At 56.5% G+C, this 228,598-nt stretch carries 216 protein-coding genes, 1 tRNA gene, 1 pseudogene and 2 riboswitches (2 of these 220 running past the window's edge); of the genes and pseudogenes, 108 read left to right on the forward strand and 110 right to left on the reverse strand.

Going from position 1 to position 228,598, the window contains the following annotated elements; all coding sequences use genetic code 11:
- Positions 1–180, reverse strand: the 5' portion of a protein-coding gene (locus ACQZ5M_RS00280) for a hypothetical protein (RefSeq protein WP_296036641.1). The gene continues 174 nt to the left of window position 1, outside the view; the window shows 180 of its 354 coding nt (coding positions 1–180); it begins with the start codon at positions 178–180; its stop codon lies off the left edge, out of view.
- A 639-nt stretch (positions 181–819) separates the two neighbouring features.
- Between ACQZ5M_RS00280 and ACQZ5M_RS00285 the strand changes: the two genes are divergently transcribed.
- Positions 820–2,223, forward strand: a complete 1,404-nt coding sequence (locus ACQZ5M_RS00285; RefSeq protein ID WP_296077230.1) for an L-serine ammonia-lyase — start codon at positions 820–822, stop codon at positions 2,221–2,223.
- 65 nt (positions 2,224–2,288) lie between these two features.
- Positions 2,289–2,723 carry a DUF1489 family protein gene (locus ACQZ5M_RS00290; protein WP_296077225.1) on the forward strand — a complete coding sequence of 145 codons (435 nt, stop codon included), beginning with the start codon at positions 2,289–2,291 and terminating at the stop codon, positions 2,721–2,723.
- A 102-nt stretch (positions 2,724–2,825) separates the two neighbouring features.
- Here the strand turns inward: ACQZ5M_RS00290 and ACQZ5M_RS00295 are convergent, their stop codons facing one another.
- Positions 2,826–3,437, reverse strand: a complete 612-nt coding sequence (locus tag ACQZ5M_RS00295) for a transglutaminase-like cysteine peptidase (protein WP_296036637.1) — start codon at positions 3,435–3,437, stop codon at positions 2,826–2,828.
- Between the two features lie 567 nt (positions 3,438–4,004).
- A complete protein-coding gene (locus ACQZ5M_RS00300) occupies positions 4,005–4,607 on the reverse strand; it encodes a PilZ domain-containing protein (RefSeq protein WP_296016479.1) in 603 nt (200 codons plus the stop codon).
- A 339-nt stretch (positions 4,608–4,946) separates the two neighbouring features.
- Here ACQZ5M_RS00300 and ACQZ5M_RS00305 point away from each other — a divergent pair, with 339 nt between their 5' ends.
- Both ACQZ5M_RS00305 and ACQZ5M_RS00310 read left to right on the forward strand, forming a co-directional pair.
- Entirely contained in the window at positions 4,947–5,690 is a 744-nt protein-coding gene (locus tag ACQZ5M_RS00305) for a rhomboid family intramembrane serine protease (RefSeq protein WP_449078807.1), read from the forward strand.
- Between the two features lie 182 nt (positions 5,691–5,872).
- Positions 5,873–6,307 (forward strand): CBS domain-containing protein, encoded by a 435-nt coding sequence (locus tag ACQZ5M_RS00310; RefSeq protein ID WP_449078808.1) that lies wholly within the window; start codon positions 5,873–5,875, stop codon positions 6,305–6,307.
- A gap of 45 nt (positions 6,308–6,352) precedes the next feature.
- Here ACQZ5M_RS00310 and ACQZ5M_RS00315 read toward each other — a convergent pair whose 3' ends face one another.
- The 3 genes from ACQZ5M_RS00315 to folE all read right to left on the reverse strand — a co-directional run bounded on the left by ACQZ5M_RS00315 (position 6,353) and on the right by folE (position 8,529).
- Positions 6,353–7,306: a patatin-like phospholipase family protein gene (locus ACQZ5M_RS00315; RefSeq protein ID WP_449078809.1), complete on the reverse strand. Its 954-nt coding sequence runs from the start codon at positions 7,304–7,306 to the stop codon at positions 6,353–6,355.
- 100 nt (positions 7,307–7,406) lie between these two features.
- The gene (gene hisI, locus ACQZ5M_RS00320) at positions 7,407–7,871 is read right to left on the reverse strand and encodes a phosphoribosyl-AMP cyclohydrolase (RefSeq protein WP_296036630.1); all 465 of its coding nucleotides are present in this window, start codon (positions 7,869–7,871) and stop codon (positions 7,407–7,409) included.
- Between the two features lie 31 nt (positions 7,872–7,902).
- A complete protein-coding gene (gene folE, locus ACQZ5M_RS00325) occupies positions 7,903–8,529 on the reverse strand; it encodes a GTP cyclohydrolase I FolE (protein ID WP_296036628.1) in 627 nt (208 codons plus the stop codon).
- A gap of 272 nt (positions 8,530–8,801) precedes the next feature.
- On the opposite strand from folE, the gene ACQZ5M_RS00330 reads away from it, so the two are divergent.
- The 4 genes from ACQZ5M_RS00330 (at position 8,802) to thrS (ending at position 12,171) form a co-directional block, all read left to right on the forward strand.
- The gene (locus ACQZ5M_RS00330; RefSeq protein ID WP_449078810.1) at positions 8,802–9,248 is read left to right on the forward strand and encodes an iron-sulfur cluster assembly scaffold protein; all 447 of its coding nucleotides are present in this window, start codon (positions 8,802–8,804) and stop codon (positions 9,246–9,248) included.
- 4 nt (positions 9,249–9,252) lie between these two features.
- Entirely contained in the window at positions 9,253–9,615 is a 363-nt protein-coding gene (gene yidD / locus ACQZ5M_RS00335; RefSeq protein ID WP_449078812.1) for a membrane protein insertion efficiency factor YidD, read from the forward strand.
- Positions 9,616–9,624: 9 nt separating this feature from the next.
- Entirely contained in the window at positions 9,625–10,059 is a 435-nt protein-coding gene (locus tag ACQZ5M_RS00340) for a DUF2267 domain-containing protein (protein ID WP_449078813.1), read from the forward strand.
- A gap of 108 nt (positions 10,060–10,167) precedes the next feature.
- Positions 10,168–12,171, forward strand: a complete 2,004-nt coding sequence (gene thrS / locus ACQZ5M_RS00345) for a threonine--tRNA ligase (protein ID WP_449078814.1) — start codon at positions 10,168–10,170, stop codon at positions 12,169–12,171.
- A gap of 94 nt (positions 12,172–12,265) precedes the next feature.
- Here thrS and ACQZ5M_RS00350 read toward each other — a convergent pair whose 3' ends face one another.
- Positions 12,266–13,246, reverse strand: coding sequence for a hypothetical protein (locus ACQZ5M_RS00350; protein WP_296016454.1), 981 nt, complete (start codon positions 13,244–13,246; stop codon positions 12,266–12,268).
- Between the two features lie 108 nt (positions 13,247–13,354).
- Between ACQZ5M_RS00350 and ACQZ5M_RS00355 the strand changes: the two genes are divergently transcribed.
- From ACQZ5M_RS00355 to ACQZ5M_RS00365, 3 genes are all read left to right on the forward strand, one after another.
- Positions 13,355–13,936 carry a nitroreductase family protein gene (locus ACQZ5M_RS00355; RefSeq protein ID WP_449078815.1) on the forward strand — a complete coding sequence of 194 codons (582 nt, stop codon included), beginning with the start codon at positions 13,355–13,357 and terminating at the stop codon, positions 13,934–13,936.
- Complete coding sequence (locus ACQZ5M_RS00360; RefSeq protein WP_449078816.1) at positions 13,936–14,541, forward strand: flavin reductase family protein; 606 nt, start codon at positions 13,936–13,938, stop codon at positions 14,539–14,541. The genes ACQZ5M_RS00355 and ACQZ5M_RS00360 overlap by 1 nt, the downstream gene beginning before the upstream one ends.
- Positions 14,542–14,675: 134 nt before the next feature.
- On the forward strand, positions 14,676–15,830 hold the full coding sequence (locus ACQZ5M_RS00365) for a DUF2336 domain-containing protein (RefSeq protein WP_449079174.1): 1,155 nt from the start codon (positions 14,676–14,678) through the stop codon (positions 15,828–15,830).
- Positions 15,831–15,898: 68 nt separating this feature from the next.
- Here ACQZ5M_RS00365 and ACQZ5M_RS00370 read toward each other — a convergent pair whose 3' ends face one another.
- Entirely contained in the window at positions 15,899–16,297 is a 399-nt protein-coding gene (locus tag ACQZ5M_RS00370; protein ID WP_449078817.1) for a hypothetical protein, read from the reverse strand.
- Between the two features lie 205 nt (positions 16,298–16,502).
- On the opposite strand from ACQZ5M_RS00370, the gene ACQZ5M_RS00375 reads away from it, so the two are divergent.
- A complete protein-coding gene (locus ACQZ5M_RS00375; RefSeq protein WP_296100468.1) occupies positions 16,503–16,958 on the forward strand; it encodes a GNAT family N-acetyltransferase in 456 nt (151 codons plus the stop codon).
- Here ACQZ5M_RS00375 and ACQZ5M_RS00380 read toward each other — a convergent pair.
- Positions 16,955–18,160, reverse strand: a complete 1,206-nt coding sequence (locus ACQZ5M_RS00380; protein ID WP_449078818.1) for an AI-2E family transporter — start codon at positions 18,158–18,160, stop codon at positions 16,955–16,957. The genes ACQZ5M_RS00375 and ACQZ5M_RS00380 overlap by 4 nt on opposite strands.
- Before the next feature lie 223 nt (positions 18,161–18,383).
- Between ACQZ5M_RS00380 and ACQZ5M_RS00385 the strand changes: the two genes are divergently transcribed.
- Positions 18,384–20,111 (forward strand): ABC transporter ATP-binding protein, encoded by a 1,728-nt coding sequence (locus ACQZ5M_RS00385; RefSeq protein ID WP_449078819.1) that lies wholly within the window; start codon positions 18,384–18,386, stop codon positions 20,109–20,111.
- 32 nt (positions 20,112–20,143) lie between these two features.
- On the opposite strand, the gene ACQZ5M_RS00390 is transcribed toward ACQZ5M_RS00385, so the two are convergent.
- The 3 genes from ACQZ5M_RS00390 to ACQZ5M_RS00400 all read right to left on the reverse strand — a co-directional run bounded on the left by ACQZ5M_RS00390 (position 20,144) and on the right by ACQZ5M_RS00400 (position 22,142).
- Positions 20,144–21,076 (reverse strand): DMT family transporter, encoded by a 933-nt coding sequence (locus ACQZ5M_RS00390; RefSeq protein WP_296100466.1) that lies wholly within the window; start codon positions 21,074–21,076, stop codon positions 20,144–20,146.
- Positions 21,077–21,149: 73 nt separating this feature from the next.
- Entirely contained in the window at positions 21,150–21,881 is a 732-nt protein-coding gene (locus ACQZ5M_RS00395) for an AraC family transcriptional regulator (RefSeq protein WP_449078820.1), read from the reverse strand.
- Positions 21,882–21,959: 78 nt separating this feature from the next.
- Positions 21,960–22,142: a hypothetical protein gene (locus tag ACQZ5M_RS00400; protein ID WP_296016431.1), complete on the reverse strand. Its 183-nt coding sequence runs from the start codon at positions 22,140–22,142 to the stop codon at positions 21,960–21,962.
- Positions 22,143–22,330: 188 nt separating this feature from the next.
- On the opposite strand from ACQZ5M_RS00400, the gene ACQZ5M_RS00405 reads away from it, so the two are divergent.
- Genes ACQZ5M_RS00405 through ACQZ5M_RS00415 form a run of 3 tightly spaced genes read left to right on the forward strand, consistent with a single transcriptional unit; the run spans position 22,331 to position 23,956 of the window.
- On the forward strand, positions 22,331–22,915 hold the full coding sequence (locus ACQZ5M_RS00405; RefSeq protein ID WP_449078821.1) for an AAA family ATPase: 585 nt from the start codon (positions 22,331–22,333) through the stop codon (positions 22,913–22,915).
- A 9-nt stretch (positions 22,916–22,924) separates the two neighbouring features.
- Positions 22,925–23,497, forward strand: coding sequence for an AAA family ATPase (locus tag ACQZ5M_RS00410; RefSeq protein ID WP_449078822.1), 573 nt, complete (start codon positions 22,925–22,927; stop codon positions 23,495–23,497).
- A 9-nt stretch (positions 23,498–23,506) separates the two neighbouring features.
- A complete protein-coding gene (locus ACQZ5M_RS00415) occupies positions 23,507–23,956 on the forward strand; it encodes a type II toxin-antitoxin system RatA family toxin (RefSeq protein WP_296016426.1) in 450 nt (149 codons plus the stop codon).
- Here the strand turns inward: ACQZ5M_RS00415 and ACQZ5M_RS00420 are convergent.
- Positions 23,944–24,447: a CinA family protein gene (locus ACQZ5M_RS00420; protein ID WP_449078823.1), complete on the reverse strand. Its 504-nt coding sequence runs from the start codon at positions 24,445–24,447 to the stop codon at positions 23,944–23,946. The two genes, ACQZ5M_RS00415 and ACQZ5M_RS00420, sit on opposite strands and share 13 nt — an antisense overlap.
- Positions 24,444–25,631 carry a bifunctional 2-C-methyl-D-erythritol 4-phosphate cytidylyltransferase/2-C-methyl-D-erythritol 2,4-cyclodiphosphate synthase gene (locus tag ACQZ5M_RS00425; protein ID WP_449078824.1) on the reverse strand — a complete coding sequence of 396 codons (1,188 nt, stop codon included), beginning with the start codon at positions 25,629–25,631 and terminating at the stop codon, positions 24,444–24,446. The genes ACQZ5M_RS00420 and ACQZ5M_RS00425 overlap by 4 nt, the downstream gene beginning before the upstream one ends.
- Positions 25,632–25,885: 254 nt before the next feature.
- Between ACQZ5M_RS00425 and dusB the strand changes: the two genes are divergently transcribed.
- The 9 genes from dusB to ACQZ5M_RS00470 all read left to right on the forward strand — a co-directional run bounded on the left by dusB (position 25,886) and on the right by ACQZ5M_RS00470 (position 37,959).
- Complete coding sequence (gene dusB, locus ACQZ5M_RS00430; protein ID WP_449078825.1) at positions 25,886–26,902, forward strand: tRNA dihydrouridine synthase DusB; 1,017 nt, start codon at positions 25,886–25,888, stop codon at positions 26,900–26,902.
- Complete coding sequence (locus ACQZ5M_RS00435; protein ID WP_449078826.1) at positions 26,899–28,047, forward strand: two-component system sensor histidine kinase NtrB; 1,149 nt, start codon at positions 26,899–26,901, stop codon at positions 28,045–28,047. Before dusB ends, ACQZ5M_RS00435 begins: the two co-directional genes overlap by 4 nt.
- Positions 28,044–29,495, forward strand: coding sequence for a nitrogen regulation protein NR(I) (ntrC, locus tag ACQZ5M_RS00440; RefSeq protein ID WP_296016414.1), 1,452 nt, complete (start codon positions 28,044–28,046; stop codon positions 29,493–29,495). The genes ACQZ5M_RS00435 and ntrC overlap by 4 nt, the downstream gene beginning before the upstream one ends.
- 147 nt (positions 29,496–29,642) lie before the next feature.
- Positions 29,643–31,907, forward strand: coding sequence for a sensor histidine kinase NtrY-like (locus ACQZ5M_RS00445; protein ID WP_296077164.1), 2,265 nt, complete (start codon positions 29,643–29,645; stop codon positions 31,905–31,907).
- Positions 31,897–33,261, forward strand: a complete 1,365-nt coding sequence (ntrX, locus tag ACQZ5M_RS00450) for a nitrogen assimilation response regulator NtrX (RefSeq protein ID WP_296016409.1) — start codon at positions 31,897–31,899, stop codon at positions 33,259–33,261. Before ACQZ5M_RS00445 ends, ntrX begins: the two co-directional genes overlap by 11 nt.
- Positions 33,262–33,307: 46 nt before the next feature.
- Positions 33,308–34,684: a Trk system potassium transporter TrkA gene (gene trkA / locus ACQZ5M_RS00455; RefSeq protein ID WP_296077162.1), complete on the forward strand. Its 1,377-nt coding sequence runs from the start codon at positions 33,308–33,310 to the stop codon at positions 34,682–34,684.
- 188 nt (positions 34,685–34,872) lie between these two features.
- The gene (gene hfq, locus ACQZ5M_RS00460; RefSeq protein ID WP_027673217.1) at positions 34,873–35,115 is read left to right on the forward strand and encodes an RNA chaperone Hfq; all 243 of its coding nucleotides are present in this window, start codon (positions 34,873–34,875) and stop codon (positions 35,113–35,115) included.
- Positions 35,116–35,312: 197 nt separating this feature from the next.
- Positions 35,313–36,641 carry a GTPase HflX gene (hflX, locus tag ACQZ5M_RS00465; protein ID WP_449078828.1) on the forward strand — a complete coding sequence of 443 codons (1,329 nt, stop codon included), beginning with the start codon at positions 35,313–35,315 and terminating at the stop codon, positions 36,639–36,641.
- Between the two features lie 442 nt (positions 36,642–37,083).
- The gene (locus ACQZ5M_RS00470) at positions 37,084–37,959 is read left to right on the forward strand and encodes a GGDEF domain-containing protein (protein ID WP_449078829.1); all 876 of its coding nucleotides are present in this window, start codon (positions 37,084–37,086) and stop codon (positions 37,957–37,959) included.
- 35 nt (positions 37,960–37,994) lie between these two features.
- On the opposite strand, the gene mazG is transcribed toward ACQZ5M_RS00470, so the two are convergent.
- Both mazG and ACQZ5M_RS00480 read right to left on the reverse strand, forming a co-directional pair.
- Positions 37,995–38,831 carry a nucleoside triphosphate pyrophosphohydrolase gene (gene mazG, locus ACQZ5M_RS00475; RefSeq protein ID WP_296016396.1) on the reverse strand — a complete coding sequence of 279 codons (837 nt, stop codon included), beginning with the start codon at positions 38,829–38,831 and terminating at the stop codon, positions 37,995–37,997.
- A gap of 19 nt (positions 38,832–38,850) precedes the next feature.
- A complete protein-coding gene (locus ACQZ5M_RS00480) occupies positions 38,851–39,438 on the reverse strand; it encodes a nucleoside deaminase (protein ID WP_296036594.1) in 588 nt (195 codons plus the stop codon).
- A 228-nt stretch (positions 39,439–39,666) separates the two neighbouring features.
- Between ACQZ5M_RS00480 and cysG the strand changes: the two genes are divergently transcribed.
- From cysG to ACQZ5M_RS00505, 5 genes are all read left to right on the forward strand, one after another.
- Positions 39,667–41,127: a siroheme synthase CysG gene (gene cysG, locus ACQZ5M_RS00485; protein ID WP_449078830.1), complete on the forward strand. Its 1,461-nt coding sequence runs from the start codon at positions 39,667–39,669 to the stop codon at positions 41,125–41,127.
- The gene (locus ACQZ5M_RS00490) at positions 41,120–41,434 is read left to right on the forward strand and encodes a DUF2849 domain-containing protein (RefSeq protein WP_296016390.1); all 315 of its coding nucleotides are present in this window, start codon (positions 41,120–41,122) and stop codon (positions 41,432–41,434) included. The genes cysG and ACQZ5M_RS00490 overlap by 8 nt, the downstream gene beginning before the upstream one ends.
- A gap of 8 nt (positions 41,435–41,442) precedes the next feature.
- Positions 41,443–43,113 (forward strand): nitrite/sulfite reductase, encoded by a 1,671-nt coding sequence (locus ACQZ5M_RS00495; protein ID WP_449078831.1) that lies wholly within the window; start codon positions 41,443–41,445, stop codon positions 43,111–43,113.
- A gap of 10 nt (positions 43,114–43,123) precedes the next feature.
- Positions 43,124–43,630, forward strand: a complete 507-nt coding sequence (locus tag ACQZ5M_RS00500; RefSeq protein ID WP_449078832.1) for a DUF934 domain-containing protein — start codon at positions 43,124–43,126, stop codon at positions 43,628–43,630.
- A 145-nt stretch (positions 43,631–43,775) separates the two neighbouring features.
- Positions 43,776–44,588, forward strand: a complete 813-nt coding sequence (locus ACQZ5M_RS00505) for a ferredoxin--NADP reductase (protein ID WP_449078833.1) — start codon at positions 43,776–43,778, stop codon at positions 44,586–44,588.
- 66 nt (positions 44,589–44,654) lie between these two features.
- Here ACQZ5M_RS00505 and ACQZ5M_RS00510 read toward each other — a convergent pair whose 3' ends face one another.
- Positions 44,655–45,914 carry an MFS transporter gene (locus tag ACQZ5M_RS00510; RefSeq protein WP_449078834.1) on the reverse strand — a complete coding sequence of 420 codons (1,260 nt, stop codon included), beginning with the start codon at positions 45,912–45,914 and terminating at the stop codon, positions 44,655–44,657.
- Positions 45,915–46,050: 136 nt separating this feature from the next.
- Between ACQZ5M_RS00510 and ACQZ5M_RS00515 the strand changes: the two genes are divergently transcribed.
- Positions 46,051–46,551 (forward strand): hypothetical protein, encoded by a 501-nt coding sequence (locus tag ACQZ5M_RS00515; RefSeq protein ID WP_296077149.1) that lies wholly within the window; start codon positions 46,051–46,053, stop codon positions 46,549–46,551.
- Between the two features lie 293 nt (positions 46,552–46,844).
- On the opposite strand, the gene ACQZ5M_RS00520 is transcribed toward ACQZ5M_RS00515, so the two are convergent.
- The 5 genes from ACQZ5M_RS00520 to ACQZ5M_RS00540 form a co-directional block, all read right to left on the reverse strand.
- The gene (locus ACQZ5M_RS00520; protein ID WP_449078835.1) at positions 46,845–47,138 is read right to left on the reverse strand and encodes a diguanylate cyclase domain-containing protein; all 294 of its coding nucleotides are present in this window, start codon (positions 47,136–47,138) and stop codon (positions 46,845–46,847) included.
- A gap of 292 nt (positions 47,139–47,430) precedes the next feature.
- Positions 47,431–50,295 (reverse strand): aminomethyl-transferring glycine dehydrogenase, encoded by a 2,865-nt coding sequence (gcvP, locus tag ACQZ5M_RS00525; RefSeq protein WP_449078836.1) that lies wholly within the window; start codon positions 50,293–50,295, stop codon positions 47,431–47,433.
- Positions 50,295–50,657 carry a glycine cleavage system protein GcvH gene (gene gcvH / locus ACQZ5M_RS00530; protein WP_296016373.1) on the reverse strand — a complete coding sequence of 121 codons (363 nt, stop codon included), beginning with the start codon at positions 50,655–50,657 and terminating at the stop codon, positions 50,295–50,297. Before gcvH ends, gcvP begins: the two co-directional genes overlap by 1 nt.
- 15 nt (positions 50,658–50,672) lie before the next feature.
- On the reverse strand, positions 50,673–51,812 hold the full coding sequence (gcvT, locus tag ACQZ5M_RS00535; RefSeq protein ID WP_296075816.1) for a glycine cleavage system aminomethyltransferase GcvT: 1,140 nt from the start codon (positions 51,810–51,812) through the stop codon (positions 50,673–50,675).
- Positions 51,813–51,966: 154 nt separating this feature from the next.
- Positions 51,967–52,054, reverse strand: a riboswitch (glycine riboswitch).
- Positions 52,055–52,180: 126 nt separating this feature from the next.
- Positions 52,181–52,366: a DUF3008 family protein gene (locus ACQZ5M_RS00540; protein WP_296036576.1), complete on the reverse strand. Its 186-nt coding sequence runs from the start codon at positions 52,364–52,366 to the stop codon at positions 52,181–52,183.
- A 119-nt stretch (positions 52,367–52,485) separates the two neighbouring features.
- Here ACQZ5M_RS00540 and ACQZ5M_RS00545 point away from each other — a divergent pair, with 119 nt between their 5' ends.
- Both ACQZ5M_RS00545 and ACQZ5M_RS00550 read left to right on the forward strand, forming a co-directional pair.
- On the forward strand, positions 52,486–52,893 hold the full coding sequence (locus tag ACQZ5M_RS00545; RefSeq protein ID WP_296075814.1) for a hypothetical protein: 408 nt from the start codon (positions 52,486–52,488) through the stop codon (positions 52,891–52,893).
- Positions 52,894–52,971: 78 nt separating this feature from the next.
- On the forward strand, positions 52,972–53,973 hold the full coding sequence (locus tag ACQZ5M_RS00550; protein ID WP_296075811.1) for a copper chaperone PCu(A)C: 1,002 nt from the start codon (positions 52,972–52,974) through the stop codon (positions 53,971–53,973).
- A gap of 62 nt (positions 53,974–54,035) precedes the next feature.
- On the opposite strand, the gene ACQZ5M_RS00555 is transcribed toward ACQZ5M_RS00550, so the two are convergent.
- Together ACQZ5M_RS00555 and ACQZ5M_RS00560 are read right to left on the reverse strand one after the other, a co-directional pair.
- The gene (locus tag ACQZ5M_RS00555) at positions 54,036–54,464 is read right to left on the reverse strand and encodes a plastocyanin/azurin family copper-binding protein (protein WP_296075808.1); all 429 of its coding nucleotides are present in this window, start codon (positions 54,462–54,464) and stop codon (positions 54,036–54,038) included.
- Positions 54,465–54,550: 86 nt separating this feature from the next.
- A complete protein-coding gene (locus tag ACQZ5M_RS00560; protein WP_296075806.1) occupies positions 54,551–54,823 on the reverse strand; it encodes a hypothetical protein in 273 nt (90 codons plus the stop codon).
- A 183-nt stretch (positions 54,824–55,006) separates the two neighbouring features.
- On the opposite strand from ACQZ5M_RS00560, the gene crcB (ACQZ5M_RS00565) reads away from it, so the two are divergent.
- From crcB (ACQZ5M_RS00565) to ACQZ5M_RS00585, 5 genes are all read left to right on the forward strand, one after another.
- Positions 55,007–55,384, forward strand: coding sequence for a fluoride efflux transporter CrcB (crcB, locus tag ACQZ5M_RS00565; protein WP_296075804.1), 378 nt, complete (start codon positions 55,007–55,009; stop codon positions 55,382–55,384).
- A 62-nt stretch (positions 55,385–55,446) separates the two neighbouring features.
- Positions 55,447–56,439 carry an RluA family pseudouridine synthase gene (locus ACQZ5M_RS00570; protein WP_296075801.1) on the forward strand — a complete coding sequence of 331 codons (993 nt, stop codon included), beginning with the start codon at positions 55,447–55,449 and terminating at the stop codon, positions 56,437–56,439.
- Positions 56,436–57,092 (forward strand): HAD-IA family hydrolase, encoded by a 657-nt coding sequence (locus ACQZ5M_RS00575; protein WP_296085983.1) that lies wholly within the window; start codon positions 56,436–56,438, stop codon positions 57,090–57,092. The genes ACQZ5M_RS00570 and ACQZ5M_RS00575 overlap by 4 nt, the downstream gene beginning before the upstream one ends.
- A 12-nt stretch (positions 57,093–57,104) precedes the next feature.
- Positions 57,105–57,890, forward strand: a complete 786-nt coding sequence (locus ACQZ5M_RS00580) for an ATP12 family chaperone protein (protein WP_296075795.1) — start codon at positions 57,105–57,107, stop codon at positions 57,888–57,890.
- Between the two features lie 116 nt (positions 57,891–58,006).
- Positions 58,007–58,471: a hypothetical protein gene (locus ACQZ5M_RS00585; RefSeq protein ID WP_296036562.1), complete on the forward strand. Its 465-nt coding sequence runs from the start codon at positions 58,007–58,009 to the stop codon at positions 58,469–58,471.
- 19 nt (positions 58,472–58,490) lie between these two features.
- On the opposite strand, the gene ACQZ5M_RS00590 is transcribed toward ACQZ5M_RS00585, so the two are convergent.
- Positions 58,491–59,696 carry an MFS transporter gene (locus ACQZ5M_RS00590; protein ID WP_296036561.1) on the reverse strand — a complete coding sequence of 402 codons (1,206 nt, stop codon included), beginning with the start codon at positions 59,694–59,696 and terminating at the stop codon, positions 58,491–58,493.
- Positions 59,697–59,866: 170 nt separating this feature from the next.
- Here ACQZ5M_RS00590 and ACQZ5M_RS00595 point away from each other — a divergent pair, with 170 nt between their 5' ends.
- Together ACQZ5M_RS00595 and ACQZ5M_RS00600 are read left to right on the forward strand one after the other, a co-directional pair.
- Positions 59,867–60,883, forward strand: coding sequence for an NADP-dependent oxidoreductase (locus ACQZ5M_RS00595; protein WP_296036559.1), 1,017 nt, complete (start codon positions 59,867–59,869; stop codon positions 60,881–60,883).
- A 46-nt stretch (positions 60,884–60,929) separates the two neighbouring features.
- Complete coding sequence (locus ACQZ5M_RS00600; RefSeq protein WP_449078837.1) at positions 60,930–61,154, forward strand: hypothetical protein; 225 nt, start codon at positions 60,930–60,932, stop codon at positions 61,152–61,154.
- Between the two features lie 168 nt (positions 61,155–61,322).
- On the opposite strand, the gene ACQZ5M_RS00605 is transcribed toward ACQZ5M_RS00600, so the two are convergent.
- Positions 61,323–61,691 carry an ASCH domain-containing protein gene (locus ACQZ5M_RS00605; RefSeq protein WP_449078838.1) on the reverse strand — a complete coding sequence of 123 codons (369 nt, stop codon included), beginning with the start codon at positions 61,689–61,691 and terminating at the stop codon, positions 61,323–61,325.
- A gap of 91 nt (positions 61,692–61,782) precedes the next feature.
- On the opposite strand from ACQZ5M_RS00605, the gene ACQZ5M_RS00610 reads away from it, so the two are divergent.
- Together ACQZ5M_RS00610 and ACQZ5M_RS00615 are read left to right on the forward strand one after the other, a co-directional pair.
- Positions 61,783–62,889, forward strand: coding sequence for a hypothetical protein (locus tag ACQZ5M_RS00610; protein ID WP_449078839.1), 1,107 nt, complete (start codon positions 61,783–61,785; stop codon positions 62,887–62,889).
- A 47-nt stretch (positions 62,890–62,936) separates the two neighbouring features.
- A complete protein-coding gene (locus ACQZ5M_RS00615; RefSeq protein ID WP_449078840.1) occupies positions 62,937–63,419 on the forward strand; it encodes a GNAT family N-acetyltransferase in 483 nt (160 codons plus the stop codon).
- Here ACQZ5M_RS00615 and ACQZ5M_RS00620 read toward each other — a convergent pair.
- On the reverse strand, positions 63,409–63,915 hold the full coding sequence (locus tag ACQZ5M_RS00620; RefSeq protein WP_449078841.1) for an AAA family ATPase: 507 nt from the start codon (positions 63,913–63,915) through the stop codon (positions 63,409–63,411). The two genes, ACQZ5M_RS00615 and ACQZ5M_RS00620, sit on opposite strands and share 11 nt — an antisense overlap.
- Before the next feature lie 354 nt (positions 63,916–64,269).
- Here ACQZ5M_RS00620 and ACQZ5M_RS00625 point away from each other — a divergent pair, with 354 nt between their 5' ends.
- On the forward strand, positions 64,270–65,403 hold the full coding sequence (locus ACQZ5M_RS00625; protein WP_449078842.1) for a beta family protein: 1,134 nt from the start codon (positions 64,270–64,272) through the stop codon (positions 65,401–65,403).
- Here ACQZ5M_RS00625 and ACQZ5M_RS00630 read toward each other — a convergent pair.
- Positions 65,363–65,983, reverse strand: a complete 621-nt coding sequence (locus ACQZ5M_RS00630; RefSeq protein WP_449078843.1) for a sce7726 family protein — start codon at positions 65,981–65,983, stop codon at positions 65,363–65,365. The two genes, ACQZ5M_RS00625 and ACQZ5M_RS00630, sit on opposite strands and share 41 nt — an antisense overlap.
- A 445-nt stretch (positions 65,984–66,428) precedes the next feature.
- On the opposite strand from ACQZ5M_RS00630, the gene ACQZ5M_RS00635 reads away from it, so the two are divergent.
- On the forward strand, positions 66,429–68,075 hold the full coding sequence (locus ACQZ5M_RS00635) for a patatin-like phospholipase family protein (protein ID WP_449078844.1): 1,647 nt from the start codon (positions 66,429–66,431) through the stop codon (positions 68,073–68,075).
- Positions 68,076–68,363: 288 nt separating this feature from the next.
- On the opposite strand, the gene ACQZ5M_RS00640 is transcribed toward ACQZ5M_RS00635, so the two are convergent.
- The 9 genes from ACQZ5M_RS00640 to ACQZ5M_RS00680 all read right to left on the reverse strand — a co-directional run bounded on the left by ACQZ5M_RS00640 (position 68,364) and on the right by ACQZ5M_RS00680 (position 76,964).
- A complete protein-coding gene (locus ACQZ5M_RS00640; protein ID WP_449078845.1) occupies positions 68,364–70,202 on the reverse strand; it encodes a TniQ family protein in 1,839 nt (612 codons plus the stop codon).
- Positions 70,199–71,287 carry an ATP-binding protein gene (locus ACQZ5M_RS00645; protein WP_449078846.1) on the reverse strand — a complete coding sequence of 363 codons (1,089 nt, stop codon included), beginning with the start codon at positions 71,285–71,287 and terminating at the stop codon, positions 70,199–70,201. Before ACQZ5M_RS00645 ends, ACQZ5M_RS00640 begins: the two co-directional genes overlap by 4 nt.
- A gap of 20 nt (positions 71,288–71,307) precedes the next feature.
- On the reverse strand, positions 71,308–73,569 hold the full coding sequence (locus ACQZ5M_RS00650; protein ID WP_449078847.1) for a hypothetical protein: 2,262 nt from the start codon (positions 73,567–73,569) through the stop codon (positions 71,308–71,310).
- Between the two features lie 160 nt (positions 73,570–73,729).
- A complete protein-coding gene (locus ACQZ5M_RS00655) occupies positions 73,730–73,903 on the reverse strand; it encodes a hypothetical protein (RefSeq protein WP_449078848.1) in 174 nt (57 codons plus the stop codon).
- A gap of 11 nt (positions 73,904–73,914) precedes the next feature.
- Positions 73,915–74,511, reverse strand: a complete 597-nt coding sequence (locus ACQZ5M_RS00660; RefSeq protein WP_449078849.1) for a hypothetical protein — start codon at positions 74,509–74,511, stop codon at positions 73,915–73,917.
- Positions 74,512–74,617: 106 nt separating this feature from the next.
- Complete coding sequence (locus ACQZ5M_RS00665; RefSeq protein ID WP_449078850.1) at positions 74,618–74,773, reverse strand: hypothetical protein; 156 nt, start codon at positions 74,771–74,773, stop codon at positions 74,618–74,620.
- Positions 74,774–74,798: 25 nt separating this feature from the next.
- Positions 74,799–75,146 carry a hypothetical protein gene (locus ACQZ5M_RS00670; protein ID WP_449078851.1) on the reverse strand — a complete coding sequence of 116 codons (348 nt, stop codon included), beginning with the start codon at positions 75,144–75,146 and terminating at the stop codon, positions 74,799–74,801.
- Positions 75,147–75,186: 40 nt separating this feature from the next.
- Positions 75,187–75,447 carry a hypothetical protein gene (locus ACQZ5M_RS00675; RefSeq protein ID WP_449078852.1) on the reverse strand — a complete coding sequence of 87 codons (261 nt, stop codon included), beginning with the start codon at positions 75,445–75,447 and terminating at the stop codon, positions 75,187–75,189.
- 935 nt (positions 75,448–76,382) lie between these two features.
- Complete coding sequence (locus tag ACQZ5M_RS00680; protein WP_449078853.1) at positions 76,383–76,964, reverse strand: type II toxin-antitoxin system VapC family toxin; 582 nt, start codon at positions 76,962–76,964, stop codon at positions 76,383–76,385.
- Between the two features lie 91 nt (positions 76,965–77,055).
- Here ACQZ5M_RS00680 and ACQZ5M_RS00685 point away from each other — a divergent pair, with 91 nt between their 5' ends.
- Positions 77,056–77,265, forward strand: coding sequence for a hypothetical protein (locus ACQZ5M_RS00685; protein WP_449078854.1), 210 nt, complete (start codon positions 77,056–77,058; stop codon positions 77,263–77,265).
- A gap of 198 nt (positions 77,266–77,463) precedes the next feature.
- On the opposite strand, the gene ACQZ5M_RS00690 is transcribed toward ACQZ5M_RS00685, so the two are convergent.
- The 7 genes from ACQZ5M_RS00690 to ACQZ5M_RS00720 form a co-directional block, all read right to left on the reverse strand.
- Positions 77,464–78,285, reverse strand: coding sequence for a universal stress protein (locus ACQZ5M_RS00690; RefSeq protein ID WP_449078855.1), 822 nt, complete (start codon positions 78,283–78,285; stop codon positions 77,464–77,466).
- 200 nt (positions 78,286–78,485) lie between these two features.
- Positions 78,486–79,250: an HAD-IIA family hydrolase gene (locus tag ACQZ5M_RS00695; RefSeq protein WP_449078856.1), complete on the reverse strand. Its 765-nt coding sequence runs from the start codon at positions 79,248–79,250 to the stop codon at positions 78,486–78,488.
- A 122-nt stretch (positions 79,251–79,372) separates the two neighbouring features.
- Positions 79,373–80,212 (reverse strand): phosphodiesterase, encoded by an 840-nt coding sequence (locus ACQZ5M_RS00700; RefSeq protein ID WP_449078857.1) that lies wholly within the window; start codon positions 80,210–80,212, stop codon positions 79,373–79,375.
- Positions 80,213–80,280: 68 nt separating this feature from the next.
- Positions 80,281–81,534 carry an ABC transporter substrate-binding protein gene (locus ACQZ5M_RS00705; RefSeq protein ID WP_449078858.1) on the reverse strand — a complete coding sequence of 418 codons (1,254 nt, stop codon included), beginning with the start codon at positions 81,532–81,534 and terminating at the stop codon, positions 80,281–80,283.
- Between the two features lie 44 nt (positions 81,535–81,578).
- Positions 81,579–82,412, reverse strand: coding sequence for a carbohydrate ABC transporter permease (locus tag ACQZ5M_RS00710; protein WP_449078859.1), 834 nt, complete (start codon positions 82,410–82,412; stop codon positions 81,579–81,581).
- Positions 82,409–83,290: a carbohydrate ABC transporter permease gene (locus ACQZ5M_RS00715; protein ID WP_449078860.1), complete on the reverse strand. Its 882-nt coding sequence runs from the start codon at positions 83,288–83,290 to the stop codon at positions 82,409–82,411. The genes ACQZ5M_RS00710 and ACQZ5M_RS00715 overlap by 4 nt, the downstream gene beginning before the upstream one ends.
- Positions 83,287–84,423 (reverse strand): ABC transporter ATP-binding protein, encoded by a 1,137-nt coding sequence (locus ACQZ5M_RS00720; protein WP_449078861.1) that lies wholly within the window; start codon positions 84,421–84,423, stop codon positions 83,287–83,289. The genes ACQZ5M_RS00715 and ACQZ5M_RS00720 overlap by 4 nt, the downstream gene beginning before the upstream one ends.
- 97 nt (positions 84,424–84,520) lie before the next feature.
- On the opposite strand from ACQZ5M_RS00720, the gene ACQZ5M_RS00725 reads away from it, so the two are divergent.
- The 4 genes from ACQZ5M_RS00725 to ACQZ5M_RS00740 all read left to right on the forward strand — a co-directional run bounded on the left by ACQZ5M_RS00725 (position 84,521) and on the right by ACQZ5M_RS00740 (position 89,215).
- On the forward strand, positions 84,521–85,408 hold the full coding sequence (locus tag ACQZ5M_RS00725) for a LysR family transcriptional regulator (RefSeq protein WP_449078862.1): 888 nt from the start codon (positions 84,521–84,523) through the stop codon (positions 85,406–85,408).
- A gap of 142 nt (positions 85,409–85,550) precedes the next feature.
- On the forward strand, positions 85,551–86,645 hold the full coding sequence (locus ACQZ5M_RS00730) for an Acg family FMN-binding oxidoreductase (RefSeq protein WP_449078863.1): 1,095 nt from the start codon (positions 85,551–85,553) through the stop codon (positions 86,643–86,645).
- A 126-nt stretch (positions 86,646–86,771) separates the two neighbouring features.
- On the forward strand, positions 86,772–87,320 hold the full coding sequence (locus tag ACQZ5M_RS00735) for a cytochrome b (protein WP_449078864.1): 549 nt from the start codon (positions 86,772–86,774) through the stop codon (positions 87,318–87,320).
- Positions 87,321–87,334: 14 nt separating this feature from the next.
- Positions 87,335–89,215, forward strand: coding sequence for a heavy metal translocating P-type ATPase (locus ACQZ5M_RS00740; protein ID WP_449078865.1), 1,881 nt, complete (start codon positions 87,335–87,337; stop codon positions 89,213–89,215).
- A 301-nt stretch (positions 89,216–89,516) separates the two neighbouring features.
- Here ACQZ5M_RS00740 and ACQZ5M_RS00745 read toward each other — a convergent pair whose 3' ends face one another.
- The 3 genes from ACQZ5M_RS00745 to ACQZ5M_RS00755 form a co-directional block, all read right to left on the reverse strand.
- Positions 89,517–90,131, reverse strand: a complete 615-nt coding sequence (locus tag ACQZ5M_RS00745; RefSeq protein WP_449079175.1) for a histidine phosphatase family protein — start codon at positions 90,129–90,131, stop codon at positions 89,517–89,519.
- A 101-nt stretch (positions 90,132–90,232) separates the two neighbouring features.
- A complete protein-coding gene (locus tag ACQZ5M_RS00750; RefSeq protein WP_449078866.1) occupies positions 90,233–92,599 on the reverse strand; it encodes a phosphoketolase family protein in 2,367 nt (788 codons plus the stop codon).
- A gap of 115 nt (positions 92,600–92,714) precedes the next feature.
- Positions 92,715–93,155 carry a pyridoxamine 5'-phosphate oxidase family protein gene (locus ACQZ5M_RS00755; RefSeq protein ID WP_449078867.1) on the reverse strand — a complete coding sequence of 147 codons (441 nt, stop codon included), beginning with the start codon at positions 93,153–93,155 and terminating at the stop codon, positions 92,715–92,717.
- Positions 93,156–93,580: 425 nt separating this feature from the next.
- Here ACQZ5M_RS00755 and ACQZ5M_RS00760 point away from each other — a divergent pair, with 425 nt between their 5' ends.
- From ACQZ5M_RS00760 to ACQZ5M_RS00785, 6 genes are all read left to right on the forward strand, one after another.
- A complete protein-coding gene (locus ACQZ5M_RS00760; RefSeq protein WP_449078868.1) occupies positions 93,581–94,585 on the forward strand; it encodes a 2-hydroxyacid dehydrogenase in 1,005 nt (334 codons plus the stop codon).
- Positions 94,586–94,640: 55 nt separating this feature from the next.
- Entirely contained in the window at positions 94,641–96,260 is a 1,620-nt protein-coding gene (locus ACQZ5M_RS00765) for an L-lactate permease (protein WP_449078869.1), read from the forward strand.
- 88 nt (positions 96,261–96,348) lie between these two features.
- The gene (locus ACQZ5M_RS00770) at positions 96,349–97,260 is read left to right on the forward strand and encodes a DnaJ C-terminal domain-containing protein (RefSeq protein WP_449078870.1); all 912 of its coding nucleotides are present in this window, start codon (positions 96,349–96,351) and stop codon (positions 97,258–97,260) included.
- On the forward strand, positions 97,257–97,553 hold the full coding sequence (locus ACQZ5M_RS00775; protein WP_449078871.1) for a chaperone modulator CbpM: 297 nt from the start codon (positions 97,257–97,259) through the stop codon (positions 97,551–97,553). The genes ACQZ5M_RS00770 and ACQZ5M_RS00775 overlap by 4 nt, the downstream gene beginning before the upstream one ends.
- A gap of 251 nt (positions 97,554–97,804) precedes the next feature.
- Complete coding sequence (locus tag ACQZ5M_RS00780) at positions 97,805–98,455, forward strand: BON domain-containing protein (protein ID WP_449078872.1); 651 nt, start codon at positions 97,805–97,807, stop codon at positions 98,453–98,455.
- Between the two features lie 150 nt (positions 98,456–98,605).
- Complete coding sequence (locus ACQZ5M_RS00785) at positions 98,606–100,216, forward strand: oleate hydratase (RefSeq protein WP_449078873.1); 1,611 nt, start codon at positions 98,606–98,608, stop codon at positions 100,214–100,216.
- A gap of 122 nt (positions 100,217–100,338) precedes the next feature.
- Here ACQZ5M_RS00785 and ACQZ5M_RS00790 read toward each other — a convergent pair whose 3' ends face one another.
- Positions 100,339–100,716 (reverse strand): response regulator, encoded by a 378-nt coding sequence (locus ACQZ5M_RS00790; protein WP_449078874.1) that lies wholly within the window; start codon positions 100,714–100,716, stop codon positions 100,339–100,341.
- 314 nt (positions 100,717–101,030) lie between these two features.
- Between ACQZ5M_RS00790 and ACQZ5M_RS00795 the strand changes: the two genes are divergently transcribed.
- On the forward strand, positions 101,031–105,419 hold the full coding sequence (locus ACQZ5M_RS00795; RefSeq protein WP_449078875.1) for a CheR family methyltransferase: 4,389 nt from the start codon (positions 101,031–101,033) through the stop codon (positions 105,417–105,419).
- Positions 105,420–105,493: 74 nt separating this feature from the next.
- On the opposite strand, the gene ACQZ5M_RS00800 is transcribed toward ACQZ5M_RS00795, so the two are convergent.
- Positions 105,494–106,006, reverse strand: coding sequence for a nucleotide exchange factor GrpE (locus ACQZ5M_RS00800; RefSeq protein WP_449078876.1), 513 nt, complete (start codon positions 106,004–106,006; stop codon positions 105,494–105,496).
- 131 nt (positions 106,007–106,137) lie between these two features.
- The gene (locus ACQZ5M_RS00805; RefSeq protein WP_449078877.1) at positions 106,138–107,172 is read right to left on the reverse strand and encodes a zinc-dependent alcohol dehydrogenase; all 1,035 of its coding nucleotides are present in this window, start codon (positions 107,170–107,172) and stop codon (positions 106,138–106,140) included.
- Between the two features lie 393 nt (positions 107,173–107,565).
- Between ACQZ5M_RS00805 and arcC the strand changes: the two genes are divergently transcribed.
- Complete coding sequence (gene arcC / locus ACQZ5M_RS00810; protein ID WP_449078878.1) at positions 107,566–108,510, forward strand: carbamate kinase; 945 nt, start codon at positions 107,566–107,568, stop codon at positions 108,508–108,510.
- A 70-nt stretch (positions 108,511–108,580) separates the two neighbouring features.
- Positions 108,581–111,316 (forward strand): cation-translocating P-type ATPase, encoded by a 2,736-nt coding sequence (locus ACQZ5M_RS00815; protein ID WP_449078879.1) that lies wholly within the window; start codon positions 108,581–108,583, stop codon positions 111,314–111,316.
- Between the two features lie 602 nt (positions 111,317–111,918).
- Here ACQZ5M_RS00815 and ACQZ5M_RS00820 read toward each other — a convergent pair.
- Together ACQZ5M_RS00820 and ACQZ5M_RS00825 are read right to left on the reverse strand one after the other, a co-directional pair.
- Complete coding sequence (locus ACQZ5M_RS00820) at positions 111,919–112,641, reverse strand: hypothetical protein (protein WP_449078880.1); 723 nt, start codon at positions 112,639–112,641, stop codon at positions 111,919–111,921.
- Complete coding sequence (locus ACQZ5M_RS00825; RefSeq protein ID WP_449078881.1) at positions 112,642–113,538, reverse strand: hypothetical protein; 897 nt, start codon at positions 113,536–113,538, stop codon at positions 112,642–112,644.
- Positions 113,539–113,878: 340 nt separating this feature from the next.
- On the opposite strand from ACQZ5M_RS00825, the gene ACQZ5M_RS00830 reads away from it, so the two are divergent.
- Positions 113,879–114,193, forward strand: a complete 315-nt coding sequence (locus tag ACQZ5M_RS00830) for a hypothetical protein (RefSeq protein WP_449078882.1) — start codon at positions 113,879–113,881, stop codon at positions 114,191–114,193.
- Here the strand turns inward: ACQZ5M_RS00830 and ACQZ5M_RS00835 are convergent.
- Both ACQZ5M_RS00835 and ACQZ5M_RS00840 read right to left on the reverse strand, forming a co-directional pair.
- Entirely contained in the window at positions 114,181–114,600 is a 420-nt protein-coding gene (locus ACQZ5M_RS00835) for a hypothetical protein (RefSeq protein WP_449078883.1), read from the reverse strand. The two genes, ACQZ5M_RS00830 and ACQZ5M_RS00835, sit on opposite strands and share 13 nt — an antisense overlap.
- Positions 114,597–116,489, reverse strand: a complete 1,893-nt coding sequence (locus ACQZ5M_RS00840; protein ID WP_449078884.1) for a DNA cytosine methyltransferase — start codon at positions 116,487–116,489, stop codon at positions 114,597–114,599. Before ACQZ5M_RS00840 ends, ACQZ5M_RS00835 begins: the two co-directional genes overlap by 4 nt.
- 591 nt (positions 116,490–117,080) lie before the next feature.
- Positions 117,081–117,157, forward strand: a riboswitch (Fluoride riboswitch).
- 83 nt (positions 117,158–117,240) lie between these two features.
- On the opposite strand from ACQZ5M_RS00840, the gene ACQZ5M_RS00845 reads away from it, so the two are divergent.
- The 13 genes and pseudogenes from ACQZ5M_RS00845 to ACQZ5M_RS00905 all read left to right on the forward strand — a co-directional run bounded on the left by ACQZ5M_RS00845 (position 117,241) and on the right by ACQZ5M_RS00905 (position 130,443).
- Positions 117,241–119,061 carry a voltage-gated chloride channel family protein gene (locus tag ACQZ5M_RS00845; RefSeq protein ID WP_449078885.1) on the forward strand — a complete coding sequence of 607 codons (1,821 nt, stop codon included), beginning with the start codon at positions 117,241–117,243 and terminating at the stop codon, positions 119,059–119,061.
- A 10-nt stretch (positions 119,062–119,071) separates the two neighbouring features.
- Positions 119,072–119,461 (forward strand): fluoride efflux transporter CrcB, encoded by a 390-nt coding sequence (crcB, locus tag ACQZ5M_RS00850; RefSeq protein ID WP_449078886.1) that lies wholly within the window; start codon positions 119,072–119,074, stop codon positions 119,459–119,461.
- Positions 119,458–119,895: an EamA family transporter gene (locus tag ACQZ5M_RS00855; protein WP_449078887.1), complete on the forward strand. Its 438-nt coding sequence runs from the start codon at positions 119,458–119,460 to the stop codon at positions 119,893–119,895. Before crcB (ACQZ5M_RS00850) ends, ACQZ5M_RS00855 begins: the two co-directional genes overlap by 4 nt.
- 271 nt (positions 119,896–120,166) lie before the next feature.
- Positions 120,167–121,432, forward strand: a complete 1,266-nt coding sequence (gene eno / locus ACQZ5M_RS00860; protein WP_449078888.1) for a phosphopyruvate hydratase — start codon at positions 120,167–120,169, stop codon at positions 121,430–121,432.
- Positions 121,433–121,446: 14 nt separating this feature from the next.
- Positions 121,447–122,262, forward strand: a complete 816-nt coding sequence (locus ACQZ5M_RS00865; protein WP_449078889.1) for a hypothetical protein — start codon at positions 121,447–121,449, stop codon at positions 122,260–122,262.
- A gap of 270 nt (positions 122,263–122,532) precedes the next feature.
- Positions 122,533–123,403: pseudogene (locus tag ACQZ5M_RS00870) on the forward strand (hypothetical protein).
- Between the two features lie 80 nt (positions 123,404–123,483).
- On the forward strand, positions 123,484–123,663 hold the full coding sequence (locus tag ACQZ5M_RS00875) for a DUF3606 domain-containing protein (RefSeq protein ID WP_449078890.1): 180 nt from the start codon (positions 123,484–123,486) through the stop codon (positions 123,661–123,663).
- Positions 123,664–123,904: 241 nt separating this feature from the next.
- A complete protein-coding gene (locus ACQZ5M_RS00880) occupies positions 123,905–124,126 on the forward strand; it encodes a hypothetical protein (RefSeq protein WP_449078891.1) in 222 nt (73 codons plus the stop codon).
- Between the two features lie 55 nt (positions 124,127–124,181).
- Positions 124,182–125,033, forward strand: coding sequence for a DUF429 domain-containing protein (locus tag ACQZ5M_RS00885; RefSeq protein WP_449078892.1), 852 nt, complete (start codon positions 124,182–124,184; stop codon positions 125,031–125,033).
- Between the two features lie 358 nt (positions 125,034–125,391).
- Entirely contained in the window at positions 125,392–125,862 is a 471-nt protein-coding gene (locus ACQZ5M_RS00890; RefSeq protein ID WP_449078893.1) for a DUF6634 family protein, read from the forward strand.
- Between the two features lie 293 nt (positions 125,863–126,155).
- Entirely contained in the window at positions 126,156–126,791 is a 636-nt protein-coding gene (locus ACQZ5M_RS00895) for a hypothetical protein (RefSeq protein ID WP_449078894.1), read from the forward strand.
- Complete coding sequence (locus ACQZ5M_RS00900; RefSeq protein ID WP_449078895.1) at positions 126,784–128,649, forward strand: AAA family ATPase; 1,866 nt, start codon at positions 126,784–126,786, stop codon at positions 128,647–128,649. Before ACQZ5M_RS00895 ends, ACQZ5M_RS00900 begins: the two co-directional genes overlap by 8 nt.
- A 450-nt stretch (positions 128,650–129,099) precedes the next feature.
- Positions 129,100–130,443: a hypothetical protein gene (locus tag ACQZ5M_RS00905; RefSeq protein WP_449078896.1), complete on the forward strand. Its 1,344-nt coding sequence runs from the start codon at positions 129,100–129,102 to the stop codon at positions 130,441–130,443.
- Positions 130,444–130,455: 12 nt separating this feature from the next.
- Here ACQZ5M_RS00905 and ACQZ5M_RS00910 read toward each other — a convergent pair whose 3' ends face one another.
- Positions 130,456–131,244, reverse strand: coding sequence for a hypothetical protein (locus tag ACQZ5M_RS00910; RefSeq protein WP_449078897.1), 789 nt, complete (start codon positions 131,242–131,244; stop codon positions 130,456–130,458).
- 242 nt (positions 131,245–131,486) lie between these two features.
- Between ACQZ5M_RS00910 and ACQZ5M_RS00915 the strand changes: the two genes are divergently transcribed.
- Positions 131,487–132,107, forward strand: a complete 621-nt coding sequence (locus ACQZ5M_RS00915; protein WP_449078898.1) for a TetR-like C-terminal domain-containing protein — start codon at positions 131,487–131,489, stop codon at positions 132,105–132,107.
- A 133-nt stretch (positions 132,108–132,240) separates the two neighbouring features.
- Positions 132,241–132,804 carry a nucleotidyltransferase domain-containing protein gene (locus ACQZ5M_RS00920; RefSeq protein ID WP_449078899.1) on the forward strand — a complete coding sequence of 188 codons (564 nt, stop codon included), beginning with the start codon at positions 132,241–132,243 and terminating at the stop codon, positions 132,802–132,804.
- A gap of 198 nt (positions 132,805–133,002) precedes the next feature.
- Here ACQZ5M_RS00920 and ACQZ5M_RS00925 read toward each other — a convergent pair whose 3' ends face one another.
- The 8 genes from ACQZ5M_RS00925 to ACQZ5M_RS00960 form a co-directional block, all read right to left on the reverse strand.
- Positions 133,003–134,784, reverse strand: coding sequence for a chloride channel protein (locus tag ACQZ5M_RS00925; RefSeq protein WP_296016349.1), 1,782 nt, complete (start codon positions 134,782–134,784; stop codon positions 133,003–133,005).
- A gap of 18 nt (positions 134,785–134,802) precedes the next feature.
- On the reverse strand, positions 134,803–135,633 hold the full coding sequence (locus ACQZ5M_RS00930; RefSeq protein ID WP_449078900.1) for an MBL fold metallo-hydrolase: 831 nt from the start codon (positions 135,631–135,633) through the stop codon (positions 134,803–134,805).
- Positions 135,634–135,637: 4 nt separating this feature from the next.
- A complete protein-coding gene (locus ACQZ5M_RS00935) occupies positions 135,638–136,420 on the reverse strand; it encodes a TatD family hydrolase (protein ID WP_449079176.1) in 783 nt (260 codons plus the stop codon).
- An 8-nt stretch (positions 136,421–136,428) separates the two neighbouring features.
- The gene (metG, locus tag ACQZ5M_RS00940; protein ID WP_449078901.1) at positions 136,429–137,979 is read right to left on the reverse strand and encodes a methionine--tRNA ligase; all 1,551 of its coding nucleotides are present in this window, start codon (positions 137,977–137,979) and stop codon (positions 136,429–136,431) included.
- Positions 137,980–138,074: 95 nt separating this feature from the next.
- On the reverse strand, positions 138,075–139,100 hold the full coding sequence (locus ACQZ5M_RS00945) for a DNA polymerase III subunit delta' (protein WP_449078902.1): 1,026 nt from the start codon (positions 139,098–139,100) through the stop codon (positions 138,075–138,077).
- On the reverse strand, positions 139,097–139,765 hold the full coding sequence (tmk, locus tag ACQZ5M_RS00950; RefSeq protein ID WP_296036540.1) for a dTMP kinase: 669 nt from the start codon (positions 139,763–139,765) through the stop codon (positions 139,097–139,099). Before tmk ends, ACQZ5M_RS00945 begins: the two co-directional genes overlap by 4 nt.
- A 73-nt stretch (positions 139,766–139,838) precedes the next feature.
- Complete coding sequence (locus ACQZ5M_RS00955; RefSeq protein WP_449079177.1) at positions 139,839–140,957, reverse strand: D-alanyl-D-alanine carboxypeptidase family protein; 1,119 nt, start codon at positions 140,955–140,957, stop codon at positions 139,839–139,841.
- A 165-nt stretch (positions 140,958–141,122) separates the two neighbouring features.
- The gene (locus ACQZ5M_RS00960; RefSeq protein WP_296073683.1) at positions 141,123–142,178 is read right to left on the reverse strand and encodes a septal ring lytic transglycosylase RlpA family protein; all 1,056 of its coding nucleotides are present in this window, start codon (positions 142,176–142,178) and stop codon (positions 141,123–141,125) included.
- Between the two features lie 267 nt (positions 142,179–142,445).
- Between ACQZ5M_RS00960 and ACQZ5M_RS00965 the strand changes: the two genes are divergently transcribed.
- Together ACQZ5M_RS00965 and ACQZ5M_RS00970 are read left to right on the forward strand one after the other, a co-directional pair.
- Positions 142,446–142,535 (forward strand) — tRNA-Ser (locus ACQZ5M_RS00965).
- 292 nt (positions 142,536–142,827) lie between these two features.
- A complete protein-coding gene (locus ACQZ5M_RS00970; RefSeq protein ID WP_296016336.1) occupies positions 142,828–143,067 on the forward strand; it encodes a hypothetical protein in 240 nt (79 codons plus the stop codon).
- A gap of 143 nt (positions 143,068–143,210) precedes the next feature.
- On the opposite strand, the gene ACQZ5M_RS00975 is transcribed toward ACQZ5M_RS00970, so the two are convergent.
- Positions 143,211–144,314 (reverse strand): hypothetical protein, encoded by a 1,104-nt coding sequence (locus ACQZ5M_RS00975; RefSeq protein WP_449078904.1) that lies wholly within the window; start codon positions 144,312–144,314, stop codon positions 143,211–143,213.
- Positions 144,315–144,469: 155 nt separating this feature from the next.
- Positions 144,470–144,829, reverse strand: a complete 360-nt coding sequence (locus ACQZ5M_RS00980) for a LysR family transcriptional regulator (protein WP_449078905.1) — start codon at positions 144,827–144,829, stop codon at positions 144,470–144,472.
- A 92-nt stretch (positions 144,830–144,921) separates the two neighbouring features.
- Between ACQZ5M_RS00980 and poxB the strand changes: the two genes are divergently transcribed.
- The 3 genes from poxB (at position 144,922) to ACQZ5M_RS00995 (ending at position 148,984) form a co-directional block, all read left to right on the forward strand.
- On the forward strand, positions 144,922–146,646 hold the full coding sequence (gene poxB, locus ACQZ5M_RS00985) for a ubiquinone-dependent pyruvate dehydrogenase (RefSeq protein ID WP_449078906.1): 1,725 nt from the start codon (positions 144,922–144,924) through the stop codon (positions 146,644–146,646).
- Between the two features lie 12 nt (positions 146,647–146,658).
- A complete protein-coding gene (locus ACQZ5M_RS00990) occupies positions 146,659–147,138 on the forward strand; it encodes an FUSC family protein (RefSeq protein ID WP_449078907.1) in 480 nt (159 codons plus the stop codon).
- A 262-nt stretch (positions 147,139–147,400) separates the two neighbouring features.
- Complete coding sequence (locus ACQZ5M_RS00995; RefSeq protein WP_296080684.1) at positions 147,401–148,984, forward strand: FUSC family protein; 1,584 nt, start codon at positions 147,401–147,403, stop codon at positions 148,982–148,984.
- A 96-nt stretch (positions 148,985–149,080) separates the two neighbouring features.
- Here the strand turns inward: ACQZ5M_RS00995 and ACQZ5M_RS01000 are convergent, their stop codons facing one another.
- The 4 genes from ACQZ5M_RS01000 to ACQZ5M_RS01015 form a co-directional block, all read right to left on the reverse strand.
- Entirely contained in the window at positions 149,081–149,584 is a 504-nt protein-coding gene (locus ACQZ5M_RS01000; protein ID WP_296036523.1) for a DUF992 domain-containing protein, read from the reverse strand.
- Entirely contained in the window at positions 149,581–149,904 is a 324-nt protein-coding gene (locus ACQZ5M_RS01005; RefSeq protein WP_296016327.1) for a BON domain-containing protein, read from the reverse strand. Before ACQZ5M_RS01005 ends, ACQZ5M_RS01000 begins: the two co-directional genes overlap by 4 nt.
- Positions 149,905–149,929: 25 nt before the next feature.
- Positions 149,930–150,109 (reverse strand): CsbD family protein, encoded by a 180-nt coding sequence (locus tag ACQZ5M_RS01010; protein ID WP_296016326.1) that lies wholly within the window; start codon positions 150,107–150,109, stop codon positions 149,930–149,932.
- A gap of 148 nt (positions 150,110–150,257) precedes the next feature.
- Positions 150,258–151,742 carry a helix-turn-helix transcriptional regulator gene (locus tag ACQZ5M_RS01015; protein ID WP_296100242.1) on the reverse strand — a complete coding sequence of 495 codons (1,485 nt, stop codon included), beginning with the start codon at positions 151,740–151,742 and terminating at the stop codon, positions 150,258–150,260.
- Between the two features lie 148 nt (positions 151,743–151,890).
- Here ACQZ5M_RS01015 and ACQZ5M_RS01020 point away from each other — a divergent pair, with 148 nt between their 5' ends.
- The 6 genes from ACQZ5M_RS01020 (at position 151,891) to ACQZ5M_RS01045 (ending at position 158,426) form a co-directional block, all read left to right on the forward strand.
- On the forward strand, positions 151,891–152,337 hold the full coding sequence (locus ACQZ5M_RS01020) for a YaiI/YqxD family protein (protein ID WP_296016322.1): 447 nt from the start codon (positions 151,891–151,893) through the stop codon (positions 152,335–152,337).
- A gap of 6 nt (positions 152,338–152,343) precedes the next feature.
- Entirely contained in the window at positions 152,344–153,018 is a 675-nt protein-coding gene (locus ACQZ5M_RS01025; protein WP_296074052.1) for a DUF1345 domain-containing protein, read from the forward strand.
- Between the two features lie 26 nt (positions 153,019–153,044).
- Entirely contained in the window at positions 153,045–153,878 is an 834-nt protein-coding gene (fghA, locus tag ACQZ5M_RS01030) for an S-formylglutathione hydrolase (protein ID WP_449078908.1), read from the forward strand.
- A gap of 144 nt (positions 153,879–154,022) precedes the next feature.
- Entirely contained in the window at positions 154,023–154,622 is a 600-nt protein-coding gene (locus tag ACQZ5M_RS01035) for a PAS domain-containing protein (protein ID WP_296016315.1), read from the forward strand.
- Positions 154,623–154,624: 2 nt separating this feature from the next.
- On the forward strand, positions 154,625–158,053 hold the full coding sequence (locus ACQZ5M_RS01040; RefSeq protein WP_449078909.1) for a CheR family methyltransferase: 3,429 nt from the start codon (positions 154,625–154,627) through the stop codon (positions 158,051–158,053).
- The gene (locus tag ACQZ5M_RS01045) at positions 158,025–158,426 is read left to right on the forward strand and encodes a response regulator (protein WP_449078910.1); all 402 of its coding nucleotides are present in this window, start codon (positions 158,025–158,027) and stop codon (positions 158,424–158,426) included. Before ACQZ5M_RS01040 ends, ACQZ5M_RS01045 begins: the two co-directional genes overlap by 29 nt.
- 173 nt (positions 158,427–158,599) lie before the next feature.
- Here ACQZ5M_RS01045 and ACQZ5M_RS01050 read toward each other — a convergent pair whose 3' ends face one another.
- On the reverse strand, positions 158,600–158,971 hold the full coding sequence (locus ACQZ5M_RS01050) for a hypothetical protein (RefSeq protein ID WP_449078911.1): 372 nt from the start codon (positions 158,969–158,971) through the stop codon (positions 158,600–158,602).
- Between the two features lie 990 nt (positions 158,972–159,961).
- A complete protein-coding gene (locus ACQZ5M_RS01055; protein WP_449078912.1) occupies positions 159,962–160,225 on the reverse strand; it encodes a hypothetical protein in 264 nt (87 codons plus the stop codon).
- 254 nt (positions 160,226–160,479) lie between these two features.
- Here ACQZ5M_RS01055 and ACQZ5M_RS01060 point away from each other — a divergent pair, with 254 nt between their 5' ends.
- Together ACQZ5M_RS01060 and ACQZ5M_RS01065 are read left to right on the forward strand one after the other, a co-directional pair.
- Complete coding sequence (locus ACQZ5M_RS01060) at positions 160,480–161,940, forward strand: SPOR domain-containing protein (protein WP_296036506.1); 1,461 nt, start codon at positions 160,480–160,482, stop codon at positions 161,938–161,940.
- 91 nt (positions 161,941–162,031) lie between these two features.
- Complete coding sequence (locus tag ACQZ5M_RS01065; protein ID WP_296018665.1) at positions 162,032–162,295, forward strand: hypothetical protein; 264 nt, start codon at positions 162,032–162,034, stop codon at positions 162,293–162,295.
- A gap of 179 nt (positions 162,296–162,474) precedes the next feature.
- Here ACQZ5M_RS01065 and gyrA read toward each other — a convergent pair whose 3' ends face one another.
- Positions 162,475–165,276 (reverse strand): DNA gyrase subunit A, encoded by a 2,802-nt coding sequence (gene gyrA / locus ACQZ5M_RS01070; protein WP_296036503.1) that lies wholly within the window; start codon positions 165,274–165,276, stop codon positions 162,475–162,477.
- A 262-nt stretch (positions 165,277–165,538) separates the two neighbouring features.
- Between gyrA and ACQZ5M_RS01075 the strand changes: the two genes are divergently transcribed.
- Both ACQZ5M_RS01075 and ACQZ5M_RS01080 read left to right on the forward strand, forming a co-directional pair.
- Positions 165,539–166,168 carry a MarC family protein gene (locus ACQZ5M_RS01075; RefSeq protein ID WP_296036501.1) on the forward strand — a complete coding sequence of 210 codons (630 nt, stop codon included), beginning with the start codon at positions 165,539–165,541 and terminating at the stop codon, positions 166,166–166,168.
- Positions 166,169–166,247: 79 nt separating this feature from the next.
- Entirely contained in the window at positions 166,248–167,402 is a 1,155-nt protein-coding gene (locus ACQZ5M_RS01080) for an HPP family protein (protein ID WP_449078913.1), read from the forward strand.
- A 24-nt stretch (positions 167,403–167,426) separates the two neighbouring features.
- On the opposite strand, the gene ACQZ5M_RS01085 is transcribed toward ACQZ5M_RS01080, so the two are convergent.
- Positions 167,427–168,587, reverse strand: coding sequence for a D-Ala-D-Ala carboxypeptidase family metallohydrolase (locus tag ACQZ5M_RS01085; RefSeq protein WP_296014287.1), 1,161 nt, complete (start codon positions 168,585–168,587; stop codon positions 167,427–167,429).
- Between the two features lie 138 nt (positions 168,588–168,725).
- Positions 168,726–169,166 (reverse strand): lactoylglutathione lyase, encoded by a 441-nt coding sequence (gene gloA / locus ACQZ5M_RS01090; protein ID WP_296014285.1) that lies wholly within the window; start codon positions 169,164–169,166, stop codon positions 168,726–168,728.
- A 229-nt stretch (positions 169,167–169,395) separates the two neighbouring features.
- Between gloA and ACQZ5M_RS01095 the strand changes: the two genes are divergently transcribed.
- Complete coding sequence (locus ACQZ5M_RS01095; RefSeq protein ID WP_296014284.1) at positions 169,396–169,974, forward strand: cold-shock protein; 579 nt, start codon at positions 169,396–169,398, stop codon at positions 169,972–169,974.
- Positions 169,974–170,453, forward strand: a complete 480-nt coding sequence (locus tag ACQZ5M_RS01100) for a DUF192 domain-containing protein (RefSeq protein ID WP_449078914.1) — start codon at positions 169,974–169,976, stop codon at positions 170,451–170,453. Before ACQZ5M_RS01095 ends, ACQZ5M_RS01100 begins: the two co-directional genes overlap by 1 nt.
- A gap of 241 nt (positions 170,454–170,694) precedes the next feature.
- Here the strand turns inward: ACQZ5M_RS01100 and ACQZ5M_RS01105 are convergent, their stop codons facing one another.
- Positions 170,695–170,943 (reverse strand): BON domain-containing protein, encoded by a 249-nt coding sequence (locus tag ACQZ5M_RS01105; protein ID WP_296014282.1) that lies wholly within the window; start codon positions 170,941–170,943, stop codon positions 170,695–170,697.
- A gap of 190 nt (positions 170,944–171,133) precedes the next feature.
- On the opposite strand from ACQZ5M_RS01105, the gene ACQZ5M_RS01110 reads away from it, so the two are divergent.
- On the forward strand, positions 171,134–171,403 hold the full coding sequence (locus ACQZ5M_RS01110) for a DUF982 domain-containing protein (protein ID WP_296080656.1): 270 nt from the start codon (positions 171,134–171,136) through the stop codon (positions 171,401–171,403).
- A gap of 206 nt (positions 171,404–171,609) precedes the next feature.
- On the opposite strand, the gene ACQZ5M_RS01115 is transcribed toward ACQZ5M_RS01110, so the two are convergent.
- The 5 genes from ACQZ5M_RS01115 to cckA all read right to left on the reverse strand — a co-directional run bounded on the left by ACQZ5M_RS01115 (position 171,610) and on the right by cckA (position 178,693).
- The gene (locus ACQZ5M_RS01115) at positions 171,610–171,951 is read right to left on the reverse strand and encodes an AzlD domain-containing protein (RefSeq protein ID WP_296014280.1); all 342 of its coding nucleotides are present in this window, start codon (positions 171,949–171,951) and stop codon (positions 171,610–171,612) included.
- The gene (locus ACQZ5M_RS01120; RefSeq protein ID WP_449079178.1) at positions 171,948–172,706 is read right to left on the reverse strand and encodes an AzlC family ABC transporter permease; all 759 of its coding nucleotides are present in this window, start codon (positions 172,704–172,706) and stop codon (positions 171,948–171,950) included. Before ACQZ5M_RS01120 ends, ACQZ5M_RS01115 begins: the two co-directional genes overlap by 4 nt.
- A 219-nt stretch (positions 172,707–172,925) precedes the next feature.
- Complete coding sequence (clpA, locus tag ACQZ5M_RS01125) at positions 172,926–175,421, reverse strand: ATP-dependent Clp protease ATP-binding subunit ClpA (protein WP_449078915.1); 2,496 nt, start codon at positions 175,419–175,421, stop codon at positions 172,926–172,928.
- 10 nt (positions 175,422–175,431) lie between these two features.
- Positions 175,432–175,785: an ATP-dependent Clp protease adapter ClpS gene (gene clpS, locus ACQZ5M_RS01130; RefSeq protein ID WP_296014276.1), complete on the reverse strand. Its 354-nt coding sequence runs from the start codon at positions 175,783–175,785 to the stop codon at positions 175,432–175,434.
- 301 nt (positions 175,786–176,086) lie between these two features.
- Positions 176,087–178,693, reverse strand: coding sequence for a cell cycle histidine kinase CckA (cckA, locus tag ACQZ5M_RS01135; protein ID WP_449078916.1), 2,607 nt, complete (start codon positions 178,691–178,693; stop codon positions 176,087–176,089).
- Between the two features lie 347 nt (positions 178,694–179,040).
- On the opposite strand from cckA, the gene ACQZ5M_RS01140 reads away from it, so the two are divergent.
- Positions 179,041–180,390 (forward strand): flagellar biosynthetic protein FliO, encoded by a 1,350-nt coding sequence (locus ACQZ5M_RS01140; protein ID WP_449078917.1) that lies wholly within the window; start codon positions 179,041–179,043, stop codon positions 180,388–180,390.
- 357 nt (positions 180,391–180,747) lie between these two features.
- On the opposite strand, the gene ACQZ5M_RS01145 is transcribed toward ACQZ5M_RS01140, so the two are convergent.
- From ACQZ5M_RS01145 to ACQZ5M_RS01175, 7 genes are all read right to left on the reverse strand, one after another.
- Positions 180,748–183,876, reverse strand: a complete 3,129-nt coding sequence (locus tag ACQZ5M_RS01145) for an efflux RND transporter permease subunit (protein ID WP_296073857.1) — start codon at positions 183,874–183,876, stop codon at positions 180,748–180,750.
- Positions 183,876–185,015 (reverse strand): efflux RND transporter periplasmic adaptor subunit, encoded by a 1,140-nt coding sequence (locus tag ACQZ5M_RS01150; protein WP_449078918.1) that lies wholly within the window; start codon positions 185,013–185,015, stop codon positions 183,876–183,878. The genes ACQZ5M_RS01145 and ACQZ5M_RS01150 overlap by 1 nt, the downstream gene beginning before the upstream one ends.
- Before the next feature lie 132 nt (positions 185,016–185,147).
- On the reverse strand, positions 185,148–185,786 hold the full coding sequence (locus ACQZ5M_RS01155) for a VOC family protein (RefSeq protein ID WP_449078919.1): 639 nt from the start codon (positions 185,784–185,786) through the stop codon (positions 185,148–185,150).
- 79 nt (positions 185,787–185,865) lie between these two features.
- Entirely contained in the window at positions 185,866–187,494 is a 1,629-nt protein-coding gene (locus ACQZ5M_RS01160; protein WP_449078920.1) for a CTP synthase, read from the reverse strand.
- 159 nt (positions 187,495–187,653) lie between these two features.
- Positions 187,654–188,154: a preprotein translocase subunit SecG gene (gene secG / locus ACQZ5M_RS01165; protein WP_296073863.1), complete on the reverse strand. Its 501-nt coding sequence runs from the start codon at positions 188,152–188,154 to the stop codon at positions 187,654–187,656.
- A 118-nt stretch (positions 188,155–188,272) separates the two neighbouring features.
- A complete protein-coding gene (gene tpiA / locus ACQZ5M_RS01170; RefSeq protein WP_296073865.1) occupies positions 188,273–189,043 on the reverse strand; it encodes a triose-phosphate isomerase in 771 nt (256 codons plus the stop codon).
- A gap of 137 nt (positions 189,044–189,180) precedes the next feature.
- On the reverse strand, positions 189,181–190,059 hold the full coding sequence (locus tag ACQZ5M_RS01175; protein ID WP_449078921.1) for an alpha/beta hydrolase: 879 nt from the start codon (positions 190,057–190,059) through the stop codon (positions 189,181–189,183).
- Between the two features lie 182 nt (positions 190,060–190,241).
- Between ACQZ5M_RS01175 and parE the strand changes: the two genes are divergently transcribed.
- Positions 190,242–192,317, forward strand: coding sequence for a DNA topoisomerase IV subunit B (gene parE, locus ACQZ5M_RS01180; protein WP_296076102.1), 2,076 nt, complete (start codon positions 190,242–190,244; stop codon positions 192,315–192,317).
- A gap of 355 nt (positions 192,318–192,672) precedes the next feature.
- On the opposite strand, the gene lipA is transcribed toward parE, so the two are convergent.
- The 11 genes from lipA to ACQZ5M_RS01235 all read right to left on the reverse strand — a co-directional run bounded on the left by lipA (position 192,673) and on the right by ACQZ5M_RS01235 (position 202,506).
- Positions 192,673–193,647 carry a lipoyl synthase gene (gene lipA, locus ACQZ5M_RS01185; RefSeq protein WP_296038811.1) on the reverse strand — a complete coding sequence of 325 codons (975 nt, stop codon included), beginning with the start codon at positions 193,645–193,647 and terminating at the stop codon, positions 192,673–192,675.
- Between the two features lie 35 nt (positions 193,648–193,682).
- Positions 193,683–193,931, reverse strand: a complete 249-nt coding sequence (locus tag ACQZ5M_RS01190) for a GlsB/YeaQ/YmgE family stress response membrane protein (RefSeq protein ID WP_062427373.1) — start codon at positions 193,929–193,931, stop codon at positions 193,683–193,685.
- Between the two features lie 42 nt (positions 193,932–193,973).
- Positions 193,974–194,228, reverse strand: a complete 255-nt coding sequence (locus ACQZ5M_RS01195; RefSeq protein WP_296014248.1) for a GlsB/YeaQ/YmgE family stress response membrane protein — start codon at positions 194,226–194,228, stop codon at positions 193,974–193,976.
- A 55-nt stretch (positions 194,229–194,283) separates the two neighbouring features.
- The gene (gene lpdA / locus ACQZ5M_RS01200) at positions 194,284–195,729 is read right to left on the reverse strand and encodes a dihydrolipoyl dehydrogenase (protein ID WP_296076100.1); all 1,446 of its coding nucleotides are present in this window, start codon (positions 195,727–195,729) and stop codon (positions 194,284–194,286) included.
- Between the two features lie 63 nt (positions 195,730–195,792).
- Positions 195,793–196,437, reverse strand: coding sequence for an SGNH/GDSL hydrolase family protein (locus tag ACQZ5M_RS01205; protein WP_296076097.1), 645 nt, complete (start codon positions 196,435–196,437; stop codon positions 195,793–195,795).
- Positions 196,434–197,108, reverse strand: coding sequence for a hypothetical protein (locus tag ACQZ5M_RS01210; protein WP_296076094.1), 675 nt, complete (start codon positions 197,106–197,108; stop codon positions 196,434–196,436). The genes ACQZ5M_RS01205 and ACQZ5M_RS01210 overlap by 4 nt, the downstream gene beginning before the upstream one ends.
- Position 197,109: 1 nt before the next feature.
- Positions 197,110–198,504 (reverse strand): pyruvate dehydrogenase complex dihydrolipoamide acetyltransferase, encoded by a 1,395-nt coding sequence (locus ACQZ5M_RS01215; protein ID WP_296076092.1) that lies wholly within the window; start codon positions 198,502–198,504, stop codon positions 197,110–197,112.
- Between the two features lie 15 nt (positions 198,505–198,519).
- Complete coding sequence (locus ACQZ5M_RS01220; RefSeq protein WP_449078922.1) at positions 198,520–199,947, reverse strand: pyruvate dehydrogenase complex E1 component subunit beta; 1,428 nt, start codon at positions 199,945–199,947, stop codon at positions 198,520–198,522.
- 17 nt (positions 199,948–199,964) lie between these two features.
- Complete coding sequence (pdhA, locus tag ACQZ5M_RS01225; RefSeq protein ID WP_296038798.1) at positions 199,965–201,011, reverse strand: pyruvate dehydrogenase (acetyl-transferring) E1 component subunit alpha; 1,047 nt, start codon at positions 201,009–201,011, stop codon at positions 199,965–199,967.
- Between the two features lie 152 nt (positions 201,012–201,163).
- Positions 201,164–201,481, reverse strand: coding sequence for an FtsB family cell division protein (locus ACQZ5M_RS01230; protein WP_296014237.1), 318 nt, complete (start codon positions 201,479–201,481; stop codon positions 201,164–201,166).
- A gap of 113 nt (positions 201,482–201,594) precedes the next feature.
- Entirely contained in the window at positions 201,595–202,506 is a 912-nt protein-coding gene (locus ACQZ5M_RS01235; RefSeq protein ID WP_449079179.1) for an AraC family transcriptional regulator, read from the reverse strand.
- On the opposite strand from ACQZ5M_RS01235, the gene ACQZ5M_RS01240 reads away from it, so the two are divergent.
- Positions 202,481–202,888 (forward strand): DUF2000 family protein, encoded by a 408-nt coding sequence (locus ACQZ5M_RS01240; protein WP_296076088.1) that lies wholly within the window; start codon positions 202,481–202,483, stop codon positions 202,886–202,888. The genes ACQZ5M_RS01235 and ACQZ5M_RS01240 overlap by 26 nt on opposite strands.
- A gap of 129 nt (positions 202,889–203,017) precedes the next feature.
- On the opposite strand, the gene ACQZ5M_RS01245 is transcribed toward ACQZ5M_RS01240, so the two are convergent.
- The 3 genes from ACQZ5M_RS01245 to ACQZ5M_RS01255 form a co-directional block, all read right to left on the reverse strand.
- A complete protein-coding gene (locus ACQZ5M_RS01245; protein ID WP_296076085.1) occupies positions 203,018–204,043 on the reverse strand; it encodes an NAD-dependent epimerase/dehydratase family protein in 1,026 nt (341 codons plus the stop codon).
- A 134-nt stretch (positions 204,044–204,177) separates the two neighbouring features.
- Complete coding sequence (locus ACQZ5M_RS01250) at positions 204,178–204,435, reverse strand: RDD family protein (RefSeq protein WP_296076081.1); 258 nt, start codon at positions 204,433–204,435, stop codon at positions 204,178–204,180.
- A gap of 113 nt (positions 204,436–204,548) precedes the next feature.
- The gene (locus ACQZ5M_RS01255; RefSeq protein ID WP_296076078.1) at positions 204,549–205,094 is read right to left on the reverse strand and encodes a single-stranded DNA-binding protein; all 546 of its coding nucleotides are present in this window, start codon (positions 205,092–205,094) and stop codon (positions 204,549–204,551) included.
- A gap of 321 nt (positions 205,095–205,415) precedes the next feature.
- Between ACQZ5M_RS01255 and uvrA the strand changes: the two genes are divergently transcribed.
- Both uvrA and ACQZ5M_RS01265 read left to right on the forward strand, forming a co-directional pair.
- On the forward strand, positions 205,416–208,337 hold the full coding sequence (gene uvrA / locus ACQZ5M_RS01260) for an excinuclease ABC subunit UvrA (RefSeq protein WP_296018644.1): 2,922 nt from the start codon (positions 205,416–205,418) through the stop codon (positions 208,335–208,337).
- 44 nt (positions 208,338–208,381) lie between these two features.
- Positions 208,382–209,182, forward strand: coding sequence for a DUF72 domain-containing protein (locus tag ACQZ5M_RS01265; protein WP_296076076.1), 801 nt, complete (start codon positions 208,382–208,384; stop codon positions 209,180–209,182).
- 12 nt (positions 209,183–209,194) lie between these two features.
- On the opposite strand, the gene dusA is transcribed toward ACQZ5M_RS01265, so the two are convergent.
- Positions 209,195–210,226: a tRNA dihydrouridine(20/20a) synthase DusA gene (dusA, locus tag ACQZ5M_RS01270; protein WP_296076104.1), complete on the reverse strand. Its 1,032-nt coding sequence runs from the start codon at positions 210,224–210,226 to the stop codon at positions 209,195–209,197.
- Between the two features lie 209 nt (positions 210,227–210,435).
- Between dusA and ACQZ5M_RS01275 the strand changes: the two genes are divergently transcribed.
- From ACQZ5M_RS01275 to ACQZ5M_RS01285, 3 genes are all read left to right on the forward strand, one after another.
- Positions 210,436–210,579 carry a hypothetical protein gene (locus ACQZ5M_RS01275; protein WP_296076073.1) on the forward strand — a complete coding sequence of 48 codons (144 nt, stop codon included), beginning with the start codon at positions 210,436–210,438 and terminating at the stop codon, positions 210,577–210,579.
- 78 nt (positions 210,580–210,657) lie between these two features.
- Positions 210,658–211,347 carry a fumarylacetoacetate hydrolase family protein gene (locus ACQZ5M_RS01280; protein ID WP_296076070.1) on the forward strand — a complete coding sequence of 230 codons (690 nt, stop codon included), beginning with the start codon at positions 210,658–210,660 and terminating at the stop codon, positions 211,345–211,347.
- A 30-nt stretch (positions 211,348–211,377) separates the two neighbouring features.
- Complete coding sequence (locus ACQZ5M_RS01285) at positions 211,378–211,905, forward strand: gamma carbonic anhydrase family protein (protein WP_296076067.1); 528 nt, start codon at positions 211,378–211,380, stop codon at positions 211,903–211,905.
- A 34-nt stretch (positions 211,906–211,939) separates the two neighbouring features.
- Here the strand turns inward: ACQZ5M_RS01285 and zur are convergent, their stop codons facing one another.
- The 3 genes from zur to znuC are packed head-to-tail and all read right to left on the reverse strand — an operon-like array spanning position 211,940 to position 214,099.
- Positions 211,940–212,350: a zinc uptake transcriptional repressor Zur gene (zur, locus tag ACQZ5M_RS01290; protein WP_207774018.1), complete on the reverse strand. Its 411-nt coding sequence runs from the start codon at positions 212,348–212,350 to the stop codon at positions 211,940–211,942.
- Between the two features lie 5 nt (positions 212,351–212,355).
- Positions 212,356–213,171 carry a zinc ABC transporter permease subunit ZnuB gene (gene znuB, locus ACQZ5M_RS01295; RefSeq protein ID WP_296018630.1) on the reverse strand — a complete coding sequence of 272 codons (816 nt, stop codon included), beginning with the start codon at positions 213,169–213,171 and terminating at the stop codon, positions 212,356–212,358.
- Complete coding sequence (gene znuC / locus ACQZ5M_RS01300; RefSeq protein ID WP_296076063.1) at positions 213,164–214,099, reverse strand: zinc ABC transporter ATP-binding protein ZnuC; 936 nt, start codon at positions 214,097–214,099, stop codon at positions 213,164–213,166. Before znuC ends, znuB begins: the two co-directional genes overlap by 8 nt.
- 103 nt (positions 214,100–214,202) lie before the next feature.
- On the opposite strand from znuC, the gene ACQZ5M_RS01305 reads away from it, so the two are divergent.
- The gene (locus ACQZ5M_RS01305) at positions 214,203–215,279 is read left to right on the forward strand and encodes a zinc ABC transporter substrate-binding protein (protein WP_296076062.1); all 1,077 of its coding nucleotides are present in this window, start codon (positions 214,203–214,205) and stop codon (positions 215,277–215,279) included.
- 78 nt (positions 215,280–215,357) lie between these two features.
- A complete protein-coding gene (locus ACQZ5M_RS01310) occupies positions 215,358–216,563 on the forward strand; it encodes a GTP-binding protein (RefSeq protein WP_296076060.1) in 1,206 nt (401 codons plus the stop codon).
- A gap of 53 nt (positions 216,564–216,616) precedes the next feature.
- On the opposite strand, the gene ACQZ5M_RS01315 is transcribed toward ACQZ5M_RS01310, so the two are convergent.
- The 3 genes from ACQZ5M_RS01315 to ACQZ5M_RS01325 all read right to left on the reverse strand — a co-directional run bounded on the left by ACQZ5M_RS01315 (position 216,617) and on the right by ACQZ5M_RS01325 (position 220,713).
- Entirely contained in the window at positions 216,617–216,946 is a 330-nt protein-coding gene (locus ACQZ5M_RS01315; protein ID WP_296018623.1) for an RcnB family protein, read from the reverse strand.
- A gap of 191 nt (positions 216,947–217,137) precedes the next feature.
- The gene (mgrA, locus tag ACQZ5M_RS01320) at positions 217,138–218,172 is read right to left on the reverse strand and encodes an L-glyceraldehyde 3-phosphate reductase (RefSeq protein WP_296076057.1); all 1,035 of its coding nucleotides are present in this window, start codon (positions 218,170–218,172) and stop codon (positions 217,138–217,140) included.
- Positions 218,173–218,256: 84 nt separating this feature from the next.
- Positions 218,257–220,713 (reverse strand): beta-mannosidase, encoded by a 2,457-nt coding sequence (locus ACQZ5M_RS01325; RefSeq protein ID WP_296076056.1) that lies wholly within the window; start codon positions 220,711–220,713, stop codon positions 218,257–218,259.
- Between the two features lie 463 nt (positions 220,714–221,176).
- Between ACQZ5M_RS01325 and ACQZ5M_RS01330 the strand changes: the two genes are divergently transcribed.
- Complete coding sequence (locus ACQZ5M_RS01330; RefSeq protein ID WP_296018617.1) at positions 221,177–222,229, forward strand: LacI family transcriptional regulator; 1,053 nt, start codon at positions 221,177–221,179, stop codon at positions 222,227–222,229.
- Positions 222,230–222,276: 47 nt separating this feature from the next.
- Here the strand turns inward: ACQZ5M_RS01330 and ACQZ5M_RS01335 are convergent, their stop codons facing one another.
- Positions 222,277–223,794 carry an NAD(P)H-hydrate dehydratase gene (locus ACQZ5M_RS01335; RefSeq protein WP_449078923.1) on the reverse strand — a complete coding sequence of 506 codons (1,518 nt, stop codon included), beginning with the start codon at positions 223,792–223,794 and terminating at the stop codon, positions 222,277–222,279.
- A 349-nt stretch (positions 223,795–224,143) separates the two neighbouring features.
- Between ACQZ5M_RS01335 and ACQZ5M_RS01340 the strand changes: the two genes are divergently transcribed.
- The 4 genes from ACQZ5M_RS01340 to hspQ all read left to right on the forward strand — a co-directional run bounded on the left by ACQZ5M_RS01340 (position 224,144) and on the right by hspQ (position 227,437).
- A complete protein-coding gene (locus tag ACQZ5M_RS01340; protein ID WP_007753933.1) occupies positions 224,144–224,482 on the forward strand; it encodes a P-II family nitrogen regulator in 339 nt (112 codons plus the stop codon).
- 63 nt (positions 224,483–224,545) lie between these two features.
- Positions 224,546–225,955, forward strand: coding sequence for a type I glutamate--ammonia ligase (gene glnA / locus ACQZ5M_RS01345; protein ID WP_296018608.1), 1,410 nt, complete (start codon positions 224,546–224,548; stop codon positions 225,953–225,955).
- A 159-nt stretch (positions 225,956–226,114) separates the two neighbouring features.
- Complete coding sequence (locus tag ACQZ5M_RS01350) at positions 226,115–227,032, forward strand: DMT family transporter (protein ID WP_449078924.1); 918 nt, start codon at positions 226,115–226,117, stop codon at positions 227,030–227,032.
- Between the two features lie 75 nt (positions 227,033–227,107).
- A complete protein-coding gene (hspQ, locus tag ACQZ5M_RS01355; protein WP_296018580.1) occupies positions 227,108–227,437 on the forward strand; it encodes a heat shock protein HspQ in 330 nt (109 codons plus the stop codon).
- Between the two features lie 77 nt (positions 227,438–227,514).
- On the opposite strand, the gene ACQZ5M_RS01360 is transcribed toward hspQ, so the two are convergent.
- Positions 227,515–228,162: an invasion associated locus B family protein gene (locus ACQZ5M_RS01360; RefSeq protein ID WP_296018573.1), complete on the reverse strand. Its 648-nt coding sequence runs from the start codon at positions 228,160–228,162 to the stop codon at positions 227,515–227,517.
- 318 nt (positions 228,163–228,480) lie between these two features.
- Here ACQZ5M_RS01360 and ACQZ5M_RS01365 point away from each other — a divergent pair, with 318 nt between their 5' ends.
- A protein-coding gene (locus tag ACQZ5M_RS01365) for an extracellular solute-binding protein (protein ID WP_449078925.1) crosses the window boundary here: on the forward strand, positions 228,481–228,598 show its beginning. The gene runs 1,709 nt beyond the window's last position; 118 of the gene's 1,827 nt are visible here — the first part of the coding sequence; the start codon lies at positions 228,481–228,483; its stop codon lies beyond the right edge, outside the window.

The following is a 228,598-nucleotide window of genomic DNA, read 5'->3' on the forward strand; positions in this document are numbered from 1 at the left end:
GTTGAGGAAACGCGACTGGGTTTCCCGGTCGAGAAAAATCAACAGCCCTTCAAGAAGGGCTTCGTCCTGAGTCGGATTTTCCAGAAGCAGTGTCAGCCACGCCTGGTCTTCTGCTCCAAGCGTTGCGATCTTCGAGGCGACTGTTTCTCGATCCGGAAAGGTTGACGACGCGCTCTGCATGATTCCCCGCTCTGATTTAAGTATCAATTTCGGTAAGCTACAGACCGGCGTATTTCAAGCTGCCCATGCCATGCGCGGCAGTATGCTTGAGGGAAGAAGCCACATAATATCTTACGCTATTTACACTTTGGACCGAATTGAGACATCGTCCTCAAACGCTGCTGGAAGAGCGTATTGGTAAGCGATTGTTTTTTCTTAGACCTATGCACTCAACGTATGGCAGCTTACCGGATTCGCCTTGGTTTAGCCTTTTTTTGCAATTGCCTTCGTCACACATTTTTAATAAACGGTAGCGCAACGGGACGCGCTGCAAAAGCCACCGTAGAGTGAACACGCTGGAGTAATCATGGAAGAAACCGCTCAGAAATCTTGCTGGGGCGTTACGTTGCGCGCGCTTGCAGGCTTTGCCGCATTTCTCGCATTGACCTATCTTTTCGGTACGCCATAAGCATCTCACTTTTTAAAAAGTTTTTTTACAGAACAGCGTGGACTCTCCCAAGAGCCGCGCTGTTTTCTTTTGGCGATGGCAGAATGTTGCCATAGCGCTTCCGACACAGTTTTGGCCGCTTTTCGGTATGGTTCGTGGCGCGAGGTTCCGATAGACTCGCGCCAATAGGTCTATACATAGGGCATACCAGAATGTTTCTCTCCGTCTTCGACGTGTTCAAAATCGGCATCGGCCCTTCCAGTTCTCACACGATGGGGCCCATGTCGGCCGCCAATCGGTTTCTCGATCTGATATTGTCTGATGACTGGCCGCGTCCTTCCGGCGCAACGATCTCGGCGATCAAGGTCAGCCTGCATGGCTCGCTTGCTTTCACCGGCATTGGCCACGGTTCGGGCAGGGCGGTCGTGCTGGGTCTGACGGGTGAAAAACCCGATCAGGTCGATCCGGACGCCATGGATGGTATCATTGCCGAAGTCGAGTGCGAAGGTCGCGTTACGCCGCCTGGCCATCCGTCCTACGCTTTTCGGCCAGACGAGGATCTGATCTTCGATAAGAAAAACCCGCTTCCCGGCCACGCCAATGGCATGACGTTTTCCGCCTATGACAATCAGGGCCGGATGCTGTTGAAGCGCATCTACTACTCCGTGGGCGGCGGTTTTGTGGTGACCGACACAGAACTCGAGGCTGCGCGTAAGCGCGGCAAGACCGTCGATAACGGCCCCAAGGTGCCATATCCCTTTTCCACGGCGAAAGAGATGCTGGATATGGCAGCGCGCTCGGGCCGCACCATTGCTCAGATGAAGCGCGCCAACGAAGAAACGGTAATGAGCCGCGAAACCTTGAACATGCGCCTGGACCAGATCTGGGAGGCCATGAATGGTTGCATTGAACGTGGATTGAAGGGCGAGGGCATTATGCCGGGCGGGCTCAAGGTTCGCCGCCGGGCGCGCTCCATTCACGACAAGCTCAATGCTGAATGGCGCAGCAACAGGCTGAACCCGGTTCTCGCCAATGACTGGCTGAGCGTCTACGCGATGGCGGTCAATGAGGAAAACGCCGTGGGCGGTCGGGTCGTCACGGCGCCGACCAATGGCGCAGCCGGCGTCGTGCCTGCGACTGTACGCTACTTTCGCCATTTCCACGAGGATGCTTCTGTCGAGGACATTCGTGACTTTCTCCTCACGGCAGCGGCAATCGGCGGCATTATCAAGCACAACGCATCGATTTCGGGCGCAGAAGTTGGTTGCCAGGGTGAAGTCGGTTCCGCCGCCGCAATGGCAGCCGCGGGCCTTGCAGCCGTTATGGGAGGCTCTCCTGCCCAGGTTGAGAACGCTGCGGAAATCGCGCTCGAACATCACCTCGGTATGACGTGCGATCCGGTGGCCGGGCTGGTGCAGGTTCCCTGCATTGAGCGAAATGCGCTAGGCGCGGTGAAGGCTGTCACGGCTGCGTCTCTCGCCCTCAAGGGCGATGGCGAACACTTCGTTCCGCTCGACGCCTGTATCGAGACGATGCGTCAGACCGGCAACGACATGAGCGAGAAGTACAAGGAAACCTCGACCGGTGGCCTTGCGGTCAATGTCGTGGAATGTTGACGTTAGCATTGTCATCTTTTTGACGGGCGCTTGACGCGTCCGTCGAAACGGCATTGATAAGCGGCATGGCTCTACATCTGATTAAACTTTGCGTCGGCGCGGACTCTATCGACGATCTTCGCGAATGGGTATCTCAGCGCTCCCTTACTGCAATCGCGGCTGGACTTGAGCCGCACAGCGTCCACACCACGCGCATGATCCCTAAACGGATTGAAGAGTTGTTGGACGAAGGCTCTCTCTATTGGGTGATCAAGGGGCAGGTACAGGCGCGCCAGAAGCTTCTTGATATTCGCTCCTTCACAGGCGCAGACGGCATTACGCGATGCGATCTCATTCTCGGGCCGGAAGTGATCGAGACCTCGCCGGCACCGAAGCGGCCCTTTCAGGGATGGCGCTATCTCAAGGGTGAGGAAGCGCCGCGTGATCTTGCGGGCAGTGATCTTTCACAAGATCTTCCCTCGGACTTGCGGCGTGAACTCGCCGAACTCGGGCTTCTCTAGGGTGAAAATAAAAAGCCGGCTCCGGGGGCAACGGAGCCGGCCTTTGGCACGATCGACACGGGTTGAGGCGATCGGCCATGAACCGCTGTCATCGCAGCATCATCAGTTGTTGATGCCTGCAACAGCACTAACGTTGCGGCCATCCTGAACTTTGACCCAACGGCCTGGATTAGAGGAGTCCTGGCGCTTGAGATAGGTGTACTCCGTCTCAGACCAGTCCATGACCTTGTTGCGCAGATTGTCGAGAATGAAATCACCACGATCGGTCCGGACGGTCAGCACGGCATGGCCTGAACCATTTGGTTGCAATACCACGGTGATCAGCAGATTGGATGCCGCGATGCCTTTGCTCATCAGCATCTTGCGCTTCAGCAGCACGAAATCCTCGCAGTCTCCGGCTGTTGTGGGATAAGCCCACCGCTCTTCGACGCCGTAGATTTCCATGTCCGTTGCAGGCGTAATCGTCGTGTTGACGGTATAGTTTACGTCCAGAATTGTTTTCCAGGCCTCTTCCGTCAGCTTCATCGGGCCCATGTCGGCGGAGGTCGGCTTACATTCGCTCTGGTAGGTCTGGCAGAATTCATAATGCCCAATGGGCGGGTTGGCTTTACCAATGATCCGCATTGCAGCTCCTGGAGACGCTTCTGCCTGTGGGGCGAATGCGCCAATCGTCAGTGCTACTACGGTCAGTCCCAAACGGCTGTATTTTTTCATATCTTGTCTCCCCGTTGTGAGGAAGACAATGCCAGCGACACTTTGATCGCACGCAAAAAACGGCGCTCAAATTCGAGCTTAAATTGAGCAAAAACAAAGGCTTATTTGATGCGTTTTTGAAGCTGTTTTGATTTAAATTTTAGCTTTTCTGTTAGTTCAATAATTTGGAGTGGCGAGAAAACCTCCCGTTTTCTTGGAGGCCGGGCCGAGTCAGGGTTAATACGAAAGGCAAAATAAGAGCCTGAGAGATGGTTTTGCGATGAGTGACACTCATAGTTAACCATGAAAATATGACTCTTTAGTGGAGCTATCGGTATAAATTCATTCAAAAGTTGTGCTTAAGAAGAGATTTTGTGAGAATTTTTGTACGTTTTCTCTGGAATTTTTTTTGAGAATCCCGTTTTGAAGCAGTTGCCGAGGCAGGGGGGGACGCCTTGCACGAGTGGCGCGTGATCCGAATGCGCCATGAACATGCGCAGGCGGGTCCGGACATGAGGCATGTCGCGAGGAATCAAAAAACCGGCGAACAGTCGTCGCCGGTCGTAAAACGTTGATCGTGAGGATGTGTTAGAGAAACTCGATCAGCGCGTCTCGAGACTGGATGCTATCGAACTCGATCGCCACACCTTCCATGAAGTGGCGGACAATGCGGCCACCCATCGTTCCCAGCCGCACGGTCGTACCGATTGCAGGGCGATTTTCAATCTCGATTGCGGCACCCGAAAGGGAAAGGTCAATGATGCGGCAGGAAACGGTGTTGCCGTCATTCAGCAACAAGCTGGCGTTGGGGTGGCGGGGTGTAAGACGGTCGTGACGTCTGTCTTCTGGGAGGCCAAGAGACTGGCGCTTGGCGATCCATGCCAATTGCGCTGCAAGCTTTTCTCGCTTCCGTTCCGTCGCCGCGATAGCGATGCAGAAGCCGTCGGGCGTGAGTTGCGTAACCTTGCCTTCTACGCGTCCGATATGCTGCAGGTAAATGATGATCCGGTCATTGCGGCTCGGCCTGGCAAAGCAGGTCAGTCTGGCGCTTCCTGCGGTCATTTCGGTCGCGGTGCAATCATACTCCTCCTCATTTGGAAGCATCAAGCGTCCAGGCAGACCGACGCTCACCGGCGGTTCGGCGACGTCGACTGGTTTTGGGGAGTAAGTATGAGCTAAATTTGAAAACATGGCCTGCGCTATGTTGCATGAGTGGAAGAATAGCTCTGTGTACTATGCGCGGGTTAACAGACAGTTGTGTTGTACAGCAATATCGGGGCGTTATAGCCACGCCTAATCGGCAAAATTCAGGATCGACTGTATCGTTTTGATCCACAACTGTTCTGTCACGGGAGAGACTTCGGAAGCAGGCAGACTTTATCTGCTCATTAATCCCGCATCACCAGCAATCATTGGACTGCCGCAAGGATTATCAACCGGGTCTGGTCGACCGTGCCACACCCGCTTTTATTTGAGTTAGGGTTCCTATAATGGTCTGATCGGCTCACGCGACAGGAAATGGAATACCAAATGACGCATCATGAAGGTGGAGAACAGCAAGAGCAATCAGACCAGCCGCCACCGCGTCAGAAACAACCGGTCTTCAACCTTCCCTTTATCTTGGTGGCTGTGTTGGGGTTCATGATCGCGCTTCAGGCCGGTTCGACCTATCTGATGTCGGACGAGATGTATGGTCAGTTCCTCTTTACTTTCGGCTTCATACCCGCGCGCTACACCGTTCCGCTGTCACAACAGGGGCTTGAGTGGCTATGGACGCCACTGACTTATTCCTTTCTCCATGGTGGCGTAGAGCACATCCTGTTCAACGGACTGTGGCTTATGGCGTTTGGAGCACCTGTTGCACGCCGTATCGGTACAGCACAGTTTGCGGTGTTCTGGGTGGTTTCGGCGGCGATGTCCGCCTTCGGTCATGCCGCGCTCGACTGGGGAAGCGTCACTGTTCTCATCGGTGCCTCCGGCGTCGTTTCGGCACTTATGGGAGCTGCCTGCCGCTTCGCCTTCCCGCCGCGTGGACAGCGCTACCACCCGGCCTTCGGGCACACGTTGCCTCGCCAGGGCATCATTGAGGCTCTATCCAACCGCACAGTCCTCATCTTCACGGTCATGTGGCTGGCCGGTAACATTGTCGTCGCTTTCGGTGTTCCTCTTTTTGGCGATGTCGGTGGCGCGGTAGCCTGGGATGCACACATATTCGGCTTCTTCTTCGGCTTCCTCTTCTTCGGGCTGTTTGATCGCAAGCCGGTCGATTTATAGTCTGCTCCATCGATTGAAACGGTCTGAATGGTTTCGAATCTTTATGGGCGAACGGAGGCTATAAGATTTCAAAAGGCTGTTGCTTTCCCCTCTCAGGCAGAGCAAAAATTTGTTGACGGTGGGTCGCGTTCGGGAGGAAACTGGGCAGGGACAACCGGCAGCAATGAAAAAGGGAGGTATGCATGCCGATATTTGTCAAAGAAATTCTGGATCTCAAAGGACGAGAGGTCGTCACGGTCGACCCGGATATGACGCTGGCCGATGCTGCCGTGACGCTTTATGAGCATCGTATCGGAGCCGTGGTGGTGACGGATTATAATGGCGCAGTTCTTGGTATTTTCACCGAACGCGATCTGGTTCGCGCTGTCGCCGCCAAGGCTTCCGCCGCCATGGAGACGCGTGTTGCCGACGTGATGACCAAGAACGTCACACGCTGCACGGAGGAAACAACCACCGACGATCTGATGGAAACGATGACGGGCGGCAGGTTCCGTCACCTGCCTGTTGAAGCCGATGGTCGTCTGGCCGGAATCATATCTATCGGTGACGTGGTCAAGGCGCGCATCGGTGAGATCGAAACCGAAGCGGCGCACATCAAGGCTTATATCGCCGGCTGATCAACGCATGAAATATGAGGCAGGCCGCTCGGTCTGCCTTTTGCTTCATGGTTGGAATACCTGTTGCATGCGCTTCATTTCAGGAATTCTGGAGCGTGTTTCCTCATAGCCTTGATCGATGGCTTCCGCAGCGCGATGGAATTCCGAAAGACCGATATGGCTGATGCGCGGATGAAGGGTCAGGTCCGGCGGATCGCCAGCAAGCCGTGCGCGCGAAATCCGGTCCTGAATGATATTGAACGCCTGAACCATAACACCGGGAAGCCCTATTCTCGACGTTGCGGCAGTGGGTGTTGGGCTTTCGCTTCGATCGTGTTCGGAACCAGCGCCGTGCTTCACGACCGCAGAGCGACCGAAAATATCGTAGTTGAGGTTGACCGCCACCACGAGAGCCTGCTCATAGGCGCGGCATACCGATACGGGGACAGGATTGACCAGGGCGCCATCGATCAACGTCCTGCCATTGCAGCGCACCGGCTCGAATATACCGGGCAGAGCATAGGATGAACGAAGCGCGGTGATCAGGTTGCCCTGGTGAACCCACACTTCGTGGCCGGTGCGCAATTCCGTTGCGACGGCGATAAAAGGATGTTCGAGATCCTCGATATTGAGACCCTCGAGATGCTCCTGCATCCGCTTGGTCAGGCGCATACCGCCAAACAGTCCGCTACCGCCGATCGTGAGGTCCAACAAGCCGGCGATGCGCCTCATGGTAAGAGAACGCGCAAATTCTTCAAGTTCGTTCAGCTTTCCGGCGAGATAGCACCCACCGACGAGCGCCCCGATCGACGTGCCTGCAATCATCCCGATCTTGACGCCGGCTTCGTCAAGCGCACGAAGCACGCCGATATGCGCCCATCCGCGTGCTGCCCCTCCGCCAAGCGCAAGCGCGATGCGGTTGGGCGGTAATGCTGACTTTGGTTTCGGCGCGAGTTTTTCCAGGGTATCGAGCGTGTTCGCGGACGACGGATTGTCGCGGTTTATTCCCCATCCAAGCATTCGATCTCTCCCACTAGCATCTCCCGCGGAAACCACAGTTTCCCGTGGTTTTCTCCGATCATCGCAGCAAAGAGCAAAGAAATCGAAAAGATTCCGGCCTTTATGAGGACGGTGTGGAGGACCCGTAGGTGGCTTCCGGATCGAAGTGCCGCTCATCGTCGATTACGGTCGTGATCGCGGTTCCGTTTTCCAGCGTCACGGTACGGTAGAAGCAGGAGCGGCGCCCGGTATGGCAAGTAGCATCATGGCCGGCAACGGATACTTTCAGCCAGACAGCATCCTGATCGCAATCGGTGCGAAACTCGCGAACAGTCTGGAGATTGCCAGAGGTTTCTCCCTTCTTCCAGATCTTGTTTCGCGAGCGGCTGTAGTAATGCGCGATACCGGTTTCCAGCGTCAGCTTCAGCGCCTCCGCGTTCATGTGCGCCACCATCAGCAGTTCACCGTCTTTGACGTCGGTGACCACCGCAGTTACAAGCCCGTTCGCGTCGAACTTCGGAGAGAACGGCCCGGATGCTTCCAGCGCCGTCTTGTCGGATGGCGCCGAGGGGAAAATGGCTGACATGACTTACCCTGTTTACCGGGCGTCAATCGACTTATCGATTGCGCACCATGGACATGAAACGGGCCTGCTCTGCAGGGTCCTTCTTGAATGCACCGGTGAAGCTCGTCGTCAATGTCGTGGAGCCTTGCTTTTGCACACCGCGCATGGACATGCACATATGCTCCGCGTCGATCATCACGGCAACGCCGCGTGGCTTCAGCGTGGTTTCAATGGCAGATGCGATCTGCGCCGTCATGGTTTCCTGGGTCTGCAGCCGGCGGCCGAAAACCTCCACCACGCGAGCGATTTTGGATAGGCCGAGGACGCGGCCATTCGGCAGGTAGGCTACATGCGCCTTGCCGATGATCGGCACCATGTGATGTTCGCAGTGCGAGAAGAACGGAATGTCGCGCACGAGAATGATGTCGTCATATCCGCCGACTTCCTCGAAGAATGTGCCAAGCACGTCCTTTGCATCGATATCATACCCGGAGAAGAGTTCGCGATAAGCCTTGGCGACGCGCTTAGGTGTGTCCAGCAAGCCCTCGCGATCGGGATTGTCGCCTGCCCAGCGCAGCAGAACCCTCACGGCATCCTCGGCGTCTTCCTGGGTAGGGCGATTCTTCGTCTCATCGTCTGTCGCATCAGCGCCAGGAAATTTCTTCACGATTGCATCCATTTTTGATCTCCCGGTGAGGGTCAAGGCCACACCTGAACGCATATTGCAGCGACATTTTCATGTCAGGTAGCTGCTATCTGGTTGTTTTTCCATTTTTTGGCAAGAGTTTCTGCCACACGCCACCATTATTTCATCGTCGCTTGATGTATGGTGAATGAGTTAACATATTACGCTTGGCATGGGCTGCAAAGCTTTTCCCATAGCGACACATCGTTTAGTAAATGAATGGCATCGGTCCCATCATTCCGGGGCATTCACTTGGATCTTCGATAATGGATGACATTTATAACAACCGCATCCTTGACTTTGCCGGCAATATTCCGCTCATCGGAGAGATGCCGGATGCGCAGGTGCAAGCACAGAAACAATCCAAATTGTGCGGGTCCAAAGTTAAGGTCTATCTGAAGATGGACGGCGATATTGTTTCGGCCTTTTCTCACGAGGTGCGCGCGTGTGCCTTGGGGCAGGCATCATCTTCGATCATGGCGCATCATGTGATCGGTGCAACAAGCGGTGAAATCCGCAAGGCGCGCCAGGACATGATCGACATGCTGACTGCGGGCGGCGAGGGGCCGTCGGGTCGCTTCGAAGATATGCGGGTGCTGAAGCCCGTCAAAGATTATAAGGCTCGCCACGCCTCGACGATGCTCACCTTCGAGGCGATTTGCGACTGCCTGGACCAGCTGGAGGCTGAAAAGTCTCTGGCCGAAGCGAGTTGATCTGATGTGTGGACAACCGGGTTGTCACGATAGATCGCGCAAATCTCCAAACCGCTCTCGGAATTGGAATGGACCATTTGCGAAGACGCCCGGCAGGCTGTTTGGCATGGGATTCATCCGGCTCTATCAACTGACGCTTTCCGGCTTCATCGGAAACTCCTGCCGTCACATTCCGACATGTTCCGAATATGGATATGAAGCGATCGCCCGCCACGGATTATGGTCTGGAGGGTGGCTGAGCTTGTTTCGCGTCGCACGGTGTGGACCGGGTGGAACGACGGGATACAATGCTGTGCCAGATAGCCTTCGATCTGTCCGTTTTTGGCAGCTTTGGAGGCTCTGGACTCTCGGAAAGCACGAAGGTTGATGCTGGTTCATGACGGTACCACAGGAATACATTAGTGCATCCCGAGATCTTGAAGCTGCGCTTGTCGATGTTCGCGACAGAGCCATGCTCAGCACGACGCATCGTGCCTTCACGACGCTTGAGGCGGTGCTTCGTGTGTTCCGGCGACGTCTGACGCCGGATCAGAGTTTGGCGTTTGCTGGGTTGCTAAAGCCGGGCCTGCGGGCACTTTTCGTCGCTGACTGGACGATGGGCGAGCCAGCCGTTCCTTTCGATACAAGGCTCAGACTGCAAGAGGAGGTCATGTTCTTCAGGCGAGACCATAATCTTTCGCCAGACACGGCTATTCAAGATGTTACGCAAGCGTTGCGTCTTCACATGGGCGAGGAGAAGTTGAAGAGCTTTCTCAAATCCGTTTCTTCTGATGCACTGTCTTTCTGGGGTTTTTCGACCGAAATCGAATAGACTTTACTGAATAGGCAAATTTCAGTATCCACGCGCTGCATTGTCAGTCGTTTCGGCTGACCAATATCCCACCCGCATTCGTTGGCGGGACTGGACAGGAGAATTAAAGTGTCAGACGCCGTTTCCCTTACATTTCCGGATGGCTCCGTTCGTCAGTACCCCGCGGGTACAACCGGACGTGACGTCGCCGAATCCATTTCCAAGTCGCTCGCAAAGAAAGCCATCGCCATTGCGCTGGACGGTGAATTGCGCGACCTGTCCGATACGATTGCCGATGGCGCAATCGAGATTGTCACCCGCGACGACAAGCGGGCGCTTGAACTCATTCGTCACGATGCCGCTCACGTCATGGCGGAAGCCGTGCAGGAATTGTGGCCCGGTACCCAGGTGACGATCGGCCCCGTCATCGAAAACGGTTTCTATTACGACTTCGCCAAGAACGGGCCTTTCACGCCGGACGATCTGCCCAAGATCGAAAAGAAGATGAAAGAGATCATAGGCCGGTCGAAGCCCTTCACTCGCGAGATCTGGTCGCGCGAGAAGGCAAAGGAAGTCTTTGCCGCAAAGGGAGAAAACTACAAGGTCGAGCTTGTCGATGCGATCCCCGAGGGTCAGGATCTCAAGATCTATTATCAGGGTGACTGGTTCGACCTTTGCCGTGGTCCGCATATGGCCAACACCGGTCAGATCGGTACGGCCTTCAAGCTGATGAAGGTCGCGGGTGCCTATTGGCGTGGTGACAGCAACAATCCGATGCTGACGCGCATTTACGGCACCGCCTGGGCAACACAGGAACAGTTGGACCAGTATCTACATATTCTGGCGGAAGCCGAAAAACGCGACCATCGTCGCCTAGGACGTGAAATGGATCTGTTCCATTTCCAGGAAGAAGGTCCAGGCGTGGTGTTCTGGCATGGCAAGGGCTGGCGTATGTTCCAGACACTGACCAGCTACATGCGCCGTAACCTTGAGGGTACCTATCAGGAAGTGAACGCACCGCAGGTGCTGGACGCCTCGCTGTGGGAAACCTCCGGTCACTGGGGCTGGTACCAGGAAAACATGTTCGCGGTGAAATCCGCCTACGCGTTTACCCATCCCGATGACAAAGAAGCGGACAACCGTGTCTTTGCTCTGAAGCCGATGAACTGCCCTGGCCACGTCCAGATCTTCAAGCATGGGTTGAAGTCTTATAGAGAACTACCTGTCCGTCTTGCGGAATTCGGTACCGTACACCGCTACGAAGCCTCGGGTGCCCTTCACGGCCTGATGCGCGTTCGCGGCTTTACCCAAGATGACGCCCACGTCTTTTGCACCGAAGAGCAGATGGCGGCTGAGTGCTTGCGCATTAACGATCTAATTCTCTCGGTCTATCAGGATTTCGGTTTTGAGGAGATCGTCGTCAAGCTCTCAACCCGTCCTGAAAAACGCGTTGGTTCCGATGATCTTTGGGATCGCGCCGAAAGCGTGATGACGGACGTTTTGAAGACCATCGAGGAGCAATCCGGCGGGCGCATCAAGACCGGCATTCTTCCGGGCGAGGGCGCGTTCTACGGTCCGAAATTCGAATATACGTTGAAGGACGCTATCGGCCGCGAATGGCAGTGTGGCACGACCCAGGTCGACTTCAACCTGCCGGAACGTTTCGGTGCCTTCTATATCGATCAGGCGTCCGAAAAGCGCCAGCCGGTGATGATCCATCGCGCCATCTGTGGCTCGATGGAGCGTTTCCTCGGCATCCTGATCGAGAACTTCGCCGGTCATATGCCGCTGTGGTTCGCACCGCTCCAGGTGGTTGTCGCCACCATTACGTCTGACGCCGACGATTACGGTCGCGAAGTCGCTGAAGCCTTGCGCGAAGCAGGCCTTTCGGTCGAAACGGATTTCCGCAACGAGAAGATCAACTACAAGATCCGCGAACATTCGGTCACCAAGGTTCCTGTCATTGTCGTTTGCGGCAAGAAGGAAGCCGAAGAGCGTACAGTCAATATTCGTCGTTTGGGTTCACAGGCTCAGACGTCGTTTTCGCTTGAGGATGCGATCGCCAATCTGATGGATGAGGCAACGCCGCCTGACGTCAAGCGCAAGCGTGCGGCAAAGACCAGAGCGATATAAAGAAACTGAAAACGGCGCCTCAGGGCGCCGTTTTCATATATAGTCTCGCGGGGGTGTTCGATCATCGATCGATGCGGGCGCTTTTTCTTGGACGCTACTCGAAATCGCCCGTCGCATCTTCCGTCGTCTGATCCTTCATCAGCACTTCCACGTCGGAATCCTGACCGGCCTTCACCGAAAAATTGCGCTGGTAGACCTTGTCCTTGTTGCGGGCGATTGCAGTATATTCGCCGTCGGCGAGAACCATGGTGGAAAAGGCGCTGACGCTTTCATTGACCACATCTCCGGCACCCGTCAGGACGGACCAGGCCGTATCGGCAATGGCTTCGCCGCCATGCTCCGAGACGAGCTTGAGCGTTATCTGGGCCGCATGATGTTGCAACGTCGCTTCGGTCAGCTTGCCGGCCTCAACCTGAATGTCGGCGCGCACCACCGCATTCACCGAGCCATATTCGGAAACGACGTGGTAGGTGCCTGCATTGAGGCGAACAATCGTGTTTGGCTTCACATCCGTCATCACCAGCTTCCGCTCTCCGTTCTCGGAGGCTTCGGACGCGTAGATGGAAAACTTCAGCTGATTGGCGGAAATGTTCTTGTCGTTGCCCGCAACAGCATTCAATACGAAGCCACCAGCATCGAGAATAAGAACCTGCTTGTCGATCTTGCCGTTCTCCGGAACGCTGAGCTTCTTGGTCACGCCAGCGCGACCGAAGGCGACATTGACGAAGTAATCACCGGGCTCAAGGTGAAATTCGGCTGAGCCGCCGTCCGAGCTTGCAAGCATAGGCAATTTGCCATCGGGTCCCGGAATAGGGCTGAACACGCGCCAGGCAAGTCCCTCCATCATCGGCTCGCCCTGCTGGGTCAGCTTTGCTTCCAAAAAGATGTCACGCGATTTCACCGCCTCCGGTTCCGAAGGGGAAGGAACAGAGAATGCATTCAGCTTCGGCATCTTTGGCGTGCCGCCGAGTTGCTTGAACTCCTTGAAGGCATCTTGAGAGATGGCAACGCCAGGAAGCGCAGCGGCCGCTGCCAGCGCGATGCACAGACCTGCTCCAATTTTGGTGAACGTCATTTCTCTCGACCGGATTGACTTCTTGTTTTTGTGGGACCACTTCAATCCGAACCGCAAGGCTATTTCAAGGCCTGTCTTTAGATTGCATGCGAATGGAACGGTGTGACCATGAAAACTGACATCAAGCTCATCGACTATCTGAACGTAAGGCGCTCGACGCCGGCGCCGCAATTGACCGAGCCAGGGCCAAGCCGCGAGGAACTCGAAGAGATTCTTCGTCTGACTGTCCGTGTTCCAGATCACGGCAAGATTGCACCCTGGCGGTTCGTCGTCATTCGCGGTGACGAGCGGGAAAGGCTGGGCGAGGCGGCCCTTGCTTTGGCACTCAAGAAAAACCCTGAACTGAGTGTGGATTTCCAATCCGTTGAAAGAACACGTTTTACCAGAGCGCCGGTTGTAATAGCGGTCGTCAGTGAGGCTGGGCCACATGTGAAAATTCCCGAATGGGAGCAGATCATGTCAGCGGGTGCCGTCTGCCTCAACCTGCTCATGGCGGTAAACGCGCATGGATACGCCGCCAACTGGCTGACGGAATGGGTTTCGTATGATCTCGATTTTCTTCCCGAAATGGGCGTAGGTGAGGAGGAGAAAGTTGCCGGGTTGATCTATGTCGGATCGACGACATTCCCTCCTGTCGAACGACCGCGCCCGGACCTGAGCGAGGTGGTCACCTGGGTCGGGGAAGCCTGATGTTCTATACAACGGACACAAACCAGCACGGGATGGCACATGATCCTTTCAAAGCCATCGTCGCGCCGCGCCCGATCGGCTGGATTGGCTCGAAAGGAAGCGACGGTACGCTGAATCTATCGCCCTATTCGTTCTTCAACGCCATTTCGGACACGCCGAAACTGGTGGTGTTCTCGTCGAGCGGCCAGAAGGACAGTTTACGCAATGTCCGAGAAACCGGCGTTTTTACGGCTAGCCTCGTCAGTCGCCATCTCGTTGACAGGATGAATGCATCATCGGCCCCCGTTGATTATACGATCAATGAATTCGAGTTGGCCGGCCTCACCGCCCGCATGGGAGAGGTGGTAGACGCCCCCTTTGTCGCAGAATCTCTGGCGGCGCTTGAGTGTCGGGTCACCCAGATCGTACAGCCAAATGATGTCGAAGGTCAGCCGGTCAATTCCTGGTTGGTCTTTGGCCAGGTGATGGGCATCCATATCGATGAGGCGATCATCCAGGAAGGACGCATCGATATGTCGCTTGCGCGCCCTGTCGCCCGAATGGGCTACATGGATTATGCCGACGGGGGCTCCGACGTGTTCCAACTTGCTCGACCCAAGGCCTGAAAAATCCCAGGCTTCATCATGGTTAAAGAACATGGTGAACCAATCGTAAACCTTTTCTCCCTAGGTTTTACCCATGGAAGTCAAAAGGCGGTTCGCTAACGAGTCGCCTCGATATCCGCAGGGTCGTAGAAAACATTTCTTGGGGTGCAGGGGTGGTTGTAGAGGCATTTCTCAGCTGGACGGATAAAGCGCGCGCTGGAGACAGAGCAAAGGCTGCGAAGGCTCTGGGCGCGGCCTATGTCACTGGCACCATGCCAACTGAGAAGCGGGCAGGCGCTTACATGGCAATGTCCTATCTTCTGGACGATCCGTCGCCCAAAGTGCGTCAGGCGTTGGCAGAAGCTCTCTCATCGTCTGAAAATGCGCCACGTCCTATCGTAATCGCTCTGGCCGAAGATCAGGCGGAGATCGCGTGTATAGTGATTCTTCATTCGCCTGTTCTAAGCGAGACCGATCTCGTCGATCTGATCGGCAGAGGCTCCTCCGTCACAAGATCCATGGTCGCCGCCCGGGCTGATCTTTCCCCCGGAGCGTGCGCAGCGCTTTCTGAAATCGGCGGTGCGTGCGAAGTTGCCATCATGCTCGAGAGCGGATCGGCACAGATGACGGCATTTTCCATCCGGCGTGTCTGTGACCGTTTCAAGGAAGACGAACAGATCCGTAATCTTCTGCTTGAGCGAGACGATCTGCCAGCGGATGTTCGCCATGCTCTTGTTTTTCAGGTGGGTGAGGCTTTGGTATCGGCTGGCATCATCACCCATGTCATCAGCGTCGCACGAGCTCGACAAATCATCCGAGATGCCACGGACGCAGCAATGACGCTGATTGCCGGCGATGCTCGCGGTCAGGATATTGGATCGCTGGTAGAGCACTTGCGCCAGCAAAGCCAGCTGACGCCTGCTTTTCTTCTTCAACTTCTCTGCACCGGAAAGCTCGATTTCTTTGCCGGGGCCATCTCCAACCTGTCTGGGCTCGAGGAGCGCCGCGTTCGCTCGATCCTCGCAACCGGAAGGCACCACGCGGTCAGGGCGCTGTTCCAGTCGAGCGGCCTGTCTGGCAGAACTCTCGATGTTTTCATCGAGGCGACGCATCTGTGGCGACAGGCTGCCGAAATGCCTTACGGCGGTGCGGTCCAGCAGGTCGCCACACGACTGCTTGAGAAATTTTCGCAATCCGAAAGCGATACGGCGCTCAGTGAAATGCTGGGTATGGTCGAAAAGCTGCAAATTGTCGATCAGCGCCAGAGAGCAAGATCCTTTGCGCAGGACATGATTGCCGAGGCCGCTTGATCGTTAGCCGATCGGTCGGGGGAGTGTTCGGCAGTGTTTGGTAGATCCGCCCCAAGCACTCCATCTATCTATCTGGAAAGCCGTCTGGCGATCCAAGAATAGCTGTCCTCGACCATCCGCACCGGTTTGCCCAAAACTTGCTTTACGCCCTCTGTCGATGGAAGGATCTTCTTGACGCGCCCAATGGCACGTTGGGCGAGGTTCTCTTCTTCCTGCGCATCACTGGGTTCGGCCGCCTGCGGGGCGTCCTGTCCGGTGGTTGCCTGCTGGACGGGAACGTCCGGCATCTGGCAAACAGCAACGACAACCGGATACGCTACATTCGTAAACTGCCCGAGTTGCTTCTCCGAATCCGCATCGCAAAGCTCGATGCTCGTCCATCGCTGTTGCGGCGTTGCAATGTAGCGGCAATCCGACGCCGTATCGTCGCAGCCAAGAATTGTCATCAAGACCATGGCGGTTCGCATTTTGGTTTTCTCCTGCGCAAAGAGCTGTTCTATTCAGCGCGTCATTCACGAAGATTGCAGTCTTATTGTGATGACCATAACCTAGCGCGCTGTGAGTCCAACCCGGACGCACAAAGGCCGCCTTACATTTTTAAATCTACGCATGGGCTTTTCTGAAAATCGATTGCGACTTTCAGGCCGATGCTTAAGCCATAACGGAAATAGCATGCCTGTGGACATTAATCTGGAATCGCCGCGCCAGCCTGAAATCGCCCGCCTTATGGATCTGTCGAATGCCTATATGGCGTCGCTTTACCCGGCGGAGAGCAATCATCTTGTGGATCTCGAGGCTCTCGAACAGCCTAACGTATCCTTTCTAGTGGCGCGAAATGACGGCGAGATTGTCGGCTGCTGCGCGCTCGTGGAGGCAGGAAACGGCACGGCAGAGATCAAGCGGATGTTCGTCGATCCTGAGGCGCGCGGACTTCGCATCGGTAAGCTGATGATGAACGCTCTGGTCGAGAGGGCCCGTGAGCTTGAGCTTGAGGCAATCCGGCTCGAAACAGGTATCAGTCAACCGGAGGCGATTAACCTCTATCGCAAGGCCGGGTTCATAGAGATAGAACCATTCCCGCCTTACAAGCCTGATCCGCTCAGCATGTTCATGGAACTGAGGTTTTAAACCGAGCTGACCGACTTGCGCAGGGGAGCCGGTTCTTCCAGCTCCTCCTCATACACATCATGAACGACCACTGGCTCGCTTGCCGAAATTTCTGCCTCCCGGACCCATTCGCGCCATACAGCCACCAGAAGCGCCATCAGCACGGGACCGATGAACAGGCCGAGAAAGCCCATGGTCTTGACACCGCCGACAAGGCCGAAAAAGGTCGGCAGGAACGGAAGCTTGATCGGACCGCCCACAAGCCGGGGGCGGATGGTCTTGTCGACGATAAAGAGCTCCACCGAGCCCCAGATGAAGAGCCCGATACCTGCCGCAGGAGAGCCGCTCGCCAGCAGATAGATGGACACCAGAGTGAAGGACAGCGGCGCGCCGCCGGGGATCAGCGCCATAACGCCTGTAAGGACGCCAAGAGTTACCGGCGAGGGGACGCCCGCAATCCAGTAGGCAATACCAAGGATGATACCTTCGCCGATGGCGATCAGAGTCATGCCCGTCACGGTCGAGCTGATCGTTGCAGGAACCACGCGTGAAATGCGCTCCCAGCGATTGGGCAGGATTTGTTCCCCAACGAGATCGACTTGGCGGGCAAATCCTTCCCCGTTGCGATAGACGAAGAAAAGCGCGATCAGCATGAAGAGGAGGGTGAGGACGAGGTGAAAGGCGCCGTTGCCTGCCGCGACGATGGCACGATAGATATTGCCAATATTGGCGCCGCTGACGAGCTGGATGACCTCTCCGATGGCGCCAGGCGTGCCGACGTAACGGGTCCATTGTTCACTGAACCATGGGCCGACGCCTGGAAGTGCCGCGATCCATTCAGGCACCGGAGCGCCTGTCTTATTGACCTCCACCGCCCATCCGAACCATTCGCGTATTTCACCCGCCGTATAAGAAGCGGCGATGACAATCGGTACGATCAGAAAGGCGATGATCAGCAAAATGGCGATCGTCGCGCCGACAGTGGTGTTGCCTCCCACTCTGTTGAGCAATCGTCGATAGATCGGCCAGCTCGCAAAGCCAATAACGAGTGCGGCAAGCACGGGAAACAAAAAGCCGTAGAAAAAGTAGATGCCTGCTGCGACAGTCAGAAGCAGGAGCCATCGCGCCGCAGAAATGGACGGTACCAGCGCGTTACGAGTGGGAGTGGCAGCACCCAACCATCGTGTTTCTCCATCCGTATGATGATTGTCGGCTTTGTTCACTCTCGTCTCTTTCGCATTCCCAGTGCAGCAGGTCACACTGTCACAGGTAAGATGTGGGGTGCAATCTATTCCCCCGTTATTATGCTTTTATATCGTCGCAAAACATATTGAACGAATTTGGTAAAATTTGAGCAGCATGCTTGGACTTCTGACATGAATGTGAGAATGAACGAGCGCATTTACAACCGTAGAGGTTTACTGCTTCGTTCTGGACCTACCCATTATGCTGCGTCGATTCTTCGCCTACTATCGCCCCTATCGAGGGCTTTTCATTCTCGATTTTTCCTGTGCCGTTTTCTCAGGTCTTCTCGAACTCGGCTTTCCCATGGCGGTGAAGCTTTTTGTCGATGTCTTGCTTCCTGCTTCGAACTGGCCGGTGATCCTTGCAGCATCGTGCGGCCTGCTGCTCGTCTACATCTTCAATACTGGCCTCATGGCGACTGTCACCTATTGGGGACATATGCTTGGCATCAATATCGAAACCGACATGCGCCGTGCAGCCTTCGACCACCTGCAGAAGCTCTCGTTCCGCTTTTTCGATAACCAGAAGACCGGTCATCTCGTCGGGCGCCTGACGAAAGACCTGGAAGAAATCGGCGAGGTTGCGCATCACGGACCGGAAGATCTCTTCATTGCGGTCATGACCTTTATCGGCGCCTTCCTGCTCATGCTTTCCGTCAATGTACCTCTGGCGTTGATCACGGCTGTCATCGTGCCTCTGACGGCGTGGGTGACGAGCCGTTATGGCACGCGCATGACGAACAATTTTCGCGCGCTTTACAGTCGTGTCGGGGCCTTCAACGCCCGCATTGAAGAAAATGTCGGCGGGATGCGCGTGGTCCAGGCCTTCGCCAATGAGAACCATGAGCGTGCGCTTTTTGAGAAGGACAATCAGCGCTACCGCCGTACCAAGCTGGATGCCTACAAGATCATGACGGCCAGCACTTCGCTGAGCTATATGAGCATGCGCCTGACACAGATGGTCATCATGATCTGCGGCGCCTGGCTGGTGTTGCAGGGCGATCTGACCAATGGCGGCTTCGTCAGCTTCCTTCTTTTGGTCAATGTCTTCTTTCGCCCGATCGAGAAGATCAACTCCGTCATAGAAACCTATCCCAAAGGTATTGCCGGCTTCCGCCGCTTCACCGAGCTTATCGATACCGAGCCGGACATTGCAGATGCGCCGGACGCGATTGATGCTCCGTGTCTTCGGGGTGATATCGTCTATAATGCCGTCAGCTTCGGCTACGCCGACGGTAAGCAGGTTCTGTCCCATATTGATCTGACGATCCGCGCCGGGGAAACGGTTGCCTTCGTCGGCCCATCGGGTGCGGGCAAGACGACCTTGTGCTCACTTTTACCGCGTTTCTACGAGGTGACGGCAGGCGCAATCACCATCGATGGCATCGATATCCGCAAGATGACGCTTGCTTCCCTGCGAAGCCAGATCGGTATCGTCCAGCAGGATGTGTTCATGTTCGGCGGCACCGTTCGCGAGAATATAGAATATGGGCGTCTCGGATCCAGCGACGAGGAAATCTGGGCAGCTGCGCAGCGGGCGCATCTGGATCAAGTGATCGACGCCATGCCCGACGGGATGGATACGGTGATTGGTGAGCGCGGCGTCAAGCTCTCGGGTGGACAAAAACAAAGGCTTGCGATTGCCCGCATGTTCCTGAAGAACCCGCCTATTCTCATTCTGGATGAAGCGACGTCCGCACTCGATACTGAAACAGAACGTGCGATACAGCAGTCGCTCGGAGAACTGGCGGAAGGACGCACGACGCTGATTATTGCCCATCGTCTTGCAACGATACGAGATGCGTCGCGTATCGTTGTGGTGGATACGAGCGGAATCGCTGAAAGCGGCAATCACCAAGAGCTTCTTGCGGCCAGGGGGCCTTACAGCCGTCTCTATGAGGCTCAGTTCGGCGCCGGTCTGATCGCATAGTCTGCTAAACGATCAATGCAGGACGATCGTCCTCACTCGGAAACTTTTTGCGGTCTATGGGCCCTCATGCAAAGCAAAACGCTCAGCACGACGGAGACGATTGCGATGCTCTCTATCGGCGTCGGCCCACGGTTTTCCCATAGGAAACCGTAGAGTAGAGCGAACAAGGTCTCGAACAAAATCATCTGTCCCACCATGGTGAGTGGTAGAAGCCGGCTCATGCGGTTCCACAGCGCGTTGCCGAAGATGGAGGCTGAAATGCCGAGGCCGACTGCGACCATCGTGAACTGTGCCCAGTCAGATCGGGGATGAGCAATGCCACCGAAAGCGAAGGCCGGTATGGCGAGAACGAGCGCGAGCCCTCCGGTGACGACGCCCGTCATCAAATTCCATTCATCAGCGCTGACGGCATGGAGACGGATGAGCCATCGCGCGTTGCCGACCGCAAAAGCCGTCCAGGATGCCAGTGCGCCGATGGCTGCTAACAACCCAATGAGTTTGCGGGCATCGAGCGCAGTGCCGTCATGCATCAGCGACTGCCAGGAGATCCCGATGATACCGACTGCACCCAGCAAGAGCGATGGCCAAAGGCGCTTCAGCGAGACTGCGCCGTGATCCATACTGCCGATGATGGTGACTGCCACAGGCAGAAAGCCGATAATGATCGATGTGAAGGCGACTCCACTCAGTTGAACAGCGGTGGAGATGAAAACGTAGTAGAGCAGGTTACCGACGAGACTGAGCCAAAGCAGGGCGGTCCATTCTGCTCGACCGAACTGCGCGGAGACGCGTTTGATCCTCGGCGCGATCAGCGCAAGCGCAATTATGCCGTAGGTGAGATAGCGCGCAGTCGAGAGTTGTAACGGTGTGAAACCTGCCGGGATGAGCTTGGGTGCAAGAAAAATCCCACCCCATAGCGCTCCCGCAAGCATTCCGTAAAATAGCCCCAAGCCTGTCTTGTTCATGCCATGCCCTCGCATTGATGGCGAGCGGTGTGCCATGGGCGCCGGAGACTGTCTTGACATAAACTCCTGAACGTCAGGAATTCATGGTGCGCCGATAGGCGGCAGGTGTGGTGCCGAGCAGTTTTTTCATGGCTCTGGTCAGCGCGGTCTGGTCGGAAAACCCCGCTCGCGCTGCTATCTCTGCAATCGGCAGGCTGGAGCTGGAGAGAAGGGCACAGATCTTTTTCATGCGCGACTGCGAAAGCAGTGCATGCGGCGTTGCCTCGAAGTATTCGAGAAACAGCGCATGGAGACGGCTTGCACTCAGTTCTACCTGTGACGCCATCTGTTCGACCGTCCAGTTTTTGAAAGGGTCGATCTCGATCAGCGCTTTCAGCGTCAGCAGGCGAGCGCCAACGTCCATCCGCTCATCGGTAAAGCTGCCGACCAGAAGTTCGGCCCACAGCCTCGTTGCGGAGCGATCATATTCTCCATCATGAATAGATCGCCGCATATGGCGCGCCACTGATGCTGAACGGCTCGTCAGATCGATGAATGGCTTGTTGCTGAACTTTGCAAGCGTCGCTTCCGGGACGTAACATTCGTTCAGATCGACGATAAGCGATCTGTTATTGTCAGAAGTGACGATGCTGTGTTTGACGTTGCCATTGATCAGTACAGCCTTGGAAGGCGAAAGCCGCTGCTGCAGACCGCCGACATCGATGTCCATCGAGCCAGATAGTGGCACGACTATCTGTACGAACGCGTGGCGCTCCTCAGGCCATTCTTTCGAATAGGAGCGAAGATCGACGGATGCGGCTTGCATGGACTTCCTCCCCCTCAAACACGAAAGTGGCCTTGAGGCCACTTTCTAACACGATGCTTCGACGACAGAAACAGGCGCTCAGGCTCCGGCTTCCTGCTTGACCGTCGATTCGCCGCGTTTGCGCTTGCGCAGAACCGGTTTGTTTTCCCGCGCCTCGCATTTCGCCACATCGATAAGGTAAGCCAGTACAGGCATGCTGTTCATCGAAGCGAGTTGCTTTGCGGATTCGAGAAGGTTGATGATGTTGGAGAAGTCGTCCATCGTGTCTCTCGGCTGGACCGATAGGTCCGTTTGTGGTTGGAAAACGCGCCAGACACGAAACCGCGCCAAATTGGAAGTTTGGCTCGGTTGCATCTCATGGCTGCAAACAATGTTCTAATTTAATAGCAATCCGCCCAGTAGGGTTGCAATAGCGATTTTCTAAGAACAGCTATGCAGGGGTGATGAGGATGATCATCGTCAACGACACAAGAGAGGCCGCCCAAATCATCAAAGCCTCCCGCCGTCTTCTCGTCATGGGGTGCTCCGGCAACGGCAAGAGCACGCTGAGCCGCCACCTCTCTGGTCACCTTGGACTGCCACATATCTCGTGCGATCGTGATATTTTCTGGCTCTCTGGCTGGAAGCTGAGACCAAGTCCGGAAATTGCCGAGCGCATGTCTGCATTCGTCGCTGGAGATCGTTGGATCATCGATGGCAACAGCCCCGGCACCTTGCCTCTTCGTCTTCCGCGAGCGGACGCCGTGATATGGTTGCGCTTCCCCCGTCTGGTATCTCTGACCAGCGTTGTGAAGCGCTGGCTCCGTTACCGCGGCAAGGTACGCCCGGAAATGGCCGAAGGCTGTCCGGAGAAAATTGATGCAAAGTTTCTGTCCTACATCTGGAACTTCGAAAGGGCCGAATCGCCAGAAATCGTTCGCCACCTTGAAGCTGCGCGCAGAGATTTACCGGTTATTGTTCTGAAGAGCTACCGGGAGACAAATCGCTTCTTGAGTGATCTGGACTTGGAAATCGGCATGACGCAGGAGGGTTAGGGGGCAAACGTGCCAAACTATATCAATGATGTCGTCAGTGCGGCGAGCTTGTTGCGACGCGCATCCCGCGTGCTGGTTGTCGGGTCGTCGGGTGCAGGAAAGACCACTCTGTCGCGGGCAGTGGTCCGGATTCTTGGGGGCGAGTATTTCTCGATCGATCGCGATGTCCGCTGGCTGCCGAATTGGAGGCAACGCGATCAATCTGAGCAATATCGCATCATAACCCATATAGTCGCACGCGACCGCTGGGTGCTGGACGGAAGCAATCCCTCGACTTTCGATGTCCGCTTGCCGAGAACGGACATCGTGATCTGGATGCGTCTGCCACGTATGATCTGCCTCGCAGGCGTCGCCCGTCGCGTCATGCGCAACTATGGACGAGTGCGGTCGGATATGGCGGAAGGTTGTCCCGAACCATTGCCGAACCTAGAATTCCTGACCTACATCTGGACATTCGAAAAACGCCACGCGCCGATCTTCGAACGTAATTTCGACCTCTACGGTCCTCAAGTGCCAATATTTCAGGTAAAATCGCGGGGCGAAGCGCGCCGCCTCCTTGATCTTATGAAGACTGCACCTTAATTCCGACGCATGCCGCAATTTGAAACACGCCGCCTCGTTAAACATTCTCCCGACCGGATGTACGATCTCGTCGCCGATGTGGAGAAATATCCAGAATTTCTGCCCCTTTGTGATGGGTTGACGGTGCGCTCCAAGAAGGAGCGCGACGGAAAGACCTTGCTGGTGGCGGATATGACGGTGGGCTACAAGGCCATTCGCGAAACGTTCACGACACAGGTTCTACTCAAACCGGAAGAACGCGCCATCGACGTCAAGTATCTCGACGGACCGTTCCGCTATCTCGACAACCGCTGGCGCTTCGAGCCGACCGATAATGGCGGATGCTCGGTGTATTTCTTCATCGATTACGAGTTCAAGAGCCGCCTTCTTGGCGCATTGATGGGCTCGATGTTTGACCGCGCATTCCGCATGTTCGCCGAGGCCTTCGAAGCGCGCGCCGACCGGATCTACGCCGAGTGAGACAGTTCCAGAACCATGTCCAGCGCTGTGTTGACGGTGGCGAGGCGCACTTCGTCGCGACTAAGATCGCCGTAGCGCATTTCGCGGTGAATCAACTCGCCATTGCGGCTCTTCGCGGCAAGATGCACCAGACCAACCGGCTTTGCCGCTGAGCCGCCACCGGGTCCAGCTATCCCTGTGACAGCGACAGAGACATGCGCGCGCGACCGAAATAGCGCGCCATGGGCCATCTGCAGAGCGGTCTCTCTGGACACGGCGCCATAAGCTTTAAGGGTATCTCGCGCTACGCCGAGCATCTCCATTTTGGCTTCATTGGTGTAGGTGATAAAACCGCGGTCGACGACGGCGGAAGAGCCGGAAATTTCGGTCAGTGCTCCCACGATCAATCCTCCAGTGCAGCTTTCAGCGGTCGATACCATGCGGCCATTCGCAGAATATGCTGCAATGATCTGGCGAGCCTTCTCCTCGATATCGTTAGAGAAAATACTCATAGAGGTCTCTTCTGATACACCACAGTCGCCGTCGCGATGGCAGCGATGCCTTCACGTCGTCCGACGAAGCCGATCGTCTCGTTGGTGGTTGCTTTGACAGAACACCGGTCGAGCGAGAGATCGAGAATGTCTGCCAGGTTCTCGCGCATGGCTTGGCGATGCGGACCTATGCGCGGTGCTTCTGCAATCAACGATATATCCGCATTCATGATCGTGCCACCGTTACCGCGCACGACCTTTGCCGCGTGTTCAAGAAAAATGCGCGAGGCGGCACCCTTCCATTGAGGATCGGAGGGTGGGAAATGATCGCCGATATCGCCAGCACCGCAAGTGGCAAGAAGCGCATCCGTCAAAGCGTGAAGAGCGACATCCGCATCCGAATGACCTTTCAGCTTTCGGTCATGAGGAATGAAGATGCCACAAAGAGTGACACCATCGCCGTCCTCCAACTGATGAACATCGTAACCATTGCCAGTGCGCACGTCCGGAAGTGCAGCAGAGAGTTTTTCATCAGCCATGGCAATATCTCGCTTCATAGTCAGTTTTACATTGTCGACGCTACCCTCGACGAGGCTCACCTGCAGACCGGACCACTCTGCAATCGAAGCGTCGTCGGTAAAATCATTCCGCCCGGATGACAGAGCGGTGCGATGCGCTGTGAGTATGGCTGAATACTGGAACGCCTGCGGTGTCTGTGCTGCAAAAAGCCCTTGACGGGAGACGGTTTCTTGCACCAGGCCGGCATCTCCACGCTTCAAGGTGTCAGTTACAGCCATCGCAGGAAGAACGGCGTCTGAACCGCTGTCGAGACGCTCTGCGATGCGATCCAGAAGTGCCTCGTTGATGAAAGGCCGGACCGCATCATGGATCATCACATGCGCGAGGTCTGCTTCTTTCAGCGCCTCGAGGCCTGCAAGAACGGATTGCTGTCGTGTTGCCCCACCGGTGACGACACTGATCCTATCGGAGGCCGCCAGACGAACCGCCACCGGCGCGAAAAGGGCGGCGTCATCCTGATGAATGACAACAACAATGGTAGCGGACCGTGGCCAGTCGAGGAATGTCTTCAGCGTATGTTCGATAACCGGCTTGCCGCCGATTGGCCGGTATTGTTTCGGACCTTCTTCCGGCGAGCCCGCACGTTCACCACGGCCCGCTGCGACAATGACGACACCGATTTTCATCTTGGATTTCCGCATTTCACCTATGCCGCTTCTGCAAGTGTTGCAGATTGACATGGGTGATCTAACGTTTCAAAAGCCGAATGGCCAGCCAAGATATGTCGATCTAATGGGACGAAATGTCTCTGTTGGCGAGCCGGCTCACAAAAGCAGGCGTAATCTGCGCCTAACGCCACTAAAAAACATGCAAAAAACGTGCGATGGCGCTTGGCAAGCGATGAAACGCTGTCTAAAAATAATGCAAAATTTATAACTGCATGAAAGATCGCCAATTGCATCTCCCGGCGCTGTCAGGCTCATTCAAGATTGGTCATGTCTCTGTCCGAAATCGGGCAGTGCTTGCGCCCATGTCTGGCGTGACGGATCTTCCTTTTCGTCAACTTGCCTGGCGGTTTGGTGCGGGTTTGGTCGTGACCGAAATGGTCGCCAGCCGAGAGCTGGTTGCAAACAAGGGCGAGTCCTGGGCGCGCCTGAGAAATGCCGGCATGACGCCACATATGGTTCAGCTCGCCGGGCGGGAAGCGCACTGGATGGCAGAGGCCGCAAAAATTGCTGCCGACAACGGCGCCGATATCATCGACATCAATATGGGCTGTCCCGCAAAAAAGGTTACCGGCGGCTATTCCGGCTCTGCGTTGATGCGCGATCCGGACCACGCGCTGACGCTTATTGAAGCGATGGTCGACGCAGTCGATGTGCCGGTCACAGTCAAGATGCGTCTGGGCTGGGATGAAAATTCCTTGAACGCGCCGGACATTGCAGCGCGCGCCGAAGCCGCGGGCGTAAGGCTGATCACCATCCACGGTCGTACCCGCATGCAGTTTTACGAGGGCAAAGCGGACTGGAATGCCATTCGCGCTGTCCGTGACGCTATTTCCGTACCGCTGATAGCCAATGGCGATGTAGAGACTGAAAGCGACGTGACCGAGATCTTGCTGCGGTCGGGTGCTGATGCGGTTATGGTGGGACGGGGCGCGCAAGGCCAGCCGTGGCTGCCCGCCGTTCTGGCCGGCCATGAGCCACCGGCACGGCAGGATATCGTCGATATCGCGATAGAGCACTACGAGATGATGCTGGAATTTTACGGACTCGAAGCCGGTCTTCGTCATGCACGCAAGCATCTCGGCTGGTATCTCGAACGTTTTGCCCCCTCAACCACGCCAGAGGAAAAGGTGCTTATGATGACATCGAAAAACACGCGCGAGGTTATCGCCGTGCTCGGCGGCGCACTTCGGCGCGGCGCCGACGACGATGCCGCAAGGAAGGCCGCATGAGTGGTGGAAACTCATATGAGCCAGGCACCAATCTCCTGGCCACGGCGGTTCTGAACGCCGTTCAAAACCCAGTCATTCTGGTGAATGCCGAAGGATTCGTCGCCTTCGCCAACTGGGAGGCCGAGGCTTTTTTCGGAGCAAGCGCAGCTCATCTGGCTCGCTATCGGATCTCCACTCTTATCCCGTTCGGCAGTCCACTTCTGGCACTGATCGATCAGGTTCGCGAAAGGCGCGCTCCTGTGAATGAATATCGCGTCGATCTGTCGTCGCCGCGCTTAGGCCAGGACAAGCTTGTCGATCTTTACGTCGCGCCCGTCGTCAGCGAGCCGGGCTCGGTCGTCGTGGTGTTCCAGGAAAGGTCTATGGCCGACAAGATAGACCGCCAACTGACGCATCGTGCTGCCGCACGCTCCGTTACCGGTCTTGCATCAATGCTCGCCCACGAAATCAAGAATCCGCTCTCCGGGATCAGAGGCGCTGCGCAACTGCTTGAAACCTCCGTTCCGGACGAAGACAGAGCTCTAACCCGTTTGATCTGCGACGAAACCGATCGTATTGTCTCGCTGGTTGACCGCATGGAGATTTTCTCGGACGAGCGGCCGGTGGATCGTGTTCCGGTCAATATCCATTCGGTGCTCGATCATGTTAAAGCCGTGGCCAAGGCGGGCTTCGCGCGCAACATCAAGATCACTGAGAATTATGACCCGTCGCTTCCTCCGGTCTACGCAAACCGCGATCAGCTGGTGCAGGTCTTCCTCAATCTCGTGAAGAATGCTGCCGAGGCGGTGGGTAACCAACAAGACGGCGAAATTATTCTCACGACAGCCTATCGTCCCGGCATTCGCCTGTCCGTCGCAGGCAGCCGAGAGCGCATTTCTCTGCCGCTCGAATTCTGTGTGCATGACAATGGTCCGGGCGTGCCGTCCGATCTTCTGCCGCATCTCTTCGACCCCTTCATCACCACCAAGACAAATGGTTCCGGCCTGGGCCTGGCTCTGGTGGCAAAGTTGATCGGCGCGCATGGCGGCATTATCGAGTGCGACAGCCAAAATCATCGCACGACATTCCGCGTCCTGATGCCCGTCTCTCCCGAGGTCGCGCCGGACGACAGCATTATACCGAACACGACAGGGTCCAATCCATGACAGCAACGATTCTCGTGGCCGATGATGATGCGGCTATCCGCACCGTTCTGAACCAGGCGCTGAGCCGCGCCGGTTACGATGTGCGCATAACCTCCAATGCCGCGACACTGTGGCGCTGGGTTTCGGCGGGCGAGGGCGATCTTGTCATTACGGATGTGGTGATGCCCGACGAGAACGCCTTCGATCTTCTGCCACGCATTAAGAAAGCGCGGCCTGAGCTTCCTGTGTTGGTTATGAGTGCGCAGAACACCTTCATGACCGCCATCAAGGCGTCTGAAAAGGGCGCGTATGATTACCTGCCGAAGCCGTTCGACCTGACAGAATTGATCGCCATCATCGGCAGGGCCCTCTCCGAACCGAAGCGCAAGCCTGCCAAACTCGATGACGATATGCAGGATGGCATGCCTCTCGTCGGACGCTCTGCTGCAATGCAGGAAATTTATCGCGTCCTGGCCCGCCTGATGCAGACGGATCTGACGCTAATGATCACCGGCGAGTCCGGAACCGGCAAGGAGCTGGTGGCGCGCGCGCTGCACGATTACGGCAAGCGTCGCAATGGTCCCTTCGTTGCTATCAACATGGCGGCGATACCGCGCGACCTGATCGAGTCGGAATTGTTCGGCCACGAAAAGGGCGCTTTCACCGGCGCGCAGAACCGCTCGACCGGTCGGTTCGAGCAGGCCGAGGGCGGCACGCTGTTTCTCGACGAAATCGGCGATATGCCGATGGACGCACAGACCCGTCTGCTGCGCGTGCTTCAACAGGGCGAGTACACCACCGTTGGCGGACGCACGCCAATTCGCACAGATGTGCGTATCGTGGCAGCCACCAATAAGGATCTGAAACAGTCGATCAACCAGGGTCTCTTCCGTGAGGATCTGTATTACCGGTTGAATGTTGTCCCGCTACGCCTGCCGCCTCTTCGTGACCGCGCTGAGGATATTCCCGATCTTGTTCGTCATTTCATCCAGACCGGCGAGAAGGAAGGTCTTGAGGGCAAACGCTTCGAGGGTGAGGCGCTGGAACTGATGAAGGCCTATGCATGGCCAGGCAACGTCCGTGAGCTTGAGAACCTGATCCGTCGTCTGATGGCGCTTTACCCGCAGGAAGTCATTACCCGGGAAATCATCGAGCAGGAACTGCAGTCGGATGTTCCAGACAGCCCGATCGACAGGACGACCGTCCGCAACGGCAATCTGACGATCTCTCAGGCCGTGGAAGAGAATATGCGGGAGTATTTCTCCAGCTTCGGCGAGAATCTGCCGCCGCCCGGTCTTTACGACCGCGTCCTGCACGAAATGGAGTACCCGTTGATCCTGGCAGCCCTGACCGCAACGCGCGGCAACCAGATCAAGGCCGCGGATTTGCTTGGCCTCAACCGCAATACGTTGAGGAAAAAAATCCGTGAACTCGGCGTTTCCGTGTATCGCAGCTCCCGTACTACCTGAGCGTATTGACAATACGCTCACCGTCGTTGCATTTTCGCCACAAACTGTTGCTTGAAAAACACTGAGACATCATAGATTCGCAAATGGCGAAGAATGATGCGGGCTGTGGCGTTGCTGCCAATCACGGCGGCTTAGGAATGATGATCGATGCGTAAACCTGTCGCCGAAGGAAGAGCCGACGAGCAAGCGGCGGGGATGGTGATAGCCGACCGCCGGATGTCGTTCGCGCTGCCCGGTCTCGTTCTCGCAGGCGTAGCGTTGATCTGTGCCATCGTGACACTGATCGTGCTGCTGGGCCTGACGCCGATTGCGCCTACCTCCAACGTGGTGATCGCGTCCGTCGTCATCAATTCGATTTTCGTCATCGGGCTGATGTATCTTATCGGCCGCGAAATCAGCCGCCTCTTGAAGGCACGCCGCAAGGGTAGAGCTGCTGCTCGCTTGCACGTTCGCATCGTGGTGCTATTTTCCATAGTCGCCATCACGCCCGCCGTTTTGGTTGCGATCTTCGCCAGTCTGACGCTTAATGTCGGTCTAGACCGCTGGTTTGCGTTGCGCACGCAGGCGATCATCGATTCCTCCAGCAACATCGCTCAGGCCTATATGCTGGAAAATGCCGGTTATCTTCAGGGGCAAACCCTCTCCATGGCGACCGATCTCGATCGTAATCGCGCACTTTTCTATCTCGACCGGACGGGTTTCGTCGATCTGATGACGCGCCAGGCGAAAGGACGCGGCATGCTCGGAGCGTTCCTGGTGCAGGCCGATGGTGACGCGGTCGTCCAGGCCGATATAAAGACGGAACGTCCTCTGCCCGCGATCCCGTCTGATGCTCTCCAGAAGGCGGCTGCTGGCCAACCGACGCTCATTCCGCCCGGTGTTACCAATCTTGTAGGCGCGATCATCAAGCTCGAGGGCATCAACGGGACATTCCTCTACACCGTCCGAGCCGTCGATCCGAAGGTCATGTCGGCCATGCGGCTGATGGAGGAAAACCGTGCCGAGTACAAGGCAATGGAATCCGGTCGTGCGCCGTTACAGATCGCCTTCGCAATTCTCTATCTCGGTTTCGCGCTGATCGTACTTCTCGCCGCGATCTGGACGGCGATCGCGGTGGCTGACCGTATCGTTCGGCCTATCCGTCTGCTCATCAGTGCAGCCGACAGCGTTGCGACTGGCAACCTGCATGTGCTTGTGCCGGTCCGTGCCATCGATGGCGACGTCGGTCGCCTGTCCCGCACCTTCAACAAGATGATTTCGGAAATTCGCAGCCAGCAGGAAGAAATCATCGAGGCGAAAGACGACATAGACGACCGCCGGCGCTTTATCGAGGCGGTGCTGTCTGGTGTGACGGCGGCAGTCATCGGTGTAGACGAGAACCGCACCATCACCATCGTCAATCCGTCCGCGGAAGAGTTTCTGGCTCTGCCATCCTCCGAACTCGTCGGCGCACCGCTTTCCGTCGCCGCCCCCGAAATCGAAAACGTCCTAGCAGAGGCGTCCGCATCCGGGCGGGTCGATTTCCGTCAGCAGATCAACATCATGCGGCGCGGCAAGGAACGAACGCTCAGTGTTCAGGTCACGCGGGAAGACGCTCGTGATGGACGCGAATCCCATGTGATCACGCTGGACGACATTACCGACCTCGTTATCGCGCAACGCTCTACCGCATGGTCGGACGTTGCACGTCGCATTGCCCACGAAATCAAGAACCCGCTGACGCCGATCCAGCTTTCGGCAGAGCGGATCAAGCGCCGCTTTGGCAAGCAGATAGACGACAATGATCGGGCAATTTTCGACCAGTGTACCGACACCATCGTACGTCAGGTCGGTGACATAGGTCGCATGGTGGATGAATTCTCCGCTTTTGCCCGCATGCCGAAGCCGACCAAGGAGCGCTCCGATCTGCGTGACGTGCTGAAGGACGCAACCTTTCTCAGAGAAATGGGCGCAAGCCACGTGACCTTCGCGACACAGCTTGGCGATGCCCCCCTGGAGGGCATGTTCGATTCGCGCATGCTTGGACAAGCATTCGGCAATCTCATCAAGAATGCGACGGAGGCTATCGAAGCCATCGATGCCGCAGAAGGACGCGAGGGCCGCATTCTGGTCCGCGCGGATTTCGACGAGGCGAACAACCGGTTCGTAGTGGACGTCATCGACAATGGCAGGGGCCTGCCTGTCGAGAACCGCCACCGCATTCTCGAACCTTATATGACGATGCGGGATAAGGGCACCGGTCTGGGCCTCGCCATCGTCAAGAAAATCATTGAAGAACACGGCGGTCATCTCGAATTGCACGACGCGCCCGCCGATTTCGATCATGGCCATGGTGCCATGATCAGGGTGCTGTTGCCGCGTGTAGACGCGGTTGGCGGCCAAACGGACAAGGAAATGGCATATGGCATCTGATATTCTGGTCGTCGACGACGAGGCCGACATCCGTGAGATCGTTGCGGGCATTCTGTCGGATGAGGGGCATGAAACACGCATGGCGCATGACAGCGACAGCGCGCTGGCTGCGATTTCCGAGCGCGTTCCACGTCTGATCTTCCTCGACATCTGGATGCAGGGAAGCAAGCTGGACGGTCTGGCGCTCCTCGATGAAATCAAGAACAGGCATCCCGATCTGCCCGTGGTTATGATTTCAGGTCACGGAAATATCGAAACTGCGGTCAACGCCATCAAGCGTGGTGCCTTTGACTTCATCGAGAAACCCTTCAAAGCGGATCGCCTGATCCTGATCGCCGAGCGTGCGCTCGAAAACTCAAAGCTGAAGCGTGAGGTTCAGGAACTGAAGAAGCGCACCGGCGATGCTGTCGAGTTGATCGGTGCATCGCTTGCTGTTTCCCAATTGCGCCAGACCATCGATCGTGTGGCGCCGACCAATAGCCGCATCATGATCCTTGGTCCTTCCGGCTCTGGCAAAGAGCTGGTGGCGCGCATGATCCATAAGAAGTCGTCGCGCGCAACGGGCCCCTTTGTGGCTCTCAATGCAGCAACCATCACGCCGGAGCGCATGGAGATTGCGCTTTTTGGCACCGAAGGTTTGCCCGGTCAGCCGCGTAAGGTCGGCGCGTTGGAAGAAGCCCATCGCGGCGTTCTTTACCTTGATGAAATCGGCGAAATGCCGCGCGAGACGCAGAACAAGATTTTGCGCGTTCTCGTCGATCAGCAGTTCGAACGCGTCGGCGGTGGCAAGCGTGTCAAGGTCGATGTCCGCATCATCTCATCGACCGCCCTCAATCTCGAAAATCTGATCGCCGAGGGACTGTTCCGCGAAGATTTGTATCATCGCCTGGCCGTCGTTCCGGTCAAGGTGCCAGCGCTGTCCGAGCGTCGTGAGGACATACCGTTTCTGGTGGATATGTTCATTCGCCAGATTTCCGAACAGGCCGGTATTCGCCCTCGCAAGATCGGTGATGACGCCATGGCTGTTTTGCAAACGCATGATTGGCCGGGCAACATCCGCCAGCTCCGCAACAATATCGAGCGCTTGATGATTCTTGCGCGTCCGGAAGGCGGAGACACGTCGATCACTGCTGACATGCTACCATCCGACATCGGCGATATGCTGCCGAAGATCGCCGCGCAGGGCGACCAGCACATTATGACGCTTCCCCTTAGAGAAGCCCGTGAAATGTTCGAGCGCGACTATCTTGTGGCGCAGATCAACCGCTTCGGTGGCAACATCTCTCGCACCGCGGAGTTCGTCGGCATGGAGCGGTCCGCCCTGCATCGCAAACTCAAATCGCTTGGCGTGTAATGAGCGCATGCGCTACGCGTTCTCTATATAGTCCGGGAGAGGGCGCATGAGGGTCATCATTTGCGGAGCGGGGCAGGTGGGTTACGGCATTGCCGAGCAGCTGTCCCGAGAAGACAACGAAGTCTCGGTCATCGACACTTCTGCCGAACTTATTTCAGCAATCACCGAAACGCTTGACGTTCGTGGCTATGTCGGTCACGGCTCGCATCCGGATGTTCTGGCGAAGGCCGGTGCTGATCAGGCCGATATGATCATTGCCGTCACGCTTTATGACGAAATCAATATCGTTGCGTGCGAGGTCGCGCACGCACTTTTCAGTGTCCCGACAAAGATCGCTCGTATTCGAGATCAGAGTTATCTCGCACCCGAATATGGCGACCTCTTCAGTCGCGAGAACATGTCCATCGATGTGACGATCTCGCCCGAAATTGAAGTCGGCAAGATGGTCCTGCGGCGGATCGCGTTTCCAGGGGCGACGGACGTGGTGCGTTTTGCCGATGACAATGTATCCATGCTGGCAATCGAATGCATGGAGGATTGTCCCGTCGTCAATACGCCATTGCAGCAGTTGAGCCAGCTCTTTCCAGACCTTGTGGCAACCGTCGTCGGTGTATTTCGTAACGGGCACCTGAAGTCGGTCGATTCATCCGAGCAATTGCGCACGGGCGATCTCGCCTATGTCATCTGCCAACGCCAACATGCGCGTCGCACGCTTGGTCTTTTCGGACACGTAGAGCAGGAAGCGCACAAGATCGTCATCGCCGGCGGCGGCAATATCGGACAATACGTAGCGCGCTCCATCGAGCAATTGCAGCCAAAGACGCGCGTCAAGATCATCGAGTTCAATCGCGACAAGGCCATTGCCGCCTCTGAAAATCTTAACTCGACGATCGTTCTGCACGGCTCAGTCTTGGATCAGAAAATCCTTCATCAGGCCGATATCCAGGATGCCGACCTGATCGTGACACTGACCAATAACGACCAGACCAATATTCTCGGCGCCGTCATGGCCAAGCAGATGGGCTGCAAGTCGAACCTGGCGTTGTTGAACGCGAGCTCTTTTCATGATGCGGCAAAATCACTGGCTCTGGATGCGTATATCAATCCTCGAGCGGTAACGATTTCCCGGGTCCTGCAGCATGTTCGCAAGGGCCGCATTCGCTCTGTCTACGCAGTGCAGCGTGGCAATGGCGAAATCATCGAGGCCGAGGCACTCGAAACCTCTCCGCTCGTTGGACAGGCTTTGCGTGAGATCGATCTTCCTGAGGGCATTCGGATAGGTGCTGTCTATCGCGACAAGATGGTTTTGCGGCCGGATGGGAATATGAAAATCAAGGCCAAGGACCGGGTCATCCTGTTCGCCTCGGCAGACTCCGTGCGCGATGTCGAACAACTATTTAGAGTGTCGCTGCAGTACTTCTAGCTCGGTAGGAGAACGCCCTGCATCTGCGTCATATCAGAAAATAGAGTAAGTTTTTCGACATTGCGGAAGACATCGCGATTTGGTACCAGAGTTTCACCCACTGGCAGGGGGCTTGGCCAGAGGAATAGCATTATTGATTATTTGAATTCCCGGTCTCCCATCCGGGCAAAAAAGAAAGAAGCGGCGCTATGGCGGAACGTTCTCAAAACCTGCAAGATCTTTTTCTCAACACTGTTCGTAAGCAGAAGATTTCGTTGACTATTTTCCTGATCAACGGCGTCAAGCTGACGGGTGTTGTGACGTCTTTTGACAATTTCTGCGTGCTTTTGCGCCGCGATGGACACTCGCAGTTGGTCTACAAGCATGCGATTTCCACCATCATGCCGGGCCAGCCGATGCAGATGTTCGAAACAGAAGAAGGCGCCGCCTGATTCACCGTTACTAAGACGTTCCCGGCATTCGGCCCTGCGACAATCGACAACGGAACTCTTGATCGAGCTCCGTTGTTTTTGTTGTGCATCTGCCTATATGTCAGACTGGCACCCCAAAATTGAAAGGCCAGCACATTCCTACGCGTGATACGTCGAACGAATCCATAATTCCCGAGCTTGAAAAGCGCCGCGACGACATGCGCGCGGTCGTTCTTGTGCCGCAGCTGAAGCAGCAGCGCGATAACCGCGAGGCGACTGCGACCACGCCGATGCGATCAATGGAAGCAAAGCTTGAAGAGGCCAAAGGTCTGGCGCTCGCCATCGATCTTACGGTCACGCAGGGATTGATCGTTCCCGTCAACCAACCTCGTCCCGCCACGCTCTTCGGCACAGGCAAGATTGAGGAAATTGGCCATCTTCTGGACGAGACGGATGCTGGTCTCGTCATCATCGACCATCCTTTAACGCCTGTTCAACAGCGCAATCTGGAAAAGCAGTGGAACTCGAAGGTTATCGACAGGACCGGTCTCATCCTGGAAATCTTCGGGCGCAGAGCGTCGACGAAAGAAGGGACGCTTCAGGTCGACCTAGCCCATCTCAATTACCAGAAAGGACGCCTCGTCAGAAGCTGGACCCACCTTGAACGTCAGCGCGGCGGTGCGGGCTTCATGGGCGGTCCGGGTGAGACGCAGATTGAGGCGGACAGGCGTCTTCTTCAGGAGCGTATCGTGCGCCTTGAGCGTGAGCTGGAGCAGGTCGTGCGAACCCGCCAGCTTCACCGCGCCAAGCGTCGCAAGGTTCCGCATCCAATCGTGGCCCTTGTCGGTTATACCAATGCCGGGAAATCGACGCTCTTCAATCGTATCACAGGCGCTGGGGTCCTTGCCGAGGACATGCTTTTCGCCACGCTGGACCCCACGCTTCGCCGCATGAAACTTCCGCATGGGCGCACCGTCATTCTTTCAGACACGGTTGGCTTCATTTCCGATCTGCCAACCCACTTGGTCGCCGCTTTCCGCGCGACGCTAGAAGAGGTGTTGGAAGCCGACCTCGTTCTGCATGTGCGAGACATGTCGGATCCCGACAATGCCGCACAGGCGGGAGACGTCATGCGCATTCTCGCAGATCTCGGCATTGATGAGAAAGTCGCTGAGGAACGCATCATAGAGGTGTGGAACAAGGTAGACCGTCTTGAGCCGGATGCGCATGATGCGATCCTGCAGAAGGCGGACGGCCGGGCCAATGTTCGCGCGGTATCTGCACTGAGCGGTGAGGGCGTCGACGCGCTGATGGACGACATATCGGTTCGGCTATCCGGTGTGTTGACTGAAACGACGATCGTTCTGAGTATCGATCAACTTTCGCTTCTGTCCTGGGTGTATGACAATGCTATCGTGGATGGGCGTGAGGACCGTGAGGATGGTTCGGTCGTGCTCGATATAAGATTGTCTGAAGAGCAGGGCGCTGCACTTGAACGGAAGCTGGGACTGACCGTCAAGTCGCAGGCAGAGGAGTGGGAGCGCTAAGCCGGCTTGAGAAGACATAGTCTCGTGCTACTACATAAGCCTTATGCTAGAGATATTGATAATTCTACGCAATTTTCAGCAATGCGATAGGAATAGGGTGCCGGTCGGCCAGCATTTATGACGTGAGCGAGTATTGATGTTACCCGAGCTGGACCTTCCGACTGTTCTTATTTTGCACAAGCTTTCCTTTGTGGTTGCCGCGCTCTGTTTCATCTATGTGCGGTCTCGATCCAGAGAAAGTGTTGGCCTAGGGCTCCTTGCTATAGGTTTTTCCCTTGTCGCGACCGCATCAATCCTCGTCAGTGTTCAGGCTTTCGTTCCACAACACGAAGCCCTCTGCGCCTCTGCGGGGACATTGGTCGGTCTTATCGGATACGCCGTGTTTTGGCTTGGGATGTGCCGTATCAGCCGGCAGCGCAAAACAAACCGAGAGTGGCTCGTTTTGTTTCTACCCGTCGTCGTCTGTCTACTGCTTCTGGTTTCCGGTCTCTATCAGTTTTCGCAGTCCAGGACGATCGCATTTCAGGCTACCGCTGCAGCGATGCTGCTCGCCTGCGCATGGATCGTCTATGCCGATAATGTCGCTGAACCACTGCCTGTCAGGAAGCCACTGGCAATATCGATATTCATTGTCGCTGCTCTGATGATCCTGGTGGCGGTCGGCGTTTCGCTGCCGCGCTCTGCCGTAAGCATCCCGCGAAATGCGTTTTTTGCCTCCATCGTCTGTCATTTCGCTATTGCTTTTTTCGTCATGGCTCTCGTCAAGGAACGCGCGGAAGAGCGCCTTCAAAGGCTGGTTGGGCTCGATGTTTTGACTGGCGTGCCAAACAGACACTCCTTCAGTGCGCGTCTTCCACAGACGGTACGATACGGCGATGCGATCGCTATGATCGATATCGACCACTTCAAGCATATCAACGATAACTTCGGTCATCTGGCCGGCGATGAGATACTGGCCCGTGTTGCCAGGGAGCTTTTCACCCGAATTCGTCCGGTAGACAGTTTCGCCCGCTTTGGTGGAGAGGAATTCATTCTCTTTCAGCCCGGCATGGGTAAGGATGACGCGGTTGCGCTGGCGGGTTCGCTCCAAAAGATCGTGAGCTCCTTACAACATGAGATCGACGATCAAATGGTAACGGCAACATTGAGTATCGGGGTAGCAGTCTGCGACGACAGGGCGGGTACCGCCATGTCGCTGATCAAGAAAGCCGATATCGCGCTCTATGCATCGAAGTCATCCGGCCGTAACCGCGTGACGCTATATCAACCCGATCATTTCACAGACAAGCAGTTCCAGGAGCGGATTGGCTATTCGTAGCGTTCCTCAGGTCCGCATCAGGCAAGCAGAGATTGCTAAACGTCAAGCTTTCGCTCGATCTCCTTGGCGGCCTGCCATAGCGCTTCCATTCTCTCCAGACTAGCCGCCTCCAATGTCTCACCGGATTCTGTGAGCGAGGTTTCGATGTGCCTGAAACGCCGTCTAAACTTTGTATTGGTGCCACGCAGCGCGTTTTCGGAATCGGTTTTGACATGACGGCCAATATTGACGACAGCAAAGATAAGATCACCGAGTTCGTCACTGATACGGCTCGTATCGCCTTCTGCGAGAGCCTGCCTCAGCTCTCCGATTTCCTCTTCGATTTTGTCCAGGATCGGTTCGGCGGCAGACCAGTCGAAGCCAACGCGCGCCGCCTGCTCCTGAAGCTTTAAAGCCTCGGTCAGGGCAGGCTGGCTGCGCTGTATGGAGCCGAGGAAACCCGCTTTGGGATCTTCGCTGATGCCGCGTCGAGCGCGCCGTTCCAAACGCTCGCGCTTCTCAGCGCTTTTGATCTGATCCCATTGTAGTTTGACGGATTCAGGCGTGTCCGCATCCGATACCGCGAAGACATGCGGGTGCCGGCGGATCATTTTGGAGGTAACGGCATGAACCACATCTTCGAACGAAAATGCCCCCATTTCCTGCGCAATGCGGGAGTGAAAGACCACCTGTAGCAGCAGGTCGCCCAGCTCCTCGCAAAGATCGTCCATATCGTCGCGTTCGATCGCGTCCGCCACCTCATATGCTTCCTCGATCGTATAGGGTTTGATCGTCTCGAATGTCTGGACAATATCCCACGGGCAACCTGTTTCAGGATGTCGCAACGCCTCCATGATTTCGATGAGACGGGCGATATCTTTCGAGGCTTCCATGGCGTTGCTTTCCGGGCTGTCAGTTCAAAGGGATGTTGTTGTCGGATTTGCCCGACTGATAGCTGTTGGAAAGACGATTATATACGGCTTTGATCCGCGAAGTCTGCTCCCGCAGCTTTGTTTTTGCCGGTTCGTCCGCTGCTTCTACCAGATCTGCGATAAAGTACGAATTCCAAAACGCATTGCTGCGCCTATAGCCTCCAGGCTCCAAACCGAAGACTTCCTTCAGTATTTTCAGATCGTGCGGGATGGCGAATGCATCGCGGGAATCTTCATGGCTGAAGAAAGAATAGAAATTGTCGAACCCCGCCCAGGTTATCGCCGACATGCACATCGTACAGGGTTCATGGGTGGAAAGGAAAATCAGGTCCTTTGTGGCGGGCTTCTGACCGAGTTCGTAGAAGCGTTTGAGCGTATGCACCTCTCCGTGCCAGAGCGGATTTTCGAGCTCGTTATTGGTTTCGGCAATCACCAGCGAGAAATCCGATTTACGCAGGATTGCGGCTCCGAAGACCTTGTTGCCCAAGGATACACCACGGGTCGTCAAAGGCAGGATATCGTGCTCTATAACGTCGAGGAGGCGAGAGGCTAGAGTTTGCTCTGTCAAGATAATACCCTTGTTCGTTTGTCTGAGGTGTTGGATCGGCGAGAGTCGATGAGCCCGAGAAATATAGAATTTTTATAGAAAATACAGGTCTTTGGATGGTGTTGCCGCTCGGTCGCGCGGTTGCTTTTCCTCAAAAACACGGCTTGCCGGAGAATAATAATCTACGGCATTATAATGAAGGAATTTTCGTGCCTTCAACCTTTTTAATCGATAAGCGATATTGCGCCCATGCTTGAAACACCAGCCTCTCGTAGCGACGAACGCCTGACGACATTTCCGACCTTTTTCAAGGTAGAGGGGAAACACGTCGCCGTGTTCGGCAATGGCGATGAGGCCTACGCGAAAGCACGTCTTCTCTCGAATACGAATGCGCAGATCGTCGCTTTCTCTGACCAGCCGCAGACCGATTACGCTGCATTCCTCGATAAGGAGCAGATTAGGGTTGTGGCCGAACCATTCGACGCCCGTCAGGTCGAGGGTATGACACTAGTTTTCGCAGCGACCGGCGACGACGTCCTGGACCGGGAGATCGTAGATGTGGCGAGGGCGAAGTCCATCCCCGCTAACGCCGTCGATCAGCCCGGCTATTGCGATTTCTATACGCCTGGCCTCGTGTCGCGCGCGCCACTTGCTGTGGCCATTTGCACCGAGGGTGCAGGTCCCGTACTCGGCCAGATCGTCCGTGCGCGCATCGATCAGATGTTGGCGCCGTCCCTTGGTCGTCTGGCTCGTCTGGCGGTCGAATATCGTGACGCGGCAGAACGCAGCATTCCAAAGGGCGCTCTGCGCCGAAATTTCTGGCGCCGCTTTTTCTCCGGTAGCGTGGCGGATGCCGTCGCCCAGAACGACGTCGATGCTGCCCGTCAAGCTGCCGAGAAACTTCTTCTCTCGCCGGAAAGCCCAGAAGGTTACGTGTGGCTGGTGGGTGCAGGTCCCGGCGCAGAAGACCTGCTGACGCTTCGGGCGCAGCGCGTGCTGATGCAGGCGGATGTCATCGTGTATGACGCTCTTGTCCCTCAGGAAATCGTCAATATGGGCCGTCGCGACGCGGAGCGTCTGTCAGTCGGTAAGCGCAAGGGCTGTCATTCCAAGTCCCAGTCGGACATCAATCGTCTTCTCGTGTCGCTTGGGCTGCAGGGCAAGCGTGTGGTTCGGCTGAAGTCGGGCGATCCGCTCGTTTATGGTCGCGCGGCGGAGGAAATGGCGGCGTTGCGCGAAGCCGGTATCGGCTACGAGGTCGTTCCTGGCATAACATCTGCCTTCGCTGCTGCGGCAGATTTCGAATTGCCATTGACGCTGCGTGGCGTTGCGTCCTCGCTGATCTTCACGACTGGTCATGACCTGGCTGGGGATATTTTGCCGGACTGGGCACGTCTTGCCGTGTCGGGTGCCACAATTGCCGTCTACATGGGTCGAAGCGTTGCGGCCTCGGTCGCCAAAAGGCTGATGAGCGCGGGGCTGAGTGAAGAAACCACGGTCGCGGTGATAGAGAATGCGAGCCGCAGCTATCGTCGCCTGATGCATGGCACGCTCAAAGATTTGCCGGACCTCGAGCATCGCGACGAGTTGACGGGTCCGGTCATGGTCATCATTGGCGACGCGGTCGCCGGTGCGAATTTCGAAAGGTCCGAAGCCTTGGCGAAGTCACCGCTCAATGCGCATGTCGGACAGGAGTATGCAAATGGTTGATAAGGTACTGACGGCCAATCGTCTGAGCGATGGCATCGCCGTCTGGCTGGATGCAAATGGCGAATGGAACGAGGACCTGCAATCCTCTCTCGTTGCGCGTCATGCGGAAGCCGTCGCTTCGCTGGAGGAGATCGGAAAGCGCGATTTCTCCGCCAACAAGGTTGTGGACGTCAACATTGTCGACGTAGCGGAGGAAAACGGTCGTCTTTGGCCGACGCGTCTGCGTGAGCGCATTCGCGCAGCGGGCCCCACAATCGAATATGCTACAGGTTACAAGCCTGCCGACGCAGCCTTTATCGCAGTCTGAGGAATATCATGTATCGTTATGACGAGTTCGACCACGCCTTCGTAAAGGGTCGCGTGGAACAGTTTCGTGATCAAGTGGAGCGTCGCCTGTCGGGTGAGCTGGCCGAAGATGCGTTCAAGCCCTTGCGTCTGATGAATGGCGTCTATCTCCAGCTACATGCCTATATGCTACGCGTCGCGATTCCCTACGGAACGCTGAACTCCAAACAGATGCGTATGCTGGCGCATATCGCGCGCAAATACGACCGTGGCTATGGTCACTTCACCACTCGTCAGAACATCCAGTACAACTGGCCGCGTCTGGCGGATACGCCCGCCATTCTGGATGAGCTGGCGAGCGTTGAAATGCATGCACTTCAAACGTCCGGCAACTGCATTCGCAACGTCACCGCCGATCATTTCGCCGGCGCTGCGGCGGACGAGGTCGCCGATCCGCGCCCTTACGCGGAAATCCTGCGCCAATGGTCTTCCGTGCACCCGGAATTCTCGTTCCTGCCGCGCAAGTTCAAAATCGCCGTGACCGGTGCGAAGCGCGATCGCGCCGCCATTCAGGTTCACGACATTGGCCTGCACCTGAAGAAGAACGACAAGGGCGAAATCGGCTTTGCCGTTTATGTCGGCGGCGGGCAGGGCAGAACCCCGATGATCGCCAAGAAGATCCGCGATTTCCTGCCCGAAGAGGATTTGCTGTCCTACACCACTGCAATCATGCGCGTGTACAATCTGCATGGTCGTCGCGACAACAAATATAAGGCCCGTATCAAGATCCTCGTGCATGAGACCGGCGCGGAAGAACTCACGCGCCAGGTGGAGGCGGAGTTTGTTCACCTGAAAAATGGCGAACTGAAACTTCCAGATGGCGATATCGCAGCGATCACCACCTATTTCGCGCCGCCTCAGCTAAGGGACCGCCCGGAAAGCTGGGAGAGCCTCGCCCGCTGGAAGAAGACGGACGCGGATTTCGCCCGCTGGGTCGACCAAAACGTTCAGCCGCACAAGCATCCGGATTATGGGATGGTGACGGTCTCGCTGAAGCCTATTGGCGGCATTCCGGGAGATGCGTCGGACGAACAGATGGACGTGGTCGCTGATATTGCTGCGGAATATGCCTTCGACGAAATCCGCATCAGCCACGAGCAGAACATCATTCTCCCACACGTTGCCCTTGCAGATTTGGAGCCGGTATACCGCGCGCTACAGGGCGCGGGTCTTGCAACAGCGAATGCAGGCCTCATTACGGATATCATTGCCTGTCCCGGTCTGGACTACTGCGCGCTCGCCAATGCGCGCTCCATTCCGGTCTCGCAGGAAATTTCCAGACGTTTCGGTGCAGCTGAGCGTCAGGCGGAAATCGGTGAATTGAAGATCAAGATTTCCGGCTGTATCAACGCCTGTGGTCACCACCATGTTGGCCATATCGGCCTGCTGGGCGTCGAGAAGAAGGGTGCTGAACTTTATCAGATAACCCTTGGTGGTTCCGGCGATGAGAATTCCTCGATCGGCGAAATCATCGGGCGCGGATTTGAACCGGAAAAGGTAACGGATGCGGTCGAGACGATCGTAGACACGTATCTCGGCCTGCGCCTGTCCAAGGAGGAAACTTTCCTGGAGGCCTACCGTCGCGTTGGACCGCAACCTTTCAAGGACGCCCTTTATCCTGCCACCGCAGAAGCCGCTTGAGGAATTTGAAATGACGAAAATCTGGACCGAAAAAGGCTTCGTCGAAAACGACCCTTGGATCACCGAGGGCGAGGGCGTCGAAGCAGGCGAGGGGCAGAACGCGGTCTTGCCACTGGCGACCTTTCTGACGCGGGCGGCAGAGAGCAATGATGTAGGTCTCGGCGTTCTCATAACACCTGCGGATGATGTAACGAAGCTTGCACCCTTCATTGATCGGATCGCGCTTATCGCGGTGAGCTTCCCGGCCTTCAATGACGGCCGCGGCTTCAGCCACGCATCCCTTCTGCGCACACGTCTGAATTACCAGGGTGAGCTGCGCGCCGTTGGCGATGTGCTCATCGACCAGGTACCGCTGATGCTGAGAACGGGCTTCACCACTTTCAGCGTCTCCAACGAAACTGCACTCCGTCGTTTGTCCGAAAACCGGTTACCCGGCATCGATGTCTACTACCAGCCGACGGCAAGATCCTCCGTAGAGGGTGAAACCTATAGCTGGCGAAGGCGTGCGGCAGTATGAACCATTGCGAGGAAATATGAGGTATTGATACATATTTCCACCTGCATAGCTCCAATGACATTCTCATACCTTCAAATGGGGAGGCTGATGGTATATTTCCCCATATCGAGAATGTCTGGTTTTTTGTGAAATGGACGGAAAGAGAATGAACGCTCCAGCCAAAACGGAAGAATTTGCGATCAAGATCCCGGACGGCGTCTATGCCGAGACCGTTCTTTCGGTGGAGCATTACACCGATCACCTTTTTCGCTTCCGCATGACGCGCCCGGCTGGGTTCCGCTTCCGCTCCGGTGAATTTGCCATGATCGGCCTCATGGTCGGCGACAAGCCGATCTACCGCGCCTACTCCATCGCCAGCCCATCCTGGGACGAAGAGCTCGAGTTCTTTTCCATCAAAGTGCCGAACGGTCCGCTGACCTCTCACCTGCAGGCAATCAAGCCAGGTGATACGGTCCTAATGCGCAAGAAGCCGACGGGAACGCTTGTGCTCGACGCGCTCACGCCTGGCAAACGTCTTTACATGTTTTCGACCGGAACGGGTATCGCTCCATTCGCAAGCCTTATTCGCGACCCGGAAACCTATGAAAAGTTCGAGGAAGTCATTCTCACCCATACCTGCCGGGATGTCGCCGAACTGAAATACGGCTTCGATCTTGTGGAGGAAATCAAGAACCACGAGTTCCTGAGCGAGATTGTCGGCAACAAGCTGAAGCACTATGCGACGGTGACACGTGAGGAATATCCCTTCAAGGGCCGCATCACCGACCTGATCGCAAACGGCAAAATGTTCGCCGACCTCGGCGTCCCGCCGCTGAATCCAGCCATTGATCGCGGCATGATCTGTGGCTCATCTGCTATGCTCAAGGACACTAAAGAGCTACTGGAGAAGGCAGGGCTGACCGAAGGTGCCAACAACAAGCCGGCGGAATTCGTCATAGAGCGCGCCTTCGTCGGCTGACGCATTTTGATATCTCAAGAGAAAGGAGGCTAGGTGCCTCCTTTTTTGTTTTCCGTGATGTGTGGCTTACGTTGTCTCAGGCTCATCCTTCGGAACGATATCCCGCCGGAAGAAAATGAAGAGCAATATTGCAATCGCCGCGACACCACCGCCGACCAGATGCGAGAGCGCGAAGCCGCCTTCCGTGGTAAGCCATCCTGCAACACCGTTGCTGAGCGACGCGCCGATACCTTGAACGGTCATCACGCTCGCAAGGCCGACATTGAAGCGCCCGGTACCCTTCAAGATGCGCTCGACCGCAACCGGCGTCGCGATACCAAGAAGGCCGGCACCGATGCCATCCAGAAGCTGAACGGGATAGACCACCCAGAACTGCTCAAAGGATGCCGCCAACAATCCGCGCAAAGGCAAGGCCGCCAGCGCAATCAGGAAAACCGCAGAGAGTCCGAAGCGGCGAATAAGCCAGGGAGCAAGAACTGCCACGAAGATCATGGCGAACTGTGCGACACCGGTGATGATTGCCGTTGTTTTGAAGGGCGAGTTGAGTTCGACTGCGAAATCCTGAGCAATCAGTCGGCCCATCGGCGCATTGCCGAAATGGAAGATCAGCAGAATGATGGCAAGCAGGATGAGCCCGCGCTCATGCCACAATACGCCGAAACCTGAAGGCCCGGGTTCGCCCTCATCATGACCGAGACCGCGTGCCACTTTATGATCAATACGGTTGGGATCGATCGCCGTGATCGCTATCAACGTTCCGATTGCGGTGATGACCATCAGGCCGATGACACCGGAAATGCCGAAGTAAGAGACGGCAACATAGGTGGCAAACAAAGAAGCAAAATTGCCGCCGTGGTTCCAAAACTCGTTGCGCGAGATTTGCTTCGAGAACAACTTTTCGCCGACAAGACCCAGCGTCAGTCCGGCAAGCGCCGGGCCAACCGTTGCGCCAACGACGGCCGTCATGATCTGACCGCCCCAGACAACGGTCTCCGTCGGGAAGATCAAGGTAAGAAGCGCACCCGCGGTAACGAGAATGACTGGCACTGCAATTAGCGTGCGCTTCCATGTCGTGCCATCAACGAGAGCGCCGCAAAGCGGTGTGGCGGCAAGGCCAACCAGACCGCCAACCGTCGCAATGATCCCCAACTGCATGGGGGACCAGCCATTCGTGGCCAGAAACGCATCAAGAAAGGGACCGAGCCCATCGCGTGCATCCGCTAGAAAAAAGTTTAGCACCGCGAGAGCAAATAGAGTGCGATCGCTGATGCCACTCGGCCGTTGAACAGAGCCTCGGCTGGGGGCAGGAGAGGTGATGGATGTCATCTGCGTATTTCCGAATAGGAGTGAAGCGAGCGACAAACGCACGAAAACGTTATTGGTTGCTATAGTCCATAACGATCTAATTTAGGAACTCTATCCACGTCTCGCCGTTGGCGTTCCTCAATAGGGAGCGATCATCATGAAACTAAACACAGCGTGCCTTTTCGCCTTGGCGGCACTTATCTCCACGCCCGCAGTGGCAGATGAAACCACCTTTCTGTCCTCGCTCGGTGGGAACTGGAAAGGCAGCGGCACGGTGACCACGCGGATCGGCTCTCGTCCGGTCAATGTCAACTGCACGTTTCAGGCCACTGCGTCTGGACCATCATTGCAGATGAACGGCACATGCCGTGGTTTTGTTGTCGTGCGCCGAGCAATCTCGGCGGACCTAACCGCGCGGGGCACCCGATATAGCGGAAATTATGTCGGTCCTTCCGGTCGCCCCTCCGCACTCAGCGGCAGCCGAAGAGGCGACAACATCAACCTGACGGTTCGCTGGAACCGTGACATCAACGGCGATCGCGTGGCGGGTATGACCATCAGCAAGCTTGGACGTAATGGCTTGCGATTGAGAACGACAGACAAGGACGGCGCCAATGGACCGACCGTGGTCACCGCGGATATCCGGCTCACCCGCTAAAGGTATCTGGGTCACTGGCTGGAAAGAGAGCTTTACGCTGCCTCGCCGAGATCCGCCACGGTGTTCGTTCTGCTCACATCCTTCGAGGCGGATAGAGCAGCGCAGCGGGCGCTCATAGGCCTGCCGGAAACTTTCGTCAGGCTCAAACCGGACAACCTCGAAGCTCGCCGTCACAGGCGTCTCTGGATCAACGTCTGGGTAAAGGGCTGATAACCCTACCCGCAGGCGTTCAACGCGCTCTAGCATATTTCGCCCGTCGCTGGACGCCATGAATAATACCAACTCCTTGGCACCTATTCTGCCAACCAGGCCATCTGGACTGGCCGCATCCTCGAGACGGCGAGCAAAACGGCGGAGACCTCATCGCCTATCGCATGTCCCAGTCTGTCATAGATGGTCTTAAATCGATCGAGACCGGTCGCAACGATGAAGCCAGCGCTGTCAGTTGCAGTCCGTTGTGCCGCAAGCCGCCCTCCAAAACCCAAGTGATTTAACAGGTTCGACACGTAGTCGCTTTGCGCCTGTCTGAGCAACTCTCCGGCAAGATCCCCCGCCAAGATGAAGAGCGTCAGTATCGCGGTTGCCATCATACCGGTCGGACGTGCCGAGCGACAGGAGGATGATGGAGGACGCCTCGGCTATTTCGCCATTCGGTCTTGGCCGAAAAACAGGCTGACGCAGACTATGCTAAGCGCCGTGGCGATGGGTGAGAATATAGCCGAGTTTTTTAAGTAACAAATATCGACTGCTTCTAGACGGCTCCAAGTCTCGGCCGCAGAGTGGCTCGAGCGCACATTTTGCCACCACGGCTATCACATCATGAATTCGGTTTGGCTAAAACGAATGAAGCCCGGATCGCTCCGGGCTTCATGATCAGTCTTACTCTGCTGCTTCCTGATACTCGCTCATGGGTGGGCAGGTGCATATGAGATTGCGGTCGCCATAGACGTTGTCGATGCGGTTGACCGGCGACCAGTATTTGTCCACGCGGAACGAGCCGGGCGGGAAGCAACCCTTCTCGCGGCTGTAGGGACGATCCCATTCTCCGACGAGGTCCTCCACCGTATGCGGTGCATTCTTCAACGGGTTGTTGAGCTTGTCGGCACGGCCTTCTTCTATGTCGCGAGCCTCCTGGCGGATGGTGAGCATCGCGTCGCAGAAGCGGTCGATCTCGGCCTTAGTCTCGGACTCGGTCGGCTCGATCATAAGTGTGCCAGCGACTGGCCAGCTCATGGTTGGCGCATGGAAGCCGCAATCGATCAAGCGCTTTGCCACGTCATCAACGGTCACGCCGCAGCTGTCGTTGAGCGGGCGCGTGTCGATGATGCATTCATGCGCCACGCGTCCAGCCTCCGACTTGTAAAGGACGTCGTAAGCGCCCTTCAGGCGTGCCGCGATGTAGTTGGCGTTGAGGATCGCGACCTTGGTCGCCTGTGTCAGCCCTTCGCCGCCCATCATCAGGCAGTAGCTCCACGAGATCGGCAGGATCGATGGCGAGCCGAAGGGTGCTGCTGAAACAGCGCCTGAGCGGCCATCGCTTGCCGGATGTCCCGGCAGGTAAGGAGCCAGATGCGCCTTGACGCCGATCGGACCCATGCCGGGACCGCCACCGCCATGCGGAATGCAGAAGGTCTTGTGCAGATTGAGATGGCTGACGTCCGAGCCAATATCGCCTGGACGCGAAAGACCGACCATCGCGTTCATATTGGCGCCGTCCAGATAGACCTGTCCACCATGGGTATGGACGATGTCGCATATCTCGCGAACCGTCTCTTCAAAAACACCGTGGGTCGAAGGATAGGTGATCATGCAGCAGGAGAGGTTTTCCGCGTACTGCTCTGCTTTTGCACGGAAATCACCGATATCGATGTCGCCGTTTTCCTTTACCTTGACCGGGACCACCTTCATGCCGACCATCTGCGCGGAGGCGGGGTTGGTGCCGTGCGCGGATGTCGGGATAATGCAGACGTCGCGATGCGCATCGCCACGAGCGAGGTGATAGTTCCGGATCGTCAGCAGACCTGCATATTCACCCTGCGCGCCCGAATTCGGCTGCATGGAAAAAGCGTCATAACCAGTCACAGCGCAAAGCTTGGCAGACAGATCGTCGATCATTTCCTTGTAGCCCAACGCCTGATCGGCGGGGACGAAAGGATGGATATCGGAAAATTCCGGCCATGTGATCGGCAGCATTTCCGCTGTCGCATTGAGCTTCATGGTGCAAGAACCTAGCGGAATCATCGCGCGGTCCAGAGCCAGATCGCGGTCCGAAAGACGGCGGATATAGCGCGTCATTTCGCTTTCGGCGCGGTTCATGTGGAAGATCGGGTGCGTCATATAAGCGCTTGTACGCAATAGATCTTTTGGCAGTCGATAATCCGGATCGAAGTCGGAAATCGAGAAGCTGCCGCCAAAGGCGCGCCAGACGGCCTCAAGCGTTGCTGGGCGTGTGCGCTCGTCAAGGCTCATGCCAATCTTGGTGGAGCCGACCTTGCGAAGGTTGACGCCTTCGGCAACAGCTGCACGCAGGATAAGCGCCTGCATGTGGCCGACATCGACGGTGATCGTATCGAAGAAGGTTTCCGGCTCGACCTTGTAGCCAAGCTTCTCCAGACCCTTCGCCATCAGCACCGCCTTCTGGTGGGTTTGCTGAGCGATAGCCTTGATGCCCTGTGGGCCATGGAAGACGCCATACATGGACGCCATGACCGCCAGCAGCACCTGCGCGGTGCAGATGTTGGAGGTAGCCTTCTCGCGGCGAATATGCTGCTCGCGGGTCTGCAGCGAAAGACGATACGCACGATTGCCACGTGCATCGACAGACACGCCGACGAGACGGCCCGGCATGGAGCGCTTATGCGCATCCTTGACCGACATGAAGGCCGCGTGCGGACCGCCGTAACCGACAGGAACGCCGAAACGCTGAGAGGAGCCGATGGCGATATCTGCGCCCATTTCACCGGGAGACTTGAGGAGCGTCAGTGCCAGGAGATCGCAGGCGACTGCCGCGATCGCGCCGGTCTGATGCAGACGCGAAATGAGGCCGGAGAAATCGCTGACATGGCCATGCGTGCCGGGGTATTGAAAGATCGCGCCGAAGACATCGACCGGATCGAGATCGGTGAAGGGGTTGCCGATGACGACTTTCCAGCCAAGCGGTGCTGCGCGTGTCTCGATCAGTGCGATGGTCTGCGGGTGGCAATTTGCGTCCACGAAGAAGGCGTTCGCCTTGGACTTCGCCACGCGCTGGCACATGGACATGGCTTCGGCAGCAGCGGTCGCCTCATCGAGAAGCGAAGCATTGGCAACATCGAGGCCGGTCAGGTCGCAGATCATCGTCTGGAAGTTCAGCAGCGCTTCAAGACGGCCTTGTGAGATTTCCGGCTGGTAGGGCGTGTAGGCGGTGTACCAGGCCGGATTTTCAAGAATATTGCGCTGGATGACCGGCGGCGTGATGGTGCCGTAATAGCCCTGGCCGATCAGTGATGTCAGCACCTTGTTCTTGTTGGCCGTCTCGCGAAGGCGGTCGAGCGCCTCGCGTTCGGTCAGTGCTGCACCCCAGGCAAGCGGTTCCTTCTGGCGGATTGAGGAGGGTACTGTCGCATCGATCAGGGCATCGAGGCTCTTATAGCCGATGACCTTCAGCATCTCCTCCATTTCCGCCGGCGACGGGCCGATATGACGACGATTGGCGAAGTCATAGGGCTGGTAGTCGGTGAAATGAAATTCGGTGGGCGTGTTCATTACGCTACCAGCTCCTTATAGGCGGCTTCATCCAGCAGCGCATCGGCGTCGGCGGTGTTGGCAAGCTTCAGCTTGAAGAACCAACCGGCGCCCTGCGGGTCGGAATTGACCAGCGACGGATCATCGACGATGGCCTGATTGATCTCGACGATCTCGCCATCCAGCGGACAATAGACATCCGACGCAGCTTTGACGCTTTCGACGGTGGCGGCTTCGCCATTCTTGGAAAACGTGGCGCCGACTTCCGGCAATTCAACGAAGACCAGATCGCCGAGTTGTTCTGCGGCGTGGGTGGTGATGCCGACGGTGGCGACATCGCCTTCGATCTTCAGCCACTCGTGTTCCTGGGTAAATTTCAGCATGGGTTTCTCCGCAGATTAGCGCTTGTAGGTGGGCGTGATGAAGGGCAGGGCGGCAACAGTAACGGGCAGGTACTTGCCGCGAACCTCGGCGAAGATCGCCGTGCCGGGTGTTGTGTAGTCGGTGGGCACATAGCCCATGGCAACCGGACCTTCCACGGTCGGTCCGAAGCCGCCGGAGGTAACCTCGCCGATTTCGTTTCTGCCCTCGGCATCGGCAAAAAGCTTGGAATGTCCACGCACCGGCGCTTTACCTTCGGGCTTCAGGCCGACGCGACGCCGGCTGGTGCAGTTACCGAGTTCGCCAAGAATACGATCCGCACCCGGAAAGCCGCCTTCGCGGTCGCCGCCTGTACGGCGCGCTTTCTGGATCGCCCATTCCAGCGATGCTTCGATCGGAGATGTCGTAGTGTCGATGTCGTTACCATAGAGGCACAGACCGGCTTCCAGCCGCAGGCTGTCGCGTGCGCCAAGACCGATGGCTTCGCAATCGGGATGCTCCAGCAGGGACTTGGCGATCTCTTCGGCCTTGTCGGCAGGAATTGAAATTTCAAAACCGTCCTCGCCTGAGTAACCGGAGCGCGAGACGATGCAGGGCACATCTTGCAGAGGGATCTCGCGCACGTCCATGAATTTCATGCCCGAAACACCAGCCCAAAGCTCGGCAAGAACCGCTTCCGCACGAGGCCCCTGCAGCGCGATCAAGGCGCGGTCCTCAAGCAGTGTCACGTCGCAACTGTCGGAGAGATGCGCCTTCATATGCGCAAGGTCTGCATCTTTGCAGGCAGCATTGACGACGACGAAAAGATGATCGCCGAGGTTGGTAATCATCAGGTCGTCAAGGATGCAGCCATTCTGATCGGTGAAAAAGCCGTAGCGCTGGCGACCAGGCTTGAGGCTTAGAATATCGACCGGCACCAGCTTTTCCAAAGCGAGTGCAGCGTCTTCGACCTTGCCGGACTTCGCCTTAACAATGACTTGGCCCATATGGGAGACATCGAAAAGACCGGCCGAGGCGCGGGTGTGAAGATGCTCCTTCAAAACGCCTGCAGGATATTGCACGGGCATGTCATAGCCCGCGAAAGGCACCATGCGCGCGCCAAGTGACAGATGCAGGGAATGAAGCGGGGTGACTTTTAACTCGGCTGTATCGGCCAAGGACGCCTCCAGGGTAGCGCATTCGCGCGGGCTCATGTTCGTGACACTCTGCGAGCGTCGGGTTCAAGAGCCCCCTCTGTCCTTGTCGCCTGAGATTGTTATCCCTTCGGCGAGCCTGCCCTTCAGTTACAAGGAGGCTTCTCTCCAGAGTTCCGTTCGACCGTTGGTCCTTTTGCCTGAGAGTTTCCGGGGCGGTTGCTCCTTCGGCTCCGCATTGAAGCGGTTTCTCCCAACGGTATGGACGCTCATTATCTGTGAAGCTTTCGGATTGGCAAGAACCAAATGACGCAAGTGAACAGTTTTTTGTTCAACCTGCGTCATGTCGTTGCAAGCAGAGGGAATGAACTGGCGTGGCGCGCGGCCAAATTCTAGCTATCTTTCTTCTCGGGAAGCTTCTTGCGTTTTGTAGATGCCATATCTTCAAGTTCTTTCTCTGTCATGGACTTAGCCATGTCTTTTGAAGCGCCTTGTAAACGCGATTTCGGCATGTCGCCACGCTTTGCAGCAAGCGCTGCCCCTGCAGCTTTCTGTTGGGCTTTTGACTTTGCGGGCACTGTTTCGTCTCCTCCTTGACCAGTTAATGATTGAAGGTCAACGTCACGCCTGTTCAGGCGTTCCCTGATACGAACGGTCGCACTTTGTTTTTCCACGAAACCGGGCTATCGGAATGGTCATGGTGATTTTTGGAAAAGACGGGGCAATCGGCATAGAGCGGACAGCGCGCATCTTGTGCGCCATGCTGATGCTATCGCTTGGCTTTGGACATAAACCAATCCTTGCTGCCCCGGTTGCTGCCTTCGATGAGGCCTATAGGCTTCCTGACGGCAGCTTTGCCGAAATTTGCTCCGAGCATCTTGCTCAAACTCAATTGCCGCATGGCAAGCACAGCCGTGATGCCATCCTTTTCTGCGAAGCATGCCTGCTCGCATCCTCGATTCTTCTGCCGACACCTGTGGCGGAACAAGGGATGGGTACTGACCTGGCATCGATAGAAAATACGCTTCGGCAGTACCACACCATCATAACACCCTCGGCGCCGCGGACCAATCGCGCCCGCGATCCCCCAAAGTCTTTTGTTTGATCCCACTCACCACCAAAGCCGCGTAGCGGCACTTTTCTGACTGACTGCCTGTAATGCAGCAGCCTCAAGGATCAAAAGATGACAGTCTTCAAACGCGCCACATATATCGTCATTGCCGCGGCCCTCTCGTCCACTTCCGCTCTCGCCCATACAAGCTTCGTCAATGGAACCGCAGAACAGGATAGCACCATTGTCGCAGCACTTCAGGTGCCACATGGCTGCGCCGGCGGCCTTGCCACCACCGAAGTTCAAATCGTTCTGCCTGAAGGCTTTATTTCGGCCAAGCCGCAGCCCAAGGCGGGCTGGGAACTGGAAGTGATCAAGGGCGATTACCAGAAGACCTACAAGAATCACGGCAATGATGTGAAAAGTGGTCCGGTGGAAATTCGCTGGAAGGGTGGCAGCTTGCCGGACGATTTCTATGACACCTTCAACATTCAGGGCAAGATCGCGGATGTTGAGCCGGGCACGGCGCTGCCTTTCAAGGTCAAGCAACTTTGCGGCGACAAGGGCACAGCCAACTGGGATCAGATTGCCGTAAAAGGCCAAGACCCACACTCGCTCAGTAACCCTGCCCCGTTGATCCGCATCACCGCAAAGCAGAAGTCGGAGGGTGAGTCTCATGCACACCACGATCACGCCGCTATGGCAGCGACCGGTGTTGCAGACGCCGTCATCAAGGCGGGCGATCTCGAGCTGTCGGCAGCCTCCACCAAGGCAATGCTGCCGGGTCAGCCGGTCGGCGGTGGCTTCGTCACCATCAAGAACACTGGCGCCTCAGACGACAAACTCGTTTCAGTTTCATCGCCCTTGGCTGGCCGCGCTGAAATCCACGAAATGGCAATGGTCAATGACGTGATGAAAATGCGCAAGCTGAATGATGGGATCGCTATTCCGGCAGGTCAGACCGTGGAGTTGAAGCCGGGAGGGCTGCATTTCATGTTCTTTAACGTCTCGAAGCCGTTTGCAGAAGGTGACAAGGTCCCGGTCACGCTTGCTTTCGAAAAGGCCGGAGAGGTGACAATCGAGCTTCCAGTCGGCCCGGCCAATCCGGGCGAGGCGAAGCACAATCATAACTGAACTTGAAAAAAATGCCGTCGGGATGCGTCTGCACCTCGACGGCCGTCGGCGTATTTTCTCACTTACTTCGTGACAGTGAGCTTCGCCTGCATTCCCGCTTCGTAGTGTCCTTTGATATTGCAGAAGAGCAGGTAGGTTCCAGGGACCAGTTTGGCCTTCAACTGACCATCCGCGCCCGGCTTCAAATCTGCGACTTCTCCGAGGCTCTTCAGCTTCTTTTCATCGACGCGATGTTTGGCCGTGTTGAGCGGGATCGCTTCGTCTGGAGACTTCAGCTTCACAAGAACCATCTCATGCTCTTCTGAGACGGCGTCATTATGCACCATGAACACCGCCTCACCAGCTTTGACCGTCGGCTTGTCGAGGGTGAGCGTCATCGGCTGCCCGCCTTCTCCGCCTTCATGAACCATGATCGTGGTTGCGGCAAATGCCGGGACGGAAAGGGTGAACGTTGCAAGCGCGGCCAGCGTCAGTTTAGCAAGAGTCTTCATGATGTACCTCTGTTTCGGTCTTTGCGAAAAACAGCCTGGACATTTCAGCTGACACTAAACTGAACATGGCGGCGGTAGCACAGAGATTAATCCGGTGGATCCTGATTCTCTTCATAGGCGTGCAGGGCCTGCTCGAACGTCGTCTGTGGATTTTGACGGGTGGATGTAAAGAGAGAAAGGGAAGGGGCAGCGGCAGCGAGATTGATCAGCGGATGCGGTGAAGCATCAGGCTCCGACTGGCGGCGCAACTCTTCGGCAGCCTTCTCAATTTCCTTTTTTCTCGGCGGACGTTGCGCCAAGCGCACGCTTTCAGACGCATACGCCGCTATATTCGCGGAAACCGACCAAAGCTGAGACATTGTCTGCCCTCAATAATAAGAAGAGACAAAACTAGCAGCGCGAAATTTACTCGGCCCTAAATCTAATAGTTGAATTTGCTGCGTATTTTAATCATTGGCGACATCAGGCATCGCAGCGTATTTCTAAATCCATCAACTTGTCTTAGGGTCAAAATACACATCCATAGAATTGAAACGGCTCTCATGTTAAACATTCTGCTCGTGGCAGTCGGCGGCGCAATTGGTTCAGTCGCACGCTATCTTGTCGGCCTGGGTGCGACGCGTCTTGCGGGACCGAACTTTCCCTTTGGCACATTGACCGTCAATATCGCAGGCGCATTTGCGATCGGTCTTCTCGTGGAAATGATCGCCCGACGTTTCGATGCCTCCGCAGAGATGCGGGTCTTCATCGTCACCGGCATCCTTGGTGGCTTTACCACCTGGTCATCGTTTACCCTGGATACGATGGTGCTGTTCGAGCGGGGCGAAATAGGCCTTTCGGCCCTATATCTTCTGGCAAGTCTACTGGTTTCGTTTGCTGCGGTCTTTGCCGGGCTGGCCTTGGGCCGCGCTTTGTTTTAAAGGCAAGGCAAAGGCCGCACACCAACGAGGCGGCAGATCAGAAAAGAAAGACTGGAATTGCCATGGCAGGTATCGAGCACATCAAGGTTGAGGCCGACGAGGCCGGAATGCGTCTCGACCGCTGGTTCAAGATCCATTATCCGGGCCTCGGATTCGGCCAGCTGCAAAAGCTGATGAGATCGGGCCAGGTTCGCGTCGATGGTGGCCGCGTCAAAACCGATGCCCGCGTTCAACCCGGCCAAATGGTCCGCGTGCCACCACTTGATGTCGATGCCAAGGTCAAGAGCGGCCCGATCGGCTCCAAGGATTTAAAGCATTCGGAGGACGGCGATCTTCTCAAGCGCATGTTGCTGCACGAGGACGACAAGGTCTTCGTCTTCAACAAGCCTGCCGGCATTGCCGTGCAGGGCGGATCGGGTGTAAACCGCCATATCGATGGCCTTCTCGAAGCCTGGACGAACCAGAAGGGCGAAAAGCCGCGTCTTGTCCACCGTCTGGACCGCGATACATCTGGGGTCCTCGTCGTCGCCCGTACCCGTGGCGCGGCACAGAAGCTGACTGCAGCATTTCGCGAACGCGATACGAAGAAGACCTACTGGTCGCTGGTCAAAGGCGTTCCGCGCAAACACCAGGACAAGATTTCGAGCTGGCTGGTCAAGGAGCAGACACCGGATGGAGATCGTATGCGCATTGCCAAGCACGGCGAAGAAGGCGCCGACCACGCGATCTCCTATTACAGGGTAATCGATACCGCGGCGCAAAACCTAGCCTGGCTGGAGATGGAGCCTTATACCGGCCGCACCCATCAGTTGCGCGTACACGCGCTACACATGGGCCATCCCATCATTGGCGATCCGAAATACTACATCGACGACCCGAACTGGGATTTTCCCGGCGGCATCCAGAAGCGCCTGCACCTGCACGCACGCCACATCGATATTCCCCATCCGTCCGGGGGTCGTCTCCGCGTCAGCGCACCTCTTCCGCCGCATATGGTGCAGACGTGGAATCTCCTCGGCCTCGATGTTGCCGATGGTGACAGGGACGATCAATGAAGCTCGTTCTTTTCGATTGCGACGGGACGCTGGTCGATAGCGTCGGCCTCATCCATGAGGTTATGGCGCGCACCTTTTTGCATTTCGGTTATCCGCGTCCTGAGGTGTCTCTGACGAAATCGATTATTGGGCTGACGCTCGATATCGCCATCGCCCGAATGCAGGGAAAGATGCATGTGGATGATGAGGCAACGGCGATGACCGCTCATTATAAGGCGATTTTTGCCGAAACACGCGCAGAGCCTGGTTTTCAGGAGCCCTTGTTCGACGGCATTGCGCCGATGATCGCAAAGCTTGCCGAGCGCGAAGAACTGTTGATGGGCGCCGTGACAGGTAAATCTCGCCGTGGCCTCAACCTGATAATGGACACACACGGCTTTCGTGAGCACTTCATTGTTTCCCGCACAGCGGATGATTGCCCCTCGAAACCGCATCCGGCCATGGTGAGCGAATGCTGCCACGAAACCGGCATGGTTGCGGCCGATACGATTGTGATAGGCGATGCGATCTACGATATGCAGATGGCAAAGGCCGCCGGTGCCAAGGCAATCGGCGTCGCTTGGGGCTATGCCTCCGTCGATGCGCTCTGGGCTGCTGGCGCTGATGCGATCGTCAACCATCCAAGCGAAATTCCCGGTCACATACCGAGCTGACGAGGACCAAATATGCGTGACTTGCTGAACGATCTTTCGGAGGGCTTGAGCCATCCAGACCCGATCCGCCGGGCGCAAATCCAGATGCAGAAGCCGCTTCCCAAGCGTTTTTATAAGGAGGTGACTGTGGAGGAGGCGGAGGAGGGCGCCTTCACGATCCGTCTCGATGGCAAGGTGCTGCGTACCCCTGCAAAACACCCGCTCTATGTTCCGACCAGAGCGCTTGCGGTCTTGATGCGCGATGAGTGGGACGCGCAGGCCGAGGTGATCGACCCCTCCACTATGCCGATTTCCCGCCATGTGAATACGGCGATCGATGGCGTAGCGAACGACCCCCAGGCGGTCTTTGAAGATATTCTGCGCTTTTCCTCCAGCGATCTGCTCTGCTACCGGGCAGGCGAACCGGAAGCGCTGGTCGAGCGCCAGACGGAGCAATGGGACCCCGTGATCGACTGGGCAGCAAATTCGCTTGGTGCGCGCTTTATCCTGATAGAAGGCGTCATGCACCAAGAGCAGCCCCGAGAAGCGGTGGCCGCTTTTGCCGTCACACTGCGCAAATATGATACCCCGATCGAGCTTGCAGCTCTCCACACGATGACGACACTCACGGGATCTGCAATACTCGCATTGGCGCTTGCCGAAGGCGAGAAAAGCCTTGAGGAAGTTTGGGCCCTGGCGCATCTCGATGAAGACTGGACTGCGGAGCAGTGGGGAGAAGACGAGGAAGCCCAACAGCGTCGTGCTGTGCGCTTCACCGACATGCGTGCCGCGGCCCGCGTTCTTGCTGCAGCGCGGTGAAGATCACACGAGCGACTTAGAGCATTTTTAACCACGATGCACGAAGATGCACCCTGAAGGTTACCTTAGGGGAGGCATCTTTCTTGTATCGGCAACTCAAGCGGATAGGCGTGGTTATGCTGACGTCTCTCGCACTCATGTCTTTCAGGCTTGGGCCCGAGACGCGCGAAGGCGATCGGCTGATCTATGACGTGCGAGGCGCCTTTGTTGCGGCGCGCGCGGATATTTCGCCGGAGCTTATGCAGTCGATCCATTATCGGGTTTCCAATGCCATCAACGATACGGTGAGAGTACGTGCGCGTCCGCGCGTGGTGCTGACGATCCGGCTCGAAGCCTATGCGAAGGGATCGTTGCTTCTAGGCCAGCGTGCCTCTGTCAGGGCCGTAGTGCGTGCGGCCGCCGTGCAGACGGGCGAGGTGATTGCGGAAGCGAAATTCACGGTCACGGCCGTCAGCCTCGACGCGTCCGCGATAGAGCGCGATCTGGCCTTCGGCGTGGCAGAACGCGTGATCTCAGAGTTCAAGCTGAACCGAACAGCGCCGTCGACACTTGCGACCGCGCTATTTCCCGGAAGCCGGTGATACTGCCAGCCAACGGAGGTCATCGGCTGACGCCGATAACCGACGGCTCGTTTCTTCTGATAGCGACTTCGGCAAGTGTGAGTGACGACAATCCTGCCGCAAAGAATCCAACGCCTAAATAAATGGTGTTGGCGCTGTAAAAGCTTCCGAAGCCAACGGCAAACGCGGTGGCGACGAGGCTTGACCCCGACGCGATCAAGGATGCCCCAAACCCTGCGACGTTTCCAAGCGTCTGCATTGCCATGGCATTGAGGTTTCCGAACAGGATGCCGATTGCGAAAAAAGCGAGGAAAAGCAGCGACAGGAACGCCACGAAGGGAAGGGCGCCAACTTCAACAAAAGTTGCCACCAGCATGAGTAGAGACACCGTGGTCAGGCAGATGAACCCGATGCGCGCCATTGTGACCGTGCCGAGACGATGAACGAGCCTGGCATTGATAAAGGAGGCAAGTCCCATCGCAAGAGCCAGCGCAGCAAAGTAGAGTGGAAAGGTTTCCGCCACGCCATAGGCCTCAAAGAATAAGTCCGCGGCGGTGCTGAGATAGAGGAGCTGCGCCCCAAACACGAGGCCAGTCGCGATAATCAGCAGCGTCACCCGGGGGCTGGAGAGAATCCGCAAAGCGTTGAGGAAAAGCAGACGCGGCCGAAATGGGATGCGCCGGTTGACAGGTAATGTCTCAGGATGTCTTCCAGTGAACCAGATGCAAAGGCAAACAGCGATCACGAGATAGGCTGCAAAAATACTGCGCCAGCCTGCGACGGCGATAAGCCCTTGCGCAAGAGCAGGAGCCAGCATCGGAATGAGGATAAAGAGTGTGAACATGAAGGACATGACGCGCGCCATAGCATTGCCCTCGAACTGATCTCGGATCATGGCTCGGGTTGCGATCTTCGGGCCGGAGACGCCAACGCCTTGTAGAAAACGGCCGATGAGCACCATCTCCAAAGACTGAGCAAAGAGCCCTATGGCCGTTCCGAGGAGATAGACGCAAATCCCCCCGAGTAGCGCCCGCTTGCGCCCGAATGCATCCGAAAGAGGGCCTATGACCAGTTCACCGAAGGCCATGCCGAAAATGAACAGTGATATCACGTGATGGGTGGAGAGCGGTGGCGCCGCGCCAAGCTCCAGTCCTATCTGCCTGAGCCCAGGTAGCAGAGCGTCGATGCTCAGCGAGGTGAGGGATGTCAATAGGGCGTAGAGGATCAGTCGGCTGCGGAATGTCATTCAAGGGATTCGAATGTCTTTGGGAATGGAGATAACACCCTTATCCTGCTTGGCGAGCGAGGCAACGTCTCTTTCGTACTCCGGCTAAAATGGTGCCACGAGCGGTGATCCGCCTTGGAAACTCTGCAAGGCTTCCTAGATAAGTCCGATGCTGAAAAGAGGAGCATCAAATGACGTCTGCACGCCGCATCGTTCTCGCAAGCAGGCCCACAGGAGAACCTGGACCTGACAATTTCCGCCTGGAGGAGTTCGAGCTTCAAGAGGCAGGCGAGGGGGACGTTACCGTCAAGGCCCTTTATCTTTCTCTTGACCCTTACATGCGCGGACGCATGAGCGACGCAAAATCCTATGCGGCACCTGTGCCCGTGGGCGGTGTCATGGAAGGAGAGGCAATCTCCGAGGTCGTGAAGTCTAGACATAACGACTTTTCACCCGGCGATATCGTCCGAGGCAGGACGGGCTGGAGCAGCCACGCTACTATAAACGGCGATCAGCTCCGCCACGTCGAAACCCACGGTGCGCCGATCACCACGTCCCTGGGAGCGCTCGGTATGCCGGGATTTACCGCATGGGCAGGACTGAAATTTATCGGCCAGCCGAAAGCGGGTGAAACGGTCGTCGTTGCAGCAGCTTCGGGGCCAGTTGGCTCCATGGTTGGCCAGCTTGCAAAACTTGCCGGTGCTCGTGCCGTTGGCATTGCAGGCGGCAAGGAAAAATGCGCGTTCGTGAAGAACGAGCTTGGGTTTGACGCCGTTGTCGATCACCGATCGGGTAACTTCGCATCAGACCTTGGAGCTGTTTGCCCAGATGGGATCGACGTCTATTTCGAAAATGTGGGCGGCCGTGTTTGGGATGGCGTATTGCCGCTCCTCAACCAATTCGCACGCGTGCCGGTTTGCGGGCTCGTCGCCCATTACAATGGTGCCGGCGCTGGCCAGGAGGATCGTCTCCCGGCCACGATGTCGACGATCCTTCGCCAGAGCATCCTAGTCCGTGGATTTATTCAGATCGAATTCGCGAAGGACCATTTCGATGAGTTTCTGGCCGAGATCGGTCCTCGTATAGCCGCCGGAGAAATCCATTATCGCGAAGACATCGTGGACGGCCTGGAAAAAGCACCCGAAGCCTTTACCTCTATGCTGTCCGGCGGCAATTTCGGCAAGCTGTTGGTCAAGGTCGCCGAGTGATATTTCCCTTTCTGGCGCCGCGCATAAAGTTGCGGCGCCAGAACACTTGCGTTTCGAGGCAATCGTATTCTCCCGACGACGCAATGATCAGCATGCCGCCAGCGGCAACTTAGCTCCGACTGCACGTGAGCGAGCTTTTGAGCTATTGATGAATACGGATGGCGAAACCACCAAGGATGCTTCTGACTTCGGTTACGTCAATGCCTTGCGTTTTACCAAGTCAGTTAAAGTGGATTTGGGCGAAACGCCATTAGCGCTGTTAGAGGCATAGGCACCTTGCTGATCACTCATTGAATTCGTTGAGTTAATTCACCCCTTTCGGTGAATTGATTGCCGGTTTTGCAGTTACTGTTTGCCGAGCATCATCGATTGGTCAGTAACGTGGTGAAAATCATCAAGTCCTAAACACCGGGCAAAACATCTCGCATTCCGACGTAACCTACACACTTGCCCCTAAATTCACCCAGATCACCGCGCCCGGCGGATGGCGGTATGGCCTAGGAACTTCATACTCAATGGCCGCCGTGAACATCCATCCGTAGGTCTTCTGATAGGGGATTTCAGCGGTCTCCCAATCAACACGAACAAGATGTTCGTCCACACCGAGTGCGAGATCCGATCGTGCGAAAGGTCCTCTGACGTCGACGAGCGAAGCCTCTCCGATGACGAGCCGGGTTCCGGCGCGGATGATGGCGGTTCTACCCCGGTGGGCCGTCTTGGCGCCGCGTAACTCCATCGTCTTGCGACCCTCTACAAGAGCGGACGCCCAAGGCTCGCGCACGAGCAGACCTTTGTTCGGGAGCAGCACCGTCTGTCCTTTCTGTCGAATCCCTCGGGCCAAGCTTAACGAAGTATTCGAACATGCAACATAGGGTGAAAGAAAGGGAGGGGCGAATCCTATGACTGGAAGTGTGGCGTTATGGTATGAGCGGACGACGACGCCGCCTACGGGAGACCGTGCCAAGGTAGAGGTTCACTTCAATCTTTGGCGGCACATTCGAAGCAGCCACGACTCGAACTTCCTCGATGTAGGCCTCCTGATATCGGACGCATACGAACTGAAGACGATGACCTTCTTCGTGCCCGCCGCTGTGGCTTCAAATGAGATCGAAGACCTTAGTCCCAAACTTCGAGACAACAAGCTCTTAAGCGCCGTTTTCAACGACGTGGTAACGCAAAGCGGTTCGTCCGGAAACAATAGCTTCACCGTAGCGACACGGGGCAAAAAGCATTTTCTAACTTTCCATGGCGTCGACTTGGCGAACGATGTGATTTGGTCTCGGTCCGAGCCGACGAATTCACGGTCGGGAGTGAAGCTCGAGTTCAACAACACCTTCTGTTCGAGGCTTCGTGCGCCGGGCAAACATTATATTCGTCTACGGTTCAATCTCACTAATGAGACAGCCACCGAATTCAGTACGAGTCGTGCAAGCCAAGGGGGGTTCGTAGCGAGTACCCTGTGGAGCGAAGAATTCACCGAGCTGCGCTTCAACGAGATGAGAAACCTTCCCGAGAGCGTATTGTCGCAGATCGATTCCACGACCTCGGAAACCTTCGACGTCACCGCTGCGCACTGCTTCATTATCCGCGATCTGACTTTCGAGCTCGTTGCTTCGCATGGCGCCATGCAGAAGATGAGGAGGATGGAGGCCAACCTGTGGGAAGGCTATCTTCCGACCGAGTTGTCGTATGTCGATATCGGCAACATGATGATCTATCACTGGAGGGCCGTTTCGGGGCCGGTGGAAAACTTCGTCTCGCTTGCGAGGTTCAGGGCGCCGCGGGGCAACCTTCCATACTACTTCATAGGCGTCGTGCTTCTGGGCGCCCTCGGTAGCGCGGTCGAGGACATATTGGCAAGTTGGTACAAAGGTGGTGTCAGGGGTGCGATCATGGCATCTGCTTGGATCGCGTTTGCGATGGCCGTCGTGCTCGCTTTCGCTTTCCGGTCTTGGCTCATTTCATCTGCGAAAAAGTTTATGTCATGTTGCCGTAGCAGGTCGTGACTTTCATGGTTCCAGTGCTTAGATTGAGAATAAAAGAGGTAGTCATTATGATCGAGTCCCGCACCAACATCGCACAAGGCCTTGCCATGGCCCGTCCGTCGGAGTCGGCCGAGGTCTATTCATGTCTGAGCCATCTGGAAACCTACTATCCCGATTTCGAGCGCTGGTATTGGGACACGGTAGTGCCCGGAATCGCGGCAGGCACGAGGATGGTTCGTGTCGTCCGCCGCGACAACGAAATCATTGCCGCGCTGATCGCGAAGCGCGAACGGGCGGAGCGTAAGCTGTGCACTTTGTGGGTGCGTCCTGATTTCGTGGGGCACGGAGTCGGCGTGCGCCTCATAGAAGAGGGCAGGCGCTGGGTGGGACACGCGTCTCCGCTCGCATCGGTCCCGGAAGAGCGCATGCCGGAGCTTGGAGACATCCTCGTCAGGATGGGCTTCGTCCTTACGCAGAAGCTCGACTCGTTCTATCGTCCGGGGAAGGCAGAGTTTGTCTTCAACGGTCGCCTTGCGGCGCTCAACTCGTAGCTAGAGTCTCGTAGAAGGCCTTCAAATCGCCACTTCGTACACGGCCGAAACGCGCTCCACGCGCTTCGGCCCATTCCCCGGAAGCAGCCAGCTCCAAGGCCTGTAGCTTTCGTATCTCGGCTTCGTCCGTCGACTTCCCCTTCAGGGCACGACGCATAGCAAGTTGAGCATGGTCGTCTTCGATAATCACGATCTGTTTAATCGGCACATCCGCGAAGAGGTGGGTGACAGAAATGGTCGAGCTGTTTCCCTCTTCGACGATCGCGTGTCCGTCAACGATGAGAGCGTCGCCATGCTCGGAGGCAAGCAGGCGGATTTCATCCCGGAGCACTTTCTGGTTTTCGATCACTTCCTCTGTCGACAGAGAACGGACCGGCCGACCACGTTTCTGAAGAATGGCGCTCGCTCTGGCGTAAACATATCCTGGAACGGCCGCGACAAAGCGCTCGATCGTATAGGTCTTTCCTACACCGGATACGCCGGTAACGAGTATCATCAGCTTTAGGCCTCTCGTTTGCGTCCTTGGCTGTAGCCCAGTGACGAGCGTCCTTCAAGCGCCTTCCCCGCACCACCTCCATCCCAGCGTCTAGATTTTGAGATTGCTTCCGCTTCGAAATATCAAATGGAGATCGACATGCCCGCTGCGTCCCGACACGTCGGTTAGGTCTTTCGCCTAGTTGAGTAATCAGCATTACTAGCACCAAAAGAAATGGCAACCTGTGGATTGTATTGCCTATGCATGAAATGCTGGTGGTTTTATGCGATATTGCTTGAATGCCGATTCTTATTCTGCACTACGGCGCAGTAGTTTTTGGAGCATTCAATGTTCGAAGGAATGTACTTTCCCTGCATGACGACAAAAGCGTTCGAGTTTCTTGCGTATGAGAAGAGCGAGAACGGCGTCAAGGACCAATGTCTGCCCGTGGTCACGCTCACAAGGCACGGCAAGGCTGAGACATTCGAGGAGGCTATAGGGTTTCTCCTATCCGCTTTAGAGGACAGGCCGGCAATCGTCGACTTCGATCCGACGCCCACTCAGGTCACGTCGGCCGCAGAAGCTGAGCGTGATCGTCAAAGGCGTAGCGACGAGCGGGTCGCGGCAGGCGGCAAGCCGATAAAACCCCGAAGCGAGAAGCAACTCGCCACTGATCAGCGCGACAGGGATCGCAAAAATGCCTTCAACGCCCATCTCCAGATGTTGGGCGATCCTGTTCAGGGAGCGGTTTCATGGATGGCCATCCTTGCTGCCCATCCGGCGTTGATCCCAACCATAAGGCTGACTTCACCCGAAAGCGTTAGCGCGCAGATCGCATTCTCGAAGACGTTGGGCCGCAGATTTGCCGTGCGTGTTCGGCTCAAGGAAAGCGAGGAGATCTCCATCTTTATGAGGTCTATCGCGACGCTGATGGAAGCCTCTCCAGAAACCTGGATCCTTTTAGTCGACGCCGGCTATGTCCGGAACAGGGTCGCCGACAATGCAGCCACGATTAACTCTTTTCTGTCGCGTGTCCGAGCCCTTATGGGCACTACTTACGACCGTCTCAGCGTGGTGTTGCTTTCGAACAGCTTTCCCAAGGACTCGTTGAAAGACTATCCGGAAGTTGTCGATATGGCGGAAGTCGCTCTCCACAGAACCGTGGCTGCCAGTTGGAAAGTTGAGTACGGCGATTACATGTCTGTGGCGAAGAGGCCAAAGGGGTCGGGTAGCAACGGGTGGTATCCGCATGTCGATCTTGTTGAGCCTGGATCGTGGAGGATCAAAGTCGATCTAAAGAAGGATGATCCTCAAGGATTCGTAAGGCAGGCCACGGCGTTGATCGGCACGGGTGAACCATGGCGTGGACGTCGGATATGCTGGGGTACCAAGGTAATCGAAGCTGTCAGCGCCGGTGCTCTCAAGGTCGACGGAATATCGTTCACAGTGCCTGGCCCATGGCTGTCGATCAGAGCGAACCAGCATCTTGCGCGGATGGCCCGCAGATGATGATGGAACGCGCGAAAGCCGTTTTATCGTCGAGAGCACCGAAACGAGCGCGTATCTTCAGTACGCGTTTGACGAAAGCGGAAACGTCTTTCGCCTTGATGCATCGTGCGGCTGTATCAGCCAGCTCGGAGTAGATCTTGCGGCTGGCGCCTCTCTCAAGAGAATGCAGACCGAGTAGCGTAACGAGCTCATGGCGCTCAAGCATGTTTACGAGCGATTCGACATTATGCGAGCGGTTTCTCCTGCCTTTTCTAAGGGTTTTCAGTCTGCAGGTATCACCATGGGATTTTGCCAGGATTACGCCCCACCAATCGGGTATCAGCGCTAAGGCCTCATCATAGTGCCTCTCGCCGACAACGAGCGTCATGCGGTCTGCAACATCTCCGTAGAGGGCAGCCTGCCGTTCGAGCCGTTCAAGATTGTCTCGGTCGCTCTTGATTTCGTATCCGTCGATCAGACCATTCACAACGGCAACGTCAACGCGTGCGGACCCACGATCAAACCGGAGCTCGTCCATGATCACCGCATCCTCGCCGACATGAGCCAGATGCAGCCGTTGGCGTACTACCTTCCTGATCATCGAGTCATTCGTCGGGTCCATAGCAATCCTGCTTGATATCACTGCTCTCGTGCGAGACACGCGGCTACTATCTTCATCGCCGGCGGCGAACAAGTCTCCATCCATGAAACATATAAGCGAGCTATCGTTAACGCGGAGTTCCGCACACCGTTGTCAGAGCGTCAAACGGAATCGATTTTGATGATGGAGCTATGTAACAACGGGGTGATCTTGCCTCGATTCCGTTCGTCAATCTGGCGGAGATCGCGAAGCGTGTCTTTATTTCCATCCACCCACCGAGCTTCAGCCATTTTTTACCTCCATTTTGCGAACCGGTGCGGGCGCTCAAACAACTCATTGAGTCAGCAACACCTCGACGGCGATAGGTAGGCACCGTTCTGCTTTCACTTGAAAGCAGAACGGAGTTGAGCGTAAGAGGGCATTCTCGCTTTTTATGGATCTTTAAATGACATTACCTGTGCAGATTGCCTTTCAAGGTGGGGGCGCCCGTCTGGCCTTGTTCTACGGCGCTATCAAAGCGTTACAGAACTTGGAGAAACGTGAATTAATCCGCGTCACGCGCGTATCAGGTGCATCTGCCGGGGCGATTGCAGCAGCCCTCTTTGCGGGGCGAGCGAATATTGATGCTCTGCTGATGTACCACAAGTCGCTGGATCGAAATCTGGTGAATGAAGCTTTTCCGGACCTTACGCAAACTGGCAAACTGGCAAATTACTTTAACGCTGCAAAAACGGCATTTCTAAATACAAAAATTGGTGACGAGAAAGCATTTGCAAAAATCCTTTCCGGTGCCTTCCAGGCCGCGAACGTCACGGCAAGTACGGTTGATGGCTTGTCTATACCGTGTTTCATCAACACTACAGATATCATTCGGCACAAGTCCCATTACGCCGAAGGTGGAGATCCTCTTATCCAAGCGCTCGTGGACTCCGCTGCCCTCCCTTTCCTTTTTAGAAATGGTGGTGAGAAGATCGACGGTGGGATACTTGATAATCTACCAATCGACGTCCTCCGCAGTAACCAAGAGCTTATCCCCGAGCTAGGCGACATTCTGGCGATATCGTTCCCGCCGGACAACTACTCACCGCAAGTCGAAGGTGCTGTTGATCTTGGGAAGAGATTGCTTGCAACAGTGATCAACAACAAAGTTGCGGTTACGAAGCATGTACTGGGTGCGGAAAATGTTCTCGAGCTGCCGATAGAATTCGATGATCAAAGTTTCAGCACGTTCAGCCTACAATCCTATATGTCGGCAGCGACAAGCACTACAATCATTGATAACGTGCGGCTCCGTACTGAGGAATGGTATAGCCAATGGGCGAAAAGAAAGAGCTCGCCGCAGCCCATTGTAGTCAACAGCAGAGAAGACGCTAATCGGCTAAACTTGAGTCAACTCAGATCTTTAGCGGGTTCGCTCCATAAGAGCAGCAACCTAGTTTTGAAGGAAACGATCATCGAGGTTACTGCCTCATGCCTTCAATCACCCGATGTCGATGATCGGCTTGAGTTCATCGATACCTTTGAAGTTGGGTCAAGCCCTGTATTTTCGTACGTAACTCGGATGAGTGTTAGCGCTGAGATGCCTCCAGGAGCGACCTCCGTCAGAATCCATAACTCCTCAGGCGACTTTCTGCCTGCCCGCGAATTCGTGATTCCTGACGAAACTGGAGATGCATTCTGGACTATGGTAATACTTGAGGAGGCGTTGCATGTCGGAACAAGCGGAACCTTCAGCGTTCACAGCAAGCAGTCTGGCAAGGGGATCATGGGCCCGCTTGCAAAGAACGGGTGTGATTATCTCTCTATCCAGCTTAAACAGTCAGACAGCGTAGACGCCGCAGAGATCCGCATATTTGTGCCCACAGACGTGAAGCTTAAGTTGACTAACGGTACGAACGACCTCCTCGGTGCCCTCGATATGGTTTCTTACGATGAAATCGATGATCATGCTATTCTAGAAGGCCGCGCAGTTTTTTCCAACGCGATCAATTCGAAGTCTTGCCCTCCCGGTTATCATACCTATGTGTGGAGAGCGGAGAATTTGAAATGTGGCGACGCTTTGCGGGTTGTCTACACGATTGTTAAGCAGTAAAGTGTTTGGTAGAAATCTGGAGGACTGTTATGGTTCGTGGTGGTTCGAGACTGGTATGATGGGGTGCGGGCAGAGTAGCCTGCCATAACCATCTAGTAAGCTTTTACGTTGAGCGCCTGCCCACTACTGTGTGCGGGCGTTTTTCGTTAGAGATGGACGAGGAAAATATCAGTTTCCACACGGGAATAGAACCGACCATAAGTGTTCGCATAGAGCGTCGTTCTATCATCAAGAACGTTCCTCAATTCGCTTGATGAATTTTATTTCTTGAAGAAAGAGCTTTGCCATTCACAACAATCCTTTGCCTACCGCCGACCGTGCGACCTCCGAAACATCGTAAAGCGCCTTCTGCGGATCGCTGTGGTTAATCACTGGTTCGATCCCCGCTGCTTCCAATTCCCGCCGAATGCTCCGTCTGTCGCTGCACAGACGCTGGGCTAGATCGTACAACGAGTGATATCGCTCTTCGAACAGTTCGATGCTCCATGCCGCGAGGTCCGTCCTTCGGAGACCGTCTGCGTCGTCTACTTCGACCACGGACAGATATCCACGCTCAACGAGCTTTCGGACCGTGCTGGGGCTGAGGCGACCGAACATGTCGTAGTCGGCGGCACGCACGGTGATCGGCCGTCGCCCCGCCATAACCTTTCTGACCTCAGCCACGTTAAGACGAAGAATATCGATACCTGTTTCGCTCGCGTCCAGCACGGTTCCCCGCAACATTCCGGAGTGTAGAAGATCGGCGACCTCCAAGAATGTGCAGCCTGCCAGCTCACGGATGCGAGAGATGTCCGCATAGTCATCCGCTCGAAAATCGGCTGCAGCCGGGGAGCCGGCTAGACCAGCAATCGCCGCGTCCAGTTCGTCGGGATCGTAAAGCGCGGTATCGCTTCTCGACTTCTGGCGGTAAACGAAGGGCGCAAAGATCCCGAGTTTTTCTAGCGTGTCGAAATGGCTCTCCAGAAGCTTCAAGCGCTGGCACGCCCGGAGCCTGTCGAACCCTGCGCCGACACTTCGAGCAAAGGCCGACATTTCCGCTTCCGGTATCAGGATCATGCTCGGGGAGACGCCCGCTTCGAACGGGGGGATGACACCCGCGTTCCGAAGAAGCTTGGACAAGGTGGTTTCGCCTATCGAGAACTCCTTGGACGCCGTCTTGACGGAATGAAACTTTCTTTCCCCCAGAGGGCCGAAGACGTCGTCGTCGTGACCGAGCGGAAGCTCTTCGACACTTACCCGGCGGATCGCGTCGCGAAGGCAGTCATAGTCGGGCTCCTTCGAGCGTCTTCTAAGCCAAGAATACAGGGTACCGTAGACGTTTGTTGGGAGAAGCTCGCCAGTTCGCCGACGTGTTGCAATAGCCAGTTCTCGCAGAAACTCCTCGAACGGTTTTCCCGCCGCGGACAAAAGGCGGTACCCCGCCTGACGAGCAGCGGTCCATTCGGCATCGCCGTGACCCCGACGGTCGAATTTCGTTCCGAACATCGTTACCGCCCCCACCAATTCGCAGACCGAGCCGACGACATGTAGAGGAAGCATGCCGAGAAAGTCGGAGGCCGGGGGACGGCCTCCAAGAAGGCGCGCTGTCATGTAGGCTTCGAACTCGGTCGCGGTCTGCGGAAATGGTTTCGAAGTTTCGACTTCGGCGTCGAACAACGAAATCGAGAAGCCCGGAGCAAGACGTTTCGCTCTGCCTTTGCCAATGGAAATCAAGGCGACGTCATGCAGAGGACAGGAGGCGATGAAGTTAACCAGCCAAGACAACCTTCCAAATGGCCTCGCCTCGAAGCTCCCCAAACCGTTTCGCCGGTCTTCGGCGAGGCAGAAGGGGCAGTACCGATGGTACGTCCGAACTAGGTTCTCGGGTAGAAGCCTCTCGGGACCGATGGTGAAGTAACCACCGGTTCGCACGGTCGCCCGCGCTTCCAAGCGCGTAGCGTCAATGCCCGCAATGTATGCCAACTCCTGCAGCGCAGCCCTCCGACCTTCGGTGATATCGCGAAGCGCCAGCCCCTGATGACGGCAGAAGTCTTCGGTTCGGGCTCCGTTTGTCGCCGCCAGCCGAGCGACGAGGCTCAACGCGTGCTCGTCGTCGTGGAAGTGGACGCTTCGCGAAAGTCTCGTCATCTTTCGCCTCCACGATGCGCCTTCAGTGCAGTTGCGCGTGAGGGCGCTGCGGGCGTCGGCGCGTCTTCAGGCTGCTCCTTGGCCTCCGTAGCACGGGCCGATGCGCCTTTGATCGAGCGCCAGCCGGGCACCGTCAGGATATTCTCCTGCTTCGAGCAACCCGTCATCGTCGCGTATGCATTGGCAAAGCTAGAGAGGTCGACGATCTCCTTGCCGACGGTCAATGCGTCCTCGACCGCCATCCGGCTCAACTGGATGATGGAGCCAAAGCATCCGCCGCACCCGTGGATAATCCGCAGAGGGAAGTCCCCGCCGACGAAGTCGTCGAGCCGCATCCCGGCATGCTCCTCCACTACTTTCTGCATCCAGTGACGAACGTGCCTTGCATGGGCGGCGGTGATGTCGCCCAGGTGCATGGGGATGGAACGGGTGCGGATCTGTTTGTCTTCGCGCAGCCGTTCGAGTGGAGTGACCCCGGCGAGAATGAGCCGGACAGGCCAATCCTTCATCTGCGTGACATGCTTGAAGGTGTCACGCAACCGCTGAAGATCGGCGCGATTGGTCGTCGAATTGACGGCATGCTGTGCTTCATCGATGAAGATAATGAGCACCCTGTGGCGCTTGAGCTGGTTTCGGAAGAGCGGCCACGCCTCCTTCTCGCGGATGTTTCCTTTCACTGGATAGCCGAGCGTCTCCAGGCCTTCGACGGCCATATTGACCATGTTGCATGGCGACGGGGAATCCATCCGAAGAACGGGTACGGCGGCATATCCGTCGTTGGTCGGGTAGGGGGCGAGACCTGGGTCCGCGTCGAGGCAACGGTTGATCAGATCGGTCTTCCCGGAGTGAGACTCGCCGGTGACAATGATCATTCGGTGCTGCTTGGTGTGGCCCGTGAAATGGGCCACGAGGCTGCGCTTCATCTTGCGGAAGCGGCTTTCGAAAGCGGCATCCCTGAACGTGCGAACGTGCATGCCGCAGATCGCCTCCATGCGGTCAGCGATGTGGTTTTCTTCGGCGGGCATTGAGACGCGAAGGTGAGAAAGCGCCTCCGCAAGCTCGGGAGAAAGAACAGTATTGGGCATGTGGTATCCTCCTTTCAGGATCAGTCGATGATGCCGAACTCGTCCTCGGACGTGCTGTCGGATGCCAACCTGGCGTCGGCGACACGGCGGGCCGCGTCCTCGGCGGCCAGGCGCTCGGCGTCGGCGCGATCGGCGCCGACGGCGGAGGCGCTCGCAATAGTCAGCCCAAGCAGCGCGGCACTGCTCGCGCGGATTTTCGGCGCCTGGGCGCGGACCTTCTCGCTGAGGCTTCCAGAGGCGTCGACGATGCGGACAAAGCGACCGATCTGCTCGTCCTCGTAGACATACTCGGGAAGGGTGAAGACGGGCGAGGTAAGCTCGAGTGCCGCGTTGGCGACGTCGGCCTCGTTGGCCGCCCACTCGATGGCCTCCGCAACGTCGTCGGCGACAAGCTCGAGGTGTTCCCGGTCGTGGATCCGGAGGCGCTCCTTGGCCTTCATCCACTGCCAGTAGGTCACATTCTGCAGGCCCTTGATCGTCGCCGGCACGCGCAGGAAGCCGTCTTTCCAGATCACCGAGATCTCGCTCAGGTCATGGCGATCGACGCGGATGTGGACCATGAGGTGCTCGTCGTCGCGACGAAGCTGCTGGATCTCGTCCGACTGGAACTGGATGTCCTCGTAGACGATGCCCTGCTTGGTGATCGCGCGGACGCCGGGGGTTCCGTAGATGTTGCGGCGGAGATACCCGGTAGGGGCGGGCGGAATCTTCTTGCCGCTCGTCAGCTCCAGCCACGCCTGGCGAGGCGTCGCGCCCCATAGACCGGAGTGCGGCGTATTATGGTACACGTCGACGATCAGCCGGGTGAAGATGTTGGCAAGCTGATCGTTGCGGATGGTGGGGATCGGATGGTCGGCGTACGAGCGGCCCAGTTCGATGACGTTGCCGAACGTGCGACCGTTGAAGTCCTGTAGCCCAAGGAACGCGATCGTGCGGAAGAAGCGCTCGATCGTGCCACGGAGGTAGGGAGTGCGGGCCGGCGGAAACATGTCGGTGACGCCTGCATCCGTGAGGGTTCCGCGAAGTGCGTTCGACCTGTTCCAGCCCGCATTATCGAGACCGATGGTGCGGAATTTGCCCTTCATCTCCCATGGAAACTTGCATCCCGCCGCCTTGGCGAGCGCGGTCTTGTCGCGGCTCGTGAGTTCGAGCGTCGTGCGGGCGGACTCGATAGTCGGCGCCTCGACGAAGACACGGAATGCCAAGATGCACTTGGTGGCGACGTCAATGACCGCGCTGAAGAAGAGGCGAACGGTCGAGAGGACCTTGCGCTCCTCGGCCGTCAGCTCCTCCCACACGATCGTGCCTTCGAGGATGGTGCGCAGTTCAACGCACCATTCGTCGGCCTCGACCCGGAGCAATGGAATGCCCTTGTCGGCGCCGCCGCGCACGACGGCGAAGTAGAGCTGTGCACGCTTCTTGCCTTCACGACCGGCCTTTTTGAAGAAGCTGGGCAGCCGGCGGATCTTGAGACGAAAGCTCGTTTCACCAAGAGGACGCAGCAGTTCCAGACCGTTGGCGGCGCGCTCGCGGTTGAGACGCCGGAACGTCGCGACCATGCGACGATGCAGATGGCTCACCGACGGCTTGGTGCGGCTTGCGTATTTGAGTACGAAGCGGGCGTGGAGATGGCGTTCTTCGGAGGTGAAGCGAGAGGACTTGTCCCCGCTGCGCTTGTCGATAAGGCCGCTGATGTCAAAGTCGGCCGCCTCGTACTTGGCGATCCAGTCGTTGAGCGTGCGCAGCGGCGGACGTTCACCCAAAAGATAGTCGCCGTCTGGCTTCCCTTCGAAGCCCGAGGCACCCTTCTTGCCCTTGGACTGGGTGGTCTGCAGCTTTTCACCCACACGCTTCATCGCGGCAGTGATCGACTTCTTGTATTCCTTCAGGATGGCATCCGGCAGGTCTTCGCCCGCATCCTTGAACTTGCCTTCCTCCTTTGCGCGGATCGCGAGCTGTACCCAGCGCTCCTTGCGCAGCGCCTCCTGGACCTTGTCGTCTCGCATGGCGAGAAGACTTTCATGACCGACGACGTTGCGGCGCTTGCCGAGTGCCGGTGAATAGTAGTCTTCATGTACGACCATCTGACCTTTTTCGATCATCTGTTCGGTCTCGTGGATCGTGTAGGAGACGGTACGGCCGGCGCCGTCGACGCGCATGAAGTAGCGGTGGCCGTCGACGTCGGACTCCCACTCGTATTCGACGTTGTTGATGACGATCTTGTCCAGATCGCTGAGACGGGTGGTGGTTTCGATCGGGAAAATGCTGCGTGGAGTAGACATCTGCGAGTTCCTTTCTGGGAACGTTGGGCGTGCGGAAGGGTGGCCGCCGGATGGTTCCGGCGGCAGTGCTTGATGAGCCGTCACCGGCTGGCAGGAAAGCTGGACTTAGAGCTTGGCGGAGACGGCGCCCTCACGGCGACGTCCGACTATGCCGTCAGACTTAGGAATGCGGCCTTTGGAGCGCGATGGTCGTCTCGTCGGCGACAAGGTTGACCATCGAGCGACCGGAGCCGCCTTCGCGTTGCCATTGGCGCCTGGTGCTAGCCAGCGGGATCGCGTCGCCCTCGGGGAGGGCGGTCGGGTTGCGGAACGGGCGTGGGTGTACGTGTGCCATTTCGCGACCTCCTAGGACGCAACTGTCTGGATGAAGGGCGCGTCGTCGAACGTCTCTTCGGGCGAAAGATGTTCGACGAAGCCGCGGTAGATCAGGCAGAACAGTGAATTCTGGACGTCGATGTCCGGCCCAAGCGCGCGCTCGACCTCAATGATCGTTGTCGGTTCGTGGATGGTCCGCATGTAGTCGAGTACCACCGCGCAGTGACTTTCGTTGACGTTGTCGCAGGCGATCATGATCCGCTCCGCGTTTCCGGAACGTGCCTCCGTGATCTGGTCGTCGGTGATGACGAGGAAATCGTCGAAATGCTCCCCTGTGTTCTGCTCGAGGATTAGGTCACGGATCTCCATGATCCCACTTTCCTCAAGCGCGATTGTGGGCTTGACTGCGTATGCGACGCGGTAGCCGTCGTCGTACGTGGCCAATCGGTCCACGAGATGCTCGTTGGCCGTCAGACTGCCCGGACGCCAGTACTTCACCCGCGGAAACTCCTCCCGGAGATCGACGAGATGGGGGTCGCGCAGCAGCATCATCGTGAAGCGGCTCTCCAGGCTGCTGTTGTAGGAGAGAACGCGATTGAACTTGTGAATGTAGTCGTTGCCGATCACGGATCCTCGCTCCTTTGGCTGCTGTCTGTACAATCCCGTTGGCCCCTCCGGCCGAATCCAGGCAACGTCAGTTCTGCCTTCCGCTTCCTCGAAAGTCAGCGAAACGTCATATTTGGTAGTGGCCGTCGACGATTGGCACGAGGCGGCCAATGTTCGGGCGGTCTGGCGAGAGGACGCCTGTGGACAAGGGAACTGGCTGCAGCTCGAAGCCAAGCTCGTGATTTTTGACTTCGCGCAGGATGCGCCGTGTCTTCGTCGCCATTTTCGTTCTCCTTCCGGCCCGCGGCCTACGACAGGTCGCGGGCCAGACGCTGGCCCTGACGTGTTTCAAAGATGAAGTCCACGCCGTCGAAATCGCACTCCTCTACAGATGTACGAGGTAGCCGAACCAAACGGCCAAGATCGAAGTCGTCGAAATCTTCGGGCAAAATCTTCATCTGCCATTCGTCCCCGATGACACGGGGCACACGAGCTAGGCGCTTTGTGGAAGCGGCAAGAAGGTCGTCGTAGGCAAGCGACTCCGTAAGTTCGCCGAAACGATCCTCCACTTCGTGGAACTCCGCGATAGCGGAGAGGAGTTCGTCAATGCTCGCGGTTTCGAGCGAGCGCTTGGGTTTTGAAAGCATGCGTGTCATCTGTCTGTCCTCGTTCTAGGAAATATCTTCACGGTCGCGATCAAGGTCGCGAGGTCGTCAGGTGAATTGGTGGGAAGTTGTCGGGTGAAGAGCGGCCCGCTGTGGTGAGGCCGTTGCGTAGCCTGACCTCTATAGAAGCCGAGGCGCTGTGCTCGAGTTCACCACGGTGCGGGACTTCGGCGTCGAGAACGTCAACGTCATTCATCGCGCCAATCGCAGCAATGGCGTCGGCTACCAGCTTCCTGGCATGTAGCTCATCGCGGAAGTGGATGCGTTCGATCTCGTCGAGGACCCAACGCAACGAGGCGTTCTGCGAAATATCGCAGTGCTCGCTGCGCGGGAGATTGGGAGTGGTTTTGGCGCTAGAGCGCGGACGGGCCGCGTTGATCGCAGCCCCCTGACACGGTAGTTGCGTCAAGGACCTCGTGTTCGATTGTTTCGAACTGTGGCTCGTTCAGAAAGTACATCATGCCGGTCTCCATCCTGCATCGGTTGCGGCTGCGTCGAGTTCGACGAGTGTGCCGCGAACCATTGGTTCACGCGACTTCAGTTGCGTTCGGGCGGGATGCTGGGCCTTGGAATACGCTTCCTCGGGACCTAGCGACCTGCGAACGCCGCCAGGCGACGTTGGAGATGGAGAGTGCTGAAAATCTTGATCGACATGTCTGCTTCCTCGAATACGAAAAACTTAATTTCGAAGGAGTGCCGGGGCGTCCGTTGCGCCGCGGCATAGATACCACGGCGTCTTACGACGCTTTCCAGCAACCTTGTTGGCCTTGTGTGGGTACCCAGAGCGTCATGATGTCCGATCTCGTATGCTCCCCGATGGAGCAGTAGTCCGAGAAAAAAACAGATCTTCGGAAGTTCGTCAATGAGTTGCAAACTAAAAATTTGACGGCACATCCGCGGAAGGGGGCAAAATAGCTGCTTCCGGCATCAAATCCCCGAAACATCGTAAACGCTTCATAAAGCCAACGAGTCAAGTTTGATCTGGTATAGGTTTGGATAATCTCGAAGCACGTAACGGTTCAAGTTGGAGGTCACATGATGTGGCAGCCTGGGTGGCCGAGACCTCGCGCATTACAGAGTGCCCTCGAGTTTGTGCAGCAGCCTCCGACGGGAAGGACGTTTGCTCTGACGCAAAAACTAAGGCGCCGCTATGCGGCCGTCTTCGTGGTAGAGAGTGATTTTCATTAACGGCTCCCAGAGGGTTGGTTGTTGCAGGATTCGAGTGCTTCAGGGAGCAGCTTGAAGCGGACCTATTACCGAATGCCAGTCCATCTCGTCGGGATCGAGGTTTTCCCCAAGCGACCACCCGTTCGGTGGTGGGACGTGCCATTTCCCGGAGATCGGCGAGTACAATCCAGGAAGTGCGAAACATCGATGGATTCGTGTGAAGTCGTTGACGTCGGTCGTGGCGATAGGGATCCCGTAGGTGATTGCGGTCGCCGCAATCTCGCAGTCGCATCCGAATTTCATTCTTGGCTTGGGGGAGCGGCTGACCCAGAAATCTTCCAACTCAGGCGTCATCGTCATCCTGGCAAGGAGGCGCCTGACATCCACGTCGACGGGCGGCAGCCAGATGTCCGTCTCTAGTAGTCTATCGAGCCAGGCAGTATAGGCGCGCTCCCTGGCCGGTTCCTTCCTTCCCACGTTGATCGCGCCCCGTTGTAGTTCGAATATCGCCGCGTAGGGCACAGCAAGGCCGCCCGCCGGAATCTGTCTCATGAAGAAGACGATATCGTCGTTGAGCTTGTCTTCAGTCTTGCGCGCCTCAGTTAGCACGCTGGTATCGAGCAGTATGAAGTTCGACGCCACGCCGCGAAATCCCTTCTCGCGGTTAATAATATGGTGGATTGGGCGCCGAATATGGTTAACAAATCGTCAAGGTCCGCGTAAAAGGATTCGAATGAGCAATACCCCACAGAATTCACGTGCTAACCGTTGGCGGTATCCGCACGACGCTAATGAGTTTGACCGTCTCTTTACGGCTGCGAAGCAGAATAGCCCGCAGCTTGTTTTCGACGGCGATGGCGTATTCACGGTTTCTTACGCGAAGAGGGCCGAAGAGGGCAGTGCTCGTGATTTTTTGACAAAGGGCGGTCCAGACGACGAGTGAACGTCCGCACACGGATTTTCCGTCGACCTCATTATCTTCGAGATGATTTCGAGCGATTGTCGACATCGTAGCCACCGCCACGGTAGCCCAGTGGAACGTGCGCAACTTTATCTCCGTAACGATCCGAAGAGCCCGTCTACGTTCTCGAGAATGCCTCTACACTTCTAAGCTGGCCATAGGAGTACTACAAGACTGGGATCAGTGCGAAAGAAGCACTGGCATCTTGAGGTCTTGAAGAAGCGAGCGCGTTACACCTCCGAGGATGAACTCTCGGAATCTCGAATGTCCGAACCCACCTGCTACCAGTAGATTTGCGCCATTCTCTACAGCCTCGGCCTGCACAATCGATGCTGTCGGAGCGCCGCCGGAGTGAGCTGAGACGACGTCTACTGCCAAGCCTGATCGACGAAGCACGGTTGCGAACTGGTCTCGGAGATCTGTGTCCACTGCCTTGTCATCGGTAACCGAGATCAAGATGATCTTCTTGCTTTCGTCCATATACGGCTTAGCGCAAGAGAGGGCGCGCGCGAGGGTAGGGCTACCGTCCCATCCGATCGCGACTGTTTCAAATTGCCCGTACCAGACTTCTGAAGGAAACAGGAGAAGTGGTCTGCCACTCTCAAACAGTATGCTTTCGATAGTGGGCCTTCCGATGTCGGAGGCCTCAAGGATCGTTAGGTCGAAAATTCTCGACATTTCGGCAAATCTACTGCCGACGAAGGGTTCTGCGCATTCGAACAGACTGATATTCGTGCCAATTCCGGCTTGTTCAGCGTAGTCCTGAATCGTTCTCCTCAACTCTTCGCCAGCCTCGCGACTGAAATGTTCTGCCTTAACAGCCAAATCTTCGGCGTCGAAGATGGAGGGAAAGGGCGGAGAGATTGTGGGGACCTTCAGCTTGTGGATGCTTATGTTGAGGTCGGCCCCTTGGACACGAGCCAGTTCTACCGCGTTTTTCAGCAGGGTGAACGACGTCGGATCGGGATACGTCATCAGTGGAAGGTGAAGTTGAGTTTTCATTTTTATTGCTTTCTCGGAGCGAACTCGAGTTCTCTCGCAGACTCCGGCTAGCTCATTGGTGGAGGTCTGGATTGGTAATCGAGAACATAAGCCGATTGGAGACTGTGTCGAAGCCTCGGAAACTACTTAGAGATGTCGAGGTTGGCACGAGGCGGAAAGACCGCGTGAGGTTTTTCTCATCGCCATCTTGTCCGGCTCGATCAAGCGCTTCCGCTCAAGGCAGAACGTACTGAGCTCTCGGTGAGGTCAAAGAAAGACAGGGGCTTGTTGGGGGCAACCTGGATAAAGCCCATACCTGCACGCATTGCGCCAGCGCCATCGGTCAAAGCGTTATCGCCTATCATAAGAGTGTCTCGCGGGCTGATGCCAAGCCTCAAACATCCCGTTTCAAACAGCACGGGCTCCGGTTTGCCGATGACGCAAGGCTGTATATCACCGACACATGCGAGGATCGCCGCGGCCAGCGCTCCGACCTCAGGCACCAGTTGTCCGTTCGGTCCAGGGTGGGTTACATCCGGGCACGCCAAGTAAAGCGTTGCTCCAGTCCTTACCGCATTGACAGCAGCATAAAGGCGCTTGAATGAGAACCTTCGGTCGCGCGCGACCAGCACGGCATCGGGACACTCCCAATCAGGACGAAGGCCCTTTTTGCGCGCATAGCTTTGAAGGGAGACGCTTCCCAGAATCATGATCCGAGCTTTCGGTGTCTCTTTCGCAATGATGTCCAGCGCGGATGTTCCGGCCAACAGGATTCGATCTGTAGGTATCGCAAGACCCCAGCGCGTGAACTGCCTCTCCAGTTGCGCCGGCGTATGCTCGGAATCGTTGGAAACGATTACAAATCGGTCGTCGAGGGCATCGAGAAGAGTATCCGCGCCCGGCAGCAACTTGCCACCGCTGACGAGCGTGCCGTCGAGATCCACAAGATAGCCTCTGGCCGTGAAATCGGAGGTGGTTACAGTCATCAAAGTTCCAGGTTTCTCATTGTATCAGTGAAAGGTATGTGACTTGAAAACCGCGCCCGATCAGATGTTTGGACCATCCGATCGAGGCAGTGATCGACGCGTGTCTCTCTCTTGGATGTCGCTTAGTCGGCGGGTGTGAAGTTCAGAGCGTAGTCCCTGCCTTTCACTTCCGCTCCGTCGAGCGGAAACCGCCCTGAGCGATCCATGAAGTAATGCAGATGTGCGACGACGCCTTCATCGGTTACATTGACGACAGCATAGGCGGGAGGTTCATGGCTGCCCGGTACATCATGCCCATGATCGTCCAGCCGGAGTTGTACCTGATGCATGAGGCTGGGCAGTATCGAGAAGGACATGCCCTTCCAGTTCCCGAAAATTGGACGATGTACATGCCCCATGAAAACATGCCGAATTCGTGCAACATGCGGCTCAAGTACAGCGTAAAGGGCTTTGCTATCCTGTTGCTGAAGAGCATCCATTGACGATATGCCAACGGAAAACGCGGGATGATGCATGAACAGGAGAACCGGGTTGCGACTGTTTTCCAGTTGTCCCTGAAGCCACGCGAGACGATTCTGATCGTAGTGTCCCGCATGAGTTCCAGGCTCATTGGTATCGAGGAACAGCAGTGTGTGCCCGGCCATTTCGCGCGATCCCTGCACAAAGCCATTGCCATCGTCCATGGCATCCGGAAAGACCGCGCGCAGCGCAGCGCGCTCGTCATGATTGCCTACCATCATGATGACCGGGGTCGTCGCTTGGGAGAGGCAGGCGTGCAACTCTTCGTAGGCTTCCTTCTCGCCCCAGTGGCAAAGATCGCCTGTTATCACAATCGCGTCGGCGTCGCTGTGATCCGTAGCAATGCTTTCGAGTGCTGCCTTCAGTCTAGCGCGGGGGTCCATCCCATACAGCCGCTGTGGAGCGGGAACGAAATGTGTGTCGGTCAGATGAATAAGTTTCATGGCGATTATATCCGGTGGAAAGAAGAGGCCGCCCGGCATGGTGCCGAGCAGCAACAATGTGGAAGCAATTACTTGCGTGGCAGGAGTGCCTGAACGTCTGCCGCCATCTCGGCCAACACTTTTTCCGGCTCGCTCGCGCGGCTGCCATCCATGACAGATTGCAGGCGGTCCTTAATGACATCGGTGATCTTGAGGCCATTCTCGCCTGGAAATGCATACCATCCAGTGAAATACGGGAGCTCACCGACAGCCGTGTACTGATTTGGATTGGCTGAATAGTAGTCGGTCAGACTGGCCGCTGCCTTGTTGTTCGGTGCCATGTAGCCAGTGGTCTTGACCATGATGGCACCACCCTGGGGACCAGTCCAGAATTTGAGGAACGTCCATGCCGCCTTTTGCTTTTCCGGGTCTTTCGCAGTTATGACTGCGACATTGCCCCCGGCAGGAAGCTTCGAAACCTCCGGCTTTACGTCCGGATAGGCAGCGGTTTTCAACTCGAATTTGCCAGCTACCTGTTTCGTGATCACATTGAGGCCGGAAGTCGTGCTGACGAACATACCCAGATTGCCAGCCGCAAAGGAGGCCCCCATGTCGGAACTGGAAATATTGGGCGTGCCGGTTTCGGTCACAAGACGCGCCAGCAGCCCGATGGCTTTCTTTCCAGCGTCCTGATCGAATGCCACCTTGGTTTCGTCGGCATTGGTCATTGTCCCGCCATTGGCGAAAACCATGGCCTGCCACATCCAGTTACCAGTGACTGGCCAGTTGACCGCGATGCCGTCCACGCCATTGCCGAGCGCTTTGATCTTTTTCGCAAGTGCGATGGTTTCTTCCCAAGTTGTGGGTAGTCTCGTCGGGTCACCGCCAGCCTTTTTCACGAGATCTAGGTTGTAATACACGATTGGCAGGGAGATGGCATAGGGCAGACCATACACCTTGCCATTGACAGTGCCAGCCGCCAGCATTCCTGCGTGATATCCTTCAGCGGAAAAGTCCTTCTCGTCGGCGATGAATCCGTCAAGCGGAACTGCGAGATTTTTATCTGCAAGGATTCGTACGCGGTTGAGACCCTGGAAGGTCACGTCGGGCATCGTGTCGGTCACGGCCTCACGTAGGATCCGCTGGGAAGCATCCTCATATTCCTTGTAGGGCGTGCGGAATGTAACCTTGATGTCGGGATGGGCCGCGTCGAATGCCGCCAGCGTTTCCTTCGCCGTTCCGTCGAACAGTTCGGCATAGGGATACTGGACCGAGATTGCTGTTTCGGCGTGTGCCGTCGATAGGGTCAGCGCCATGGTGGCTGCGACCAGAAGATATTTCATGATGAGTCTCCAGGTAAATTCCGTCGGGGTTGAACTTCGGGGGGTTATTTGACGCCGCTAAAACCGATGCCTTCGATGAAGCGGCGTTGAGCGAGAAGGAAGAATGCGACCAGCGGCAACACGACGACCGTCGCGGCAGCCATCAGCGGACCGTAATCATTGCCGGCTTCCGCGTTTCGGAAGGCCACAATTCCTAGAGGAGGTGTGAAATAGCGATCATCGGACACGGCGACCAATGGCCAGAAGTAATCGTTCCAGTGTCCGATCACCGAGAAGATGGCGAAGGCAGTCAGTGCCGGAATGGCCGAGGGCAGCATGACACGCCAGACGATGGCAAACTCCGACAGACCATCGAGCCGGGCCGCGTCCACCAGATCGTCAGGCACGCTCATGAAAAATTGACGCATGAGGAAAATACCGAACGCTGAGATCGTAAAGGGCAGGATTAGAGCGGCATAGCCGTTCAGAAGGCCCAGAGTGTGCAAAAGAACGAACAGAGGAATAGCGATGGCGTGATAGGGGATCAGGAGACAGAACACGACCAGACCGAAGGCCGCATCACGTCCCACAAAACGCAGCTTGGCCAGCGCATAGGCAGCGGGCAGGGCGACAAGTGCCTGGAGTAAGAAAATAGCCAGCGTCACAACCACGCCATTGAAGAGATAAAGTCCCATGGGAGCCTGGGTCAGGGCCGCCGTGTAGTTATCGATCGCCGCCGATGTGCTCGGCCACCATTGAAAGTTCACCGAGAAGATTTCGCTTGCGGGTTTCAACGACGTCGAGATCATGACGGCGAAGGGCAGGAGAGCAAAGGCTGCGAATGACAGAAGAATCATGTGGCGCAATACGCCCGGAGCGAACTTGACGAAGATTTTCATGCCAACTTCCCCCGTTTGCCAAAGTTCACAAACCGCAGGAGACCGACCAGCGTCACCAGTGCTACGAAGACAATGCTGATGGCAGCGGCGTAGCCAGTGCGGAAGAATTCAAAGCCCTCGGCATACATGGTGTAGAGCAGCACCTCGGTCGCCTTGGACGGACCGCCTTGGGTCAGCGCATGAACGGTATCAAATACCTGGAACGAGCGGATCGTGGAGGTGATCAACACGAAGGCGGTGATGGGTCTGAGACTAGGCCAGGTGATCAGCAGGAACCGCGCGAGCGCGTTCGGCGTGCCGTCGAGTTCCGCGGCCTCATAGAGGTCACGGGGGATTCCGGCGAGTCCGGCCAGAAACAGGACCATCGTAAAACCGAAGTTCTGCCAGATTCCGATGACCGCAAGGACCTGAAGTGCAACCGTCTTGTCCTTTAGCCAGCTTACCGGCGCAAATCCGAAAGCTTTCAGAATGTGGTTGGCAATGCCGAAGTTTGGATGCAGCATGAACTCCCAGACGATCGCCATGGCTATCAGGCTTGCCATGAATGGCAGAAAGAACACGGTCCGGTAAAAGCCTTGCATGGACGCGCGACTGTCGATCAGCATCGCCACGCCCAATCCCAGCAGCACGGAGCCGGGAACCACCAGCACGGCATAGACGACGGTGTTGGACAGTGAGCGCCAGAACACGGGATCTGCTGCCAATTGGGTGAAATTCGAAAGGCCGATCAGTTTGATCGTCGCTGCCCCCAATTGGTAGTCGGTGAATGCCAGAGCAAACACGGCAACGAGCGGCCCTAACAATAGAACCGTCATGAGAACTGCAGCGGGTGCCATAAGTCCCATTGCCGCGAAGCGTTGATCGGGCGCTCTGCTCATGCCGCGACCCCAAGATCGAATGGCTGCGGCACCCGGCGATAATCCGCGCCGAAGAGATGCACGTGAGAATGATCGATACCAATGGAAACACTGTCATGCAGAGCTGGCCGCGGCTGTCCCGGTTCGAGCCGCACGATCAGTTCCTGAGCAGATTTCGTCAAGACGTGGACGAAGATGTCTGCGCCCAGATTCTCTATATGCTGGATGGTTCCCGAAAACGAGCCGTCGCCCGGTGCTACCAGTCGAGCCGTTTCCGGGCGAAAGGCCATATGCACAGTGAGGCCAGAGGATGGAGCCGCAGCGATTGCAGGCGTCCTCGGCAGCAGTCGACCATCATCAAGCAGGACAGCGTCAACCCGGTTGATACGAGGGCTGCCGATAAATTCGGCCACGCGCAAATCTGTCGGCCTGTTGTAGATCTCGTCCGGCGAGCCGACCTGCAACAACTCCCCGTCCATCATAACCGCTATACGGTCGGACATCGTCATGGCTTCGGCCTGATCATGAGTGACATAGACAAAAGTTGCGCCGAGCGCGCGATGGAGCTGTGCGATTTCGCTACGAGCCTGGACGCGCATTTTCGCATCGAGATTTGAAAGAGGTTCGTCCATCAGAAAGGCGCTCGGGTTTCGCACCATGGCACGCGCCAACGCTACCCGTTGACGTTGCCCACCTGATAGCGCCGCCGGCCTGCGCTGCTTCAAGGACTCGATCGACAGGGAGGCGCAAACCCGCGCCACCTCGCTATCGATGTCGCGCATGCGCGCGGCTGCTCCCGGATAGAGCTTGCCGAGAAACGGCAGGCGTTCGATCGTATTCAGCCGGCGCATCGTCAAAGGTACCGCGATGTTCTGCTCGACGGTCAGATGCGGATAAAGCGCGTAGGACTGGAAGACCATCGCCAGATCGCGGTCACGCGGCTTGACGGCACTCACGTCCTGGCCATTCAGACGGATTGTCCCGCTTGTCTGGCTCTCCAGTCCCGAGATGATGCGCAGAAGGGTGGACTTGCCGCAGCCCGACGGTCCGACGAGAGAGACGAACTCCTCGTTTGCGATATCCAGATTGATTGATTTTAGAATTGCGGTGTCGCCAAATTGCTTGCTAACGCCGTCCACTTCCAGCCGTGCCATGATGCTTCCTTCCGAACCTTCGGAAACGTCATAGGAAATTCAATTTACGAGCGCATGACACGATATAAGTTTCATTTATGGGAATCATAAACGTGTCATGCAAAATTCGGTAACCCATGCACAACTGCGGAGCTTCAATGCGGTTGTCAGCGAAGGAAACATGTCCTGCGCGGCGCGCAAGCTGGGGCTGAGCCAGCCCGCAATCACGGCACAGATCCGCTCGCTGGAGAGCAATTTCGGCGTTCTTCTTTTTGAGCGCACCGGCAGTGGCGTTAGGATGACGCCGCTCGCCCGCCGGCTTTATGCGGAAACATGCGGACTTGGAGAAATCGAGGATCTGGCCTTCAACATCCTGACGGCTTCGCAAGCGCTACAATCGGGCGATCTTCACGTTATGTGCGGCGCCCCCAATCCTGCCATGAAACTGATTGCGGAATATCGGCGGCTCTATCCGGGTGTCAGGGTCACGGCAACCTTCGGGAACTGGCATGATGTCAAATCCGCACTGTTCGATCTGCGATGCGATGCCGCCATCGTGACGGAAGCACCTGATCATCCCGACCTCACCGTCTATCCATACAGGGGGCAGCGTGTCGTGGCACTTCTTCATCCAGACCATCCCCTGGCTATGACCAAGCGGTCACTGTCTCTTCATGATCTGGAAGGTCAACCCGCGATCTTCAGAACGGAGCAATCGCTGACACAGAAAACAATCGACGACGCTCTTCAGGCCAACCGTATCGCCATCACGCCAGTTCTAAGGCTGGGTGCGCGCGAAGCGGTCTATGAGGCCGTGACGGAAGGGTTGGGGATCGGCTTCATGTTCGAGCTTGCGGTCATTCGCAATGATGGGCTGATACGGTTGCCGATCGACGAGTTGCCAGCGGTCTTCATGGAAAACGTAGCCTGTCTGTCGAAGAACCTCCGCCGAAGGGAAGTTGCCGCTCTGATGAATCTTGCCCAGGAAAAAGCTGTGCAACCGTAAGATCGAAACGTTCGATGGCGCGGACCCAGGATCAAGCTATCTCGATGGTAATGCTGCGTAGTTTCCGATCCTTTTCGATCCGCTGCCAGACCGGCATTATGGCGAATGCGAACTGTCCTCGATGCGGCGAACTGTGAACACCATGAACAGACGGCAGATACTGATTGGAACGGGCGCTGCGACACTGGCTTTGGCTGGAGCCTCCTATGCGGAATGGCGGCAGATGGGGTCGCTGGAAGCATATGAGAAGTCCGTCGCTGCCATGCGGTCGCCTTTTGCAGCACGTCCGGAGACCCGCGAGCTTATCCGCGCCGCGACGCTGGCGCCTAGCGGACACAATACCCAGCCATGGGTATTCAGCGCCGAGGCGGACGCCATTCGCATTCACCCCGATCTTTCGCGGCGGACGCCAATTGTTGACCCCGACGATCATCATCTCTTCGTCAGCCTTGGTTGCGCGGCGGAAAACCTTGCGATCACCGGAAATGCGATGGGACGTTCTGGAGCCCTCAGCTTCGATGCAACTGAAAGAACGGTTTCCTACGCTTTTGGTGATGCGCCTCCCGGTGATCCCGCCCTGTTCGATGCCATCGCCAAACGCCAGTCTACACGCGCAGACTATGACGGAAGACGGGTGAGCGCTGCCGACTTGAAACGGCTGGAAACGGCGGCCGCCGTCCCCGGCATCACGCTGGTCGTTTTGACAGAACCGTCCGTGGTCGCGCCTGTGCGGGATATGGTGATTGCCGGCAACGACCTGCAAATGGGTGACCCGGCGTTTATAAGGGAATTGAAGGCGTGGCTCCGCTTCAGCCCACGTCAGGCGCTGCGCTTGGGCGACGGCCTATTCAGTGCTGCGAGTGGTAGCCCCTCGCTGCCGGACTGGCTCGGGCCAAAGCTTTTCGACCTTTCGTTCAATGCCGCCGCCGAGAACGAGAAATATGCGCGTCATCTCAATTCATCCGCTGGTGTTGCTGTGTTCGTCTCTGACAAGGACGATAGCGACCATTGGTTTCGTGCCGGGCGCGCGTGCCAGCGGTTTTCCCTGCAGGCAACAGCGCTTGGGTTGAAGACAGCGTTCGTCAATCAGCCAGTCGAAGTGGCGAGCCTAAGGCCCGAGCTTGCGTCACTCGTCGGTCTGGCTGGCCGTCGGCCCGATCTCGTCATGCGGTTCGGCTACGGGTCTGAACTGCCATACTCGGCACGGCGGCCTGTTCAAGCGGTGCTGAGACATTGAGCCATCATTTGTATTGGGAGGGGAACAGGTCAGTGCCCCAACATATCGAGCGTTCAGCATCCTGACAGGTTCTTGGAGCCAATTACCCCGATGGGGCTCACATGCCCCTATTACATGGAGATGATAATGACGACGATCCAACTACTCGACCATCCTGTCCGGCGCTACGATCGTGTCGCGAGAAGCCTGCATTGGGTGATGGCGGCCCTGATCATCGCGGTATTCTCTCTGGGGCTTCTCGTCGATACGTTTCCGCCAAGCTGGGAAGACGGTGTCGTGAATATGCACAAGCTGATCGGCGTATCCATCCTCTGTCTCGTGGTTGTGCGGATAGTCTGGAGAGCCGGCCATAAGCCCCCACCGCCGGAGCCGACAGGCGCCCTGCTTGAGCGCATCTCGTCTGCCACCCACATCTCGCTTTACCTTCTGATGATAGCCGTGCCTCTGATCGGGCTCGGCTTTGCTGCCTGGCGCGGCCAGGGACTTGATTTCGGCCTTTTTTCGATAGCGCCGCTGATGTCGGAGAACAGAGGCGTCGCGCGGCAGATCGGCGAGATCCACGAACTTTCAGCCTACGCTCTGATCGCCCTAGCCAGTCTGCATGCGCTGGCCGCGCTCTGGCATTACGTCGTCCGCAAGGATAACGTGTTGCAGCGCATGCTTCCGTCCAAGTGAGGGGCGTGAACGCTATGTCGAATATCTCCGTCAAGGCAGAAGCCGACGCGATGCCGCAGCCGATCGGAGAGATCCTGCGTCTCCAGCAATCCCGGATTTTGATCGGTCTAGCAGCGACGGGTCTTGTCGTGGGCAGCATTTTGTCTTGGAGTGAACAGCCGGTCGCGGCCGGCTGGGTGTGGTCGGCGGCGACCCTGCCCGTGCTTCTCGGGCTCTTTGTTCAAATCGTGATGTCGCTGCAAAAGGGCGATGTAGGCCTCGATATCGTCGCCGCCCTTTCGATGTCTGCGGCATTGATTTTTGGCGAACCCTTGGCGGCGAACGTCGTCGCCATGATGTATGCTGGAGGGCAGGTCCTTGAGGATTTTGCGCAGGGGCGGGCCAAAAAGGAGATGACGGCTTTGATGGGGCGCGTCGCGCAAACCGCGATGCGTTTCGAAGGCGAAGTTCTGCAACAGGTTTTGATTACGGCAATCAAACCTGGAGACAGGCTTCTTATTCGCCAAGGTGACGTCTTACCGGTCGACGGCCGTGTGGCGAGCGATGTCGCCGTACTCGACCTATCTGCTCTGACGGGTGAATCGCTTCCGCAAAATATCCTCAAAGGTAACGAGGCGTTGAGTGGCTCTACATCCGCCGGTGCCGCGTTCGAGTTGATCGCAAGCCGTCCGGCGTCTGAGAGCACCTACGCCGGCATCGTGCGCCTGGTCGAAGCCGCACAATCCAGCAAAGCTCCCATGGTCCGCATGGCGGATCGTTACGCCATAGGTTTCCTGGCACTGACGGTGACGATCGCCGCGATCACCTGGCTTCTGACAGATGATACAATCCGGGTGCTCTCCGTCCTAGTCGTCGCTACGCCGTGCCCGCTGATTCTAGCCGTTCCGGTTGCTCTCATCTCCGGAATGTCGCGCACGGCACGCATAGGGGTTCTGGTGAAAGGTGGCGGCGTGCTCGAGACGATGTCGCGCGTCCGCACTGTCATCCTAGATAAAACCGGTACGATAACCCATGGACAGGCAGCGATCACCGAGATCAGGACACGCGACGGCTTTGCGGAGACCGTTGTTCTTAAGGCCGCAGCCAGTCTTGATCAGGCCTCCGGCCATGTGGTTGCAACGGCGCTGATCAAAGCGGCCCAATCGAGAGGGTTGGCTCTATCCGCACCGGTGTCAGTCGTGGAAACACCGGGCACAGGCATCAAGGGAACGGTGGATGGCCGGAAGGTGATTGTGGGCGGCAACAGCTTCGTTGCCGCAGAAACAGGTGATGTTCGGGCGGAGGATCTCCTCAAAAACATCGATCCTGGCGCCATGACCGTGGCCGTCGGTATAGACGGGAAGATCGCGGGGATTATCGTCCTTCAGGACCAGATCCGCACGGATGCGAAGCCGATGCTGGACGACCTGCGTCAGGCGGGCGTCAAGCGGCTGGTGCTGGCCTCCGGCGACCGGGGCAATATTGCCGATAAGGTCGGCAGACAGCTCGGTTTTGATCTTGTATTGGGTGATCTCTCGCCCGATGCCAAGGTCACTGCCGTCCGAAACGAGATTATGAACGGACCTGTCATGATGGTTGGCGACGGTGTCAACGACGCCCCGGCGCTTGCAGCAGCCGATGTCGGTGTCGCAATGGGCGCACACGGGACAGCCTCCTCGTCTGAGGCGGCCGGGGTTGTCCTATTGGTTGATGAACTGGCACCACTCGTAAAGGCGATGGCGGTGGCGCGCCGCAGTCGAGCCATAGCGCTTCAAAGTGTCGTGGCTGGCCTTGGAATGTCGCTTTGCGCCATGGCCTTCGCGAGTTTCGGGTATCTGCCACCGGTTCAGGGGGCTCTCACGCAGGAGGTTATCGACGTTGCGGTGATTCTGAATGCACTGAGAGCGCTTCGATGAGAAGCCTCTGCTCCAGTGGCATAGCAAAGGTCCTTAAGAAAATGCCGCAATCAAACACAAGCTATGCGCGGTGCTCTGTCGGCAATCCGATCCCGTGCCCCTGTAAGTGCGTTTTCCCCGGCCGTTGTCGCCTCTGTGCGCTAGATATCGAGGCGGAGGATTCCCGTTTAAATAGCACGAAGGGGGTGCTTTGCCGATCACGCGGCTGAATAGCATTGTCGACACAAACAGAAAAAGATCTCGGCTTGCGACGAAGGAACCGAACACTCCGCTTGTTTCCAAAGCAGAACGTCCTGTAGCTCTATTCGGCGGCAAATTGTTGATTCCACGAACGAATGACGGGCTCCTCAAGGCTGTGCTCGTAGCCGAGCACGCTTATGCTCGCAGTGCCGAGGGCAAAATCGGCGCCGTGACCGGGTGCCAGTCCGAGCCATCGTGCGGCTAGCACTCGTAAAAAATGCCCACTGGAAAACACGGCGATATTGTCGGCTTCTCTAAGCTCCTTGATGACGGCGTCTGCTCGGTTGCCGACATCTATCACGGACTCGCCGTCAGGGCATCCGTCGCGGAAGAGCCGCCAGCCCGGTCTCTGAACGTGTATCTGTTTCGTCGTGAGCCCTTCGTAGCTGCCGTAATCCCACTCCTCCAGATCTTCCCGCAGGGCGACTTTTTCCATATCGAACCCGGAGAGGGCATAGGTATGCATGGCTCGTTGGGTGGGGCTTGACCAAACTGCCGAAAAGGGGCGAGAGCGCAGATGATGTCCAAGCGCCCGACAGGAGCGCTCACCGCTCTGGGTCAATGCGACGTCGATATGGCCTGTATGGATGCCCGAAGCGCTCCAAGACGTCTCTGCGTGCCTCACCAGGGTGACCTGTGGATTGGGGTGGCCGACATGTTTCGTATCCTTTCGTATCGTCGTTCTCTCGCTTACATCATCGGCAGGCCGACGCTCCGGTTACCGCATGAAAGCATGCGGATTCTGATCACCAAGGTGTTCGCCCAGACGCCTTCGCGTCACGCGCTCCAGCGCCAGTCGAGCACTTCCGGCATGTCTTCCCCGTGTTCGCCGATGTAGAGCTTGTGCCGTTCCATCGTCGCCCAATAGCGAGCCTGCTCATGCGCAACCCGGTCACGCAAACGGGGAACGCGTTCGATTGCGTCCAGCGCAAGCTGATATCGATCCACGTTGTTCAACACGGTCATGTCGAAAGGCGTTGTGGTGGTGCCTTCTTCCTTGTATCCACGCACATGGATATTGCGATGATTGTTTCGCCGATAGGTGAGCTTGTGGATGAGAGCGGGATAGCCGTGAAACGCGAAGATGACCGGTTTGTCGGCTGTGAACATCTCATCAAACTCATGATCCTCAAGGCCATGGGGATGCTCTGTCTGTGGTTGTAGGACCATCAGATCGACCACGTTCACAACCCGGATGCAGATATCCGGGACATATTCGCGAAGCAGCGTTACGGCTGCAAGGGTTTCAAGGGTGGGGACATCTCCAGCACAGGCCATCACGACATCAGGCTCCTCGTCATCGGGGTTTCCCGCCCACTCCCATATACCGGCACCCTTGGTGCAGTGACGAACCGCCGCGTCAATATCCAGCCACTGCCATTCAGGTTGCTTGCCAGCCACGATAACATTGATGTAGCCGCGGCTGCGCAGGCAGTGATCGGCGACGGTGAGCAGGCAGTTCGCGTCAGGCGGCAGATAGATGCGCGCAACACCTGCCTTCTTGTTGGCGATATGGTCGATGAAACCAGGGTCCTGATGGGAGAACCCGTTATGGTCCTGCCGCCAGACATGCGAGGTGAGGAGATAATTGAGCGAAGCAATCGGACGGCGCCATGGAATGTCCTTGCAGACTTTCAGCCATTTCGCATGCTGGTTCACCATGGAATCGATGATGTGGATAAAGGCCTCGTAGCAGGAGAAGAGCCCGTGTCTTCCCGTAAGGAGATAGCCTTCCAGCCATCCCTGGCAGAGGTGTTCGCTGAGCACCTCCATGACCCGGCCATCCGGCGTCAAATTCGTATCGACGTCTTCGATCGAGGCCATCCATTCCTTGCCAGCGACGCCATAGACGGCGTCCAGCCGGTTCGATGCCGTTTCATCCGGCCCGAAGATCCTGAAATTCTGCTTGGAGAGATTAAGCGCCATGATGTCGCGCAGGAAATATCCGAGGATTCGGGTTGCCTCCGCCTCGACCGTTCCCGGTGCTGACATCGCCACGGCATAATCGTGAAACGACGGCATCGACAGGGACTGCATGACTTCGCCGCCATTGGCATGGGGGTTGGACCCCATACGCCGATGCCCCGTGGGAGCCAGCGATGACAGTTCCTCATTTAGCTTTCCATGCTCGTCAAAGAGTTCTTCGGGGCGGTAGCTCTTCATCCAGTCTTCGAGCTGTTTGAGATGTTCCGGCTTCTTGAAATTGGCAATCGGCACCTGATGCGCCCGCCAGGTTCCCTCGACCGGATTGCCGTCGACGAATTTCGGGCCTGTCCAGCCCTTCGGTGTGCGAAAGACGATCATCGGCCAGCGCGGGCGCTCGATATTCATCGGATCGGTCTGCTCGCGTGCTGCGGCCTGGATCGCCTTGATCTTCGAAAGAGCCAGATCGAGGGTCGCTGCCAGGCTTTGGTGAACAAGGTCTGGATCGCTGCCTTCAACGAAGAATGGTTCGTATCCATAGCCTTCGAACAAGGCCGTGAGTTCCTTGCGGCTGATGCGAGCCAGGATCGTCGGATTCGCTATCTTGAATCCGTTCAGATGGAGGATCGGCAGGACTGCACCGTCGCGGGCGGGATTAAGAAACTTGTTGGAGTGCCAGCTCGCCGCGAGCGCGCCGGTCTCGGCCTCTCCATCGCCAACCACGCAACTGACGATCAGGTCCGGATTGTCGAAGGCTGCGCCATAAGCATGGGCGAGGGAGTAGCCGAGTTCTCCACCTTCATGGATGGAGCCGGGTGTTTCCGGCGCGACATGGCTCGGTATTCCGTAAGGCCAGGAAAACTGTCGAAACAACCGGTGCAAGCCATTCCGGCTCTGTTCGATTGCCGGATATCGCTCGGTATAGGAGCCTTCCAGATAGGTCTGCGCAACGACGCCAGGACCGCCGTGACCTGGCCCCATGACGTAGATCATGTTGAGATCGTTTTCGACAATCAGCCGATTGAGGTGCACGTAGAGAAAATTGAGGCCAGGCGTGGTGCCCCAATGCCCAAGCAGACGAGACTTGACGTGCTCCATCGTCAAGGGGCGATCCAGCATCGCATTGTCCTTGAGATAGATCTGCCCGACGGAAAGGTAGTTCGAGGCGCGCCAGTAGGCGTCCATACGGCGAAGAAGATCTGGCGATAAGGTTTCCGACAATGTCTGGTCTCCTGGAGTGATGGCGCCTGTGAGACGCAGAAAATTGATCCTCGCAATCCTGTACCGTCACGCGGCGACATGGATAATGGCTGCCAGTCTCAAGTGGGGAGCATGTTCAGTACGTCTGTCGTCCACTGATCGCATCAACGACAATGCCGAAGAAGATGGGCTTGGATTTCGTCAGCTCATTGTTTTCCGGTTTTAGATATCCCGGCTCCCACCACAGTTCTCGTTTCTGAAGCAGGTCCCATGCATGGATGCGCTCATTGTGGTGTTCCGAGCTATCGGGCAGTTCATGGTACTGGCCTTGAACAACGACGCTCTTCCAGAAACCGTGATCAGACCGCTCTTCCATTTGAAGGCAAGCGTGCGGGTTTGATCTCAGCCAGTCGATTTTCTGACCTGGCATCGAGAAGACGTACATCTTGTCGATGCCGTAGGCGTAGTGAACAGGCACGATATAGGGACGGCCATCTTTTACGCAGGCCAGGTGCCCGAAGTGGCCCTTCGAAAGGCAATCCATGCATTCGTGGTCGGTCATTTCCCTGACGGGCATTTAATAGGCTCCATGAAAAAGGTTGTGACGCGGGTCCGAGGCTGACGATGCCAGCAAAGTGGCATTGATTGATGAAGGCCGCTCAGTCGCGATGTTGGACATCAACTTATCCGTTACGATCAGAACGAATAGCCTCGGAAACTACCTAACGGGAACCGCCACCAGTGTCGGCGACGCGGTGAATACGCATTTTCGAGCCGCGTGATCGTGCGAGCTTAGGTAGTTCCCGATTCTTTTGTTAACGACAGGCACGAACTAGACCGTTGCCTCCAACTCATTCACGAAGGCGAGTTGCATGAGTAACGGCATGCGGTTCTAGCCAAGACAGCCGGAGTGCTGCGCTTATATCGGCCTGATGCACGCTTAGAATATTCACTGCGCTTCGATGACGGAGCGTTCGACGTCCCATTCTTGAAAAGAAGCAAATGAAAATCACTGTCTTCAGCGCGCAGTCCTATGACCGTCAGTTCCTCAACGAGGCAAATCAGGCCGAGCCCAGACCTTATGATGTTGAATTGATCTATCAGCAGGCAACCCTCTCGCTGCAAACTGCCGCGCTGGCGCAAGGCAGTGAAGCGATATGTGTCTTCGTGAACGACCGTCTCGACGCGCCTGTTCTGGAAGCTCTCGCCAGACTCGGGGTGAGGGGCATTCTCCTGCGTTGTGCCGGTTTCAACAATGTCGACATCGATACTGCAGCCAGCCTCGGATTGTTTGTCGCACGGGTGCCGGCTTACTCGCCGGAAGCCGTGGCCGAGCATACCATCGCTCTGATCATGACCCTGAACCGCCATACGCACCGCGCTTACAATCGTGTCCGCGAGGGCAATTTCATGCTCGACGGACTGCTGGGAATGACAATGCGCGGCAAGACTGTGGGTATAGTCGGTACCGGAAAGATCGGACGTGCGACTGCACGCATCCTCAGAGGATTCGGCTGCGATGTTCTCGGTTGCGATCCTTTGCCATCGCCGGAATTCAAGCGCCTTGGCGACATGGTCGACCTGCAACCGCTTCTCGAACAGTCGGACATCGTCACACTTCATTGCCCGCTGGTCGAGGACAACCGACACATGATCAACGCCGACTCGCTTTTGCTTATGAAGGCGGGCGCGATGCTCATCAACACATCTCGCGGGGGACTGATCGATACCAACGCTGCCATCTCGGCACTCAAGACCCGGCATCTGGGCGCGCTCGGGATCGACGTCTACGAACAGGAAAGCGCGCTGTTCTTCCACGACCGCTCATCCGACATCATCGACGACGACGTCTTCCAGAGACTGATGACTTTCCCAAACGTGCTGGTCACTGGCCACCAGGGCTTCTTCACCACCGAGGCAATGCGTGAAATCTCCGCCGTGACGTTCCAGAACCTTCACTGCCTGGCCGAGGGCGTGCCGTGCGCTAACGCTGTCGTTGGCAGCTAATTCTACCTTTCTTCGTCGCCATTCATGGCGCGTACACGCCTTGAGGACCTATTCGATGTGGCAACAGATCTACGACCCGCTGGGCAATCCCTATCTTTCCGCGCTGATGGCAGCGGTGCCGATCCTGTTCTTCTTGCTGGCACTCGTATTGCTGAAAATGAAGGGACTGAATGCCGCAATCATTACCCTTGCGATTTCTGTTGCCGTTTCCCTGTTGGTCTTTCACATGCCCATCGGAAAGATCCTGGGTGCGGCACTTTTCGGGGTGTTGGGCGGTCTCTGGCCGATCGGCTATATCGTTCTGATGGCTGTCTGGCTGTACAAGCTCGCGGTTAAAAGCGGCAAGTTCGAGGTGATACGGGGCAGTATTTCTACCATATCCGACGATCAGCGCATTCAGGTGATCCTGATCGCCTTCTGCTTCGGCGCCTTTCTGGAGGGAGCAGCGGGCTTCGGTGTTCCGATCGCGATCTGCGCCGCGCTGCTTGTCGAGCTCGGTTTCAAACCAATCAAGGCTGCTATGCTTTGTCTGCTGGCCAATGCTGCTGCTGGAGCTTACGGCGCTATCGGCATTCCTATTCTGGTGGGTGCCCAACAGGGTGGCGTCGATCTCACTGCCATGTCGGTCATGATGATTGCCATCGTCCAACTTTCGACCCTGTTCATCCCGACTTTGCTTATCCTCGTACTGGATGGCTTGCGTGGTGTTCGCGAAACCTGGCCAGTCCTGCTTCTGATCGGCGTTCTGTTCAGCGCAGTCCAGACCATGACGTTGTACCTCATCGGACCCGAACTCACCGACATCATCGCGCCTCTCGTGTCCATGGCGGTGCTTGCTCTCTTCATGCAGGCCTGGCAGCCCAAGCGTATCTACCGGGAGGAAGGCGCGCCTGAGGTCTCGTCACAGCGCTGGCCGCTCAAGGATGTCATCGCGGCTTGGTCGCCCTTCTATATCCTCACAGGTGTGATCCTGATCTGGAGCGCTCCCGCCTTCAAAAGCCTGTTTGCTGAAGGCGGTCTTTTGTCGGGCACGGTCCTTCACCTGCCGATACCGTTCCTGCATCTGCAAGTCGAAGAACTACCGCCAATCACGGGTGCCGCCCACTCGCTCCCAGCACTCTGGAATGTCGCGCTGATCAGTGCTCCGGGTACTGCGATCCTGATCGCGGCGCTGCTGACGACATCAATGTCATCCAAGCTGTCACCGTCCATGGCATGGGAGCAGTTGAGGGTTGCGGCTGGAGAGTTGTGGCGGCCGCTTGCGATGATCTCGCTGATCATGGCCGTTGCCTATATCGCGAATTTTTCCGGTGCGTCGTCCAGCATCGGATTGGGCCTTGCCCGGACGGGGTGGGTATTCCCGCTGATCGCGCCAATCATCGGCTGGTTCGGGGTGTTCATCACGGGATCGGTGGTGAACGGCAACTCTCTGTTTGCCCACCTGCAATCCGTGACGGCGGCACAGATCGGCACAAGTCCGGCGTTGCTGGTCGCAGCCAATACAAGCGGCGGGGTGATGGCCAAGCTGGTTTCGCCTCAGTCGATCGCCATTGCCGCGGCGGCCGTTGGACTGGTGGGGAGCGAAGCAGCCATTCTGCGAACTACACTGATCTACAGTCTGGGCTTGCTGATTCATGTCTGCGTCTGGACCTTCATGCTTTCGTTTTTGATGTGAAGTGTCTGCCTCTACGTCAAGCACATCCAAAATCTTCCGTTGTCACATTCCAAGTACTGCGCGTTGAGCTGTCACCTCCGGAGACATGATGAAAAATCCTTACGACGTTCTGGGTCTGACACCCAAAGCCTCCGAAGATGAAATCCGCAAGACGTTTCGCCGACTGGCGAAAACCTGCCACCCGGATCTGCATCCCGGAGATACCAAGGCAGAGGGCCGGTTCAAGGAACTCTCACTTGCCAACGAAATCATTTCCGATCCTGAAAAACGCAAACGTTTCGACGCTGGCGAGATCGATGCTTCCGGGGCTGAGCGTGCCCGCCAACAATATTACAAGGATTATGCCGAGGACCCTCGCCAGTCTGGCCACCCTTATGAGAACGCTTCGGGGTTTTCCGATTTTGCGGGCGCAGACGACATCTTCGCAGATATGTTCGGAAGGGGCGCCCGTCAATCGCACCGCGCTCGTGGTACCGACCTGAAGTACAAGCTCAAGATTGATTTCCTGGAGGCTGTGAATGGCGGCAAGAAACGAATTTCGCTTCCAGATGGAGGCTCGCTCGATCTAACGATTCCACCGGGTATAGAGACCGGGAAGGTGTTGCGTCTGCGTGGCAAGGGAACTCCTGCTCCTTCAGCACATGGCGAAGAAGGCGATGCGCTTGTCGAAATTTCTGTAGGCTCCCATCGCTACTTCGTTCGGCACGGAAACGATATCCACGTGACGATGCCGATCACGATATCAGACGCCGTTGCAGGCGCGCGGATCAAGGCGCCGACGCCGTCGGGAAACGTTATGCTGAGGGTGCCGATAGGAACCAACAGCGGAACCGTTGTGCGTTTGAAAGGCAAAGGCGTTCCAATCAAGGACAACCCCGGCGATGAGTTGATCTCTTTCCAGATCATGCTGCCGAAGGTGGCTGATCCGGAACTCGAAGCATTCCTCGCAGGGTGGAAGCCACCTCATGACTACGATCCCCGAAAGGAGATGAGCCTATGATCATCAACCGTCTGGAGTTTATGCATCGGGTGCGGATCGATCAGCAGACACTTGATGTCTGGCTTGGCGAACAGTGGCTTATTCCCAACGACAACCTTTCAAATATGGAGTTCTCCGAGATCGATCTCGTTCGTGCGTCGTTTATACTCGATCTCCAGCGGGATCTTGGGGTCAACGACGAGGGCGTCGGTATCATCCTTGATCTTGTTGATCAGATGCACGGTCTACGAAAAGCACTAAGGGTGCTCACGCAGCCGTCATCTGGGAAAGATACGTCGGAATTCAATGTTTGAGATCGAAGCGGTCAACTGAACCGCAGATGTGAGTGGGAAAGCTTTTCGCAACGATCGTCTAGGACCATCGAAGGCTCTGGGTAATTTCCGATGCTATCGGCATGCCTTACCGCCCACTAACTTGGATACATCAACGGGACGTATCGACGGAGCATGACGCTTTCGCCTGCAGCCCGGTTGCCCAAGAATGGCCATTGATCAGCCGCGCGAGCAGTTCTGAGAATGCCATTCAATTGATGTTGGAGAAGACCATGCAGACCGATAAGCATTTGCAGAAGGCCGTTACCGAAGAACTGTCCTGGGAGCCCAGCATCAATGCTGCACATATTGGCGTCACCGCGGATAACGGGGTCGTTACACTGACTGGCCACGTCAACACATACATCGAAAAGCAGGCTGCTGAGAAAGCAACCCGTCGCGTCAAGGGCGTAAAGGCCGTGGCCGAGGAAATCGAAGTCAAACTTGCATTCGACGTACAGCGCACGGATGCAGACATCGCGGCGGCCGCATTGAATCGTCTGGAATGGGACGTCGAAGTCCCGGATGATGCCATTCGTGTCAAGGTCGAGAAGGGTTGGGTCACACTGACCGGAGAAGTCGAATGGCACTTCCAGAAACTAGCCGCCGAACGCGACGTGCGTGCCCTCCTTGGGGTTGTCGGTGTCTCCAATCAAACGAGCATCAAGCCGCGGGTCAACGAGAAGAACATCAGCGAGGACATCAGGCACGCGTTGCATCGCTCGCGGTTCGACGCAAAGACGATCAGTGTGTCGGCCAAGGGTGGCGAAGTCCACCTGACCGGTTCTGCCGATTCCTGGTATGACCGCCAGCTTGCAGGTTCCACTGCTTGGGCTGCACCAGGAACCACCAATGTTCAGAACGACATCACGATCAACTGGTAGCATCCATCCGCCAAGTGGAAATGGGGGAGGCCGCGACGGCCTCCTTCTTTCCTTCCCGCGCTGCCTGCCTTCTCCGCCTCACAGGTTGGGTAGAACGTACAGGGCAGGGAATGTTGCAGCCATCGCCTTCGTCGCGAAAAGGAAAGCATCATGATCAAATTCCAAACAAACCCGACATCCGTTTCTCGCTCCGACAGGTCCTCGATCAAGGCCTATCTCGTTGGGGGCGGCATCGCCTCTCTGGCATCGGCAGCATTTCTGATCCGGGATGGCGATCTCCTCGGACACAACATCACGATACTTGAAGAACTCGACACGTTGGGCGGCAGCCTGGACGGCTCCGGTTCCCCGGAAGCGGGATACGTGCTTCGTGGTGGACGGATGCTGGAAAGCAAATACCTCTGCACCTTTGATCTGTTCTCGTCCATCCCGACCTTGAACGGTGATGTCAGCGTGACGGAGGAGATTTTCGCCTGGAACAAGACGATGAGGACATCGTCGAAGTCCAGGATTTTCAGGGATGGACATCGCCTTACGGCTCCGGCATTCGGCCTGCGCGAAAAGCACATTCTTACCATTGAACGTCTGGCACTGGAGCCCGAAAAGCTGCTTGGGCGGAGCACGATCGCCGATCAGTTCGACGCTGATTTTTTCAAAACGGATTTCTGGTTCATGTGGTGCACCACGTTCGCGTTCCAGCAATGGCACAGCGCCGTGGAATTCAAGCGATACCTCGTCCGGTTTGCTCACATGGTTTCGGGCTTCCAGCGCCTCGAGGGCATCATGCGAACGCCATTGAACCAATACGATTCAATGGTCCGGCCGTTGGTAAAATGGCTTGAGGAGCGCGGTGTCAACTTTCAGACGAATACGCGCGTGACCGATCTTGAGTTCGGCGGCAAAAGCGTGAGACGGATCCTGTTCGAGTGCGATGGCAAGGCGGACGAAATCGCCGTCCTGCCCAACGATCTCGTCATCGCAACACTCGGATCGATGACCGAGGGTTCCAGCATCGGAAGCATGGATACGGTTCCGGTGTTAAACACCAGGCTTCATGGTGGTGCCTGGACCTTATGGGACAAACTTGCTGTCGATCGTCCGGAGTTTGGTCGCCCCGATGTGTTCTGCGGTCATATTGACAGCTCGAAATGGGTGTCCTTCACGACAACGCTGCGGGATGACGCGTTTCTAAAATTGGTCCGCGATCTCACTGGCAACGTTCCGGGCGAGGGGGGCCTGGTCACGTTCTCGGATTCCGCCTGGTTGGCGTCGATCGTCATCCCATCCCAGCCGCATTTCATCGATCAGCCCAAGAATGCCAGCGTCTTCTGGGGCTACGGTCTTGCGGTCGACGAGCCCGGAGATTTCGTGAGCAAGCCCATGTCTGCCTGCACGGGGCGTGAGATCATGACCGAGATCATCGGCCATCTCCGGCTAAAGGCACTCAGCGCGACCCTGTTGAACGATGCGATTTGCATTCCATGCATGATGCCGTTCATCACAAGTCAGTTCCTTCCACGACAGGCAGGCGACCGCCCTGAGATCATCCCAGATGGATACACGAACCTGGCCTTCACCGGGCAGTTCTGCGAGCTTCCTGACGACGTGGTGTTCACTGTGGAATATTCCATACGCTCTGCGCAAACCGCCGTCAGTCGCATGCTCGGCCTGAAGCGCACGGCACCTCCCGTGTACAAAGGGCAGTTCGATCCAAAGGTGATCTACGAGGCATTCAGGGCCTTGCATGGTATGGCCGCCTAAAGGCAGTAATTATCCGGCTCGGATCAGCCGGTTGTTGAGCACAGAACTCAGCCATTAAGGCAGTGGCCGCGTGTTGTGCGTAAGGATATGAACTATTTAAATGCGATAACCACGGAACGGGCTCATGTCCGTCCCGCCGTTTGAGGTTCTATCCTGAGCGCGGCGTCAATCGCGTTGGTCAAAGCAGAGTCCATGAATGGCTTCTGCAGGATGATCGCATCCGGGCCGACTTCCCCCTCCGACAACCTGTCACCTGTCGTGAAGATGTGAGGCACGAATCCGCTTTTCAAAATAGTCGTCGCTGCGCCCGATCCGCTACCCTCGCGAAGATGCATGTCGATGATCAGGAGATCTGGCTTGAGCCTCCCTGCGGTTTCGACCGCTGAGGATTCGGTGGTTTCGATCGCGATCACGTCGTTGCCCATTTCCACGAGAAGCTCGGCGAAATAGAGCGAAATCAAAGGATCGTCCTCGACGAGCATGATGCGCACCTTTTTCACGGACGATATCCCGGCGAGGTAGAATGGGAAATGCTCTCAGGCAATCCGGTCTGGTTAGAGCGCATGGTATAACTCCTGTTTGTGAGGCCGGCGGATGTCGACCTGCGTCGACGACCGTCTTCAAACCGTAAGCCTATTCGCTGTCTCACTGTCAGCCTCGGAATACACTCAGACACCCACCGGTTGAAGCTTGCAACGTTGACACCGCCGCATAAAGGTGCGCACGTCTTGGGTCAGATCAAGTCAGCAGCAGACTGCAGCTCCTCTTGTTTCTAGGACGCCCTGCTTTTGACGGGCGTAAAGAGAGCAGAACAATGACCTCTGCCAATCAAGTGAACGACCGTACATCCAATGACAAACCCGGTTCGGCCGATGCTCACGACCAAGCGCCGTACGAGCTTGATGGTCAGTTTCCGATCGTGGCGATCGGTGCGTCGGCAGGTGGTCTCGAAGCTTGTCGAAGGCTTCTGAGCGGGATCAAGACGCCGAGTGGTATGGCTTTTATCTTTGTCCAGCATCTCGATCCGAACCATCAGAGCCTCATCGCGGACCTGCTCAAAGACAATACAAAGATGAAGGTAATGGAAGCGCGCGACGAACTTGTTCTAGAACGTGACCATGTCTACGTCATCGCACCCGGCACCTATCTGACAGTCCAGGATGGTGTGTTGCGTGTCGAAAAGGCAAAGCCGCCTCATGGCGCACGGCTGCCGTTCGACGCCCTGCTGGAGTCGCTCGCGGAGTATGCGGTTGCATCGGCGATATGCGTCATTCTTTCGGGAACGGGGGCTGATGGAAGTGCAGGGATCGTCTCGATAAAGCAGAAGGGCGGTTTCGTCATCGTTCAAAAGCCTGAGGAAGCTACATATGACGGGATGCCGAAAAGTGCTGTGACGACCAAACTTCCCGACAGAATACTGACACTTCAGGAGATGCCGCAGGCCATCAACGATGTTGCGCAGAACCTCGCCAAGGCAAAGCCTGCCGACGCTCAGAAGTCCCTGGCGACCTTGGACGATATCATTTCGCTCTTACGCTCCAAGACAGTGCACGACTTCACATCCTATAAACAGGGTACGCTTCAGCGACGCGTCGAACGACGTATGGGAATGAACGGCCTGCCTTCTGATGACATGGATAAATACAAGGCCATTCTGGAGAAAGATCAGGACGAGCGTGAAAATCTCGCGAAAGACCTTCTGATCAACGTCACGAGCTTCTTCCGCGACAAACAGGTCTTCGATGCGCTCAATGAGACGATCATACCCGACCTGGTGAAGGCCCATAAATCCGAGCAGCCGATCCGGGTCTGGATCGCCGGGTGCAGCAGCGGCGAGGAAGCGTATTCGATCGCCATGCTTTTCCGAGAGGAACTGGCAGATACAAATTCGAGTGTGAAGCTTCAGATATTTGCCTCGGATGTCGATGACGATGCCGTGGCGACCGCACGTGAGGGCTTTTACCCAGTCTCAATCAAATCGGAGATTTCCGCCGACAGGCTTTCTCGTTTCTTCGTGAAGGAGGACCATGGCTACCGCGTCGTCCCGGAAATCCGCTCATCCGTGGTATTCACGGTGCAGGACGTTCTCGCCGATCCCCCGTTCTCGCGGATCGACCTGGTGTCGTGTCGAAACCTGCTGATCTACCTGGAACCTGACGCTCAGGCCAAGGCGATCTCCCTGTTCCATTTCGCACTTCGTGAGGGAGGCGTACTGCTTCTGGGTAGCTCGGAGACAGCCGGAAAGGTAGAGGGTCGCTTCGAGACGATTTCCAAATCCAACCGGATTTATCGCCACATTGGACGCAGCCGTCCCGGCGATATGATGTTCTCGATCGGTTCGGCTGATAGCGCCCGTCAGCCCCAACGATCAGGGACACAGCCAGCCACGATCAAGCCATCGGCTCTGGCAGACATGTGCAGACAAAAAGTTCTCGAGATGTACGCGCCGGCTGCCGTGCTGATCAATCAGAAGAACGAATGTCTCTACACCATGGGCCGGATTGGACAGTATCTGGCTGTCGCGCCGGGTTATCCGACCAGCGATTTGCTCGCCATGACCCCGCAGGCACTCCACACCAAGCTGCGCTCTGCGATACACCGCTGCGGACAGCAAAAGACAGGCGTCGTTGCAACCGGAGGCGAGATCGATAACGGTCATGGTACCGTCAAGCGCTTCAGCATCCACGTCGAACCGATCGAGCACGACAAGGAAAGTCTGTTTCTCATTTGCTACGTAGATGATCCCGACATCAAGGTTGCTCGAGAACCGGGTACGGCAGATGCAGCCGATGCAGGCAGGATTCAGGAACTCGAACTCGAGCTTGAGGCTACGAGGACCGAACTCAACGGTGCCATCAGCAATCTCGAGACGTCCGGTCAAGAGCAGAAGGCCATCAATGAAGAGGCTCTATCCTTCAACGAGGAATACCAGTCCACGAATGAGGAACTGCTGACATCGAAGGAAGAGCTGCAGTCCTTGAACGAGGAACTGACGGCGCTGAACGGCCAATTACAGGAGACGCTCGAAAGGCAGCGCACGACCTCCAACGACCTTCAGAACATTCTTTACAGCACCGCCGTCGCCACGCTTTTCCTCGATGCGGACTTGAACATTCGCTTTTTCACCCCTGCAACAAAGACGCTCTTCAACGTCATCCCCAGCGATATCGGCCGTCCTCTTGCCGATCTCAGTTCGCTGGCAATCGATACGACACTGTTGACGGACGCGAAGTCTGTGCTCGTTGATCACACGCCGCTCGAGCACAAGATCGAAGCCAAAAGCGGCCTCTGGTACATGCGTCGGATCATGCCTTATCTCGACGAGGACCATGCCATCGAGGGCGTGGTCATCACGTTCGTGGATGTCTCCGAGCAGAGACGGACGTCCGAGGCTCTGAGAGTGGCCAAGCGGCACGCCGACCAGGCAAACTCTGCGAAGTCGAGATTTCTTGCGGCGGCCAGTCACGACCTGCGGCAGCCGTTGCAGACGTTGAGCCTGCTTCAAGGCCTGTTATCGCGAAAGGTAAAAGACGAAAAAGCAAGTGAATTGCTTGCGCGCTTTGAAGATACACTGGGTGCCATGTCGGGAATGCTCAACGCCCTCCTGGATATCAACCAGATCGAAGCCGGGATCGTGCAGGCGAAGATTGTCGACTTCCCGATCCAGACACTCCTGACGACATTGAACGACGAGCTGACAGTTGTTGCCAAATCCAAGGGGCTCGAGTTCCGCATCGTCGAGTGCAGTCTGCTCGTGCGAACGGATCCGGTTCTGCTGGAACAGATGGTTCGCAATCTCGTCTCCAATGCCTTCAAATATACGAAAACCGGAAAGGTGCTGGTCGGATGCCTTCGTCATGGAAAATCTGTTAGCCTGGAGATTTGGGACACAGGAATAGGCATTCCCGATGCGGAACTGAGTTCCATCTTCGAGGAATACCATCAGATCGACAACGAAGCCCGCGAGCGAAGCAAGGGACTTGGCCTCGGATTGTCGATCGTACAGAGGCTGAGCGATCTTCTGAAGCATCGGATCAGTGTGAAGTCACGTCCTTCGAAAGGTTCTGTCTTCGCCATTGAGATCGACTGCCTGGATGGTGGGGAACGACCGATCCACAAGCATCCGCCTTCGAAACCGGGGGCGCAGGCCAACGAGATCGAAAGGACCGGAAGAATTCTTGTCGTCGAGGACGATGCAGAAATCAGGGCCCTGTTGGAGCAACTGCTGAGCGATGAGGGGCATGAGGTTTCGTCTGCGCATGATGGCAAGTCCGCGTTGGGGCTGATCGCCGCAAGTCAGCAGACTCCGGATATCGTCCTCACGGACTACAATCTGCCTGGTGGAATAAACGGCGTCGAAATTGTCGGAGAGCTAAGAAGAATTCGCGGGACGAAAATCCCTGCGATCATTCTGACGGGCGATATATCGACCAAGACCATGGGTTACATCACGGGTAGCGATGTGGTCCAACTCAATAAACCGATCACGCCGAACGAAGTTACATCGACAATCTCACGATTGCTGACGTGGAGCGAGATTCCGAAAAGAATCCCCCCTAAGTCGGATAACGCATCGGCCCCGGCCCAGAAACTCGATGTTCCAGTCGTCTACGTGATCGATGACGATGACGATCTGCGCAGGTCGCTTTGCGAACTGATCGAGGATCACGGCCTCTGCGTGCAGCCCTATGACAGCAGCGAAGCCTTTCTGTCGCAATCCCATCCCGAACAGGACGGCTGCCTGATCGTGGATGCCTATCTCCCCGGTATGAACGGAGTGGAGCTGCTTCAGAACATCAAGCAATCCGGACGCAAGCTGGGTGCGATCATGATGACGGGCAACAGCGATGTGCAGATGGCAGTCGATGCCATGAAGGCAGGGGCCTCGGATTTCATCGAGAAGCCGATTAGCCATGTGGAACTGCTTGAGATCATCGACCGGGCGTTGGTGCAATCGAGCGATACGGCTGAACGCGGGGTATGGGTGAAAAAGGCGGTCAAGCAGATCGAATCGCTGACAGTGCGCCAGAAAGAAATCATGGACCTCGTTCTTGCTGGACATCCAAGCAAAAACATTGCCGCAGATCTTCAAATCAGCCAGAGGACGGTCGAAAACCACCGCGCATCGATCATGTCCAAGACCGGGTCGAAATCGCTTCCCGCACTCGCCCGCCTTGCACTCGCCGCATCGGAAGAGGCGTGAACGGCAGTGGGGCAGGGTGCAAAAAAAAGCCTGGCACAAAAGGTGTCAGGCCAGTGGGCTGAACTATAGACGCTTTACGCTTTGCTGATCGACACTCTTGAGGGTCTGAGCAGTCGATCGTGAATCATGTATCCGTCTTCAAGGACCGCAGCCACGTGGCCGGATGCCATATCCGAATCGTGGATTTCCATGATCGCTTCATGCAGGTTGGGATCGAAACGGGTACCGAGCGCGTCGATCCGATGCACGCCGCTTTTCTCCAGAGCATCCGTCAGTATCCGTTCCGTGGCTCTGACACCGGCGATGAGGACCGATTGTGCCGGAGTTGTGGATCCTTCACCAACCTGTTCGAGGGTCCTCCTGAGGTTGTCCGCAACCATCAGCATTCGGACGGCGAAGGTGGAAATCGCGAAGCGTCGGTCGTCTTCCGCTGTACGCTGCACTCGCTTGCGGAGATTTTCCGATTCCGCCAAAGCGCGTTGTAGGCGATCAATCATTTGGGCTTGTTCGGCCTGTGGAGACTGGCTATCCAAACCCGCCGCATCTCGGGCGATGGAGTCTTCCGTTATGCTGTCGCGCATGTGCATGACCATTTCTTCAGTTATTCTGGTCAAGGCTCTGAACGGTCGCCGTGTCTGCGACCTTGTGTAAGTTGCAAGCGTCGCCGCATATTCTCGCTCGCCACCGAGTTCCCATTTCCGCAAGTACTGCCTCCAACTCAGACGCTGGCGAAATCCAAAACCACTCGAGAGGGAACTTCGCCCCGTCCCAGCCTTGCAAGAACGTCATTGATTGCGGACAGCGGTTGCATTTCGATATCGGCCCTGACCTTTCCATCCGCAGCGAAAGCAAGGGCTTCGGCCATGTCCTGACGTGTTCCTACGAAGGAGCCCCGGACGGTGATGCAATTGGCCACCACGTCGAAAAGTGGAACGGGAAATTCGCCTGGAGGAAGGCCGACGAGAACACATGTGCCGCGCTTACGCGTCATTGCGACGCCTTGTTTGAAGGCGGGCAGGGACGGCGCCGTTATCAGAACGCCATGTGCACCGCCGCCCGTTTCCTTTTTGATGGCTGCGGCCGGATCGCCATTCCTGGCATTGACGGTGAGATCGGCTCCCAGGGTTCGAGCGTGATCAAGCTTGCCGTCGTCGATGTCGACCGCGCAGACGTTCAGCCCCATCACCTTGGCATACTGGATGGCGAGATGCCCGAGCCCTCCGACCCCCGAGATGGCGATCCACTCTCCGGGTTTCGCACCCGTTTCCTTGATCCCCTTGTAGGTGGTGATTCCGGCGCAGATTATGGGTGCTGCGTCCCGCGCCGAAAGTCCCGCAGGGATGTGTGCGACGTAGTCCGGGTCAGCGAGGATATACTCTGCAAATCCACCGTTTTTCGTGTAGCCACCGAATTCGGCCTCACCACACACGGTCTCCCATGCCGCAAGACAATGTTCACAGTGACCACAGGCGGAATACAGCCAAGGCACGCCGACGCGATTGCCTTCTTTCACCGTTGTCACGCCCGAGCCGACCGAAACGACGATGCCGATGCCTTCATGGCCCGGAATAAAGGGTGGGATTGGTTTTACGGGCCAGTCACCTTGGGCCGCATGTAGATCGGTATGGCAGACGCCACAGGCTTCTGTTTTGACGAGTATCTGACCGGGACCGACGCTCGGGATATCGTATTCGCGCAGAACCAGCGGTTGCCCGAACGCGACGACGACCGCGGCTTGCATTGTCTTTGCCATTGAATGGATTCCTGAATCTTTGGGTTGAATGAAGCTGGCTGCGATCCGCATCTTGCTGCAACAGGAAGCGTTAGGATCATTAAGTGTCTGGCGGTGATCCTAGTCGGCTGCAGGGTGTCTCCGGAAGAATCGGAAATTACCTATCGGCGCAAGCAAGTCCCGTTCGAGCAACTCGGCTTTCAAGACGGGTTTGAGGCCTTGGGTAGTTTCCGAGGCTACTGCGACACGTTTATCCGGTGGTATTCTGGCCGTCGTTGAATGTCGCGTCTCCCATATGGGAGAGCCTTTCCCAAACAGATGGTTTCAGATGATGAACTCAAACGAAGGCGTGTCGTGCCTGATTATCTCCCCGTGTCTTCCGAACAGTGCGCATCGCTTCGCAACAGGTGTGCGATGACTGGAATGCTGATTGTCGCTGCTCTCGGAGGCAATGCACTGCTGAAGCGCGGGCAGCCCATGACCGTCGAGATGCAGCGGTCCAACATACGTGCCGCAGCACTTTCGCTCGCCACGCTGATTGAAGCTGGCCACCGGGTTGTCGTGACCCATGGAAACGGCCCTCAGATCGGGCTCCTTGCTTTACAGGCTGCCGCTGGTCCAAAGGACGGCCAGTATCCGCTCGACATTCTCGGTGCGGAAACCGATGGAATGATCGGGTATATGATCGAGCAGGAACTGCGCAATGCTCTTCCGGAGGGATCCGTTTTGGCCACTCTGCTCACACAGATCAGGGTGGATGAACACGACCCGGCTTTTCAGGCACCGACCAAGCCTATCGGTCCTGTTTACGACGAGGACACGGCGACGTCTCTGAAAGAAAAACATGGCTGGACCTTTGCCATTGACGGAGCGAAATGGCGCAGGGTCGTCGCATCACCGGAGCCGATCGACATACTGGAACTTGATGTCATCGCGATGCTGGTCGAGCGTAGTGTGACTGTCATCTGTGTAGGGGGTGGCGGTGTCCCCGTTTTCGATAGTGGTGACGGCAAGCTCGCCGGGATCGAGGCCGTCATCGACAAGGACAGGGCGAGCGCGCTTCTGGCCGAGCGTCTGGGTGCTGACATGCTCTTGCTCTTGACCGATGTCGAAGCCGTCTACACGGATTTCGGTCAACCATCGGCGAAAGCAATCGCAAGTGTCAGCGTTTCAGCTCTGGCGGCTGTGTCATTCGCAGCAGGTTCCATGGCTCCCAAGGTGGAGGCCGCGGCCAAATTTGTGAATATGCCAGGAAGAACGGCAGCCATTGGCCGACTTGAGGATGCCCTGGCGATCGTGGAGGGCAATGCTGGTACGCGCATAGAGGCCGGAGATGGCGGCTTTCGATATCGCCCTTGATTCATTTATGGGGCCACGCGGTTGCTGATCGTCAGTCGTTTACATCCCGAATATGGAGGCTTCGCAGCCTATGATGACTGAACCCACCAGCGCTTCAGTTCCCGGTATCTGGTACAGGCAATCCTCAGAGGACGTACTGCGGGCGCTAGGATCGTCGACAGAAGGGCTGTCTTCGAGTGAGGGCACCAGCCGCCTTGAGAAAGCTGGACCAAACGAAATAACAGAAGCAGCGCGTCCGGGCGGGTTTCAGATACTTCTTTCCCAGTTCAGAAGTCTCATCATCTGGATATTGATCGTTGCAGGTGGCGTCTCTGCGATCATGGGAGAGATTGTGAACACGGTCGCGATTTTTGTGATTGTGGTGCTGAACGCATTCATAGGGTTCTATCAGGAACTGAGCGCAGAACGATCCATCAATGCGCTAAAACTTCTGACAGCGCCCGAGGTCAAGCTCCGAAGAGACGGGAGAGTACGATCATTCCCTGCATCGCAGGTAGTGACTGGCGACATCCTGATTCTCGAGGCTGGTGACCTGGTTGCAGCCGACGCACGTCTTCTCAAGGCGGCTTCCCTTTTCGTCATGGAGGCTACGCTCACAGGGGAATCGGCGACTGTCGAGAAGCAGATTACGGAGTTGCCGAGCGACAACATCCCGATTGGTGATCAGGTCAATATCGTGTTCATGGGCACGAGCGTTGCTGCGGGTGCGGGAGAGGCCGTGGTCGTTTCCACGGCAATGCAAACGGAGCTCGGACGTATCGCGGGTCTTCTTCAACAAGCCGACAGCACAAAAAGCACGCCCCTCCAACAGAAATTAGATGCCTTCGGACGGGTCCTGATTTGGATCGCTCTTGGCATCGTGGCTGTACTGTTCGCGCTCGGGTTCTTACGCGGAACGGCGTTGGAAGAGTTGGCGCTTACCGCGATCGGTCTGGCCGTTGCAGCCGTCCCGGAGGGCTTGCCGGCCATTGTGACCGTCGCATTGTCGGTGGGTGTCCTTCAAATGGCGCGTCGGCGCGTTCTTGTCCGCAAACTGGCCGCTGTTGAAACCCTCGGCTCCACGACGGTGATATGCACGGACAAGACTGGAACGCTGACCGTGGGACAAATGACTGTCCGCGCACTTTACGTCGCAGGAAACGGCTACGATGTCACCGGCGAAGGTTACGAGCCCCATGGAACTATCTCGCTCCGCGAAGGGATGTTGGACGATAAGCATTCACTGGCACTTCAGGAACTCGCCAACGTTCATTTAGGATGTAACAAGGCGCACCTCTTCGAAGAGGATGGCATCTGGAAAGTGATTGGCGACCCCACAGAAGGCGCTCTCCTGGTTTCGGGTGCAAAGGCTGGCGCCAAGCAGGAAGTGCTGAGCCGTGAAAGTCCGGTCGTCGTAGAGTTCCCATTCGATTCTGATCGAAAGCTCAGTTCGATGGTCCGAGAAATGCCGGGTGGGAGCTTTCGAGTTTTCGCGAATGGCGCACCTGGTCCTTTGTTGGAGCGGTGTTCCCACATTTACACCGAGCAAGGCGTGCGGCCTCTTTCACAGGAAGATCGTCTGGTGGTTTCGTCCGTGATTTCAGGCATGGCTGGTCTTTCACTTCGCGTTCTGGGGTCCGCCCAGCGAGATTTTGATGAGTTCAAGGCGGATGCCGTCGCAGCCGATGTGGAGCAGGGTCTGACGTTTGTCGGCTTGGCCGGAATGTATGACCCACCTCGTCCCGAAGCCAGACGGGCAATCGCCGACTGTCGCGCTGCGGGTATCCGCGTCGTCATGATCACGGGAGACCATCCAGAGACTGCATCGGCGATCGCGAAGGATCTTGGGATCGCCTCCGGAGCGTCGGCGGTCACCGGGGCACAGCTCGAGCAATTGAACGAGCACGAGCTTAACGAACGCGTTTCTTCAACCAGTGTCTATGCGCGCGTCACCGCCGAGCACAAGCTTAGGATCGTTCGGGCTCTGCAAGCCAACGGCGATGTCGCGGCGATGACCGGTGACGGCGTGAACGATGCTCCGGCCATAAAAGGTGCCGATATTGGTATAGCCATGGGGCAAACCGGAACACAGGTCACCAAACAGTCCGCAGATATCATCGTAACGGACGACAACTTCGCCACGATTGTCGAGGCTGTCGAACAGGGCCGTGGAATATACGACAACATTCGCAAGACGCTCCAGTATCTGCTTGCGGGCAGTACCGCCGAGCTCTTGCTCATGGCGGTCTGCGTCGTCATCGGTCTACCTGCTCCGCTCCTGCCCATCCACCTCTTGTGGATCAATCTTGTCACGGACGGGCTACCCGCACTTTGTCTCGCCACGGACAAGATCGACCCCTCGGTTATGACCCGCGCGCCGCGGCGTCAAAATGAAAGCCTGACCGATCGTCGGTTCCTGTCCACGATGCTGCTGACCGGTCTTCTGACAGCCAGTGTCGCCTTTGGCGTGTACTTCTACACTCTCAAATATGGAGATGCGGAGACGGCCCGGACACACGCGTTCACCGTGATGGTGTTCTCGGAAATCCTCCGCGCATTTGGCGCCCGGAGTGAGACTGTTTCCGTATGGAAGATATCATTGCTGACGAACCGGAGCCTGGTGGTCGTTGTTGTCGCTACGTTCATTTTCCAGATATGGAGCCAGCATAACACCGTACTCGGCGGGCTCTTCAAGACCACGCCGATTGCCTACGCGGACTTTATGGTGTTGTTTTCGTTGGCCGCGATCCCGTTGGTCGTTCTGGAGATCGTCAAGTTGTTGCGTGCGAACTTTGCGAAGGCAAACGGGCAGGCAGCGCGTGACTAGGGCAAATTGTCTTCTGCCGGCTCACCACCCTCGGCTTCCCACGCCGATATAGCTTGGCTTTGAGCAATGCTAAACTTGAGCCGGAGCCCAGCGCCGTTGGCTCCCTGTTCGGGTATAAACTCAATGCCAAGCGCCTCAAGCGAAGCCCTTAATGAGGCAAGCTGGCATGTGTCGGGAAACATTTGACCCTCCTCGAATGCGCTCAACTCATCGAGCGGTACTCCCGATTTTTCGGAGAGCAGTGACAAATCTACATTCGCCAGCACCCTACCTGCGGCGCACTGCCTGCCGGATATAGTCATTCGTTTCGATCCTTTGCGCTCGTGATAATGTGACGAGAGATCGAATTCGGCACAAGCAACCGTCGATCGCGTGTGTCGGATTCGGCGTCCAAAATTCCGGGGAAGCTTACCGTTTAGAAAATGTAACCATCAGGCACCAAGCTTCTCGCGACCCGCCGACACGGTAGTCCTTTTCCAAGTAGCGCTGAACCTCTTACCACTCGCGGGTCATTGCAACGGGAATGAGGCCGATTGATCGTTCACGTTGAATTCTCCTTGTAGAAACAGCTTCCCGATAGGGTCGTTCCCAGAGGGACACCGTCACGCTGCCGCTCGTTCCAGTTCCTCACAGGAAAGCACAAGCTGTCGACCGTAGAGGTCTCCTGCGTCGAGCACCGATTTTCGCGTCACGCCGGCGACGAAGTAGAGCGCGTGGATCGCCGAGACGACAAGGACGATGCCATACTGCGAAAGATTTGCGCCGGATGTCTGATAGATGAGCCAAAAGCTCGCAGCCGCGGCGGCCACGTTCAGCAGAAGGCCTGGATATTTCAGCCCATACAGGTTCCGCCGAAACCCATAGGAAACATTCTCTGCGAACAGCACGTTAAAGCGCGATTGATCGCGAGTGCGTTCACGAAGGTAATCGCCGCATGAAACGTAAAACTCGTCGGCGGCATCCGGATCGGCCTCTTCTTGCTCGGCGGTCGGCGCTGCTTCGGCAAGCTCTCGAGAGAGGAAGGTTAGGTGTCGAGCCTTCGAGCGTGCGTTGAGCGACTTATCACGATGACGGAGAACGTTTGGAAACGGGCGCCCTCCTGATGCTGCAAAAATCTTCTGCTCGGCTCGACGGCCGAACCGTCTGGCGATGTCGGCGAAAGCAAAGAATAAAACAGCCACCGTCACAGTGAGAAGAGCCTCGGGCAATCCGAGGTTCTCGTAGCTGCCGCCGACCATTACAAGCAGGAAGACGAGCGCCGGAGCGATGGCCAACATTGCTGGAAAAAGCCGGGCGCGGACCACATATCCATCGAGAAAGTCCATCTATTCCTCGTAAATGCTCGTGAACGCTACCGGATCGATGGGCCGAATTCCATCGCGGTCCGGCATTTCATGCGCGTGGCGTATCCATTGACCCACATTCTCCGTTTTGTAGACTGGGTATCCCCGCCTTAGGAACGCATTGGAAACTCGCTTTCGAGGATATTCAGGTTTATTGACGCCGACCGAGCAGAACGCAGTGCCTCTGGTCGCCGATCCTTCTGGAAGGGGCATTCCTAGCCACCGGTTCAACACAAACGGCGTCACGTTTCTGCGGCTTCCATGATGCGGTACTTGCACGAATGCTGGTGGACGCAGCAGGCCAAGCGCCTGCGCAAAATCTGCGGCTTCAGCCAATGCGGCCGGCCCCGCATCGGCTGTCAGTAGCGCGGTTTTATGATCGAAGATGCCAAGCTGCACCACGCAGGACTCGTTCGATGCGGATGTGGGCGAGGGGTTTTCCTGCAATGCTTCCGTCGTCCATGTTTCGAAGAAACTCGAGAGGTTCTTCGCAGCCTGGAAAAGCTTTCCGAGCACTCCCTTTACCGGCTTTGCGTAACTGGAAGGCGTGCGGTCGAACTGTGGGATCAAAGTCAGGTATCGCTCCCTCGATGGCGCAAGAACGACGAAGTTTCCAATCCATTGACCTGCAAAGGTTTCGTAGACGGGAATGCCTTTGGCTAGTGCTGTATTTTCCAGTTCCACCAACAGAGGATAGGCATCTCGAATTGCTTTTCTAAGTCCTTCGATGGTGTAGTTGCCGTGGAAAGCGTGCAGCATCTCAGACGCATAGAGCCAAGGTCGGTTCATCCACACAGCGCCGACATCGAAATGACGGACGACCGGAATAAGACCGGCAATGTGGTCGCCATCTTGATGCGAAAGAACCACATTGGCCACGCGCGCGCTTCGGCCGTAGTACTGATTGACATGATCGATGATCCGCTGCCCGGTATCAGAGTATCCACCATCGGTAATGTGGATGATGTAGTCAAGTTCCGGCGTGCCACAGCGAATGCATATGGCGTCACCATTACTGTCACCGACAGAAAGGAAGTCTATTTCTTACCCCATCGCCGCACCCCGTTTCTAGGAGTGTACAATGATGATCTAATACAACCTAAGCAATGGGGTCTAATGAATTCCCCACTGATAATTGCTCTCTTCGTGGTGCGGATTGGCAAGTTGCGCCGGCACTTATTTACACTCAAGCTTGGAGGCTATTGGAGAGGCCGCCACCATGATGTATCGCAACGAAAATCGCGCACTGGAACGACGTCTCCTACGTTTGCAAGAATGCCGCAACATGGGGCTGCTCACAGGCCTGAAAAGGCAGCTCACCGAGAGCCGACAAGATTTCCCATACGCCGTCGAACTGGATCAGTTCAACTTGGCTGTCGAAGCAATGGAGAGGCACGAGCACGAACATGGCATAGGGTCTGCGCTGCGCCTCGAGCATCCTGGGGTGATCGAGCTAATCAACTTCACCCGCACCACGATCACTCCACAAATGATCGCTAACGCGCAGAAAGTGAACAAATCCTACTTGGCATAGCCGTCGAGCGGTTCGGGGAGATCAAAACCCGCCTCCACCGCAGCAGACACGTTGCGGAATACCGTTGTGTGCCAGAGCCCATCTATCATAGCCTCGATACGATATACAAATCCGTTGTGGTCGAGGAAAACATCCAGCGTACGGAGACCTATTCGTTCGTCGAAGTTCGCCGCAATCGTCTCCAGATCCGCTTCGAGCTGCAGAAGAAGCTGATCTCCAAGGGTTTTCAACTGTGCGAGAATCCTATCAAGACCGTCCCTGTTTAAGCCCGACAGCACACCTCCGAATGGCGTTATCGCCCAGTACACGACGTCATCGTCTGTCTTGATGCTTTCTCCAAGCAATTCACTCAAGAAGAACCTCACTCGTCCAAATACGGAGACGACCGCAAGTATCTCGCTTCTCATGCTGTTTCACTTTCCAGTTGTGAAGTTAAGATTTCGGCAACACAATCGATCGGCGGAACGTGAGACAGGCCGGGTCTACGATGACCGATCTGGCTGTCGAAGAGCGCCTCCCAATCAATCTCCCATCCCTTGAGAGCAGAAAGTATCGCCAGTCCCATCGCCTGCGCAATGGACGGAGCAACCGCGTTTCCGATCTGATTGGCCACAGGCCCGTGGCCGCCAACAAACTCCCAAGAGTCCGGGAACCCCTGCAACCGAGCGCGCATGCGGTTCGTCAGGCCCGGTACGAATCCTTCTTTCGAAGCTTCGTCGTCCGTCGGCGCTGACTTCGCCGGAGGAGCGTAGCGAAGCTGCCTCCTGTCGGCACGGATCGCCTCTCCCTCGCGCGCGCTGCCCTGGTAACCCCTGATGGTGTCCGCCCGGTAGTCGCGTTCCTTCATCGCTTGCAGCCACGCTTCCGCGCCGGACCAGCCGTTTTCGCCCATAAGGTCGGCGAGGACGTCGCCCACGTTCGTGGCGAGTTCCGGAAACTTCCTCGGCATTCGGAAGGCACCCGCCAGATCCTTGCGCATCCCCACCAACATGATGCGGGACCGGTTCTGCGCGACGCCGTAGTTCTTGGCGTTGATCCGGTGGATTTCCGTCGAGTACCCTTCCTTCGAGAATTGGCGCAGGAGAAACGCAACGTAGTCCGCGTGGCGCGAGTGCAAGAGGCCCTCGACGTTCTCAAACAGGAATGCCTTCGGCGCAATCGCGCGTAAAGCACGCACGCCTTCCATCATCAGATTGTTTTCGTCGTGCCGACCCTTTTTCTGGCCGACCGTGCTGAACGGAGTGCAGGGAAGCCCACCGGTCAGTAGGTCGATCCGCTGGTCGCGGTACTGGCTGAAGTCGACCTTTCGGACGTCAGCCAGGACGACGTTCCAGTCCGGTCGATTGGCTCGCAACGTGGCCACCGCATTCCTGTTCATTTCGATGAGGGCGACATGCTCGAATCCTGCGCGTTCCAGGCCAAGGGCGAGACCACCGGCACCAGCGCACAGCTCGACAACGCGGGGACGGTAACGCTGTGGAGGAATTTCGGCCAACGGCTTGCGAGAAAGTCCTACGAAAGACATCCGGCTTTGCCCTGTCAAAGTCGACAGTACGCGCGTCTCCATTAGGCCGATTTCGCCAAGCTGCCCGGAGGCGATGTCGCCAAGCATCTTGCGTGCCATCGCCATGCGATATGCCGGTGTCGCGGGTCGCAGCGAAGCGAGCGTGGGCTCCTCCTTACCAAACAGGGTATCGCATTCAGCTTTAAGGTTTCCCGCCTGATGGCGAAGGCCCTCCTTTATGACGGAAGCCTTCCCGTCAACGTGTCGGAAATGCTGCCTTAGCTTTTCCACGAAGGATGACGCACGCTCCTCGAAGGACGCAACCGCTGCTTTTGCCTGTCGGCGCACGGCCGACGCGACGGCTTTCCTGTTTGCCGCTGTCAGCGATTCGTCCGGTGTCAGCTTTGCTTCAGCCAACCGCCTCTTGATGAGGGCGACATCCTTTGTATCGATCCGCGCTCCGATCGCCATGCGCTCGAGGATTTCGCGCCGGGTGTCCCGGTCGGCAGCAACCAATGACTTGATGACAGGAAACGACGCGCGGGCTTTTCGGAGGATATCTTCTGACCCTCTTAGGGTCTTCGTGAAACCCAGGTAGCTCGACAGCTCGTTCGCAGGCAGATTGCACCGCGCCTTTAGGAAGGCCTTTGCTTCCGCTGCGGGGACGACGTCCGTCAATTTTTCGATCTCGACGGCGATCGCCAGCACGCGATCCGTCATCTGCTGCTGCAGCTCCGTTATCCTCCTGATCGCCGCGGAAAGCGCTTGTGCCTTCGGATCGATGTCTGCCATTGAGGTGTCCCTGTTTGGGACGTGCATACGACACCGAATCTTTCATCGCTGGTAAGCTGATCGGTAAAATGCGAGCAATCTCAAAGGATTCGCAGAGAGGCGACAGATTAACAGATTCGAAACTTGCTGCATGCGAAGCCGATCATGGTTTCGGAGACAAGCTGGCACGACGGCCATCCGGTCCATCACAGTCGATATCCGGGTCTCAACAAGGGAGGGTGGCTGCGGCACGCCCTCCAGCAGGTCGATGTGGCAACATTTAATGGTTCTGTGATAGCAGGGGTCTCCTGGTATCTCATCGTTGATTGCCCGCCCAGGCATCTGCCATTCTCTAACGATCGCTGGAGCCACGGTCTGATACGATCGGACCTCTCTGTCGATCCAGCCTTGTCAGCGGAATTTGCATCGGTCCAGCCTTCGTCTTGAATGCTGCCACGGCAGCTTTACGTCAACACCGGACATTGCGGTCGCCGTAAAACTTCCTGTTCGGCGGCGTCGCAAAAGGCATGAAGATAAGTGTCCACCTAATTGGGATTATGGCGACAGCCAACACAAGCCACCGATTGACAATTGCTACCAGCAGACGCTACTGATGATGCTGGTAATGGATTCTGCCGGGCATTACGCCGAACCGCTTCCCCGATGAAGCTGATGACTCCTACTCAACGCGCAACACGCGAAGGAGTAGAGTTATGCCTAGAATTCGTTACCTGTTTTCCCAGACGAAATATGACTATATGGGAGCGCCGAGATGATGGCGTTCTCCGCATTTTTTGGTCTTCGTATCAGCCAGGTCCGCAGCCTCGCAAAATGGATCGTGATCGTCGTCCCGATGGCTGCTGCCGTTGGCTCGCTCGTCGCTCTCTTTCTATGGAGCCTGGACAGGGCAACGGAGCTTCGCTTCGAATTTCCCTGGCTGATCTACGGCATGCCGGTCGCAGGTTTTGCGATGGTCTGGACCTATCAGAAATTCGGCAAATCGGCGGAGGGCGGCAACAATCTCATCGTCGACCAAATCCATGAGCCCGGTGGCGGTGTTCCGCTACGCATGGCGCCCTTCATCCTCGTGACCACCGTCCTCACCCACCTCGTCGGTGGCTCGGCCGGGCGGGAGGGAACCGCGGTGCAGCTCGGTGGCAGTCTCGCCAGCGCCTTTGGCAAGACGTACAAACTGGTGCCTGGCGACGTACGCATTCTGCTGATGGCGGGCATTGCGGCAGGTTTCGGCGCTGTGTTTGGCACACCGATCGCCGGCGCGATTTTTGCGCTGGAGGTTCTGACCATCGGACGCATGCAATACGAGGCTTTGTTACCTGCCTTGCTTGCCGCCATCGTTGCCGACTGGACCTGCCATGCTTGGGGGATCAGCCACACCCAATATGCCATCGCCTATCTCGGCGGCGTCGGGGAAGCGGTCGGCTTTCACCTCGATGCAGTCCTGCTGCTCAAGGTCGTCATTGCCGGCGTGGCTTTTGGTCTGGCCGCACATTTCTTCGCCGAGTTGTCCCATCTGGCGTCGTCGGCCTACAAGGCGATCCTGCCCTATGCGCCGCTCCGTCCGGTGCTCGCCAGTGCCATATTGCTGGGCCTCGTCTACCTGCTTGGCACACGCGAATATCTCGGCCTCGGTGTATGGTCCCCCAATCCTGACGACGCAACGATCCTCGGCTTCTTCCGTCCGGATCATGTCGATTACTGGAGCTGGGCCTGGAAGGGGTTATTTACCATTGTCACGTTGAGCGCCGGCTTCAAGGGCGGCGAGGTCACACCGCTGTTTTTCATCGGCGCGGGTCTCGGTAGTGCCCTGGCTGGTATTCTTGGGGCGCCCGTCGATCTCTTCGTGGCCCTAGGTTTTGTCGCCGTTTTTGCCGGCGCGACCAATACGCCGCTGGCCTGCATGATCATGGGAATAGAGCTTTTCGGCGCGACCCATTCGGTCTACCTCGCCGTCGCATGCTTCGTCGCCTATCTGTGTAGCGGCCATTCCAGCATTTACCTGTCGCAGCGCGTCGGCGTTCCAAAGACTGCCGCCGCCAACGATATCCCCTTCGACATCTCCGTCCGCCATATGCGCGACATGCAGGCCCAGACTCTCGGCGATCTGGTCGGCACGGTTCGCTTCCGGTCGCTTGCAACGCGCGCAACCCTCAACGAAAGGCCCATCATCGTGACCCAACACACACTGCACTCCAAGGAAATCGGCATGGTGCGCATCTATATGAAGCCGTGCGAGAAGACGCCGGGCAAGGGCGGCTGGTTCGGATCAAAGCCGCTCTATCGTGAGCTGGTTTTGCAGGCCAAGACTGCGGGCATCATGAATGCCGTCGCCCACCACACCCATTTCGGATATTCCAACAGCGGTAAGCTGCAGGACGAAGGCTTCGAGATCCCCAATCCGGATTTGACCATGTGCGTAGAACTGATCGCCGCTCGCGACAAGCTGGAAGAGTTCTGCCGGACTCACGGCGCCTTCCTCAAAAACAAGATGATCGTCTACAAGCATCTTGAGCACTGGGACGTGCTGGGTCATGACATTGCGGCAGAGAAAGCCCTTCAGACAACGAAGTCTTGAAGGAGCGGTCATGGTCTATCTGATCGTTTTCCTTGGCGCAGGCATCGGCGGCGTTTTCCGGCATAGCGTCAATGTCGGCGCCGCGCGGCTGCTTGGCTTCGGTTTTCCCTATGGCACGCTGACCGTGAATATCCTTGGTTCCATCTTGATGGGCGTGCTGACCGAACTCTTCGTCGTCCGTTCGGGCCTGCCACAGGAATTGCGTCTGTTTCTGACGACGGGCCTACTCGGCGGCTTCACGACGTTTTCGACATTCTCGCTCGACGCGGTGACGCTGTGGGAGCGCGGGCAATGGGCCCTTGCTGCCGGATACATCACCCTCTCGCTGGTTCTGTCCATGGCGGGACTGTTTGCAGGATTGATACTCATGCGTTTCACAGGTCAGGGACAGGCAACATGAAAAATCTTCTTACAAGCTGGCCACTCTGGGCACTGATGTCTGCGGGCTTTGCCGCATTGACGGCGATCTTTGCCAAGATCGGGGTGGAGAACGTCAATTCCGACTTCGCCACATTTATTCGAACAATCGTCATCCTGCTGGCCGCCGGCACGATGGTCTATATCACGGGCAACTGGCAGGAACCGTCTTCGGTCTCAACTAGGAGCTGGCTGTTCCTCGTGCTTTCCGGCCTTGCCACCGGCGTGTCCTGGATCTGCTATTTTCGGGCGCTGAAGCTGGGTGATGCCGCCCGCGTCGCACCGATCGACAAGCTGTCCGTCGTCTTCGTATCCGTCTTTGCCGTGCTTTTCCTGGGCGAGCGCCTGACGCTCCCGAACTGGCTCGGTGTTGTGATGATCGCGGGAGGAGCCGTGCTCGTCGCCTACAGGGCTTGAGACCATCAACGAACATCAAGGGGGGTACGATGCTGAAGGAAGAGTGCCTATGGCGTGAGTGGTACGCCTGGTTTCCGGTCAAGCCGATGGATGATCATCTGTTTTGGCTTCAGGAGGTGTGGCGACGACGAAACCCTCAATCTGGGCGGTGGGAATACCGGTCGTTCCGATCGGACCGAGAAAAAGAAATCGAAGATGCCAATCGCCCGATCTAGGTGAGCAGCAATTGGCCAGCAAAACAGCCGTCGACCCGGCAGCAGGAGTAAAGTCCATGAAAGCCTTCATCGAAAACATCACCGCCCTCGAAATACTCGATTCCCGAGGAAATCCCACCCTTCGCGTCAGCGTATATCTCGACAATGGCATCGTCGGCACGTCCTCCGTTCCTTCGGGAGCCTCGACCGGGGCGAACGAGGCAGTGGAACTGCGTGACGGAGACCCCGGTCGATATGGCGGCAAGGGTGTCCGCAAGGCCGTCGACAACGTCAACCTGCGGATCGCCCCTCTTTTGAAAGGACACGATCCTTCGCATCAGGCGGCACTCGACGCAGCCATGATCGAACTCGATGGCTCGCCCAATAAATCTGAGCTTGGCGCCAACGCAATTCTAGGAGTCTCCCAGGCGCTTTGTCGTGCCGCCGCACAAAGTCACGGCCTGCCACTCTATGCGTATCTGGGTGGCGTCGCTGCACTGCATCTGCCCATTCCCATGATGAACGTCCTCAATGGCGGCAAGCACGCGGATTCCGGGATGGATTTCCAGGAGTTCATGCTTTACCCGCACGGTGCACCGACATTTACTGAGGCCCTACGATATGGGGCCGAGACGTTTCATGCCCTGAAGTCCATCCTGTCAAAGCGCGGCCTCAGCACCAGTGTCGGGGACGAAGGCGGATTTGCACCAAAGCTCAAGAGCAATGAAGAGGCCTGCGAGGTCATTGTGGAAGCGATCGAGGCCGCGGGCTATCGGCCGGGCGACGACATCGCCATAGCGCTTGATCCGGCCGCCAGCTCGTTTTTTGAAGACGGCCTCTATCGCCTGACGCGCAGCGGACAAGGCAACAAGACATCGCAGGAAATGGTCAGCCTGTTCGAGACCTGGGTTGAGAAATTTCCGATTGTCTCCATCGAGGACAGCCATGATGAGAATGACTGGGACGGCTACAAGGCCATCACCAAGGCTCTTGGTGGTCGTATCCAGATCGTCGGCGACGACAATCTCGTCACCAATACCCGCTTCATCGCAAAGGGCATCGAGGAGAAGGCCTGTAATGCAGCCCTCATCAAGCTTAACCAGATCGGAACCGTGACGGAGACCATCAGTGCCATCCAGCTCTGCCGAAAGGCGGGGTGGAACTACGTCATCTCGCACCGATCGGGTGAGACCGAAGACAGCTTCATCGCCGATTTTGCGGTGGCCATGGGCGGAGGGCAGATCAAGACAGGCTCGGCTTCCCGCTCCGACCGGATCTCGAAATACAACCGTCTCCTGGAAATCGAGGCGGAGCTCGGTGGCGCCGCCCGGTTCGGTGCGTGATGGGAGAGGATGTCATGAAAATTCTGGCTGTGCTGACAAAAGGCGATACGGTCGCCGGAACCCTGGATGCTGCCGTCTTGGCGGCAGCATCCGTGACCTGCTCATCGATCGAGGCGTTGAATGTCATGGTGGACCCAATGCACCTGGTCTCTACCCCTGAGGAAATCGACATCCAGGAGCTTCGCGAGCACGACGAAGGCTCTGCGCAACAGCGCGCGGAAGCTATTGAAACAGCTTTTTACGAATGGAACACAGTCCTGCGGCCAGGAGCACCTCCGATCGTGTTGCGCACGATCACCGGTGCGGAGGCGGAAACCGTAATGCAAGAGATGACCGAGGATATCGGGCTCGTCGTCCTGGCGCATAACAGGAACATGGATGGCGCCGATGCCTTCCACACCGCCCTCTTTACCGCCCGCCGGCCAGTTTTGCTGGTGCCGCCAGGCTGGCGATCCGGAGACCGCAAACGGTTTTCGCATATCGCCTTCGGCGTGACAGACAGCGAACTGACCCGCCGCGCAATCAAGTCTGCGGGACCATGGTTGGCAATCGCAGATCGTGTCACCGCACTGTGTGTCACAGACCAAAGTGATGCAGCAGCCGCGCTAGCTGCTGTGATGCAAGGCTCCGGCGTCGAACCCGACGTCAAGATTCTAGCCCGTTCCAGCGAAACGACTGGCGCCCAGCTTGTGGATGAAGCGGACACGTTGAAAGCGGACGTTCTGGTCACGGGTGCATTTAGCCATAGCGAGTGGCTGGACTGGATCATGGGCCATGAGACGCGGGACATTTTGGCGGCGGCCGATCTGCCGCTGTTTCTCGTGCACTGACCAATTATGATTGGGAGGGCAGCAAAGTCGTAACATTTGCGACAGATCAACCGCACCTGAATTTTAAGGACAATTTCTGTCGCGAAACTCAGGTGCAAAAATCAGAGTTTCGCGACCAATTTATGCGACGGCGGATGACGCTATAGGCCAACACCCGCCGTCCGACCTGTCGGTTGATACAGCGCAAATCGGCGGAGCTTGCATCGGCGCGCTTGCGCGTTACAGCATGGCGATGGAAACCTGAAGGAGGCGATAGGCGTTATGATCGTCATGAGTGATGAAGCTTCACAGGACGATATCGGACGTATGGCTCAAGACGATGTCAGATCCGGCGCCGACGTTAGCTTTTCATACGACCGGGTGACTGTGGAGCAGTTCCGGGAACACTTTCCCCGCGCCCTGTGGAGCGACGCTCGTCAAGCTTGGTTCGTTCCCGGCCGCACGGCAACCCGTCGGTTCACCCGGTGGCTGCCAGAAATAGAGGCGGAAGCTGACGCTTTCGCAGACGCGAAGGGCAGGATTCATTCGAGTTCGCGCCTATCGAAAGTGTCTACCTCGAGCTCGGGAGAGCGGGCTTTCGCATCAAGTCTCCCTATTCGATAACCGTCGTCGACAGGCTTCGTGAGGTTAATTATTCGCGATGGGATGGTGACCTCAAGCTATGGCACGTCCCGTTTCGTTCATTTCAAGAACTCAAGGATCGGTGGCCGGAGATCGAGGAGGCAGCGCGACGAAACGAGCCCGAGGAACGGCAACGTCGTGCCGTCGAGCGAAAGGGCACCGAGCAGGAAGCGAAGTCAAAAGCGCGCACGGCCGAGAGAAAGCGACAACGCTATCCATTAAACAGCGATGACCTTCCTTCAGTCGGACGCGTCGTCTCAATCCAGTACGGGCTTGTTGTCTTTGAAGAGGTGACAGGAGAACTCGTGGATCCGGATGTCGTCGGCGAATTCTACCCCGGTGTCACCGACGATCACGTTTGGGGAATTTGGCGAAACCCACGTTCGAGGAAATTGTGCAGGCGTGGCCGTCGAAAACACCTATGCCATATGCAGCAGAATGGTGGCAACCGACGATCGAAGAACTCAGACCGGCTCGGCGGGCAGCACGACGCAAGAGGGTATCGGGAACGTCACCGTGACATCGGTCGGGACTTGCGGAACATCTGCATATATGTCGCTTTGGAGGCTGAAATCTTGAAATCCATCACCAGGAAAAACCATGATTAAAACACTAAGAGACCGCGCCCAAGACCCCAAGCGCATCACAGCCGGACAGGACTATGTGCTAAGCTACGAAGCCAAAAAAGAGGATGTCACCAAGGCTGCGGTCAAGAAGTCTGTCAAGAAGGTCGGAAACTCCCGGACCATAATCGAGGCCGATTTGGAGAAAATAGGATGAGCCATCAAGAAGAGTCTGTTTCCATTCAAGGGGAGGGAAAACGTAGATATCCACCGTTTCTCAGCGATCGCCAGCGGGTAGATTTCTCGCTTTCGCTTCCAAAGGATTGCGGCCTCACTGCGAAGGCTGAGATATCCAACGGCGGACTGCTGTCCATTGCCGTGCTGGTTTCCAGCATCCTTTTGTCGACCGCAGCAATCGTTCATGTTGCGACCCGTGGTGCAGCTCGACGGAGTCGCTGGTGAGCCGATTCGCCGACACCGAAGTAGCCGTGCTGACTAGATTGCGCGCCTTAAAGGCGAAGCCGGAAATGACGATCAACATCTTAGACCTTAGTTCATCTCTGGGCGATGCTGGTTTCTCTCAAGATGAAGTAATGGAGGTGCTGACCGCGCTAGAACAGGAAAAAATCATCGCGTTCTTACCGGGAAACAGGCTACTACTCAAGAAATTGCCTCAATGACGGGCTCCGAGACCAACCAACAGTCACCACCAGACCGATCGGGGCCACGCGCACAATGATGAAACCAAAAGCAGTTCTCGGCATAGATGCGGCCTGGACCCTGACCAATCCAACCGGACTTGCACTCGTGACAGACCGAGGGGAGGGTTGGGAGCTTGCCGATATCGCCGGATCTTATAACGATTTTCTAGCGATTCCGGGTGATCCGCCGATCCTTAGGCATCAAGGATCCGTGCCCGATCCCGCGGCGCTCATTTCCACAGCTTCAACAAAAGCTGGAAGCAAGATCGATCTGGTCGCAATCGATATGCCGCTTTCGCTAGAGACGATCACCGGACGGAGAGTTTCCGACAACCTGATTTCATCGCTTTACGGGGCGAGGGGCGCTGGCACGCATACGCCGAGCGCATTGCGTCCGGGCAAGGTCAGTGACGATCTGCGCACAGGTTTCAATCAGATCGGATATCCTCTCGCCGTATCCGAAATTAGTGGGCCGTCGATCATTGAGGTGTATCCACATCCGGCTTTGATCGAACTTGCGAATGCTGCTCGCAGACTACCGTATAAGCATTCCAAGATCAGGAAGTATTGGCCCCATGAGGTTCCTGGTGCTCGTCGTCGGCAATTGTTCGATGTCTGGCAGCAGATCATTGAACTGCTGGAAGCCAAGTTAAGGGGAGTGGTGACAGCGTTGGCACTGCCATCTTCCGATTCCCGAGGCTACGAGTTAAAGGCGTTCGAGGACAAGTTGGATGCTGTCGTTTGCGCATGGGTGGGGGTCTGCGCGCTCGATAGTGCGGCGGTTGCGTATGGAGATGAGAAGTCAGCCATTTGGGTTCCGAAGACGAGTGCAACAGACCCTAGCCAGCTCGGGTGCTCAAAGCTTTGCCTGATAGGTGCGAAGTAGTGCACGGATCGGGTACGCGAGGCGCGGGGTCGTCTTTTCATTCCGACGACGTCTGCGTCTGCAGGAAGGCCTGCAATCATTGAGACGGAAGGCGGTCTTGTGTGTGTTATCGCGCTCAATGACTTGGTTGACGTCGTAATGGAGAGGGGGGCCGACATTGGGCGAGGTGATGGCCGCAGCCAGACGGTGAGTTTTGGTCGAAGCATTCTGCGACGCATGGTGCTGTCACGCTCGCCGAAGCAATTTCAAACATGGAGTGGACGGTCTCACGCTAAGGCAATTGCGCGTTGATTTCTCGACCGCCAATGGCTCCCTTGAGTAACGCTGAAAGTAGAAATCGAGACAAGAAAGGCACGACATGGATGATGAACCGTCCACAGATGCAAGTTTGAATCAGCGCGCATTTGAAGAGGAGCTATCCGCTGCACCTCTACTGCAAGGCTGGGTATTGGCAGATAATGGATACGAATGGATGCACGGCTGGTTCTTCGGACATCCGGAGATCGACGAGGGCACTCATGGCCACACCTCTCGCATTGTTGCAATCGATCCAGCAATTTCTCCTCGTTGGGCGAGGACGGAAAGTCGCTTGTATCGTCTGGGCAATACATATCCTCCCGCCGAGCGCGAGATCCGCTACTGGGCTCAGAAGCACTCCGGTTTGCCTGCCGTCGTTGGACGGCCGATCGGTGGAAGCGATGATATCGAATCCATGCTCACCTGTCTCCGATCAACAGGTCGTATTCGAGCGGCGAAAATCGATGGTCTCGAGCGAGCTTATTTCGATGAGCGTCACAGTGCCTCAACATCGGCCAACTCTAGCGTTTGACCCAGCCTTATGCTGGGGCCCACGATCCTATCGGCAAATGGTGATCATGTATCTTTTCGACTCGTTACCGCGCGTCGACTTCCCACCGGGAATTCCTAGTCGCTACCAGCGGATAAGTCGGATACCGATACGCGTGGAATCCCTTACTGAAGAATCTTGAAAGTGGCGCCTTGACGCCCTCGTTTCTGTTCCGTATTTGTTCTAACCATGATCAAATTTCGTCTACAACCGCAACAACGCTGACAACCCACCGGGAAACCGGCGGCCAACGCATTTTTGTTGTGGAGATGACGATGAAACCTACCGACCTCGCAGGTCACGGGATGCGCACAGACGGATCCGAACCTGTTGAACGCTTCCGCCCATTTGGAACCGTGCGCTGCACGAACCCTCCCTATTTCAAAAGCCAGCTCGCACGCGATCAGGGATGTCTGCTCGACGTGGACGACGACGTCGTCGCATGGTGCTGCCGTCCGACTGGAATGAACATCCTGCTGCTCCAGCGAGGCTGGCGGGGTGAGCCGCCGGATTTCATGGCGACCTACACAAATGGGCAGGAGGTCTACATCAGCGTCCGGGAAGAAAGAGGCGACCCGCAGCTAACCGAAATTGCAGCCTGTGGCCGGTTCACGCATGTGTACGTATCTAGGGCTCAAATCAATTCCGGCTACCGCCTGCAGAATTCGAAAGACCTCCTGCGCTACGCACGCTACCGGTGCCCGCTCGGGGATCGAATGCGCATCATGTCGGCCCTCGAGCATGAGGGATCGGTGACCGTTGCAGGCTGCCTCGACGCATTCCGGGAGATCAACCCGATAGGAGGCCTGTCATCGCTAGTTCTACATCGTTTCCTGTCCATTGAACTTGACGTCGAACCCATTGCGCCAACCACCACCGTAAGGATTTTTAGGAGTGACCGTAATGCGTAAAGCGCTCGAAAAAACGTCAGCGGTTGCTAGGATTACATGTACGCTAGCCCTAAGGGAAACCTTAAAAAAAATCAAAAACATAATTGAAAACAGAGCCTTTTCAGTCGTTGTTCGAGTACCGAATGAGCTTCTAAAAGAGTTCGTCGATGCGGCAACGGACTTGCCCAAAATTATGCCAGGGGTCGAGGATATCGAGGTCTGCGAAGCCATCAAAGGGCTCAAAGGCGGCGTCGACTTTTCGGAGATCAACTCAGCGCTACGACTTGCAGACCGGGTCTTGATCGTAGTCAGGTGCGAACTGCCGCTACCTAGAACTATTCTCGCAGCAGTGGATGCGGTAATAGATGTGGATCCGATCGGCGCGGAGACTATCGCCCGCGCGGTTTGCCTGCTCGAGGATCGAGACTTCCCGGTCGACCAGATCGAGAGAATGCTAGCCTATCCGATCGCGGATGTGTTGGCAGCCATCCGACCAGGCAGGGACGCCGACTTCGCTCTCGAGCGGCTCCGGGAGGCTCACTCTCGCGGCGACATCTCGGACGATCCCCCGCCGATCGAGCATTTGCACGGATACGGCATGGCTGCGGATTGGGCCCGCAACCTCGCCAGCGATCTGGACGCGTGGCGACGAGGCACAATCTCTTGGAGCGAAATCGACGCCGGCTTGCTCCTATCCGGACCTTCAGGCGTCGGAAAATCAATGTTTGCAAAGGCCGTCGCAAAGAGCTGCGACATGTCCTTCGTGTCATCGTCGCTGGCGCAGTGGCAGTCGCGCGGTCACCTCGGCGATCTCCTCCAGGCGATGAGGACAACATTCGAGGAAGCTACGGCGAAAGCACCCTGCGTCCTGCTTCTAGACGAATTCGACAGCATCGGCGATCGCGCGCGTTTCGACGAGCGGAGCGCACAGTATTGCACCGAGGTCGTTTCCGGCCTGCTGGAGTGCCTCGACGGCATCAGTCGCAGAGACGGTGTCGTCGTCGTCGGTGCATGCAACCATCCCCAGAGAATCGACGCCGCTCTACTTCGCCCCGGTAGGCTTGGGACTCACATCCGCGTCGCGCTTCCGGACTTGTCGGCGAGAACGTGCATTCTTCGCGGGTACCTTCCCGAGGGATTGAGCGACCAGCAGATTGCACAGGCGGCGCTTGAATGCGACGGTTTCACCGGTGCCGACCTGGCTCATGTTGCGAAGGGCGCACTTCGAATCGCCCGTCGCCGCGGGGAAGCTCTAACCATCGACGATCTGCGGGCCGCCTTGCCACCCTCGACGCCGATCGAGGGAGAACTGCGCAGGAGGATCGCGGTCCATGAGGCGGGGCATGCCGCCGTGGGACTTGCCCTGGAAGTCGGCGAGCTCACGGGCGTAGTGGTTAGACACGCTTTCCGGCAGAGCGCTCCAGTAGGCGGCGGTACCGTTTTCGAGGATTCATACCGTCTTCGGAACAGCCAGTATTTCCTTGACGCGATCGCAATGGGTCTGGGGGGAATGGCCGCTGAAATAGTCGTTTACGGCGAGCATCTCGACGGTTCCGGGGGCGGCCTCGGGAGCGACCTTCACAGCGCCGCCGACCAGGCGACCGCCATGATCGCGCAGGCCGGAATGGGCAGGAAGCTCGGTTATTTCAACGCCCGCGACCAAATGGAAAGGGAGAAGCTCAGACGCGCGCTGCCTGCATTGAACCGCCAGGTGGAACAGACGCTGGATACCCAGCTAGCACGCGCGATAGATCTCGTCCGCAAGCGACTGGACTTCGTGAACGAACTCGCCGACATCCTGGATAAGGAAGGTGCTGTCGACGGAGATCGGGCGAGGGCGCTGTTCCGACATGGTGGTTCTCCAGCCCCGATGATTTGAGAATGACGTCGCAGGAGAGGTTCAAAGCATCTGCGACACCCGGCTGTGCGACGATGCGAACCCTTGCGGGCAACAAGGCGGGAGCCGATAGTATTCTGCATGCCCGTTCCCCGACTTCTTCTTCTTGCGGTGGATGGTCTGAGAGGAACTCGGGAAGTGTTGGAGGTGAGGGCGGCTTGGCGGCGCTGGCGGCATTGTTGAGTTGATTGTCTCTTCGCGAGACGCCGTTCGAATCCTTCAAGCATTTGGCATAAAAGAAGGGCTTGAACGTTGGGCGGCGACATCTCGGATGTAAAGAACATTACGACGACACGCGAGCAGGCGGGATAGGCGATGCGGCCTGCGCCAGGATTCGTTAAGGATAGAGGCAATTACCCAAGATTGAAAACTCGGCATTAAGACCTGGCAGTCGAAGACGAAGGCTAGCGTTTGACAAGCTGCGAGGTTCCCGTGACTGACGTTCCACCAATAGATGACCTATACCAAAGAGCTGTCCAGCACCGCAATTCCGACTACGTGGCGGAGGCGGTGCGCTGCTACAACAGTGGAGCCTACCGGGCGTGCATCATCATGATTTCGAACGCGGTATTCAGCGCCTTACAGGAGCGTATGGAGGAACTTGAAGCAGGGCAAGTGAGCCGGGCGGGGCAAGTAGTTCGCGCTGTAAAAAAAGCGATAGAAGAAAAAAGAACTTATGAAGGTGCGCTTCTTAAGGAGCTCCGGAAAAGTAAAGTTGTGCCTGTTGTTGAAACCGATGCACTGGGCGAAATTCTCACCAAGCGCAATCACGCCGCCCACCCGAACAACTCCGCTCCTACTGCGAAGGATGCATACTATGTGTTCGAGAAGGCGGTGACCTACTTCCTGTGCGAGCAGGCAAGGCCGCTTCGGTTCGCGATCGACACATTGATGCGCGATATCTACACCGAAGGATTTTTCACCGACGCAATCATCGACGACGTCGCGAGGAAGGTCGATGAGGAGATCGCGGCTTTCAACGAACACGAACACTATCAGCTCATAAACGAGCTAACAGATCGAGTGGCTGAAGAAATGGGCGACGAGGATTCCAAATCGCTCTGGTTCCTGCTCGGCCTGTTGGAACTGGACCGATCGAAACTGAACTCCATCATTGCTAAAGAGGTCTTTGCGAAGAGAGGCTTCAGTCCGGAGCGCGACGCCTATCTGGTGGACATGTGCGTCGTTCGGCCTGGACTCCTGTCCATGATAAGCGGTGAAAACCGCAAGCGACTGGACGATATGTTTGCAAACTTTATCGAGTCGCTGGAAAAGTTTTCCGCCGAAGGAACAGTTAGAAGTCCGACTGCCCTGCTGGTCGCCATAGCAGACAACATCAAAGATCCATGCATTGACACAGGCTACCCGAGGACGGTGGATGTCGTGCTGCGCCGGTTCTGGGCGCATCCAGATCTTGCCGCGCTCTTTAACACCAATCTCCGGGGCAGGGTGTTCAACTGTGTAATCGAAGAGGCGAAGAGAACCGAAGACGACGCTGAGACCGATTTGGCTTCGTATCTAGAGCGGGAAGACTCCACCCTCGCAGACGCTCTTACCCGCGGACAGATCGAAACTCTGTTCATAGTCTTGATGGCCTCCGATTGCCGAAAAGATCTTCGCGAGTTGCGAGAAGGCGGCTTTGATCGGATCCAATGCCTTCGGGAGGTGATGTCTCTTCCGAAGCCACCTTTAACCGGATTTGTCCCAACGACTTCCTATCTCATATTGGAGGGAAACGATCTCGTGCGCGAATTCAGACAACGGGCGGAGATTTGAGCCTGCGCTACGTCACCAGTTCGTTGGAACGCCAGCCCAAGTTGGAGTGGGCTCGTCTTGCCTAAAACTGTTGGATATCACCTCTGAAGCGGACGGATTCGCTGCCATAAAACGAGCCACGATACGTTCCGCGCAGTGCACTAGGTAATCATTCTCGCCCTCGCCGAGCTTGTATGCACCCACCACCAAGAGATATACATAGGCGATGGAGTTTGCGCTGAAATCAACGCCCTCGTCGTAGTCGATTGAGATATCGTGACCATGCGATAGGGCATTCTCTTCTTCCCAAGTAAGTGCTCGCTTACCGTTCGTTAGCCATTCTTCGCACAGCTCGTAGGCGATATCCGTTATGCTCTGGATCGGGTCAAGCGGCGGACGACCGTCTTCATAGCCAATTCGCGAATGCCATCTCACGGCATTTTCAAGCCTCAACGCTTCCTTCGAGATTGCTTCAGGGAGCTGGTGGCCGTGGTCTTCAAAACACCTCGCCGCCAGGAAGAAGGCGATGGATTCGGGCGTCTTCCCGTCGAGGGTGAGCGAGAGATCTGCCTGAATGGCGATCGCGACTTGGAAAAGCACTGCAAAAGGATCTGAGATATCGACATCCTGATCGAATACTGCTGTATGCGCAGGACCCTGACGCCTGAGTCCTATGATCTCACAGTCCGCTAAGTTCCGCATATTCAGCTTGATCCGAGCCGCCTTCAAAGCCTGATCGAGATTGTCCGCCCTCACGATCAGGTTTCTCTCCGTACCGTGGGCAAGGAACGTTGCTTCGAAATTTTTTAGGTTAGCGTTCACGCTAAATGCTCCTTGCGCTAAATTGGGCAACAGAGGCGAGGTGGTTTGGCTCGCCGCCCGAAAGCCCAACTCTTGCTTGGAACGTTGCAAGGAAGAACGGATTTCGAAGAAGCGAAACGACGTCTACTTCGGAGCGTTGGTGACAAAGCGGGAAACAGGCGCCCGACGCTTGTCTCATGTCGAGGCAGATAACCAATCGTTCACAGCCATGTGGCAGAAAGGGCAAAAGATCCGGACGCCAGATGACGTACAGCATAGACGAAAGAGCCTCGATCAAGCGAAAGATCGCCGAAGTCTGCTCATCTCAGATCGCAGAGGTGGGCCTCGCAAACGTTTCCGCTCGATCTGTCGCCAAGGGCATGAGAAAGACTGCTGGCTGGCTCTACACAATGTACGAGGATTTGGACGAGATCATAAATGCCGCAAACTCGATGACGTTGAAAGAGCTGAACGATGCATTTAGTCGTGACGCAGCCGATCAGGATTCGATACCAGCCGTCGAGAAGCTCTCCGCGTTCGCCAACTCCTTCCTCGTCTTCGCGCGGAGCCATCCTGAACGATGCGCGGCTCTGTTCGCTCCCATGCCAAGAACGGAAGCACCGCATCCAGCTCTAGAGACTGGGTTCCGCTCGTTGGTATCTCATATAGAGACGCCGCTCGCACAGATAATGACAGATGTCGACAATGACACGATCAACGCTACTGCAAAGACCGTGTTCACAGCCTTGCACGCCATTGTCTCGCTTAATCACCGCAGCAGGCCAGCGTACAGCCTCGACGATGCGGTGGATGATCAACTGCATTCGTTCGTGAACGCAATCGCTGCCGGCTATGCAGGGCTCCGATTGTCGAAGCTGGAGTAGGGCGTCCACCACAAACCGGAGCATAGACGGGAAGGCGCTATCGTCGGCAAGTATCCGGCTTGCCGAAAATGGACTGAACGTCTAAACCGTGTGCACCAATTTCAGGTGCAATCGAACCAAGTTTAGGTGCGAAGTGTCGATCGTCGATTTCCTACTTTCAGAACGGAAACAGAGGATGTTGAGCGCGTTGCTTCTCCATCCAGACCGCCAATATGGGTCCAACGAGCTTATCGCGATCGGTGGACCGGGACAGGGCGCCGGGAAGCGAATCCTTGACCAGTTCGAGAACTCTGGGGTCGTCACAAAGACGGCACGCGGAAACCAACGCTTATATTCGGCAAACAGGCAAAATCCGATCTACTCCGAACTTCGCTCGATCTGCCTCAAGACCTTCGGACTTGCCTCTGTCATCGCTAAAGAACTCTCGAAGTACCACGAATATATCAGCCAAGCATTCGTTTTTGGTTCGATCGCACAAGGGACTGACAAACCGCAGAGCGACGTCGATCTCATGCTTGTCGGAAGCGTGGACGTCCTCGATTTGGGCGAAGTTCTCGAACGCTTGGAGAAAGCGCTTGGAAGACGAATAGATCTAAATCTCTATACCGACGAGGAATGGAACACGGCTCAAGGAGATCGCGTCGTCAGATCAATAATGGCGAGCCCGCAGATCACGATCTTGGAAGGGACCGGGTGACTAATTCGGTCGTTTTGGCAAAGTAGGGCGCGGCTCGGCAAGGTGTCGGTGCGAATAACAAGCGCCAGAGCCAGGGGCGAGGTGCTGAGAGACGCTGCCTGTCGGATCCACTCAATACCCAATGATCGCATAATATAGATTATGGAACTTATAGTGATGGGAAGCCGGTGCGTTTAGGCGTTGCGCTGCCTCAACCACTCAAATCTCGCCAGATGCCTCACGGCGTCGCATCTCCAATTCTTCGCTGTAGCGCCTCAGCGTATGGCTTTCAGTCAGCAGGCCTACCGGCCGGTTTTCTACCTTGTCGTTGACGACAGCCAGCGCTTCGCTTTCGGTATCGTCGAAAGCCGCTGCAGCCTGGCGCGCGTTCATCGTCGGCAGCAGTACATTGTTCTTGTAGTGCAGATAGGATTCGAGGCCGATCTCTGAAGCGTCGCGTTCCATCGGGTCGGCGTAGAGTTCCGGTACCAGCACGATCCCGACGTAACGCCCATCATCATCTGTCATGATGACACGCTGCGTGGACCCAAGCGGAAAATTCTCCTTGAAAGCTTCAAGTCCCATGCTGAGATTGGCTTTTCGGATATCCGCACGCATCATTTTTCCGACGGTCAAATCGCGAATCCAGCCTATGTCATGGGCGCTGCGGATGCTTTCACCGCGCAGATGAAAACGCCATGTGGCAAAGGAATAGCCGAAGGTGGTGCGAACGACGAGTGATGTGGTGATGACTGCGGCAAGAACCAGCGCTGTGATCTGAAAGTCGCCTGTCAGTTCGAGCGCCAGAAACGTCATGGTCAAGGGGCCACCGATAATGGCAGCGGCAAAGGCGCTCATGCCGATGACAGCGTAGACGACCGGCTGCGTGGCGCCGTAGCCGATGAAGGGCGCACAAACGGCAAAGATTTTGCCAAGCAGCGAGCCCATAAAAAGAGACGCGAAGAACAGGCCGCCGCGGAAACTGGAGCCGATAGAGACGGCACTGGCAGTGGCTTTCAGCAGGAAAAGTCCAACAAGTCCCATAAGGGTGATATTCGCGTCGAGATTGAGATGCAGAGCGCCGTGACCACTGGAAAGCACCTGTGGCGAGATCAGCGCCAACGCCCCGACCACGAGCCCTCCCAGTGTGGGGCGAAGCCATAGCGGTATTGCGCTTTTGCGCGCTGTCTCCTCGATAAAGGATACCGCCTGCATGAGAACGATGCCGATGCCAGCGCAAACGACGCCCAGGAAGATCGCCGGCACATAATCGGGAGGCGTCACTGAACTTGAGCCGACAACATCGATGTTGATGCCGTGATGAGATATTAGGCCTGCCACAATGTTTGCAACCAGCGCCGACACGATCAGCGGCGCAAGTGTGACGATCGTGTAGGTACCGATGATCAGTTCGATGGCATAGAACGCTCCCGTCAAAGGCGCGTTGAACGCGGCGGCAATCGCGCCAGCGGCCCCGCATCCAACGAGGATACGCATGTCCCCTCGCCTGAGTTTCAGGTTCAGGCCAAGCTTGGATGCGACGCCGCTGGCAACCTGGGTGTAGCCCGCTTCAAGTCCAACCGACGCACCAAAGCCATTTGATACGATGTTTTGCACGCAGACGATGATGCTGTCCGTCAATGACAGTCGCCCGCCATGGAGTGCGTTGGCCTCAATCGGGTCGACCATCGGTTTCTTGCGGGTTCGGGATAGGATGAAGAGTATGAGGCCAAGTACCGCGCCTCCAATGACAGGTCCAGCCATGACGATCCAGCCAGAGAGATCGCTGCTGCTAAGCCTTTCGACGCCGAAGACAAGCACATGCAGTGCCGTGCTGAGCGCCCCGATCAGAGAAACAAGAACGCCGGCCACTGCACCAACAAGGATTGCAAGAACCACGAGGGCGAGCTCGCCACGACGAAAGAGCGCGCGCAGACGTCCGCTGCGTATATTGTCGAAAAAGCTCGCCATGCTGGGGGCGCGGAAGGGCTTGATCGACATTGCATTCCTCTATTGCAGCTACAGGCGCTCTTGCGTCAGTTCGACCTCGAAACGCATCTGATCGTAGCCGGGTTCGACATGGTCCGGCGTTTCCCGCAAGACGGTCTCATAGTCCAATGGCGTGTGCATATGTGTCAATATCGCGTGTTTGGCGCCAAACGTCTCAATCCAGCCGAGCGACTGCTCGAGCGACAGGTGACTTGGGTGATAGCGATACTGCAACGTATCGATGACGATCGTGTCCAGATTTTGGAGCTTTTCGACGGATTCTGGTGGAAAATCACTGACATCGGTGCAGTAGGCAACGTCACCGACGCGAAAGCCGAGCGAAACGATATCGCCATGTTGCTGCAAATGCGGCCTGATACGCAGCGGGCCGCCCTCGCCTTCAATAACGATGTCCTGATCCAGGTCTTCGATCAGATTGGGTTTGACGATCGGCGGATAATTGCTCCCGGCCGGCGTTTCCAGGCAGTATGGAAAACCATCGCGGATGCGCTGCATCGTATCCGGCTCGGCATAGATCGGTATCCGGCTGCCAGAGGTGATGAAGTAGCCGCGCAGATCATCGATTCCATGCAGGTGATCGGCGTGGTGGTGAGTATAGATGACGGCATCGATCGCTTTGACGCCCGCCGCAATCATTTGCTCGCGAAAATCCGGACCGGTATCGACAACGACGGTGGTAACACCGCCATCCGGGGAAATCTGCTCGATGAGAAATGCCGCGCGGGTGCGTCTGTTTTTTGGATTGGTCGGGTCGCACGCCCCCCAGTCTCCATTGATTCGGGGAACGCCAGGAGACGAGGAGCAGCCGAGTATGGTGAAGCGACGCCGATAGAGTGCCAAAGGATCAGACTCTCGTCATTTTCGAAAAGCAGCGGAACGCATTGTCCGTAGTGATCTCCGCCATCGTCTCGTAGGGCAGACCGTGAACGTCCGCCAGAACTTCAGCCGTATTGACGACATAGGACGGTTCGTTGCGCTTTCCGCGCCAGCGTTTTGGTGCAAGATAGGGCGCGTCCGTTTCCACCAACAGGCGGTCGAGCGGAATGGCCGCGGCGATGTCGCGGATATCTTGCGATTTCGGAAAGGTGAGAATGCCCGAGAACGAAACATAACCGCCAAGTTCGACACCTGCCTTCGCAAGTTCCGGTCCCGCAGAGAAACAGTGCAGAATAAACGGGAACGCGCCCTTCCCGCTTTCTTCGCGCAGCATAGCAATCATATCGTCATCGGCGCTGCGGCTGTGAATGACGAGCGGAAGCTGGGTGATGCGTGCTGCTTCGATGTGACGCCGAAGCCCCGTTTTCTGGTCTTCCGGCTTTTGCGTGTCGTAGAAATAATCCAGCCCCGCCTCGCCGATCGCCACGATCTTGTCATGGCCGTTGGCAAGCCGTACGAGTTCGTCAGCGGAGATATCCAATTCCTCATCGGCGTTGTTCGGATGCGTGCCGACGGAGCAGAAGACGGATGGGTATGCGTCGACAATCTTTAACAGCTCTGGCAGACGCCGGACGCGGGTCGAGATCGTCACCATCTGGGCGACGCCGGATGAGTGGGCGCGTTTGATGATATCGTCGCGCTCAGCGTCGAAATCGGCAAAGTCCAGATGGCAATGGGTATCGATCAGCATTCTGGTCTTCACGCCTCCGGCGCTACGTAACGCGGGAAAACCGGCTTTGGCGCTTCAAGCGGTGTGCCGGGCACGAGACGACCAGCCTCTCCGAGTGCCGCAAAATCCCGCTTGTCTAAAGGAGCGGCGACCAGATCGAGAAGCTTTTCGCACGATGCCGGCATGAACGGCTGAAGCAGGATACCGATCTGGCGCACGACTTCCGCCGTGACATAAAGGACGGTCCCCATGCGCTGCGGATCGGTCTTCTTCAGCGCCCACGGCTCCTGACCGGCGAAATAGCGGTCCGTTTCTGATACCATAGCGATTATCGAGGCGAGCGCCTTGTGAATCATCTGCTTGCTCATCTCATCGCGGCAGGTTGCGAGAAGCGCGTCAGCCGCCGCCAGCATCGCCTTGTCTTCATCTGAGAAGGTGCCGGGTGTAGGGATCTGACCATCGCAATTCTTGACAATCATGGAGAGCGAACGGCTGGCGAGATTGCCGATACCATTTGCAAGGTCCGCGTTGATGCGTGTCGCAATCCCCTCCTCGCTGTAGCTTCCATCCTGGCCGAAGGAGACTTCGCGAAGGAAGAAATAGCGGACTTGATCAAGGCCGAAATGATTCACCAGATTGACCGGATCGACCACGTTACCAAGCGACTTCGACATCTTCTCGCCCTTGTTGAGCAGGAAGCCGTGGGCGTAGACGCGCTTTGGCAGCGGCAAGCCGGCGCTCATCAAAAAGGCGGGCCAATATACGGCGTGGAAGCGAATGATGTCCTTGCCAATAATATGGACGTCAGCCGGCCAGTATTTGGCCCGTGGGCCTTGTTTGTCTTCGATATAGCCGGTCGCGGTGATGTAGTTAGTGAGCGCGTCCACCCAAACATACATCACATGCTTCGGATCGTCCGGAACCTTGATGCCCCAGTCGAAAGTCGTGCGCGAAACGGAAAGATCCTTCAGGCCTGATTTGACGAAGGAGATGATCTCGTTTCGCCGTTCGGCTGGACCGATGAAATCGGGGTTATCTTCGTAATGTTTGAGCAGCCTGTCCTGATATTCAGATAGCTTGAAGAAGTAGCTCTCTTCCTCCACCCATTCCACCGGTGTACCCTGCGGTCCGTAACGTACGCCATCTGCACGCAGTTCGGTCTCGTCTTCGGCGTAATAAGCCTCGTCGCGGACGGAGTACCATCCGGCATAGCTGTCCTTATAGATGTCACCAGCCTTCGACATCAGGTTCCAGATGTTGCGCGATGTCTCGTGATGGCGCTCTTCCGTCGTGCGGATGAAATCGTTATTCGAGGCATTCAACAGCTTGCCCATCTCGCGGAACTGGTCGGAGTTGCGCTGCGCCAATTCTTCCGGCGAAATACCTTCCGCACGCGCCGTCTGCTGCATCTTCTGGCCGTGCTCGTCAGTGCCGGTCAGAAAGAACACATCCCGTCCATCCAGACGCTGAAAACGCGCCATGGCATCCGTCGCGATCAGCTCGTAGGCATGGCCGATATGCGGCTTGCCGTTTGGATAGGAGATCGCTGTGGTGATGTAAAATGGGGTCTTGTCTGTCATGACGCTCGATCGGCTTTACGGTCTGATTTTTGAGATAGACCGCTTTAGCCTATTGTTCGCACAAGCGAAAGCAAAAGCCGTGGATTTTATGCGGATCAGACCGAGCGCATGTCTTCCAGAATGGACAGGACCATCTGCTTTTTGTCGAGATTGTAAGCTTGAGCAATAGCGATACGCTCGGAGAGGGACGACGACAGTCGCGCGCGACGCTCCGCGCCTTTCAGGTCTCCCGCAAGGGCGGCTGCCTTGGCGCGTTGCATCAACTCTTCGGTAGCGTGCTCCATGAAAAAGCCGAGGATGATATCGCCATCTTTTTGCGCTAAAACATCCGCCAACTTGTGCATTTGCTTGCGCGCCGAAGGCCCTTCCGCACTCATCGCCGCAGTGAAGACGTCAACGATATCGGAACCGCCATAATTGATGAGCTTCAACGCCTGCGCTACGCTTCCCTTGGAAGCTTGCAGCAGCGCTTCCCGCTTCTCACCTGAGATATTGAGCCCAAGATGATCAAGCGCATCTCCCATGGCACTATCGTCCAGCGGCAAAAGCCGCAACGGCATGCAGCGCGAACGGATAGTCGGCAAAAGCTTACCCGGGGCATGTGATAGGACCAGGAACATAGCCCGCTTCGGCGGTTCCTCGAGAATTTTGAGTATGGCGTTGGCGGCATTGCGATTAAGATCGTCCGCCGGATCGATGATGACGATACGCCAATTCCCGGTTCCGGACGTTTGCGAGAAGAAGTGCCCTGCCCGCCTCACCTCATCCACGGTAATCGCCGACTTCACGCGTCCCGTCTTGTCATCGACTGGCCGCGTCAGGTGCAGGAGATTATGTGATGCACCGGAGGAAGTCTGGCGGCTGACGACCGATGAAGGATCCGGATCGGCTATGTGGTCGGGCGCCTCGACTGGATCGGGATGGGATAGAACATGATTGGCAAAACGAAACGCCAGCGTTGCCTTGCCTATCCCTTCTGGTCCTTCGATTAGAATGGCGTGATGGCCTTTGCCGGACCGATAGGACTGCGCCAGAAACGCTTCCGCCTCGTCATGGCCGAACAGACGTGTATTGTCCGGCGGCGCGATCGCCCCATCGAGAACGCCCGGCGTTTCGCTCATGGCGTCACATCCGCGAGGCTCTTGAAGCGCTCGAGCAGAGGCTCAACCATGGACAGAACGTCTTCCGTCACTTTGTCCTGGGGCTGCTTTGCATCCACGATGCGGCAACGACGCGGCTCGTTCAGCGCGATGTCGAGATAGGCTTCGCGGCGTTTCTCATGCGTTTCCAACTCTTCCTTTTCGAAGCGGTCAGGCGCCTCCCCGCTATCGGCACGCTTGCGCGCCCGCGCAAGACCGTCCACCGCTGGAATATCGAAGATCAGCGTCAGGTCGGGCATGGTGCCATCCACGGCAATGCGCTGTAGCGTCTCGATGAAATCCGGCTCCAGATTTCCCGTCGTTCCCTGGTAGACACGAGAGGAATCGAGAAATCGATCGCACAGAACGACAGTGCCACTTTCGAGCGCCGGACGGATAACTTCCTCCACATGGTCGTTGCGCGCGGCGGCAAACAGCATGGCCTCCATACGCACGCCAAAAGACTCTGCCGCACCTGAGAGAAGCACGTGGCGGATCGCTTCTGCCCCCGCAGAACCGCCGGGTTCGCGCGTCACGACGACTTCAAAGCCGCGGCTGCGCAGCGTTTCCGCCAGGATACGGATCTGCGTGGACTTACCAGCGCCCTCGCCGCCTTCAAAGCTTATGAACAGTCCTTTTTGGGGCAATGTCTCTTCCTGATAATCTCGGCTGTTGCTTCTTATTAGACGATATCGATCATGGGCGAAACCGCGCCATATCTCACAGCCAGAAAAACAATAATTCCTTCAAGGCGCCTGCCGCATTCTGGCTTAATGTACCCTCGGCAACCGGGGCAGTGGTATAGAGCGGCACCTCACGCAGCAATCGTTCGCCGGAGAAAATCCTCAGAGTCGCGGCGTTGTAGCCCGCGTCCAGCGGCGCGTTGAGCGGCCATTTATACACGATGCGGCCAGACAGCCTGTCGGGATTGTTGAGCGGCACGAGGATGCCTACCGTTTCATGTACGGCAAGGTCTATGGTGGATGCCGCGCCCCCATAGACGCTCACACTCCCGACCGTTTCGTCCTTTTGAAACAACTCTCGCTTCTGAAACGCCGTCAGTCCCCAATCGACCACACGACGCGCCTCTTCCTGGCGAGTCTTGTCGTCCTCCATACCGGCGAGCGTCAGATAGATACGACGACCGTCACGCTCGGCTGAGATGACGGCAGAATATCCGTGGCCTTCCGCAAAGCCGAGCCCGAGTCCGTCAATACCGAGATCCTGGGCCAAAAGTGTATTCTTGTTACGTTGAAGGATCCGGTTCCACTCAAAATCCGGTTTGGTGAACAGGCTGTAGCGATCTGGATAAGTGTCACGGATGTGCTTGGCCAGCATCACCATGTCCTTCGCGGTGGTTTTGTTCGCAGGATCCGGCAAGCCGGTGGAGTTTGCGAAGGTGCTTCCCGTCAAACCCAGTGTCTTGGCGCGCTCTGTCATTGTCTTGGCAAAGGCTGCGTCGGAACCAGACATGCCTTCTGCGACAACGATGCAGCCGTCATTGGCGTTTTGCACGATGATGCCCGTCAGAAGGTCGTTGACGCTGACGGAAGATTTAAGTGCCGCAAACATGGTTGAGGTTCTGGAAGGTGCTCCCCCCGTCCGCCACGCATATTCCGAGACGGGATAGGACGTCTCAGGCGTCACGCGTCCACCCTTCAGTGCGTCAAGCACCGTCTCTACCGTCATCAGCTTTGCGAGCGAGGCAGGTGGAAATGGCGTGTTTTCGTTCAGAGACAGTAAAACAGTGCCGGTTTCGGCATCGATCATATAGGCCTGCTGCGCCTTTACCACGAGGCCGCTAGACTGTGCCTGCGCAGCCACGACGCCGCAAGTCATTGCCAGGGTGACAAGGCTGAAATACCGGAAAAATTTGGGTATGATCTTCACCATGGAACGCCGGCCCGCCGCCTATCTTATTGCTTACCGCCGCCTTGATCTTCCTCTAGAAAGAAATCGTCTCAAGAGAAGCGATTATGGGCCAATGGACCGTCGAGGCAAAGCTCAACGGTCTCTGTTCTGCTTGTTCTTCACATAGTTCAAAATGGACTGTTCTGTCAGTTCGCCTCGCTCCACGAGCACCGCATCGAACACATGCGCAGCCTTGGATGCCGGCGCGGCTTCTGAATAGGCCGAAGCGTATCGTGGCGATGGACCGGGGACACGCAGGAAGTTGCCTTCAGGACGCTCGTTGATGAACGGGCCAACTTCCGGAAGCGCTATAAACTGAGCGTTACCCTGCCCGCTAAAGCTCGCTGGCGCTGCACCTTCGACCAGCGGCATGGCCTGAAGCGCGTTGTTCTTCTTCGCGCCAACCAATGCCATTTGTGCCGAGCCGCCATAAGCAGGATTCGATGGAACGGGAATGTTGCGTTGAGAGGCGGATGCGACCATCACGCCGCTTGCGATCTGTCCTTCAGGATTGACGCCCGGAGCACGAGATCCTTTTGGAATGTAGGACGCCATGAGAAATGGCATATCGTGGCCATCCAGAGGCGCGCGCCCGACATATTGAACGCGCACATTGGCAGTGCCGGTTCCCTTCATGTCGAGGAGATCGGCAGTCTTGCTGGAAACGTCGATCAAGCGACCTTCGTGGAACGGTCCGCGATCATTGACGCGCACGACGACGGAGGACCCATTGTCGAGATTAGTGACGCGGGCATAACTTGGAAGCGGGAATGTCGGGTGAGCCGCAGAAAGATGTTCCTTGTCATAAGCCTCACCATTGGCGGTCATCCGACCGTGAAAGGCCGAACCGTACCACGAGGCAAGGCCGCTCTTGTCGTAGTTCGGATCTTCCTTGGGGAAGTAACGACGACCTTTGACCGTGTAAGCATTGCCGACGAGGAACCTGCCGCCGCCCTTGGGGACGTTGGCACCTTCTGCGATCCGCGGACTCGCCTTCACGCCATATTCCGACTCAGCGAAATATTCCTTGCTGCGCTTCGGCTTTGTTTTTGTTTCCGACGTTGTCGAACATGATGCTGTCGCGGCGCAGAGAACGGCAATGCCGACCCATTTGACGCTGACGCCAATCTTCGTAACGGTAGACTTCAAATCTCTGCCCCGTGCTGCTTCAGGCCGAACGTCTGCACGGCCCCTCTCACACCTCGATAATCACGCCCCTGACATCGAAGCACTTAACGGATGCCTAATCTTGCCCGCAACATGGCGAAAATGCGAACGATGCGGCCCAAGAACGTAAAATTGTAATGATTATGGTTAAGCGCTGGTTAATTTTGTGCTTGTGCAGGCGACTGGAAAATAAGGCTTTTGAGGCAATTGACGCGCTGGCGCAAACGTTTATAAACCCGCGACAGGCATGGATGGGTGTCCGAGTGGTTTAAGGAACCGGTCTTGAAAACCGGCGTGCGGGAGACCGTACCGTGGGTTCGAATCCCACCCCATCCGCCATGTCTCTTAAAAATCATTGAGCTATCGTGGTTTATCGGAGCGGCGAGACTATCGGTGTCTTCGATCTCTTTTCACATGAGCACCTACAAGAAATAGAAAATCGGTCGCCGAAATCCGCCCGTTTCGACTTCGCGAGTGTTCTTTTTGAGCGCATTCAGCCCTTCGTCGCCCGCGAAATGGCTCAGAGATGTAACACCCATCATCGCTTCTTCATCATGTCTGGTCGCTTGCTTCACGCCGGTTGGAACCTTGCGCACGAGCAGACGTTAAGATGCGTCATTGGAGAGAGATCATGAAGCTTTTTAGTGCAGCAATTTGCCTGATTTCCGTTGGTATCTTGAGTGGATGCGTTGACGATCGTGGCTACCGAAGTGGCGGGTACTATTCGACGGGCGTCTACTACCGGACCTATGAGAGAGATCGTTATTACCGCAACTATGACCGGCGGGATTGGCGAGACCGCCGTTACCACCACCGCCATAGGCCTCCGGTCTACGGTGGCGTTCAACAGTACGGCGTGATCGTCCGATAGACTGCATATACATTCGCAGCCTAAGACAGCCAGGTTTTGGGTGACAGCTCCGCTACACAAATGCAGGTCGCCGCGATGGCAACCTGCATTTGCTTGAAGTCTGCAACTAAAACCGGGTTCGGCATTGCTAGCAGACGCGCCGACTACTTCCAGCTTGTGTAATCACTCGACGCGCAACCGAATGGCGCATTTTGCTCTCCGAACCTTTTCTGCAACTGAGCACAGCCCCATTTGTTGATCGGACCTGGCATTAGGTTATTGATGTCCATGGCAGGGGATGTGAACTGTGATGGAGCGGCGGTGACATACCACAACCAGTACCCTCCAATTCCAACAATCATCAGCAGGATGATGATTCCGAATGCCTTAATGCCTTGCAGCGCAGAGGCGCCAACGGTTTTGTTTGCCTGTGCTCGGTCGGTCTGTGGGGCACCCGGCGACACTTCGTCGGACGTGAAGGCAGACAACGCCTGCGCCCTTTCTGCTTCTGTCATCTCGATCCGCTCCAGGCGGTCGTCCAGAAGTACGGGCAGAGGGCTGTCTTTTTGCCAGGTGGCAAGCGCGATATCGTGTTTTTCAGACTGACCGATAATCAGCGGGACCTCATCCTTGCGCATAAGCGAGAAGGACTGACGCTTCGTTTTATCCTCCCGGATCGTGTCGGAATAAGTGAGGAGAACGCCGCCGCGCTTTTTGGTTGCATTGATCAGGGCGACCGGCAACAGTATGAGCGGCTGAGCTTCACCGAGCTTGGCTCTTGCGCGGAAATATCGAACGAGTGCCATCATTAGCGCGAGACCGCCGAAGCCGAGAAGTACGGTGAGGACAGCGAGCGTGATGATCCTGTTCCACAACATATCGAGACCGAGCGAGATCGTCGCAAGGGCTGGGTCGGAGCCGGAAATGACAAGGCCGGCCTCATAATCACCGGAGTGAATGTCGATGAACATCACCTCCACGTCGCTGATATAATGCTTGCCTTCATAGTCATAAGCGAGCTTGGCCGTGCAGGTGGTGAAGATACCTTTGCGGGTTTTGCAACTGCCATTGAGATCGCCGTTTTCGATTTCGACCGGGTTCTGGCTGATTTTGTAATCCCGTATAATCCCTGGCCCTTCCGCGACAAACATGAAGATCGCGATTGCAAGCAGGATCGGCGGCGAGAAGTAGTAAGCGAAAGGAACGGACAGAACGCCGCGCTTCAGTATCAACGGGCGTGCGGGAAGCTTTACGTCGGGAAGAGTCACGATGGCCTTCGCGTGTTTTTTTAATCACAAGCCCGGCATCAATAGTTGAGCCGCCTTTGCTAAACAACCTTTGCAAGCCTCGTGAAAGCGTTAGCCTGTCCCCACACCTAAGGTGAAGCTGTTGATTTATCGGCGCGCGGTTTGAATGGCACTCATCACGAAGGATGTGACAAGTTTGGCATGATCCTCGTTCCGGGTTGCGATCGCGATAGGCGCACGAGGCGATTTTCCGGCAATTGGTCGGTAGACCGTCTGACCTGAGTGACAGCGTCCTCGAAGCGTGCAACGATATCTCGTGCCGTCTCCTCAAAAACAATTCCGGCAGCTGTCAGTTCAACGCCTTTTGCATGTCGGGTGAAGAGCCGCGCACCGACTGTTTCCTCAAGCTGGCGAATCTGGATGCTAAGGGGCGGCTGCCGAATACCGATTTTGTCTGCCGCGCGCGTGAAGTGCTTCTCCTCTGCAATCGTGAGAAAGTAGCGAAGCCTGCGAATATCGATGCCATCCAATATCATATATGAAAAAGCCTCTTTTCATATATTGGAAACTAGAACGGAATGTCTTTAGCTTTCAGGGGAGAACAACGACGTAACCAAGGAGACATCCCATGACCAAGACCGTCGCTGATCTGCTGGCAGAAAGTCTTGCCATTATCGGTGTGGAGCGCATTTGGGGCGTCACAGGCGATAGCCTGAACGGGCTGAACGACAGCTTGAGACGGCTTGGAAAAATAGAGTGGATGCATGTGCGCCATGAGGAAACAGCCGCTTTCGCCGCGGGCGCGGAAGCCGCCGTAACAGGTCGACTTGCCGTCTGCGCCGGAAGCTGCGGCCCGGGCAATCTGCATTTGATCAACGGGCTGTTCGATTGCAAGCGCAATCACGTCCCGGTTTTGGCGATTGCAGCCCATATCCCTTCTTCCGAAATCGGTCTTGGCTATTTCCAGGAAACCCATCCGCAGGAGCTGTTTCGCGAATGCTCGGACTTTGTCGAGCTGGTGTCCAACCCTGCACAGATGCCCGGCGTCCTCAATCGCGCGTTGAACACGGCGATCGGTCAGAATGGTGTTTCTGTGCTTGTCATTCCAGGCGATGTTGCCCTTGCTGACGCGCCGATGTCTTCCGCACCCCATCAAGCTATTGCCTCCCTTCCCCGCATCCTTCCTCACGAAAGCGAAATCAACCGCCTTGCGGCGCTCTTGAACGAGAGCAAAGCTATCACGATCCTGGCGGGCAGCGGCTGCGCTGGCCAGCACGATTCGGTCGTAGCGCTGGCGGATGCGTTGAAGGCGCCGGTGGTGCATGCACTTCGCGGCAAGGAACATGTTGAGTGGGATAATCCCTTCGATGTGGGCATGACGGGGCTTATCGGCTTTTCATCAGGCTACCATGCGATGGAGAATGCCGACACGCTGGTGATGCTTGGCACTGATTTCCCCTATCGTGCATTCTATCCTGCTAAGGCACGGTTTATCCAGATCGACCGTGATCCGGGCGCGCTGGGAAAGCGGGCATCGCTGACACAAGGGCTGGTTGGCGATGTTGGGGAAACGATTGCTGCCCTGCTCCCTCTCCTGAAACCACGCTCTGACACGGATTTTCTCGACGCCGCCCGCGCCAACTATGTCAAAGCGCGCGAAGGACTGGACGATCTGGCGAAACCTTCCGCCGCTGGCAGGCCGATCCATCCGCAGTATCTGGCACAGCAGATCAGCAAACTTGCTGCTGAAGATGCAATCTTTACAGCGGATGTCGGGACTCCAACCGTCTGGGCGGCACGTTATCTTGGTATGAATGGCAAGCGGCGCCTGCTTGGCTCCTTCAACCACGGTTCGATGGCGAATGCCATGCTTCAAGCGATCGGCGCCCAGGCGGCAGAACCGCACCGGCAAGTGGTGTCTCTTTCTGGCGACGGCGGCTTCACCATGATGATGGGCGATTTCATTACGCTGTCGCAACTGAACCTGCCGGTCAAGATCGTCGTTTTCAACAACGGCTCGCTCGGCTTCGTAGCGATGGAAATGAAAGCCGGCGGTTATCTCGATACCGGCACAGATCTCGAGAATCCAAATTTTGCCGCCATGGCGAACGCGATGGGCATCAAAGGGATACGCGTGGAAAACTCCGCCGATGTCGACGAGGCGCTGCGTTCAGCCTTCGATCATCCAGGACCGGCGCTGGTCGATGTCGTCACCGCAAAACAGGAACTCGTCATGCCACCGAAGATCAAGGCGGAACAAGCCAAGGGCTTTAGCCTCTATATGCTGAAAGCCATCATCAACGGCCGAGGCGATGAGGTGGTCGAACTCGCGCGCACGAACCTGCTGCGGTAAAGGAAGAAAACGGTGAAAGAGCCTCGCTTCCGCGATCTGGCTTTCGTTTTGCGGTGCTCAGGGGCTGCGACGCTGTCTTTTGTGCTTGCGCAAGCCTCCGGGCTTCCACATCCCGTGTGGGCGGCGATGTCCGGTATCATTGTGGGGCAGGAAAAACTTGGCGATACGCGTAAGACCACCATTGGCCGGTTTGTCGGTACCCTGCTGGGCGTCATTATTGCCGTCATCGTAGGCACGGCATTACAATACTGTGCCGCAGGACCGGTCGCCGAAATTGCCGTTGCGGTAGGCCTGGCGGCAACGATTGTCCGGCGCTATCCGTCGCTGAAGGTCTGCATGTGGACATGCCCCATCGTATTCCTGACGAGCACAGCACAACCGCCTTTGTGGGAAGTTGGGATGTATCGAGGTGCGGAGGTTCTGTTTGGCAGCGTTGTCGGTGCAGCGCTGCACGCGTTCTCAGAACGGATTGTTCGGGTGCGCTATGGCTAAACATGACCTGCAAAGGCGTCGTGCCAAGATCCGTGTGAAAAACAGAAGCGCTGTCTATTCCCTTCGACGGGCAGGCCGTCGATTGGAGCTGCGAGCTGTCGGGCTCCTTCCTGAGCAATTCCGCGGCGATGAAGGAGCGCGTGCAGCACTCGCTGTCGGAGCGCCATTGTGTCTTGCGCTGATGACAGGCCAGCCCTCATTCGGCTGGGCAGTTTTTTCGGCGTTTTGGACGTGCCTTTGCGATGGGTCAGGCCCGCACGCGATGCGCCGCCGAACACTTGGCCTTTTCGTTCTGATCGGCACCGCCATCGCCTTTATCGGTTCATGGGGTGCTTCGGCAGGATTGGAAGCAGCACTTGCCATCGGCCCTGCCCTCGTCTTCTTCTCCGTCATGGCAGGGGCGGCTTTTTGTCTGGATCGACTGCTCGGAACCCTGCTTGCTGTCGTCGCCGTCGTTGCTGTCGGCTTTCCGCACCCTCCGTCTACCGCGGCAGCGCAGGCGTTAAACTTCCTGGCTGGCGGAAGCTGGGCGTTTCTGCTCATCAATCTGTTTTGGCGGATCGATCCGTCGGCGGCGCTCAACCGAAACACGGGCGCTGTCATTGCGCGCCTATCGGACATGGCGACAGATCTGCTTCGGACCGGCGATAGAGATCATCGGGATATCCAATGGCACAGCGATCACGCCGAACACAGGCGTTCGGTACGTATGTCGATGGAGCGGCTGAGAGCGGTGTTGGCACGCCACACTGCGGACGCGCCTCAATATCACAACGCACTCAACGCGATGGAGATCATCTTCGGCGCTCTGGTGGCTCTGGATCATGCCTATATCCACAAGCTCGCCCCCGTAGCCGAGCGAGCGGCGACCGCGCGCGCATTTGCCACCGCCCTGCTTGGCGTCCGTCTGACGTTGCATCCCGATAAGCGAAATACCGCTCTTTTGCGCCGGGGCATTGGGAGGCTGGAAAGGACGAGTAAAAATCTGACCGATGAGGTCATGCTCGGCTGCATATTGGCTCTACAGAACGCATTGAATATGCTTGAAAAAACCGAGCAATCCGACGAGGCTTTGGCAACACCAACGGATCAGGTCTTCCCGAGCTGGGAAGGCCGCGTGAAGGGTGCTCTACGACTGGGTCTACTCCAGGCTGCGGGCGTTATCGGCGTGTACTACACCGCCGTCATTTTCAAACTGGGCTATCCCTACTGGGCAACGATGGCGCTGATTGTGTGCCTACAGGGCGGCGCGCGGGTGACATGGGCAAGATCGTTTGAACGCATACTCGGCTCCCTGCTAGGCGGCATTCTCGCTCTGGCCGTTCTCGCCTTCACGCAGAGCCCTGTGATCTTGTGCCTGCTGGCGATCCTGCTCGCGAGCGTGACGATCTCTCTGAGAGCTGTCAATTATTCGGTCTTTGTCGTCTTCCTGACAATGCTCTTCATCATCGTGACCGATATCATTCATCCTGGAGCCAGCACTGCCGTTACGAGAGTAATCGACAACCTCCTTGGCAGTGTCGCAGCGCTGCTTGCTGTCCTCGTTCTGTGGCCCGATTTCGGCCCACCGCTTCATCGACTGATTGCCAAAGGCCGGGAGGCGAATCTTATTTATCTGGAACGCGTAACAGCCGGAAGGCCGGTCCTGGAGGTCCGTTCGGCGCAACGTGCGGCTGGTTTGGCGAGCATTGACGTCGAAGTTGCGCTGCATGACCTTGGCGGGCTGCGTTACCGTCGCCATCGCCTCAACGAAGCCGATCTTTCGGCTTTACGGGAGATGCGCAACTTGGCTGGCGAGGCAGCTACAGCTTGGCACAGACGGCTTGCGGAGCACTGCGGGCGATGATGAGCCGACTGCAACAGAAACGGGGTGGTGCATATCCCACCACCCCGTACAGATATTGTGCGCTTTACGCTGTTACTAGCTCATCAACGCGAAGGATTAACCGGCAGACTTCAACTGAAGGCTGGCGATACCTGCAGCGAGGTTTACACCTGTGCCGGCCTGGGCGCTCAGCGGCTGCAGCGCGAAATTCTTGGCGTTACCGCCGACCAGTGCATTGGCACCAAGACCGACGCCAACCGCGGCAGACGCCGATGCGCCGACATAGGTGCCGCTCAACGCGCCGTCACCAACTCGAGACTGCGCAGTGTTGAAAACGATCCAGCTCAGATACTGCTTTCCCGTAACGCCGACATCGAGGCCGATCTTACCGATCTTGCCGGTGTAGCGTTCTACCTGGCCCGAGCGCTGACGAAACTCGCAGGAAACTGCCTTGCTGGAGCCGATGACGAGGCCGATGCCGCCGTCGATTTCACAAGAGAGAGTGCCGACACGCTGTTTCTGAGCTGTCTCCATCTGCTTGTGGGAGCGCTTTGTCTCTGCGGATGCCATAGGCGCAACGGCAAGGGCAGCGATGGCGGTAGCGAGGATGAGCTTCTTCATAGTGAACTCCTGTTATCATTGAGATATAGGTTGCGTCTGGCCGTGTGGCGCGGCGCAATCGAATGAATTTGGGGTCGGATAGCGAGATCGGCGATGATTGGGCGCGAGGCAAAGCACTCCGCGATGAAGACCGCGCATTCGAGTGAGGCGACCGTTTCCACCTCACCCGTCAGCATCACCCGCCCATTTTCCATGGACACCGAGATGCGGCTGCCTTCCTGGCCGTCCGCATAGGCGATGATGGCCTGCAGTGCTGCGCAAAGGCTGCACTCCTGGGGGTTTGCGGCGGGCGCCAATGCCTCGTCGGATGAAATCATCATCTCGATCAACTCCTGTCCGACGGCTTTACTTGAACGATTTCTTGACGGCGTCCTTGGACTGGCCGTACTTGCTTTGGACCTCTCCAGCGACCTTTTCGGCGCGGCCTTCAGCCTGCATTCCGACATTGCCGGTGATCTTGCCAACAGCTTCCTTGATCGAGCCCTTTGCTTGGCGAACTGCGCCTTCGATGCGGTTGTTATCCATTTCTAGAACTCCTTCCTTTTCATCGGTTATGTCGCCGTCATTGGCGGCATGATGAAGAGATAGAGCCTGGAAAGCGCCTATTGCAGAGAGAAAACTACTAATCGAACTGGTACAAACTGGCCTTTCTTCAATGAAATCAGCAAAAATTTCAGCCTTTACGCAATTTGCGTCCGCTAAACCCGCGCTCGCGCGCCCAGATGACGGCTGCCGCCCGACGATTGACGCCGATCTTTCCGTAAAGCGAGGCGATGTGGTTGCGGATCGTGTGCTTAGAAAGGTTCAACCTGTCGCTCATGTCCTTGTCGCTGCATCCCTCGCAGATGAGGGTCAGAATATCTTCCTCGCGCTCTGTCAGGTCGCTGAGCGAAGCCGTCGGGGCTGTCCCCTTGGAGGTCTGGCGCAGTCCGGCAAGCCGCTCAACCACTGTGCGGCTGAACCAGGAAGTATCTGCCATGACGGTTTCAATGGCCTCTATCAACTCGTCCTCCGAACGGCGTCGCTCCGTCACGTCTTGCAGCGCCCAGATGATACATTGCTGGTCGTTGATCTCCACACGCTCGGCGGAAACTACGCACTCGGCGCTGCCACCGTCCTTGAGGTTCATCCTGAGCGATTCCTCACGGATCGGTACATTGCTTTTCAGACGTCGCTCAACGTCCTTTCGGGCGTTCACATCGTCCCACAACTTGATTTCGCCTGCTGTCTTGCCGACAACTTCCTGTTCTTTGCGACCACATAGTTCCAGGAATGCGTCATTGACTTCGGTAAAGACGAAATCCTCAAGCCTGGAAATGGCGGTCGGTGCCGGTGAGAGCCGGAAGGACTTGAAAAACCTTTCTTCGCTCTGGCGCAATGCATTCTGCGCTTTCCTGCGTCCATCGAGATCGGCGAAGGTAAAGAGCATGCAGGGTTCCTCACCGACTGCAATCACTTCACCGGCAACGATGACCAGGCGATCGCCGTCGGGAATAGGTATCAAAGCCTCCCGGTGGCGAATGATGCGCCCGTCGTCGAGGCGATCGAGCGCATCCTGTCCCGTCTCGCAGTTTGAGAAAAGCCCGAGTTCGTCGACACTTCGACCGATGATCTCATCGCGGGTGAAACCGGTCATTTCCATGAAGCCCTGGTTGACGCGAATGAAGCGCTTGTCCTCCAGACGGCAAATGAGGCCAGGTGCGGGATTGGCGTTGAAAGCTCGTTCGAAGCGCTCCTCCGCCTCGTAAAGCGGGGTCTCGTCGCGAACAATCAGCATTGTCACATCGGGCTTTGCGCCAGCATCCTCGATTACCAAACCGCGCACGGTGTGGACCCAGGTCTGGTCGAGATCGGAAGCCGGCGATATCTCAACGGTAACGTCGTCGACTTCCTCGCCGGACAGGAGCCTCTCCAGCGGGTATTGGCCCTCATCCAGCAGATGATTGTTGCGATAGCGCAATGTGAAGTTTTGGCGATACGCAGCCACTGTTTGCCCTAGATCCTCGAGCGTCTGCACCCTATGCATTTCAAGCGCGGATCTATTGGCCCAGGAGATACTGCCATCCGGTTCCACAAGGATCAGGCCGTCGCTCAAGCCCGCAATGACCTGTTGCAAGACAAGCCGGTTGATCTTGGGTGACTGCTCGATATCCGTCATAGCTGCCGTATCTCTCTGGTGGGAATCGCTTGAAACTTGTCGAAGACGACAGGCGTCTTGAAACGAAGGCAAGTGCAAACATGTTGCGCGAGACTGTAAAAAAGCTCAAATGGGCGTTCTGGAGACCGACAAAGGACGAATACGTTTAATGCCGCAGATTTATGTCGACGCCGATGCCTGCCCGGTTAAGCCGGAAATTTTGAAGGTTGCAGAACGGCACGATCTGGATGTCACTTTCGTCGCCAATTCCGGCTTGCGGCCTTCTCGGGATCCCAAGGTGAAGAATGTCATCGTCTCTAACGGTTTCGACGCTGCCGACGACTGGATCGCGGAGCGCGCCGGTGAGGGCGATATTGTCATCACGGCAGACGTTCCACTGGCTGGCCGCTGTGTGGCCGCAGGTGCGATGGTAACCGGTCCGACCGGTCGTGTGTTTGATCAGACCAACATCGGCATGGCAACGGCAATGCGAGATCTCGGCGCGCATCTGCGCGAAACGGGCGAAAGCAAGGGCTACAACGCCGCCTTCTCCGCACGCGATCGCTCGCAGTTTCTTGAGACCCTTGATCGGCTGTGCCGTCGAACGAAAAAGTAATCGAGAATGGCGATAGGGCGGAAGACGAAAGAACAGGTAAAAATAACCTTCTACACGCGGCATCGACCTTTTTTGATTGCGGCGGTGCTGGGAGGCATCGTGCTTGCGGCGACGCTAGCGACCATCCCAAAGCTTGCGGTCGAATCTTCTGGCGTAGCGTTTTTCCTCACCTACCTGTCGTTGCTCGCGATCCGGCTTCCCTATCTGACGGCGGCCCATCTCAAGGCGCATGCCGATAGCGATGACCTACCTGCAATCGCTATCATTTGCATCACCCTGTTTGCGGTCGTCGTTGCTATCGTGTCGCTGTTCATGGCGCTCAATCATTCCGGTGAGACCGCACTATCACTGGCACTGTCTTTTTCCTCCGTCATTCTTGGCTGGTTGACGATTCATGCCATGGCAGCAGTCCATTATGCGCATCTGTTTTGGCGTCCCTCTGCAGAGGGTGGCAAGAAGGCCCCCAAAGGCGGGATGGACTTCCCACAGACGGAAGCGCCGGGCATTTACGAATTTCTCTATTTTTCCGTCGTCATCGGCATGACGGCTCAAACCTCCGACGTTTCCGTCACCACAACGGCCATGCGCAAGGTCACGCTTGTGCATTCGATCGTCTCGTTTTTCTTTAATACGGTGCTTGTGGCAGCCGCGGTCAATGCCGCGGTTTCTCTGGCAGGTTGATACTCGACTTATCAAGGATGGAGCATATGAAGGTTATTTCCCAGAACACCGCTTTCGGAGGCATGCAAGGCGTCTACGCTCATCAATCCGAGACATGCAAATGCGAAATGACCTTCGCCGTCTTCGTGCCGCCACAGGCGATCAACGAGCCCTGCCCCGTTCTCTGGTATCTCTCTGGCCTGACGTGCAGCCATGCCAATGTGATGGAAAAAGGCGAGTACCGCCGGCTTGCTTCCGAACTCGGCCTCATCATCGTATGTCCTGATACCAGCCCGCGAGGCAATGATGTGGCCGATGAGCTGACCAACTGGCAGATGGGCAAGGGCGCCGGATTCTACCTCGATGCGACAGAGGCGCCGTGGGCTGAACACTACCAAATGTATAGCTACATCACGGAAGAACTTCCCAACCTGATCGCTCAGCATTTTCGTGCCGATATGAGCAGGCAAGGCATTTTCGGCCACTCCATGGGTGGTCATGGCGCCATGACAATCGCGCTGAAAAATCCGGAGCGCTTCAAGAGTTGCTCCGCCTTCGCACCAATCGTCGCGCCCTCCTCTGCCGACTGGTCACGCCCCGCGCTTGAAAAATATCTTGGAGAAGATCCGGCAGCCTGGCGGCCTTTTGACGCCTGCGCACTGGTGGAAGACGGCTATCGTTTTCCGGAATTTTTGATCGATCAGGGCAAAGCTGACAGTTTCCTGGAAAACGGTCTGCGTCCCTGGCTATTCGAAGATGCCATCAAGGGCACCGAAATCTCGCTGACACTGCGCCTTCATGAGCGTTACGATCACTCCTATTATTTTATCTCTACCTTCATGGACGACCATTTGAAGTGGCACGCTGAACGTCTTGCCTGATGAGATAGAACAAAATCGGCAATTATGGATTTTCAACGCAATGGTAAGGGCCTTTTTGCCGGCGAGTGATCTTTATCTCCGCCTGCCCTTATCAAAACAAAAAATCTCGCTTAGTTAAGTAAGCAAATACATTGAGTTGATAAAATGATGCCGAAGCCTTTTGTTCTGCCGTCCTTACGGGACTTTTTCGAAAATTCTACAGTTGCTTTGGCGCTTGCCGATGCTGGTGGGGACAACGAACTCGTGCTCGTGAACCAGCAGTTCCGGACGTTGACCGGTTACGATGACGCCGACGTGATCGGGAAGAACTGTCGGATGCTCCAGCATGGCGGGACTGGCGAAAGCGCCTTGAACGAAGATGCGCGGGCGAAGATTCATTTGTTTCTGTCTCGACAAGGCGCCGCCAGCGTTCGCACGCCAATCATCAATTTTCGCAAGGATGGCAAGCCTTTCGTCAACCTGCTGTTCATGTCGAAGCTGACGTCGTCCAGTGACGTGCAATACATCTTCGCGTCTCAATTCGATATCAGTCGGACGAGACCGGACCTTCTGGATAAGTACAACGCCGAGTTGGGCAACACGCTTGCCGGAATTCAGCCGATGCTGGAAGGCCATAACGTGATCATCGAAGGCAGTCTTGCGACCATTGCCAGCTCTGCCACTACCATCGCGCAGGCAAAGTTGACTTTGGCTCAGCTTGAAAAGAACGACCAGGATCAATCTGGCGACACATTGAGGAATTGAGCTTGGATCAGCGCGTAGAAGCTCAGAATGTCCCTGTTGTCGGGATAGGATCATCGGCCGGAGGGCTGGAGGCATTGCGTGAGATGTTCAGCAATGCCGAGGTGCCGACGGGTCTCGCCTTCGTCGTGGTTCAACACCTGGATCCCCACCATGAAAGCATGCTGGCAGAACTTATTGGCCGACACACCGCGCTCTCTGTCAAGCAATGTCAGGGGGGTGAACGTATCCAGCCGGATACCGTTTTCATCATTCCGCCGGGCCACGGACTGTCGATCTCCAACGGCACGCTTGAACTGACCGATTTCGCCCAGCCGCGCGGCCTACGCCGTCCGATCGATGACTTCTTCATATCGCTCGCAAATGACCAAAATGGCAATGCGGCTTGTGTGATCCTGTCCGGTACAGGCGCCGATGGATCGACAGGGCTTCGCGCCGTCAAGGAAAACGGCGGATTGTGCGTAGCTCAGGAGCCGATGACCGCCAAGTATGACGGGATGCCGCTTGCCGCTGCGGGCACAGGGCTCGTCGACTTCATTCAGCCGCCCGAAAAGATTCTTGCCTGCATTTCCGGCTTTTTCTTCAGACGAACGAAAGTTCTCGCGGATGAACATCCATCGCTCGTTGAAGAGCACATTGATGAATTGTGCAGGACGCTTCGCAATTCCGTCGGCCACGATTTTTCTGGCTACAAAAAAACGACTTTCATCCGTCGCATCGAGCGCAGGATGCACGTTCTCGGGATAGAGCGCGCTAAAGACTACCTTCATAGGCTGCAAAAAGATCAGGAGGAGTGCGAGGCACTTTTTCGCGATCTCCTGATCAACGTCACGCGATTCTTCCGCGACCGCGAATTTTTCGATGTCTTGCGTGAGAAGGCGATTCTTCCGCTGCTGGATAGCCAGAAGGGCCGTGACGGCGGTATTCGCGTCTGGGTGCCAGGCTGTTCCAGTGGTGAGGAAGCCTATTCAATTGCCATGCTCTTTGCCGAGGCTGCGCGTGAGAAGCAGGTGATGTGCGATGTTCAGATATTTGCAACGGATATCGACGAAAGCATGCTGCAGATCGCAAGGTCGGGATCCTATCCCAACGCAGCGCTCGCGGATATTCCGTTTTCCCTGCAAGAGCACTACATTATTCCTCATAAAGACCGCTTCAACTTCGTCGGTCAGATCCGGGATATGATCCGTTTTTCGGGCCACAGCCTTGTCAAGGACCCGCCTTTTTCCAAGATTGATCTGGTCTCTTGCCGAAATCTTCTGATCTATTTCGACGACAGGCTGCAGAAAACGATCATGCCGCTGTTTCATTATGCATTGCGGCCGGGTGGCTATCTGTTCTTGGGCCCCTCCGAGAGTGTCGGGCGGTTCGAAAACGTGTTCTCGAGCATCGACCAGAAAGCAAGACTCTTCGAACGGCAACCCGGTCTGCCGACCTACCCTATTCCTCTTCCCGGCGGCCGCCAGGATCCAGGCCGCAAACCCAGCGGCTCGGATGCACCCAACGGTACGGCAAGAAACGACGATGAACGCGTCGTCTCTCGTTTGCTTGAACGATATGTGCCCGCCAGTATGCTTCTGGATCACGAAGGGCAGATCATGGCTGCCTTTGGGAAATTGAGTCCCTTCTTCGATTTTCCAGTGTCTCGCTCCAACGAGACAAGCGCCGCTTCGTTGGCGCGCCCCGGCGTCAAGGAACAGATCGGCCCTCTGCTGCGGCAGGCGCGGACCGCCAAGAAGCGCGTCATCTCCAGCAAGATTGAAGTCGTCACCGAATTCGGATCTTTGACGACCGACATCATTTGCGATCCCTTGGATGATGACAGGTTCTTGCTGGTCTTCCAGGACGGTCGGCAGTTCACGCCGCTTGAGGAAAGCGATCTCATCGAGCTTGAGCCGAGCAACGGACATGTGGAGGCGCTTGAGCGCGAACTGAGATCGGCCAAACATCGCCTACGCTCTGCGACGGAGGAGCTCGAAACGGCGAATGAGGAACTGAAGAGTTCCAACGAAGAAATGATGTCGATGAACGAGGAGCTTCAATCGACAAACGAAGAGCTCACCACTGTCAATGATGAGCTCAAGAACAAGATCGAGCAATTGACGATTGCCAATACCGATCTGCGCAACTTCTTTGACTCCACGAGTCTCGCGATCATCGTTCTCGACCGTGATCTGCGTGTACGCTCCTTCACGCGGGCTGCAACGGAAATCTTCCCCTTGCAGCCAAGCGATCGCGGTCGTCCCATTTCCGACGTGACGATGCGTTTGCTGACAGTGGATTACATCAACCGCGTTCGCAGCGTCATGGACGATGGCGTGGAATACCAGGACACCGTCTGGCAAGAGGAAACGCGCAAGACATTCACGCTGAGAATTCTCCCCTACAGAACCTCGGATGGGACCATCACGGGCGCCACGATCGTGCTTGCGGACATTTCACACGCCGTGAGCGTCGAGAGCCAGCTACAGCGTGAACAGAACCGCCACGAGCTTGCTATTGAGGCTGCTGGTATCGGTGTGTGGGAATACCTGCCGGAAAAACAGCAGTTCATCCTTGGAGGCTCGACAAAGGAGCTGCTCCAGGCGACGACTGATCACCTCAGTACACACGAGTTTCTTGCAAAGATCAGACAAGAGGATCGCACGCAGGTTCTTGAGGCAATTCGGCAGACCGAGCGGGATCAGGGTGGTTTCGATATGACCACGGAGCTTTGCTCTGAGCATGGGCCGCGCTGGATCAAAGTGTTCGGCCGTTACGTTGGCGATGTTGACGCCCCCCGTATCATCGGTGTTACCGTCGATGTGACGGCCGAGTACAGGCTTGCGGAGACGCGGGAGCTGATGCTCAATGAAATGAATCATCGAGTGAAGAACCTCTTCGCCATGATTGGCGGCATCCTCAGAATGGCTGGCCGCAAACATGAGACGGTCCAGGATCTGGTGTCAGACGTCGAAGGCCGCATCCTTGCGCTCGGTAACGCTCATTCACTGGCATCGAACCAGAAGCGCACTGTACCGGTGGAGATAGCGGAACTGGTCAAAACAATCCTTGCTCCATACGATCGGAAGGGTGGTATCGAAATTTCGCAGGAGCCGCTGCCCATTCCGGCGAAATGCATCACTCCGCTAACGCTGATACTGCACGAATGGTCGACAAACGCGTTGAAATACGGCGCTCTCGGACAAAGTGACGGCAAGCTGAAAGTCAGCTGGAAGCAAGACAACGAAAATATTTATCTGTTATGGAACGAAAGCGTTGGAAAGCCCGTTGGAGCATTCGGGGAAAAAGGTTTTGGGACACTTCTGCTGTCGAGTGCCGCACGGCAACTGGGCGGAGTGATAGACACCAAACTCGAAGGCTCCAACCTAGTTCACATTCTTACTCTGCCAAGTTCGGTTTTAAATGACACGCAAATCGGTACTCATCGTTGAAGACGAAATTTTCGTCGCCCTGGATCTCCAAATGACCTTCGAAGAGGCTGGTTGGGACGTCGCAGGGCCATTTGCCAGTATCGAGCAATCGACGCTCTATCTAAAGGAAAACACGCCGACCTGCGCCGTGCTTGACGTACGCCTGATTGACGGGGAAGTGTTTCCTGTGGCGGATATCCTTGCAGAGCGGAACGTGCCCTTCGTCTTCCATTCCGGCCATGCCGATGGTCGCCAACTTGCGCAGCGTTACACAACGTCCGCCTTTTGTCAGAAGCCATGCCTTCCAGGAAAACTTCTAGGCGAGCTGGAGAGGATCTCAGATCCCGCCGATACTCGGGAAAAGCTGGACAAGTGGGCAGGCGCCCGGGCGTGACGAAACGCCCACTCAAACCCTATGAGGCGAGAAAAAAGCCGGCGGATGAGCCGGCTTTTTTGCGACATTCGTTATGGGTAACCTACAGCAGCGACCTGCCATCAGGCCTGATTGTCGCAAAGCGCGATGCGTAGGTTAAAAGCCATCGTGCGTCCAAAAGGACGCACGATACTTCATTGGCATACACGGAAGCTCTCCATATGCCAGCCACCATCATAGGAATTCGGCACCCGGCGGTCCTCCAACCAGCAACGTGGCGGTGGCGGTGGAGGCGGCTCGACGTAGCGCGGACCACTGTCATTGGCGATCGCGCCGCTGATGATCCCGCCCAGTAGACCGGCAGCAATGCCGCCCACAATCACGGCGCCCGTGTCGTTATGACGGTGTTTGCGTGGTGGGTCGCGATAGGGCGGCGGAGGAGGAGGACCGCGGCGCTCGTACCTGTATGGACCATCATAATACTGCGCGGAAGCCGTCTGAACGCTGGCAAACAGGGTACCAGTCGCAAGCGTCGCTGCTATAACAGTAAGAAGAACTTTCTTCATGGCGATATTCTCCAGGTGAGATGGCGCACTTAGCTGGCCACTCAACGCAATCCGAATGTGCCATGTCAGCACTGAACAGGTGATGAATGCGGCAAAAAATCGAAGACCACACTCGCGGGGATCAAGCGGGCATATCATTATTTCTTTTGATTGGGCGTACCGATCATAGTCACAGTGACCTTTTATGCCGGTGACACGCACGCTAATTTGTCAGCGTTCCTCACCATGAGGAGCTCCCAAGTCCTGAGAGCCAATCAGGTAACACCTCGCCCCGCCTTGAAGGTGGGGCTTTTTTCTTTCAGGAATGCGGTGCATGCGCGAGACCGTTTTGCGGTTAGGAAGAGCGGAAATCAAAAGTTCTGTCCTTGCGGAGCGATAGCGACGTCTCTTGAAGCGCCTGTCGGCACGGCCTAAAAAAGATATCTTGAGCCACGCAACCTCTTGGTGATTAGCACGTTTTATAACCGTGAGACCTCCCAGTCTCTCGTTCCCCTCTCGACTAAAAACCCGCCTTGTGCGGGTTATTTTTTTGAAAATAGGTCGGGAAGGCTGACATTTTTATATAGCGGAGTACCGTTTGGACGCCATCTAGCCTCGCACCAAATACCGGTTCGCGATATGTCTCGATCATCGCTCAAGGGCATTGCCCAACTTTCCCCGAGCGACCAACCTGCCCCGCCAGTTTCGCGGGGCTTTTTTGTGTGATGCTTTTACTGCGTGGGCGAAACGATGCGCCAGTTCCGATCTGGGTGAGGCTGCTCTCGCCGAGCCTCATAACCCAGCAGTTGATCGAGTAGCTCCACAACAGCACTCGGCATGTTCACGATCAGGTCGTCGACCATTCGATTGAACCAATGGTACGAGTAGATTGCAAGAAGGGTGAGAACGAGTAATAGGAGCCACGGCCACAGCGGTTTCCGAGGCGGCTCGTTTTTGTCCGTCCGCATGTCTAGGCTCATCTCAATCTCTCTTGTGGTCTTGCGATCGGGATCACCGGGATGCGCGCGGCTCGCCGCCCGGTGCATAAGCCGTCTTTTGTTGAAAGCGGAAGATATTGCCGCATTGAGCGCAGCGGACCATGTATTCTGCTGGGTTTGTCGATGGACGCTCGGCTCGGAACCCACGCGGCATTTCGTCGATCCGGAAGTCCACATCCGTGGACCCCTTCTCGTCTTTCTCGGAAGCCTCGGCGAATCCACTGTGTCCGCAACGTGAACATTCGAGCTTACGGGAGTATCGATCGCGAGACGCCATTCTTCATCCTCTTATTCCAGCATCAGGTAACAGCGCAACACGACCGTTTCAATAGTATCGTGTCGCACATCCTCGAAGGAAGCGTCTCAGCCGACCTAAGATTTTGAAATGACTCTATCTGCTTCCTCCGAATGAGCGAAAAATGCCGCATTTTATGTGCTGTGGATACCATTCATAAACCACTTGGTAACGTCATCTCACTAAAGTTCGAAACGTGAAAATGTCTGGCGGGGCGTGTCGGACGGAACTGTGGCATGCGATTGAAGAGTTCAACTGTGTTGAAAAAACTATCTGAGGCGCTTGGTCGCGCTGTGGGCGCGACCTCTTTTGTGAAGGCTTTGCTGTTCGCGGCGGCTGTGGCGACAACGACCGTTTCCGCCACGCAGGTGGCGAAGGCGGACCCGAAATATGCTGGTATCGTGATCGATGCCAAGACGGGTAAGGTCCTCTACGGGGAAGATCCTGACGGCTTGCGTTATCCTGCTTCCCTGACGAAGATGATGACGCTCTATCTCACTTTCGAAGCACTGAGTGCCGGGCGCATAACACTTGACTCCAAAGTTCCGGTTTCTGCAAACGCGGCGAAGGAGCCTCCTTCCAAGCTCGGCGTGCGCGCAGGTGGTTCTGTCACCGTAGAGCAGGCCATCCTCGCTCTCGTCACCCGTTCAGCGAACGATATGGCAACGGCTCTCGGCGAACATCTTGGCGGATCCGAAGAGCGCTTCGCTCGAATGATGACGGCGAAGGCCCGTGCGCTCGGGATGACACGCACCACATATCGCAACGCGAACGGCCTTCCTAACACCGCGCAGATGACGACCGCGCGCGATCAGGCCCGTCTCGGCATCGCTCTGCGCCAACACTTCCCTCAATATTATGGTTATTTCAGCACACGAACCTTCACCTTCGGCAAGCAGGTGATCGGTAACCACAACCGCCTCGTTGGCACGGTCAAGGGTGTCGACGGTATCAAAACCGGCTACACCCGTGCTGCTGGCAGCAACCTCGCCACCTCGGCACAGCTGGATGGTCGTTCCATCGTGGCTGTCGTGCTTGGAGGACGCTCAAGTGCGGCTCGTGATGCGACCATGCGCAAACTCGTCGCGGAGTATCTGCCGAAGGCGTCGCGTGGCGGTAACAGCAACCTTATTGCAGCCACCCCTTCTGCGCCTATCGAAGAACCGGTCGCAGTCGTTGCGACAACTGCTCCTGCCTCGGGCCTTCCCAACGCCGGTCCTGTGCCGCAACAGCGTTACGGCGAAGAGGCTCCAGTGTCCGCTTTCGCCCCCTCTACAGCGAATGCCGCAGTTGCTGCCATGGACGTTGCGACCCGTCCTAGGGCGCCTGTCAAGCCGGTTCCGCCGGTCAGCATGAAGCCGGACCGTTCTGTCGTTACCAATTCGACGAAGGTAGACAACATCGTGACCGCATCCACAGCACCATCGGCCCCGGCTGCATCGTCTGCCGCTGCGGGTTGGGTGATCCAGATCGGCGCTTCCCCTGATGAGAATTCCGCGCGCAACCTGCTTCAGACAGCGCAGGATAAAGGCGGACCTGCATTGCGCACCGCCAAGCCATTCACGGTTGCCTTCACCAAGGATGGCGCACAGATGTACCGCGCCCGGTTCGGCGGTTTTGACGGTCAGAACCAAGCGGTCAATGCATGCAACGCGTTGAAGAAGAAAGGCGTCAGCTGCTGGGCTTCGCTCCAGTAGGTTTACACACTGTTCCGGGAAAGGCCTTGGCAACGTCAGCGCCACGGCCTGCCCCACTCCTCGAATTGTAATGAGTAACGAGGCTTTACAGATGGCGATCAATGAAAACTATTTGGACATCGCGTCGAGCAAGGGCAGAAGTCAATCTGCGTCGGTGCTTCATCCGATCCACGAAGCGGCGATGAAAATTGCCGATCTGGGACTGAACAAATCTCGACACAAGACACGCGATCTCGTCAATCTCCTGCTTTGCCATGGCGCTCGCGCCTGGCGCAGCAACCAGCCGGAAGTGAAGATACATCTTCATATCGACGGACGCTTTGGTCACTCTCCGGTGCATCTACGTCTGCGCTGAATAACGCTACCTTCAAAAAGAAACCCTGCGAAACAAACATTTCGCAGGGTTTTTTGTCGACATTCTCGTCCAACATGAGTCGGACGGAGGCTTTTTCGGGTGCTATGAGCGCAGTTGAAATTACGGTGCTCCTGCCCGAAAAGCGGAGTGGCGGTAAACGCCACTCGCGCTGTTGTTCCTTATTCTGCCGAGCCGTCAGTCTCGGATGCCGCCCCAGCTTCGCCAGTTGCCACATCTTCAGCACCTTCGATCAGTGCCTCTACTTCTTCCTCACCTTCCGGCTCGTTGATACGCTCGACTGAAACGACCTTCTCATCCTTGGCGGTGGAGAAGATGGTAACACCCTTCGTTGCACGGCTGGCGATACGGATGCCATTGACGGGAACACGGATAAGCTGGCCGCCATCGGAAACCAGCATGATCTGGTCTGCGTCTTCGACCGGGAAGGCCGCGACGAGTGCCCCGATTTCCGTCGTCTTCGACGTGTCGGTGGCGCGGATGCCCTTGCCCCCTCGACCGGATGTGCGGAAATCGTAAGACGACGAGCGCTTGCCGTAACCCTTCTCCGAAACGGTGAGAACGAATTGCTCACGGTTCTTGAGTTCCTGATAGCGAGCTTCGCTCAGTTCACCCTCCTCCGTCACCTCTTCGCCGACGAGTGCGATGTCTTCTTCATCGACACCGGCCGCACGACGCTCTGCTGCGGACCGCTTGAGATACGCTGCACGTTCCCAAGGCTCGGCATCGCTGCTGCTGACGATGGTCATTGAGATAATGCGGTCGCCCTCGCCCATATTGATGCCACGAACGCCAACCGAGTTACGGCCGGCAAAGACGCGCACATCATCGACCGGGAAGCGAATGCATTGGCCAAGCGCCGTTGTCAGCAACACGTCGTCGCGGTCCGTACAGGTCTCGACAGAGAGGATTTCGTCGCCCTCTTCATCCAGCTTCATGGCGATCTTACCGTTACGGTTGACCTGAACGAAATCGGACAGCTTGTTGCGGCGAACCGTTCCACGTGTCGTGGAGAACATCACGTCCAGCGTTTCCCACGTCGTCTCGTCTTCAGGCAGCGGCATGATGGTCGTGATACGCTCACCGGCTTCCAGCGGCAGCATATTGATCAGCGCCTTGCCCTTGGACTGCGGCGTACCGATTGGCAGACGCCAGACCTTCTCCTTGTAGACAATGCCACGCGAGGAGAAGAACAGAACCGGCGTGTGCGTGTTGGCAACGAAGAGACGGTTGACGAAGTCGGCGTCGCGCGTTGCCATGCCGGAACGGCCCTTGCCGCCGCGACGCTGCGCCTTGTAGGTCGTCAGCGGCACGCGCTTGATGTAACCCAGATGCGATACGGTCACGACCATGTCTTCACGGGCGATGAGATCTTCATCGTCCATATCCGGGCCGCCTTCGATGATCTCGGAGCGACGCGGCGTGCCGAACTCTTCGCGAATGGCGGCAAGCTCATCCTTGACGATCTGCTGAATGCGGATGCGCGACGACAGGATTTCGAGATATTCACTGATCTCGGCGCCAATCTTGTTCAACTCGTCGCCGATTTCATCGCGACCGAGTGCCGTGAGGCGGGCAAGACGCAATTCGAGGATTGCGCGTGCCTGCTCTTCCGAAAGATTATAGGTGCCGTCCTCGTTGATACGATGGCGCGGATCGTCGATCAGAAGGATCAGGCTTTCCACTTCGGAGGCCGGCCAACGGCGCGTCATCAGCTGTTCACGGGCAGATGCCGGATCGGGCGCCTGACGGATCACGCGAATGACCTCGTCGATGTTGGCGACGGCAATCGCAAGACCCACCAACACATGCGCGCGGTCACGCGCTTTGCGCAGCAGATACTTGGTACGGCGGCTAACAACATCCTCGCGGAACGACACGAAAGCACGCAGCATGTCGAGAAGCGTCATCTGCTCCGGCTTACCGCCATTCAGCGCCACCATGTTGCAGCCAAATGAGGTCTGCAGCGGCGTGTAGCGGTACAGCTGGTTGAGGATAACCTCGGCATTGGCATCGCGCTTCAACTCGACGACGACGCGGTAACCCTGGCGGTCGGATTCATCGCGCAGGTCGGAAATGCCCTCGATGCGCTTTTCCTTGACCAGTTCGGCCATCTTTTCGATCATCGAAGCCTTGTTCACCTGGAAGGGAACCTCGGTGATGATGATCTGCTCGCGATCGCCGCGCATAGGTTCGATAGTGGCGCGCCCGCGCATGATGACAGAGCCGCGGCCCGTCTCATAGGCCGAGCGTATGCCGGAGCGGCCCATGATGAAGGCGCCCGTCGGGAAATCGGGACCCGGAATGATCTGCATCAGTTCCGGCAGTTCGATCTCCGGCTTGTCGATCAGGGCGATACAGCCTTCGATTACCTCGGACAGGTTGTGCGGTGGAATGTTCGTCGCCATACCGACGGCGATGCCACCTGCCCCGTTGACCAGCAGGTTCGGGAATTTCGCAGGCACCACGACGGGCTCCTGCAGGGTGCCGTCATAGTTATCGCGGAAATCGACGGTTTCCTTGTCCAGATCGTCGAGTAGGGAATGCGCGGCTTTTTGCAGGCGGCACTCAGTGTAGCGCTCTGCCGCCGGCGGGTCGCCATCGATCGAGCCGAAATTGCCCTGGCCGTCGATCAGAGGAAGGCGCAAAGACCAATCCTGCGCCATACGCGCCAACGCATCATAGATCGCGGCATTGCCGTGCGGATGGTATTTACCCATCACGTCACCGGTGACGCGGGCGCATTTGACGTATTTCTTGTTCCAGTCGATGCCGAGTTCGGACATGCCATAAAGAATACGGCGATGAACGGGCTTCAGGCCGTCACGGACGTCCGGCAGTGCGCGCGAAACGATAACGCTCATGGCGTAATCGAGATACGACCGCTGCATTTCCTCCATGATGGAAATTGGTTCAATGCCTGGCGGAAGCTTTCCGCCGCCTGGGGGGCTCTGGTCAGTCAAAACGGATCACATTCTCTGTTAAGAATCGGATGGATTTTTATAACGGAAACGGCGTCCGCACGCCAATTTCTCAGCCGGTTTTGAACAGTCTTTTACGTCATTTACAAGACGATACACAGTTTTCTGCCACCTTCGAAGCAAAAGCGGGTGTGTGGGGTTTCAATACCGCTTGCTCCTGCCTACCATCCTCGAAAACCAGGCCGAAGGCAGGCGTAAATATTGAAAAGCGAACCTCACCGAAGAGGTGACAAGCGGGGAACCCATGGCGAGCGCAGAAATCTTCATCAACTCCCTGACGACCATGCTCGTCACGCTCGATCCGCCCGGCCTTGCCCCCGTGTTCCTGGCGCTGACCATGGGGATGACAAGGGCGCAGCGCGCCCAGGTAGCTTTGCGCGGATCGCTGATCGGCTTCGGCATTCTCGCCATGTTCGCTCTTTTCGGCGCTTCTATCCTGGAACTGCTTGGCATTTCGCTTGGAGCATTCCGGATTTCGGGCGGTCTTTTGCTGTTTTGGATTTCCTTCGAGATGATTTTCGAGAAGCGGCAGGAGCGAAAGGAGAAGACCTCCGAGGTCGCAGTCACCCAGGACCACATTCAGAATATTGCAGTTTTCCCATTGGCATTGCCATTGATCGCAGGCCCCGGCGCGATTTCTGCCACCGTGCTCATATCGGGCACCATGGCGACCAGTTTGGAGAAAGCTCTTTTTATCCTGCTGTTGGCGTTCAGCATGGTGATCGTTTTTGCAGCGCTTTTGGCGGCCGACAGGCTCGACAGATTTTTGGGCAATACCGGCCGTGCCATTTTGACCCGCTTGCTGGGCGTTCTACTCGCCGCGCTCTCCGTTCAGTTCGTGGTAGACGGCGTAAAATCTGTCATGAATGGCTGATCTTGAGCATCATATATCCAAGACACACCACGTATTTCTGGGTAGAAGCCGCCTCTGGAAACCTTCACGTGAAATGAGCATGAAGAAACTGCTGCGACTTGTTATTCCTGAAGCAACGCCCGTTAGCTACAGAGAACGGTTTCGTGCGGCGTTTGGTGCATGGATCGGCATTCTGCTGACCGGCTTGCTCGGCTATCTCGCCATCGGTAATGGATTTTCCCTACCGGCCTTGGTCGCACCTATGGGGGCGTCTGCTGTTTTGCTATTTGCGGTCCCTTCAAGCCCCCTGGCGCAGCCCTGGTCGATACTCGGTGGCAATACGCTAGCTGCGCTGATCGGCGTTACGACAGCCATCCTCGTGCCGCAACCGTTTCTGGCGGCAGCTCTCGCCATCTCCATCGCGATCGGCGCCATGATAAGCCTCCGTTGCCTTCATCCGCCAAGTGGAGCGGTGGCGCTGACAGCCGTTCTGGGGGGATCGGCCATACATGATCTCGGCTACGGATTCGTGCTCTGGCCAGTGCTCGGCAACTCCGTAGCGCTTCTCACACTCGCTATCATCTACAACAATTTGACGGGACGTCCCTACCCGCATTCGATCCGGCCGCAACCGGCAAGCCATGGCACCAGGGATCCGGCGCCCATAGACCGGATCGGCTTTTCATCAACCGATCTGGATGATGTCCTGAAGGAATATGACGAGGTGCTGGACATTGACCGCGACGATCTGGAAACGATCTTGCGTCGCACGGAACTCCGATCATACCGTCGGCGTGCAACCCACCTCGATTGCGCCAGCATCATGTCCCGCGATGTCGTTGCTGTCGCGCCAGACGATTCCCTTAAGAATGCCCATGCAGTGATGCGAGACCATCACGTGAAGGCCTTGCCTGTCACCAACGACGCGGCAGAAGTGGTAGGGATCGTCACACAGACGGACTTCCTCGATAAGGCTCATTGGACTAATGGTCGTCCACACATCGGTTTTTTTCAGCGGCTGCGACTGATTGCGACCGGCAATCCCGCACCCAACGACACGGTGAAGGACATCATGACCTCACCGGTTAAAACGGTATCGCCGAGCACTGCAATCGAAGACGCGATCATCATGTTCGCTGAACAGGGATTGCACTATCTGCCAGTCGTGGACAGCAACGGAAAGCTTGCAGGCATCATCTCGCAGTCGGATGTGCTTGTTGGCATGCTGGCCGACAAGGCTGCGTCGACATCCTAGACCGCAAGCTCTTCTGAAATGGCATCAACTGTTGGTGCCGGACCGGCGGCACGGCCAGTTCCAGTCGCGCGTCTCGCCAATATCCATGTGGACCGATTCTGTGTGACAATAGGTGCCGACACCACCTCGTCCGGGCACGGAACGCAGATATTCCGCGAGATCCCATTTGGAGACACCTTTGATCTGAATGTCGACGGCTTCGCAGGTGTAATGCTTCGAACCATGCGTTGCACCTTTTGGTGGACGATACCCCGAGGTGATGATTGCACGCTTGCCGTAATGCGTTTCGAGTTGTTTGATGCGATGGACCAGTTCCGGCTTGAGGCATCCGACATCCACCTGGTTCGTCTGCAAAACGAGGCCGTTGGGCGCGACGCGCGTCATTCCAGACATAGATGCAAGCTTCATCAGACCCGTTGGTTTGTCGTCCTCATCGGCATGGCTTTCGTCATAGGAGGGTGGCGTGACCTTGCCTGTCGGGTCAATGCCGTTGCGCTTCTTTGGCACACCGGCAAACAATGCTGCCGCCATAGGTATGTTGTTTTGCGGAACATAGGGGTTCGGTTGTGCCGGCGACGACGTGCTGTTTGCAAGTGCATTGTCGTTTGAGACGCCGGAAGACGTGTCAGGTGTGTTTGAGGAATGTTCCTGAGCCGGTTTGGGCTGTGGCTGCTCGACGGGGGCGTGGGGCGAAGTGGGAGAGTACACGCTTTTAAGGGCGGGAATGATTCTGCCCGTCGGCGCGTAGGCAGGAACGCTGTCCATTTCCGATGGCGCAGCACCGGCAGCGCCATTGGAGAAAATGCTTTGGGAGCCGGCAGCTATTCCAGTGGGCTGCATGGCATAGCCGCTTTTGGGCGCGCCAGCAGCATTATCGCTTGCCTGGCCTTGCTGGGCCGGAATGCCTTGTGTGTTCTGCGCCGACGATCGGGCAGAAGCTGCCGATACCATTCTTGGATCGACATAACCGGGCTGCGCCGCCTGCCCGACTGCCGCCGTGGCACTCTGCGGCATCGTTCCAGATGCGTGCTTCTCGGACGCCAAGGCAGCAGGATCCAGAACAGCCGCGGCATCCTGGCCGTCGGATTTGGCCGAAACGCAACCGGACAGCATCAAAACAGACAGGGCGATAGCCGCCCCGCCGCGCGATAGTCCTCGTGGCCCCTGCCCCGTCTGCGTCTTCAAAAGGAAAAACCTCCGCGTCTTGCGCGTCACTGCGCCTAGAGCTGCATCGCCAGGTTGGCGGGCGCCAACTCTCAAGCGTGTTGTGCTCACGGATCAGTCAAGGCAAAGAGCGGAGGATATGCCGTCAGCCTTTAGACGTTACCAGGAGCCTGTGTTCTCCATAGATATCCACGGTTCGGCTGGTGCCAGGCTTGCGCCTTTCTGCAAGATCTCGATGGAGATGCCATCAGGAGACCGGACGAAGGCCATGTGCCCGTCGCGCGGTGGACGATTAATGGTGACACCGGCGGTCTGAAGCTTGGCGCAGATCTCATAGACATCGTCCACTTCATAGGCCAGATGACCGAAATTGCGTCCGCCCGTATAGTCTTCCGTGTCCCAGTTATAGGTCAATTCAAGGCATGGCGCCTTATTCTCAGTCGCAGCCTTCACATCGTCACGCGCCGCCAGAAAGACCAGGGTGAAACGTCCCTTTTCGTTCTCGATGCGACGGATTTCCTGCAAGCCGAAAATGTCGACATAGAACGCAAGCGATTCCTTCAGGTCTTTGACGCGGACCATAGTGTGCAGATAACGCATGGAATATTCCTTTCATATGTAGCACTTGGCTTCCGACCGAGACCATAAATGTTTTCGCTCCAGACGGAAACGTTTTAGACGAACACGGTCAGCCTTGGGTAAGGCCTGGGACATAAAAACCAGCTAGGAAACTGAAAACTGCACTTGCGTACAACCGTTACTGCAATGTTAATCTCTTGGTAGGGAATCAGTTGACCGGTAGTGGTGCGTATTGAGGGGCTGGGCAATAATGGCTGATAGAATATCGTCGAAGACCGTCGCCGATTTCGAAGAGTTTTCTGGCGATGCCGTTGACCTGATCGAGATCACTGGCGTGATCAAATGGTTCGACGTGGCAAAGGGTTTCGGGTTCATCGTGCCGGACAACGGCATGCAGGACGTTCTCCTCCACGTTTCGTGCCTGCGTCGCGATGGTTACCAGACCATTCTTGAGGGTACACGCATTGTCGCACTGATTCAGCGTCGCGACCGTGGCTATCAGGCGTTCCGCATCCTCTCCATGGATCAGTCTACAGCCGTTCACCCGTCTCAGATGCCGCCGGTGCGCACGCACGTGCAGGTAACGCCTTCGAGTGGCCTGGAGCGCGCTATTGTCAAATGGTTCAACCGGACGAAGGGCTTCGGTTTCCTGACGCGTGGTGAAGGGACGGAAGACATTTTCATTCACATGGAAACGTTGCGTCGTTTCGGCCTCGCCGAGTTGCGGCCCGGTCAAGTCGTTCTCGTACGATACGGTGATGGCGACAAGGGGCTCATGGCTGCGGAAGTTCATCCGGACAATCCAGCCAGAATCGGAATGGCGCACTGATGAGCAGGTTTGCGATCCGCACCATTGCAAGCGCCTGCACGGCGCTTCTCTTTTTTGTAGCGTCAGGCTCTGTCACTATGGCGCAGGAAACCTTCCCGAGCGAGAAGCTTGAGATTGTCAGCGCGTCAGGCGTAACACACGTCTTCACCGTAGAGCTGGCAAACACGGATGCGCAGCGTCAACAAGGGCTCATGTATCGCAAGTCGATGGCCCAGGATCGCGGTATGCTCTTCGACTTTACCATGGACCGTGACGTGATGATGTGGATGAAGAACACCTTCATCCCGCTCGATATGCTGTTCATTTCCAAGGCCGGGAAGATCACTCACATTCACCCTAACGCTGTGCCACATTCCGAAGACATCATCAGCTCTAACGGGCCTGTACGTTATGTATTGGAGTTGAACGGAGGAGCCGCGAAGAAGCTCGCGATATCTGTCGGTGATGCAGTGAAGAGTGAGCACGTCAACAAGCGCTGATACTTGCCGCGGGAGATGTCCGGCGATTTCGCGATATCGACGTGCAAATGAGTATCAGGGGGTTGAGAATGATCATATCCGAACGATCATTACGCACGGTATCAAGTTTCGCTCTCTGACCTTCGCTTGGAATAGGACGTTTACAATTCCTGTTGGGTAGCGGGGTCGACACACGAACAAAATGCGCTCGGGTAGCGTAGTGTCGGGTCAAGCCGGGCGCAGGAGGCCCGGCCTTTGAAAGTCAGTAAACTGGCTCGACGTGGCTCAGGATACGGCAATTTGAAATGGACGATGCCAGACTAATGGCAGCTTCGATGGCCTCGACGGAATCAGCAGTCCCCTGCAGATAGATGACGTCGTTCTCGGCAGTGGCCGAAATGTTGGACTTTTCAAGCCCCGACTCGAAGGCAAGCGCAGAAGTGATAGCTTGGCAAACACCGGCCATACGATCGCCGAAAAAGCTTTCCTGAATTCCAGACAGATTGAACATAATCGGGCCTCCTTCATTTAGAGCAGTGATAACGCACCACGCGTTCTTTTGTTCATCTCCGGTTCATGTGTTTGTTCATTTTCCATTCATCTTGCAAAAAAGAAACCCCCGACCCGTTCACTTTTTTCGTGAACGGGAACTTCAGCGTGATCTGAGAGGTTCGCTTGCGCGAGGAAAAAAGGAGGATGAGATGCTTATTCATAAATCAGAACCTTGCCATCACGCGCAGTGGTGCAAGCCTGTCGCAGTTCATTTGCCCATGTGTCCTGCTGTTGAAATCTACAGCCCGCTCACAGCGCTCGAGATATTGACCTATCGCTGGCCCAGCGAACACGGCCCCGAATACGAGATAGCAAAAAAACGATGTCTTGATGCGGTAGCCGGTCGCTGCGATCTCGAGGCCGCGCGAGAGGCTTTCATGGTTGCAAGCAGTCGCGCACATGTCTTGACCGTTCATTAGAATCGGTCATGCAGAAGCATGATCTGATCGAGAAAAGATACGCTAACCCATAAGTTTAGCACTGAGGCACGTGCGGTAGAGTAATCGAGTCATTCGATAGATAAATTAAGCGCGCCCAAGGCTGACTGGAATAGTATGAGAGCTGTAAATACGTTCTATTTACAGCCCCATCTTTGCTGATTTACAAATATTCACATCAAAATAGACTATATCCCAATGTATAGTAGGCCAGCGGCTAGTAGGACCACCGGGACTATCACGCCGACAACAACTTTCTGGCCACTGACCAAGAAAGCAAGAAAGCCGATAACGGCAGCTGCGATACGCAGTTCAACCGGAGAGTGCGCCAACGTGCCGGTAGGAAAGACAATGAGCTTAGCTGTTACAGCCATGACGAGCGCGGTGGCCACAGCCCTCACCCAGTGCAGAGCTTCGGAGTCCTCCTTAAGCTTGTTGCCTGCGATGACGCCCAGCCACCGCCAGATATCCGTGGCGATCCAGCCAGCGATAGCAATGAATGCGTACGGTACCCACCAGGCATCTGTCACGGCTCGCCCTCCGTGGAAGCGGGCTCGATTCGACGGCGTAACCAGAATCGGTCGATGAGATAAGCGAGCGTTCCACCACCGAGACCGGCGTAGAGAATGTCGAACTCCGGCTCGATGACGGCAAAGAGTGGACCGCCTATAACACCGACGACGAAGGCAACCTTGACGACGGAATGCCGTGCGGATGCCCATATCGATGAAATAAAATAGACTGGCGTCAGGAAGAAAAGCACGCCGGCCACAAGCGGCGGAAAGGCTGCGACAACCCCATAACAGATGCCGACAATGGCCGCATTGATGGCTGTGAGCGTGATTCCGAAACCCGCAAACCAAGCTACACGCGCTTCACGAGGAACCCTTGTCAGATTTTGGGTTGCATAGACCCAGGCCGTTATGGCGACAAAGTGGGAAAGAAAAAGCAGCAGCCACGTCGGAGTTCTAGCCGTGCGCATCTCCGGCACGATCGAAGCGACCATTGGCATCATTCGGATCGACGACAATGTCACCGCAAGGAAACAGGCGGCCAATCCAGCACCACTGACCATGGAGCCTATGAGGATCATCTTGGCAGGTAACGCCCATATAGTGAGCGTCATAAAAACCGCCTCCCCCCGCGGCACACCAGATTCAAGCGCAAATGCGCTGAAGCCTACGAAGGACGTCATAAGAATAAGAGCGGGAAGCGAGAATATTCCCTTCATACCCCTGGCGAACCAGAGGAAAAGAGAATCCGTGTCACTATATGCAGACATCAGTCATTCCGGAATCGATCAACACTGGCGCCTGGTTCATTCAGGCTGGCCTGCGTCTTTTGTATCACCTGAGGAATGTCTACCACGCTTTTCTTTTGTTGCGTGTCTTAAATCGCGAAGACGATACGTTGCGAACATCGTCCTAAAACTCGCGAAAAAGAAAGCGGCGGAAACTGGCTCCGCCGCTCGTCAACCGGTCTATCTACGGATGAGATAGAGCAGTTATTTTTTCTTAGGCACCTTTGGGACGGCGTTGCCCTTGCGTCTTAGCTCGGATTCGCCCTCCTTTTTGCCCGCATCCACAACTAACGCATCCGCGGTCTCTTCGACCTTGGCTGCCTTGGTCTTGGACTTGCCGGGAGACTTTGCAGCTTTCAGCTCAGCCTCGGGTTTCGGCTTCACTGGTGCAGTCTCCGGCAACACGTTGAGCTTTAGGCCGTCCTTGCCATCGTCCTTCTTGTCCAAGCTGACACTGACCACGCCGCCCTTCTTCAGTTTTCCGAAGAGGATCTCATTCGCCAGAGGCTTCTTGATATGCTCTTGGATGACGCGGCCAAGTGGACGCGCCCCCATCTTTTCGTCATAGCCTTTCTCGGCCAGCCATGCGACAGCGTCATCATGGAGGTCAAAGGTGACGTTGCGTTCCGACAACTGCGTTTCAAGCTGCATAACGAACTTCTGAACCACCTTGTGGATGACCGCGGTGGGCAGTGGCGAGAAGGGAATGATCGCATCCAGACGGTTGCGGAATTCCGGCGTGAACAAGCGGTTCAATGCCTCTTCGTCTTCACCAGACCGCTTGGACGAACCAAAGCCGATCGCAGACTTGGCCATTTCAGAGGCGCCAGCATTGGTCGTCATGATAAGAATGACATTGCGGAAGTCGATCTTCTTGCCGTTGTGATCCGTGAGTGAACCGTGATCCATGACCTGCAACAAAATGTTGTAGATATCCGGATGGGCTTTCTCGATTTCGTCCAGCAGCACGACGGAGTGCGGATGCTGATCGACACCGTCGGTCAACAGGCCGCCCTGGTCGAAGCCGACATAGCCGGGAGGAGCCCCAAGAAGGCGCGAAACCGTATGACGCTCCATATATTCCGACATGTCGAAGCGTAGCATTTCCACACCGAGCGACGACGCAAGCTGCTTGGCAACCTCTGTCTTGCCGACGCCGGTAGGGCCGGAAAAGACGTAGGAGCCGATTGGCTTGTTCGGCTCGCGAAGACCTGCACGCGCCAGCTTGATGGCGGTGGAAAGCGCTTCGATTGCCGTATCCTGGCCGTAAACCACCGAGCGCAGTTCCTGCTCAAGATTGGCAAGAACCATCTCGTCATCCTTCGAAACCGTCTTCGGCGGAATACGAGCCATTGTCGCGATGGTGACCTCGATTTCCTTCTCGGTGATCAGCTTGCGGCGCTTCGATGCCGGAAGCAGCATCTGTGCCGCGCCGGTTTCATCAATGACGTCGATCGCCTTGTCCGGAAGCTTGCGGTCAGAGATATAGCGGGCCGAGAGCTCCACCGCTGCCTTGATCGCTTCGTTGGTATAGCGAAGATGGTGATATTCCTCGAAGTAGGGTTTCAGACCCTTCATGATTTCGATTGCATCATCGATCGACGGCTCATTGACGTCTATTTTCTGGAATCGACGCACAAGTGCGCGATCCTTTTCGAAGAACTGTCTGTATTCCTTGTAAGTCGTCGAACCGATGCAGCGGATCGCGCCGGAGGACAAGGCAGGCTTCAGGAGGTTGGACGCATCCATCGCGCCGCCGGAAGTCGCACCTGCACCGATCACGGTGTGGATTTCATCAATGAACAGTACGGCACCAGGAAATTCCTCGAGTTCCTTCACGACTTGCTTCAAACGCTCTTCGAAATCACCGCGGTAGCGCGTACCGGCCAGCAGCGTTCCCATGTCGAGCGAAAAGATCGTGTCGTTGATCAACGCTTCCGGCACCTTGCCTTCGACGATGCGCTTGGCCAGTCCTTCGGCAATCGCAGTTTTGCCGACGCCTGGATCGCCGACATAGAGCGGGTTGTTCTTGGAGCGGCGGCAAAGTACCTGGATGGTACGGTTGACCTCGTCGTGGCGACCGATCAGCGGATCGATGCGTCCGTTTCTGGCCTTGTCGTTGAGGTTGACGCAATAGGCCTTCAGAGCATCCTGCTGCTTTTTTGCGCCTGATGCATCGTCTTCCGGACCGCTGCGCGCAGCCTTAGGTTCATTATCGCCTTCATCGGCACCGCGCGGGGTACGGGTCTGCGAAGAGCCTGGACGCTTGCCGATGCCGTGGGAAATATAGTTCACTGCGTCGTAACGCGTCATTTCCTGTTCCTGAAGGAAATAAGCGGCGTGGCTCTCGCGCTCGGCGAAGATTGCGACAAGCACATTTGCGCCAGTCACCTCTTCGCGTCCAGAAGACTGCACGTGAATGACTGCACGCTGGATAACGCGCTGGAAGCCGGATGTCGGCTTGGAATCTTCGTCATATCCCGTCACGAGATTGGAAAGTTCGTTATCGACATAGTCGATCACGGTCTTGCGAAGCGTATCTAGATCGACATTGCAGGCACCCATGACAGCGGCTGCGTCGACGTCATCGAGCAGCGCAAGCAATAGATGCTCAAGCGTCGCATATTCGTGGTGACGCTCATTGGCAAAGGTCAGTGCCTGGTGCAGCGCCTTCTCGAGACTTGGGGAAAAAGTTGGCACGTTGCGATCCTCATTTCTTTTCCATGACGCACTGTAGCGGATGCTGGTGCTGTCGGGCGAAATCCATGACCTGGCTTACTTTTGTCTCTGCGACCTCATAAGTAAAGACACCGCATTCGCCGACACCATGCTGATGGACATGCAACATGATACGGGTGGCAGCATCCCTGTCCTTCTGGAAGAAGCGCTCCAGAATATGAATGACGAACTCCATCGGAGTGTAGTCGTCGTTCAAAAGAAGAACACGGTACAAATTCGGTCGTTTCGTCTTAGGCTTGGTGCGGGTGATAACAGACGTGCCGCGGTTCGTTCCGCCGTCCTCCCCTTCGCTGTCGCCTTGCATGTAGATCGAGTTAACGATCATTTTTCATTATTCTCCAAAATCAAACCCGCAAGCGATGAAGGGTGCGAGCAAGAATTTCGCCTCTTCTTATTTAGGTTTCAGTTAGTCGATTTTAAGCCCCTCGCGCTGCACTGCAATCACTAATCCGTTTGCATCCTGGAAAAATGGGAAGACGGCGAAGGAGCAAGCCTCAAAGCTGAGCCAAACGCCCATCTTTCACGCTACCGGATCGAAATTGTGCGAAAGTTGCGTGAACCTTCAAACCCCAAGATGAAAAGCTCTTCTGTGGAGGCGTCGTCCAGCAGCGAGATCGAACAGTGCCTTAACTGTCGCTATCCAGCATTTCACGGACGGAGACAGCAAGCTGCTTGAGCGAGAAAGGCTTTGGCAGGAAGCCGAACTTTGCATCGGCTGGAAGGTTCTTGGCAAAGGCATCTTCGGCGTAACCGGACACGAAGATGAATTTGAGGTCAGGGTAGGATTTGCGCAGCTCTCGCAGTAACGAAGGACCGTCCATTTCAGGCATGACGACGTCGGAAACGACGATATCGACCTTGCCCTCCAACTCATCCATCACGTCCAGCGCTTCTGTACCGGAACCGGCCTCATAGACCGTATAACCGCGCGTCTCCAGCATTCGTTTGCCGCCGCGGCGCACAGCTTCCTCGTCCTCCACAAGCAGCACCACCGCCGACTTGCCAGTAAGGTCGAGCGGTTCGTCCTTGGCTTCTGGCTTTGCGACGACAGCCTCGGCGGTTCGCTGAGTTTCCGCACCGTCGGATGCCGGTAAGGCCTGCACCGGCTCGACGATATGGCGCGGTAGCAGAATACGGAAAGCGGTGCCCTTACCGACCTCGGACTCCGGATAGATGTAACCGCCGGATTGCTTGACGATACCGTAAACCATCGAGAGGCCAAGGCCGGTGCCCTTGCCTACTTCCTTCGTGGTAAAGAAGGGCTCGAAAATCTTGTCCATGATCTCGGGTGGGATACCAGTTCCGGTATCGGCAACTTCGACCATGACCATGTCCTCAGCCGGAAGTTCGGTCTTGCCGAAAGCTGCAACGTCTGAAGCCAGCAGATTGCGTGTCGTCACCTTGATTTTGCCGCCATCAGGCATGGCATCACGCGCATTGACGCAAAGATTGATCATGACCTGCTCGAACTGCGACAAGTCTGTCTTGACCGGCCAGAGATCCCGCCCGTAATCCACTTCGAGCTTGACGTTCGTGCCGGAAATCAACCGGTCGACCAGCATGCGCAGGTCACCGATGACGTCGGTCAGGTTGAGGACAGCAGGGCGCATCGTCTGCTTGCGTGAAAAGGCCAGCAACTGTCGCACAAGCACCGCCGCACGATTGGCATTGCGCTTGATTTCCATCAGATCCGCAAAACTTGCATCCGCTGGCCGAGCCTGAAGCAACAGATGGTCGGACGACAGCAGAATGGCGGTCAGGACGTTGTTGAAATCATGGGCGATGCCGCCAGCAAGCGTGCCGACCGCATTCATCTTTTGCGTCTGCGCCATCTGGGTTTCAAGAGCCTTCTGCTCCGTCACCTCAATAGCGTAGACGATCGCGACCTCTTCAGGAGCCTCGTCGTCCTGATCGATCACCGCGTTGACGTAAAAGCGGAAATGACGGGTTTCATCCTTTGGATGGCGGGAATCGAATGGCGGAATATCCCCCTGCCGATCCTTCGCAGCCGTCATCGCCTGCGCAAGCTTGGCCTTCTCATTGTCGTGCAGAACCGTTTCCAGTGGAACGGCATTGTCTATGTCATCGCGACCAACGACGCCGGAGAACAGCTTCAGGAACGGCGCATTGGTCCGCAGGATACGTCCTTCGCCATCGATGGACGCAATCGCCATCGGCGTGTTATTGAAAAATCGGGTGAAGCGCATTGCCGACGACGATTCTGCGCTATCGTGCCCCTTGGGTCGCATCAGAACCAGGGTCCGGCTTTCACCCGGCGCGCCGTCACGCGCGGCGGTCACCTGATGAACGAGCCGTGCCGGCATGCTTTGCCCATTGACACGGCGCATATCGAGATCGAGCATTTCGGTGCGCTTGCTACCCACTTGCGGCTGCACCGATTCAATGAGAGCCATTCCCTCGCCTGCCACGATATCGGATACATTCAACGAGCCTGGGGAGAACTGCGCCAGATCGATCCCGAGCCATTCGGAGAGCGTGGCGTTGAGGTAGACAATTTCCCCTTTTCGGCCCGCAGAAAAGAAACCGGCTGGTGCATGGTCGAGATAATCGATGGCGTTCTGCAACTCGCGGAAGAAGCGCTCCTGATCTTCGCGCTCAGCGGTGATGTCAGCAATCTGGAAAACATGCAGGTCCTGACCGCTTGCATCTTTAAGCAGACGCGCCTTAAGCCGGAACCAGCGGGCCCCTGGCTGGGCAATGCCCGACTGGCTGAGAGGCTTAAGCAGACGGAACTCTTCATATCCGTCGCGTCCTTCGCGCAAACCATTGATCAGGCGATAGAGAGCTTCCGTCGATTCCATATCCCGCGAAAGCAACTGCTCAAGGCTTTGTATCTCGGTTGCTCGCGACGCGCCGGTCATTTGGCAATAAGTTGCGTTGGCATAGACCAGCCGCCCCTTGGTATCGGTGATCAGCGTTCCCTCGGGATGAGATGAAAGAAAGCGCCGCGCCATTCCATCGGATTGCGACTGCGGCATGACCTCAATAAAGCCGATGGCGGAGGACACCAGAAAAAAGATACCGAGCATGGCGAGAACGCCAAGAATGCCAAGCACGATCTCGTTCTCAAGAGAGTCCTTGAAGTAAACGAAGGCAATAGCCGCAGCCACGAGAACAAGTGCCAGAAGCAGAATGCGAAGCACAGTGGCCGATCGCCCGCGCCTGTCCACCAAGGGAAAGTCATTATCAGTGGTTTGACGCACCTTGGTCATTGAGGTTTTACCCTTGCAGTTCTGCTGGCCTTCCCGACATGCCGGAAAAGTCACATCGAACGGAATCGCTTCTACATTGCTTGTAGCAATTTGCATAAATATCAAAAAGCTCCGTCAATCGATAAGCATCGCCCATGCACAACAATAGGCATCACGTACCGATGGGCGCGCACAGCCGAGCGTCTTCACTGGACTGATTTCGTCAAACATGCAGCAAATTCGTGGAAGAACAGGATAAATTCTTGTAGGCGGCGAAAAAAAATCGTCTTTTCCCGTCACGATATGTGAACAAATGTAATGCGGGTACATTTCCGCTGCAGAAAATGGCTGAAGGGACCAGCACCATTATGGAAGACTTCATTGGCGCGTATGGCAATCGATTGATCATTGCAGTGGTTGGCGTTGGCACGGCATTGCTGCTTCTAGCAATCGTTCTTTGGTTCATCCGACGCAGAAGCGGCTCTGCACCCTTTATCCGGGGCGGCAGAAATCGTCAGCCGCGTCTACAGGTGCTGGACGCGACCGCCGTTGATGCGCGCAGACGTCTTGTCCTTGTGCGACGTGACAATGTCGAGCATCTCGTCATGATCGGTGGTCCGACCGATATAGTGATCGAAAGCGGCATTGGTGCCATACCGTTCATGAAGGATGTGCGCGACCCGCAAGAGGACGCTCTCATCACACGCGACGCCGACCGCCAGCGTAGCATTGCGCAGGCGCCGCAAGACGATATCCGGCCCGCAGCCGCACATATGGCATCTGAAGTGAAGACCCCGGCTGCGGAAGAACGAAAGAAGCCAGCGGCGAGCGCCGCACCAGCGAAGCCAGCGCCTTCCCCATCGCCTGCGCCCGCTGTGGCAGCGACAAGACCAACCAATCCTCCTCCGCCGGTGACAGCACAGCCCATCCCCCGAAAGCCTGAACCAGTGCCAGTGATCCACCCGGTTTCGAACGCGGGAGCCTCAGCACCGTCGCCTCACCGGCCCCAGCCGGTCGCGCCACCAGCACCCAAGGCGCTGGCACGAGAGCCGGTAGCCCCCACCACTTCCGCAGCACCACCCATTCTTGCTGCTGCGGTGATGCAGCAAAGTGAAGACCCCAAGCCAGCTGCGACAGCGACCTCGGCACTGTCCGGCGGCCCGGAAGCACCTGTCGTTTCACCAGCACCCAGCGTCTCCACCTTCGGCTCCCCAGTCGCATCCACCAGCCATGGAACGAACTTCGCAGAGCCTAGATGGGCAGTGGAGCGCCTGTCGGACGAAAAGCCCGAGCCAGTTGAACACAATGAGGCAGCTGTCACAGAAGAAAATGCGGTCGATTTCCTCGACGCATCACGTAATCGCGTTCTTCCAGCTTATCAGGCTGCACCACCTGTTACCGCCGCATCCGCAGTTCCTGTGACACCGGTCGTCGTAAAGCAAGAACCTCTGGCGCCAAGCGATAATGGTCGAGTTTTCGGCGATCAGTTGACCAGCGATTTCGAAAACTTTCTTGAGGCGGAAATCGCCAAGAACAACATCACGTCAGCTAATTTTTCGCCGTCTCCCACGGTCGAACCGACAATAAACCCGGATACCACTACACCCGATCCGCAGCCTGAACCGAAATTCTCGGAAGACTCTGCCGCTGCTGAGCGGGATGTTCAAAAGGAAATGTCCCGTATCTTCGGTGAGATGTCGGTCACGCGTGATCGATAACCAGCGGTAACGCTGACGCCAGAGTGACAGCGACAGGTTGAAAGCTTCAATTGTCTCTCTGGTGTTTAGACTTTTAAGACGGTCGCAGCAGCTTCGTCGCTACAATTTCGCGGACCAGTTAAGGGCAGCACCTTACCGAAGCCCGGCGCACAGCCGGCGCCTATCCTCACTTGTCATCTGTGGATGCTAGGAAAATTCTATTTGGTGGCAGCCACGAAGTACCGCCTAACGAGCCATTGGGCAAAACGTAACCTATATTTCAACATCAGTACGACCAGCGCCTGATTGCTTACCTTATAGCGCCGGGGGCAACGTCCCCTCCATAGGATACTCACGACGACCGCGCCCACCCTACCATCAAGCGGGTGCGAGTTTGCCCTCACGCTTGTCCTTCCTGCGCCGTAGCTTGTCTAGCAGAAGGTAGATGACGGGAGTGGTGTATAGCGTCAGCACCTGGCTGACCATCAAGCCGCCAACGATGGCATAGCCGAGCGGCTGGCGTAGTTCGGCGCCAGAACCGTGGCCAAGAGCAAGCGGTATTCCACCAAGCAATGCGGCCATGGTAGTCATCAGGATCGGTCTGAAACGCATCTGGGCGGCTTTGACGATTGCCTCCTCGCTCGACAATCCCTCCTCCCGCTCTGCCTGGATGGCAAAATCGACGAGCATGATACCATTCTTCTTGACGATACCTATCAACAGAATGACCCCAATCATTGCGACGAGCCCAAAGTCGAAGCCGGCCACTTGCAACGCAAGAAGTGCGCCGAGTCCGGCCGATGGCAAGGTCGACAGGATCGTCAGCGGATGGATAAGGCTTTCGTAGAGAACGCCGAGAATGATGTAGACGACGACGAGCGATGCCAGGATGAGCAGAGGGATGGTTCCAAGCGAGTCCTTGAAAGCCTTCGCGCTGCCGGAAAACGATGTCTGCAGCGACCCCGGAGGATGCATGTTGGACACGGCATTTTCGATGACGGCAGTGGCGTTCCCCAGAGCGACATTGGGCGCCAGGTTGAACGAGATGGTCACAGCCGGCGATTGGCCCTGATGCGCGATCGATACCGGCGAGGTGCCATCCGTCGTCCACTTCGCCACGACCGAAAGCGGGACAAGCGTTCCGTTGCTTGCTCTGACCGAGAGACGGTCAAGCGTGGCGATGTCTCGCTGCAGATCCGGCAACACCTCAAGAATGACACGGAACGTATCGGTCTGACTGGAGAAGGAGGCGACCTGGCGCTGACCAAAGGCGTCGTAAAGCGTCTCATCGATGGTGGAAGGAAGGACGCCGTAGAGCGTTGCCGCCGCGCGATCGATCTTGATCGTCAGATTGGGCGCTTCAGCTTGCTGATCGCTCCCGACATCGCGCAGCTCCGGCAGCCCGGAAAGCTTGCTGGTGATCTGATCCGACCAGTCGCTCAGTTCTTCGATATCTGCGTCCTGAAGCGTGAACTGATATTGGGTTTTAGCGGGACGCGCGCCGATATTGATGTCCTGCGCCGACTGCATGAAGAGCTTAATACCCTGCTGCGCATTCAGTGCCGTACCCAATCGGTCGATCACCTGTTTGGCGCTGACATCGCGTTCCTCCAAAGGCTTCAGCGTGATGTTGACATGGCCCTGATTCAGCGCGTTGCCTCCGTTGCCGCCACCAATATCCATGAAGACGCTATAGACGGCGGGATCTTTCATAATGATCTCGCTGACGCGTTCCTGAAGCTTCGCCATCTCAGTGAAGGATATGTCTGGGGACGCCTGCGAGAGACCGGCAATGAAGCCCGTATCCTGCTCCGGGAAAAAGCCTTTGGGTGCCACGACGAACAGGTAACCGGTCGCAGCAATGGTGGCCAGGAAAACGAAGAGTGTCAAAAATCGATGTCGAATGACGGGTTTCAGGCTGCGGATATAGAGCGCCGTCAATCCATCGAAGAATGCCTCTCCCGCCAGATAAAAACGGCCACGCTGATCCTTCTCGATGGGCCGGATGAACTTCGATGCCAGCATCGGCGTCAACGTCAAGGAGACAATGGCGGAAATGACAATTGCGACCGTCAGCGTTACGGCAAATTCCCGAAACAGGCGCCCGATGATGCCACCCATCAACAGGATCGGGATCAGGACAGCGATCAGGGAGAGACTAATGGAAACGATCGTAAAACCGATCTCCCGCGTACCTTGAAGCGCTGCCAGCTTCGGCTCGACACCATCCTCAATGTGGCGGGTGATGTTCTCCAACATGACGATAGCATCGTCGACAACGAAGCCGACGGCGACCACCAGTGCCATGAGCGACAGATTGTCCAGACTGAAGCCCAAGAGCCACATGGGTGCGAGCGACCCGGCAAGTGCAATCGGGAGTGTCACGACCGGGATGAGTGTCGCACGCAGATTTCGCAAGAAAAGGAAGATGACGACGACAACGAGACCGATGGTCAGCATCAGCGTGAACTGAATATCTGTGACGGATGCTCTGATCGTCGTTGTGCGGTCAGTGACGAGCTCCAGCTTTACCGAGCGCGGCAACGAAGCCTGAAGTGCGGGTAGCTGCTCCTTTACCGCATTGACGACCGCGATCACATTGGCGCCTGGCTGACGAAAAACGTCGAGCGCAATCCCGCGCTCTCCATTCGTCCAGTGCGCCATCTTGCTATCTTCCGCTCCGTCTGTCGCCTGCCCGATATCGCGGATTCGTACGGGCCCGCCATTACGATAAGCAATGACGGCGTCGTTCCACTCAGCACTGCTGGAAATCTGGTCGTTTGTGTAGATCGGAAAGCTGCGGGTCGGATCGTCGATGTTGCCCTTCGGCGCGCTGAGACTGAGATTGCCGATAGCGGTGCGCACATCTTCCATCGTCACGTCGGCCTGGGCGAGACGACCAGGATCGACAGCGATGCGAATAGCTGGCTTCTGCTTCCCGCCGATATTGACGAAGGCGACTCCTGAGACTTGCCCGATTTTCGAAGCGACATTGCGTTCAATGTATTCGTCGAGTTGCGGCAGGGTCAGCGTGTCGGAGGTGGCCGAAAGCTGCATAATCGGCGCATCGGCAGGGTTTGCCTTATGCACCGTGGGAAGCGAGGTCATATCCTTCGGAAGTTGACCCGCCGCTTCACTGATCGCTGTCTGTACGTCGCTTGCTGCGGTCTCGATATTCTTGTCCAGATCAAACTGCACCGTAATCGACGTCGTTCCGAGCGAACTGTTAGACGTCATCTCGGTGATGCCGCTGACGCGTGAGAGCGCCTGTTCGATCGGTTGCGCAACACTGGATGCCATAGTCTCCGGCGACGCACCGGGAAGACTGGCACCGATCTGGATGGTCGGAAAATCGATTTGGGGAAGAGCTGAAACCGGCATGAACGGATAGCAGATCGCGCCGACGAGAAAGATCCCGGTCATGAGCAGCCCGGTCGCCACCGGATGCAGGATGAAAAAATCGAAGAAACTGGATGTGCGGTTCTGTTCCTGATCGTTCTTCATCATCAGTTCGCCTTCTCGGCGAGTTCGCCGGTCGGCGATCCGGTCCAGGGGGTGGCGCTGACAGCCGCACCATTCCCGATCCGAGACTGGCCGTCCATGACGACCTCTTCGTCCTCTTTGATGCCGTCTGTGACCAGCGCTCTCGCGCCGGTGACGAAGGCCGTCTTCACGTTCCGCTTTTCCACCTTGTTGTCTTTGGAGACGACATAGGCGTAAAGCCCGTCGCGCCCTCTCGCCAAAGCCTTGTCGGGAACGACCACGCCGTTTCTGTGCTCGACCGTCAGTACCGTGGCGACCGGAAGCCCTGGCCAAAGAGCGCCGTTGCCATTGTCGAAGATCGCCTTGAGATGGATGGAGCCATTCGAGGCATCGACGGAGTTGTCCATTGTCGTTAATTGGCCCTTCGACAGGACGCGGCTTCCATCAGTGGTGATCAAGGTGACTGCCGCGATATTTTCGCTCAAAGCCTGACGGATCTCACCGAACCTGTCGCCGGGCGCGACGAAGGACACAGCAATCGGGTCCATTTGTGTGATCGTCACGATGCCGTCTGTTGAGCTTGCGCTGACCACGCTCCCGACGTCTACTTGCTTGAAACCAGTGCGGCCCGAAATGGGAGCGATCACGGTGGCAAAACCAAGCTGGGTCTCGGCACTCTTGATCATCGCATCGTCATACTGAACAGCCGCTGCATATTGCTGGCTCAGCGCATTCTTCTGTTCAAGCGTCGAGGCGGACGCAACCCCTTTCTCTGCCAGCGATGCATAACGCTGTGCTTCGGTTTTTGCGCTGTTATACTGTGCTTCGTCCTGCGCCTTCTTTGCCTGGGCAGAAGTGAGAGCTGATGAAAGCTCGCGATCGTCAAGCGTTAGCAAGACGCTGCCTTTTTCCACCATCTGTCCTTCGGAGAAACGAATGCCAGTCACCTGCCCGTCGATCCGCGATCTGACGGTCACGCTCTGCAATGGGTCCACTGTACCGATACCGTTGATGACCTTATCGATCTCTTCGACCTTGGCCTTGTAAACCGTGACGGGAACGGGAGGCGCATCCTGCGCGCATGCAACATTGGACAACGCCAGCGCTGCACCTCCAAGACAGAGTGCGGGAAGCGAATAAATGCGAAGGACTTGAGTGAGCATGCCGATGATCTCGCGCGCTGGCGTTCAAATTCAGCAGTAAACTCGGATCACGAATTTTTGTTCTGACGTGATGTTAACATTAGGAACTACTTTTTAGGGAGCGTCACCGCCAATACGAGTAGACCGTGCGTCCTAATTCAAGAGTTTGACGCCATAGGGCGTATCTATTTCGGCCATGTAGCGAAATTGTTCTCCCTCCATCACTGCCGGAGGATCGACGACATCGAGGTCCGCGTAAAGTTTCCGAACCCGGCTCATCTTGGGGTGCTCGATCTGGAAGCTCTTCAGCCGGAAGCCGAGATCCGGCATCGATGATGCGGGATTGCCTTTCACGCCCCAATCCATCACCGAAGGCGCGACACCACCGAGGGGCAAAGATCCATCATCGGCCACCGCAAACAGCCACTCACGATCTCCACGTGACACCTGCTCCTGGCGTCCCAGCAGATCGCCATGCATTGCGAGTACGCCCGTAAAGTCGCTGGTCCGCGCCACCCATGCGCGTAGCCGCCGCCCCTCGTCCCATGCGGCTTGGACCGCTGCCGCATCATCGAGCCCGAACCAGCGTAGTCGCGTCGGTGGCTCTGCCTCCGGATCGACGGCAATCACTTCCAGAAAAACATCCTCGCCGAGGCGCAGTAGAAGATTATGCGTGCCCATTTGCGGGTGCTTGCCACCTTTGGGCATTTCAACACCGAGCCTCTCGCGTATGTAATCGGCGCCGAGTTCCAGTGACGGAGCAATAATAGCCAAATGATCCAGCTTCAACATTCGCGCCAGTCCTCTTCATAAAAGCAAAAGACCGCATCGCTGCGGCCTTTCAATCTTTAATCTTGTTTCTTCCGGCCAATCAAACCAGACGGCTCCGAACCAGTGCCGCTTCGATGAAGCTTGCAAAGAGCGGATGCGGGTCTAGCGGCCGGCTCTTGAGTTCCGGGTGATACTGCACGCCAATGAACCAAGGATGGTCCGGATATTCGACGGTTTCCGGCAGGAGACCATCCGGTGACATGCCGGAGAACACCAGACCGCAGCTTTCAAGGCGATCCTTATACTCTACGTTCACCTCATACCGGTGGCGGTGGCGCTCGGAAATGTTGGTCGAGCCGTAGATATCCGCAATCTTGGTATCCTTCTTCAGCGACGCCTTGTACGCGCCGAGACGCATGGTACCACCGAGATCGCCCCTTGCATTGCGCTTCTCAAGCTCATTGCCCTTGACCCATTCGGTCATCAGGCCAACGACCGGCTCCTGTGTCGGACCGAATTCGGTCGAGGAGGCCTTCTCGATGCCAGCGAGGTGACGCGCCGCTTCAACAACCGCCATCTGCATGCCGAAGCAGATACCGAAATACGGAACCTGGCGTTCGCGGGCAAACTGGGCCGCACGGATCTTGCCTTCCGAACCGCGCTCGCCGAAGCCGCCCGGAACCAGAATGGCATTGACCTTTTCAAGATAGGGCGCCGGATCTTCCTTTTCGAAGACTTCCGACTCGATCCATTCAAGCTTGACCTTCACCCGGTTGGCGATGCCACCATGGTGCAGCGCTTCGATAAGCGACTTATAGGCATCCTTAAGGCCGGTATATTTGCCAACAATTGCAATCGTCACCTCGCCCTCAGGCGTGTGGATACGATTGCAGACTTCTTCCCAATGCTCAAGACGTGGCTTCGGTGCGGGTTCGATACCAAAGGCGGCCAGAACCTCGTTGTCGAGGCCTTCCTTATGATAGGCCGTCGGTACGTCATAGATGTTCGCCACATCGAGCGCCTGGATGACGGCGGACTGACGCACGTTGCAAAACAGCGAAAGCTTGCGACGTTCTGCCTCAGGAATTTCGCGATCTGCACGGACGAGCAGAATGTCGGGGTGAATACCAAGCGCCTGCAGTTCCTTGACGGAATGCTGCGTTGGCTTCGTCTTCAGCTCTCCTGCTGCCGGAATGTAAGGCATCAGCGTCAGGTGAAGATAGATCGCCGTGCCGCGTGGCAGGTCGTTGCCGAGCTGGCGGATGGCTTCCATGAAAGGCATCGCCTCAATGTCGCCGACCGTACCACCGATTTCGCAGATGACAAAATCATAGTCGTCATTGCCTTCGGTGACGAAATCCTTGATCTCGTTGGTCACATGCGGAATGACCTGGACCGTCGCGCCGAGATAATCGCCGCGGCGCTCCTTATCGATGATGTTTTTGTAGATACGACCCGTGGTGATGTTGTCGGTCTTGGTTGCGGAGCGCCCGGTAAAGCGTTCGTAGTGGCCAAGATCGAGATCCGTCTCCGCGCCGTCATCGGTCACGAAAACCTCACCGTGCTGGGTGGGGCTCATGGTGCCTGGATCGACATTGAGGTAGGGGTCGAGTTTGCGAAGCCGCACCCGATATCCACGGGATTGCAACAACGCTCCGAGTGCCGCGGCCGCAATGCCCTTCCCGAGGGAGGATACCACGCCGCCTGTGATGAATACATATCGCGCCATGGGAGTCACCGCTTACCTTTTAATAGATGATTCCGCCAGTCCCAATTTCATTGCTCGCGAAATCATCTGTTGATGACGCGTGGACGCTGAGCCGGAATCTAAACAAAAGAAAACCGGCAGGCTTTTCAGCCTGCCGGATTGTTGATCGTCGACTGAGCCTTATTGGCCGGTCGGAACGCCATTGTTGTTGGCGGGAGCCGGTTGCTGCGCCGGTGCAGCCGGAGCGACAGCGCCGCCCTCAGCCGGTGCTGCTGGCGTCGTCGTTGCCGGTGCCTGCTGTTGTGCAGGTGCCTGGTTGGACGCACCATTGGTCGTGGAAGGAACGCCATTATTGGCTGGCGCCTGTGAAGGCGTCGTCGACGACGGTCCGAGCGTATCGAGAATGCCGTTACCCTGACCTTGCTGTGCCGGAATACGGTTCAGGATGTCGGTCGGACGCGATTCGTAACGTGTCAGGAGACCAAGACCGAGGGATGTCGCGAAGAACAGGGCAGCGAGGATCGCCGTTGTGCGGGTCAGCGCGTTAGCGGTACCGCGCGCGGACATGAAGCCCGAACCGCCGCCAATACCGAGGCCACCGCCTTCGGAGCGCTGGATCAGCACCACGCCGACAAGCGCCAGCACGATCATGAGGTGAATAACAATCAGTACGTTCTGCATGACAATCCATTCCATGCCCCATCAGGAGCACAATGAAGAAGTTTGCGGCTCTTTACATGAGGCGAAAGCGTATTCCAAGCCCCCGGGGACCGAAAGCCTGGCAGCTTTTCTGAAAAAATCAGGCCGTCAACTGTTCGTAAGCTGCATAGATGGACAGGAAGTCGGACGCTTTCAAGCTCGCACCGCCGATCAGCGCGCCATCAACATTCTCGATGCCCATTAGCTCCAGGGCGTTGGACGGCTTGACTGAGCCACCATACAAAATGCGCATGCCCTTGCCCTCGCCGCCGAAGCGCTTCACGAGTTCATCACGCATGAAGGCGTGGGCTTCTCGCACGTCATCAACGGTTGGAGTCAGCCCTGTTCCGATCGCCCAAACGGGCTCATAGGCAATCACCGTGTTGGCGGCGGTCGCGTCATCAGGCACGGACCCATCAAGCTGACGCTTCAGCACATCGAGTGTCTGGCCCGACTTGCGCTGCTCCGCCGTCTCGCCGATGCAGATTATAGCGATTAGATCGGCCACGTAGGCAGACGTGGCCTTAGCGCGCACCAGGTGGTCCGTCTCAGCATGGTCGGTGCGGCGCTCGGAGTGTCCCACGATCACATGTGTGCCGAAGCAATCCGCAATCATTTCCGCAGAAATGTCGCCCGTATGAGCGCCGGACGCATTCTGATGGCAATCCTGCGCGCCGATTTTCAAAGGGCTGTCTTCGCAAAGCGCAGTCGCGACATAGAGCAGCGTCGAAGGCGGGCAGATCAGCGCCTCGACCTTTTTCGCGAGCGGTCCCTTTACCCCTTCGGCCATCGCCTTGATCTGATCGAGCGAGGCGCGCGTTCCGTTCATCTTCCAGTTTCCAGCGACGAGCGGGCGAATATCTGGGGTCATAGAGCAGTCGTTCCTCTTGATTGTTTGCGGGTTCTTCTCAGATAACAGCGATAGGAAATTGGATGAAAAAGCAAGGTTTCGGTTCGAAATTTGGTGAATTTCGTACAAACCCTGTCTTGAGCGATGGTAGTCCCAGCCTAATGCACGAAGATCCAGTTAAGAACCGCGCGCCAGTCGGTCATGCGGACTGGCGTTCCATGGGTGCCTGTCTGGAAAAGCGTGAAGCGTGTCGGCACACCGGCCTTCAACAGCGCCCGGAAAATAGAGGCCTGCTGATCGGCGGAATACACCTTGTCCAAGCTTCCATGCGTAAAATAAACGGGCTTCTTCGCCTTTATCAATGCGCTCTTGGAAAAATCGGGGTCTACCGCGCCGCCGAGAATAACCATCCCCTTAAGGTCGCCAGCTGCGATCGCATCGCGGCTGATGCCGTAGCAAATGAAGCTCCCCATGGAAGCACAGGCCAGAATGACAGGCTTGCCGCCGGATTTCGCTTTGGCATCGGCAATCAGCGCCGAGACGTCGGCTACGCCATTCTGATCGAAGGTCTTGACGCTCGGCGCATAATAGGTGCCGCCATTTTCGACAGCGAGGTTCTTCAGTCGATTGAAATTGCCGCCGAACGTATAGTCTTTCATGCCAAGCCGCCGATCCCCACCCCGGCCGTGTATGAAGATCACAGTAAACGCCTGGCCGCTCGCCCGTCCGACGCGTCCCACATCGATAGAGCGTCCTCCGACGGAAATCGTTTCCAGCTCCTGAAGGCTTTTCGGCGCGAGATCGACATATTGCCGTTTCACCCGCTGCTCTGGAATTTCGTCTCGCCCGTTGATATCGCGCATCTCCTGGTACTCGATAACCTGGGACGAACCCTTATCCGACGTCGACAACACGGTCTGGGCAGAAAACAGATCGTCCTTGAAAGGTTTCAGCGGGCCGCTGGTTTGAGCGCTGGCGGGCATCGCTGCAACAGAGAGGCAGAAAAGAGTACAAAAGGTGAAAAGAGCTGTGGACATGCCTTGAGGAACCGTTTCATTTGCGCCACAAGTCTTGCCATCCGGGCTGCCGCAACGCAATCCTTTACGGTAAAGCATCAGCCCTTTGTACCCTGCTTGAGTAGCATGACACGTAAACCGGTGTCTGTATCCTGTCTGCTCGCATGGACAAAATCCGGGCAAAATCTGATTGAACTGGACCTATGGACGATAGCAACGATCTTTTCTCAGGCCTCCCGTCAGCCAGCCGCGCTGCGGCAGAAACGCGGGAAGCTGCACCCGCTGTAGCACCGGCTGCAAAGGCAGTCGCGCAGCCAAAAACCGCGCCTGCACCAGTCACGTCGTCGGGCGATGATTACGGTGCATCGTCTATCCGCGTTCTGGAAGGTCTCGAACCAGTACGCATGCGTCCCGGCATGTATATTGGCGGCACGGACGAAAAAGCGCTGCACCACCTTTTTGCCGAAGTCATCGATAACTCGATGGACGAGGCGGTCGCGGGACACGCCAACTTCATCGAAGTGCATCTTGATGCCGAAGGCTTCCTGACGGTCAGCGATAACGGTCGCGGTATCCCCGTCGAAAACCATCCACAAGTGCCGGGCAAGTCCACGCTCGAGGTCATCATGACCAAGCTGCATGCAGGCGGCAAATTTGATGGCAAGGCCTATGAAACCTCCGGCGGTCTTCATGGTGTTGGCGTCTCCGTCGTTAACGCGCTGTCCGACGTGTTGGAAGTGGAAGTGGCGCGTAATCGCAAGCTTTATCGCCAGCGTTTTTCGCGCGGCATTCCGCAAGGTCCTCTTGAAGAACTGGGCGATATTCACAATCGTCGGGGAACGCGTGTGCGCTTCCATCCGGATGCGCAGATCTTCGGCGAGCACGCGAAGTTCGAGGCGGCCCGCATCTTCCGTATGGCGCGCTCCAAAGCCTATCTTTTTGGCGGCGTCGAAATCCGCTGGAGCTGCGATCCGGGCCTCGTGCCCGCTGGCGGCGAAATTCCGGAAAAGGCCGTCTTCCATTTCCCAGGTGGCTTGAAGGATTATCTCTCCGCCACATTGGGCAAGGACTTTACCGTTACCCGCGAAATCTTTTCAGGGAGAACGGAAAAGACTGGCGGTCACGGCGCGCTGGAATGGGCAGTCACCTGGTATGGCGGCGACAGCCAGATCCATTCCTATTGCAACACCATCCCGACACCTGAGGGCGGCACACACGAAGCTGGCCTTCGCATTGCACTGACTAAAGGCCTGAAGAACTATGCCGAACTGACGCAGAACAAGCGTGCCCGTGAAATCACCACCGATGACGTGATGATTTCGGCGGTCGGCATGCTGTCCGTCTTCATTCGTGAGCCGGAATTTGTCGGCCAGACCAAGGACAAACTCGCGACCGTCGAAGCTCAACGCATCGTCGAGAACGCGCTGCGCGATCCCTTCGATCATTACCTCGCCGGCAATCCAAACGAAGCCGCCAAGCTTCTGGACTGGGTGATCGAGCGCTGCGAGGAGCGTCTGCGCCGTCGCAAGGAAAAAGAGGTCAACCGCAAGACTGCGGTGCGCAAGTTGCGCCTGCCGGGCAAGCTCGCAGATTGTTCTCAGAACACTGCCGAAGGCGCTGAACTCTTTATCGTTGAGGGTGACTCGGCTGGTGGCTCCGCCAAGCAGGCGCGCAACCGCGCCAACCAGGCAATCCTGCCGCTTCGCGGCAAGATCCTGAACGTCGGAAGTGCCAGCCGTGAAAAGCTTTCCGCCAACCAGCAGATCGCCGATCTGATCCAGGCATTGGGCTGCGGCACGCGCACCAAATACCGCGACGAAGATTTGCGTTACGAACGTATCATCATCATGACCGATGCCGACGTGGACGGCGCGCATATCGCCTCGCTGCTGATCACCTTCTTCTATCAGGAAATGCCCGAACTGATCCGCGGCAGCCACCTCTATCTGGCCGTCCCGCCCCTCTACAAGATCACGCAAGGCTCGAAGTCTGCCTATGCACGCGACGACGTTCACCGCGCGGAATTGATGGAGACGGAGTTCAAGGGCCGCGGCAAGATCGAAATCAGCCGCTTCAAAGGCCTTGGCGAAATGCTGCCAGCACAGCTAAAGGAAACCACCATGGATCCGTCCAAGCGCACCCTACTGCGCGTGGAAATCGACGACGTGGATTTCGAAGGCACGAGGGAAGCGGTGGATAACCTGATGGGAACAAAGGCCGACGCTCGCTTCCGCTTCATTCAGGACCGCGCAGCCTTTGCGGAGAACTTGGACATCTGATGGATTGTCGGGTTGGTTTGACCAACCCGACGCGCAATCGAAATCATTAGGAAGCCTTGGCAGAGACTTGATGACCCTTGTTTGTCATGGCCGGCTCTGAACCGTTGCTGTCCAAGTTAGATTGCGATGCGTGTTTTCGGCGCGAGCTTCACCCCACACGTCATACTTGCCTCAAGGCGGTACCCAGCCCCCTTGTGTATGCAATGCGAAATGAGGCTCTCGCGATCACAGAAGAGATTGCGCTTGATCCCACTGTCCAAGTGCGGGATCACGGATGAGGTGTTGCCGTTCCGATACCTAGGCTGGCCTACGATCCCTGAGAGTTGTCGGCTCAGCGCTGTGAAGCGCTGACCAATCACTCAGCAGCAGCCAGAAGCTTCTTCTCACGATTGGCACGAAGACGTTCGAAATCGTCGCCTGCATGGTGCGACGATCGCGTTAGCGGGCTGGACGAGACCATCAGGAAGCCCTTTGTGTAGGCAACCGTTTCGTAGGACTTGAACTCTTCAGGGGTCACGAAGCGTTCCACCTTGTGATGCTTGCGCGTCGGCTGCAAATACTGGCCAATCGTCAGGAAGTCGACATCGGCGCTGCGAAGGTCGTCCATCAGCTGCAGGACTTCGTTCCGCTCTTCGCCAAGACCTACCATGATGCCGGACTTGGTGAACATCGTGGGGTCCAGTTCCTTCACCCGTTGCAGCAGACGAACGGAGTGGAAGTAACGTGCGCCTGGACGAACGGTCAGGTAGTTGCCGGGAACCGTTTCCATATTGTGGTTGAAAACGTCGGGCTTGGCGGCAACAACGCGCTCCAGCGCACCGGGCTTTTTCAGGAAATCAGGCGTCAGGATTTCAATGGTCGTGTTCGGCGAAGCGGCACGGATTGCCCATATCACCTTTTCGAAATGCTCGGCGCCACCGTCTGAGAGGTCATCGCGGTCGACCGAGGTGATGACGACGTGGCTAAGGCCCATCTGCTTGACGGCCTTGGCGACGTTTTCCGGCTCATTGAGATCGAGCGGGTTCGGCTTGCCGGTGGAGACATTGCAGAAGGCGCAGGCGCGCGTGCAGATCTCGCCCATGATCATGAAGGTCGCGTGCTTCTTTTCCCAGCACTCGCCGATATTTGGACAGCCGGCTTCTTCGCACACCGTCACCAACTTGTGGCTGCGGACAAGTTCGCGCGTCTCATGGTAGCCCTTGGAGGTAGGCGCCTTGACGCGAATCCATTCCGGCTTGCGCGCCACTTCCGTGTCGGGCTTATGCGCCTTTTCCGGATGGCGGATACGCTTTTCGTCCGGCTGGGACATCCTGTCGAGAATAGTGACCATGAGAGAAACCTGCTTCTGCCGCTTCTAAAGCGGCTCTAACGCCTGACGAGCTTGGCGAGGAATAACAGAAGGCTTGCGCCCAGAAAAGACGTGACGAAGTAGCCGAGGCGGCTGTCTTCCACAAACACGTCGAATGTGCGCAATACCGCAACGGCGACGACGGAGCCGACAATGCCCAGCACAATGTTCATGAAGATGCCAAAACGCATATCCATGAGCTTGCCCGCAAGCCAGCCCGCAAGGCCGCCGATAATGATGGCAGCAATCCAGCCCACACTTTCCATCCGCAATCCCTTTCTTCAACCCGCCGCTTTGCAAAAGCCTGCCTACGCAATGAGCCTTGCAATCAGCGTGACGATGATAGCACCCACCGTCGCATGAATGATCTGCACCACCAGAGCGTTTTCAATACCAAGCGAAATGCCGAAAGCATTGAACAGATAGCCGCCGACAAATGCGCCGATGACGCCACTCAAGAGGCAACCGATCAATCCGCCGCCGCCAACGATGAGGCTGGCGAGGAAACCGGCCACCAGGCCGATCAGCAGGAAAACAACCCAAGCTTCCGTAACAATCGACATGATCATTCTCCCTTGATGTCGCTCCCTCAGAGAGTGGGAGCGACGAGAGCAATTATCAAGCGTTCAACACACGTCCGTAAGCGTCCAGCACGCTTTCCTTCATCATTTCCGACAGGGTCGGATGCGGGAATATAGTATGCATCAACTCCTCTTCCGTCGTCTCAAGGTTCATCGCTACAACAAAGCCCTGAATGAGTTCAGTCACTTCCGCGCCCACCATATGCGCGCCGATCAACTCGCCGGTCTTCTTGTCGAAGATGGTCTTGACCATGCCTTGGTCTTCACCAAGCGCGATGGCCTTACCATTGGCAGCAAAGGAGTAGCGGCCGACGCGGATTTCACGTCCCTGCTCTTTCGCTTTGGCTTCCGTCAGACCGACCGAAGCGACCTGAGGATTGCAGTACGTGCATCCGGGGATCTTCGCCTTATCCATCGGGTGCACGCCTGGGACGCCTGCGATCTTCTCGATGCAGATAACGCCTTCATGCTCTGCCTTGTGAGCAAGCATTGGAGGACCGGCGACATCGCCAATGGCGTAGAGGCCCGGAACGTTGGTCTTGCCGTAACCGTCGATGACAATACAGCCACGATCCGTCTTCACGCCAAGTGCTTCAAGACCGAGATTCTCGATATTGCCCTGAACGCCGACAGCCGAAATAAGACGATCCGCGGTGATCTGCTGGACCTTGCCGTCCTTGGTCTCGACATGGGCGGTGATCGAATTCGAGCCTTTTTCAACCTTAGAAACCTTGGCCTCGGTAATGATCTTAAGGCCGCGCTTCTCAAGCTGTTTGCGAGCGAAAGTCGAGATTTCCGCGTCTTCCACCGGCATGATGTTAGCCATCAGTTCAACGACTGTCACGTCCACGCCCATCGAGCGATAGAAGGAGGCGAATTCGATACCGATTGCGCCCGACCCCATGACAACGATGGACTTCGGCATGAAGTCCGGCTTCATCGCTTCGAAATAGGTCCAGATCAGCTTGCCATCCGGTTCGATGCCTGGCAGCGCACGCGGACGCGCGCCAGTCGCGACGATGATGTGCTTGGCCGTATAAGTGCCCTCACCCAGAACACCCTTCGGAACCGGGTTCTGTGGCTGCACGATCGGCTTGGAAATTTTGCCAACGACAATTTCATTCGGCTTGGTGAGCTTGGCTTCACCCCAGATGACGTCAATCTTGTTCTTCTTCATCAGAAAGGCGACGCCGCCATTCAGGCGAGCGGACACGCCACGCGAACGGGCGACAACTTCCTTCACATCCGCGCTGATCGTTCCCTCCAGCTTCAGACCGTAATTCTTCGCGTGATGGGCATTGTCGAGCACTTCAGCAGAACGGAGAAGCGCCTTGGTGGGAATGCAGCCCCAGTTGAGGCAGATACCGCCAAGATGTTCGCGCTCGACGATCGCCGTCTTCAGGCCGAGTTGTGCCGCACGGATTGCCGTAACGTAACCGCCGGGACCGGAGCCGATGATGATGACGTCGTAGGATTGAGCCATTTTATGTCCTGCCTTTATCTCTTTGACGGCGACTAGTCCGCCGCTGCGTCAATCGAATTCAAATCAGATTCCAAGCAACATGCGCACCACGGGCTCAAGCCCGCGTCCCAGCGCACGTGTATTTTCAGCGTCCAGATGAACGCCATCGAGGGGTGTCGTCACCGCAACGGAGGCCGCATCGAAGAAGGCACAACCCTTGTCGTCTGCGAGATCGCGATAGAGCGATCCCATCATCTTCGACTGTTCGATGGCGCCCGCATACATCGCCGCAAACATCTCGTTGCCGGTTTCGCAAATATGCGGCGGCGAAACGATCAGGATCTCCGGCTCGTCCTGATCCTCGAAGGACCAGGCGTGATGCCGGATGAGACTGACCAACCGCTCCATACCCTTGACCGCACCAACTGCCGAGCCCGCGCCGATACCGCGCTTCAGGTCATTGGTGCCGAGCATGATGATGACGAGATCGAGCGGCGCATGGCTGTGCAGGATCGTCGGCAGCAGTGTTGCACCATTGCGGTCGCAATCGGCCAGATGATCGTCATAGGCGGTGGTGCGCCCATTCAAGCCTTCGGCAATGACATTGACCTCACCGCCCAGCGCCTTTTGCAGCACGCTTGGCCAGCGGTCTTCAAAGGCATGACGACCAAGATTTTCGGCGTCATATCCCCATGTCAGGCTGTCGCCGTAGCAAAGAACGGTTTTCACGTAACAACTCCATTCCTGCAACCCGCCACCTGGGCTCCCATCCTGTGGAACGATAGAATGACAAAGCAGACCGCCAAGCCAACAATTCCACCGAAACTTTCGAAAAAGCCGACATTCTCGGTCAACACTCTCGCACCGATCAATCCCAGGAGACTGGCCACGGGCAAAAAGAATAAAGCGGTAAAAAGATACCTCTCCAACCGGCCAGGAGTTCCTGCGACGCCAGCGATGCGCATCGCCCACCAATACACAGCTAAAACGGGGACAAGGACTGAACCCGTCGCCAACATATAGGTCCGATCAACGAGTTGAACGATACCACTTGCAGAACCAACTTGGATCACCACCCAACAGAACGCCAGAAGCACCACCAAAACAGCCGAAACAATCCCCATACACAAATTAACGGTGTGAGATGCATTCTCTCTGAGCTGCGCGACCGTTGTCACAAATATCAACACGGTAGCCAAGGCCAAAGCATTTCCAAAAACCAGGACGATATCTGCAGTCTCATGTCGTATCAACGGATAGATCGGCACGGTGGAGAGAGCCGCCACCAAGCCGATCATCCCAGCCATCAGAGAGAAAACCGCAGCACGAGCCGATATCTTTGCCGCGCGAGACGGTGACACGTGAATATCGGACTTCTTTGCCACGGTCTTCAGGTACATTTTACACCAGCATCGACATCGGGCTTTCGATGTAGCGCTTGAAGGCGGAAGCGAGTTCCGCGCCGAGCGCGCCATCGATGACGCGGTGGTCGAAGGCGAATGTCGCCGTCATCACCGTACCGACTTCGATCTTGCCGCCGCGAACGACCGGCTTCTCGACGCCAGCGCCGATGGAGACGATCGAAGCCTGCGGCAGGTTGACGATTGAGGTGAAGGATGAAACGCCGAACATGCCAAGGTTGGACACGGATGTGGTGCCGCCCTGGTATTCTTCCGGCTTCAGCTTCTTGTCACGAGCACGCTTGGCAAGATCCTTGACCTCGTTGGAGATAGCCGAAAGCGACTTCTCCTCGGCCTTTCGGACGATCGGCGTGATCAAGCCATCCGGAATCGACACGGCCACGCCGACATCGGCATGCTTGTGCAGAACGCGGGCAGTAGACGTCCAGGAGGCATTCGCCATCGGAACGTCACGCAGCGCAAGCGCCATCGCCTTGATGATGAAGTCGTTGACGGAGAGCTTAAATGCCGGAACCTCGCCCTTCTCGGTCTTCTTCACCGGTGCGGAGGCATTGATCTCGGCGCGAAGCTTCAGCATCGCATCGAGTTCGCATTCCATCGAAACCGTGTAGGACGGAACCGTCTGGGTCGACTCGGTCAAGCGCGAGGCAATGGTCTTGCGCATGCCGTCATGCGGCAGAAGCTCATAGGAGCCTTCGGCAAACAGCTTGAGAACGCTGTCGTCCGACGGACCCTTGGCAGCGGCGGGAGCCGGACCAGCCGACGATGCAGATGCCTGTGCAGCAGCCGGTGCAGCCTTTGCGCCACCGGAAGCGACTGCCTTTTCAACGTCAGACTTGACGATGCGGCCATGCGGGCCGGAGCCGGATACAGCAGACAGATCAAGACCGGCATCCTTTGCCATGCGGCGTGCCAAGGGCGAGGCAAAAAGGCGCTCGCCGGACTTGGACACAGGTGCAGGCGTTGAAGGTGCAGCCGCCTGATCTGCAACCGGCTTGTCAGCCTTGGGAGCCGCTTCAGACTTCTCTTCCTTCGGGGCCTCGGCCTTGACTTCCTGCTTGAGAGCTTCAGCCTTCGCTTCAGACTTGGCAGGAGCAGCATCGCCGCCCTTTGCCGCGTCAGCCACGTCTTCGCCTTCGCCGGCGAGGATGGCGATCAAGGCATTGACCTTTACCGCTTCCGTACCGGCCGGGACCACGATCTTGGCGACCGTGCCCTCGTCGACAGCTTCCACTTCCATGGTCGCCTTGTCGGTCTCGATTTCGGCAATCACGTCGCCAGGAGCAACCTTGTCGCCTTCCTTGACCAGCCACTTGGCCAGATTGCCCTCTTCCATCGTCGGCGAAAGGGCAGGCATGGTGATGTTGATAGGCATCGAAACGCCCTCCCCTTACTTGTAGCAGACGGCTTTGACAGCCTGGATGACTTCGTCAACGTTCGGCAGAGCCAGCTTCTCCAGGTTTGCAGCGTAAGGCATCGGAACGTCCTTACCGGCAATCGTCAGAATCGGCGCATCGAGATAATCGAAGGCCGCGCGCTGAACCTGGTTGGAGATGAAGTCACCGACCGATGACTGCGGGAAGCCTTCTTCAACCGTGACCAGACGGCCCGTCTTCTTGACGGATTCGATAACCGTCGGAAGATCCATCGGGCGGATGGTGCGAAGATCGATCAACTCGACATCGATGCCTTCCTTTTCCAGCTCGGCGACAGCCTTGACCGCATAGGTCATACCGATACCGAAGGAAACGATGGTCGCGTCCTTGCCCTTGCGGTGAATGCGCGCCTTGCCGATCGGCAGGACGAAATCATCCAGCTTCGGCACTTCGAAGCTCTGACCGTACAGGATTTCGTTTTCAAGGAAGATGACCGGGTTCGGATCGCGGATGGCAGCCTTCAAGAGACCCTTTGCGTCGGCTGCCGTGTAAGGCATGACGACCTTGAGGCCTGGAATGTGGCTGTACCATGCGGCATAGCACTGCGAATGCTGAGCAGCCACGCGGGCAGCAGCGCCCGACGGACCACGGAACACCATAGGTGCGCCCATCTGACCACCAGACATGTAGAGCGTCTTGGCAGCAGAGTTGACGATCTGATCGATTGCCTGCATGGCGAAGTTGAACGTCATGAATTCGACGATCGGCTTCAGGCCGGTCATGGCAGCGCCAACACCGATACCGGCAAAGCCGTGCTCGGTGATCGGCGTATCGATAACGCGCTTGGCGCCGAATTCCTGCAGCAACCCTTGAGTGATCTTGTAGGCGCCCTGGTATTCGGCAACTTCTTCGCCCATGACGAAGACGTTTTCGTCCGAGCGCATTTCTTCGGCCATGGCGTCGCGCAGAGCTTCGCGCACGGTCTGGGTCGCAAACTCGGTGCCTTCCGGAATATCCGGATCGGCAGCAACTTCGATCTTGGGTGCGGCAGGTGCCTTTGCCGTTTCCTTGGAAGCGGAAGGCTCTTCGCTGGCTTCGCGGGTCTTGCCGCCGGCGGCGTCAGAACCGGAGCTTGCAGCTTCTGCCTTCGGCTCTTCCTTCTTCGGTGCTGCGGAAGACGACAGATCGTCAGCGCTCTCACCTTCCTGAAGGAGAACGGCAATCGCCGTGTTCACCTTGACGTTTTCGGTACCGGCGTCGATCAGGATCTTACCGATGACACCTTCGTCCACGGCTTCGACTTCCATCGTCGCCTTGTCAGTCTCGATTTCCGCGATCACGTCGCCGGAGGTGACCTTGTCACCTTCCTTTTTCAACCACTTGGAAAGCGTGCCTTCCTCCATGGTCGGGGAAAGGGCGGGCATAAGAATTTCTACTGGCATTGTTTTCCCTTTCCCGATCAGAGCAGAATGTCGGTGTAAAGCTCGGATACATCCGGCTCTGGATCGTTCTGGGCAAAGTCGGCGCTGTCGGCCACGATGTCACGAACATCCTTGTCGATCGCCTTCAACTCTTCCTCGGTCGCCCAGCCCTGCTCCATGAGCCGCGCCTTGACCTGCTCGATCGGGTCCTGCTCGGAGCGCATCTTCTGCACTTCTTCCTTGGAACGATACTTGGCCGGGTCTGACATGGAGTGACCGCGATAACGGTAGGTCAGCATTTCCAGGATGATCGGCCCCTTGCCGGAACGACAATGTTCAAGCGCTTCGTCCGCAGCAGCCTTGACAGCGCGCACATCCATGCCGTCCACCTGAACGCCGGGGATGCCGAAACCGGAACCGCGCAGCGAGTAGTTCGACTGTGCAGTGGCACGGCTGGTCGAGGTACCCATGGCGTAACGGTTGTTCTCAACGATGTAGATGATCGGAAGCTTCCAGAGAGCAGCCATGTTGAAGCTCTCATAGACCTGGCCCTGGTTCGCAGCGCCGTCACCGAAATAGGTGACCGACACATTGTCGTTGCCGCGATACTTGTTTGCGAAGGCCAGACCGGTACCGAGCGAAACCTGCGCACCGACAATGCCGTGGCCGCCGTAAAAATGCTTCTCCTTGGAGAACATATGCATCGAGCCGCCCTTACCCTTGGAAAGGCCGCCGCGACGTCCTGTCAGTTCCGCCATAACACCGCGAGGGCTCATGCCGGCAGCCAACATATGGCCGTGGTCACGATAGGCGGTGATGACCTGATCGCCTTCCTTCTGCGACATCTGCATACCAACGACAACGGCCTCTTGGCCGATGTAGAGGTGACAGAAACCGCCGATGAAGCCCATGCCATAAAGCTGGCCGGCCTTTTCTTCGAAGCGACGGATGAGCAGCATCTCGCGATACGCGTGGAGTTCTTCGTCCTTGCCGAAATCCGGAGAATTCTTGCCGGTAAATTCCTTGGCAGGCGTCTTTGCCGTTGTCTTGCGGCCGGATACAGACGCGTTTTTGCGCGGCGCCATTCATCCCTCCCTGAGTTGAATTAGAATGGTTGGATCGGCGCGTAACATATTCAAGAAAGGCCGCCACAGCAATGCCATAAACGCATGGCACATATTCTAAGTAAACGACTGTATTTAAAAATAAATTTCATGATTAACCAAAATCGGGTTAATCACATATATCCGTTCATGATGACGATTTCGTTCGGCTTTGACATATTCAACTGGTAACGCGAAATCTCGTCGATCATATCTCGCTCAAGCGAACCATCGCTCATCAATTCCACCTGCCGCTCAAGCGCCACACGAGTCTTGACGATCTTGTCGCGCTCGGCTGTCCGCGCAATGCGCTGACGCTCAAGCCGCTCCATCGCTTCCAGTCCGAAATCACCATGGATGGAATGATAGCCGAAATAGGAAAGAAAGGCGACCGTGATCGCTGGAACAACCAGACGGCCAAACCGTCTTTTTTTGTGATGCTTCGTCCACATACTCTGAAAAACTGCCTTCAAACGCGCTACTGGAATCACAATAGCCGCATTTGCTTAACCATCCGTTGACCGTGTTTTCGGCATGTCCAACAGCATAGGAAAGACCGCAATTCTCAGTCATCGCAACCCTGCAGCGCCAACCACCGGCCGGGCGTCATTCCGAACGCGTCGCGAAAATGCCGCGTGAAATGGGCCTGATCCGCAAAACCTGCTTCCACTGCAGCGCCCGCCAGACTGTTGCCCGCTAACAGCAGCTGCTTTGCCTGCCCCAGGCGGCGCATCACGAGATAGCGGTGCGGGCTGGTGCCCAGAACCTGCCTGAAATGCCGCGCCAAAGCGTATCGATCCAGCCCGGTGATCTCCTCCAGCGTAGCAGATCGCACCGGCTCATCACTATGGCTGAGAAGAAAGTCACGCGCCTGTAAGACCGCCGATTGCGCGACCTTGCTAACCCGCTTGCGAGGTTCTCCCGCTTCATAAGCCAGAATCATCCCGATCCGTTGAATGGCGTCGTCCTTGGCCAGATCATCCGGCTCGTGCTCGAGGTCCGACAGAATGTAGGCGAGCGCACGGGAGAGCTCCGCATTGGCAACAACAGGATCCGGCACGAATGGCAATGAGCGAGAATACCCATCAATAGCACCGATCAACTCAGGCGGCATGTAGACCATGCGATAGATCAGCCCGTCAGCGGTTCCAGCTGCGCCATCGTGAACTTCATCAGGATGCAGCACGATGACGTTTCCCGGCATGCTAAAACGTTCGATCCCGCGATATCGGAAGGTCTGAACGCCATGCAGCGTCAGCCCCAAGGCGTAGGTGTCGTGCCGATGCGGTGTAAACCCATTGCCGTGGAACCGCACCTCGGTCCGCTCGATCCCTCTACTTTCCGCAACAACGCGCACGCCGGGCTGAAATTCCACGCACGAACGTTCAAGACCCAGCGCCCGTTGCACCGCTAGTTGCTCGATGTCCTCGATACCTTCAAAGGAGTAAGACATGTTTGACACCAAAATCGCGATCATCATTCGCGATGACCTTGCCACGTGGCAAAAGCTAAACGTCACCGCTTTTCTGACAAGCGGTATCATCGCTCAATCGCCCGCGATCATCGGCGAAGCATATCGGGATGCCGCTGATAATGTCTACAATCCGATGTCCATCCAGCCTATCGTGGTTCTGACCGCTGACCAAGAGACACTAAGAACCATCCACCGGCGAACGCTGGAGCGAAATGTCACGGCATCAGCCTACATCGAAGAGATGTTCACAACGGGTCACGATGCGGCCAATCGAGAGGTCTTTGCCAGGTTCACTCCGGACAATGCCAAGCTCGTTGGTCTCGCGTTGCGGTCCGATAAGAAGATCGTCGACAAGATTTGCAAGGGTGCAAAGATGCATCCCTGATGCCGCACTGTCGTTCAACGGAGAGCGACAGCAATAACTCGACCGAAATAGCGAACTGCGCGTTAAGCGGCGTCTTGGCTACTTTCACACGCCTTTTCATGACAACTCCCCGACAACAAATCGGGCGGTTCACGCACGAAAGAATTGGTCCTCGGCATCGTAGTCGAAAAGAGGAAAGTTATACTGCGCCAAAACAGGAAATTGCATTCTCCAATCTGCGCCGGCAGATTGCTTAAGCCACGCGCATATCTCTTTGACAGACTGCGAGTAATCCATGGACGCAGTATAGCCGATACGCTGGGCCGCCTCGGTGCTTAAAGTGAATGGCGCAGGCACGGACCAAGGCGTCCAGCCGACAGGCGATCCGAAACGAGGGTCACCCATATCAATTGGGATGAGTCTTCCTTCCCATTCCATGGCTTGCGCGATCAACGCACCGATCTCAAGAACAGGCAGCGCGGATGGATCTGCAACATTCAGAATGCGCGTCTCCGGTCTTTCGAGCGCGCGGGCAGTGACTTCCGCAATGTTCGACACCGCGGTCGTGTGAAACCTGCTCCTGCCATTAAAGCAGAGTGGTATGGCTTCCCGCTCATCGAGCATCCGCTTTACGAACCACCACTCGCGCGGATGCGTCGAGTGAATGCCGTGAATGGCGGCTGGACGCAAAATTGTCACCTGGCGGTTGGCGTGATCAAGCAGCCTTCTCTCAAGCGCCACCTTGCGCGTGGAGTATGTGTCAGGACCTGGCTCAACGGTGGGCTGATCTTCAGTCATGTATTCAGGGAGATCTGGAAAACCGTTTTCACGTGCTTCATCAAGGGTTCGACCGATATGATCGCGATAGACGCTTGATGACGAAACAACGACGAATTGGCCGACGTTATGCTCGATTTCGAGCAGTTGGTCTGCATGCTTCCCGTCAAACGCAACTGCGTCAATCACCGCGTCGGCACCATCGCCGATGGCGCGCGCCAGAGCACCGCATTGATCACGATCTAAAGAAACGGCGTTCGCGCCGAAGCTGCGAGCGTTGTCAGGGAGGTTTCCTCGGCGGCTCGCATAGGTGACCGTCCAACCCTCTCTCAAAAGCCGCAACCCTACGGACCGACCGATCTGGCCCGTTCCGCCCAGTATGAAGGCTCTTTTGCCCATGCCACTCCCCGCCTGGATTTGCTCCAAAGATAGTAAGCCTAAGATGCCACGTCCGCCAACGTCGCATCAAGCGCGGGCCGCACGCGCTCGTTCTTATCGATCAACTGGTCCGGGGTGACAGATAGCCCTGTCGCTCACCGCTTCGCCTTCAGCAAACGCTTCCAGATCGTGCCACCGAGATATTTGTTGAACACTACAAAATAGGCAACGATGGAGGCGAATAAGACGATGGCCGATAGGCCATTCAGCTCGAAGCCGTTTTCCGTGCGGCCGCCCAGGATCGAGGCGACGAGGAAGCCCAGCACCCAGAATGCCGTGAAGAAATCGAGGAGGAAGGCCAGGACGATCCGCCAGGTGGCGGGTTGCGGGGAAGGTGATGTCTGGTCTGGCATATGCGTATCCTTCAATGACTGAAGAAATAAGGGGCAGCGTAACCGCCACCCCTTCATATTGTCTTATCAATTGTCATGGGCACGCAAAACAACGCGCGGCTCAACCGCCGTCATCAAAACGGGATATCATCGTCCAGATCGTTGGAAAAGTTGCCGCCGGACGACTGGCCGCCGCGTGATGAACCACCACCACGGGAAGGCTGTTGATCGTAACCACCACTGCCGCCGCCGCCATAGGAGCCGCCGCCGCTGCCGTACTCGCCACCGCCGCCGAAGTCTCCGCCACGGCCACCGCCGCCGCCTTCGCCGCGACCGTCAAGCATGGTCAGTGTCGAGTTGAAGCCCTGAAGAACGATTTCCGTCGAGTAACGGTCGTTGCCGGTCTGGTCCTGCCACTTGCGGGTCTGCAGCGCGCCTTCGATGTAGAGCTTGGCACCCTTCTTGACGTATTGCTCAACGACTTTGCAGAGGCCTTCATTGAAGACGACGACCGTGTGCCATTCCGTCTTTTCCTTGCGCTCTCCCGAGTTGCGGTCACGCCAGCTTTCCGATGTCGCAATGCGCAGGTTGGCGATTGGTCGGCCATCCTGCGTGCGGCGAATTTCCGGATCGGCGCCGACATTTCCGACCAGAATAACCTTGTTTACGCTGCCAGCCATATTTATCTTCCTGTCTGCCGAACGTTATGAACGGCATTTTTCCTGTTCAAAAGTCCCGCGCACCATAGACCATCGCCTACCGCGATGGGCAGCGAATGGAACGACAATCCACAAGGAATGTTCTTGCCAACGGGCACGGTTGCAATGCGTTCCTTTTTTGTTCTATTAAGGCGTGAAGAGTGAGTCAAGCAGATCAAGAAGCGTTATCGGGCAAAGACGTGCCCGGCAGTATTATCGCAGAGCGCCGATCACCTCGACACGCCGTTCGCGATAATCACATAAAATTTATCCGTCCCAACATCCTAAGCCCAGAGCCTTGTCATGAGTGAATTGAAGACGATTTCCATCCGCGGCGCGCGAGAGCATAATCTCAAGGGCATCGACCTTGATCTGCCGCGCAACAAGCTGATCGTCATGACGGGCCTATCTGGTTCCGGCAAGTCGTCACTGGCTTTCGACACAATCTACGCCGAGGGCCAGCGCCGCTACGTTGAGAGCCTTTCGGCCTATGCGCGCCAGTTCCTGGAGATGATGCAAAAGCCGGATGTCGATCAGATCGAGGGATTGTCGCCGGCAATTTCCATCGAGCAAAAAACGACCTCCCGCAATCCGCGTTCGACTGTCGGAACTGTAACGGAAATATACGATTACATGCGCCTTCTCTTTGCGCGTGTCGGCGTTCCCTATTCACCTGTTACGGGCCTGCCGATCGAGAGCCAGACAGTTAGCCAGATGGTGGATCGGATCCTCGCATTTGAGGAGGGAACACGGCTCTACATCCTCGCGCCGATGGTACGAGGACGAAAGGGCGAGTACAAGAAGGAACTCGCTGAGCTGATGAAGAAAGGCTTTCAGCGCGTTAAGGTGGATGGCCAGTTCTACGAGATCGCCGATGTTCCGGCGCTAGACAAGAAGTACAAGCACGATATCGACGTGGTGGTGGACCGCGCCGTGGTGCGCCCGGACATGGCTGCGCGGCTGGCCGACAGCCTTGAGACATGCCTGAAGTTGGCAGACGGTCTGGCTGTGGCGGAATTTGCCGACAAGCCGTTGCCGCCAGGAGAAACATCTGCCGGCGGTTCTGCCAATAAGTCTCTGAATGAGACGCATGAGCGCGTATTGTTTTCGGAAAAGTTCGCCTGCCCGGTCTCCGGCTTTACCATTCCCGAGATCGAACCGCGCCTTTTCTCCTTCAACAACCCTTTTGGTGCTTGCCCGACCTGCGATGGCCTTGGTTCGCAGCAAAAGGTGGATGAGGCGCTTATCGTGCCGGAGCCTGCGCGCACGCTGAAAGATGGCGCTATTGCGCCATGGGCCAAGTCCTCATCGCCTTACTATAACCAGACACTGGAAGCGCTGGGTAAGGCCTTCGGTTTCAAGCTTTCCAGCCGCTGGAACGACCTGACGGATGCTGCTAAAAAAGCGATACTGAAAGGAACCGACGAGAAGATCGAGTTCCAGTATCAGGACGGTGCCCGCTCCTACAAAACGGTGAAGAATTTCGAGGGCATCGTCCCTAATCTCGAGCGTCGCTGGAAGGAAACCGACAGCGCCTGGGCGCGCGAGGAAATCGAGCGTTACATGTCTGCCGCCCCCTGCCCGGCCTGCGCCGGTTATCGGCTCAAGCCCGAGGCATTGGCAGTCAAGATCAACAAGCTGCATATCGGCGAAGTGACTGAAATGTCGATCAAGGTCGCCCGCGACTGGTTCGAAGGCCTGCCGGAAAAGCTGAACGCTAAGCAGAATGAAATCGCCGTTCGCATTCTGAAGGAAATCCGCGAGCGTCTGCGCTTCCTGAATGATGTTGGTCTCGATTATCTCAGCCTGTCGCGCAATTCGGGCACGCTTTCCGGCGGTGAAAGCCAGCGCATCCGACTTGCGTCGCAGATCGGCTCCGGTCTGACCGGCGTTCTTTACGTTCTGGACGAGCCCTCTATCGGCTTGCACCAGCGCGATAATGCTCGTTTGCTGGAAACGCTGAAGCATCTGCGCGATATCGGCAATACCGTGATCGTTGTCGAACATGACGAGGACGCCATTCTGACGGCAGACTACGTGGTCGATATTGGCCCGGCTGCCGGCATCCACGGTGGCCAGGTTATCGCCGAGGGTACGCCGCAAGAGGTTATGGCCAATCCGAACTCGCTGACGGGCAAGTATCTGTCGGGCGAAATGGGCGTTCCTGTTCCTGCCGAACGGCGCAAGCCGAAGAAGGGCAAGGAGATAAAGGTCGTCGGCGCACGCGGCAACAATCTGAAAAATGTCACGGCGTCGGTTCCGCTCGGCGTTTTCACAGCCGTCACAGGCGTATCGGGTGGCGGCAAGTCCACTTTCCTGATCGAAACGCTTTACAAATCCGCTGCCCGCCGCGTCATGGGCGCGCGCGAGATTCCGGCGGAACACGATCGCATCGATGGCTTCGAGTTTATCGACAAGGTCATCGACATCGACCAGTCTCCGATCGGTCGTACACCTCGCTCCAACCCCGCTACCTACACCGGCGCTTTCACGCCTATCCGTGACTGGTTCGCCGGTCTGCCTGAGGCGAAAGCCCGTGGCTATGCGCCGGGTCGCTTCTCCTTCAACGTCAAAGGCGGTCGCTGCGAAGCGTGCCAGGGCGATGGCGTGATCAAGATCGAGATGCACTTCCTGCCGGATGTCTACGTCACCTGCGATGTCTGCCACGGTAAACGCTATAATCGCGAAACACTCGACGTAACCTTTAAGGGCAAATCTATCGCCGATGTGCTTGATATGACGGTGGAGGAAGGCGTCGATTTCTTCGCCGCCGTGCCCGCCGTGCGTGACAAGTTGCAATCGCTCTTCGATGTCGGTCTCGGCTATATCAAGGTTGGCCAGCAGGCCAACACGCTATCAGGCGGTGAAGCCCAGCGCGTCAAGCTTGCCAAGGAGCTGTCGAAACGCTCGACAGGCCGGACACTCTATATCCTCGATGAACCGACGACCGGCTTGCATTTCCACGACGTGAAGAAGCTTTTGGAAATGCTGCATGAGCTTGTCAATCAGGGTAATTCCGTCGTCGTGATCGAGCATAATCTCGAGGTCATCAAAACCGCGGACTACATCATCGATATCGGTCCGGAAGGCGGTACCGGTGGCGGCGAGGTCGTGGCAGCCGGAACGCCTGAGCAGATCGTCAAGGAGAAGCGCTCCTACACCGGCCAGTTCCTGAAAGAGCTGCTGGAGCGCCATCCGGAAAAGAATATTCAGGCGGCGGAGTGATCCGCCCCCTTCACATGGCAATTTCGCGTTGATTGGAGAGACGGATGAGCAAGTCGGGAACGATCCGCGCCGGTATCGGCGGCTGGACCTTCGAGCCTTGGGAAGGCACGTTCTATCCTGAGAAGCTCACCAAGAAGCGCCAGTTGGAATATGCAGGCTCCAAGTTGAAGGCGATCGAGGTGAACGGCACCTATTATGGCAGCCAGAAACCCGCGACCTTCGCCAAATGGGCGTCCGAAGTGCCGGATGGTTTCATTTTCTCGCTGAAGGCCAGCCGCTTCGTCACAAACCGTAAGGTTTTGGCCGAAGCGGAAGAATCGATGACGAAGTTTCTGACGCAGGGGCTGACGGAGCTTGGCGATCATCTTGGCCCGATCCTCTGGCAATTTGCGCCGACCAAAAAATTCGAGCCTGACGACTTTGCCGCTTTCCTCGCCTTGTTGCCGGAAAAGCAGGATGGGTTACGATTGCAGCATGTCGTTGAGGTGCGCAATGACAGCTTCCAGGTACCGGAATTCATCGAGCTTCTGGCAAAGCATAACGTCGCGGTGGTCTGCGCCGATCATCACGACTATCCGATGCTGCCGGATGTGACGGCGGATTTCGTCTATTGCCGTCTGCAAAAGGGCGAGGACGATATCGAGACCTGCTATCCGGAAAAAGACGTGAAGGCGTGGAGCGAGCGCCTTAAGACCTATGCATCTGGCGGCGCGCCCGATGATCTTCCGATGATAGCGCCCGACCGAAAAGCCAAGAAGACGCCGCGCGATGTTTTTGCGTTCTTCATTACCGGCGGCAAGGTCAACGCGCCGAACGGTGCTCAGTTGCTGCAGACCCTCGTCTGACCCTACTCTAGATCACGTGTCGATGGCCACCGGCGCTCGATCGAAGTCGATTGCATCAAAAGCAGCGGCAATGACTTCGGACCCAGCGCCGGGCTTCGTCGCGTCGCTGGAGAGGATTTGCCGGAAGCGCCGTGCGCCTGGCAATCCCTGAAACAGACCGACCATATGGCGGGTGACGTGGTTCAGCCGTCCGCCCTTGGCGATATAGTCGTCCGCATAGACCATCATCGCGTCGCGCAAGCCGCCGGTGTCGAGATCGCGAGGCGGCTCGCCATAGATCCGGTGATCCACATCCGCAAGAATCGAGGTGTTGTGGTAGGCAGCCCGCCCGAGCATCACGCCATCCATGTGTTTCAGATGCTCTTCCGCCTGATCGAGATCGGTTATGCCGCCATTGATTCCAATGAAAAGATCGGGAAACTGCTTCTTCATACGATAGGCCAATTGGTAATCCAGCGGCGGTACTTCGCGGTTCTCTTTGGGCGAAAGTCCCTGGAGCCATGCCTTTCGAGCGTGGATCCAGATCGCGTCGGCACCTATGGCAACCATCCGTGCAATGAAATCTGGAAGCACCGCTTCCGGCTCCTGATCATCCACGCCTATACGGCATTTGACCGTAACAGGCACCGTAGCCACAGCCTTCATCGCCTCGACACAAGCCGCAACAGTTTCAGGCTCGCGCATCAGGCACGCGCCAAAGGTCCCGGATTGAACGCGGTCCGAAGGGCAGCCAACATTGAGATTGATCTCGTCGTAGCCATAATCGGCGGCAATCCTAACGGCCTCGGCAAGCTTGCCGGGATCGGAACCACCAAGTTGCAGCGCCACCGGATGCTCCTGGGGATGATAGTCCAGAAGCTTGTCGCGCTTGCCATGGATGATGGCATCGGCCACGATCATCTCCGTATAAAGCAGCGCATGCTGCGAGAGCTGACGATGGAGGAAGCGGCAACGCGTATCCGTCCAGTCGATCATCGGTGCGACTGCGAAGACTTTCCCACGCGCGTAGTGCGAAGCGCCGTCCATGTGTTGAGAAGTCGTCATCATAATCGTCCGCCAATCCCTGCTTGCCGTCTCTCCGCTGCTGGACACAAAGATGTCGCCGCTTCGGAAGGATGGCGTTTTGCGTCCATATAGGCCGGAATGGCTGCGCGTTCCACCCGCCGGCTTTTCAAAAATACTATGTGCGCAGCGCAACCTTCAACCACAAGCATGTTTCGGGGGCCGTTGTCCAAAGATAGCGGGAGATGTTGATGAGTGAAAAGACCGAAGAGAAATCTCTCTACTGGACCATTGTCGGCGCAGACAGCAACACCAATGCGGGGCTTGGTCGGCTTCTGAGCGTGATCTTAGCCTTCAACATCGTGGGTGGTTGTCTGGTCTGGCTTCTGTCTTAACCGTAAGAGACCCGAAAGAATGGGCTGGAAATCGACGCAGAATTGCGGGACAACACCACTCCCAAGAAGGAGTGCATCATGTCCGCAACAGTTATCCCCGCCCACCAACCATTCTTGCTTCCCGTCGAAGGCACCAGTGAAACCTTCCCCGTGCGGCGTGTCTATTGCGTTGGGCGCAACTATGCGGATCATGCGATCGAGATGGGGCACGATCCATCGCGCGAGCCGCCCTTCTTCTTCCAGAAAAACCCGGACAATTTGCTGCCCGCCGGCAATGACTTTCCCTATCCGGATCTGTCGTCCAACGTTCATTATGAAGTCGAATGTGTCGTCGCGCTGAAAAGCGGCGGCTCGAATATTCCTGTCGAAGACGCACTCGAGCATGTCTGGGGCTATGGTGTCGGCATCGATATGACGCGGCGCGATATGCAGGATACGCTGAAGAAAATGGGCCGCTCCTGGGAAGGCGCCAAAGCCTTCGAATTTTCCGCACCGGTCTCTCCGCTCGTTCCGGCCTCGAAAATTGGACACCCAGACAAAGGCGCTGTCTGGCTGGACGTGAATGGCACACGCAAGCAATCCGGCGATCTCGATCAGATGATCTGGAAGACGGCGGAAATTATCGCCGAACTGTCAAAAGTCTTCACGCTGGCCGCAGGCGATATCATCATGACCGGAACGCCGGCAGGTGTGGGTCCGATTGTCAAAGGCGACACGATGGAGTGTGGCGTCGATGGCGTTGGCACTTTTACCGTCAAAGTGGTTTAAGCGACCAGGAAAGACAGCGGAGAAACGCCTATGCCAATCTATCGCCTGGGAACGAGAGTGCCGAACCTGCCAGCACCGGAGCGATACTGGATCGCCCCGGATGCCAACGTCATCGGCTCTGTTACGCTGGGTGAGGATGTCGGCATTTGGTTTGGCGCAACTCTGCGTGGTGATAATGAGCCTATGACCGTCGGTCGGGGCACGAATATCCAGGAAGGCGTCATGGTCCACAGCGATCCCGGCTTCCCAGCCTCGATCGGCGAGAACTGCACTATCGGTCATCACGCCATCATTCATGGCTGCACGATCGGTGACAACTCGTTGATCGGCATGGGTGCCACAATCCTGAATGGCGCAAGAATCGGGAAGAACTGCCTCGTCGGCGCCAATGCGCTCGTCACAGAAGGTAAGGAGTTCCCCGACAATTCACTTATTGTCGGCTCCCCTGCCCGCGCCGTCCGGACCTTGGATGAAAAGGCAGCAGAGGGCATTAGAAGGTCAGCGGAAAAATACGTGACGAACTGGAAGCGCTTTGCCGAAGAACTGAAGCCGGTTTAGGCTGTCTGGAGCGTCAAACATTGCGCTTTTGCGACTACGCCGCGCAGGCCTCGCAGAGCCCGCGGATCTCGATCGTCGTTTTCTCCGCCTTGAACTTTTGTCCCTTGACCCAATCTCCCAGCCGATGATCGATCTCGTGATCATGGAACTCGGTTACCTGGCCGCAGGCATTGCAGATGGCAAACGCTACCGTGCCATGATGATGGGTGCAGCAGTCCGCGCTCGTATGAGAGCAGGCCACGAAAGCATTCAGACTTTCCAGCCGATGCACCAAACCGAATTCGATCAGCTTTTCCAATGCCCGGTAGACCTGCAAAGGTGCGCGAAACCCGCTGTCTCTCAGCTTGTCGAGAATGACATAGGCGCTGAGCGGCGCCTGCGAGCGCGACAGCGCATCATAAACTAGGGACTGGTTGCGCGTCAGATTCTTCGCATTCGTATTCATATTCATCAGTTCACTCCCTGCTCGGCACTGCGCGACCGTCCCGGCACAGGCAAAAGACTCAAGACGAAAAGCAAGACGGCGGCGACGACAATCGACGGGCCGGACGGCGTGTCATATTGCAGCGATCCCATCAGTCCGCCGATGACGGCGACGGCACCGATGAGCGACGCCAGCACCGCCATGATTTCCGGTGTCGACGAGAAGCGTCTGGCCGTTGCTGCTGGAATGATCAGCAGCGATGTGATCAGCATGATGCCGACGATCTTCATGGCGATGGCAATGACGAGCGCCATCAGCAACATGAAGAGAAGCTTGGATCGTTCCGGCCGCAATCCCTCGGCCTCAGCGAGCTCTGCATTCACCGTAGAAGCCAGAAGCGGCTTCCACAGATAGACGATAGCCGCCAGTACGAGGACGCCGCCGCCCCAGACCATCTGAATGTCCGTTAGTGAAACGGCAAGAATATCGCCGAACAGGAAAGCAACGAGATCGATCCGCACCCAGGTCATAAAGGCGACGATGACGAGGCCGAAAGCAAGTGCGGAATGGGACAGAATACCGAGCAGCGCATCGGCAGATAGAGCCTGACGCCGTTGCAACAGGAGCAAAAGCAGAGATACAGCTGAAGCGACGAGAAAAACGCTGACGATAAGGTTCAGTTGAAACAACAGCGAGAGCGCCACGCCCAAGAGCGCCGAATGCGCCATCGTATCGCCGAAATAGGCCATGCGCCGCCACACCACGAAACAGCCAAGCGGCCCAGCCGTCAGCGCGACACCAACCCCGGCGAAGATGGCACGGATGAAGAAGTCGTCAAACATGTTTCACTCCGGGCGCAGGCGCATGGTGGTCCGATTCATGATGATGCCCGCAGCCGCAAGCATCCTCATCGTTGTGCTGATGGTCATGTGAGTGGGAGTGTGGATGACCATGGTCGTGATCGTGATGATGCCCATCGTTTGGATGGCAATGGTCCGTCACTGAACCATCGGAATGCATCACACGTCCGTCCGGCAGATGCGTGTGATCATGGTGGTGACTATAGACTGCCAGTCCCTTGGCAACTGCTCCGCCGAAGAGACGCATATATTCCGGGCTCTGGCTGACGGCCTGCGGCGTGCCGCGACAGCAGACATGACCGTTCAGGCAAATGACCGTGTCGGTTTCCGCCATCACCACGTGCAGATCATGCGATATCAGCAGGATACCGCAGCCGGTAGAATTGCGGATGGTCTTGATAAGATCGTAGAGAGCGATTTCACCAGAAAAGTCTACGCCCTGCACAGGCTCATCCAAGACCAGCAAATCGGGCTTTCGGGCAATGGCACGCGCCAGTAGCGCCCGCTGGAACTCACCTCCTGACAGATGCTGAACCTCCGCCTTGGCGAGATGTGCGATCCCTGTGGCATTCAACGCAGCATCGATCTCCCTTGCGGGCAGAGCGCCGGTCAGCGTCATCAGCCGCCAGACGGTCAAAGGCATCGTCCAGTCGACAGAAAGCTTTTGCGGTACATAACCGACCCTAAGGCCAGCCAGGCGCTCAACCTTTCCCTCATCCGGCTTCATCACGCCAATCGCCATCTTGGCGCTGGTGGACTTGCCCGATCCGTTCGGTCCGATAAGCGTAACGATCTCGCCGCGACGAACAGAAAAATCTACGCCGCGCACCAGCCAGCGCCCGCTACGCCTCACACCTGCACTGGACAGGGAGACGAGATTTCCGTCGGTTTTGGCCGGAGAATGAAGCATGGGATTTTCCGATTGCAGCTGTTGCACATGGCTATGGCATACGTTATAGCGTTACGCAACTTATGTAATAACATTACATTTCGATACAAGTGGAGCATACCGCATGAAGTCACTCGCCGCCCTCCTTCTCGCCTCTGCCGCCATGATTGGCACGTCCGATGCCATGGCCGCGCCAAATGTGGTCGTGTCGATCAAGCCGATCCATTCGCTTGTGGCAGCCATCATGGAAGGCGTTGCAGAGCCGCAGGTCGTTGTCGACGGTGGAGCATCCCCTCATACCTATAGCCTCAAGCCGTCCAACGCCAAAGCCTTGGAAAATGCCGACGTGGTCTTCTGGGTTGGCGACGGGCTGGAGAAATTTCTCCAAAAGCCGCTGGAATCGCTGGCCGGCAAAGCAACCGTCGTTGAACTGGATGATGCCCCTGGTATCGAAAGGCTGAAATTCCGCGAAGGCGGCCCCTTTGAGGCCCATGACCATGGTGAACATGAAGGTCATGACCACGCTGAGGCGGAAGGTCATGACCATGCCCATGAGGGCGAAGCCAAGCATGACCATGAAGGACATGATGATGATGGTCACGATCATGCGCACGAAGGCGAGAAAGGCCACGATCACGCGCATGAGGGTGAGCACGAACATGCCCATGAGGACGGACACGACCACGGCGAATACGACATGCATCTGTGGCTGGATCCTGCCAATGCAAAGGCCATGGCGACCGAGATCGAAAAGACGCTAATGACTGCCGATCCAGCCAACGCCAAGGCCTATCAGGAAAACACCAAGAAACTGGTCGACAACCTTGACGCGCTCGACAAGGAACTCGCGGCGACCATCGCGCCGATCAAGGACAAACCCTTCATCGTTTTCCACGATGCCTATCAGTATTTCGAACACCGTTACGGCGTGAAGACCGCAGGTTCCATTACCGTCAGCCCTGAAAACATGCCGGGCGCCGATCGCATCAAACAGATCCAGGCGAAGGTCAAGGAACTCAATGCAACTTGCGTCTTTGCCGAGCCGCAATTCGAGCCGAAGCTGGTGAACGTCGTCATCGAAGGCACCAGTGCCAAATCCGGCACGTTGGATCCTGAAGCTGGCACACTAGAAGCCGGACCGGATCTCTATTTCAAACTGATGCGCGGCATAGCCAGCTCGCTGAAAAACTGCCTGTCCTGATCGGACGCGCACAGAAGGGCGGCACTGACCGCCCTTCTTTAGAGCTTTACATGTAATGTTATAACAAATGAGGTTTCTATGAAGAAGAAGCTGCCTGTCACAGTTCTGTCCGGCTTCCTCGGAGCTGGCAAAACCACCCTCCTCAATCACATCCTCGGCAATCGTGAAGGCTTGCGCGTTGCGGTCATCGTTAACGATATGAGCGAGGTCAACATTGACGCGGCCCTGATCCGCGATGGTGGGGCAAATCTCTCCCGCACGCAGGAGCAACTGGTCGAAATGACCAATGGCTGCATCTGTTGTACGCTGAGAGACGACCTGCTGAACGAGGTCAGACAATTGGCTGAGCAAAGCCGTTTCGATTACCTGCTGATCGAGTCCACCGGCATTGCCGAGCCTCTGCCCGTTGCGGCGACATTCGACTTCCGCGATGAAAATGGCGAGAGCCTCTCGGACATCGCACAGTTGGATACGATGGTGACAGTGGTCGACTGTGCCAATCTTCTGAAGAATTACGGTTCGGCAGATTTTCTCGCTGATCGCGGCGAAACGGCGGGCGATGGCGACAACCGCACACTGGTCGATCTCCTTGTCGAACAGATTGAATTCGCCAATGTCGTGGTTCTGAACAAGGTTTCCGCGGCAAGCCCTGAAGAACTGGATGCTGCCCGCAAGATCGTCGTCGGACTGAATCCTGATGCTCGTCTCATTGAGGCGGATTTTGGCAAGGTAAAGTTGGCGGACGTACTCGGCACCGGTCTGTTCAATTTCGCCAAGGCGGAAACACACCCGCTCTGGTTTAAGGAACTCCACGGCTTCAAAGGCCACATACCGGAAACGGAAGAATACGGCATCCGCTCCTTTGTTTACCGTGCCAAGCGTCCCTTCGATCCGGCCCGCTTCCACGCCTTCATCAACCGCGACTGGCCTGGTGTGATCCGCGCCAAGGGTTTCTTCTGGCTAGCCACTCGGCCAAACCATGTCGGCGAAATTAGCCAGGCAGGCGCCTTGGTGAAAACCGGCAAGATGGGGTTGTGGTGGTCTTCCGTGCCAAAGACGCGCTGGCCGGATGATCCGGGCTTCGAAAAGATGCTGGCGCCTTACATGGACAAGGTCTGGGGAGATCGGCGTCAGGAGATCGTTTTTATCGGCGCTGACCCGATGAGCGAAGCTGCTCTACGCAGGGAACTTGACGCCTGCCTGATAGAAGCCGAGCGCTTCACGCCGGAAAACTGGCAGTCGATGAAAGACCCGTTCCCGGATTGGAACAAACAGGCCGCGTGATTGATCGCATAGAAGCGGGCGCTCGATGCGCCCGCTCCCATATTCTTCACAGTTTACCGGGCTGCGGCGAGCCCGATGATCAGGCCGCTTACTGCGTTGATCAGTAGGAACTGGTTGTCGACGCGCACCCAGCGCTCATTGCGGCGCGGCTCTCTCAGGTGATAGCGGCGATATTCACGACGGTCGACGAAGTGACGTCGATGGGCAGGCGTCAAGCGCTGACCGCGGTCCCAGCGATGCTTCTTGATGATCACCTTCTTGGTCGTGACAGTCCGTTCGTGAACCCCACGGCGATCATGCCCGTAGTCATGGCGACCCTGCGCCTGGGCCATCGGCGCTGCGAGAATTGTCGCAGCCAGAAAAACGGTGACGAGCTTTTTCATGGGTGTTTCCTTTCCTGTTCTGACGGGATGACCCTACCGCGCCGAGGATGAATGGAAACTGAAGCGCAAAATTACAATATCGTAACGTTGACTGAGACTTAGAGGATGAAATTAAAGTTCACGATCTCTAATGTGACGAGCAAATAGTCGATTGGCCGCTCGGGCCAAGATGCCCGAGCGGCGGGTTGGCGTTACTTTTTGAGTTCTGCAGATTTGGCCCAGAGGTTGATATCCGCATCGCGAGCATAGCGATCGATTTCAGCCAGTTCAGCCGCAGTGAAGTCCGGCTTGTCCAGCGCCTTGACGCAATCTTCCACCTGTTCGGGCCGGCTCGCACCTATCAGTGCAGAGGTAATGCGACCGCCGCGCAGCACCCAGGCAATTGCCATCTGCGCCAGTGTCTGTCCGCGTTTCTCAGCAATGGCATTCAGCCCCCGGATATTTTCGATATTACGCTCATTGAGGAAGGCTGGATTGAGCGACTTGCCTTGGCTTGCGCGGCTTGTATCCGGCACGCCGCCCAGATACTTGGTGGTCAACATGCCCTGTGCCAGCGGAGAGAAGACGATGGAGCCGATTCCCAGATCGTCCAGCGTATCGACAAGGCCGTCCTCCTCAATCCAGCGGTTGATCATCGAATAGCTCGGCTGATGGATGATGCAAGGCGTACCGAGATCCTTCAAGATCGCGGCTGCCTCGCGCGTACGCTGCGAGTTATAGGACGAGATGCCGACATAAAGCGCTCTGCCTGAACGCACGATGTGATCCAGCGCGCCGCAGGTCTCTTCAAGCGGCGTGTCTGGATCGAAACGGTGGGAATAGAAAATATCGACATAGTCGAGCCCCATGCGCTTCAGGCTCTGGTCACAGGACGAGATCAAGTATTTGCGGCTGCCCCATTCGCCATAGGGACCCGGCCACATGTTGTAGCCTGCCTTGGAGGATATTATCAGTTCATCACGATAACCGGCAAAATCGGTCCTGAGGATTTCGCCGAAGGCGCTTTCAGCACTTCCCGGAGGCGGGCCGTAATTATTGGCGAGATCGAAGTGGGTGATGCCGAGATCGAAAGCCTTGCGGCAAATATCCTGCTTCGTTTTGTGAGAAAAATCGTTCCCGAAATTATGCCAAAGACCAAGCGAGATGGCTGGAAGCTTAAGGCCGGTGCGGCCGCAATGATTATACTTCATGGATGCGTAACGGTTTTCAGCCGGTTGCCAGGCCATGTCTTTCCTCCCTTTTTGGAATGATGATCCACCGCAGACGCAGCGGTTTCTGCTGATGTGAGATTAGAAGATCACGCGCTGCCTTCAAGCCTGCGATTGCGACGTATACAGATCGAAAACCTTGAACGCCGGCTTGCCGGTCTGCGCCTTGTCGCTTGGTGAAAAGACGATACGGCGTCTCTCTCCCGCTGCAAGATCAAAAAGATTGTCCGAATAGCGCCCGGCAACATCGGCTTCCAGCATGACGAAGAGCGCTAGGCCTTCTGCCAATATCTCAACCTCTACGTCTCCATTGTCCAGCGTGCTGACCTGATGGGTAAGAACCGATGGTCGAAGATCGAGCGCCTTGTAAGTCTCGCGGACATGGTGCCCCTCACCCATCATGCCATTGGAGGCGATGAAATTCCAGGAAAGCAGCGCGCCAGCCGGAAGCTGGTGCAGATCGATTTCGGTCAATAGCGCGGCGGCATCCGGTCCGCAGGTACCGCTGGCGGATTTCAGCGGAATGCGAACGCCGTCAAGCGCCAGCGCGAAGATGTTCATATCGATTTCGACATCATCCGGCGTGTCGTTCACCATGGAGAAGCGGACGGTTTTTCCGTCTTCAGACGGAATGGCGCAGACAGAAACCGGCTGGAAGAAGCGTCGCGCCGCATAATGCAGAGCCTTCCAATTGCCGCCGTAATCGAGGCTCGACCACGAGGCAACGGGCCATGTGTCATTGAGCTGCCAATAAAGCGTACCCATGCAATGGGGTTTGAGCGAGCGCCAATATTCCACGGCCGTCTTGATGGCGAGCGCCTGCTGGACCTGGCTGACATAGACGAAATTCTCAAAATCCTTTGGGAAGCGGAAATAGCGGAACATCGTTCCCGCGATCCGCTCGTTTCCACCCGCATTCTTCTGGTGAAGCTCGATCACCGGTGAGGCGATGTTCATGTCCTTGTTGTCTGCATAGGTGCGGATCACAGGCATGGATGTGTAGGACTGGAAGCCAAATTCGGAGCAGAAACGCGGCTTGACCGTTCGATAGTCATCGAAGGACTTGTTCTCGTGCCAGACGGACCAATAGTGCATATCGCCAGATCCATCCGCATGCCATGCGTCGCCATAATCCAGATAGCCAGACGCAGGACTTGACGGCCACCAGATAGCAGAAGGTGCCGCCTTCTTCAGTGCCTTCTCGATTGTGCGGTTGAGGCGATCGTAAGCGACGAGATAGCGGTCGCGATTGTTGCGCGACTCTTCAAACCAGTTCAGCGCCCCCACCAGTTCATTGTCGCCGCACCAGAGCACGATCGAGGGATGAGATGAAAGACGCTTCACCTGATAGTCGACCTCGACCTCGACATTGTCGAGGAAATCTTCGGTGCAGGGATAAAGATTGCAGGCGAACATGAAGTCTTGCCAGACCATGAGGCCGAGCCGGTCGCAAAGATCGTAGAACCAGTCGGGCTCATAGAAGCCGCCACCCCAGACGCGGATCATATTCATGTTGGCTTGCACCGCCGATAGAAGCAAATCGTTCGTTTTTTCCTGGTTCGAGAGCGAAAACAGAGCATCCGACGGTATCCAGTTCGCGCCTCGGCAAAAGATTTCCCGACCATTGACGCGAAGCGCAAAACGGCTCCCCGCTTCGTCTTCGTCTGTCAGAAGTTCAACGGTGCGAAGGCCGATCTGGCGCTTCAAAGTCTCGTCCGGCAGGTCGATGGTCAGCGTATAAAGCGCCTGCTCGCCACTGCCTGCCGGCCACCAAAGTTTTGGATTTTCGATGAAAAACACATGCCGGATAACCGTATCACCGGCGTGGACGCCACAATCCAGTCGCAGCCGCTCAGCGCCAAGCGAAAGATGCAAAGGCAAGCTTGCAGGCTGCTTGGCATGAAGCGTGACTTCCACATGCAGTTCTACGCCACCATCCTTGTGATTCTGAGTGGTGGTGACATGCTCGATGCGTGCCGTCTCAAGCCGGCGCAGCATCACATTTCCATAAAGGCCGAGCGGCGCGATGGCGATGTTCCAGTCCCATCCGAAGTGGCACTGCGGTTTGCGTAAGAGGTTGCCGTTGGGGATGGGCGAATTACCGGGATGATACGGCACATAGAACGGCTGCGCCGCTTGCCTGTCAGCACCCGCCTTGATGCTGGAATGAAAATGGATACGAATGACGTTTTCACCCGGCTGAAGCGCTCTCGACACATCCGGTCGGTAGCGGCGAAAGCAGTTGTCGGCAGACAGCACCGGAATGTCATTGACGAAGACGACCGCAACAGTGTCCAGATTATCTATATCGAGATACCAGTCGGCATCGACTTCATCGACTGTGAAACGACGTTCGATGATCCAGTCGCGATACGCGACCCACTGCACATCGTTCTCGTTGCGACCGAAGTAGGGGTCGGGAATGACAGACGCCGCCCGCAAAGCCGAATGAACGTCGCCCGGGATTGTCATAATCGTTGAGTGATCGCCCTCGGCTGATGTCAACTGCCACTGGCCGGAGAGATCGATCACCATATCGTTTGGGTAGGTTGATGCCATTTCCAAATGCCCTGCTCTTCCCGCAACAGCTAAAAACGTCGCGACTCCATCCACTATCAGAACTGCGAAAACACGCTGATATAACTCATCCGACATCACGAAAGATCATGTCGGAATTCCTCCAGACGGAAACGTTATCGTAAAAAACCAAAAGCGTCACCTCAGAAACGGGATATCGATGATAGCGTCAGACTAACCTTAGAGATGAAACGATGACACTTTTTATTTTCATACTGTTGAGAGATAATTCTCATCGCTTTTATCAAGATTGAACGGCGATCTTAACTCCGTCACCGAACGATCATGATAGCCGTTCGGATCACGCACCCCGTCACTTTTGGTGTTTCCTCTGTATCGTTTCAGGACGCTAATGTCGTAAGCCGTACCGCTTGTAATGTACGAAGCTTTGCAATGGCAGAAAACCGAACTACCATGCCTGTCCGGTTAAGGGAGATCGCAGAACATGAACGACAGAACGGACGTAAACGCAAGCGATCGCCCCCTCCCTTCGAACGAGCGCCCGACGCTGAAGACGATCGCATATATGACGGGCCTCGGCATCACTACCGTATCACGCGCTCTAAAGGACGCCCCGGATATCGGCGCGGATACCAAGGAGCGGGTGCGACGTGTCGCTCAACAGATCGGCTATCAACCCAACCGCGCAGGCGTTCGTTTGCGCACTGGCAAGACGAATGTCATTGCCTTGGTGCTAAGCGTGGACGAGGAATTGATGGGCTTCACCTCCCAGATGGTGTTCGGCATCACGGAAGTCCTGACCAACACGCCCTATCATCTCGTCGTTACGCCGCATACGCACGCGAAGGATACGATGACCCCTATCCGCTATATCCTTGAAACTGGATCGGCGGATGGTGTGATCATCTCCAAGGTTAGGCCGGAAGATCCGCGTGTGCGACTGATGACGGAGCGCAATATGCCCTTTGCGACCCACGGACGTAGCAGCATGGGCATCGAACATCCTTTCCATGACTTCGACAACGAGGCCTATGTGTACGAGGCGATGAAGCGTTTGGCCCAATGCGGCAGGAAGCGGGTTGCTATTTTGCTGCCACAGAGCCTGTTTTCGTACCACGGCTATGCCCGGAGAGGCTTTGAGCGTGGCCTCCAAGATTTCGGCCTGACAGAGTTTACCCTGCCGGGTATCAACAACGACACCCCGCTGGAACAACTGAAACAAGAAAGCTGCAAGTTGATGAGCAGTAGCGATTGCCCTGACGGACTCATTTCGATCAGCGGCAGTTCCACCATCGCGATCGTCGCGGGTATAGAAGCGAGCGGCAAGAAGATCGGCAAGGATATCGATGTCGTCTCCAAGCAGTCCGCAGAGTTCCTGAACTGGTTGCGCCCGGAAATCCATACCATGAACGAGGACATCAAACTGGCCGGTCGTGAACTCGCACGCGCTGTTTTAGCAAGAATAGAAGGCCAGCCTGCCTCGGAACTACAGACCATCAGCAAACCGGTCTGGTCGAGCAGGACCCCAAAGCTTTAAGAGAGGCGCCGGCGCCCAAAAAGGAGTCTCCGGGCGCATCGATTATTTTAATGAGTTCCGGTCGCCGAGCCGTGATGGACGGAGGGGCAAACAGCCGAAGCAAGGTCTTCGGCTGTCAAGCCTGCGCCAATCCGCTGCGCTGCCTGCCCATGCAACCAGACTGCCGCAGCGGCAGCTTCGAAGGCAGGGACCTGACGGGCAAGAAGCCCACCGCAGATGCCAGCCAAAACATCGCCAGAACCCGCGGTAGCAAGAGAAGCCGGCGCATTAGTGTTGACGGTTGCGCGGCCATCCGGTGCCGCCACAACTGTATCGGCACCTTTGTAGATGATCACGGCATGACTGGCTTTCGCAGCCGCGAGCGCCTTCTCGATCTTCCCCATCCCCCGGTCCGCATGGATAGATGGAAAAAGCCGGGCAAATTCGCCTTCGTGCGGTGTGAGTATCCGCGAACGGTCTTCCTCGGCAAAATAGGCAAACAATGTTTCCGGTTCATCCTTGAAGGCGGTAATGCCATCCGCATCCAGTACGAGCGCGCAACCTCTCAAGAGCGACACGAAAGCCCTTAACCTCGAAAGATCGCCGAAGCCCGGACCAATCACGAAGGTTGCATGGCGCTTGTCAGCCAGCCAGCCAGAAAGCGCCGCTTCGCTCTCCATAGGCGTGACCATTACGGCGGTCATGGTTGCCGCGAGAACGGACATCGCCTCCTGTGGCGCCGCAACCGTCACGATACCGGCACCGGCGCGCAAGCCAGCTATCGCCGTCATTCTCGCAGCACCTGTAGAATGAGACGGACCGGAAAAAACGGTCAGGTGTCCACGTTTGAACTTGTGCGTCTCGACATCATCCGATGTAAGCCAGTTTTCCCATAATCCCGGATGGTTCTCCCACAAAGGCGCGCAATGAGCATCGACAATCCGACGGGGGATGCCAATATCAAAAACCTCGAGACACCCGCACAACTCCCTTCCGGGCATGAGCACGTGTCCTGGCTTTTTTGCCACGAAAGTGACCGTGTGCGCCGCCTTGAAAGCAGTGCCAAGGACGATACCTCGACGTCCGCACAGGCCAGAAGGCAGATCAACCGCAATGACTGGGGTCTTCGCTTGCGTGACGGCATGAATTACGGCAGAAACGTCTGGCGGGACGTCGCGTGACAGCCCTGCGCCGAAAATCGCATCGATCACCACCTCACCATCTTGCGGTATGAACTCCACAAGCGGAAGGCAGCCTGGATCGACCTCATCGCGCCTTAAGTTCTCGTAGGCCTGCCTGGCAGCCCCTTTTAGCCTAGCACTATCGCCGAAAAGATAGACTGAGACCTTAGCGCCCGCCTCGCGCAGTGCCAGCGCGGCAACAAATCCGTCACCGCCATTGTTTCCTGTGCCACAAAGCACAGCGTAACGGACCGCCCCAGGATAGTGCTTTAATGCAGAGGCCGCGACCGCGCGCCCCGCGCGTTCCATAAGCGCGCGGACATCGATCCCGCTAGCGTCCGCGGCAGCATCGATTCCGCTCATGCGGACGGGGTCGATCAGGCGTTTGTCATCATCATTACACATGATTTGTCACTTGATCGCAAAAACTGAAGAAACGCAACCGACGCTTTTTTAGGCGGGACATTGAGATTAAAAAATACGCAAAAGCACATAAAATCATCAATAACCATTATCGAAACAGACGGAGCTAGCACGCTGAAATGTCGATTGCTTTTGGCAAATTTTCCAGATTTCGGCCTTCCGTCTAGTGTTTTCGGCCCGCACCACCGTTATCTCGCAGTGAAATGTCTTCCGCCCCGTCAATTTTCGCAGATTTTTTATCCAAACCCGCTTCCGATCTGGCACGATACGTGCATTCTTGTGGTGGAGCGGAAAGACCGCTTTAACGGGAGAAGCGGAGAGATATTTTCTCATGAAAAAGATCGAAGCGATCATTAAGCCTTTCAAGCTCGACGAAGTGAAGGAAGCCCTTCAGGAAGTCGGACTCCAGGGAATAACGGTTACGGAAGCCAAGGGCTTTGGTCGTCAAAAAGGCCATACGGAACTTTATCGTGGCGCGGAATATGTCGTCGACTTTTTGCCAAAGGTGAAGGTCGAAGTCGTGCTTGCCGATGAGAATGCGGATGCAGTGATTGAAGCGATTCGCAATGCCGCTCAGACAGGCCGCATCGGTGACGGAAAGATTTTCGTCTCGAATGTGGAAGAGGTTATCCGTATCCGTACGGGTGAAACGGGTGTTGACGCCATATAAAAAGACGAGCCGAAAAAGCTCAAGCTTCACCGGGTTGAACATTACCACTCAAGGAAAATTGCTATGACCACCGCCAATGATATCTTGAAGCAGATCAAGGACAACGACGTCAAATTCGTCGACCTTCGCTTTACAGACCCAAAGGGCAAGCTGCAGCACGTCACCATGGATATTGCCTGTGTAGACGAGGACATGTTTGCCGACGGGGTCATGTTCGACGGTTCCTCCATCGGTGGATGGAAGGCCATCAACGAGTCCGACATGGTGCTGATGCCAGACCCGGCAACTGTTCATATGGACCCGTTCTTCGCGCAGTCCACGATGGTCATCATCTGCGATATTCTAGATCCGGTTTCGGGCGAATCCTACAACCGCGACCCGCGCGGCACGGCGAAAAAGGCGGAAGCCTATCTTAAGGCATCGGGTATCGGCGACACGGTCTTTGTTGGCCCTGAGCCTGAATTCTTCGTCTTCGATGACGTGAAGTACAAGGCGGATCCTTATAACACCGGCTTCAAGCTCGACTCCTCCGAGCTGCCATCCAACGACGATACCGATTACGAAACCGGAAACCTCGGTCACCGTCCGCGCGTCAAGGGCGGCTACTTCCCCGTGCCGCCGGTCGACAGCCTCCAGGACATGCGCTCCGAGATGCTGACGGTCCTCGGCGAAATGGGCGTGGTTGTCGAAAAGCACCATCACGAAGTGGCGGCAGCGCAGCACGAACTCGGCGTCAAGTTCGACACGCTGGTCTCCAGCGCCGACAAGATGCAGATCTACAAGTACGTGGTCCACCAGGTCGCGAACGCCTACGGCAAGACGGCAACTTTCATGCCGAAGCCGATCTTCGGCGACAATGGTTCGGGCATGCACGTTCACCAGTCCATCTGGAAGGGCGGCAAGCCGACTTTCGCGGGCGATGAATATGCCGGTCTCTCCGAGACTTGCCTCTATTACATCGGCGGCATCATCAAGCATGCCAAGGCGATCAACGCCTTCACCAACCCGACGACGAACTCCTACAAGCGTCTGGTTCCGGGCTATGAGGCACCGGTTCTCTTGGCCTACTCGGCACGCAACCGCTCGGCATCCTGCCGCATTCCGTTCGGCTCCAACCCGAAGGCAAAGCGCGTCGAAGTTCGCTTCCCAGATCCTGCCCAGAACCCCTATCTTGGCTTTGCCGCTATGTTGATGGCCGGCCTCGACGGCATCAAGAACAAGATCCACCCCGGCAAGCCGATGGACAAGGATCTGTACGATCTGCCGCCAAAGGAACTGAAGAAAATCCCGACCGTTTGCGGCAGCCTGCGCGAAGCGCTTGAAAGCCTCGACAAGGACCGCAAGTTCCTCACCGCCGGTGGTGTGTTCGATGACGATCAGATCGATGCTTTCATCGAGTTGAAGATGCAGGAAGTCATGCGTTTCGAAATGACCCCGCATCCTGTCGAGTTCGACATGTACTACTCGGCCTAAAGGGTTGTGAGGCGCCCTGCGGAGTGCCTTTCTCCCTACCTGCGTCGGCTTTGTCCATTTGACGCAACCCGAACGCATAGAGGCGCCCTGCGGGGCGCCTTACGCTTTTAAGAGCAACAGCGGGGCTGATCGCCCTCCAAAAACATGCGAAAACCGGAAATGCCCAAGAGTACTGCCCCGTCCCCTCGCCTGCGTGACTGGCTGATCTTTCTGGCCGTTCCCTTCTTCTTTTCCAGCAATGTCATATTCGGCCGCGGCATCACCGGTGAGGTCTCACCCTTCACCGCAGCCTTTTTACGCTGGTCCCTCTCCGCTCTCTTGGTGCTGCCCTTCATTCTAGTGGAGTGGCGTGCGTGTATGAGCTTCATCCGCAAGAAGACCGCGCTCTGGCTGTTACTCGGCGCGCTGGGCATGGCGGTATGTGGTGGCGTGGTCTACTGGGGACTAACCATGACCTCAGCCGCTAACGGCACGCTGATCTACACCACATCGTCGCTTTTCATCATCATCTTCCAGCGCCTCTTCCAGGCAAGGCCGATCAGGCGGCTGGAGCTCATCGGGATGCTCGTTGCCTTCGCAGGCGTGGCAGAGATCGTGTTGAAGGGAGATATCTCACAACTGTGGGCGTTGAATTTCAATATCGGCGATCTCGCGATCTTAAGCGGGGCGATCGCCTTTGCGATCTATTCTCTGCTCCTGCGCGACCCCGCAGCGCGCGATCTTGCATCGCTGAGCCTCTTCGGCACAATCGCCTTCTCGGGCGCTCTTGTTCTTGCGCCGCTCGCCGGCGTCGAACTCATGAATGGCGGCCTATTCCCCTCTACCCCTATGGCTTGGGCAAAGATCGGTGGCATCATTCTATTTGCTTCGATTGCAGCCTTTTATTGCTTCACGCACACGGTCCGCGTTTTCGGACCGGTCACAGCCGGTATCACCCTTTATATGATGCCGCCCGTGTCGATCGTTCTCGCGGCCCTGTTTCTGGGAGAAAAGTTCGAACCATATCACGCCGCTGGCATTGTACTTGTAACAGGAGGCGTCGTGCTTGCGACGGCACCATTGGGCAAAACAGGCTAGTCTGGCGTAGAAGAAGCCAGCATCTTGATATTTCCGCGTGATAACCCAACTTATACTGGGAAAGGATGACATGCCATGAAACAAAGAGACGCGAAATTTACTATCGGTGAAGTCGTTCGCCACAGGGTGTTTCCGTTCCGCGGCGTGATATTCGACGTTGACCCCGAATACGCGAATACCGAGGAATGGTGGAACGCAATCCCCGCTGAAATACGCCCAGACCGTGACCAGCCATTCTATCATTTGCTTGCAGAGAATGAGGAGACGGAATACGTCGCCTACGTTTCAGAGCAAAACCTGGTTCATGACGAGAGCGACCAGCCGTTGCGCAACCCGCATATCCTTCGGATATTCGACACGGCGCCAAATGGCGAACTGAGGCCCAAATCGGCCATGACGCACTGAGCTTGTCAGTCTCAACGCCCAGACATGAAAAAACCGGCCTCATACAAAGCCGGTTTTTTTGATTCATTCAGACGGTATCAGTTGGCCGGCTTAGCCTTGGCTGCATCCTGCGCTGCTTCTAGCTTCTTGCGGGCTTCTTCAGCCTTCTTCTGCATTCCTTCCTGCAGCGAGCGCTGGCTCTCTGCAAGCTGAGACTGGCTGATCGGCTGGCCGTCATAAGCGCCGGTGAAGCCGTTCAAGGCAATCTTGATCGGGTTCGGTGCGCGACGGAAGTTGATCGACGTGAAGACAACCTCGTTGCCCTTCTTCAGGCTTGCGATCATCGCATCCGTCAACTGAACTTCGGCTGTGCATTTGTCTGGAAGGCAGACGGCGTAATCGAGCTTCTGGCCCTTGCCACCATCGATCTGCATGACAATGCCTGGCGGCAGAAGACGTGCTGTCGGAACGGAAACCTGCAGGATCTTGCGATTGACCTTACCTTCGACGCTGATGAGCCCAACAGCGGTGATCATCTGGCCGTTCTGAGCAAGAACGATATTCTGCACGACGCAAACATCATTGTCTTCCTGCTTGCTGCAAGTCTTGAACCAGCCGAGTGGCGGAGCACCTGCCGGAGCGGCAGCCTGCTGAGCCTGAGACACAGCCGGTGCAGACACCGCGCCCAGAGAAAGAACGAGAGCCGACAAGGCCGCCCGGGTGAATGTGTTTGCATTTTGCATCATAAGAGTTCCGTCTCCTGAATTTATGCGAAGCAGCGCTTAATGTGAGCGCCGCTCAACATCGCCGGTATCCGTCTGCCCGTTCCACTGTCGGTTAAATGAGGCAAATGCGTGACCCGAGTGTTTCGGCCATTCTGTTACATCCCGTTCGGCGCGATATCCAGCTTTTCTTTTACTTTTTCCTTGTATCCGACACGATTTCCATGAACGGATGGCCCTGACCGCTGTGATACGTTTCGGCGGGAATCAATACGAAACGGGCATAGTCGCACCGGTTTTAAGGACCGCGAGTTGATCGCCCGAATGCGACAGGATAGTGACATGCGAAGCCTTTTGGCCCTCATTCCCGCCCTTCTTCTTTCCGGCATGGCAATGGCTGAACCGCTTCACGGCATTTCGATGCATGGCAAACCAGCCCTGCCGGCGGACTTCAAGAATC

This window comes from Rhizobium sp. 22-785-1 (assembly GCF_053521965.1).

Excerpts from the sequence above, each read along its gene's own strand:
- ACQZ5M_RS00285 (WP_296077230.1), top strand. The coding sequence starts at position 820 with ATGTTTCTCTCCGTCTTCGACGTGTTCAAAATCGGCATCGGCCCTTCC.
- ACQZ5M_RS00290 (WP_296077225.1), top strand. The coding sequence starts at position 2,289 with ATGGCTCTACATCTGATTAAACTTTGCGTCGGCGCGGACTCTATCGAC.
- ACQZ5M_RS00295 (WP_296036637.1), bottom strand. The coding sequence starts at position 3,437 with ATGAAAAAATACAGCCGTTTGGGACTGACCGTAGTAGCACTGACGATT.
- ACQZ5M_RS00300 (WP_296016479.1), bottom strand. The coding sequence starts at position 4,607 with ATGTTTTCAAATTTAGCTCATACTTACTCCCCAAAACCAGTCGACGTC.
- ACQZ5M_RS00305 (WP_449078807.1), top strand. The coding sequence starts at position 4,947 with ATGACGCATCATGAAGGTGGAGAACAGCAAGAGCAATCAGACCAGCCG.
- ACQZ5M_RS00310 (WP_449078808.1), top strand. The coding sequence starts at position 5,873 with ATGCCGATATTTGTCAAAGAAATTCTGGATCTCAAAGGACGAGAGGTC.
- ACQZ5M_RS00315 (WP_449078809.1), bottom strand. The coding sequence starts at position 7,306 with ATGCTTGGATGGGGAATAAACCGCGACAATCCGTCGTCCGCGAACACG.
- hisI (WP_296036630.1), bottom strand. The coding sequence starts at position 7,871 with ATGTCAGCCATTTTCCCCTCGGCGCCATCCGACAAGACGGCGCTGGAA.
- folE (WP_296036628.1), bottom strand. The coding sequence starts at position 8,529 with ATGGATGCAATCGTGAAGAAATTTCCTGGCGCTGATGCGACAGACGAT.
- ACQZ5M_RS00330 (WP_449078810.1), top strand. The coding sequence starts at position 8,802 with ATGGATGACATTTATAACAACCGCATCCTTGACTTTGCCGGCAATATT.
- yidD (WP_449078812.1), top strand. The coding sequence starts at position 9,253 with ATGTGTGGACAACCGGGTTGTCACGATAGATCGCGCAAATCTCCAAAC.
- ACQZ5M_RS00340 (WP_449078813.1), top strand. The coding sequence starts at position 9,625 with ATGACGGTACCACAGGAATACATTAGTGCATCCCGAGATCTTGAAGCT.
- ACQZ5M_RS00350 (WP_296016454.1), bottom strand. The coding sequence starts at position 13,246 with ATGACGTTCACCAAAATTGGAGCAGGTCTGTGCATCGCGCTGGCAGCG.
- ACQZ5M_RS00355 (WP_449078815.1), top strand. The coding sequence starts at position 13,355 with ATGAAAACTGACATCAAGCTCATCGACTATCTGAACGTAAGGCGCTCG.
- ACQZ5M_RS00360 (WP_449078816.1), top strand. The coding sequence starts at position 13,936 with ATGTTCTATACAACGGACACAAACCAGCACGGGATGGCACATGATCCT.
- ACQZ5M_RS00370 (WP_449078817.1), bottom strand. The coding sequence starts at position 16,297 with ATGCGAACCGCCATGGTCTTGATGACAATTCTTGGCTGCGACGATACG.
- ACQZ5M_RS00375 (WP_296100468.1), top strand. The coding sequence starts at position 16,503 with ATGCCTGTGGACATTAATCTGGAATCGCCGCGCCAGCCTGAAATCGCC.
- ACQZ5M_RS00385 (WP_449078819.1), top strand. The coding sequence starts at position 18,384 with ATGCTGCGTCGATTCTTCGCCTACTATCGCCCCTATCGAGGGCTTTTC.
- ACQZ5M_RS00390 (WP_296100466.1), bottom strand. The coding sequence starts at position 21,076 with ATGAACAAGACAGGCTTGGGGCTATTTTACGGAATGCTTGCGGGAGCG.
- ACQZ5M_RS00395 (WP_449078820.1), bottom strand. The coding sequence starts at position 21,881 with ATGCAAGCCGCATCCGTCGATCTTCGCTCCTATTCGAAAGAATGGCCT.
- ACQZ5M_RS00400 (WP_296016431.1), bottom strand. The coding sequence starts at position 22,142 with ATGGACGACTTCTCCAACATCATCAACCTTCTCGAATCCGCAAAGCAA.
- ACQZ5M_RS00405 (WP_449078821.1), top strand. The coding sequence starts at position 22,331 with ATGATCATCGTCAACGACACAAGAGAGGCCGCCCAAATCATCAAAGCC.
- ACQZ5M_RS00415 (WP_296016426.1), top strand. The coding sequence starts at position 23,507 with ATGCCGCAATTTGAAACACGCCGCCTCGTTAAACATTCTCCCGACCGG.
- ACQZ5M_RS00420 (WP_449078823.1), bottom strand. The coding sequence starts at position 24,447 with ATGAGTATTTTCTCTAACGATATCGAGGAGAAGGCTCGCCAGATCATT.
- ACQZ5M_RS00425 (WP_449078824.1), bottom strand. The coding sequence starts at position 25,631 with ATGAAAATCGGTGTCGTCATTGTCGCAGCGGGCCGTGGTGAACGTGCG.
- dusB (WP_449078825.1), top strand. The coding sequence starts at position 25,886 with ATGAAAGATCGCCAATTGCATCTCCCGGCGCTGTCAGGCTCATTCAAG.
- ACQZ5M_RS00435 (WP_449078826.1), top strand. The coding sequence starts at position 26,899 with ATGAGTGGTGGAAACTCATATGAGCCAGGCACCAATCTCCTGGCCACG.
- ntrC (WP_296016414.1), top strand. The coding sequence starts at position 28,044 with ATGACAGCAACGATTCTCGTGGCCGATGATGATGCGGCTATCCGCACC.
- ACQZ5M_RS00445 (WP_296077164.1), top strand. The coding sequence starts at position 29,643 with ATGCGTAAACCTGTCGCCGAAGGAAGAGCCGACGAGCAAGCGGCGGGG.
- ntrX (WP_296016409.1), top strand. The coding sequence starts at position 31,897 with ATGGCATCTGATATTCTGGTCGTCGACGACGAGGCCGACATCCGTGAG.
- trkA (WP_296077162.1), top strand. The coding sequence starts at position 33,308 with ATGAGGGTCATCATTTGCGGAGCGGGGCAGGTGGGTTACGGCATTGCC.
- hfq (WP_027673217.1), top strand. The coding sequence starts at position 34,873 with ATGGCGGAACGTTCTCAAAACCTGCAAGATCTTTTTCTCAACACTGTT.
- hflX (WP_449078828.1), top strand. The coding sequence starts at position 35,313 with ATGCGCGCGGTCGTTCTTGTGCCGCAGCTGAAGCAGCAGCGCGATAAC.
- mazG (WP_296016396.1), bottom strand. The coding sequence starts at position 38,831 with ATGGAAGCCTCGAAAGATATCGCCCGTCTCATCGAAATCATGGAGGCG.
- cysG (WP_449078830.1), top strand. The coding sequence starts at position 39,667 with ATGCTTGAAACACCAGCCTCTCGTAGCGACGAACGCCTGACGACATTT.
- ACQZ5M_RS00490 (WP_296016390.1), top strand. The coding sequence starts at position 41,120 with ATGGTTGATAAGGTACTGACGGCCAATCGTCTGAGCGATGGCATCGCC.
- ACQZ5M_RS00495 (WP_449078831.1), top strand. The coding sequence starts at position 41,443 with ATGTATCGTTATGACGAGTTCGACCACGCCTTCGTAAAGGGTCGCGTG.
- ACQZ5M_RS00500 (WP_449078832.1), top strand. The coding sequence starts at position 43,124 with ATGACGAAAATCTGGACCGAAAAAGGCTTCGTCGAAAACGACCCTTGG.
- ACQZ5M_RS00505 (WP_449078833.1), top strand. The coding sequence starts at position 43,776 with ATGAACGCTCCAGCCAAAACGGAAGAATTTGCGATCAAGATCCCGGAC.
- ACQZ5M_RS00510 (WP_449078834.1), bottom strand. The coding sequence starts at position 45,914 with ATGACATCCATCACCTCTCCTGCCCCCAGCCGAGGCTCTGTTCAACGG.
- ACQZ5M_RS00515 (WP_296077149.1), top strand. The coding sequence starts at position 46,051 with ATGAAACTAAACACAGCGTGCCTTTTCGCCTTGGCGGCACTTATCTCC.
- ACQZ5M_RS00520 (WP_449078835.1), bottom strand. The coding sequence starts at position 47,138 with ATGGCAACCGCGATACTGACGCTCTTCATCTTGGCGGGGGATCTTGCC.
- gcvP (WP_449078836.1), bottom strand. The coding sequence starts at position 50,295 with ATGAACACGCCCACCGAATTTCATTTCACCGACTACCAGCCCTATGAC.
- gcvH (WP_296016373.1), bottom strand. The coding sequence starts at position 50,657 with ATGCTGAAATTTACCCAGGAACACGAGTGGCTGAAGATCGAAGGCGAT.
- ACQZ5M_RS00545 (WP_296075814.1), top strand. The coding sequence starts at position 52,486 with ATGGTGATTTTTGGAAAAGACGGGGCAATCGGCATAGAGCGGACAGCG.
- ACQZ5M_RS00550 (WP_296075811.1), top strand. The coding sequence starts at position 52,972 with ATGACAGTCTTCAAACGCGCCACATATATCGTCATTGCCGCGGCCCTC.
- ACQZ5M_RS00555 (WP_296075808.1), bottom strand. The coding sequence starts at position 54,464 with ATGAAGACTCTTGCTAAACTGACGCTGGCCGCGCTTGCAACGTTCACC.
- ACQZ5M_RS00560 (WP_296075806.1), bottom strand. The coding sequence starts at position 54,823 with ATGTCTCAGCTTTGGTCGGTTTCCGCGAATATAGCGGCGTATGCGTCT.
- crcB (WP_296075804.1), top strand. The coding sequence starts at position 55,007 with ATGTTAAACATTCTGCTCGTGGCAGTCGGCGGCGCAATTGGTTCAGTC.
- ACQZ5M_RS00570 (WP_296075801.1), top strand. The coding sequence starts at position 55,447 with ATGGCAGGTATCGAGCACATCAAGGTTGAGGCCGACGAGGCCGGAATG.
- ACQZ5M_RS00575 (WP_296085983.1), top strand. The coding sequence starts at position 56,436 with ATGAAGCTCGTTCTTTTCGATTGCGACGGGACGCTGGTCGATAGCGTC.
- ACQZ5M_RS00580 (WP_296075795.1), top strand. The coding sequence starts at position 57,105 with ATGCGTGACTTGCTGAACGATCTTTCGGAGGGCTTGAGCCATCCAGAC.
- ACQZ5M_RS00585 (WP_296036562.1), top strand. The coding sequence starts at position 58,007 with ATGCTGACGTCTCTCGCACTCATGTCTTTCAGGCTTGGGCCCGAGACG.
- ACQZ5M_RS00590 (WP_296036561.1), bottom strand. The coding sequence starts at position 59,696 with ATGACATTCCGCAGCCGACTGATCCTCTACGCCCTATTGACATCCCTC.
- ACQZ5M_RS00595 (WP_296036559.1), top strand. The coding sequence starts at position 59,867 with ATGACGTCTGCACGCCGCATCGTTCTCGCAAGCAGGCCCACAGGAGAA.
- ACQZ5M_RS00610 (WP_449078839.1), top strand. The coding sequence starts at position 61,783 with ATGACTGGAAGTGTGGCGTTATGGTATGAGCGGACGACGACGCCGCCT.
- ACQZ5M_RS00615 (WP_449078840.1), top strand. The coding sequence starts at position 62,937 with ATGATCGAGTCCCGCACCAACATCGCACAAGGCCTTGCCATGGCCCGT.
- ACQZ5M_RS00620 (WP_449078841.1), bottom strand. The coding sequence starts at position 63,915 with ATGATACTCGTTACCGGCGTATCCGGTGTAGGAAAGACCTATACGATC.
- ACQZ5M_RS00625 (WP_449078842.1), top strand. The coding sequence starts at position 64,270 with ATGACGACAAAAGCGTTCGAGTTTCTTGCGTATGAGAAGAGCGAGAAC.
- ACQZ5M_RS00630 (WP_449078843.1), bottom strand. The coding sequence starts at position 65,983 with ATGATCAGGAAGGTAGTACGCCAACGGCTGCATCTGGCTCATGTCGGC.
- ACQZ5M_RS00635 (WP_449078844.1), top strand. The coding sequence starts at position 66,429 with ATGACATTACCTGTGCAGATTGCCTTTCAAGGTGGGGGCGCCCGTCTG.
- ACQZ5M_RS00640 (WP_449078845.1), bottom strand. The coding sequence starts at position 70,202 with ATGACGAGACTTTCGCGAAGCGTCCACTTCCACGACGACGAGCACGCG.
- ACQZ5M_RS00645 (WP_449078846.1), bottom strand. The coding sequence starts at position 71,287 with ATGCCCAATACTGTTCTTTCTCCCGAGCTTGCGGAGGCGCTTTCTCAC.
- ACQZ5M_RS00650 (WP_449078847.1), bottom strand. The coding sequence starts at position 73,569 with ATGTCTACTCCACGCAGCATTTTCCCGATCGAAACCACCACCCGTCTC.
- ACQZ5M_RS00655 (WP_449078848.1), bottom strand. The coding sequence starts at position 73,903 with ATGGCACACGTACACCCACGCCCGTTCCGCAACCCGACCGCCCTCCCC.
- ACQZ5M_RS00665 (WP_449078850.1), bottom strand. The coding sequence starts at position 74,773 with ATGGCGACGAAGACACGGCGCATCCTGCGCGAAGTCAAAAATCACGAG.
- ACQZ5M_RS00670 (WP_449078851.1), bottom strand. The coding sequence starts at position 75,146 with ATGACACGCATGCTTTCAAAACCCAAGCGCTCGCTCGAAACCGCGAGC.
- ACQZ5M_RS00685 (WP_449078854.1), top strand. The coding sequence starts at position 77,056 with ATGAGCAATACCCCACAGAATTCACGTGCTAACCGTTGGCGGTATCCG.
- ACQZ5M_RS00690 (WP_449078855.1), bottom strand. The coding sequence starts at position 78,285 with ATGAAAACTCAACTTCACCTTCCACTGATGACGTATCCCGATCCGACG.
- ACQZ5M_RS00695 (WP_449078856.1), bottom strand. The coding sequence starts at position 79,250 with ATGACTGTAACCACCTCCGATTTCACGGCCAGAGGCTATCTTGTGGAT.
- ACQZ5M_RS00700 (WP_449078857.1), bottom strand. The coding sequence starts at position 80,212 with ATGAAACTTATTCATCTGACCGACACACATTTCGTTCCCGCTCCACAG.
- ACQZ5M_RS00705 (WP_449078858.1), bottom strand. The coding sequence starts at position 81,534 with ATGAAATATCTTCTGGTCGCAGCCACCATGGCGCTGACCCTATCGACG.
- ACQZ5M_RS00710 (WP_449078859.1), bottom strand. The coding sequence starts at position 82,412 with ATGAAAATCTTCGTCAAGTTCGCTCCGGGCGTATTGCGCCACATGATT.
- ACQZ5M_RS00715 (WP_449078860.1), bottom strand. The coding sequence starts at position 83,290 with ATGAGCAGAGCGCCCGATCAACGCTTCGCGGCAATGGGACTTATGGCA.
- ACQZ5M_RS00720 (WP_449078861.1), bottom strand. The coding sequence starts at position 84,423 with ATGGCACGGCTGGAAGTGGACGGCGTTAGCAAGCAATTTGGCGACACC.
- ACQZ5M_RS00725 (WP_449078862.1), top strand. The coding sequence starts at position 84,521 with ATGCAAAATTCGGTAACCCATGCACAACTGCGGAGCTTCAATGCGGTT.
- ACQZ5M_RS00730 (WP_449078863.1), top strand. The coding sequence starts at position 85,551 with ATGAACAGACGGCAGATACTGATTGGAACGGGCGCTGCGACACTGGCT.
- ACQZ5M_RS00735 (WP_449078864.1), top strand. The coding sequence starts at position 86,772 with ATGACGACGATCCAACTACTCGACCATCCTGTCCGGCGCTACGATCGT.
- ACQZ5M_RS00740 (WP_449078865.1), top strand. The coding sequence starts at position 87,335 with ATGTCGAATATCTCCGTCAAGGCAGAAGCCGACGCGATGCCGCAGCCG.
- ACQZ5M_RS00755 (WP_449078867.1), bottom strand. The coding sequence starts at position 93,155 with ATGCCCGTCAGGGAAATGACCGACCACGAATGCATGGATTGCCTTTCG.
- ACQZ5M_RS00760 (WP_449078868.1), top strand. The coding sequence starts at position 93,581 with ATGAAAATCACTGTCTTCAGCGCGCAGTCCTATGACCGTCAGTTCCTC.
- ACQZ5M_RS00765 (WP_449078869.1), top strand. The coding sequence starts at position 94,641 with ATGTGGCAACAGATCTACGACCCGCTGGGCAATCCCTATCTTTCCGCG.
- ACQZ5M_RS00770 (WP_449078870.1), top strand. The coding sequence starts at position 96,349 with ATGAAAAATCCTTACGACGTTCTGGGTCTGACACCCAAAGCCTCCGAA.
- ACQZ5M_RS00775 (WP_449078871.1), top strand. The coding sequence starts at position 97,257 with ATGATCATCAACCGTCTGGAGTTTATGCATCGGGTGCGGATCGATCAG.
- ACQZ5M_RS00780 (WP_449078872.1), top strand. The coding sequence starts at position 97,805 with ATGCAGACCGATAAGCATTTGCAGAAGGCCGTTACCGAAGAACTGTCC.
- ACQZ5M_RS00785 (WP_449078873.1), top strand. The coding sequence starts at position 98,606 with ATGATCAAATTCCAAACAAACCCGACATCCGTTTCTCGCTCCGACAGG.
- ACQZ5M_RS00795 (WP_449078875.1), top strand. The coding sequence starts at position 101,031 with ATGACCTCTGCCAATCAAGTGAACGACCGTACATCCAATGACAAACCC.
- ACQZ5M_RS00800 (WP_449078876.1), bottom strand. The coding sequence starts at position 106,006 with ATGCACATGCGCGACAGCATAACGGAAGACTCCATCGCCCGAGATGCG.
- ACQZ5M_RS00805 (WP_449078877.1), bottom strand. The coding sequence starts at position 107,172 with ATGGCAAAGACAATGCAAGCCGCGGTCGTCGTCGCGTTCGGGCAACCG.
- arcC (WP_449078878.1), top strand. The coding sequence starts at position 107,566 with ATGACTGGAATGCTGATTGTCGCTGCTCTCGGAGGCAATGCACTGCTG.
- ACQZ5M_RS00815 (WP_449078879.1), top strand. The coding sequence starts at position 108,581 with ATGATGACTGAACCCACCAGCGCTTCAGTTCCCGGTATCTGGTACAGG.
- ACQZ5M_RS00820 (WP_449078880.1), bottom strand. The coding sequence starts at position 112,641 with ATGGACTTTCTCGATGGATATGTGGTCCGCGCCCGGCTTTTTCCAGCA.
- ACQZ5M_RS00830 (WP_449078882.1), top strand. The coding sequence starts at position 113,879 with ATGATGTATCGCAACGAAAATCGCGCACTGGAACGACGTCTCCTACGT.
- ACQZ5M_RS00835 (WP_449078883.1), bottom strand. The coding sequence starts at position 114,600 with ATGAGAAGCGAGATACTTGCGGTCGTCTCCGTATTTGGACGAGTGAGG.
- ACQZ5M_RS00840 (WP_449078884.1), bottom strand. The coding sequence starts at position 116,489 with ATGGCAGACATCGATCCGAAGGCACAAGCGCTTTCCGCGGCGATCAGG.
- ACQZ5M_RS00845 (WP_449078885.1), top strand. The coding sequence starts at position 117,241 with ATGATGGCGTTCTCCGCATTTTTTGGTCTTCGTATCAGCCAGGTCCGC.
- crcB (WP_449078886.1), top strand. The coding sequence starts at position 119,072 with ATGGTCTATCTGATCGTTTTCCTTGGCGCAGGCATCGGCGGCGTTTTC.
- ACQZ5M_RS00855 (WP_449078887.1), top strand. The coding sequence starts at position 119,458 with ATGAAAAATCTTCTTACAAGCTGGCCACTCTGGGCACTGATGTCTGCG.
- eno (WP_449078888.1), top strand. The coding sequence starts at position 120,167 with ATGAAAGCCTTCATCGAAAACATCACCGCCCTCGAAATACTCGATTCC.
- ACQZ5M_RS00865 (WP_449078889.1), top strand. The coding sequence starts at position 121,447 with ATGAAAATTCTGGCTGTGCTGACAAAAGGCGATACGGTCGCCGGAACC.
- ACQZ5M_RS00875 (WP_449078890.1), top strand. The coding sequence starts at position 123,484 with ATGATTAAAACACTAAGAGACCGCGCCCAAGACCCCAAGCGCATCACA.
- ACQZ5M_RS00885 (WP_449078892.1), top strand. The coding sequence starts at position 124,182 with ATGATGAAACCAAAAGCAGTTCTCGGCATAGATGCGGCCTGGACCCTG.
- ACQZ5M_RS00890 (WP_449078893.1), top strand. The coding sequence starts at position 125,392 with ATGGATGATGAACCGTCCACAGATGCAAGTTTGAATCAGCGCGCATTT.
- ACQZ5M_RS00895 (WP_449078894.1), top strand. The coding sequence starts at position 126,156 with ATGAAACCTACCGACCTCGCAGGTCACGGGATGCGCACAGACGGATCC.
- ACQZ5M_RS00900 (WP_449078895.1), top strand. The coding sequence starts at position 126,784 with ATGCGTAAAGCGCTCGAAAAAACGTCAGCGGTTGCTAGGATTACATGT.
- ACQZ5M_RS00915 (WP_449078898.1), top strand. The coding sequence starts at position 131,487 with ATGACGTACAGCATAGACGAAAGAGCCTCGATCAAGCGAAAGATCGCC.
- ACQZ5M_RS00925 (WP_296016349.1), bottom strand. The coding sequence starts at position 134,784 with ATGTCGATCAAGCCCTTCCGCGCCCCCAGCATGGCGAGCTTTTTCGAC.
- ACQZ5M_RS00935 (WP_449079176.1), bottom strand. The coding sequence starts at position 136,420 with ATGCTGATCGATACCCATTGCCATCTGGACTTTGCCGATTTCGACGCT.
- metG (WP_449078901.1), bottom strand. The coding sequence starts at position 137,979 with ATGACAGACAAGACCCCATTTTACATCACCACAGCGATCTCCTATCCA.
- ACQZ5M_RS00945 (WP_449078902.1), bottom strand. The coding sequence starts at position 139,100 with ATGAGCGAAACGCCGGGCGTTCTCGATGGGGCGATCGCGCCGCCGGAC.
- ACQZ5M_RS00955 (WP_449079177.1), bottom strand. The coding sequence starts at position 140,957 with ATGACTTGCGGCGTCGTGGCTGCGCAGGCACAGTCTAGCGGCCTCGTG.
- ACQZ5M_RS00970 (WP_296016336.1), top strand. The coding sequence starts at position 142,828 with ATGAAGCTTTTTAGTGCAGCAATTTGCCTGATTTCCGTTGGTATCTTG.
- ACQZ5M_RS00980 (WP_449078905.1), bottom strand. The coding sequence starts at position 144,829 with ATGATATTGGATGGCATCGATATTCGCAGGCTTCGCTACTTTCTCACG.
- poxB (WP_449078906.1), top strand. The coding sequence starts at position 144,922 with ATGACCAAGACCGTCGCTGATCTGCTGGCAGAAAGTCTTGCCATTATC.
- ACQZ5M_RS00995 (WP_296080684.1), top strand. The coding sequence starts at position 147,401 with ATGCGCCGCCGAACACTTGGCCTTTTCGTTCTGATCGGCACCGCCATC.
- ACQZ5M_RS01000 (WP_296036523.1), bottom strand. The coding sequence starts at position 149,584 with ATGAAGAAGCTCATCCTCGCTACCGCCATCGCTGCCCTTGCCGTTGCG.
- ACQZ5M_RS01005 (WP_296016327.1), bottom strand. The coding sequence starts at position 149,904 with ATGATGATTTCATCCGACGAGGCATTGGCGCCCGCCGCAAACCCCCAG.
- ACQZ5M_RS01010 (WP_296016326.1), bottom strand. The coding sequence starts at position 150,109 with ATGGATAACAACCGCATCGAAGGCGCAGTTCGCCAAGCAAAGGGCTCG.
- ACQZ5M_RS01015 (WP_296100242.1), bottom strand. The coding sequence starts at position 151,742 with ATGACGGATATCGAGCAGTCACCCAAGATCAACCGGCTTGTCTTGCAA.
- ACQZ5M_RS01020 (WP_296016322.1), top strand. The coding sequence starts at position 151,891 with ATGCCGCAGATTTATGTCGACGCCGATGCCTGCCCGGTTAAGCCGGAA.
- ACQZ5M_RS01025 (WP_296074052.1), top strand. The coding sequence starts at position 152,344 with ATGGCGATAGGGCGGAAGACGAAAGAACAGGTAAAAATAACCTTCTAC.
- fghA (WP_449078908.1), top strand. The coding sequence starts at position 153,045 with ATGAAGGTTATTTCCCAGAACACCGCTTTCGGAGGCATGCAAGGCGTC.
- ACQZ5M_RS01035 (WP_296016315.1), top strand. The coding sequence starts at position 154,023 with ATGATGCCGAAGCCTTTTGTTCTGCCGTCCTTACGGGACTTTTTCGAA.
- ACQZ5M_RS01045 (WP_449078910.1), top strand. The coding sequence starts at position 158,025 with ATGACACGCAAATCGGTACTCATCGTTGAAGACGAAATTTTCGTCGCC.
- ACQZ5M_RS01050 (WP_449078911.1), bottom strand. The coding sequence starts at position 158,971 with ATGAAGAAAGTTCTTCTTACTGTTATAGCAGCGACGCTTGCGACTGGT.
- ACQZ5M_RS01055 (WP_449078912.1), bottom strand. The coding sequence starts at position 160,225 with ATGGCGTCTCGCGATCGATACTCCCGTAAGCTCGAATGTTCACGTTGC.
- ACQZ5M_RS01060 (WP_296036506.1), top strand. The coding sequence starts at position 160,480 with ATGCGATTGAAGAGTTCAACTGTGTTGAAAAAACTATCTGAGGCGCTT.
- ACQZ5M_RS01065 (WP_296018665.1), top strand. The coding sequence starts at position 162,032 with ATGGCGATCAATGAAAACTATTTGGACATCGCGTCGAGCAAGGGCAGA.
- ACQZ5M_RS01075 (WP_296036501.1), top strand. The coding sequence starts at position 165,539 with ATGGCGAGCGCAGAAATCTTCATCAACTCCCTGACGACCATGCTCGTC.
- ACQZ5M_RS01080 (WP_449078913.1), top strand. The coding sequence starts at position 166,248 with ATGAAGAAACTGCTGCGACTTGTTATTCCTGAAGCAACGCCCGTTAGC.
- gloA (WP_296014285.1), bottom strand. The coding sequence starts at position 169,166 with ATGCGTTATCTGCACACTATGGTCCGCGTCAAAGACCTGAAGGAATCG.
- ACQZ5M_RS01095 (WP_296014284.1), top strand. The coding sequence starts at position 169,396 with ATGGCTGATAGAATATCGTCGAAGACCGTCGCCGATTTCGAAGAGTTT.
- ACQZ5M_RS01100 (WP_449078914.1), top strand. The coding sequence starts at position 169,974 with ATGAGCAGGTTTGCGATCCGCACCATTGCAAGCGCCTGCACGGCGCTT.
- ACQZ5M_RS01105 (WP_296014282.1), bottom strand. The coding sequence starts at position 170,943 with ATGTTCAATCTGTCTGGAATTCAGGAAAGCTTTTTCGGCGATCGTATG.
- ACQZ5M_RS01110 (WP_296080656.1), top strand. The coding sequence starts at position 171,134 with ATGCTTATTCATAAATCAGAACCTTGCCATCACGCGCAGTGGTGCAAG.
- clpS (WP_296014276.1), bottom strand. The coding sequence starts at position 175,785 with ATGATCGTTAACTCGATCTACATGCAAGGCGACAGCGAAGGGGAGGAC.
- cckA (WP_449078916.1), bottom strand. The coding sequence starts at position 178,693 with ATGACCAAGGTGCGTCAAACCACTGATAATGACTTTCCCTTGGTGGAC.
- ACQZ5M_RS01140 (WP_449078917.1), top strand. The coding sequence starts at position 179,041 with ATGGAAGACTTCATTGGCGCGTATGGCAATCGATTGATCATTGCAGTG.
- ACQZ5M_RS01145 (WP_296073857.1), bottom strand. The coding sequence starts at position 183,876 with ATGATGAAGAACGATCAGGAACAGAACCGCACATCCAGTTTCTTCGAT.
- ACQZ5M_RS01150 (WP_449078918.1), bottom strand. The coding sequence starts at position 185,015 with ATGCTCACTCAAGTCCTTCGCATTTATTCGCTTCCCGCACTCTGTCTT.
- ACQZ5M_RS01155 (WP_449078919.1), bottom strand. The coding sequence starts at position 185,786 with ATGTTGAAGCTGGATCATTTGGCTATTATTGCTCCGTCACTGGAACTC.
- ACQZ5M_RS01160 (WP_449078920.1), bottom strand. The coding sequence starts at position 187,494 with ATGGCGCGATATGTATTCATCACAGGCGGCGTGGTATCCTCCCTCGGG.
- secG (WP_296073863.1), bottom strand. The coding sequence starts at position 188,154 with ATGCAGAACGTACTGATTGTTATTCACCTCATGATCGTGCTGGCGCTT.
- tpiA (WP_296073865.1), bottom strand. The coding sequence starts at position 189,043 with ATGACCCCAGATATTCGCCCGCTCGTCGCTGGAAACTGGAAGATGAAC.
- ACQZ5M_RS01175 (WP_449078921.1), bottom strand. The coding sequence starts at position 190,059 with ATGTCCACAGCTCTTTTCACCTTTTGTACTCTTTTCTGCCTCTCTGTT.
- parE (WP_296076102.1), top strand. The coding sequence starts at position 190,242 with ATGGACGATAGCAACGATCTTTTCTCAGGCCTCCCGTCAGCCAGCCGC.
- lipA (WP_296038811.1), bottom strand. The coding sequence starts at position 193,647 with ATGGTCACTATTCTCGACAGGATGTCCCAGCCGGACGAAAAGCGTATC.
- ACQZ5M_RS01190 (WP_062427373.1), bottom strand. The coding sequence starts at position 193,931 with ATGGAAAGTGTGGGCTGGATTGCTGCCATCATTATCGGCGGCCTTGCG.
- ACQZ5M_RS01195 (WP_296014248.1), bottom strand. The coding sequence starts at position 194,228 with ATGTCGATTGTTACGGAAGCTTGGGTTGTTTTCCTGCTGATCGGCCTG.
- lpdA (WP_296076100.1), bottom strand. The coding sequence starts at position 195,729 with ATGGCTCAATCCTACGACGTCATCATCATCGGCTCCGGTCCCGGCGGT.
- ACQZ5M_RS01210 (WP_296076094.1), bottom strand. The coding sequence starts at position 197,108 with ATGTACCTGAAGACCGTGGCAAAGAAGTCCGATATTCACGTGTCACCG.
- ACQZ5M_RS01215 (WP_296076092.1), bottom strand. The coding sequence starts at position 198,504 with ATGCCTATCAACATCACCATGCCTGCCCTTTCGCCGACGATGGAAGAG.
- ACQZ5M_RS01220 (WP_449078922.1), bottom strand. The coding sequence starts at position 199,947 with ATGCCAGTAGAAATTCTTATGCCCGCCCTTTCCCCGACCATGGAGGAA.
- pdhA (WP_296038798.1), bottom strand. The coding sequence starts at position 201,011 with ATGGCGCCGCGCAAAAACGCGTCTGTATCCGGCCGCAAGACAACGGCA.
- ACQZ5M_RS01230 (WP_296014237.1), bottom strand. The coding sequence starts at position 201,481 with ATGTGGACGAAGCATCACAAAAAAAGACGGTTTGGCCGTCTGGTTGTT.
- ACQZ5M_RS01240 (WP_296076088.1), top strand. The coding sequence starts at position 202,481 with ATGTTTGACACCAAAATCGCGATCATCATTCGCGATGACCTTGCCACG.
- ACQZ5M_RS01235 (WP_449079179.1), bottom strand. The coding sequence starts at position 202,506 with ATGATCGCGATTTTGGTGTCAAACATGTCTTACTCCTTTGAAGGTATC.
- ACQZ5M_RS01245 (WP_296076085.1), bottom strand. The coding sequence starts at position 204,043 with ATGGGCAAAAGAGCCTTCATACTGGGCGGAACGGGCCAGATCGGTCGG.
- ACQZ5M_RS01250 (WP_296076081.1), bottom strand. The coding sequence starts at position 204,435 with ATGCCAGACCAGACATCACCTTCCCCGCAACCCGCCACCTGGCGGATC.
- ACQZ5M_RS01255 (WP_296076078.1), bottom strand. The coding sequence starts at position 205,094 with ATGGCTGGCAGCGTAAACAAGGTTATTCTGGTCGGAAATGTCGGCGCC.
- uvrA (WP_296018644.1), top strand. The coding sequence starts at position 205,416 with ATGAGTGAATTGAAGACGATTTCCATCCGCGGCGCGCGAGAGCATAAT.
- ACQZ5M_RS01265 (WP_296076076.1), top strand. The coding sequence starts at position 208,382 with ATGAGCAAGTCGGGAACGATCCGCGCCGGTATCGGCGGCTGGACCTTC.
- dusA (WP_296076104.1), bottom strand. The coding sequence starts at position 210,226 with ATGACGACTTCTCAACACATGGACGGCGCTTCGCACTACGCGCGTGGG.
- ACQZ5M_RS01275 (WP_296076073.1), top strand. The coding sequence starts at position 210,436 with ATGAGTGAAAAGACCGAAGAGAAATCTCTCTACTGGACCATTGTCGGC.
- ACQZ5M_RS01280 (WP_296076070.1), top strand. The coding sequence starts at position 210,658 with ATGTCCGCAACAGTTATCCCCGCCCACCAACCATTCTTGCTTCCCGTC.
- ACQZ5M_RS01285 (WP_296076067.1), top strand. The coding sequence starts at position 211,378 with ATGCCAATCTATCGCCTGGGAACGAGAGTGCCGAACCTGCCAGCACCG.
- zur (WP_207774018.1), bottom strand. The coding sequence starts at position 212,350 with ATGAATACGAATGCGAAGAATCTGACGCGCAACCAGTCCCTAGTTTAT.
- znuB (WP_296018630.1), bottom strand. The coding sequence starts at position 213,171 with ATGTTTGACGACTTCTTCATCCGTGCCATCTTCGCCGGGGTTGGTGTC.
- znuC (WP_296076063.1), bottom strand. The coding sequence starts at position 214,099 with ATGCTTCATTCTCCGGCCAAAACCGACGGAAATCTCGTCTCCCTGTCC.
- ACQZ5M_RS01305 (WP_296076062.1), top strand. The coding sequence starts at position 214,203 with ATGAAGTCACTCGCCGCCCTCCTTCTCGCCTCTGCCGCCATGATTGGC.
- ACQZ5M_RS01310 (WP_296076060.1), top strand. The coding sequence starts at position 215,358 with ATGAAGAAGAAGCTGCCTGTCACAGTTCTGTCCGGCTTCCTCGGAGCT.
- ACQZ5M_RS01315 (WP_296018623.1), bottom strand. The coding sequence starts at position 216,946 with ATGAAAAAGCTCGTCACCGTTTTTCTGGCTGCGACAATTCTCGCAGCG.
- mgrA (WP_296076057.1), bottom strand. The coding sequence starts at position 218,172 with ATGGCCTGGCAACCGGCTGAAAACCGTTACGCATCCATGAAGTATAAT.
- ACQZ5M_RS01325 (WP_296076056.1), bottom strand. The coding sequence starts at position 220,713 with ATGGCATCAACCTACCCAAACGATATGGTGATCGATCTCTCCGGCCAG.
- ACQZ5M_RS01330 (WP_296018617.1), top strand. The coding sequence starts at position 221,177 with ATGAACGACAGAACGGACGTAAACGCAAGCGATCGCCCCCTCCCTTCG.
- ACQZ5M_RS01335 (WP_449078923.1), bottom strand. The coding sequence starts at position 223,794 with ATGTGTAATGATGATGACAAACGCCTGATCGACCCCGTCCGCATGAGC.
- ACQZ5M_RS01340 (WP_007753933.1), top strand. The coding sequence starts at position 224,144 with ATGAAAAAGATCGAAGCGATCATTAAGCCTTTCAAGCTCGACGAAGTG.
- glnA (WP_296018608.1), top strand. The coding sequence starts at position 224,546 with ATGACCACCGCCAATGATATCTTGAAGCAGATCAAGGACAACGACGTC.
- ACQZ5M_RS01350 (WP_449078924.1), top strand. The coding sequence starts at position 226,115 with ATGCCCAAGAGTACTGCCCCGTCCCCTCGCCTGCGTGACTGGCTGATC.
- hspQ (WP_296018580.1), top strand. The coding sequence starts at position 227,108 with ATGAAACAAAGAGACGCGAAATTTACTATCGGTGAAGTCGTTCGCCAC.
- ACQZ5M_RS01360 (WP_296018573.1), bottom strand. The coding sequence starts at position 228,162 with ATGATGCAAAATGCAAACACATTCACCCGGGCGGCCTTGTCGGCTCTC.